This is a genomic window from Nostoc sp., from assembly GCF_036917315.1.
Classification (GTDB): Bacteria; Cyanobacteriota; Cyanobacteriia; order Cyanobacteriales; family Nostocaceae; genus Nostoc.
In genome coordinates, this window is record NZ_JBALDR010000051.1 from 1 (window position 1) to 230,686 (window position 230,686).

The window sequence follows — 230,686 nt, forward strand, 5'->3', positions numbered from 1 at the left end:
AGTTTAGGGGTAGCCCTACGCAAAAATAGCTCGATGCCAGGTTTAATAATTCATAACTAAAAGCCCCTAGCGATTACAGCCTGGGGCTTTTTGTTTATCTTGAAAATCTTCAAGTTTTAACTGTGCCAGTATTTACAATATACAGCTTGATTGAAATGAGGTATTTTCTTCCCAAGACTTGACTAAATTGCTAAACTTCATGATTCTTAACAGTGCCAGTTTTATCGTGTAGCTGACAGAAGTCCCATAATCTAATAGGCTGATCTTAAAATGGTTATTTTTAACCAAGTTTATCTGCACAAAAAGGTAGGCTTCGTTGCCCGTCATATTTGGATGACTCTGTGTAATATGTTGCCTATTTTCTATCATCACTTAGTCGTTAATAACTAGCTATTAATACAGAAAATGCCCCTTAAAATCGTTCATAACTTTGATGGAAGTTTCACTCTTGAAGCTCAAGCTCAAGAAACTCTATTCAATTTATTGACAGGCGTTGCTTTCTTGAACCAAATTTGCCAACAGTTGGGTTGTGAGGGACTTAAATTTACAGAATTACTTTTCCAACCAGTTCCTTATAGCTTAACTACCACTAAAGGAATGCCAGCGGAATTTGAAAAATATCATGAATCTGATGACTATGTCATCATTAATGTGCCACCAAATTTCATGTTCAGTGCTAAGATTTTTAAACCGAGTCGCCTTTGTGCAATTTACCAAAAATTGAGTAATGAATAATTTTAAAGATAATTTTTTTCTAATTCGCAATTCTCAATTTTGAAGGCAAATAGTAAGTTTGATATTTGATCTATGGCTTCTGAAACAAATCTTTCTTCTTTGGCAAATCTGGAATATATACCTTATATAGACGATCGCGGCCAATTACCCGAACAATTTCAAGGTAAAATCGGTGTATATGCTATCTTTAACCAAGAAAAAGCACTTCAATTTGTAGGATACTCCCGTGATGTTTACCTCAGCCTCAAACAGCATTTAGTTCGTCAGCCACAGCAATGCTATTGGGTCAAAGTTCAAACTATTGAACGCCCTAGTCGCACAATTTTGGAAAATACTGAAAATGCTTGGATTCTTGAAAATGGCAGTGTGCCTTGGGGAAATGGGGATCAAAAGGAAAAATGGACTCATCCCATTGATGTCAAAGTTGTAATGACACCTGAAGAACAGACAAGTTATCAAAATCCAGCTAATGATGAATTAGCACAAATAAAAGTTCTTAAAAACGTGGCCCGGAGAGTAGAAGCAGAAATTTCAACACAATTGTTAGAAGTGCGGGGTTTGCAAATGCAGATTCGCTTTAATCCTAAATTGAAAGAAGAAGGATTACTAGATTTGAAATGAAGATAGTTTTGGGGAAAACTATCTTATGAATATCGTTTGTAATCTCCCATGACAATACAGCTACTGAACGATCGCTATCAAGTTATTCGCACACTGGGTGCTGGTGGGTTTGGTGAAACCTATCTAGCAGAAGATAGTTATATGCCCTCAAAGCGCTGTTGTGTCGTTAAACAGCTAAGACCGATTCACAATAATCCCCAAATTTACCAGTTAGTCCAAGAGAGGTTTCAACGCGAAGCAGCTATTTTAGAAGAACTCGGTGGCACAAATGACCAAATTCCGGCATTATATGCCTACTTCTCTTCAGGTGGACAATTTTACTTAGTTCAAGAATGGGTTGAAGGCGATACCTTAACTGGAAAAGTCCAGAAGCAGGGGCTATTTAGTGAAGGTGGTGTCCAGGAATTATTCATGAATTTATTACCTGTCCTGGATTACGTTCACTCGAAGCATATTGTTCACCGCGATATTAAGCCAGATAATATTATTGTGCGTCATCGTGATGCTAAACCAGTGCTGATTGATTTTGGTGCTGTGCGGGAGTCAATGGGAACAGTAGTAAATTCTCAAGGCAATCTTACCAGTTCCATTGTGATTGGTACACCTGGCTATATGCCGAGCGAACAAGCCGCAGGTAGACCTGTTTATTCTAGTGATTTATACAGTTTAGGAATGACGGTAATTTATTTGCTCACTGGTAAACAGGCGCAACAACTAGAAACCGATTCTCAAACGGGTGAAATTATCTGGCGACAGTATGCCAGTCATGTTAGCCCAATTATGGCAAGAGTAATCGATCGGGCGATCGCTTATCATCCACGCGATCGCTACCCTACAGCCAGAGCAATGCTGGATTCTTTGCAGAGCATAGCAAATCCAATTCCACCGACGCAACCCCTCTTGACTCAACCAACTGTAGTCTCTGCACCGCCACTTCAGACAGCACCTGTCAAACCACAGCCTAGCCCTCAAAGTAGTCATAGTCAGAATAATATTCTCATGGGCAGTTTGATTGCAGGTGGGTTAATTGGTGCATCTGTGATTATTAGTCAAGTGTTATCCAAATCTTCTCAACCCATAGCAGATAAAACGGTATTACCTTCAGAAACACCGTCAAATGTTACAAGCCCAGTGATAACTCCTACATTTAGACCAACTACCCCATCTGTTCCAACTCAATCACCTTCCGCAACTACATCAATATCACCAGTTGATACTACGACTCTCAACAATTATCTCTGGCTTTCTCAAAGACTTGTAACTGATGCAGATTTGGATGGTAAAAGCGGTTTTGAACTAGATATTATGCGAAATTCGATTTTTGCCATTCATGGCCGCCGTTTTGATAATACTGAATTGCAAAATTACTTTAATAACCAACCTTGGTATCGTCCTACATATTCACCAAAGACATTTCCACCTAAATTGCTGACAAAATTAGAGCAACAGAATGTAGAATATATCAGCAAATATCAGGTTAATACTGGGTTGAGATATTTTAAATAACTAAGTTTTTCATCATCGGGGAGTGAGAACTGGGGAAAATAACCAATACTTTTCTACAAGAGGCTCTGCTAACGGCAAAATCTCACATTGAGTAGTAGTTGGACAAAGCTGATTATATAAAACTGTAGATTTACTCAGTACAAGTGCCCTTGGCTCTTGTGTAAGTTCTTATATTAGTTTTGACTTATCAATCGATTTATTGCTACTTATTAGATAATATCTAGGTTAGTTTCTGTAGTATATCAGACAATTATATGGATATTCAATACTCTAAAATCGAAAGATATTAGGGCGCTAATCCTAACGAAATGTATATAGGGTCAGAACAAAACTGTGTTTATCTGTCATAAACTATATCTCTAGATACTAGTCAGTTTCAGAACTAGGCATTTATATCTAATATATAAGATTCCTATCTGTAAGATTAGAAATCGATAAGTTAAAGAAATGCCATTTTTATATTTTCTTTGTTATTTTGTATTTAACGGGACAGTTCTTCATCATTTGGTGGGCTTAAATAACAATTAGTTAAACCATTTCCCTTCCCAAAGATGCATGTAAATTGTTTGCATTATGCTTACTTTGCTTCTGAATCTACAAGCACAATGCAAATTGACCCAAAATATTACATGTGAACATTTTCGATCGGTAAATAGTTCATCTACACAAGGAAAGCCTTGCCTAAAACTATGCTTAAAACACAGAGTCATCGTATTTTTTTGCCTGCTTTTATTAAACCTTTAGAAGAAAAGAATCAAATAGGTAGTAAAAAGCAATTTGCTCAACCCAAATTAGATTTATTGCAACCATTACGTCAATGGCTCGATAAAATTGAGATTCAGAATCGGAAATTAGCCAAATTTATTGCTAAACTAATTCCTGCTCAGTGTCCATTCGAGCGTGATATCATGCTTTTTGGCCGCAAAATAGCTCATATTCCGCCAATGTGCAAGCTGAATCCGCTTTATAACGAACTTGTCTACTTGCGTTTTCGCGCTTTGTGTTATCTAGTAGATCAGTGTGGAGAGGATATTCAATCTTACTGCTGAATATAACTAGAGCAAACACAATATGGAAATTAAAATTGAGCATCAACTTAAGGCTTGAATATCTCAATGAATTAGGTGTATTGAAATGGGAAATTTGGAAAAAGGAAGTTTCAAAATTCCCTTGGACTTATGATTCTCAAGAAACTTGCTATTTTTTGGAAGGTGAGGTGCTTGTTACTCCTGATAGGGGAGAACAAGTGCAAATGGGTAAGGGCAATTTAGTGATTTTTCCCGCTGATATGTCTTGCAGATGGGAAATTACAAAGAGCGTAAAGAAGCATTATTACTTTGAGTAGTCAAAAATCAAAATCGATCAACTTTTTTTCTTGATTATCCAGAAAAGCACCATTTCATAAATCAATTTTGATTTCTATTATGGGAAAGTTCGGGGCGAGTATCGTAGGATAAAATGGCAGAATCGGTAAATTGCTTATATCCATCTCTGTCGAAACTGGTTGCAACTGCATCCCTAAACAATATTCATAGAAATAGATCGTCTAATTCTCTCCAAATTTGGCAGCAAACAAAGATCCCCGACAACTTTTGCGAAGTCGGGGATCTTTGTTTACTGCCAGCACAAAAAATTCAGAGAGTTCATAATCGTGTTAGTGGGAGTTTAGTTACGGAAGATGCTATTTAGTAGCAAAAGGTTTCATCCCACCGCAATTTTATCGAGGAAAATCATTAACAATGTTACTGCATTTAAGTACTTGGCAAGAAGTCGAAGCTTATTTACAGCAGTCAAAGGGGATTATTTTTCCTATTGGTTCCACAGAACAACATGGGCCAACGGGGTTAATTGGTACTGATGCTATTTGTGCAGAAGCGATCGCAGCCGGTGTGGGTGACGCAACTCAAGCGATCGTTGGCCCTACAATCAATGTAGGGATGGCATTACACCATACTGCTTTTCCTGGCTCAATCAGTCTGCGTCCCAGCACTTTAATTCAAGTAGTGCGAGATTATGTAACTTGTTTAGCCAAAGCTGGTTTTAGCAAGTTCTACTTTATTAACGGACATGGTGGTAATATTGCCACCCTCAAAGCTGCTTTTTCAGAAACCTACGCTCATTTAGAAGATTTGCAGATTCCCAATGCTCAACAGGTGCAATGTCAAGTGGCAAACTGGTTTATGTGCGGTTCTGTATATAAGCTAGCTAAAGAATTATATGGGGATCGAGAAGGTTCTCATGCAACGCCAAGTGAAGTAGCTCTCACGCAGTACGTTTATCCAAATGCGATTAAGCAAGCATATCTTTCACCAGAAGTAGCAAGCGGACATCGGATTTATAGCGCTGCTGACTTTCGAGTACGTTATCCAGATGGACGCATGGGATCAAATCCAGCTTTAGCAACGCCTGAACATGGTAAGCAATTTTATGATTTAGCAGTGAAAGAACTTAGCAATGGATATTTGGAATTTGTAAACGCAGAATAAAACTCATGAAAAGACGTAGAGATGCGAGTAAATCGTGTCTCTGCATATAGCGTTTCCCAAGCAACTGAGGTACACCGAATTCTTGCTCACCAAGGTTAATAGCTTTAAAAACGTACCTCACTAGGTCGGGAACCGCTATAAGATATCTTGAGAATAGTTATTAGATATCTGGTGAAATTAAAGATGCGTTATCCAGAATCGATGATGCTGTCGATACTCGCGTCCTAGCGATCGCTCAAAATGCCAGCGTCAATCATGCGGTGATATTCGTCAATCGTCCACTTAGCAACTATCACACTGATGACGATTGATTCCTTCTAATAATTCTTTATATTCTCCCATTTTAAATGCACTTCAGATATGATTCCGAATCAATCGATTGATTGAAGAATACTCAAAATTACTTATAGCTAAGATACCTTGGACAGAATAACTGTGTAGCAGGTTGACAAAGAGCTACAAGGGTATCATCCTAGAGTGTTTAGAAGGTAAACAAGATGAGTAACCACATTAAGAGTCTATGCTAACAGCACAACCTATCACTATTGATTTGTTTGCTGGGGCTGGCGGCTTTGGTCTAGGTTTCGAGATGGCAGGTTTCTCTGTTCCTTTATCCGTTGAGATTGATACCTGGGCTTGTGATACACTGCGCTATAACCGCCCAAATATGACAGTTATTGAACAGGATATCCGTGATTTAAACACTGCAAGTAGCCTTAAGAATATCTGTCACTTCAAGCCGGATATTGTTATTGGTGGGCCTCCATGTCAAGGCTTTAGTATTGCCGGCCCAGCACAAAAAGATCCTAAAGACCCTAGAAATAGTTTATTCATTAACTTTGCTGAGTGGATATGTTTTCTCGAACCTCAAGCTTTTGTAATGGAGAATGTTAAAGGTTTGCTTTCGCGCAAAAATATTGAAGGTAGAAAAGTAACAGATATCATTAAAGAAACTTTTGAAAATCTCGGATATTTTGTAGAAGTATGGTCATTAAATGCTGCTGAATATGGTGTACCACAAATTAGGGAGCGGATTTTTATTGTGGGAAATAAAACAGGAAAAAAATTAGGTATTCCTCCAAAAACACATTCCTTAGATTTATTACATATCAATAGCTCTCAATTATCAATATTTGCCTGCATGGGTTTACTTCCTGCCATAAGCTTGTGGGATGCTATATCAGATTTACCACCACTGAATGCACGTGAGGGTGAAGAGGAACAACCTTACATTTCAGAACCTCTCAATAATTATCAAAGCTGGATCAGAAATGGCAGTACAACACTTTATAATCATGTTGCAATGGATCATTCTCAGAGGCTTGTAGAACGCTTCAAACATATTAAATGGGGTGAATCAAGTTCAGACGCACCAAAAGAACATGGGGCTAGACGGCGTAGTGGAAATGGTGAGTTGTCTGAGATAAGTTATGACCAAAATAACCGACGTTTAAATCCATATAAACCATCACATACAATAGCAGCTTCGTTTTACGCTAATTTTCTTCATCCTTTTCAGCATCGCAATTTGACAGCCCGTGAAGGGGCACGTGTCCAATCTTTTCCTGACACTTATCGTTTTTTAGGGAAGAAGACTGTTGTATCTCACAAATTATTACATCGGGAAGAGAGATTTGATGAGAAGTTTCTTTGCCAGTACAATCAGGTAGGTAATGCTGTACCACCTATTCTTGCTAAAGCGATCGCACTTCATCTTCAAGAGAAATTAGAGCTATGCCCAAAAGCGATAGGAACCCTTTAGTTCACGGCTCTAATCTTGAACAAAAGGAGAATCACCGCACAAAATACAGAGATGTTGATAGTAAAAAATATCTCACTGAAATTAGAACTGAGTATGATAATTGGCGTTCTGCTAATCTCGAATTAGTTGGCCCGACTTCAACACCTACCGATCAAGATGACGCAATTATTGCTACTAGGGTAGAATTTCTATCAAAATATAAGGATTTTTTAGATCAGCAGCACTATGCTGAGAAGTTTGATTCTCGGTCAAACCTTCACTCTAGCGTGCTGGAGGAATTTCTCTATTATCTGTTTAAAGATTTAGTCCGAGACTTTGGAAAAAATGCTCTCATCGGCAAATCACATACATTCAAAGATATTTTCTTTGTACCGCCAAAATACTCTGAGATGCTGAAGCGACCGTATGCACGTATTGAAAAGAAAGATCATGACTTTGTAATTGGAGCCACTATTCAAGTATCATTTGAAGCAGCAACCCCACCGGAGAAAGATGAAAATCCTGGTGAAATACTCTCACTTCTTAAAGAGGAACCGGAAAATTACTCTGAAGTTACAGTTACAGGAAACACCGAAACACATATTTTCGATATTCCAGTTGTTGCTATTGAATGTAAGACATATCTTGATAAAACTATGCTCGAAGGTTCATCACGAGCAGCAGAGGATTTAAAGGCAAGAAATCCAAATAGTTTATATGTTGTACTTATGGAGTGGATTAAGCTGACCAGTGATGTCAATCTTCGGAAGTACAAGGTTGACCAAATTTACGTACTACGTCAGCAAAAAAACACTGACCGAGAATTTAGGTATGAAGAAAAATATATTAAAAATTCAATTAATCCAGTTGTAGTTCAACATCTATTCCATAAAGTGCGGAAGCATCTGAAAATGGACTGGACTGGCGGAATTGAACACGGTATAGAGCGTGGGTGGCTAATTGACGAGTAGCTACTGACCTTACTCGGCGCTTCAGACACTTGCGTAGGTGAACAATGCCCGAAATCATCTGTGAAAGGCGATCGCAACATCTTAACTATCAATACAATGCTCCAACTTTTGCCAATAAAGCAACTACAATTCATCAATTGTTACTAAACCGCCCTCGATAAACTAACTGTATGACAAGTTCATGCTCATCAAGTAAAGCAGTTCCTAATAGAGGTAAACGTCCTGTAGCAAGTACATTCACTTCCCGTTCTTCTCCATTCCAAATAATGGTAGCTTGATGTATTGGCAAGATTACATTACTATTGTCAGCTAAATTTGCATACATTTCATACACGAAAGGGAAACCCAGTATAGTAACTGCTGCTGGAGGCAGAGAAAGAAACTCTGTAAAACCTGTATCGATAACAAATTCAATAGTAAAATCTGGTTTATTTGGCAGTCGAAATATTATGTTAACGGTTGCACGTCCGTTTTTGATAATACCAGAAATCAACGATAATCACGCTCCATCTCACCACTGAAGGAAACAGCGACTTTATAACCAATGCGAATACCAAAAAGTCGAGCTAATGGGTTTTTATTACGTAAATATCGTGCCGATTTTAAGCCTGTTTTATCAATTGCGTATTCACCTGTTTCTATATCGATAATCACCATTTTACCGATGTTTTCTTCTCGTTCCACTTGTTGACGAATGCTATTTTCATATAATTCTTTCGCACGTCGTCCAACTTCTTCGCGGCTTAAAAGTATGCTATGCACAGCTTTGCTCCTTAATTCTTGATTTATCATTAATTCTATATCTAATGCATAATGATCTGCGATCGCCCGTTCCACCCACCTACTTCAATGTTATTACTCTAGTCTTTTAACGCTCAATACAGCTATATAGTATCGGCGCTTGTGACACGACGATTAATTCCACTCATGATTAAGGGTTAATTTTTTTGTATTTCCAGGATTTACACTGAAAACAGCTAAATTCTATAATTACGATAAAAACAAAAGTTTACATAAGTTTGTCTAAAGGACAAAATCCAACGCTACCAATGGGATTTGTTGGATTTTTTTATTATTCAGTCCGATCTACCACTAATTTAGTCATTTTCACGCAATACTTTAAGACAATTTGCCTGTAAGATTACTTAAAGGTAAGTCTGAATCAGTTGTAAGCAATGATTCCTTAGACAAAGCACTTCAATCACTTGCGGGAATAGGTATTGATTTCCGTTGTTGATCCTGCGACGGTGTATTTCACGGTCAGCTTTACGAGCTTTTTAGTCTTCTAAATTGCTGCTTGATCCTTATGCGAATAGGCGAGAATACACCCGCAAGGGATATTTTTTTTATTTATAATCGTAGAAATTAGCATAATATCTGTGTCAATGCTAAATCTAAATATTAAAATTAAATAACTATTTAAACAGCACAATAATAAGAGAATAACTACGAAAAAGAGTGAAATGTGACCGTCAATTTTACCCTCCAAACAGAAAAACGGTAGAGCAATAAATACTCTACCGTTTTCTAATTTTTTATTTGAGACTTAAATCCCAAACCCTAAATCTTACTCAACACCTTGGGGTAACAATTCCCGGCGCTGTTGAGAACTAACTTGGACAATGCCATTTTCATCCACATCAACAAGGGCTGTATCGCCATCTTTGATACGACCAGACAGAATTTCTTCTGCTAGGCTATCTTCTAACAGGCGCATAATTGCCCGACGTAATGGCCTTGCGCCGTAGCTGGGACTGTAACCTTCTTGGATCAAACGATCCTTGAAGCGGTCTGTGACTTCTAAGGTGATACCTTTTTCCGTCAGACGACCAAATACTTCCTTGAGCATAATTTCGGCGATTTGGGTCACTTCCGGCTTGTTCAACTGACGGAAGACGATAATTTCATCGAGTCGGTTGAGGAACTCTGGACGGAAGTACTGCTTGAGTTCTTCGTTGACCAAAGAGCGAATCCGGTTGTAAGTTGACTCGCTGGCATCTTCGGAGAATTCAAAGCCGATACCGCTACCGCCTTTTTCAATTACCTTAGAACCAATATTGGAAGTTAAAATCAGCAAGGTGTTCTTGAAGTCTACCGTGCGACCTTTGGCATCAGTTAACCGACCGTCTTCCAAAATTTGCAGCAGCATATTGAAAACATCGGGGTGCGCTTTTTCGATTTCGTCGAACAACACCACGGTGTAAGGACGCCTCCGCACGGCTTCGGTTAGCTGACCACCTTCGTTATAGCCAACATAACCTGGAGGGGAACCAATCAGTTTGCTGACGGTGTGACGCTCCATGTATTCGGACATATCTAAGCGGATCATCGCTTCTTCGGAACCGAAGAAGTAAGCAGCCAAGGATTTCGCCAACTCGGTTTTACCTACACCAGTAGGTCCAGAGAAGACAAAGCTAGCTATGGGTCGGTTGGGATTTTTCAAACCAACACGAGCGCGACGAATTGCTCGTGAAACTGCTTTCACAGCTTCATCCTGACCGATTAAACGCTGGTGCAAGGTATCTTCCATGTGCAGCAGCTTTTCAGATTCAGATTCGGTGAGTTTGTTCACCGGTACTCCAGTCCAGGAAGCGACAATGTGAGCAATGTCTTCTTCTGTAACTACAGGTTCTTCACCTTCTGTGCCAGTTGCATTGGTCTTGCTTTGAGCGATCGCGCGGATTTCGGCTTTGATTTCCATTTCGCGATCGCGCAATTCTCCAGCTTTGTCAAAGTCTTGAGAGCGCACCGCGTCATCTTTTTCTTTTAATATTTGACGCAGTTCTTTGTCTAACTCCTTGGCTGCGGGTGGCAGTTGGGAGTTAATCAAGCGCACTCTAGAACCAGCTTCATCAACTAAGTCGATGGCTTTATCTGGGAGGAAGCGATCGCTAATGTAACGGTCTGATAATTTCGCCGCCGCTACCAATGCTTCGTCGGAGATTTTCAGTTTGTGGTGTTGCTCGTAGCGTTCGCGCAAACCATATAAAATTTCAATTGTTTCATCAACTGTAGGTTCGCCAACCATTACTGGCTGGAAACGCCGCTCTAGTGCTGCATCTCGCTCGATGTGCTTCCGGTATTCATCTAGGGTTGTAGCACCGATGCACTGCAACTCACCTCTGGCCAAAGCTGGCTTGAGGATATTCGCTGCGTCAATCGCACCTTCGGCTGCACCTGCACCAATTAAGGTGTGTACCTCATCAATCACGAGAATGACATTACCCGCCGAGCGGATTTCATCCATGATTTTTTTCAAGCGTTCTTCAAATTCACCCCGGTACTTGGTTCCTGCTACGAGCAAACCAATATCCAAGGTGACGACGCGTTTATCTTCGAGGATGTCAGGGACATCTTTGGTGGCAATGCGTGAAGCTAAACCTTCAGCGATCGCTGTCTTACCAACCCCTGGTTCCCCAATCAGCACTGGGTTATTTTTGGTTCGGCGACCCAATATCTGGATCACTCGCTCAATTTCCTTAGCGCGTCCCACCACTGGATCGAGCTTATTGTCTATTGCCATCTGGGTGAGGTTGGAGCCAAATTCATCCAGAGTCGGGGTTTTCGTGCGCCCGGATGAACCGCCTGGGGAAACTTCGGCAGTTTCTCCCAACATCCGGATGACTTGGGTTCTGACCTTAGATAGATCCACACCGAGGTTTTCTAGCACCCTGGCTGCGACGCCTTCCCCTTCGCGGATTAGGCCCAACAGCAGATGCTCGGTGCCAATGTAGTTATGCCCCAGTTGGCGTGCTTCTTCCAAGGAGAGTTCTAAAACTCGCTTTGCCCGTGGCGTAAACGGAATTTCCACGGCAACAAAGCCCGATCCCCGTCCTATAATTTTTTCAACTTCAATTCGGGCATCTTTGAGATTGACGCCCATTGATTTCAGCACCTTCGCAGCCACCCCAGTGCCTTCGCCAATCAGACCCAAGAGGATCTGCTCGGTTCCAACAAAGTTGTGACCTAAACGGCGGGCCTCTTCTTGGGCCAGCATGATTACCTTAATGGCTTTTTCAGTGAAGCGCTCAAACATGGCTTTATCCCATCATCTGCGGTCGTGCCGGTATGCTGATTTTAGCACAGGCAAAGCTTTTGGATGCCTGTATAACAGATTATAGACATCCTGAAGCTATGACTTGAGTTGATGGGCTAATTGTTAACTATTGACTACTCTTATCTGGCTAGTGTACTGAGGAGCTTTAGTTCACCAGCGTTTTTGGGATTTATTACAAATAGCTGACTGCTTAGGTTAAGGGTTTTTTGACTCAATCCCAAACATTTATATTTAACATATATATATTTTAATATCAAGCAAAAATAATTTATATATTATATTATTATGAGAAAATAGTTTTTCATAATATATTTAAATTTAAATTAGCGTGGTAAAGTTGCATTTTTTTGCTGAGGGCGATCGCTTGCCCCAATAATTCAAAATTAATAATGCCCAACTACTTAAAAAGCAAGTGCCAAGAGGATTTTTCCAGGCGATCGCTGACAATGGAATACCATTGGTCTAAAGTTGCTTTAAATTTGCGGTGTTGTAAATCTGGGAGCCAAAGGATTAAAGCGTCCTCATCGTTATCTTGGTAGTAACGCCGCCGCCGCCCTGCTGTTTTGAAGCCAAATTTTTGATATAAAGATATAGCCCCTAAGTTGGAAGCTCGCACTTCGAGGGTAGCTCGCTCCATTTTGCGATCGCAAGCTGTCTTAATAAGTGAATATAATAAAGCCTGTCCCATTCCTTGACGGTGATATTGAGGATGAACCGCCAAAATTGTAATGTGGGCTTCATCTAAAATTGACCAAAAGCAACCCATTCCTAGCAAACTTGTGCTGGAGGAGGGAGAAAATAAACCAAGTAAATCGCTGTTGGGACTATCCAATTCTCGTTTGTAGCCGTCTGGAGTCCAAAGTCCGCCAAAACAGGCTCGATCGAGTTCCAGAATAGCACTGAGATTTTCTAATGTCAGTAATTTAATTTCTAAGTCTAATGAGATCACATTTATTGAATAACGTTACAAACCCTTTGTACACTGGGAATCGGGAGACAAACTCAAAGCCCGTAATTTGAACAAGGAAAATTTTTATAGTTATGGTATCGACTCACCCCACTGGGGTTCAACATTCTGGAAGTCAATATTTACCTCAAAGGCACGACACCAAGGCAAATCCATCGCCTAATCAGGAACTTTTACCCTTAACTGCCAGAGTCCATAATCATGACTCCCTGGAAATTGGTGGGTGTGATGTCACAACCCTAGTTGAGCAGTTTGGTTCACCTTTATATATTTTAGATGAAGAAACCCTACGTTCGGCTTGTCAGCAATACCGAGATACTTTCAAGCAATACTACAAGGGCGAATCTCAAGTATTGTACGCCTCAAAAGCTTGGAATTGTTTAGCAGTTTGTGCGATCGCCGCCTCTGAAGGTTTAGGAATCGATGTAGTTTCTGGGGGCGAACTTTACACCGCCTTGCAAGCAGGTGTTAGTCCCGATAAAATTTATCTTCACGGAAATAATAAATCTCGTGAAGAATTAATTTTAGCGATCGCATCTGGTGTCACCATTGTGGCGGATAACTGGTATGAATTACATACCCTGGTCGAAATCGCCCAACCTGCTCAACCGATTCGCATCATGTTACGGCTAACCCCCGGTATTGAATGCCACACTCACGAATATATTCGCACGGGACACTTAGATAGTAAATTTGGCTTTGATCCCAACAATTTAGATGAAGTTTTTGCCTTTGTCAGTCAACAATCTGCCCTGAATTGCGTAGGAGTACACGCTCATATTGGTTCCCAAATTTTTGAGCGCCAACCGCATCAAGATTTAGCCGCCGTTATGGTGCAGTGGCTGCGGGATGCTGCTAAGTTTGGTTTAAATATTACAGAGTTAAATGTTGGTGGCGGTTTAGGGATTAAATATATAGAATCAGACGATCCCCCTAGCATTGAAGAGTGGGTGAAGGCGATTTGTGAAGTAATTCAAGAAGCTTGTGCAGCTGAAAATCTGCCTTTGCCAAAATTACTAAGCGAACCAGGGCGATCGCTAATTGCCACAGCCTGCGTCACTGCTTATACTGTTGGTTCATCCAAAGTTATCCCAGAAATTCGTACCTACGTAGCAATTGATGGCGGAATGTCTGACAATCCCCGCCCGATTACTTACCAATCAGTTTATCGGGCAGTCGTTGCCAATAAAATGTCTTTTCCCCTAAGTCAAACAGTCACAATTGCCGGTAAACATTGTGAATCAGGAGATATTCTGATTAAAAATGCTCTACTCCCAAAGACTGAACCAGGGGATATTCTCGTAGTTATGGGAACTGGTGCGTACAATTACAGTATGGCATCTAACTACAACCGCTTGCCCCGACCGGCAGCAGTCGTAGTGGCGAATGGCGAAGCAAATTTAATTTTGCAACGTGAAACTTATGAAGATTTAATTCGACAAGATCGCCTACCAGAAAGACTCAAGAAATAGTCATTTGTCCTTGGTCATTAGTCATTAGTCATTTGCAAATGACAAAGCACAAATGACAAAGGACCAACTGTAAATTAGAGGCAAAAGTTTAATCCAGATGTCATGAGAGATTGGTGGAAGCAATGGCTGGCAAACCTGGGGTGGTCACAGTCCTTGCTACTTGGGACTCTGGATATTGTGTTGGTGCTGGCGCTAACGTACATGATACTAGTTATTATTAGTGAGCGCCGGACACTATGGATGGTGCGGGGATTCATTATCTTAATGCTAGCCTCAGCACTAAGTGGCAGATTCGGACTACCTCTGCTAAGTTTTGTACTAGAAAAGTTGGTGATTGGTTGTGCTGTGGCAATGGCAGTTGCTCTACAGTCAGAGTTTCGGCGGTTTTTGGAGCAATTGGGGCGTGGCGAATTCCGCCAGATGTTTCAACCCGACCGTCTGGCAATCCCCAAATCTGATAGTGTAATTGATGAAATTGTTGAGGCTGTTAAAGAATTGTCAAAAAACCGCATTGGAGCTTTACTAATTGTCGAAACCACAGGGCCAATAGATGAGCGAGATTTTTCTGTGCCAGGAGTAAAGCTAAATGCGGAAGTTTCTAAAGAACTAATCCAGACAATTTTTCAGCCGAAAACTTTGTTACACGATGGAGCGACATTGATTCGTGGCTCACGGATTATATCATCGGGTATAATTTTACCACTTTCGGGACGCACAGCCTCGCGCCAGTTGGGAACACGCCACCGAGCGGCAATGGGAATTACTGAGCGGGTCGAAAATTGCATTTGTGTCGTTGTCTCTGAAGAAACGGGTTCTATTTCCTTAGCGGAACGGGGAACCCTAAATAGACCGCTGACGATTCGGAAACTGAAAGAGTCATTAGAAGCTCTTTTATCTCCAACCGTAGATAGGGAAGCTGTTGCTCCTGGTCTGTTGAGTTTTGTTCGTCGGATAGGTGGGAAGACACTAGCACTGGTTTCACGTTTACTCAGATTACCATCGACCGCTTCTCGAGATAAAAAATGACAGTACAACAAACTAAACTACAAGATTTACCTACCGATTTAAAACGAGAATTATTGCCGCAGCACGTTGCGGTGATTATGGATGGTAATGGTCGATGGGCTAAACGTCAGGGTCTACCCCGAATTATGGGTCATAAACGAGGAGTAGATGCTCTTAAGGATTTACTCCGCTGTTGTCAGGATTGGGGAATTCAGGCGCTGACAGCTTATGCTTTTTCAACGGAGAACTGGAAAAGACCGCAGGAAGAAGTAGATTTTTTGATGACTCTGTTTCAAAGAGTTTTGCGCCAAGAACTGCGGGAAATGGTCGAAGAGAATGTTCAAATTAAGTTTGTAGGGAATTTGCAAGACCTGCCGCGATCGCTTCAACAAGAAATTTCCCGTTCAATGGAGGAAACTAAGAATAATCGTGGTATCCGATTTTCAGTAGCAACTAATTATGGCGGACGGCAAGAGATTTTACAAGCTTGTCAGGCGATCGCAAAGCAAGTTCAGCAAGGTATGCTACAACCCGATGAAATTAATGAACAGGTGTTTGAGAGCCACTTGTACACAGCCGGAATTACTGACCCAGATTTATTAATTCGCACCAGTGGAGAAATGCGCCTCTCAAATTTTCTTCTCTGGCAAATGGCTTATGGGGAAATTTATATTACCGATGCTCTCTGGCCCGATTTTGACCGTGCCGAATTTCATCGTGCCTTGTGCGCCTACCAGCAACGGGAGCGGCGATTTGGGAAAGTCTAAATCTGTTTACGCAATTAGACTATACAAACAATATCTAATTAGTATAAAAAAGTAATTAAATAAAATAAAATCAACTATTTTTCGGTCGTCGCAGTTTCTTGGAATTCATTGGGCCGAGAATTTGATTCAGGCTACGCAATTGCTCTGCTGTACCCATACCAATTAGCCGATCTCCTGGCATTAAAATCGTATCGCCAGTGGGGCCACCGATTAAAGTCCCATCAACACGGCGAATTGCCAGAACTAATGCCCCAGATTGCGATCGCAATCTCGCCTTTTGCAAACTTTGACCCACGAAAGGACAGAAAGCCGGGTCGAGTAAAAATTCTTCCATATACAACTGGCGGTCTGCACCTGTCAAAATCCCGTCTACAAAGTCCAACACCTGGGGTCTGAGTGCCGCAGCAGCCATCCGCTTTCCACCAGTAATATAGGGGGATATCACTTCATCCGCCCCGCCCCGTCGTAACTTCTGCAAAGCTTCTTCTGTACTTGCCCGTGCAATCACCCGAATTCCCGAATTCAGTGTTTTAGCCGATAATACAATGTATAAATTTTCAGCATCAGAAGGAAGGGCTGCAACGATACAAACCGCCCGTTCAATACCAACTTTCAAAAGTGTGTCATCTAATGTAGCGTCGCCTTGGTATGCTGTGTAACCTTCAGTCTGCGCCCTTTGTACTGATTCAATCTCTGAATCAATTACCACAAAAGGTGCCTCTTCTGCCCGAAATTCCTTGGCAATTTGGCGACCAGTCCGACTAAATCCACAGATGATGTAATGTTCTGATAGGGATTCCATTAACCGCCTCTGTTGCTGTAGCCGAATTCCTTGTTGAAAGTAGCCTTGAATAATCGCTTCTGTAAATCTGTTGACAATGTAACCGATATTGACTACACCCAACAAAATTAGGGCAATTGTAAATAATCGTCCTCGACTACCGAGTGGGTGCGTCTCTCCATATCCCACAGTCGCTAAAGTGATAACTGTCATGTAAGCTGCATCTTCCCATGACCAGCCCTCCACTAACCAGTACCACAAAGTGCCAATAAAGAAAACACCGCCAAGAGCGATCGCCCCAGCCATCAACTCTTTTTGGATACGTTGATATTTTTGCTCAAGTGTTGAGAATGAGGTAAAAATAGTACTTTTAACCTAATTTTTCTAGTTTTCTAGTAACTTTTTAATATTCGTCCTTTTTAGTATATTTAATCTAAGTAGGTGGGCAAGAATAAATCAAACTAAGTTACGCCATGTAAAATTAATTAATTTGTCTGTTAGTACAGCTTTGCATTAATTCGTAGCGGTTTTAAACGCAAAGGAATGCAGAGGTACACAGAGGGATTCGCTATGAAGTTACGAAATTATGTACTTAGCAAGGGCTGAAGCCGCTTACTGCAAACCTTTAATTATTCATGCTCATTTACTTAGAAGTTATCTAAATAACTCATAACTACTTAGCTTTTTGGACATCAGTGAGAAAACCCCTACACTCTACCCAAGATTTGGACAGGCTGCGCCTATGGAAATTGCCTGTCGTTCATACTCTTGCAGCATTGAGTACAAAAATTTTTTTCAGCACCGCCATGCCTTTGAGGTTATATAAGCGTTAGCCTAAGAAGAAGTACGAGTTGTGCTAAATAAAAAGTATTTTTTAGGGATTTCTAGGAAACTAGTAAATAACTATATAATGAAAAACTTTCAGGAGGAGCGGTAGTGAGCCTACAAACTCTCGTTGACCAAGCCACCATCCCCCCAGATTCAGGGTCAGCATCTAGTCCCTTTGATACAGATAGCTTTAATGAAGCTGTCATGTCTACCTACGCCCGGTTTCCCTTAGCCCTAGAACGGGGTGCTGGATGTCGGGTTTGGGATACACAGGGGCAGGAATATCTGGACTTTGTAGCGGGAATTGCTACTTGTACTTTGGGACACGCCCACCCAGCGATGGTAGAAGCGGTAACACGCCAAATCCAAAAGCTGCACCATGTCTCTAATTTGTATTACATTCCTGAGCAAGGTGAATTGGCAAAATGGCTTGTCGATCGTTCCTGTGCCGATCGCGTATTTTTCTGCAACTCTGGAGCTGAAGCTAACGAAGCCGCAATTAAACTGGCGCGGAAATACGCTCACACAGTATTAGACATTGAAAAACCGATTATTTTAACCGCCAATGCCAGTTTCCATGGGCGGACTTTGGCAACGATTACCGCCACGGCACAACCGAAGTATCAAAAGTACTTCGATCCTTTGGTTCCTGGGTTCCACTACGTAAATTACAACGATATTAACGCTGTGGAAGTAGCGATTAGCGAGTTGGATGAAGGCGATTATCGGGTAGCAGCAATTCTGATCGAGCCATTGCAGGGAGAAGGCGGTGTACGTCCAGGAGATGTTGCCTATTTCAAAAAGCTCCGGCAAATTTGCGATGAAACTGGCGTTTTGTTGATTTTCGACGAAGTGCAAGTTGGTATGGGGCGTAGCGGCAAATTATGGGCTTACGAACATCTCGGCGTTGAACCGGATATTTTCACCAGTGCTAAAGGCTTAGGCGGTGGTGTCCCCATCGGTGCAATGATGAGCAAGAAATTCTGCGATGTTTTTCAACCAGGAGAACACGCCAGCACCTTTGGCGGCAATCCTTTTGTGTGTGGTGTAGCACTCAGTGTTTGTCAGACATTGGAACGGGAAAATATTTTGCAGAATGTCCAAGATAGGGGCGAACAGTTGCGATCTGGATTGAGAGCGATCGCAGCAAAATATCCTCAGCACATTAGCGAAGTTCGGGGTTGGGGTTTAATCAACGGTTTGGAGTTACGAGCCGACATTGGTTTAACCGCAGCCGATGTCGTCAATGCTGCCATTAAGGAAGGTGTATTGCTAGTACCAGCCGGGCCAAAAGTAGTCAGGTTTGTGCCACCGTTAATTGTTACAGAGGCGGAAGTCAACACTGCCTTGCAAGCTGTGGACAAGGCGATGTCTAACGACAAGCCGTAGAACGTCTACGCAATTCTCACCAAATAGAATGTTGTTTGTTTTATGTAGAGACGTTGCAATGCAACGTCTCTTTTTCATTCCGGGGAAATTTCTCGATAAGCTTGCCGACACTGCTCATAATTGTCTGGCAAAATCTCGGCATTACCAAAACATAGTTGCTCGTGAGTGGTAATTAAAGTTTCATAGGGCTGTATGGGAGTCACAGACGATCGCAGCAATTGCAGATATTCTCCATCAGTACGGCTGAGTTTGTGGGGTGCGATCGCATTTTTATCCAACTGCTGCAACATTGCTAAATAAACACAACGGCAAGCCTCACGGTAATTACCTTGACGGTAGAATTCTTGCGATCGCTCCAACAAAAGGGCTATGGATGACTCATTAGAGCGATTTTTGACGCGAAAATCAGTGAGATTACCACTTCTATTTAGCCAAGAATATATATAGGGACTGAATTCTCGCCATAATTGCCAACCTACCCACGCTACAAATAATCCCAGTACCAACCAAAACAGGAATTTCAGCAATTCACCAAGCCAAGGACTAATTGACCATCCAGTAGGCAATTCTGGTAAAGCCCGTTCAAAGCGGTAAAACTGGTATTCCCACCATTCACCCGCTTGTTGTTGGAATTGAGACAACTGCCAACTCCAGCTAGTTTTTTCAAAAGTATCTGTCATAGAGGAGAGTGGGGAGTGGGGAGCAGGGGGAGCAGGGGGAGCAGGGGAGCAGGGGAGGCAGGGGAGGCAGGGGAGGCAGGGGAAGAAGAACTTTGATATTGACCAATGCCCCATGCCCCATGCCCCATGCCAATGACCAATGACTAATGACTAATGACTCTTGACTCTTTTTTTATCATTAGCCAGCCAATGGCAACAAGTAGCGCACCCAATGCAAGAAATCCTAGATCCCAAGCTAACTCATTTGGGCCTGCTTTCACATGATGGACACCGAGAATTTGGTGGTCAATTAAACCTTCAACCAAGTCGAACAACCCAGTCCCAATCAGTATCGATCCAATAAAGGTTTGTGATGACCAAGGAACATCATCACGTCTTCCAGCACGCCATAGTAACACAACTCCTATCACGGTGAATACCCAATTTAAGGTATGAAAGAACCCATCCCATACCATGTTCAAATCTATATTCGCCCTGTTTATCAGAGGTCTAATGTTACTCAGCATGTGATGCCACTGGAGGATTTGATGCAGCAAAATTCCATCAATAAACCCTCCAAGACCCACACCAATAAAAATTCCAGCAGTAATTAGTGGTGCGCGTCGGTTGAAGGTTTCACTTTTCGCCTCCATTGTCAACCTCATAGATAGGCTTTTTAACCAAAATACAACTCTTTTGAGAGAAATATCTTCTATCTTGAGGCCAGTACGATCGTTTAACTTAAATTAATCAATCTTCAAATTTAATCTGCATACCCGCTTTCACTGGGTCGAAATCTTGGGGAAAATGAGTATTGCGTTGGCGTAGCCTACCGTAGGTAATCGCAGTCTGCTTTTTCCAGGTTCGCTCCTTTGAGAGCGGCTTGGCGGAGATTCGCTGACATCAATAATGCTCCCCTAAGATCGGCATCCTTCAGATTAGCTTGACTAAGAAAGGCATTGCTCAAATCAGTTCCCCTCAAATTAGCGCTACTCAGGTTAGCTTCACTCAAGTCAGCATAACTTAGGTCAGATCCTTGCAAGTTAATACCTTGCAAATCAGCATTACCCAATTCTGCTTTACTAAAGTTCCGTTTTCCTGCTGCATAACGCTCCACGAGAGTAGTGGCACTATTTATAGGCTGTTGAAAATTGACTTCAGGTATATAACAGCGTCACAGGTTGTCTTGTTATTACTTTCACATACCCAAATAATTACGAATTACGAATTAGTAATTATTTGGCCATCCTTCCTAAATGTAATACATTAGCTCCTTCTGTTCTCGGATCGATCTTCGTTCGCAAAGGTCTTGGAGTGTATATTTTTCCAAAACGGAGTTAGCCGCCTGACGTGCTTCTTGCCAAACTTCCTGAATTAGCTCACCTTCTACCGTGTTGGGAGTAGGCTCAGAAGGAGAGACAACAATATCTGACCCTTCCATGCAGCTAAAAGCATCCAACACTGTAATTTTTCCGGGATCTCGTGCCAGAACATAGCCACCTTTGGCTCCGCGTATACTCTTAATTAAACCTCCACGTCTTAATGTTGCTAGAAGTTGTTCTAAATAGCGGTTCGGGATATCTTGCAAGGCCGCTATCTCTCGAATTTGTAGGGCTTCACCGTTAGGGTAGCAGGTTGCTAACTCTAACAGGGCTAGAAGTGCGTATTCTGATTTGTTAGAGATTACCACAGGTGTAATATTTTAAGCTCATATTTAAAGATACAAAGTCTTTGAGTTTGTTTCCCTAAGCTACTGCGAAGAAAAACTTTACAATCAACTCATTGTTGACCGGCTAACTCTACTTTAAAGACCTTCTAGCATACAAGCAATTACTTTTTTTTTTAAATTCGATAAATAAAAGTGATTGATTAGCTATACATGGAAATTTCTTGAAAATGGCAGAATGACAGTAAAGGTAGTTCCCGTACCGATCGCACTTTCAACTGTAATCTCACCGCCATGTAAATCTACAGCCTGCTTGACGATGGACATCCCCAATCCCATTCCTGGGATATTGGCTGTATTACTGGCGCGATGGAAGGGTTCAAAGATGTGTTCAATGTCAGCAGGGGGAATGCCAATACCAGAGTCTTGAGTCTGGAATATAGCTTGCTCGTTAGCAGTGGTTACAGAAAACCTAATCGTACTACCAATGGGAGAGTATTTGAGACAATTCGAGAATAAATTACTCAAGATTTGGCGCAGTAGTTTCGCGTCTAAATTAGCTGGTGTACATTGGCACTCACTGCTAAAAGCGATCGCATGTTGTGAGCGATCGCTCTGTTGTAATTCTTCTAATAAATCGCGGCAAAATTCCACCAAATTTATGGGTGTTGGATTAAACTCTAACTTGCCTGTTTCATCCTGACTCAGTACTAATACATCATTCAATAACTGAGTTATATGCATAACTGATGTTTGAATGCGACGTAGGTGAGTTTGTTGTCGTTCTTCGCTCCAGAGGTGGCGATAATATTCTAGTAATTCAGCAGAAGAGTGGATGGTAGCCAAAGGGGTGCGAAACTCATGGGAGGTGATGGTGAGCAAGCGGGATTTAAGTTCGCTAAACTCCCTTTCTTTAGCAAGCGCTTGTCGCATCGCCTCTTCTGCCCATTGCAGCTTGGCTTGCGTTCGCTTACTTTCGCCAATATCCCGCAATAGCCAGCGCAGACTAACTAACTCACTAGATTGATTACGGATAGCAGCAACCTTAACCGCAGCCATAATAGGTGTTTTGTCACGCGGTCGCAAGTTTACTTCCCACTCTTGCATTTTCCAGTCAGGGAATTGGGCGCGATCGCGCAGATGAGTTAGTTTCAAATGAAAAGCAATTACTTCTTTCTCAAGCACAAAAATCCCTATGGATTTACCCAACAAGAAACTTTTGGAAATGTTAAGCAGAGTGGTGGCTGCTGAGTTAGCTTCCTGAATTATCCCTTTTGTATCAGTCACAAAATAAGCGTCTGGTACTTCCTCAAATAATTCTTGGTAGCGTTGACTTTCTGCTACCAATGCCTGTTGAGTGTTAGATAATTCTTTATTCTGCTGCTTTAAATCTTCATTCACTAGTTGGAGTTCTTCCAAAGCTAGGTAAACTTCTTTGAATACTGCGGTAACGAGTTCAATATCTGCTTGTGCTTCTTGCTGTTCACTTTGGCGTTGCAAGAGGGCGACGCGCTTACGCATGTTCTCTATCTGCAAAGCTAAATCGTCCAAATTCACGCTCTTGCTCCTAATTTCTAAAGTGGGATTTTGTTTTAGATTCCCTACTTAGACGATCTTAGCTTTTGGAGTTTAACAGTTATCAGCAATTTCAGCGTAGTTTTAGGTAGCTTTAGTTCTTTGGGGCGATCGGGACTTAATACAGCAGAATTCAGGAGTAAGAATTGGTGAATGGGCTACGCATAACAGAAGTAAAATACTGTTTCTACTTAGCTCTAAGACGAATCGTTGTGTATTTCACCTTCCTTGAAATCTGCTGTCAGTATTGAACCTAACTCATGACTGGAAGTCACGAGTGTGCGGCTGAAGTCCATCAAGCAGTTCTCGTTTGTTTAATGTTTTTGTCTGGAAATGTTACTCAATTGCTCTCGAAGGTCTGCCCATTTAATACCTTCTAAACTGGGTAAAACAATATGAGCAGCTCCAACTCGTTCAACAGGGCCGAGTCCTACTGCCCACATCCCAGCAGCTAGAGCGGCTTCAACACCGGCTGCGGCATCTTCTACAACCACAGATTGCGCTGGTTCAATTCCTAGCTGCTTGGCTGCGTACAGAAATAGGTCGGGTGCTGGCTTGGGTTCTTGTACGCTGTAACCGTCTGCGATCGCATCTACTTTGTCCACAATGCCCAATCGCTCTAGCACTGGGCGGGCATTTTTACTCGCTGAACCAATACCGATCTTAATATCAGCTTGCCGCAATTCATCCAATAGAGCGATCGCACCTGGCAACAAATCCTGGGGTGTCATGTTTTGGATCAATTCGACATAATAGCGATTCTTACGCTCCATCATCTCCTCGATTTGTGCTTCCGAATACGGTCTATCCCCAACAATCAGCATCAGGGAAGCACGACGGGATACACCCCGCAAAGCTTCGTTAGCTTCCCGATTAAACGGTATACCCTCTTCATCAGCTAGCTTCTGCCAAGCTAGATAGTGAAGTTCTGCTGTATCTGTTAGCACACCATCTAAATCGAAGATGAATCCTTGGATGTTGGGCAGGGGAGATGGGGCATCGGGCACAAGAGGCAGAGGGGAAAAACTTACTCCAACTTCTCCCCTGCTTCCCTGCTCCCCTGCTCCCCCGCTCCCCCGCTCCCCCGCTCCCCTACTCCCCTGCTCACTTGTCCCCAGTTCCTCATGCAAATCGAAGTCATGCCATTTCCCGCGCCAGTGCAGTTTAAACTTTAGGCGCGTCCAGCCAGGGGGTAGGTGGGGATTAGCTACAGGGCCATTTTCAGTTAGTTGGATGCCGCCGAATCCAAAAATTACAGCTTGCCAAATCCCACCAGCACTAGCACCGTGAATTCCATCGTTGGTGTTACCTCGGTTATCTTCAAGATCCACCATTAACGCCCGCATAAATTGTTCGTAAGCTTCAGCTGATTTGCCCAAATCGGAAGCCAAAATGGCTTGAACTGCTGGTCCAAGGGACGAACCATAAGTAATATCGGTGCGGGGTGCGTAGTAGTCCCAGTTTGTCTGTAATGCTTTTTCGTTATAGGGAAAATCTGCTGATTCCCGCATTAAATATAGGAGCATTAATACGTCTGGTTGCTTTAGTACTTGAGATTTGTTGGTTTTATCAATACCCAAGATCGGTTGCATGGAGCGATCGCGTGGTTCATAATCTGCTAAGTTGATATCTTCCAATTGGAAAAATCCCTCGAACTGCTCGATTAGTCCTGTTGATGGCTCATAGAAAAACAATATTTTGGCGACGATATCTTGCCAGTGCGATCGCTCCTCTGGGGTCAGCTTTAGTTTCTGTTCTAGTTCGGTGGCTTGTTCGGGGAATTTGTCAGCCAGCCAATCATAGACGGCGATCGCTTTCTCTAGATGCCATTGCGCCATCCGGTTTGTAAAGGCGTTGTTGTGGACTAATTCATGGTATTCATCCGCTCCGATTACTCCCTGAATTTCATACCGATCGCGCTCAGAATTAAATTCGGCCCGACTACCCCAAAAAAGCGCGGCATCTAAGATAATCTCTGCGCCGCACTTTTGCATCCAGTCATCATCACCAGTAGCTTGCCAGTAGTTCCAGACTGCGTAGGGGATATCTGCATTGATGTGAATTTCGCGATCGCGGCACCAAATCCGCACGTCTTCACCATAAAAATCACTACCGATAGCCCAACGTGGTGTCACTTCATCTCCGGTATCAGCACTTTCCCAAGCAAACATTGCCCCTTTATAGCCGTAATGGGCTGCCTTGCGTCTAGCTCCTGGTAAGGTGTGCCAACGGTAACTGAGTAAATTGCGGGCGATCGCTGGTTGAGTAAACAGAAATAGGGGTTGCATAAAAATTTCTGTATCCCAAAAAATATGACCGCGATAGCCAAACCCCGAAAGGGTTTTAGCGGGAATGCTCACCCTATCATCATCCCGTGGGGCAGCAATCAACAGTTGAAAGAGATTGTAGCGAACAGCAAAAGTAGCTGTGTTATCCCCCTGAATCAGGATGTCACTTTGCTGCCAAACCTTATTCCATGCCTGCTCATTGGCTTTTAGTAATGTTGCGTAGTCTGGCAGGTGTGCGAGTTTTTCTTGAGCTGCTGGAACTGGTGCTTCAATCTCCCGTGAGGTAAAAACTGTCACAAGTTTTTCCACTGTCACAGTCTGCTGCGCTTTAGCGAAGAAGGTTGTACTCAAGGTAGGATAACCAGGTGCGGTATTGACTTGTAAAGATGCTTCAGTGCCTAATATTGTCACCTTAACTGCCATACCAAGTTCAATTCGAGAGTTGCGCGTGCGGCGTTGCAACCAGATTCCTTGATTAGTCTTGCCCTGATCTAATTCTTCCCAGTGATTCAAACCCTGATTTTCGGGATAGCCATTGATGCTAGCTTGAACTTCGATTAACCCCTCAAAATCTATTGGTGTTAAATGGCAGCGTAGCGCCAACACGTGCGGATCTGCAAGACTAGCAAAGCGTTCAAAGCTAATGTCTATGGTGTTTCCACTGGGAGAGCGCCAACGCACGGCCCGAGTCAGTAGTCCTTGGCGTAAATCAAGCTGGCGATCGTAGCTCAATATCTCACCTCGATCGAGACGGAAGCGATCGCCATTCACAATCACTATCAAGGGTAGCCAGTCAGGGCAATTTACCAGTTCAGTGTACACCACAGGCACATCATCGTAGACACCGTGGATAAAAGTAGCTGGCAATGTATGAGGATAACCTTCCTCAAAACTGCCTCTTGTCCCCAGGTATCCATTGCCGATTGTAAAGACGGTTTCTTTGGAGTGCAATTGCTCAGGGTCAAACTGGGTTTCGATTAATATCCAGTCTGTGTAGATAAAATGGCGAGAACGACCTTTTGTTTGCATAAGTTGGAGATTGGAGATTTTGAGTCTTTGAGCTAGATGAACGAGTATCTGAGGTGGATGAACGGAGTTCTGAGGTGGATGAACGGAGTTCTGAGGTGGATTAACGGAGTTCTGAAGTGGATGAACGGAGTTCCGAAGTGGATGAACGGAGTTCCGAAGTGGATGAATCCAGTTCTAACTCTCCCTTGCTCCCCTGCTCCCCTGCTCCCCTGCTCCCCCACTCCCCACTCCCTCATCCCCCCTTATGCTTTTCCAAAATCTTTTCGACTCTGGGTTTATAAATGAGATGAAATAAGGTTTCCATGTAGCGATCTCTGGCTTCGTTATTTTCGGGAGCAACAAAGTTCCAAAAACTAAACATTTTCGCAAGCAGTAGTAATTGATTGCTATGTAAATGCCAATTATATTTGTGATGAATTCGTTGACTCATCCATTCTGAAACTTCGTACCAGTATTCAGCATGAGTATCGCATTGCTCAAGGAAGTCTAAAATTTTCGTTGCTGTTCCTTCTAAGTCTGTAGGATTAACATTAAATTGATTTTCTTTGTTCTCGATAATTTCTAAAGAACCGCCAAATTGAGTCGCAAAAGTTGGCAAGCCAGAAATCATCGCTTCCAAAATACTCCGACCAAAGGATTCAAAAAGGGCAAAATGGACATAAATTCCCTGAGAATCGGCAATTACTCGGTAGGCTTCGCCGATGTCGCTGCTAGGAACACGCATTCCTACCCAGCGAATCTTGCCATCAAGATTATATTGGTCGATAATGTCGTGGAGTTTTTGAATTTCTTCTGCTTCTTCTGGGTTGCTAGCTTCATGTAGATGCAGTTTAGTAGTTAATATAATCAGGTTACAACGCTCTTGCAACGCCTGACTTTTACCAAAACATTCAGCTAAACCAGTGAAATTTTTGATTGAATTGATGGTATCAAGAGCAAAGATTGGTCGATTATTGGGGCGTTCTAAATGGCCAAGAATTTGTGGATCTTCGCGGGTAAAGAGTAAGTCGTGGACTTCTGTGCAAAGTTTAGAATCTCGGTTTTCTTTTTGGCTGTAGGGAAAGAAAAGATTTTCATTTACTCCCGGCGGCACTAAGTTAAATTTAGGACTAAACAAATCAATACCATCAACTACATGATACAAGTGCGGCATCGTAAACCACTTATAAGACTCGTATTGACCTATCGTATCAGGCGTGCCGACAATTTCTTGATAGGACGATGTGATGATAAAGTCAGCTGCATTCATGCTAATCAAATCGGCGGTAAATTGTGCCGAGAAATGATATTTATCTTCTAAATCTTGCCAATATAAATTGCTAAATAGATATTTAGGTTTTTCCAAAGAATGAGCAATGTTACACTGGGTGACTTTCATGCGGCGGGATAGCAGAAAGGCTACTAAGTTACCATCGCTGTAATTGCCAACGATGAGACTAGGTTTGCCTTGGAATTGAGCTAGTAATTCTCTTTCTGCATCTATCGCAAATTGTTCTAAATAAGGCCAAATGTCAAATTTAGAAATCCAATTATTGGTGATGTCTGGATTAAATTCACCAAAAGGAACGCGCAATATCCAAGCATTCTCAGTATCTTGGACTTTTTCGAGGTGCAAATTACAAAATGTCCCTTCGCAGTTAGGGATTAGTCGAGTCAGAATAATTACATGGGGTTTAATACCTAGCCGATCGAGTCCAGCGAGTTTGATTTGTTCGCGCAGTTCGTTTTCTAAGCTGCGGGCTTGTTCGAGGACGTAGATAACTTGACCAAGTGTTTCATCCCTTCCCAAAACATCCTCCTGTCCAACCCAGCCGTGGATGGAGATGAGAACGACGCGAAAGACGGCGGGGACGCGAGCTACAAATGTTTCTAAGATGCCAGGTTCTGGGGAGTAAATGAGTCGGTCGAGGAGTTCTAAAGTTTCAGAGACTCGCGCCGCAGTGTTACCCCAACCCGGCTCAAAGCCGAGTTCTTGGAGATCAAAGCTAAATTTTTCATAAGGTTCATCAGGCGATCGCTCACTCAGCAATTTCAGCGCTAGCTTAATTTGTTTGGCTAACTCAATACCAGAAGAAATGCGATCGCTCAACAATAGGCGAATACCATTGCATTGCAACCTATGTAACGCTTTAAATAACATTTCTACCCAATATTCAGAGTCAGTCAACAATTGATTGCACAGGTAACGGTTGAGGAAGGCTAAACCTTGACCAATATTTCTCGCGTCGTCAATTCTTGGAGAACTCTCATAGAAGGGGTGGAGATCGATTTCCAGAATATGGGGTTGGTAGCGGTTGACTAGACGATCTCTCACATCTAACAGGGCTTGAGGCGTCATCTGCTCGAACCTGCTAAAGTCAGCTGTCAGTTGCCAAACTTCTTGATTAGCAATCCTCGGTCGAATCACGAACCAAGTACTTTCCTCTTCGATAATTATTTCGTGGGTATATTGTATTAGTTTGCCAACAGCAGAAGAGTAGTAAAAATAGGCTGGCTTTTGGGATTGATAACAGTAGTCAGCAAAAGCTTGCAAAATCTCATTTCTTAGGAAGTAATGCTTACCTGAAGTACTCAACGCATAAATCAACTGATGTAGAGCAGTTTTTTCATCACCGTTGGAGAGAGCTTGAACTAGTTCATACATGATGACGAATTCCAGAAATTTAGCTAGGTAACAACCTCATTTTTCTTTCTAGTTTTCGGTTTGCTGAGGTATATTCCCCAAACGATCGTAAATTACTATAAAAATTTTCGCGTCTAGCTCTGGGATGAAAGGCTGTGAGAACTTCAAATCTATGGGATGAGGGAGTAGAGGAAGGCAGACAAGGGAAAATTATTGAACGAGTTTCTTTTTCAATCGGGTATAAAACACTATTTTCAATTAAGTACTAAAGCAAAATTGGAGCGATCGCTAGTAAGCTTGGAATATAATTCTTTTGACTTTTGGGTTTTGACACTTCGACTCCTTTCGGCTGCGCTACCTTGGCTCCGGTTGCATCGAGCGACTTGTACTGAGCGTAGTCGAAGTAAGTCGAGATGCTCGGCACAAGTCAAGTCGCTCAGTGTTAACTTTTGACTTCCGCCTTGCGGTACTAGTCTTATATCAAGCCTAAATTAATAACTTTTTGCAGTGCTTTTTCAAATGCTATGCCTTGTTTGAGGGCGATATACAACAATACTATTGCAGATGAACGAATTGAATTATCACAATGTATCAGAATCGGCTTGGGTAGTTCAGTGACGATCTGATATATCTGGAGCATACCTTGATGATTAATGTCTTCAGGTTTAGTTGGGATATTAACGTAATACAATCCCAAAAGCTCAGTCTTCTCCTGCTCATTAGCCAGCAAGCCTATTTCGTCGGATAAACGTAGGTTCAGTATAGACTTATAACCCTCATTAGCTATTTGTCCCAGTTGATCTAGTGTAATTTGCCCAGCGATCGCTAAGTTATCATTAATCTTCCTAACAATATTCATCAGCCGGATTAACCCTATTTTGCCAACGTTGCCTATACTCTAAATTTAGGAAACCAATCTGAGGATCTTGTGAAGAATTGGGTATGGGATATGCTTATTCTTCTCGTCCCCCTTGTCCCTTTTTCCCCTTTCCCCCTTTTCCCCTTCTCCTTACTAGTACAGCACGGCGAAAATAAACCACCCCTGACGCTCAATGACTCGCTAACGCTGCGCTAACGGCAGTTCCTCATGGGGGGAACCCCCATCGCCTTTGGCGTCTCCCCTTGGGAGAAGACCGGACTACCTCACCATTCCAAATCAATGAAACGCTTACGTTCTATTCATTTTTAATTTTTAATTTTTAATTTTTAATTCCGCCTTGCGGTACTAGCCTCTCAATAGGTGGTGTAAACTGTTCAATAATTCTCTGGCTGTATAGGGTTTTGATAAAACTGCTTGCACATTAACATCAGCAGCTTGAGCAAACACTTCCATTGAGTTCAGCCCGCTACAGGCAATAATTTGAAGCTGGCTGTTCATTTTTCGCAAGGTGCGAATAGCGGTAATTCCATCCATTTCTGGCATCATTAGATCCATCAACACAGCATTGATTTGATGCTTGTGTTGGGCGTAAAGTGCGATCGCCTCAATGCCATTACTAGCAGTGAGTATCTGATAGTTATGATTTTCTAGGATGATTGCGGCAATCTCCCGAATTTGGGTTTCATCATCTACAACTAAAATCAATTCTCCCTCTCCTGGGATCAAATCCAGGTCTTCTATCTTAAATGAGTGGGTTGCTTCGACAGCTGGTAAAAACAGGTCAAACTTGCTGCCTCTACCGACATTGCTAGACACTTTAATAAAACCGTCATGGCTTCTAATAATACCCAACGCTGTTGAAAGTCCAAGTCCCGTACCTGTGTTGACCTCTTTTGTGGTGAAAAATGGCTCAAAAATTCTATCTAATATTTTTGGCGGTATCCCAATTCCGTTATCGGCAACGGTAATCACAATATAATGCCCAACCTTGGCATCAAGATTCATTCTGGTATAAGCTTCATCAATAAACTTATTTTCCACAGAAATATTGATATTGCCACCATCTGGTAAAGCATCGCGGGCATTTACTAACAGATTCATTAATACTTGATGTAGTTGTGTCGTATCCCCAGCGATCGCGCAAATTTCTTCTGGGATAATGGTGGAAAATTCAATAGATTTGGGAAATGTCTGTTTAGCAATTTGGATAATTTCTGAAATCAGATACTGGACTTGAATAATTGTCGGCTCTCCTTTATATCCCCGTGCAAAGGATAAGACTTGCTTCACTAAAGCTGCTCCGCGTTTGGCGTTGCTTTCTACCAGTGTCAGCAATTGCCCAGAACGCTCCTCGTCTTGGAAAAATTTTCCCTGTAATAATTGAGCCGATGCCAAAATTGGTGTCAATATATTGTTCAAGTCGTGGGCAATACCACCTGCAAGAGTACCAAGGCTTTCCAATCGCTGGGTGCGAAAAAACTGCTCTTCGAGTTGTTTCTTTTGGGTGATGTCAGTGTCAACAGTCAGGATGGATTTGGGATCTCCTGTAGAATCACGCATCAATGTCCAACGGCTTTCCACAATAATTTTCTGACCGGATTTTGTAACTTTATGTAACTCACCTTGCCACGAGCCACTCTCAATTACGCTTTTTAGTGGTTCTTTCAATTGCTGCTGAATTCCGGCTGGGTATAAAATATCGTGGAGGTCTTTGCCAATAATCTCTGTAGAAAGCCAACCGTACATCCGCTCTGCACCTTTATTCCAGAATAAGATTTGAGACTGGAAATCTCGAACTAATATGGCGTCGGTAGCGATATCAAGTAGAGCGGCTTGTTCGGAAATTTTTTGTTCTGCCAGCTTGCGCTCGGTGATATCTTCAGCAATGCCACCATAGTAGTTAACTTGTCCTTGGTCATTATAGACAGCAAAGCCCCGATTGGAAATCCAGCGGATCGATCCATCAGGTCGCAAAATCCGATATTCTGCTGAAATGGATTGACTGCCACTAAGCAGTTGCTCAATTGATTGGGTGGCGCGAGAGCGATCGTCTGGATGAACTGTGTCTAGCCAAGATGTTGGCTGCTCAAATAGACCTTGGGAAGATCGACCCCAAATCTTCTCATAAGCAGGACTAATGTACAAAGGGTAGAATGAATCTGCGCTACCAATCCAGATCGTGGCGTGGGTATTTTCGGAAAAAGTGCGAAATTTCTCCTCACTTTGGCGTAATGCTGCTTCGGCAAGTTGGCGGTCGTGTAGCGCGGCTCGCTGTTCGGTAATATCTCTGCCTACCTGTTGTATTTCAACAACCTCTCCTTTGTGATTATGAATTGCGATCGCATTCCATTGAAACCAGCGGATACCACTGACTGTCAACTCACATCGCTCACAATTAGTCAAGGGATGGGATGAAGATCCTAAAGCTGTGATACTTTCCATCACTTGAGTCAAGTTATCTGGATGAAGAAACTGGAAATATGACTGACCGCGAAACTCATCTTGTTTCCAGCCAAAGGTTTGACAAGCTGCTACATTGGCAAAGGTAATCTGCCCTTGCAAATCAATGCGGATAATTATATCAGTTTGGCTTTCTACAAGTTGGCGATAGAGGTTTTCGCTCTGCCGTAATGCAGTTTCTGCACTTTGGCGTTCAATAATTTCTTGTTGCAACAGGACGTTAGACATCACAAGTTCTGCTGTCCTTTCCGTCACTCGTTGTTCTAACTCCTCGTAAGCTTGGTGCAGTTTTTCTTTCACAACCTGGAGTTCTTCGAGGGCTTGCTGAAGTTCCTGATTAACTTGCATCATTTGAGCCGATTGTGCCTCAACCCATAATTTTAAGTTATTTTGACTTTGGCTGCGGACTTACTCTATTTCAATTGGTTGAATATTTTCTGACCGATCGAGACAATAGCTTCGACTAAAAAACTATCAGAGCTAATCGATCGTAGAGAATAATTAATAACATGATTTAAGCTAGCTAATTTAAGCAGTTGCTCGTTGAATCTTATGGTTAATTTGTCAATTATAGTAATCTTACTGGAATTTATCTGAATATAATTTGAGGATTTTGTGAAAAAACCGCTAAATCAGCATGAAAGTATTACTGAAAAAATATGTATAAGTTCTGCTAATTTATTAAGTATTTTAACTGTCCTCACAAGTTCTTTATATTTAAAGACTATAGTCAAAATATAGACAGTTTGTTTTAAATATTTACGGGCTTCTCAAGTAGCTGCCCTGAATTGCAATAACACTTTTATGAACAGGATTTGAGAAAAATATGAATTACTGTCCTTGCTGCTCAAGCTTACTTTTAGAACATATACGTGGTGCAGAGACTTACTGGTTTTGTCGCCACTGTTGGCAGGAAATGCCTATTTACGATTGGAACGAATCCAGTTCACTCAGCGATGTTGTCATGGGAAAACTATCTAGAAAAACTCTAAAAGAAAAACGTAGCAGTACTACTGTTTACGTAAGCCAATGGCAATCAATTACCGAATGGATTGGGCTAGAAGAGTTATCTACTTAATACAACCTAATACAATTGACTGAAATAGGTTGGTATAATTATTTTCTCTTGATCTCAGTAATAAATTGCCATAAAATGCAAGGCTACAACCCAATAAGCAGGTATTAACTGACACAGCTAGAACAAGAAAACAGCCTTAATAGAGAATTATTGTATTGCGATGCTAGCGGTGGTTTTCTTCTCTTTTCCACCGCCTAAGCCATTCATCAAGATTTATTGCTGACTTTAATAGTCTCTTACTTATAACCCCCGATTAATTCGAGGGTTTTTAATGTTGAAAAATGAATTTGTAATTTTAATTTTATTGGGATGTAGCTAATGGTGGTTCAGCTTCTAAATGCAGTCTCAATCATCTTCCCATGATTCGTGATTCAGTAGGTCGATAATTCTATCTCTGAGTAAAAATTCATTTTTTTCTAACTCAAGTTCAAAATTAACCCAGTCACGATGAGGAATATATTTACAGATGGTGTAAATTGGGTGCTGACGGTTAAGAAGTCCCTTTTTAACAAGTTGAAGTGCCTCTTCCTTGATAACCTTGATGTCGTATTTAACCGTAGTGGTAGTGTTCATAAGTCCTTCCTTTGTTTTCAATCAAGGAATTAAGACTCAAAACAATAGTTGCTTTGACTCTCCCTTAAACTTATCAAATAAAATTGGAGAGAATTGTGAAGAATCAAGACATTAATAGTTGCTATAAGATTAGATACAACAGATTTCAACTTCTTTACCAACGCGAACAGCGTGTCGGAGACAGAGGCTACGCCAACGTAAAATGCAGAAATACTCCATAACCTTCCCCTTAGTAAGAGTCGCCACTACGTTGAGCAGTCCGACTTGTTTGCTCTTAGGGTTCCCGATATTTAGCAAGTGGCGTGAGGGTTGGGGAGGGGTGTACTTTATGTAGTTACAAAACGTTGTATGTCATATCATTGCTACATCTCTTTATATTCTTTGTCACCAGATGTTTAGAGCAAGAAGGCTCCCACAACAAGCTGCAAAGACCAAAAGAGGATGTAGATGCTCTCTGGGCGACTTGTCAGAAGGTAGGCTAGGGTAAAGAATTCTCTAGAAAACTTATATTATGCTCCTGAATCTTGATAAAGTTCGTCAATATTTCCCTGCTCTAGCTGGTGAATGGACTTTTTTTGATAATGCCGGTGGATCACAAACCTTGAAAAAGGTAGTAGATAGAATTAGCGAATTTCTCTTAAGTTCTGATGTCCAGTTGGGAGCTTCTTATGGGGTTTCTCAACTTGCAGGAGAACGATTGGCTTTAGCAACTAGGGGAATGGCTACTTTCATTAATGCCAATTCTGATAAAGAAGTGGTTATGGGCCCATCTACTACAATGATGTTGAAAGTTCTCTCAATTTGTCTGGGTCAAACCTTCATACCTGGTGATGAGGTTATTGTTACTAATTGTGACCATGAGGCTAATATTGGTGCTTGGGTCGCTCTTGAAAAACAAGGAATGAAGGTTAAAGTGTGGAAAGTTCGACCAGATACTTTGGAACTTCATTTAGCAGATTTAGAACCATTGATGAGTCATAGCACCAAACTGGTAGCCTTGACTCATGCTTCTAATGTTCTGGGAACCATCAATCCAATCAAAGAAATTGCTGCATTTGTACACGATCGCAACGCGATGATTTGCGTAGATGGTGTAGCTTATGCACCTCACAGATTAGTTGATGTCCAAGATTTAGATGTTGATTTTTATACTTTGAGTTGTTATAAAGTCTATGGGCCTCACCATGCCTTACTTTATGGCAAAGAAGAACATTTATTAAGATTGCCTGGCCTTAATCATTATTTTATTGAACAAACAGACATACCTTATAAATTTCAGTTAGGTAATGTCAATTTTGAATTAAGTTATGGAATGTTAGGTTTATGTGATTATTTAAGTGAATTAGCACAACTGCACTACGGAAATGAAACTGCACCTGATTTGAGAAATCAAATGGTGCAAGCATTTGATTTAATTAGCATACATGAAGAACATATTAGCGATCGCCTCTTAAATTACCTCAACAGTAAGCCTAATGTGCGAGTGATTGGTCAATCAAAGGCTGACCGTCAATTCCGCGTACCAACTATATCTTTTGTCGTTGATGGAATAAATAGCTCAACTATTCCCGCAAAAGTTGACCAACATAATATTGGGATTCGCTATGGAGACTTTTATGCTAAACGGCTGATTGAATACCTGGGGTTAGCGTCCCAAGGTGGAATAGTTCGGGTAAGTATGGTGCATTACAACACCGTTGAGGAAGTTAACAGCTTGATTGAGGCTTTTGAGCAAATATTTTAACTAATTCGTAATTCGTAATTCGTAATTCGTAATTAGCGGGTTTAATTCAAGACGCTTGGATTAAGCCTTTTTTTACCCTTTCTCACCCTACCTGCCTTAACAGATACATCTCACAAAACCAAGCACATTGGGATTTAATTTCCCTATAAAAACGCTACGCGATCGTCTATTCATGATTTTATTTCACACAGGTATAAATTCCCTTATATAACTGTTTTAATTACGAATTACGAATTATTTTGACCATTACTAAGCTGTAAAACTTGCACTTCTTCTTGTGGCAAAATTACTGTTTGACCTACAGGTAGAACAGCTAAGGCATTAGTTTGAGCTAAATTAATTAAATTGCCAGAACTGTGACTACCAGCAGCTTTGTGAAATTCGTAAACTCCATCAATTAAATGCAATTTACCCCAAAGGTAAGTTTCACGTTTGCCGTTCGATCGCAATTCATCATGCGATCGCACTTTCAAAAATGCTGGTTCCCAACCTTCAGTAATTCCCGAAAGTTTTTTGATTGCTGGTAGCACAAACCGCCAAAACGTCACCAACACAGCAGCAGGATTTCCTGGTAAACCAAAGTATAGTCCTGAATGCGGAGAGACGCGATTAATCGCGTCTGTACTGGGGAAAGTGGCGACAGTCAGGGGTTTTCCTGGACTAATTTCCACAGCCCGAATGTGGATTTTTGCTTTTAGTGACTCTAGAATTTTGTCAACATAGTCATAATCTCCCACTGAGACACCACCAGAAGAGAGAACTATATCAGCGATCGCAATGGCGTGAGCAATGACTTTCTCCAAAGCAACTGGATCGTCTTTCACAATGCCTAAAATTAACAGTTCTGCACCACTTTGTCTCACCAAAGCTGCCAGCGCATACTGATTAGAATCCACAATTTGCCCTGGTTGCAACGGTTTATCAGCTGTTACCAACTCATCACCAGTGGAAAAAATTGCCACACGCGGACGGCGGTAAACACTTAATTGCGGACACTGTGCTGCTGCCAATACGGCAATTTCTGAGGCATTTAACTTAATCCCTGCTGGTAGTAGTTGTGTTCCGGCTTGATAAAAAGATGCTTTGTGTCTGACAAATTCTTGCGGTTTTGGTGCATCCAGGATAAATACGCGGTTTTCCTCGCGGCGTGTCTTCTCTTGCATGACTACAGTATCCGCACCTGCTGGGATTACCGCACCCGTGAAAATTCGTGCGGCTTGCCCTGGTTGAATCGTAGACTTAGGCTGATACCCAGCCGGAATATCTTCAACAATTTCTAAAACGGTTGGTTGTTCGGCGCTAGAGTGCTGCACATCATCGTAGCGAACTGCGTAACCATCCATTGCCGAATTATCCCAATGGGGAAAATCTAGTGGACTGGTGACAGGTGTTGCCAAAATGCGACTATCTGCTGTCAATAAATCTACAACTTCTGTATCCCGTTGACGATCCAACGGCTGCACCAAATTTAAAATAATTGCTTGTGCATCGCTGACTGATAACATAGCGATCGCCTCCGACTTTTTTTATTCTTGGGTAGCTTTGCTTAGATTTCTATGAGCAGTAAATCCTAAACTACACACTGATAGTAAACCGATAATTATGCTTCCTTCGGGGACTTTGGATACCTGAACCGAATTGTTGCTTAAATCTAGGATTTGCTCTGTGCCTGCTGCATCTCTCTTGTTCAAATGAAATTCTTTAGCTAGAACCTGATTGCTAAAACCTTCATCTATGAGTGCGAGATTATTATTTAGCCATGTGTCACCAGGAAGCCCATCATCCTTGCCAAGATCAAAAGGGCCAAAGATTTGCTCGGTAGTGCTATCAAAGTTGAATCTCAAAAAGCCGTAGTTAGATATCCCACTAAGCACTGGAGTGAAACTATTTATCAGATTACTCAAGGGATCGAAGAAGGAAATTGAGAGAGATTGCAAGTTCTTCGTAGTTCCCAAGCCTGTTTCAGAAATGACGCTGGGAGCAGTTGTTGTATCGTAGTTAAATGAACCTTTAGCTGAATAACCAGTGTCTCCTTTCCAGTTAAAGTTGAACTCAGCAGCATGAGCTAGGTTGTTGGTGGTTATGGCGATCGCTAACGCTAAAGTAGTAGTCGTCACCAGACTAATAGCTGTTTTAGTAAACAGATGTGTCATAGATACAACTTCCAAATTAATTAAAATGAAGTTTCTACAACAATACAATATAGATGTATAACCTTACTGTATGTTGCATCCATAACGAGTAGCGGCTACTCTATGAGATGCCAATCAAGTACCCACAGGGTATCAAAAGTCTCCTAAGTGCTTAATCCTATTTTTGAGTCGTGCAGTTGGTAGTTGTACAAATTTAGTTGGCTGGTTCTTGTTCCTTTACAGCGCAGCAACTAGCCAAGTCATCATCTTAATATTAAAAACAGGAGCGATCGTTATTTCCCAACCCCTAAATAAAAATACTTATTTTGTATGACTATCGAACGACTTCCCCAAAAACACTATCCCAAAGCTGAGATTGGGCGGCGAGGTATGGCATTGGGACTTGATTTCCTTGGTATCTGGTTAGTCAGTTCCCTACTGGGAGGCAGCGATATCGGTATTCAATTTGTTGAAATCTTAGTTTTTGTAATACTTTGGCTGTTTTTGCGGGTAGTGGTGGTATACAACAATCAAGGGCAAAGTTTAGGGCGTTGGGCGTTCGATTTAAAGGTGTTGGAAGTCGAAGATGGAGAAGTAGTGGGCAGAATTCCCGATTTGCTCTCACTGGTGAAGCGAGAGGCGATTATCGGTTTGGGTGCTTTATTAGTGTCAATTGCCCTGAGCAATATTAGAGCCAATCCCACTGCTATACTGCTAGTAATTCCCCTAGCTATTGATTGCGGGACTGCCTTCTCTGATACCCAGATGCGGCAGGCTTTACACGATCGCTATTGTGGAACTTTCATCGTTTCGTCGCGTCGTGGCTACTCGCTCGATATAAAAATTAAAAGATTAGTTGGAAATATGCGGCGGAATGTGAGAAGATAGTCATTTGTGTTAATTCTCTTCAGGCTTCACTGTTTGTAAGATTATGGCTAAGAGTAAAGGTGCCCGCATTATTATCACACTAGAGTGTACTGAGTGCCGGACAAATCCAGATAAGCGTTCTGCTGGTGTTAACCGTTATACCAGTACTAAGAATCGTCGCAACACCACCAACAGGCTAGAACTGAAAAAGTTCTGCACCCACTGCAACAAACATACCGTTCACAAGGAAATTAAGTAGAGATGAGTTATTTCCGTCGTCGCCTGTCTCCGATCAAGCCAGGAGAACCAATCGATTATAAAGATGTTGATTTATTGCGTAAGTTTGTCACCGAGCGGGGAAAGATACTGCCACGTCGGATTACCGGGCTTACGTCTCAGCAACAGCGAGAGTTGACATTAGCAATTAAGCGATCGCGGATTGTGGCTTTGTTGCCATTTATCAATGCGGAAGGCTAAAAAGAGGAGAGACGCGATTAATCGCGTCTGTACAGGAGAGACGCGATTAATCGCGTCTTTACAGGAGTTAAGAATCAAAACTCCTAACTCCTAACTCCTAACTTAAAACTATTTAAACTGTTCACCAAATTAGAGTGCGAGAGTTGTGGAGAAGGGGACGCTAGTTGAATTTAGGGTTCAAGGCGATCGCCGTCTGGGCATCGTAGAACGTCCAGACGGTAAAACCCGCTGGTTTGTGGTAGACGAACGTGGTCAATCCCACAGCCTCGCGCCTAGACAAATAACCTATACAGTTACCGGACAGACTTACAAGGCTTCTGAGATTGCCAGCTTTTTGGAGCAGATCGAGCCTTATTTAGACCCATCTAGTTTAGAAGTGGCTTGGGAATTACTGGTTGAAGATGGCGAAACAGTTACCCCAGACCAAATGGCGAATCTGCTATTTTCAGAATCAGCCGCGCCTCCTCGTTACGCCGCCTATTGCTTGTTATCAGACGACAAACTTTATTTCAAGCAAAAAGGAGACGCTTACGAGCCGAGAACTGCTGCTCAAGTGGCAGAACGCAAGCACCAACTGGAAGTAGAGGCACTAAAAGCTAAAGGACAGCAGGAATTTTTAACTCGCGTAGAGCAGGCGCTCAAAGGTGAAGCAGTAGAGTGGCAGCGCCACGATCGCCAGCGCTTAGAAGGACTAGAAAAATACGCAGCGCTAATAGCTGACACGGTGCGGACAGGGGTTAATTATGACTCCTTGGCTCGCGCTTATCCGCCCAGCGCTCCAGTATTAGAAACTATGACCATGCTGGGACGGCCCACAACGCCCCAAGGGGCTTTTCAACTATTAGTAGATTTGGGTTGCTGGAGTCCTTATGAAAACTTGTTCCTGCGTCGTTCTTCAATTCCGATTCAATTTCCTCATAAGGTATTAGAAGTGGCGCAACAGCGTTTGGATTTCCCGCCGATTGACTCAGATACAAACCGCCTCGATCTGACTCACCTGAAGGTGTACACCATTGATGATGAAACTACCACAGAGATCGACGATGGTCTAAGTTGGGAAGTACTACCCGATGGACGGGAGCGCCTGTGGGTGCATATCGCCGATCCTACTAGATGGTTGGTACCGGAAGATGAATTAGATTTGGAAGCCAGAAAGCGCGGTAGTACAGTCTATTTACCGACGGGAATGATTCCCATGTTTCCAGAGGTGTTGGCAACTGGGCCAATGAGTCTGATCCAGGGAAAGGTTTGTTGCGCCCTAAGTTTTGGAATTATTTTGGGTACAACTGGGGGAGTAGAAGATTACAGCATTCATACCAGCTTCATTAAGCCGACTTATCGCCTCACCTACGAAGATGTAGATGAAATGCTGCAATTGCGGGTACAAGCAGAACCGGAAATTGCTGCGATCGCAATTTGGGCACAGCGGCGCAGAGCTTGGCGTTACGCCCAAGGGGCAATTAGCATCACCATGCCCGAAGCAACGATCAAAGTCAAAGGTGAGGAGATCCACATCGATATTTTGGACGATTCCCCATCGCGGCAACTGGTAGCAGAAATGATGATTGTTGCCGGTGAAGTTGCGGCTCGTTATGGTAAAACTCATAACATACCTTTGCCTTTTCGCGGTCAACCGCAACCAGAATTACCTCCAGATGAGGAATTGCTTTTACTTCCAGCCGGATTCGTTCGTGCTTGCGCCATGCGTCGCTGTATGCCCAAGAGTGAAATGAGCATTACGCCTTTGCGTCATGCTGGTTTGGGCTTGGATACTTACACTCAAGCAACCTCTCCCATCCGCCGCTACAGTGACTTACTCACTCACTTTCAAATTAAAGCCCATTTGCGGGGTGAAGTTTTGCCATTTTCCGCAGATCAACTTAAAGAAGTGATGATGACTGTCACCAGCATCACCCAAGAGGTGACGATGGTGGAACGACAAACTAATAGATATTATGCTTTAGAGTATTTACGCCGTCATCCAGAGGAAACTTGGGATGTGACAGTGTTGATGTGGTTGCGAGAAGACAGCAACTTAGCCCTAATTTTGTTAGAAGATTTGGGCTTGCAGTTGCCAATGGCTTTCAAACGTTCTGTGAACTTAGGCGAACAGATAGTGGTGAAAGTTAGCCACGCCGATCCACAAAAAGATATGATCCAGTTCCAAGAAATAATTTATCAAGAAGCCCAAACAGCGGCGAATTAACTAATTTGTCATTTGTCATTTGTCATTTGTCATTTGTCATTTGTCATTTGTCATTAGTAATAATCGCTACAGGCTAGTATTATCAATTACGAATTATTTTAGCCTTGGTTCAATTGCTTTCGGTTACTATATAGAGTAAAAAGCGGCAGAGTTAATTTTTCAAATAACTGGGATTGGAAAAGCAAAATAAAAAAAGAACCGCATACTCCTAGGGAGAAGCAAGCTACGCGCAGCGTCTCGTTAGAGAAGGACACAAAGAAAGAAGAGGTTAAAAGGGTTTGGCGCAGCCTCACAAAGAAATGGTGTTAGAACAAAATCCCCGATTTATCAAAGAAATCGGGGATTTGCAGTTTGCAATTTACCACCCTTAACTAACTACTGCTTCAGCTTTTTCCTCAGCTTTTTCTTTAACTAGAACATAAGGGGTTTCTGCACCTTGTGCTAAATATTCAGCTAGCTGACTTTCAATTTGATCGCGCACAATTTGGCGATACTCTAGAAAATGCTCGTTGTGGGCGCAAGCTGCGATGTAATGTTCAATAACTCCAGGATTCCGCTTGAGAATGCTGAACAAATGATGCCAGAATTTCCAACGGGTTTCCCGTTTGATTCCTTGTCGCCAAATCACAATTAGCAACGCTTTTATAACTATCCACTCTGGCATTTTCGCAGGGGCTTTCCAAGTCGGCAAGCCCATCATCAAGAAGCAGCGATAGGTGCGATCTAAGTACTGTACTGGGTCGTATAAAGTACAAAATGCCTCAATATATTCTCTAGCAAGTTCTTCTAGAGGACGGGTGGGTAGGAAGTTCATCAATGTTGTTTGGTTGATGTTTCCGTCTTGATTTTCCCGTAATCGCCCTTCCTTTTTCAGACGATGCCAAAGTGCAGTATTAGGTAACGCTTGCAACATGGCAAAGGTAGTAGAGGGAATTGCTGCTTGTTCAGCAAAGCGGACAATGCGATCGCCTGCACCGGCTTTTTCGCCATCAAAGCCGATAATAAACCCAGCCATTGGGCGCAATCCCGCTTTGATGATGGTTTCAACTGCCTCAGTTAAAGAACTGCGAGTATTTTGAAACTTCTTGGTCATTTGCAAACTATCCTCATCCGGCGTTTCGATTCCCAAAAACACCGCCGAGAAACCAGACTCAACCATCAACTCCAACATTTCTGAGTCTTGGGCTAAGTCAATTGAAGCTTCAGTGTCAAATCGGAAGGGATATTTGTGTTCTGCCATCCAGACTTTTAACTCTTTCAGCAACAATTTTACATTTCGCTTGTTGCCAATAAAGTTGTCATCCACCATGAATACACCCCGCCGCCAACCCAATTCATAGAGGCAATCTAACTCTGCTAACAGTTGGGCTGGGGTTTTGGTGCGCGGTTTGCGCCCGTAGAGAACAATAATGTCGCAAAATTCGCACTGGAAGGGACACCCGCGCGAAAACTGCACCGACATCATGTCATAAGCGTTCAATTCTAATAAATCAAAGCGGGGTATTGGTGTGCTGGTGACATCAGGTTTTTCTGTGGCGCGGAAAGTGCCAGATGTGTCTCCCCGTTTAATTGCCTCAATAAACATGGGCAGCGTGATTTCCCCTTCATCCAGAATCAGAAAATCTGCGCCAACATTTTCAACTTCGTGAGGTACAGAGGTAGGGTAGGGGCCGCCAACAGCGACTAACTTGCCACGTTTTTTTGCTTCTTGAATTTGGTCAAGTAAATCTTGTTTCTGGACAATCATCGCAGAGAGAATTACTACATCTGCCCATGCCCATTCTGCTTCTGTTGCGGGGCGGATGTTGCGATCGACCAGCTTAAATTCCCATTCTTGGGGCAAAATCGCCGCCACTGTTACTAAACCCAGAGGTGGTAATAAAACCTTGCGATCGACTAACTCCAAGATTTTTTCATAAGACCAAAAGGTTTTGGGAAATATTGGATACACTAACAAGATTCGCATGTAGTATCAATCCTCACACTTTGATTGTTATCCCACTCTAACGAAAATAAAGAGTTATTGACTTTTTATTAAAGTTGTTTTATTTTACCATTGATATTTTTAACTCAAATCAAGGGACTGGAGAGCAGAGAGGAAAGAGGTAATTTTCCATTCTTCACTCATACCCAATGACCCCAGTCGCTCTCTACGAGATGAGGATAATTTTCTGCTAATATTTTCCAAACGTTGTCAAAATCCACAGATTATAATCAATTTTTAGCCTTTTCAACACCACTAATTTTCAAAACATCACTCATAGTTGCACAATAATTTGGCAAGCTAAAACTATCGGGATTGATGAATTTTTCGTATGTAAAATGCCGATAGTTCATGCAAAATCGATCCCAAGCTGCCATCCGAATGCGGAACAGAACAATAATCAAATTAGCTAATGCTATAGATATGGGAATACGAAAGTAAATCTTTTTGCCCAGATAAGTACACACTTCTTTCACTGCTTGATTAGCAGTTAACGGTGCTTGACCTAAAACAAGCCGACGTGGTTGATTATCTTTGGCAGGACGATCGATCAAATATCCCACGACAGTGGCAATATCTCGTCCGTGGATAAAGTGAAAACTGCCATCTGCTTCTAGAAAGCGAATCACATTAATATATTTCGTAACTTCTGGAATGCCAGATGTGAGATGAGAATAGGGTTTATTGCGATCGCCGCCCAATACTAAAGTGGGAAATACTGTGGTAATTTTGGGTGCGATCGCTAATTTTTCTTTTTTCTCTAAGCACTCATATTTAGAACGGATGTAATCTGTCCCAATTTCCCCGGCTTCTTTCAATGGTTGATTGTAGCGATCCAAAACGCTAGCTGTCGAAAAATAAATCACCTGCTGACAACGTTCTGGATCTAGCAGTTCGAGTAATTCTATAGTTTTAACGACATTAATATCAAATGTCTCATCACCACCCCAAGCTGTGGCTGTGAGTACCGCTGTATCAATTGTAGATAGCAAATCGGCAAACTGGCGAATATTTTGCATATCACCTTGTAAAACGTTGATGCCTGAACGTGCCTTGGTATCAACTTGTAGCTTGCTTGGGTTCCTAACTAATAGATACAGTTCGTGATTTGTTTCTTTAATTAAGGCTTCTGTTAAATAATGACCTACACAACCACTTGCACCAGTCACTAAAATCCGTTTCTGGCTCATAGAGAATTTATAAAACGTTAGGAGTTAAAACTAAAGAATTAAGAATAAAGTTAAAAGTTCCGAATCGCAACTGATAACTCTGGAAATTTTAGATTTTGAATTTTGGATTTTAGATTGCAGGAAAAATCTAAAATCTAAAATCTAAAATCTAAAATTGTATGACTCCTAACCCTTAACTCCTGCAAGATTCAATTCCTTTGCGGTTTCAAAGAAGAAAGCAACATTTTCTTCTGGAGTTTCTGGTAAGACACCGTGGCCGAGATTGAGAATGTGACCCCAATTACCAGCTTTGCGAACGGTATCGAGGATGCGATCGCGGATAAACTGTTTAGAGCCGAATAACACGCCTGGGTCAAGATTTCCTTGAACTTTCATTTGCTTACCCAATCTGGCTCGTGCATCTGCCATATCTACTGCCCAGTCTACACTGACAATATCAGCGCCAGATTGTCCCATTCTTTCCAATACACCCGCGCTACCGCTAACTAGCAAAATTAAAGGTGTATCGGGGTGGGTTTGCTTAACCTGCTGGAAAACTCGCTGCTGATAGGGGAGAGCAAAGGTGTCATAATCTTGAGGACTCAATTGACCCGCCCAAGAATCGAACATTTGGATAACTTGAGCGCCAGAGTCAATTTGATAGCGGGCATAGATCGCGATCGCATCTGCTAATTTAGCTAATAGTTGATGCAATATCGTCGGATCTGAGAATGCCATGTTTTTGATGATGGAATAGGTTTTAGAACCTTTTCCTTCCACTGCATAAGCTGCTAATGTCCACGGCGCACCCACAAAGCCCAACACCGTTGACTTATCGCCTACTTCCGAACGCAGCGCTTGCAAAATTGTCTTGATAAATGGTAGCGCTGCTTCTGGTTCTAAAGGATGCAAATTATCAATTTGTTCTTGAGTGCGGAGGGGTGAGTGAATGATTGGCCCTTTACCTTCGGCGATGTCCATGTCAATGCCCAAACCAGGTAATGGGGTGACAATATCAGAAAATAAAATTACTCCATCTGGTTGGAAGGCTTTCCACGGTTGCAAGGAAACTTCAATTGCTACATCTGGAATTTCTGAGCGATCGCGAAACGAAGGATACTTCTCTCTTAAGTCTCGATATGCTTTCATATATCGTCCCGCTTGTCGCATCATCCATACAGGGGGACGATCTACTACTTCACCACGAGCAGCCCGTAAGAGATGAGGAGTCGTTGAATAAACACCCATTTATTACTTCATCCTATTTATGCCACTGTTTAGCTTATCATTCTGGGATTACGCTTTTCCAGCAGGTTTTCAGGAAAAGGTGAATAGCAGGGCCTAATAGTAATATTTTATAATATTTTGATTATTGGATATGAGCGATCGGTTGGCTTGACTAGAGTATTAATGCTAGCAAGCGCTACAATTTATTGTTTTTTTGGCTTATCCCATAAAATTATTGCTTTGAGTCCCACGTAGAAATGCACCTCTCACTTCTGCATCAAGGGAATGTGTGAGGAAAACTGCATAACAAAATGTGTCTCTATGTCATGCATAGAGACACATCCTTAAGGATTTTTAACAGGGATCTGGATAAATCTATCCTTTCACTATCGCTTTATGTTGTGAGCGTTTGAAGAGTGACATCATACCACAAGCACCTATTGCTAACACACCTAACATCCCACTAGGTTCAGGAACGCTGGCTAGTCTATAGGCATGGTTATCTGTTTCAAAGGCAACACCATTTGAACGCATCACAACTCGGTCAAATGATTCTCCTGTATCAGCTACAAGATTGATAAACATATTAGCTTCAGAGCTAGTCCAACTACCATTAGCTATAGCAGTTGGCACATCTGCACCACTAAAAGTCTTTAACTTCTGATCGCCTTTGTAAATGTCAACAAAGTTATAATCATCTAATGAACCTGCATAAAAACCGAAGTAATTAACAGCTTCTTTGAACTTAATATTGACCAAACCACTGTCGCCTGCAACATTACTACCTACTGGAGCAATTGTGAGAAATTTGGTGTTATCCCCATAAGGTGAGGCGTATTGACTAGATACGCTACCTTGAACAATGTTACTAGTAATATTAGAGTAAGTAACAAATCCATTAGGATCGTGTGCTGTGCCATCGTCAAAGGTGACAGTTTTCGCATCAGCGTAGCTAGAAAACGGACCACTATTGACTTGCAGAGTTATCGCACTAGCTGGATTCGCACTCATGACCACAGCAGTCATTCCGAGTAAAGCCAAAGAGATTTTTTTCAACATTCTAGTAATAAACTTTGAAGAACACAAAGATAATTAAGACTGAACTTTTCTTGAAACCTAGCTATGAAAAACTGGTTTCATTACTCCAACAAATTAGAAGAAAATCACAAAGATTATTAGGTCTTTATATATGACTATTGTTGGGTAAAACAAGCTCTAAGATGTAAGTTAAGCTTGATGCTTTGTAATCCTATTTTGATTTTTATAACTCGCAAAAGATACGGTATATATACTAAAATATGTTTAAAGATTAAGTGAAGGCTTTTGTGCAATTGTAGTGGACAGGACAAACGCATCTAAATTACTCTCGATCGCAACCAAGCTTAAGAACCAACAAAAAATCACTATTTATCGTTTGATTTAGTTTCCAAGACTTAAAGCGATGTCTACGATGGGCTACTCCTAAATCTTTAGCAAGAAGAATAGGTTAATGAAATTCTATTGAGAATAGACTGTTATTATTGACATAATATTTTCGCCTTGAGGAAGTGGCGAGTGGCGAGTGGGGAATGGAAAATAGGGACTGGTGATTGAGAAATAGAGTAAAACAAGAATCAATATTTAATTGAGAATTGGGCAAACAGGGCATTAGTTAATTCTCACCCTGCTCCCCTATCTCCGCGATCTCCCTATTCCCTCACTCCCTTAACTTCTTATGCAAACTGACTCTAACAGTCCCGATCGTGTTGCATCTACTAATAACGAGCCTCATCCAGGAAAATTTTTGATTCCGCGATCGCAGCGACAGAGGTTCTTTATTCAGTTTACCTTAATGACCCTCATCGGATGGGTTGTGGGTGGCGTTGCTAGTATCGCTTTAGAGAAAATTATTCTCCAAAGTCTCTCGCTTAACATTGCTAATCAACCACAAACATGGAGTATTTTGGTTAGAAGTCTTAGTAACGTTATATTTGCGGTGATTTTCGCTGCCGATCAAGCTCTTGTTATTTACCGATATTTACCGGGTTGGCAGTGGCTATTTGCTACTAGTGTAGGTTGGTTGATTGCCAACGGTGTTTCTACAGCCTGGATTAACTACATTTCAACCATTGCCTCATCATCTTCTGAAGATACTTTGATTTTTGGATTTTTGTCTGCGATCGCATATATAATTTCTGGAATTTGGCTAGGGATTTGCCAATGGCTAGTGTTGAGGCGATATACAGCAGGTATTTGGTGGTGGAATTTTGTACCCTCAATCTCTTTTTTCTGGATTACTATTTTGGTTTGGTTGCTTTTTATTGTGCAAAATTTGATTCCAGAAATCTACCGTACTCCCATACTATATTGGAGTGGACAAGGACTGACAGCAGCGATTTTAGGAGCCATACCAGCAATTGGTTTGTGTACATTGAAAAGAAATTTACATCCCAAGACTGGAGTTTCTTCCTGACTTTTATCGATAGTACCCAATACCCAGTCCCATTTATTTGTCATCCCAAATCAAATCTAAACGCTCTTGTGCTTTCTTAAGGGCTTTTTCAGCAGATTCTCCTAGTACTGTGGCTTCTATAGCTCGACCAAGACTGTCAGAAATACGGCTATATCCAGCAATAATCGGTTGAGAACGTGCCACAGGTAGTTGGTCAAAAAACACTTTTAACACTGGTTTTTTGGTGATAAATTGCTGATAAGCTTTGCTTTGAGCCGATGCGAGGGTAACTGGCAAAAAACCCGTCCCTATACACCATTCAGTTTGGAATTCCTCACTCAAAACATACTCTAAAAATTTGAGTGCTGCTTGCTCTCTTACTGGTGTGGTCTTCATCACAAAAAAATTTCCAGTACCTGTGACTGTAGCAGGTCTGACACCTGCTGGTATGGGTAATACCTGATGATCGACTTCAGATTTTATGATTAAAGTCCAAGGACCTGTGATTTGCATTGCAACACGACCTGTAAGAAAAGCGTCTTCTTCATAACCTCGTTCTGGGGCAGAAAGCAATACAGAACCATCTTTTATCAGGTCTTGCCAAAATTTTAAGGCCGCGATCGCACCCGCATTTGTTAAATTCGGGCGATTATTGATTACAATCTCGCCATCAGCACTATATAAAAACGGCAACCAACTAATCACAGTCCATCCACCTTTTCCTAAAGGCAGTAACATACCATACTGTTCGGGGCGGCCATCCCCATTGCGGTCTATAGTTAATTTTTTGGCAACTTGTCTCAATTCATCCCAAGTTTTGGGTATTTCTGTAATTCCCGCAGCTGCAAAAAGTTTAGGACGGTAAAAAATCCCAATATTACTGGTGTGCATTGGCACTGACCAAATGTGACCATCTAACTGCATTTCTGACAATAAGTTAGGTCTAATATCTGACTTGAGGGGCGATTTATCCAACCAATCTTCTAAAGGTCGAAGTGCCCCTAATTCCACAAATTGACCTGTATATTCAGGGTGGAATGACAGAATATCTGGCGGCACATTCGCAACAACTGATGTTAATATTTTGGGTAAATTAGGTTCCGGCTCGAATATAGATTCCACCTGAATATCAGGATGAATTTGATTAAATTTATCAACTAATTTTTCAAAAATCTCTCGATGTGAAGGTGGATTAATAGCTTGCCAAAGTGTCAGATGAATTACCCCGTTGTCCTTTTGTCTAACTCCCTGACAACTAGATAAAAATATCAGAGATAAACTCAGAATAATTGTTAGAATTGAAAGCCGCTTACCAGATTTTATCAATAAATACCAAAAATCTCTAATTTTGGAAGTTATAAAATTAATATTCATACAAATTTTTTAGATATATAGACCATTTAGCACATTATTCCTAGTTAAACTTATCGAGAAACAACTTGCTGAATTAAACTTTCTAACTGGTTAGCACAGCTAGTTTCACTAAAAAATTGTGCAATTTGCTCAGAGCGATCAATCTTCTGCTGAGGATTTTTTACATGGTCAATTATAGCTTCTGCTAATGCATCAACATCACTCTCTGCTACTATAGTTCCACAATTGAGTACTTCAGAAATCTCACGCGGACCAACTGGACAATCACTAGCAATAAACGTTACCCCATTAGCTACAGCTTCTACAAGAACCATACCAAAGCCTTCCGAATGGGAAGCAAGTATAACTGCTCGACACAGTGAAAAGTAAGCTTTAGGATTGGGGACAGATCCTGCAAAAAGTACGATTTCACGAATACCTAAAGAATTTGCTAAACCTTGCATCTCTACTTCTAAATCACCGTCACCTAGCAAAACTAGTCGGATATTTGAGTAAGTTTCGCTAGCTTTAGCAAATGCTTTAATTAAAGTTTGATGGTCTTTTGGATAATGGAATCTAGCAGCAGATACAAAGGTAATCAGATGAGAGTCGTTTAACCAAGACTCGGCTGTAGAATTGAGAGGTGGATTTTTTGAATCAGGTGTTACTGGATTATAGGATATTGCTATTCGAGGATGATTTAAGCCAAGGTTTAAAAATTTTTTATGAAGAGTCTTGCAAACAAAAACTATTCCACTAGCTTGTTTAATAGCACGCAGATGTATCCAATTATCAATCCTAACATTGAAATCTTGGATGAATGCAGCGATAGGATTTATTTGGCGTTCAATTTTTGATTCCGAAAGATAATCGCTATGAATATAACTAATATATGGAATAGATAAACTTCCAGGCATAAACTTAGATAAATAAAATAGCTTAGTGAGAAATGCACTATGACAAATAATAATATCTGGTTTATGTTCAGCAACGATCTTATCTAATTGTATCGCTACCCAGATTTGATGTATTGCTCCGCCAATATAAAATAAAGTTCCGGCAATTTTCATCACAATGATTATATGGGCTGATTTAAAAGATAATATCCAGCGTGGATCTAAATCAGTCAGGATTACAGTAGAGACTTTATAGCCAGCTTTTACCTGAGAATAAATTAGCGAATCAGCAACTTTTGGTGCTCCACCAATATTATTTAACACTATATGACAAATATGCATACTTGTAGTTAGATGTTACTCACTTTATTAAAATAGACAAACTCAAATTTAGTAATGCAGAATCACAGAAATAATTATACAGTTAGCAGGGGAGCGAAGCAGCAATTTCTGACTTATCTGCTCTATTTGCCTGATTTTATAAATGCTGTTCTAAAACACTTTTAGTAACACTGGTTTCTGCTCTTGTATAAAGATATGTTTCTGGGACAATGACTTTTTGCGTTTTAAAAGTTTTTTCTGCTCGATGCCAAAAGTCTGTGTCTTCTCCATAGTGAATGTTCTCAAAGCCCCCTAAGTCAAAAAATACTTTTCTCTTGCCGAAAAATGTCGGACCTAAAACACATTCTCGCAAATTAATTGTTTTACCTGGCTGAAAATAATCTGCCACAAAAATCTCTTCATCACTGGCAAATCCCCCTTCAATTAAATCAATTTCTGGATGATTTCTCATGTATTCCAGTCGTGATTCTAGATGATTGGGTTTGTAAGCATCATCACTATCGAGAAGTGTAATATATTTGCCAAAGGATGCCTGAATACCAGCATTTTTAGCATAAGCTTGTTTTTTATTTTGATGTTTGAGATATCGGATATGAGAAAATTTCTGGACATAATAATTGACAATTTCAAAGGTATTGTCTTGGCTACCATCATCAACTACAATCAGTTCCCAATCTTTAAATGTTTGATTGATAACACTATTAATGCCATTATCTAAATATTTAGCGCGATTGTAAGTACAGATGACAACCGATATTTCTGGAACTGAATCAAATTTTATTGGACTCATAATAGATTGACACTAAAATTAAGTATTAGTACATTTACCACAGCATTTAGCAGATTATTCTGTAAGTGGATTATGGCTGTTTAACCTTAAACGGATCTGATTTTAACTTAATGTGGATGCGCGATCGCTAATATTCCCGCATCCCCATCTAAAGTTACCTCTACACCCACTGGTAAGGCTGCATTGGGATGATCGTGGCCAAAAGGCAAATCGGAGACAATGGGAATCCCCAAATCGCCCAAGCGATCGCGCAATACTTCTTCTACACTAAAACTAGATATAGTTGGCGGCGCTTCACAGCGAGTAAAACCCCCCAAAGCAATACCGCAGACTTGAGACAAAGCACCACTCAAACGCCACTGTGTCAGCATCCTGTCGATGCGATAAGGTGCTTCTGTAACATCTTCCAGCGCCAGAATTACACCATCCAGATGTGGCAGAATTGGTGTACCCAAAAGGTGAGTAGCTACTGTGAGATTACCTGGTAACAAAGTGCCAGTAACCACACCACCACCCCAACCGCAACCTTTAAGAGGGGTAAAAGAACTACCTTCTACCCAATCAAATAATCGCTTAATAGACCAATCTGACTCATCTGCCAAAGTTGTCATTACAGGGCCGTGAACGCCGGAAATTCCTGCTGTATAAAGACTCCATAATAAAGCTGTGATATCAGAAAAGCCTATAAGCCACTTGGGAAGCGCTGAGTTTGGCCAATTCCAATTTTCTAAGATGCGGGTGCTGCCAAAACCACCTCTGGCACAGAGAATACCACGACAATCAGGATCTTGCCATGCTGCTGCTAGCTGTTGACGACGGGTTTCATCTGTTCCTGCTAGATAACCCCATTTGGCATCTATCTGAGGACTGACTTGTAATTGATAACCACGCGATCGCCAAATTTCTAGACTCTGTTTAAATTCCTCGAATTCTCGCAAAGCACCACTAGGGGCAATTACTCGTAGTAAGTCTCCAGGTTTTAAGGGCGGTGGTAAGATTTTGGCTGGCATGAAACAAGTTAGGAGTGAAAAGTATAATATTAACAATGCTGCAACTGTGTTAACAACACAACAACTTCATCAATTGCCTGCCGTATAACTGTTGCAGACTGATTTGACTGATTGACGATAATACTAAAAACTAGCGGCTCATATTTCGGTGCATTCACATATCCAGATAGAGAAACTACACCCGTTAACGTACCTGTTTTTGCTTGCACAATGCCCTCAGCAGGTGTACCTTGAAAGCGGCCTTTCAGAGTTCCACTTTTACCAGCCACGGGTAAAGATGCACGATATATATATGCAGTTGGGGTTTTTGCCATTCCCCGCAGAGTTTGGACAAAAGCTTCTGGTGTCACTAAGTCACGACGTGATAAACCTGAACCATCGACCAAAATGTAATTAGCTGGATCGACCCCCAATTTAGTTAAACTTGCTTTGACAACTTCTAAACCGACATCAGCACTAGTCTGAGTTTTCACTCTGAGTTTTTTCACAGCTAATGCTCTCAGCAATGCTTCAGCATAAAGATTATTACTATTTAAATTAGTTTCTGCTAATAATTCAGCTAAAGGTGGCGACTCTACAAATGCTATTTCCTGTTGATTCACACCACCATTTACTACTAATGTCTGTCCCAAAGTAATTTTTTCTGTTGCTAAAGCAGTACGGAAACGTCGTAAGAAGTAATAATTAGGGTCAACTACAGGCAAATCTATTAAAGATTCTTCAGAATTCGTTGTCAGTTGTCCTTGAATTCGTAATACTGTTCCTGATAATTCGCGGGTGACATTGACGTAGCTCGGTTGATTTTGAGGGACGGTTATTGACTGATTAATTATCCGCCACTGTTTCGCTTCGCCAGGATCGAGCCACAGCACTTGCAAAGATTTACCTACAGCCTGTGGTACAAGTTTGAAGCTAAAAATATTTTTATTCAGAATAAAGCTGCTGACTGGTACACCATCACTTGACTGCACATCTTCCCATTGCCAGGTGGGATTAACAATATCACCTTGAATATAACTATCATCAGCACTCAACTGCTGAATTTGGGTAATCCTTTTCTGTTTTAACTGCTGTGCCAATTTTTGCAGTTCTGTATCACTTAAGCTAGGATCTCCCCTGCCGACAACACGTAAAATACCATTGCCATTCTGATAAATAGAGGTGCGAATCCGAAAATTAGCACCCAATTCCTGCAACGCGGCTGCTGTTGTCAGCAATTTGAGGTTAGACGCAGGAGTAAAATATTTTTGAGCATCTCGACTGTAAAGAGTTTGTCCGGGTGACAGGGATTGTACCAAAATTCCCCAGCGCCCCCGACTAAATAAGGGACGATTGGTTACAGCATCTATAGCTGTTCCCAGTTGGCTAGAGCAAATTGATTTTGTGGTAGTTGTTGGTGCAACTGGAGTTTGCGCTTTTGCAACCCTAGGAGTAAATCCTATTTGGCTAGTCAAAAATATTAACAAAACACCCAATGGTTGATTTAAAGTCTTAAGTCTCACCAATTTTCCTTATCCCAAAGACAGATATTTTTACCTTGCGAATAATTTCTTTCCGGAGAGAGAAGAATTGGCTCAGTAAAGTTACTTAATTAGTATAAGGAAGATGTTCACATGTTTCATACATAGGCGATGTCTACGACGGGCTGCGCCTACGCACAAACATAATTTATGGGACTACAAAATAGAAACCCAAGTCAACCTGCATATACAGAAATACGAAATCGAGGCAATGGTGTGAGTACATTTTTATCTGGTGTAGCTGTATTACTCTCTACTTTGGCTTTGGGATGTAGCGGCTATGTAGCTTATGAAGTTTTTACGTTGCGGCAGACACTAAATGCTACTAGTACAGCTAGTAACACCATTCCCGCTCAAGTCCCAAGTCTGACAGCTACAACTTCTCCACAAGCAACAGCCTCACCATCCCCAGCTAGTGCTACAACATCAGCAATTAGTCCTGGCCAATTTGTGCAGCCTGCTTTTGGTAAAAAGGCAGAAGTTGAGTTACTTTCAGCAAAACGAATTAAAGATCCCGAAACTGGAAACCGTGATGTGGTAAATCTGCAAATGCGGATTCGTCGTCTTGCCACAGACGGAGTTGTTGGTAGCGATATTATCTCGGTGGCTAGTACAACAGCCCGGAATCCTGACACTAGCGTAACCTACAAAGGAGTTGCTCTTAATCGCTCAACAGGAAGCGTTTCTTTGTTCCAAGTACGTCCACAAGCCTCCGCAGATGCTTATATCTGGCTAAGAGTTCCCGATGGTATCAATAATTTGGACATTTTTGTGCCAGATACAGCCGCATTTAAAAATGTACCAATTTCATTTTAGATAGCTAACTGATATTAAATAACTCCCCATCTAGGGGAGCTATTAGTCGTTGATTGTACAAGATAATGCTTTACTTCTCTCAACAGTAGCCTGTAACTGTAAGCAGCAGTTTGAGAGATAACCAAATTTCCAAAACCCTTTTTAATTACTTTCTCTTTTACTCCAAGAGCAATTTTGCTGACTGCCATTGATGCAGTTTTAGTGTTGCTTATGACTGCGGTTGAAGTTCTTTAATAACCATTGGTAAGAGCTTATCCCAAAATAATTTTAAATATTTTAAATAAACAAGAATTCTAAGATCCCAAGTTTAGGGAATAGGTAACAGGGGATTCTAATTAATATCAATTGTCCAGTATAAAAAATAATCGGATGTGCTAACATCATCAGTTTTGCAGCAGAACTGTGATTTTCAGCATTAATTAGGGAAATATAAGTTTGATTAACTTTGCAATTATCGCAATGCTGATTCGGGGTGTTATCAGAAATGTTAACTCAAGGTTAAGGATTTAAAGTATGTTATCTATACATACCATGACGAATGCTAATAATCTGAACTTGCGATTAGAGTCTACTTTACAAGAATTACCACTTTGGTCTGTTTACGTCGAAGCAGATAGTCCAGCAAATGATTTGAATACACTCTTTAAGCAAGAACCTTTACTACCAGGAATTATCCTGGTGAAAAATCATGACTATCTGGGGATGATTTCTCGACAAAGATTTTTTGAACACATGAGTCGTCCCTATAGTTTTCCACTATTTTCTAAACGACCCGCGATTAATCTGATTAACTTTCTTCAGCCAGATGTATGTATCATTTCTGAGGATACGCTGATTGTAGAAGCAAATAAGGTAGCATTGCAGCGAGAACCTCAATTTGTATATGAGCCGATTTTAATAGAAACTCAGGCAGGTAGTTATAAGCTACTCGATTTCCATCATTTACTTTTAGCTTATTCCCAAATTCATATTTTAACATTAGCTCAACTAGAGAAAGTAGAAGAACAATCTAGAATCGCTAAAGTAGGTTTTCGTACCCTTAAGAATAACTATGCGCGATTAATTCAAAATGAAAAAATGGCTGCTTTGGGACAACTCGTTGCTGGCATTGCACACGAAATCAATAACCCTGTAAACTTTATCGCTGGCAACCTAGTTTATGCACTCAACTACACTCAAGATTTACTACAATTAATTAGCCTATACCAACACCATTATCCTGCACCAGTAGCAGAAATTGAAGCTGCGATCGCAGAAATGGAACTAGAATTTTTAACTGCTGATTACCTCAAGCTTCTTGATTCTATGAAGTTTGGTACTGAGCGTATCCAAGAGATAGTTCTTTCATTACGCAATTTCTCTCGCCTCGATGAATCTGATAAAAAGATAGTTGATATTCATGAAGGGATTGATAGTACTTTAATAATATTACAAAGCCGTCTTCTAAATCAAGAAACAGGTCAGATAATTACTATTGATAAAGAATATGGAAATCTCCCTTTAGTAGAATGCTATGCTGGGTTAATAAATCAAGTATTTATGAATATTATATCAAATGCGATTGATGCTATCTTCGAGAGTTTTGAATCAGCTGATTCAACTCCAAAATCACCTTTAATTCGTATTCGTACTGAAGTCACAGACAATCGGCAAGTAGTTATTCACATTGCCGATAATGGTACTGGAATTCCCAAGGATATACAAAAGCGATTATTTGACCCATTCTTCACTACTAAACCCGTCGGTAAAGGTACTGGATTGGGACTATCCATTAGCTATCAAATTGTTGTAGAAAAACATTGTGGTCAACTGCAATGTATATCTAGCGTAAAAGAAGGAACCGAGTTTATTATTACTATTCCTGTCGAACTTAATTCTTGAAAAGTTAGTTAGAAAATATCTATTTTAGGTAAATACTAATCGCTCTAGACTTTTTTGCGAGTACTTCGACGCGTAGGTGCTGGGATAGCTGGTTCATAAGCCTTGAGTCCCCCATCGCCCGTAAAAATTTCTACTTGAAACGTGCTACTGGTTTTGGCGTAATATTCAGCCACAGTCTTAATTGTCGCATCTCCGATAGAAATTTTTCTAGATGCTAGAGTAGGCCATTCAGTAGCCAGTTGTTTCAATTGCTCTGAATTCCAAAGTTCACCCACTTGAGTTTCAAAAACTCCCCAAGGTATAACTCCATCTGCTACTTTCACTAAAATATTACCGAAAGCTTGAGCAATTTCATATCGCTTAGAATTAGCTTGTGCAATATGATTACCAGTTTCTATAATTGTTGCTATTGGTAGTATAAACTTTGCACCTTGTTTTTCTTCTTCCTGAAAACGGGCTTTAACTCTTTTTTTATCCCATTTATCATTATCAGAACCACAAGTCTCTTTACCAGGTACACCTAAGTATACGCAAAGTATTGATGTGTCAATAATCAAAACCTTTCTCATATTTTACTTTATTTATTATCAGAAAGGCTCTTTTCAATTGCACCTTTAGTTGCTAATCTGCCTAAAGTACCCGATGCTAACAAAAGAGGAAGATTTTCAATATCTTCTAAAAGAGTAAGTTTGCTTTCTCCAGTTTCTTTATCGCGGTGTGCAACAACCACAAAAGGAACTATCTCTGGGCCTAAAGCATCGAGTAAAGCTGGGTTATGGGTAGTAATTAAAATATCAATTTTTCTTTTGTTGCCAATCTCTCGCAGTATTCTTACAAGTAATTCTGCACGCGATGGATGAAGACCATTATCTATTTCTTCAATTACTAGTTGGCTACCTTCTGGTCGAGTAAGTAATGCTGTAATAATTGCTATAAAACGGAGAGTTCCATCTGACATAGTTTTAGCATCTATTAGTGTCATCTCTCCAGGTTTCCATTCTTCTTCACAGTAGAGCATTGCATCAGTTTTCAGTCTACCAACTGGCTCTGCAAATACTCTTTTAATATCACCTTCTGGTAAATCTTTGATGTAAGCTGATAGAGTCGATTCGACTTCGGCTTTTTGTTCACCATCCAATGCTGCCAGTACACCAGCAATATTAGAACCATCGCTTTCTAATATGTCAGATAAGCGTGAATAATCACGCATCAGAGAAGGAGCAGGATTTAATATAAAAATACTACTAATCTTCTTAATTAAAATATTTATTAAATTAAGATAATTACCAAGTAAATTAAACTTATTGTCATCTTCATTAATCCCTTCAATCAAATCATTCGTTTGTTTTTTGACATCTTCTATTTTTTCAATAATTACTTCCGCTTTTACTTCATTGATAGTTATATTTTCTTTCAGTATATTAACTCTTTGCAATAAATCTTGGTTGGCATTATTTAACTTACTAAGTGCCAACTTCAAGTTATTCTGCTCCTTTTGCCTTTGTGCAAATAAGTGGTTAACTTCTGAAAAATATGATTTATTGGTTAATAAATTATTATTTATTAACTTTTCATAATTAATTGGTAAATTAGATAATGTTTTTTGCATCTCAAGAGATTCTTGGACAATATGAACATCTGGTTTAGTTTGTACTGTAATACTATAAAAATAATCTGTATTATCATCTTCACCTTGAACTAGTAGTTTTAATATAAATTGAGTTTCTGGTTTAAGAGCAGCCCATTCAACACCGCCTCGAATGGATGAAAGAGTTTTATTTCCTTCTAAAGCTACTTCAATATCCTCACCTCTGACGATTCTTTTGAGCAACTCTAACGCTTCAGCTACATTAGATTTACCACTTGCATTTGTACCAATCACAACAGTCAATGGGTCAAGTGGAAGCTCGGCGTAACGGAAACTTTTCCAATTTTCCAGGATGAGTTGCTTAAGCATGATCAACTCCAAAACTCTAACTATTTAAATTTAGCTCCTATCAGTGGCGATCGCACAAGATTTTTCTCCTTCAACATCCCACCAAAAAACAGCAAAGCCAGCAGACAAAGTAAAAAATTGCGTAATTACTCTATCTAACTGGCTACATCTCACTATGATTTTGGCGATTTATTTTTCTGACGGTAAATCTACACTGTAAACAGTCTTCCCAGCCAAGTTACGCAATGTTACTGTCATTACCTTTGTATTTCCATCAATTTTAACTCCTCCAAAGAATTGCAAACCTTCACTTGGCGGTCGATTTGCTTTTGTACCTGGAGGAAGGCTTTGAAATACTAATTGTGGCCCAAAGGTATTCTCTAATTCGTTTGGCCCAAATGTACCAGAGTTAAGCGGCCCGGCAACGAACTCCCAAAAAGGCTTAAAGTCAGTAAACTTTGCTTTAGCGGGGTCGTAATAGTGAGCTGCTGCGTAATGTACGTCAGCAGTTAACCAAACAACATTCTGAATATTCTTGTTTTTGATAAATCGTAGTAAATCGGCAAGTTCTAATTCTCTTCCTAAAGCTGGGCCATCTCCATTAGCCCAAGCTTCAAAATCAGTGCTACCGTCTTTAACTAGCAGTCCCAAAGGCATATCACTAGCAATCACTTTCCATGTTGCTTTTGATGACAGCAATTGTCTTTTCAACCATTGCACTTGTGTTTTGCTCAAAAAGTCTGTTTTTTTACTTGCTACTGGCTGATTATTGGGAGAGTTTGGCCCCCGGTAGGTGCGCTCATCCAACATGAAAATGTCTAACAATGGCCCATAGTTGAAAGAGCGATAAATTTTCGCTTTATCTGGATTATTGCTTTCATATCCAATAGGCAGATATTCTAAAAATGCTTGTCTTGCCCTTTGAGCTAGTAAATTAACATCCTTAACTGTATAACGGTCATCGTTAAGGATAATTTGCCCAGGATACCAATTGTTTCTGGTTTCGTGGTCGTCCCACTGTGCCAATATGGGAACTTCAGCATTAAAACGCTTGATATTTTTATCCAGCAAATTGTAGATATAGTTACCGCGATATTCTGTGAGAGTTTCTGCTACTTTTGATTTTTCTGGTGTGGTGATATTTTTCCAAATAGTGCCGTCGTCTAAAGTTACTTCTGATTGAATCGGGCCATCGGCATAAATATTGTCGCCAGAATGAATGAAAAAGTCGGGATGAAGTTGGCGCATGGTTTCGTAAATTTTCATCCCACCGAAATCAAGATTAATACCCCATCCTTGACCGGCGGTGTCCCCACCCCAAACAAAGAATATATCTCGTCCAGATTTGGGGGGAGTTCGGAAAGTACCATAAAAAGGAGCGCTACAAGTACGTTGATAATCTAAATCTTGGAAAATCACCCGATAAAATAATTTTTGGTCTGGTGGTAGATTCTTCAGATAAAGTCGTGCTGTAAAGTCGCTATTTTTTAAAGCATTAGGCCCGACAACTCGCTGCACATTGCGAAAAGATTCGCTGGTAGAATATTCTACAATCATTTTGGCGGGGCGATCGCTCCGACTCCAAATCACGATGCTATCGTTAGATATATCTCCGCTAGCTACACCATAAGGTATGCCAGGACGCATTTTATCAGAGGTGATAATTGCAGGTGCTTCGCCAAAAACTGGTGATTTAGCGACAAAATTTGTGGAAATAATTCCACCAGCCGTGATAGCTGAATGTAGCAAAAACTGACGCCGATTTAGCTTCAATGGGTGATGAGATTCCATACTAAATAACAGCAACCTTAAACTAAAGTATTACAGGATAAGTGTTTACCACACTCTGTTATCACAACAAGTAAAGATTGAGTTATCTAAGGGTTAATAAAATATATTTAGTTTGATGTAATCAGAATGGTAGTGTTGATTAAGAACTAGTGTGAGCAAATTTATTCATGACCGAACAGAAAAGGATACAGAGCAACTAAATTTATTTATGAGTTGGTTAATTTTTAATTTTTAATTTTTAATTCGGAGCGAAGCGACGTGACTGCTGCTGTCTTTCTAGAAAATGTCTACAAGTTTTACAACAATGTACCTGTAGTCAACGACCTGTCATTCCAAATTGAAGCGGGGGAGATATTTGCTCTACTTGGCCCGAACGGTGCTGGTAAATCAACCACAATTCGGATGCTGACTACACTCACGAAACCGTCCCAAGGACGCATAGAAGTAGGTGGATATGATGTGATGCGCCAAGCAACGTTGGCAAAACAGAGTATTGGCGTTGTCTTGCAACAAGTCAGTGTGGATAACGATTTAACCGTCTGGGAAAATATGGAACTGCACGGGAGGCTACATCACATTAGCAACCCGCAGCGACAAAAATTGATTAATCAATGGCTAGAGTATGTTGAGCTAGCAGAAAAACGTGATGATTTGGTAAAAACCCTGTCTGGGGGTATGAAACGACGGTTGCAGATTGCGAGAGCCTTATTGCATCAACCGCAAATTTTGTTTTTAGATGAACCAACGGTAGGACTAGACCCCCAGACCAGGCGACGCCTCTGGGAAATTATTCGGGATTTGAATAAACAAGGGATGACGATGCTACTGACGACCCACTATATGGATGAGGTCGAATTTTTGTGCGATGCCTTTGGTTCTACCAAGCCAGGACGCATCGGTATTATGGATAGCGGTAAGCTGATTTCTTTAGGAACTTTACAACAGCTGCGTTCTGCTCACGGTGAAGGTTTGGTGATGAAACAATTAGGTGTATCTAATGTGGGAAGTGATGGCGCTCGTAATTGGGAATATCTGTTTTTCCCATCCTTGGAAGCAGCAAATATCTACTTGAATGAACAGCCCGATAAAACCGGAATGATGGTGCGTCCCTCTAATCTGGAAGATATTTTTGTGGAATTAACGGGACGCCAGTTAGATTAACCTCATCCTCCTAACTGCCGTAGCATGGCTTCTACCCTTTCTACGCCATCTGAATCATTGCGCCGCTTGTACAAGTCACGGGCTTTCTGAAGCAAGCTGTTTGCTTGTTTGGCTTGTCGTCGCTGTTTATACATCGAACCCATCAACTCATAAGTCTGGGCGTTGTTTTTATCCAAGTCGATTGCTTGTTGGTATGCCCAGGTAGCAGCATTATAGTCTCCCATACGCGATTGGGTTACAGCCAATCCTAAATAGGCGTTGACGTTGTTACGGTTCAGCTGTATGGCACGACGATAACCTTCTTTTGCCCCACGCGTGTCGCCCAAATTGGCTTTGATGTAACCCACAGCGTAGTAAAAATCACTATTGTTAGGACTGATACCGATCGCTTTACGATAAGCTGCTAATGCTGCCTGGTAATTTCCCTGTTGAGCGTATAAATACCCAATACCTGAATGGATTTTAGCATTCTTGGGGTCTATACTAGCTGCTTGCTGATAAACAGCGATCGCACCACCATAATCCCCGCCATTCACTAACCTTCGTCCTTCCTCCAGTAATTGCTTTAACTCTGGGTTTTTGGCCTGCGCCACTAATACTTGAGCTTGAGCTACTGAAGGTATGGTGAAAGTAAAACATCCTAGTAACACCACACTAAACACGAATGATGTTGGTTTGTACACAGTAAATTTCCTGAAATTTTAGAGGACTTTTTTCTTGTACATTAAAACAAAAATATGGACTTTTGAAAACTGTATTTCTTCGTATTGATTCAGATGTTAATAGTTCATTTTCTTTTCCTTTACATTTAGCACTACATAACAGAGTTTTTACTGAAGGATGAAGTGTCAGCGATCGAGCAGCAGGTAAAAGTACGCTACATATAAACCAGTACTATAGCAAAACGACACATTTTTAAATCAGTAGTTATACGTGTTAGCGAGAAAAACTCAACAGGCATTTGACTTAATCTTAGATTCTGATGCACCAAGCTTATAGGCTTTGACATTTATTGTTATTTTTATTTCATTTCAGAGTTTGCTGACTCTGTATCCAATTTTTCTGACATTGTTAATACTTGATACTACCCTTTTAGAACTTATCATCTAGGCATTTACATCCTTTTTTGGTCATTCAAAGATAAGATAAATTTAAACTGTAAAATGTTGCATAAATCTGTTTAGGACAACACTAAATCCCAAAGCGCAATCTCAAATTGTGTGAGAGGATGTTTATCAAACCTGTATTCTGTAATAATAGTTACAATTATTAAAATATTTATCCAAATACTTTAATAATAAATATCAAGATATATCCCATATAGGAGGCTAATTTATGATTATAACTACCACTGATGTAATTCAAGGAGCCGTGATTGAGTCATATTTAGGCGTTGTGACAGCAGAAGTAGTCTACGGCAGCAATTTCTTGCGAGATTTTTTGGCTGGGATTCGAGATATTATCGGTGGACGCACTGCTAGTTATGAGCGTCTATTTGAGCAGGGTCAACGCAAGGCACTAGAAGAATTAGAACAACGCGCACAACGTTTAGGAGCAAATGCTGTCATTGGGATTGAAATTGATACTGGCACAATAAATCTTGACCAATCAGGAGTGCTTTTGCTGATTACTGCCACAGGTACTGCTGTGAGGATGCGTTAGTGTTTGATGATTTTTAGTTTTGACAATCATTACAAAGTTTTAATTAGATTAAGTCTAATGGCATACATCGTTAAAGCTGGTTTTTGATAGCTATCTAATAGTTAGATTTTAAGTTAAGAGTTTTTAGATGGAAGTTTTAGAAAAAATACATAAATAAACACTAAATTATATTAAAAATTGTTAAATAAAGTTTGTTTTTTCTGGCTAAAGATAGACCTATTAAATCTTTCTATCGATAGAGATTAAAACAGAACATTTAGTTATTTAATTTGAAGCATAAAGATGAATATACCTGAGCAAGAACTTTGCTGAAACAGCACTGGAGAACATAAGCGATGTCATACGTAAATCGGACAGGCAATGACGTTATATCTACTGATACTGTGGCAACAGGTCGAGTAGCCGAATATCACGACCGCGTTCGCTGGGGGCCAATTATTGCTGGTTTGTTGGTTTCTTTGGCTACACAATTAATTTTGAGTTCTATCATTGCTGCGGTTGCAGCAGGCACAGTTGAAAGTTCAGGTGCGCCCAGAACAATTGCTCCTAACGCTGCGGGTAATGCGGGGCTTTGGTCAACTATCGCTTTACTAATTTCCCTATTTACTGGTGGTTGGGTTACAGCCCGTGCTTGTGGGCCGATGAACCGCAATACAGCTCTTCTGAACGGCGCAATTCTTTGGGCAACGACTTTGGCAGTTAGCTCATGGCTTTTAGCAAGTGGAGTATCTGGTGCTTTTGGTGTTGCTGCTTCTAACGCAGGAGAAGTCATAAACCAAGTACAACAGCAAGGTGGTGTTAATGTACCACAAGCAAACATAAGTGCCCAACAAGCTCGTGAAACGGCAGCTAATATACGTTCGGGATTGTGGTGGTTTGTGTTTGGTTCTTTGTTGGGTTTAATAGCCTCCATGATTGGAGCCGTAACTGGCGCTCGTAGTCCTCGGACTAACACTTACAATGCTTAAATAATTGTTTGACAAATAAAATGTTATTTATTTTCAAATAAAAGCACCTTGAAAAAGGTGCTTTTTATTTATTATTTAATTTAAGGTTGGCGTTTCTAGTGTCCGATTAATTCTTATATCGTAAAATTACTCTTTACTGATACCTTTAGTTGTATATCCAAAGTTAAGTATCAGTATCGAATGTTTATTTCCAAAGAGTCATGAATATCCAATATTTGATTAGCTAATTTAAAAAGGTCAATTAATTGATGAAATAGAAAACCTAGGCCAGGTTTTCGCTTGCCAAAAAAGGAAAAAATTTAGTTACTTACAAGGAGTACTATCATGGCAGACACAAGCCAACGTGGTTTTGCTTCAATGGATGATGACAAGCAGCGCGAAATAGCAAGCAAGGGCGGACAAGCTGCCCATGAGAAGGGTACCGCTCACGAGTTTACATCTGAAGAAGCTCGTGAGGCTGGACACAAAGGTGGTGAAGCTGTAAGTCAGGATAGAGAACACATGGCTGAAATCGGTCGTGAGGGAGGCAAGAGTTCTCACAGCGGCGGTCGGAATCAAGATAGTGATGATGGCAATAGTGAAGAGAAGGGTACGGGTACTCAAGGAGGTACACGAGAACAACATGCTGAGGCAGGCCGGCAAAGTCACAAAAATAAATAGACTCATCGTCGGTACTTAAAAGGTTCTCGCTCCAATATTGGACTTTAGGCAAAATTGTCAACATATCTTATCTGTGAATATCGCGCTTCTAAGAAACATTTCTGTTCTTTAAAAGCGCGATATTTTGTATAGTTATTTTTTCTAAATAAATGTAACGAAAACTTGACTACCGCAGATCACCATTTCAGATATGAACCTTCAATTCCCTGCTCACGACGAATTTTTCCATCTTTTTCAAACCAGGCAATTACTTGCTGCGCTGTCAAATCTTCAATAGCAACACCGTACTCTTGGGCAATATGCTTCAAAAGCTTCAGTGATGAAATTGTCAATCTTGTTAAAAACTTTTCTGGGGAAGACAACAACGCCGCATCTACTTTTGCTGACTCTTCCAGGGTTAAAAATTGTGCTGATGGTTGCTGTGGTGGTACATCCATAAATGAAAAAATGAAATGCTATCTCAAAGTTTGTTGGGTATTGGGCATTAAAAAAAGGACAAATAACTAATGACGAACTTGTACTAAATAGCCACAACGGTGTTCGCCATCAATAATCCAGTGGGTGCGTTCTACGGTACAATCAGGTAAGACGGCTGCAAACATTTCTAATTCGTGACCACAGATGCTGGGGAAAGATTCGGCAACGTTAGAAATTGCACAGTTATGCTCCATTAAGATAAAGCGATCGCTCTCAAAGCAGTCATTCACATCAACTGGGTGATACTCTGCCATGAACCCTTCCGCTTTTCTCAACTCGACTAAGTTGGCTACACGTTCTCGCAGTGAACCGTTACCGACGCGATCGCGGTATTCTTTAGCTTTACGCTGCCACTGTTTCTCTAAAATCGATTTAAATTGATCGTGTCCTACCGTTTCGGCTAAGGTGTCTAGCAACGAAACCGCAAAATTTCCGCTTGCATCACCAAAGCGATCGCTCATTGTTCGATGCAAGCGATCGCGTCCTTGACGACTCAGTTGATAAAGATGCTGCGGCCGCCCCATCCCCGCCGCCTGCACTGATGTTGAATACAAAACTAGCTCCTCCGTCTCCAAATCTTTGAGATGGCGACGGATAGCTTGAGGGGTAACGTCTAAAACTTCAGCTAGCTCCAAAGCCGTTGCTTTTTCGTGTTTGTGCAGATATTCTAGGATATCTTGCTTGGTTGAGGACTGGTGGGTAGTCGCCATCTTCATGTGGTGCGAGACGTTCAGCGAACGCCCCAAAAATTAATTTCTTGGAAAATTTGACCGTACCGATTTTGGATTTTGGATTTTGGATTAAAAAAGTTTTCTCGTATATGCCCCGCTACGCTATCGTCAATCTAAAATCCTTGAGCCAAGCACCTTTGTGGTCTCTTTCAAACCAAAATTGCAAATCTAAAATCCAAAATTGTTTGACTTTGACAACATTGTTGTTGTTAATTTAGCGTAAAATGAAGATAGATTAAACAACATAGCTGTTGTTTTACTCTCCACCACTATTCTAGCAGCCGTGTAACCATTCCGTAACGGTAGATGGGAATCGGCTAAAGAAACCCCGTCTCCCATCCTTATAGAGAGATTCAAGTTCCGAACACGAGAGATTATTACTGATGAGTGCCACTGTCAAAACCTTAGTCAACCAACCCTACAAGTACGGCTTTGTCACAGACATTGAGTCCGACACCATACCGCGTGGACTAGACGAGGACGTTATCCGCTTGATCTCCTCTAAGAAGAACGAGCCGCAGTTCATGCTGGACTTTCGCCTCAGAGCTTATCGCCAGTGGCAAAAAATGACGGAACCAACTTGGCCGAATGTCAAGTATCCGCCAATAAATTATCAGGATATCATTTACTACTCAGCGCCAAAACGCAAGAAAGAAAAACTAAACAGCTTGGATGAAGTTGATCCAACCCTTTTAGAAACCTTTGAGAAATTAGGCATTTCTCTATCTGAACAGAAACGGCTGGCAAATGTCGCCGTTGATGCAATTTTCGATAGCGTTTCTGTCGCCACTACATTTAAAGAAAAGCTAGCGGAAGACGGCGTTATTTTCTGTTCGTTTTCGGAAGCGTTGCAAGAACACCCAGAACTAATCAAAAAATATTTGGGTAGCGTTGTTCCTATAGCTGACAATTATTTTGCCGCCTTGAACGCCGCCGTATTTAGCGATGGTTCTTTTGTCTATATTCCTAAAGGCGTGAAATGCCCAATGGAACTGTCTACCTACTTCCGCATCAACTCTGGTGACACGGGACAATTTGAGCGGACTTTGATTGTCGCCGAAGAAGGTAGTTATGTTTCCTACCTCGAAGGTTGCACCGCACCGATGTATGACAGCAACCAATTGCACGCCGCAGTTGTGGAACTTGTCGCCCTCGACAACGCCGAAATTAAATACTCTACTGTGCAAAACTGGTACGCTGGCGATGCCAATGGTAAAGGTGGTATTTATAACTTTGTCACCAAGCGCGGTTTGTGTCAGGGCGTAAATTCCAAGATTTCCTGGACTCAAGTAGAAACAGGTTCAGCAATTACTTGGAAATATCCTAGCTGTGTGTTGGTGGGTGATAACTCTGTGGGTGAGTTTTACTCGGTGGCGCTGACAAATCATCAGCAGCAAGCTGATACGGGTAGTAAGATGATTCACGTAGGTAAGAATACCCGCAGTACAATTATTTCTAAAGGAATCTCCGCAGGTAATTCTAGTAATAGCTACCGGGGTTTGGTGAAAGTTAACCCGACGGCAAAAGGGGCGAGAAATTATTCTCAGTGTGACTCAATGCTGATTGGGGATAATGCCCATGCCAACACTTTCCCTTATATTCAGGTGCAAAATAACGGTGCGAAGGTGGAGCATGAAGCTTCTACTTCTAAGATTGGGGAAGATCAGTTATTTTACTTTGCTCAACGGGGTATTTCTTCAGAAGATGCTATTTCGATGATGATTAGCGGCTTCTGTAAGGATGTTTTCAATCAGCTACCGATGGAGTTTGCTGTGGAAGCTGATAAGTTGTTGAGTTTGAAGTTAGAAGGCAGTGTTGGATAAATGGAAGCGAGGATAAACACAGGGACATCGGCGTTGTGTGTTTATCTTTTGGAAGAATGACGAACCGCAAAGGGCGCAAAGAGCGCAAAGAAAGAGAAGGGAGAGAAGATGATTATTGAAAATAGTGAAGTTGTGCTGTCGGTACGGAATCTGACGGCTAATGTTGATGGGACACCGATTTTGAAAGGTGTGAATCTGGAGGTGCGATCGGGTGAAATTCATGCGATCATGGGGCCGAATGGTTCTGGTAAGAGTACCTTTTCTAAGGTGTTGGCTGGGCATCCGGCGTATGAGGTGACTGGCGGTGAGGTGATTTTCCAGGGGCAAAATTTGTTGGAGTTGGAGCCGGAGGAACGCGCCAGAAGTGGTGTATTTTTGGCGTTCCAGTATCCGTTAGAAATTCCGGGTGTGAGCAATTTGGATTTCTTGCGGGTGGCGTACAATTCCCGGCGGAAGGCGCAAGGTTTAGAGGAAATAGACGCTTTTGATTTTGACGATTTGATTGAGGAAAAGCTGGATGTTGTGAAGATGAATCCCAGTTTTCTCAGTCGGAGTTTGAATGAAGGGTTTTCTGGTGGTGAGAAAAAGCGAAATGAAATTCTGCAAATGGCGTTGCTGGAACCAAAGTTAGGAATTTTGGATGAAACTGATTCGGGTTTGGATATTGACGCGCTCCGAATTGTGGCGAATGGTGTAAATCAACTGGCAAGTCCAGACAATTCGACAATTTTGATTACTCACTATCAAAGATTACTCGATTATATTGTGCCTGATTTTGTGCATGTAATGGCACAAGGGCAGATTATTACGAGTGGTGGTAAAGAACTGGCGCTGGAATTAGAGTCTCGCGGTTATGACTGGGTACTAGAAGAATTTGCGGCTGCTGAGGTGGGTGTGTAATGAATATTCAAGTATCTCCTAGTCCAATACCTAATTCAAATGCAGTCAGTTTGACATCGATGTTAGATAGAGATGATTATCTGACTGGGTTGTTAAATCAAGTAACGGCAACTAAAACAGAAGGTTGGTTGCAGGAATTACGCCAAAGTGCTGCTAATTGGGTACGCCACTCGACTATTCCCACCACCCGCGAGGAAGAATGGCGGTTTACTGATTTGTCGTCTTTGCGAAAGGTGCAATTTAATAATGTAGATGCGGGAAATTTTGCGTCTCTAGAATTTGATATTTTGCAAGAGGCGGCTAATAGTCGTTTGGTATTTGTTAATGGCGTTTTTGCGCCGGAGTTATCCGCAGTTACAGATTTACCATCTGGAATTGTGGTGAGTAATTTGGCTGGTTTGTCTGTGATTGAGCAGCAAGCTGTACAGCAATATTTAGCTCAAGCTGAGGGAGCGCAAGAAGTTTTTACTGCTCTCAATACGGCTGGGATAACTGATGCAGCTGTGGTGTGGGTGAAGAAGAATGTGGTAGTTGAAACGCCAATTCATTTGGTGTTTATTTCGGTTGCGGGGAAAACGGCGACGATTTCGCAGCCGCGTTGTTTGGTGGTAGCGGAAAGTGGTTCGCAGGTGACGTTGGTTGAGGAGTATACGAACCGCAGAGGCGCAGAGGAAGGAGTTTACTTAACTAACGCGGTTACGGAAGTTTGGGTTGGTGACAATGCGGAAGTTAGTCACATTAGGGTTGAGCAAGAAGGTGCAGAGGCTTTTCATATTGGGAAAACTGCGATCGCACAAGCTCGTGATAGTCGATATACTTGTCATGCGATAACTTTAGGTGCGAAGTTGTCACGGCACAATTTGGAGATTTTGCAAACTGGTGAGCAGACACAAACTACTCTCAACGGTTTGACGATAATTTCTGGTAAGCAGTTGTCTGATACTCACAGTGCGATCGCACTCAACTATCCCCACGGTACAAGTGACCAATTGCATAAATGTATTGTAGGCGATCGCGCTCATGCGGTGTTCAATGGTAAAGTTTTTGTACCCAAACTAGCGCAGTTAACAAATGCATCCCAGTTGAATCGCAATTTGCTGCTATCGTCTAAAGCCAGAGTTGATACCAAACCCCAATTGGAAATTACTGCCGATAATGTCAAATGCGCTCACGGTGCTACTGTTAGCCAATTAGAAGATGACGAAATATTCTATCTGCAAAGTCGGGGAATTGATGAAAACGATGCTCGGAAGTTGTTAATTAACGCCTTCGCTGCTGAAGTTATCAACCAAATACCAATTCCCTCTCTGCGAGAAATCCTTTTAAACACAGTGAATAATCTCAAGTCCCTGACTAATGAGTAATAACTAATCTACCAATGACTTTTACTCCTACCAAAACCCTTGCTGATAAAGTTCGCGCTGACTTCCCGATATTGCATCAGGAAGTCAATGAGAAACCCTTGGTTTATCTCGATAATGCTGCGACATCGCAAAAGCCTTTGTTCGTATTAAATACCCTACGGGATTATTACGAGCAATATAATGCTAACGTGCATCGAGGTGCCCATTCTCTGAGTGCTAAAGCTACTGATGCTTATGAAGGTGCTAGAGATAAAGTTGCCAAATTCATCAATGCTGCATCGCGTCAGGAAATCGTTTACACCCGCAACGCAAGTGAAGCGATTAACCTAGTAGCATATAGCTGGGGAATGAATAATTTGCAGCCTGGGGATGAAATTATTCTCTCGGTGATGGAACACCACAGTAATATTGTACCTTGGCAATTGGTGGCGCAAAAAACGGGTGCAGTACTGAAATTTGTAGAATTAACACCAGAAGAAACTTTTGATTTTGAACAGTTTAAAAAGCTGATTTCTGAGAAAACTAAGCTGGTGTCGGTGGTGCATATTTCTAATGCTTTGGGTTGCATTAATCCAGTGGAAGAAATTGGTGCGATCGCTCACAGATACGGTGCTAAATTTTTAGTTGATGCTTGCCAAAGTGTTCCTCACTACCCTGTGGATGTGCAGAAAATAGATTGTGACTGGTTGGTAGCATCCGGTCATAAAATGTGCGCCCCAACTGGGATAGGATTTCTCTATGGCAAGTTGGAATTATTGGAATCAATGCCACCATTTTTTGGTGGTGGTGAGATGATTGCAGAGGTGTATTTAGACCATTCCACTTATGCAGAATTACCACATAAATTTGAAGCTGGGACACCTGCAATTGGAGAAGCGATCGCACTTGGTGCTGCGATCGATTATCTTAGCAGTATCGGCATGGATAAAATCCACGCCTACGAAGCAGAATTAACAGCTTATTTGTTCCAACAATTAGAGCAAATTCCCCAAATAAGAATTTACGGCCCCAAACCCAATGCTAAAGGGGAAGGTAGAGCCGCTCTGGCGTCATTCACAGCCGGAGAAGTCCACGCCAACGACTTATCTACATTATTAGATCAAGAAGGCGTTGCTATCCGTTCTGGACACCACTGCACTCAACCATTACACCGCTACTTGGGTCTTGCTGCAACCGCACGAGCAAGTCTATCTTTCTACAACACCCGCGAGGAAATTGATATTTTTATCAAAGCACTGAAAGAAACTCTCGACTTCTTTGCAGGTTTCCTTGCTTAAAGTTACAAAATATTCAGATAGTAATCTAATTGTGCCAAATATCAGCAAATATCTTGCTAACATTTGGCACAATTTAATTATCTGGATTCTTTACAGGAGAAACTAAAGTGTCAGTAAACAAGAATTAGATTTAACAACAGATCCAGCACCAGATTTAGCAGTTGAAATTGATATAGCAGCTCTGTTAATAAGCTTAATATTTATGCGGCTTTAGGTGTAGGAGAATTATGGAGATATGACGGTGAAGTTTTAAAATTTTATCAACTAGTAGAAAGCCAGTATATTGAAATTAAGTCGAGTATCGCTTTCCCTTTAATTTCTGTTAGTGATATGAATAGATTTATCCAGCAAAGTAAAACTATGGATGAAATTTATTTGGTGCAATCCTTCAGTGTTTGGGTGCGTGGAAAGATAGCTTAAAATATTAATTACGAATTACGAATTATTTTAATATGCTTGTGAAGTCAACGGTTGGTGAACAAAGAACAGTGCTAGATAACATTAGCTGGGAAACCTTTGAAGCTTTGCTGAGAGATAGAGGTGAGGATAGAGGTTCTCGATTTGCTTATGACTGCGGTGTTTTAGAAATCATTACTCCACTTTTTGAACATGAAAACACCAAAATTCAATTTGACCGTTTTATTCTAGTTTTAGCCGAAGAATTAGGAATTGAAATTAGAAGTGCTGGTTCAACAACATTGAAGCGGAAAATATCAAAGCGGGGAATAGAACCAGATACTTGCTACTATATCCAGAATGAACTAGCTATTAGGGGTAAGCAAACTTTAGATTTAGAAAATGATCCGCCGCCTGACTTAGCAATTGAGATTGACATTACCAGTAGTTCAGTTAACAAATTGGGAATTTATTCAGCGTTGGGTGTAACTGAACTTTGGAGATATGATGGGCAAGAATTAAAATTTTATCAGTTGATAGAAGAGCAATATGTCGAGTGTAAGTTTAGTATTGCCTTTCCTATAGTTTCAGTGAGTGAGATAAGCAGATTTATTGAGCAGAGTAAAAGTATGGGTGAAATTGCTTTGCTCAAATCCTTTCGGGCTTGGGTCAGGAAGAAGATTAAGATAGAGTGATTTTTTAATTATATTTTCACCATCCTAATTATGAGTCACTATCAAAATTGTAGGATATTTCCTTAATAGAGCCTGGATGACCATATTTCATAATAATATCCCACTGTTCCACCAACTTTTCAATGACTATATAACTACATTTTTCGTGAAGTTTAAGCTTCTTAAAAGTAGGACGTTTTAGTTGCTCCTTCACCTTATTAATACGTGATTCTGGAACTACTATATAAAGTGGAAAATTTAAGTTTGGACAAAGCGTTACCAAATCTGCCATCCTTAGCAAACCTGAGTAAACAGGTGTAGTCAGTTCGACTTCAAATGCCGCATCAATTTGATTACTACCAGTGAGCCAAATGACATCAATGTACTTAACTGTTGGATGTGCATCATCACCAATTCCTAGTGGCGGCAAAGAATCAATACTTAAGCTTCCCAATTTTTCTTTCTCCCACACACTTGAACGGTCAGTAATATCAATCCATATCGAACCAGAAAACTTTTTACCTAACTTAGCTAATATCCACTGTACTTGTGTGTGTTGTATTTCGTTAAAAGGTTCAATACTGCTAATCATTTTGAAAGCCGCATTTACACTTTTGAGGTTCAATTTTTTTCGTAATACCTCTGCTTTTGCAAGATTACCAACTAAAAGTGCCTCATCAATAGCTGATACAACTTTACGAGCCTTTTCATAATTAATACCACTTCCTATACCAACCCTCTTCGCTATGACATCCCTAGTACTTCCCACGCCAGATCCTTTACTTCCCTGACGCTGACGAGAGTTAGTTCGCTCAATAGCTTCCCAAGTTAATCCTTCCCGGCATTTTTGCTCTATAGATTTTTCTCTGTTAGCATTCTCCAGTAACAGAGTTTCTAATTCAGCGATTTCATCAGTAAACTCTTTTTCTTCAACGGGTACTGTTATCCACCCAAGAGATGACACTGCTTTCCAACGCCGATGTCCACTGATGATTGTACCCTCTGGTGTAACAATAAGCGGTTTGACCCATTTAGACCTTTCAATATCTTGAGCTAGTTGTTCAATATCTTCGTCGCCGTAAATACTGTCATTTTTTGGATGGGGATGAAGTTCAACAACTTTGCGTTCTTTAACCTGAATGTTTGCCATTGAGTCTAATTACGAAGTCACACTGTGTCTAATGCACTACTCTAATCTAATAGTGGCATTAGTGTATGAAAAAGAGCAAAGACTAGGTTTATCTCAATGAACTATCAGTTAATCAATGCGATCGCACCCCACGAAATCAACTCAAAGAAACCGCTATAGTCTCTCGATTTTCACAACTCATTTAGGATTGCTATAGTGAGAAAAACTTTTAGCTTAACAGAGTAAAAGATAAGATCGGCAAGAATTTTAATTGCTGAGTTGGGATGTGCAATAAGACACCAGGGGTCTTTATTGAAAATTGCTGTAACTGTGGCTATGGCATTCATACCATAACTCATAAAGAAATCTACCGTACCCTCATCAACAATTGAGTACCACTGAGAACCCAGAGATCACTCGTTTTGATAGTTACATCTAAACTGTAGTCTTTGTAAATACCAGTGGCGTAGGCGCAGCCCTTGGTAGACATCGCCTAGTAAAATCCACCATGTTCTGCTTGTGCTATCTAGTTTGTACTAAAGTTAACTTTATTCAACCGAGAATTGTTAGTTGACAGTTGGTTGCTGTTAGTACAAGCAGCAATGACGCTGCTATTAATTCAGATAGAAGTGTATTGAATAAAATTATGGCGACTAAGGCGATGAATTGTTGTTGATGAGGATGATAACGGATTCATAAAACAGTATGATGCTCTCTCCTATCTGCCGTTGTAGCTGAATCTAAAAGTACATTCTAGAATCAACTTTTGATTCACTAGAGAATAGGGCTGAATTTCTAAAGCACGTTGAAAAGCTCGGATAGCTTGACCATACTCTCCTAGTGCTGCATAACATAAGCCCATACCATGAAGCGCCCCAAAATGTATTCGATTTATCTGCACAACCATCTGACAATCTGCCAGAGATTTTTGATAATCGCCAATACTGTAATAGAGGAAAGCTCGACGATTCCAAGCTTCGGCAAAATCTGGCTGGTCTTTAATTAATGCCGTCAGTGATGTTTCAGCTTCAGCAATTTCACCTGCATCCAGTAACTTTTGACTGCGGTCAATTATTTCCAGCCCATAGATTCCCTTTTGCTGAAACCAGATCCGCCAGATTTTTCTGGTTGCCTTGTCGCGCACTGTGGCATCCGGGTTTTTCAACTCTTCAAGTAAGGAATTGATAAATAAAGAATCCATGAATTTGAGATCAGTGAATATACCTTTGTATTAACTTTCTCACAAAATATATCGATTAAATCATTTTTAAAGTCATCTTTAAATTAGGCGTGATTAATCGCTAATTATGAAATTCCTGTGTGATTTATTGTGTTCAACAATATGACTAATACCACACTAGATATTTAGAGTCATAAAAATAAAAACTGACTAGAGGTAGCTGAGAGATCCCTTTGGCACTATTACTCAAGCTCACATCAATATACCAGAACTGCAAGATACACTAGACAAAGGTTGTTTGTAGGTAAATGGCAAGATTATGAAACCAGGCGGTAATTTGGTTATCATCAAAGCGTAGTTGAGTTAGTTTGGTATTTACCAGCAATTGCCAAGCGCTTTGGCATTGCAGAATCACAGTCAATACTTTTCGGATAAACCCAACAATCTCTCTTTTGGCCTGAGGAAAGGTTACTGGGGCTGGGGTAAAGGTAAATTTAAACCCTTTCCTTTTTCCGTTTCCCCTTAACCGAAAAGTGTTGGAATCACAGTTGCTTCGGCCGTACAGAATCTGTCGCCAGAGTGGAAGATATGGGCTTCTAAGAATTAATGCCAAATATGTTGTATTGGTTTTTCACAAATTGTCTCAGTGGCTAACACACTCTTTATTAGAACCTAAGTTTGTCTGCTTATTCGCTGTACTGGAAGGTATAGAGAGTTTTGTAATGTACATTACATTCTGATGTGACGCTGTATGGGGCTGCCATTGATGACCATTTGGATGAACATGACTATATTATTCCTGGGTTCGGAGATGTAGGCACGGCGGGCTACGCGGGAGCTTATTTGGCATAAAATAAGCTAATTACCTATGAGCAAATGACGATCAAATCCAGCTATTAGCTAAACACTGCATAAATCGTTAGTTAACAAATTTTACTCCGTCAAAATTGGAAATATTCTTAAATAAATACATACTAAATACATCACATTGATCCACTAAGTTCACATAAAATAGTGATTGATTTTATCAGACTATTCCATAATCATCTACTATAATGTTGGATACTTCAATTTTTCGTTTATAGCAATAAATATTACATAGTAGGTACTAATGGTACAACCGACTATCGGACAATTAGAAACAGAAATATCACAGCGGATTATAAGTTTATATAATGATAGGCTAGGTAAGTCTCCTAGCCAAATCATTTGTCATTTTTTTGATACTGAAATCGTAATTTCTCTAGAAAACTCTGTTACTCAAGCTGAACAAACTTTACTAAAAGGTGGTTATGATACTTTAGCCGAACAAGTACGATTATATTTAGAGAAAATAATTAAACCAGATTTAAAAAAATTGATTGAGGAAATTATTGGTCAACCTGTCCTTTACCTGATGACAAACACCAATTTAGCAACAGGCCGTACTGGGATTGTTGTAATTCTCAAAGAATTACCTGAAGTTCGTAATCCCGAATATATTCCGAAGAGAAATGTTAGGAATTTAGCTGACTGATGTGGCGACTGATTACCACTTCTAATTGATTAAAATCATAGGGTTTCGTAATGCAATCATCAAATGCTGTGAGCATCGTAGAGCGATAGTTTTGTACCGTTATTAGAGATGTAACTGCAATGATTGGAATGGTAGCAGTTTTTAAGTCATGCTTGAGATCGTCCATGACTTGGTTCGCACTCAAGTTAGATAGCTTCATATCTAGCAGGATTAAATCTGGTTGATGAGTTTGTGCCAACATCACAGCCCTCACCCCTTGTTTGGTACAAATACATGAAAAATTTAATATTCCTAGATGAGAATTAAGTAGCTCTAAATCATGTAAACTCTGTTCAACAACCAAAATTAAAGGCTGTCCATTCATAAGCAGTTAGTCCTGTCCAAGAAAAGCTATTCATAAAAACTCCACCCATCAGAAAAACCTGAAAGTCTTTGTTTCTAATAAGTGTTTAATTTAATATATGAGAGTATCTTCAGGCAACCAACTAAAGCATAAAAATGAATAGGTTAGTGTATAATTCATTCGGTTGTCCATCGGCGCTAAATTTTAGGAAATGACATAGCAAAGCAGTCATAACATCAAGCAAATATTAGCATAATTGATGTATGTAATTGCAAGGATTGACTATAAAGATCGGTATTTTATGGTAATTAGGGGATACTTGAAGTTGCAGATTTACCAGTCTTAGCCAGGAGTGCCAAAATCGCGTAGGCATCGCCTTTGGTACATTACCATAAATTAATTAAGTATATTTAACCATCAAGTAACTGACGTGCATAAGCGATCGCCTCTGCTGGTGTTGAAAGTTTCCCCTCAGCTTGTGCTACACCAATTTCAGTTAGCAGTTGGCCGATAATTGGCGAAGCTGGAATATCTAATGCTACGATCAACTCCTTCCCGCTTACTAGGGGAGTGGGATGAGCGATCGCATCGTTAGGGTTGAGGTAGCGGTCGATCAAAGGTGCTAAGACTTGGTAGCTCATTGCTTTAGTTTCCACTGCTGTGTGTAGTGGCTTGTCACCAGATATTGCCTCTACCAAATTATTAATTGCTACAGCTAGCACTGCCGTAGCGGGGAACACAATATCTGCGTCATGAAACAAAAAGTATTGTTCTCGCAAGGACATCTCAACTACTTGAAATTGCGGTAACAGTTTCAAAGCAGTAGTTACACCGCGGATTTCGGCACGACTATAAGTTAGTTCCTGTAGCTCTATTTCTGCTAATTCTGGATCTGGGTTGACGAGACAAGCAAGTTTGGCAATACCTAGCCAAGTAGTTTTAATACTATCGCGGACATATTCTTGCAGTTGCGATCCTAGTTGTTGCCACTTTTCTGTAAGTAAAGCAGCTGCTGTGTCAACTGCTGCTAGTTTGAGCAAGCTTTCAGGGGTGGCATTTTTGAAGAAAGGGGCAAGTAAACCATCTTCCCAAGCCGTTGCGATCCAAGGAGTACCCTGAGAATTTGCCAGTAGATAGCCAATTTCTACCCTAACTCTTTCGGCTGCAACTTTGCTGATGTGTGATGCCAAAGAACGAATTGCGGCTTGGGTAGCTGGCTCAATAGTAAAACCTAGTTGGGCGGCTTGGCGATAACCTCGCATTAACCGCAAAGGATCATCTTCAAAGTTCGCGGGTGATACCATTCGCAAAATGCCCTGTTGTAAGTCTACATAACCTTGCAGAGGATCGATAATTTCTTGCGTATGGGGATTATAAGCGATCGCATTTACTGTAAAGTCCCGTCTGTGCAAATCAACTTCTAAACTATCTCCTTCCTGTTGGGCAAAGTCAGCCGTGGCGTGGGGAAAAACTACACGCGCAATTTGTCGTTTTGCATCAAGTAACACAAAACCAGCTTTGTAATGATGAGCGATCGCTCTCGCTACCTTTACCGCCTTGGATGGTATAACAAAATCTAAATCCAGATATTCGCGAGTTCTGCCCAGGATCGCATCTCGGACAGCGCCACCTACCATGTAAGCGGGTTGTGGTAGGAATTCCAAACTAAAAGGCCAATTTTCGGGAGCTAGGGTAGAAGGAATTGATTCGTGCATTGTAATAAAAATCAACCCAGCAACTCATGAATAACAGTTGGGCTTACGTTAGATTAACAATAAAGGCCCCTGGAGTTGGTTCTATTATGTGTATTTGCGTGAATTGCCACTATGTAGACAGCTGTGTTACCTATCATGCCGTAGAAGGGCAGCACCAACAGCCTCACTTGACTGAAACACCAGATTTTGATCCGAATGAACCTTCTATCAATGTCAATATTCGGACTACAGATGATGTGATTGAAATGGAATGGGATGTTGTTGGTTGTCTGAGCTTCAAGCGGGAAACGGGTAAGTGGTCGAAATTGCGTCCTGGCGAATTAGTGCCGACTTGAAACGTCAAAAGTAGTATGTTATCTTTACGCCCATTAATAACAGAACGTTGACAATTCAATCCCAAGTTTGCTGAAAGCAAAAGTATTTATTTTGACTTTACACACGTAAGTTTTTCGCGGGGGTATAGCGATCGCTCAAACCCTGATTCTTTCGTTGACCCCCTCGAAAAGCTGCTGTGTAAACATTTCAGGGGATGTACTATTAAATTTTTGTCAATAGTTTTTGCTTATTGACAAATAAATTAGACCCCCTCGAAAATGAGCCTTCAAAACCAGCCACCGTAAAGGTTATAGAAGGGTGGGGTTTTACAATCACTTACCCCTCACGGGGATGGAAACTCTAAAACAGCAGCCGAAATAGAAGTTTGTACCATTTTTGTTTTCTAATCACTTTCCCCTCAAGGGGATGGAAACCCGCCGATGGCTTCATTCAGCCACTTTTCAACATCAAGTTTTCTAATCACTTTCCCCTCACGGGGATGGAAACTCTAATAGCTGGATTACTCTTACAGCTAATTCTCTAGGTTGTTTTCCAATCACTTACCCCTCACGGGGATGGAAACTCTTTAATACGTTGAATGACTACCGGAAACTGCGAGTTTTTTAATCACTTTCCCTCATGGAGATGGAAAAAAGCTGAAAACTTAGAACTATGATGTGGTTGAATAGATAAATCCAGCCAACTCTAAACAATCAATATTTTAATTAACTTTGACCACAGAACTAAAACACCTCACAGCCACAAAATACGCTTTATCACTGCACACCACTACTCCCGAATTAGGACTAGCAATTAGTAATTTTGCTGGCGATACTCGCTCTCAAATTTGGAATTTGGGGCGTGATTTATCTAGCCTAATACATCGATATTTAATTGAATTTATCAAACCGCAAACTTGGGCAGATTTGTCATTTATCGCCGTGGCAAAAGGCCCTGGCGGCTTTACGGGAACTCGAATTGGCGTTGTCACTGCTCGGACTTTAGGGCAACAGTTAGATATTCCTGTATTTGCGATTTCAACCTTGGCTGCGGTAGCTTGGTCAGAAGCAGGTAAAAGTCAAAACCCAAAAACGATTGCTGTGGAAATGCCAGCACAACGAGGTCAAATTTTTGCTGCTATTTATCAGTTTGAGCCAGATGTTTCTAAACTAAAAGTGTGTTTGTCAGATAGAGTGTTGACACCAGAAGCATGGCAGGAAACTTTAGCAACTTGGAACACTAATTATCAGTTGATTCAAGCTCAATCTGGGTTAGCAGCGACGGTGACAAGTATTTTGGAATTAGCTAATCTCGATTGGCAAGAGGGCAAATTTCCTAATTGGTCAGAGGCTTTACCATATTATGGGCAGCATCCAGTAGAAGTTTAACTGATATGCACGCAGTGCATAAATCCAAAATCAAAATAGCCACAGCCAAATTGGGAGAGTAACCAGCAATACTATAGCCCCAGTAGCTAACGCAGTAACCGCCAAATCGCGATCAAGATTGAATGTCTCAGCAATTACCAGTGTGCCGAAAGCTGGAGGCATGGACATTTGTAAGACAATTACCTTTGCCGTGGAACCAGTTATTCCAAACAGTGGTAATATGCTGCCCACTATCAAGGGAACTATAAGCATTTTGATTCCCAAGCTTATCCCTGCTTGTGGTAAGCTACCCCAAGATTTAAGCAGCGCCAGTCGCATTCCAATTAATACCAAGGATAAAGCTACACTACTCCAAGCAAATTTTTCTAACCAGAATTCTGCAACTGTGGGAATTGTCACCTGCCGAAACAGCAAGCCAAATCCGAAACCCCACAGCGCAGGATTAATTAAGATGGCCTTAGCAGTCTGCCAATGATTTTGGACACCAACGCCAAAACGCGCTGCTAGCAACACACCCAAGCCGTAAGTTCCTGGGAATGTACCTAACAAATCGTAGAATAGCGCCCAAGCAAAGTATTCCTTGCCTACCATTGCTAAGGTGATGGGAAAGCCAAGATAACCTGTGTTACCCAACATTGCTGCTAATATCAAGCTAGCCTGAGTTTGTGGTTGGGGGACAGTATTTTTAAAATAGGCTTGTCCTTTAGTGGCTAACCAAGCTAAAAATGCTCCGAGTAAAATGGCTAGGTAAGCGAAGGCAGGTGCAATCCAAATTTGCCCCGACAAGCTAGATTGACGCAAAAACGATACTATGCTGATGGGTACTCCCACCCAAAAAAGAAACTGTCCCAAACGTGTAGGAACTGTCACAGGTAGTTTGCGTCCCAGAATAAAACCTACCAGGACTAATCCTCCCAGCTTGACGTATAGTTCTAAAAGGTTTGTCAAGATTGCGCTTAAGAACCACAGATGTAAAATGCTACCTGTTACGTTTACTTTTGTCCAGTGCAAAATCTGTTATGGCTATCCCACAAAAACAGGAGTTTACCCTTGAATAAGGCAGGGTTTTCTGGAAGACCGCAAAACTCATCGAATGACCTTGGTGATGATATTCCAGTGGCTGTACGCGATACCCCTGATGCAACACCTAAATTTTGGTTGCAACCCCGAATTATGCTGATTGGGGGAGTAATGGGATTTGTCTTGCTCGCTTTAATTAGCGGTTTTTTGTTTTTCGTCACTGCACCTAAAAAAACCGCAGATTCTCAACCTTTACCAGCTACTTCTGCTCCTATAACTCCAACTCCGCCAGCATCTAATAATTCCAGCGATACTGTGTTAGGGCATTTTCCATACCCAGAAGCCCCTGAGTCAGAACTAGTAACCATCTCCGCAAATAGGGGCATTAGAATGCGAAAAACTGCTGCCCAAAAGTTTGAGGAGATGGTAGCAGCAGCGCGGAGTTCAGGTGTAATATTAGTGCCAATTTCTGGCTTTCGCTCAGTCAAAGACCAGGAGCAGTTGTTTTTTGCTGTCGGTGCCCAACGAAATCAAACGCCAGCACAACGGGCTGCCCTCAGCGCCCCTCCTGGTCATAGCGAACATCACACGGGTTATGCTGTGGATGTTGGAGACGGATCGGTACCAGCAACTAATCTCCAAACTAACTTTGACAATACCAAGGCTTATCGGTGGCTGCAAGCAAATGCAGCGCGTTTTAGCTTTGAAATGTCATTTCCTAAAGATAATGCTCAAGGTGTAAGTTATGAGCCGTGGCACTGGCGTTTTGTAGGCGATCGCAATAGCTTAGAAATGTTCTATAAAGCCAGAAATTTGAAACCCGCTAAGATATCGCCATAGGAGTTACTCGATTTTAGATTTTTCATTAAATCCAAAATTCAAAATTGGCAGAGTCAGGAGTAACTGGTTTTACTCCCTCTCCCCTAATGGAGGCTGAAGCACTAGTTCTGTAATAACTGGACAGTAGTATTCAGCAATTTTCTTAGCGATCGCATCTGGTCGATAAATTTTATCTAGATTGCAAAGTAAAATCACAGTAATTTTGTCATCAATAAAGCGGGTAATGTTACTTGCGAATCCTAATATTGAACCATTATGACCAACTATTCGGCGATCGCCATAATTAAATATCCACCAACCTAAACCTGCAACATATCTTAATTTTTCCCAAGCCCTGATTGGGAAAATGAGGAGTCCACATCAGATCAAGGGTTGATTGCTTTAGTAAAGTTTCACGACAAAGCGCCTGTTCCCACTTCACCATATCTTCTACACTGGAAAGTTGACCTCCAGCAGAATAGGTTACTGAAGGACTGTAGTAAGGTTTGTTAACGAGTTTGCTGTTTGGCAACCGATAACCAGCAGCCCGGTGCGGCACTATGTCACTGGGATTATTCATCACGGTTGCATTCATTCCCAAAAGAGCAAAAATGCGCTCTTGCAACAAATCTCCATAAGATTGTTCAGTTACTTTTTCTAGGAGCAAACCCAGTAGATAGTAGCCTGTGTTGTCATAGGCGCTAAACTCACCCGGTTGGAACTTGAGCGGTAGGTGAGTAACTAGAGCCAAAATTTCAGATTTAGATAAATTAAGATGGGTAATTTCCCAGTAGTTTGGAGCATCGGTATAGCTAGGAATTCCAGACTGATGAGACAGAATATGCCCGATTGTGACATTTTGCCATGCTGGGGGTAGACAATCGAGATAGTCTGCGTAGTTTACCGCCGCAGGCATCGCATCTTCTAGCGAAATTATCCTTTTCTCCACCAGCATCATTATGGCTGTAGCGGTGAAAGTTTTACCGACAGACGCAATCTCATAAACTGTATGTTCAGTCGCTGGAACAGAGTGTTCAATATTCGCCAGTCCATAGCCCTTAACTAAAACCGGCTCACCTTCCTGCACCACTGCAAAAGAAAGTCCAGGAATCTGATTTTGAGTCATTGCGGCTTGAATATAGTCGTCAATCATAATCGGCAACGCTCAGTACAAGTGTACAATGCTCAATACCTAGTTTCATCTGCTATTTTCTGGCTTTTCAGCCGCTGGTTTCTGATACTTACCCGGATACTTACGCTGAAAGTATTCCTCCATAATTTGTAAAATCATCGGCGCAGCAATGCTACCACCACCACCGCCAGAATGTTCAGCAAATGCCACAATCACAACTTCTGGCTGTTCAGCAGGTGCATAGGCTCCAAACCAAGCGTGATTTTGCTTAACACGGCCTTTCCACGCTTCAGCTGTGCCACTCTTACCAGCCACTGCGGGAACTGTTGGCTGCTTCAAAGCTTTACCCGTACCTTCAGCTACTACTTTCCGTAGTCCCTGACGGAGAACACTTATAGTTGTCGGCTTCATATTTAAAGATGCTCGCCAGCTTTTTGCTTGTTCATTGTCTTTAAGCAAATGCGGCTGGACTCGATAGCCACCATTAGCGGGCACAGCAAACATGATGGCGACTTGTAAAGGTGTCGTTTGTAAAGCACCTTGACCAATTGACATATTAATGCTATCGCCTACAGTCCAAGGTATCTTCCAAGTTTTCTGCTTCCATGTCTCATCTGGCACTAAACCTTTTGCCTCTTCGTTGCCAAACTCAAAGCCAGTTCTTTTACCAAATCCATACTTGCGAGTCCATTCAATTAAAGTTGGGCCGCCGACTCCGCGACCAATTTGATAAAAGAAGGTATCACTACTCCACTGTAATGCTCCGACAAAACCCAATGGCCCGAACCCGGCGTGATTCCATTCACCAAATCGCGTGCCACCAAAGCTCAGGGAACCGTAGGTTTGCAGAACTGTGCTAGGAGAAAATTTACCTGATTCTAGACCGGCTGTGGTGGTAACAATTTTGAAGGTGCTGGCGGGTGGAAAGGCGCTGAGGGCGCGATTCACCAAGGGATGATCGGCACCTTGAACAAATTCCCAATCTTTTTGGGTGAGTTTCTGCTTCGAGAAAATATTTGGGTCAAAGGTGGGATGAGATACTATTGCTAAAACAGCGCCATTCTTTGGATCGAGTGCCACGATCGCACCGTCGCGATCGCCTAAAGCTTTTTCTGCTGTCTTTTGCATATTTAAATCTATTGTCAAGTGCAAATCGTTACCCGGTTTTGCCTGTTTCTCACCCAAAACCCGAAGCGGGCGACCAGCACCATCTACTTCTACCTGCTGACCGCCCCATTCGCCCCGCAGAGTTTTCTCATAAGCTTTTTCAACTCCCATTTGACCAATCACATCACCTAATCTGTAGCCTTCCTGCTTCTTTTCTTTTAACTGACCGCCGGTCAGTTCTCGCGTATAACCTAATACATGAGCTAATTGCTTGGCGTGGGGGTAGTAACGAACGGCTTCTGTATGAATTTCTACGTCTTTAAGTTCAGTTTGATACTCTTTCAATGCTGTGATTTGCGCTTCGTTCAAGTCACGAGCAATTCGGATGAGTGAAGAAGAGTTAGCACCTGCCTCTTCTAGTTTCTTTTCCATCTCTTCTTGGGGAACGTCGAGAATTTGAGATAGACGCGCTCCCACTAATGACCATGCTGGTTTGGTATGTGCCATCGGCCACAAATATACAGAGCGAGGATAGCGAGTACTGGCTAAAAGTTTGCCGTTGCGGTCAAAGATGTTGCCTCGTTCTGGCTGTTTGGGGATCATCCGAATTCTATTTGACTCGGCTCGTTTTCGGTGGCTTGCTCCTTCATTAATTTGCAAATATGCCAAGCGAATGCTGATTCCTGTCAGCATCAATAGAGTAAATATAATTAAAAATATCGGCTGGAAACTTTGTCCAACAGTACGTGTATTTTTTTGTCCGCCAAGTGGAGATGGTTTAAGGAAAGTCATAAGGAAAAGAGGATTTCAAAATTAAGATTATCTGTAAATAACTCTGCTAAATTATTAGCAGGTATTTAAGGGCAAACTAATTGGCAGTAATTACTTGTTTTCAATTGATATCATAAGCTCATCTCTTCTATTGCCTCGCCTAAAGGCTTTTTGAATTTTAAACTTTGCACACTACTGGTCTGTCCGATTAATTTTGATGAGTTTGTAGTAAGCACTTCAGTGCTTAAAAATCTAGGACTAAAGTCCTTACTAAGAACTTTTATTACTCATCAAAACTAATGGGATAGACTAGAACCTCCTACGCTATAACCTGTTTGGCTTTGGACTTCCGCCTTGCGGTACTAGTCTCCAGTGCTATGTCCTGAACTTTGAGTTTTAGCTTCTGATGGGTCAGGCTGAGGTTTTTGATACTTACCTGGATATTTGTGCTGAAAATAAGCTTCTAGTACTTGTAAAACCATCGGCCCGCAAATAGTACCGCCATGTTCGCCAGTATTTTCCCCAAAGGCCACAACCACAATTTCTGGCTTATTACTGGGCGCATAAGCACCAAACCATGTGTGATTTGGGCGACCAACACCAGCTTCAGCTGTGCCACTCTTCCCGGATGCTTGGGCAATTGTCGGCACGTCTAAGCGCTTACCAGTGCCTTCACTCACTACCTTCCGCAGTCCGTCGCGGAGAACTTTGATAGTTGTCGCCTTCATATTTAAGGATTCTCGCCAACTTTTTGCTTCTTCGTTATCTTTAAGCAAATGCGGCTGAACTCGATATCCACCATTAGCAGGGACAGAAAACATAATCGCTGATTGCAGAGGTGTCACTTGCAAAGCGCCTTGACCAATTGACATATTAATGGTGTCGCCAACAGTCCAAGGCGTTTTTAAAACTTTCCGCTTCCATGTTTCATCTGGAACCAAGCCTACTGATTCTTCATCACGAAATTCAATACCAGTTCTTTGACCAAACCCGTATTTGCGACTCCATTTAATTAAAGTTGGGCCGCCAACTTTTCTGCCAACTTGATAGAAGAAAGTATCGCTACTCATAGCGATCGCTCTGGGAAATCCCAATGGCCCGAATCCGGCGTGGTTCCACTCACCAAATGTCACCCCACCCACGGTAAGAGAACCAAAGGTTTGTAGTATTGAGTCAGGAGAAAATTCACCTGATTCTAGTCCAGCTGTCGTAGTCACAACTTTAAAAGTACTGGCAGGCGGAAAGGCACTCAGGGCGCGATTCACCAAGGGATGATCTTTACCTTGGACACTTTCCCAATCTTTTTGCGAGAGTTTTTGTTTGGAAAAGATATTTGGGTCAAAGGTGGGGTAAGATACCAACGCTAAAACAGCACCATTGTTTGGATCGAGTGCTGCGATCGCACCTCGATGATTTCCCAAAGCTTTTTCGGCTGCCTTTTGCACATCCAAATCTATAGTTAGGTGCAAATCATTACCAGCTTTTGCCTGTTTCTCCCCTATAACCCGGATTGGTCTACCCGCACCATCCACTTCCACTTGCTGACCGCCCCATTCGCCTCGTAGAGCTTTCTCATAAGCCTTTTCCACGCCCATCTGACCGATGACATCTCCCAGTCGATAGCCTAACTCCTTCTTGCCCTTTAACTGGTCGGGGGTCAACTCTCGTGTATAACCTAATACGTGCGCTAATTCCTTACCGTGGGGATAATAACGTACAGAATCTGTATTGATTTCCACTTCAGGAAGTTCATTTTTATACTCCTTTAATGCCGTGATTTCTGCTTCATTTAAATCGCGAGCAACCCGGATGAGTGAAGAAGAATTAGCACCAGCTTGTTCTAATTTCTTTTCCATCTCATCTTGGGGAATGTTGAGAATTTGCGCTAGACGCGGGCCAACTACAGACCAGGAAGGCTTAGTATGTGCCATTGGCCACAAGTATACAGAGCTAGGATAGCGAGTGCTAGCTAAAAGTTTGCCATTTCGGTCAAAAATATTACCCCGTTCTGGTTGTTTAGGAATCATCCGAATTCGGTTTGCTTCAGCTCGTTCCCGGAGTTTTGGCCCTTCAACAATTTGCAAGTAAGCCAAACGAGCCTCAATCCCACTGGCCATTAATAGGGTAAATACGATTAAAAATATTGATTGGAAACCACGTCCAACTGTACGTGTATCTTTTTTGTTGCCAAGTGATGGGAATAATGACATAAGTATCAATTCTAAATTCAAAATGAATAAACGCAATTCCAGCCAGACTTTTAGCAATTGCTAATATGCAATTTTAAGGTTTGTTAACTTAATCGCAGAATCTCTAAGTAGTAAAACTAGTATATAAATTTACTATAATTTGATTCTAGTTACTGAGCATGAAAGAATCGAGCGAGTATATTCTTGAACAATTGTTTTTGGCGGATACAATAAACCAAAGTGTCAAATATAGTCTGCCCAAAAGACTAGAGCAATTGACAAAATAACGTAATATCACGGCATTCTACTGAGGATTATGGCTCAAATTGTCATGCAAAATCAGAGGGGGATAACAAGTTTTCAGCCACTTGATGTTGAACTGCGTAACGTCTTCAAGTTCTTTAACCAAGAACCAGCAGTAAATGGAATTGATTTGGATGTCAGACAAGGAGAATTTTTTAGTATTTTAGGCCCCTCCGGTTGTGGTAAAACAACAACATTGCGCTTAATTGCTGGGTTTGAAATTGCTGACGCTGGTAAGGTGTTTATTCAGGGTCAGTCCATGACTAATGTGCCCCCTTACCGCCGACCCGTCAATACTGTATTTCAAAGTTACGCTCTATTTAACCACCTGAATGTCTGGAATAACATCGCCTTTGGACTGCGGTTAAAAAAAATACCCAAATCGAAAATTGAAGCTAGAGTCGAAGAAGCTTTAAAACTGGTGAAAATGGAAAGTTTGCGATCGCGCTTTCCCAATCAACTTTCTGGCGGTCAACAGCAGCGAGTAGCTTTAGCCAGGGCTTTAGTCAACCGTCCCGCCGTGGTACTACTAGATGAACCTTTAGGGGCGTTAGATTTAAAACTACGTAAAGAAATGCAGGTTGAGTTATCAAATTTACACAAAGAATTGGGGTTAACCTTTGTGATGGTGACACACGATCAAGAAGAAGCATTGTCTTTGAGCGATCGCATTGCCGTGATGAATCAAGGCAAAATTGAACAAGTCGGCACTCCCAGCCAAATTTACGAACGTCCCTGTACATCCTTTGTTGCTGATTTTATTGGTGATACTAATTTATTCAGTGGTGAAATCGTCGCGGTAGACTCCTCTAATATTAAAATTTCCACAAAAATGGGACTATCAATCGTTATTAGCCGCGCTGAAGATACACCAACTGAATTATCACAATCTGTAGTAGTGAGTGTGCGTCCAGAAAAAATACAGCTTTCGCTTTATTCACCTAATTTGCCAGTTAACTGCTTTGAAGGACGGCTTGTCAACGTTATGTATTTGGGCACACACGTTAATTATGTTATGGAATTAACAAATGGCATTAGTATTAATGTCTTGCAACCTAATACTCTTGGCACTTTACCAGACCGCGACATACCTATTTATGCCTGGTGGGCAGAAACTGATTGTTTAGCTATTAGTCAATAGTTAATGGTCATAGAAAGCGGTGGTAAATCAGTACCGCAAGGCGCAAGTCAAAAGTTGACCCTGAGCGCAGTCGAAGGGTCAAAACTCAAAAGAATTGTATTAGCAAGCTCTTGTACCATTTGAAATAGTATGTTTATTTTGGTCGTGCTGTAGTAGTGCAACTTTGTGGTTAAAAAATAAGCAGATAATTCTGATAAATAAATTTAGAGGCTAACAACCATTCTTTATTTTCTTTCTTTTGCCTTGTTGATCAATGCTGAATTGGAATTGTAATTACAAACTCTGTTCCTGTTGCTGGTGTTAAATGACATTATCAGTAACTAATTCCCAAGTTTGATGTTGTTTGGCTAACAGCGTAGTTGAATAAAGGTCTTGCAAAGTTTCTAGCTGTTGCAGCAATTGGGCATTTTGCTGACGTAAAAGCGATATCTCTTCATTGATGTTGTTAGTACACATGTTCAACTCCGATTTACTCTGAACCGTATTGCAAGTGGAGTGGCAGAATATTCTTAGCTAAAGTTGGTCTACTCAGTACTCTTTATTGCCGCACTGGAATTGCGATCGCAAACTCTGTACCTTTTCCTGGAGAGGAGTTGCAGTGTATTGAACCCCCGTGTTTTTCCACAACAATTTGACGGGCGATCGCTAACCCTAAACCCGTTCCTTTTCCCACAGATTTTGTCGTAAACAAATGGTCAAATATCTTTTGCTTGACTGCTTCATTCATGCCATTAGCATTATCAGCAATCGTTATTTTCACTTGATTATCTTTCAATGAGGTTTGAATTGTAATCTTGTTAGGATTTTCTTGGATTTCTGCAAAATTTCGCCCAGTATTCGACTCATCCAAGGCATCAATGGCATTAGCTAGGATATTCATAAATACCTGGTTTAATTGTCCAGGAAAACATTCAACTTGAGGCAAACTGCCATAATCGGTTATTACTTCAATTGCTGGACGTTGCTCATTGGCTTTGAGGCGATGTTTGAGAATTAAAATTGTACTTTCAATCCCTTCATGAATTTTAAATGGCACTTTGTAATCTTTATCGGCACGAGAGAAAGTTCTTAAACTAGTGCTGATATTTTTCAGGCGATCGCACGCCATCACCATTGAATCTATTGCCTTGGGTAAATCTTCTAAACTATAATCTAGGTCAATTTCTTCTGCATGGTCAATAATTTCAGCACCCGGATTAGGTAAAGTTTCTTGATAAAGTTTCAAATGTTGCACAACATCAGCAATAGTAGGTTTAGCTTGTTTGAGGCTTGCAGCAATAAAGCCCAAAGGATTATTCATTTCATGGGCTACGCCAGCAACTAAATTACCCAGTGCAGACATTTTCTCACTTTGAACAATTTGTAATTGGGCTTGCTGTAAATCTTCTAAGGCTGTTCCGAGTGCTTGAGATTTTTCTGTAACTGCTAATTCAGCTTGTTTGCGATCGCTAATATTAATGGTTGTTCCAACTATGCGATAAACTTTGCCCGTCCGATCTTTTAATGGACTGAGTGTGGTTAACCACCAAGTTTTTTGATGATTAAATGTTAGACATTCTTCATAGGTGATCGGTATTCCGCTTTGGAAACAACGCAGATGATTTTGATATATTACGGCAGCTTCATCACCATGTAAGTCTTGGGGAGTTTTACCTAGTACTTCCGAAGCAGGTATACCAACTGCTAATTCGCACGATTTACTCCATCCTGTGAACTCAAACTTACCATTATCCCGGATATCAATCACAAAGATCAGACAGCCAACACCTTCGTAAATACTACTGAGAAACTTTTCTCGTTCCTGGAGATGATTATATAACTGGGCATTTTCTAAAGAAATTGCGGCTTGAGTGCAGAGGAAATTTACAACAGAAAGGCGATCGCTAGTAAATACCCCTTGAGTCAGTTGATTTTCTAGGTAAACAATCCCTACTAAACGTCCTTGATTAATAATCGGGGTACATAATACACTCTGGGGTTGTGTTCGGTGCATATATTCCCCAATCAACCCAATAGTATCTGTTTTGCAATTGTCTATAACAACTGTTTCTTGAGTATTTTTGACGTAATTGATAATTTTTGCGGGAATATCTTGACAATTAGCGAGTGATTGTGGTTCCAGAATGGTTTGTATTTGGTTATGATTGATAAAGGTAATTGCCCTAACTTGCCAAATATCATCTTGGGGAAGAATTAATACAGCTTTTTTCGCGCCGGAGTTTTCTAGGATAATGTGGGTCAAGCTGGCAATGAGTCGATCTAATTCCAGAGAACTGGAGATAGCTTGAGCGGCTTTGAGGACAGAGGTAAAATCTAATGTCTGGGAAATACTAGTACTGCCAGTGGTAGAAGTGCGAGTAGATGAGGAAGTGCTACGAAAGCTAATAGTTTCTAGGGTATTGAAGTTGATTCGTTGCTGTTGCAGAATCGATTGGAGTAGTTGGGGATAGCGTTTTTCTAGGTCTTCTATTTTGGCTTTTGCGCCCCAACGAGCGTAACAGTAATATGCTTCTTGCATATATGCTTGGGCAACTCTTTCTTTACCCCAATCGAGATAAAATTTGGCTACTAGTTCATTGCTAAGTGCTTCTTCTTGGATGTAGCCGTTGGCTTTAGCTAGAGTTATGGCGCGATCGTAATTTTCAAGTGCTTCTGCTTTATTGCCCAAAACTCGTTGTTTTTCAGCCTCAACTAAATGCCATTTATGCAGATGATTTGTGGGAGCATTTTGCGCACAACGGTGCAGAGTGGTTTGATGGATTTCTACCTGGGCAAGAATTACGGAAAGTTCAATTTCTGGCTGGGTGGAAAATTGGGCTAGGTATGTCAGGGCTGCGTATAAATGGGAAATCGGAATAAAAATCAATCCTGATACCGCGAGTAAATACTTTTCCCCTTCCTCAATGTAAGCGATCGCAGCTTTGTAATCACCAAAAGAATAGGCAAGCAACAGTTTGTAGATATACAACTCAGCCATCACCGTGAGTTCATTAGCCTGACGATGTTTGGGAATCATCACCGTTTCATCGTAGATACTGCCGCTTAAACAATCGGGCTGAATTTGGGTTTCTCTGAAGTTCTGTGCCGCTTGCCGCATAATACTTACATAAGTCTGGGCAGAATGTTGCTTCGCCTGAGTTAAGGCGGCGTTGTAACTTGCGATATCTAATTCCAAATTGCTGAGTTCAGAGCCACTCCAAAAGACCGCATAGCTGTAACAACAGACGTTATAGCCAGCGTGTAAAAAATCGCCAGTTTCCATACCAGAGGTAAAACCAGCTTTCAGCAACGGTATTGTTGCCGAGAGAGCTTCTTGGTGATGCTGAATAAAGCCACCAAACAACATGGAAATTATGGATTTGAATTCCCGCACATTGAACCGATCTAGCAAATTCAATCCCAATTGCCCAAAATCGTAGCCCCCTTCAACCTCTCCCAAAAAGGCACACAGCACCATTCCGTGCAGCGCATACCCCACAGTTGAGGCGGGCGTATTCCCAAACTGAAGCGATAGGCTGACCATTGTGCAGCTAATCAGGGGCAATAAACCCGGCATTCCTTGGAAAACGGGTGCAAACAACATCCCTAACAGTTGCATGGCTGCCTGTGCTTGGGGATCTGTCATCGCTGGTAAGTCAGCTAGTTCCTCAATCCGTTTGCCTTCAAGTTGACTAGCAAGGACTTGTAAAGCTTTACCAATCTCAGCATTGTTTGGCTCAATGGGTAGCTCAACCCCCAATTGTTTTAAAGCATCTCTGCCAACTGCGATCGCTTCTAATAGTCTGCTCTGGGCTGTCTGGGCAGCAATTTGAATTTCGTAAATTTTAACTTTGTCTAAAATTGTCTGGGCTGATTGCAACACCTGTACTGCTATCTGTTCCATACCATCAAAGTCAGCATTTAAGTAGGCGGCTTCGGCGGCGGCAACATAGAAACTCAAGGTCAATTCATATTGCTCTTGCCAGCAATTCACTGCGAGCAGCTCAATCCCAGTTTGTAAATAGGCTCTGGCAGCAGCATAAGCAGTAGAATTTTTAGCTTTACCTGCTGCTGCTAAGTTAAGTCGAGCCAAGGCTTCTCGCTGGTGCGGTTGGGCGATCAACTCTTGCCCTAAATTCAAATGTCCAACAATATCAAACAGTTTTTCTTCTTGTTCTATTTGAGAGGAATTTTCTAGAAGTAATTGACCAATTTTGAGATGAGTTGCTTGTTTTTGGTTATCAGGAATTAAAGAATAGGCAGCTTGTTGTACTCTGTCATGCAAAAATCTATATTTGGCTAATTGTTTATTGGTATTCCCAGTTGAAAGCGCCAATCGATCGTGATTTTCTCCCTGATAAAATTTATAAACATCACTAATTGGTAAAATCAACCCTTCTTGTAAAGCTTTCCATAAACTAGCAGCTGTTTCAATTTCTGATGACTCCCAAACAATCGCCAAAGTTGCTAAATCAAATTGATTGCCAATGCAAGCAGCTAACTGCAATACATTTTGAGTTGATTGAGGTAGTCTTCGTAATTGAAATACCATAAATTTTACAACATCATCTGTCACCGCTTGCTGATTTATTTGGGTGATATCACATTGCCAATACCCTGATTCAAAGTTAAATTCAATTAATCCATCTTGGTGTAATGCCTTGAGAAACTGTATGGCGAAAAACGGATTACCTTGAGTTTTCTGAAATACCAATTGAGAAACAGGTAATGCCGAATCTTTTGTAGATTTAAGTGTGTCAGCAACTAATTGATTCACTTGCAATTGACTCAGAGGCGCTAAAGTAATCGTATTAATTGTGGCTGCTGTTTTTTGGATATCATTCAAAGTCAACATTAATGGATGTGCTGAATTGACTTCGTTATCACGATAAGCACCAATTAAGAACAGATGTTTTGTATCAGCCATTAATAACTGTATTAACATCAACGATGCTGAATCAGCCCATTGCAAATCATCTAAAAACATCACTAATGGATGTTTTTCACTGGTAAAGACTTGGGTAAATTTCTGAAATAATAAATTAAACCGATTTTGGGCGGCAGTTCCTGATAATTCTGTAGCAAGTGGTTGTTGACCAATAATTCTTTCTAATTCGGGGATAACTTCAATAATTACCTGTCCATTATCACCTACAGCTGCTAATATATTAGTTTTAAATTGCTGGATTTGAGCATCGCTTTCGGTTAATAATTGCCCCATTAAATCGCGGAAGGCTTGCACAAAAGCACTAAAGGGAATATTTCGCTGAAATTGGTCATATTTCCCTTTGATAAAATAACCGCGTTTTTTGATGATTGGTTTATGAACTTCGTTAACTACAACAGTTTTACCAATACCCGAAAAACCAGCCACCAGCATCATTTCTGTCGCACCTGTACTAACGCGCTCAAATGCTTGCAGGAGAGTTTCTACTTCTGTTTCTCGTCCATAAAGTTTATCGGGGATAATAAAGCGATCGCACACATCCCTCTGTGCAATTTGAAAACCGTTAATTATACCATCAACTTGTAGCTGATCTAAACAATTTTCTAAATCAAACTTCAATCCCAAAGCACTCTGATATCTGTCTTCAGCATTTTTTGCCATCAATTTACTGACAATCTCTGAGATTACAGACGGGATTTGTGGGTTAATTTCATGTACTAAAAGCGCTGGTTTGGCAATATGAGAATGTACCAATTCCATTGGATCGTTTGATTGAAATGGCAAAACTCCAGTGAGTAATTCGTAGAATGTCACACCCAAAGAATAAAAATCTGTGCGGTAGTCAATGCCCCGATTCATCCTTCCTGTTTGTTCTGGGGAAATATAAGCAAGTGTCCCTTCTAATATATTGGGATTGATTAGTGTCTGCGTTTCTCGTGGTAGTAAAGATGCAATACTAAAATCGATTAATTTAACTTGTTTGGTTTCGGGATTAATTAAAATATTGGCGGGTTTGATATCTTTATGAATAATCCGCTCTCGGTAGAGTATATCTAAGGTGTTGCAGAGTGCGATCGCTATTTCTAAAAATTCTTCACTAGACGCGATATATTGCATCCCTGGTGAGGTGAAATAATCTTTGAGAGAAATCCCCCCAAAATCTTCCATCACCAACGCATAGCCATTTTGGTAGGATTCTAGGCTATAAGTTTGGACGATTAACGGTGAGTTAAGATTTTTAGCTATGGTGTACTGATTGCGAAACGACAAGAGTTCGCTGAAACTGGGATAAGGATTTTTCAGCAGTTTAGTCACTACCGGTAATGAGTCAGTCTCTCGAACCCCTCGATAAACTAGGGTTCTGGAACCATTGTAGAGTTCTTCACTAATGCGATATCCGGGAATATTTATAAAGATACTCACCATGTTGCTAAATCTGCGAAACTTCCAAATTTAGTATTCCCAAAAAAGATCCCCAACTTCGCGAAAGTTGTCCGGGATCTGCACCCTAAACTATAACGGAATTTCAATGATAAATTCTGTACCTTCTCCCGGTGCAGAAATGCAACTTAAATTACCCCCATGTTTTTCTACCACAATCGAATAGCTAGTTGATAATCCTAAACCTGTACCGCTACCTATTGATTTCGTCGTAAAAAATGGATTAAATATCTTATTCTGCACTGACTCGCTCATCCCTATGCCGTTGTCTGCAATGCGGATAACTACCTTTTTTGCTTCTCTGAATTCTGTCTGAATTATAATAGTCGGTTGACGATTTACATCTGATTCTTCTAAAGCATCAATGGCATTGTTGATAATATTCATAAATACTTGATTCAGAGCAGAGGCATAACAATTAACTAAAGGGAGTTGACCATATTTTTGAATAACTGCAATCTCTGGATGTTTACTATTACTTTGAAGTCGATGTTGCAAAATTAACAGCGTACTATCAATGCCAGAGTGAATGTCTACTGATTTTATTTCTGATTCATCCAAACGGGAAAAGTTTCGCAGTGACAGCACAATTTTACGGATGCGATCTGCTCCTACTCTCATCGATAACAGGAGCTTTTGTAAATCATTAGATATAAATTCTAGCTCAATATCGGCAATTTTTTCGGCAATTTCTGGCAATGGTTGCGGATAAAGTTCTTGATATAAATTATTTAATTCAATTAAAGATGCCACATATTCACTCGCTGGTTGTAAGTTGCCATAGATGAAATTAATCGGATTATTAATTTCATGAGCAATTCCAGCAACTAACTGTCCTAAACCGGACATTTTTTCTGATTGAATTAGTTGGGATTGAGTCGAGTAAAGTTTCTCCAGTGTTGATTCTAGCTGAGTGGCTTTTTCTGTGATTTCCTGGGTGCGCTTTTCTACTTTTTGCTCCAGAGTATGGGAATAGTCCTCTAATTTGTGATATAATAGTGCATTTTCTAGAGAAATTGCTGCTTGAGTAGTGAGGAAATTGAGAACTTGTAAGCGATCGCTTGTAAATGCCCCCGTCACTAAATTATTTTCTAGATATAAAATGCCCATCAACTTACCTTGATGCAAAATCGGGCTACACAAGATACTATACGGCTGCTGACGAATAATATAGGGGTCATTGGCTAAGGCCCGATCGGCACTTGCATCAATTAACATAGTGGTCTGCCTGTTGTGCAAGACTTTGTAAATCAACTTCAGGGGAATATCCTGGCTATCTTCAACGGGAAGGCTCTGCAACACCACTGGCTCTGTCCCCAGGGTAATTGACCCTTTGATCGATAGGCGCTTGTCTTGCAAAAGCATTAATACGCATTTATCAGCCCCCGCATTTTCAATGACGATCGCCAGCAATACTGAGAGCAATTTTTCGAGTTCGATTTCCCCTGACAGAGTTTGAGAAGCTTTAAGAATGGCAGCTAAATCTAAAGCAACAGAGACATTGCTGCTGGAAGTGGGGGAACTAGTGGATGCCAAGATAGTTTCATTAATTGACAGGGAAGAACGGGTTTGCTGGAGGATGGGAGCAAGCAGTTGGGGATAGCGTCTTTCTAAGTCAGCAACTTTGGCTTTCGCACCCCAACGAATATAGCTGTAGTAGGCTTCAATCATGTATTCCCCAGCGATCCGCTGTTTGCCCCAGTCAAGGTAAAATTTTGCCGCCAGTTCATTGGCTAAAGCTTCTTCATTAATAAACTGATGTGTTTTAGCCAGAGCAATGGCTTGGTCATAATACTCACTGGCTACGGCTTTTTCACCCAACACTCGATACCGTTCAGCCTCCACTAGATACCATTTATGCAAGTGATTCATCGGGGCATTTTCTGCCCATTGATGCAGAATTGTTTGGTGGGTTTTTGCCTCAAGAAGAGTTTGGGCTTGCTCTGCTTCTGGCTGGGTGGGGAAGAGTGCTAGGTATGTGAGGGCAGCATAAAAATGGAAAACGGGAATATGTACCGCCCCTGCTGCTGCCATAAAATAGGGCTTGATTCCGGTGATATACTCAAGGGCTGCATGATAATTGCCCCAGAGAGCAGCAAGCATCAGCTTGTAGATATAGGCGTAGGCGATCGCGGTGAAATCGTTATCCTGTTGGTGCTTTGGCAGCATAATTGTTTCATCGTAGGCAGTGCCCATTAAGCGATGGGGTTGGCTCCCTGTTTCTCTCAAATTGTCCACCACTTGCCGCACTGCATCCAATAAGATACACGCCGCATTTTGTTTCGCCTGAGTCAGAACCACACTGTAAGGAACTAATTCGGCTGACAATGTATTTAAATTTACACCAGCGAACAGCGCTATATGCCCGTAACATTGTATGCTATAGCCAGCGTACAGAAAACTGCCTGTTTCCATACCATTGGTGTAGCTAGCTTTCATCGTCGATAGCGTTGCCAAAAACGATTGCTGGCGATGTTGGATGAAAGCCCCAAAGAAGCTTAAAGGGAGACACTTTATACCCGGATCGTTCAATTTTTCCAGCAACGAGAGAGCTAAAAGACCAAACTTGTAGCCAGCTTCAACTTCGCTCAAAAAAGCACATAGCACCATGCCGTGAATCGCATATCCTACCGTCGAGGCGGGGGTATTGCCAAACTGGAGCGACAACCGTACCATTGTTGCGCTCAACAGGGGCATTAAACCCGGATTTCCCAGTAATACTGGTGCAAACAATATTCCTAATAATTGCATTGCGGCTTGAGCTGTGCGATCGCTCATCACAGGTAAGTCAATCAGTTCAGCAATTTCTCTACCTTGGAGTTGCTCTTTTAGGTATTCCAGGGCTTTGCCGATTTCGGCTGACTCTGGCGCACTCAGTAAATCCACCCCTAATTGACTCAGGACATCTGCGCCAACGGCGATCGCCTCTAATATTTGGCTCTGAGCCGTTAGTGCCACAATTTTAATTTCGTAGATTTTCACTTTGTCAAAAATGGTCTGGGCGTTCTGCAAAACCACTCCAGCCATCTCTTCCATGCTCTCAAAGTCACTATTTAAATAGCTGGCTTCGGTTACTGCCAAATGCAGGTTCAAGGCTAATTCGTACTGTGTTTGCCAGCAGTCGGGCTGGAGTAAGGAGATCCCAGTTTGGAAATACACTCTGGCGGCGGTGTATGCAGTAGCATTTTTGGCTTTACTACCGGCTTTGAAATTGAGTTGAGCTAGGGCTTGGCGATCGCTTGCTTGACTAATTAACTCAATTCCTAAATTCAAATGCCCAACCAGATCGAAGAGTTTTTCTTCAATCTCTAACTCAGACAAATTTTCTCTCAGTAATTGTCCAATTTTCAGATGAGTTACTGTTTTTTGTTCATCGGAAATCAGGAAATAAGCTGCTTGCTGTACTCTGTCATGTAAAAATCTATATGAAGCTGTCCTTTGTCCTACCCTGCGGGAAGCCGCTAGCGCGTCTATGTCATTTGTCATTTGGTTGTCATTTTCTAATGACCAATGCCCAATGACCAATGACGAATCTTGATAAAATTTATAAACCTCGCTAATCGGTAAAATCAACCCTTCTTGCAATGCTTTCCACAAAGCAGCCGCCGCATCAATTTGGCATTGTTCCGAAACAATTGCCAAAGTTGCTAAATCAAACTGGTTGCCAATACAAGATGCTAACTTGAGGATATTCTGGGTTGCTAATGGTAATTTCTCTAACTGCAACGCCATAAATTCAACGACATCATCTGTAACTGCATGTTGATTAACTTGGGAAATATCACATTGCCACCCTCCCGTAGCCCTGCCTTGGCAAGAGGGGGTAAACTTAATCAGTTGCTCTTGATGTAATGCCTTCAAAAACTGGATAGAAAAAAACGGATTTCCTTGAGTTTTTTGAAACACTAATCGAGAAAGAGGTGATGCCAAATCCTGGGAACATTTAAGTGTGTCAGCAACTAATTGATTGACTGTTTTTGGATTCAGTGGTGCTAAGGTAATTGTATTAATCGTTGTTTGGTTTTTTTCAATCTCACTCAAAGTCAACATTAATGGGTGTGCTGGATTAACTTCGTTATCACGGTACGCACCAATTAACAGCATATGCTTTGTATCAGCCATCAATAGCTGCATTAACTTCAGTGATGCTGAATCTGCCCATTGCAAATCATCTAAAAATATCACTAAGGGATGTTCAGCAGTGGTAAAAATTTGGGTAAATTTTTGAAATAATAAATTAAATCTATTTTCTGCCGCCGTTCCTGATAATTCTATGGCGGCTGGTTGTTCGCCAATAATTCTTGATAATTCGGGGATAACTTCAATAATTACTTGTCCATTTTCACCAACTGCTGATAATATTTCGTTTCTCCATTGCTGAATTTTTGCATCGCTTTCGCTTAACAGTTGCCCCATTAAATCTCGGAATGCTTGCACAAATGCACTGAAGGGAATATTGCGTTGAAATTGGTCATATTTGCCTTTGATAAAATAACCGCGTTGGCGCACAATCGGTTTATGAACTTCGTTGACAATCGCCGTTTTACCAATTCCCGAAAAACCTGCTACCAGAATCATTTCTGTTGCACCCAAGCTAACTCGCTCAAATGCTTGGAGGAGGTTTTCAACTTCGGTTTCTCGTCCATAGAGTTTGTCTGGGATGATGAAGCGATCGCACACATCCCGTTCTCCAATTTCAAAAAATTTTATCATACCATCAACTTGTAGCTGATGTAAACAATTTTCTAAATCAAATCTCAGCCCCAATACACTCTGATAGCGATCTTTAGCATTCTTCGCCATCAATTTGCTGACAATTTTTGAGATCGCAGATGGAATTTCGGAATTAGTTTCAGATACTAATGGTGCAATTTTTGCAATGTGACAATGCACTAACTCCATTGGCTCCTTTGATTGAAATGGCAAAACTCCAGTCAGTAATTCGTAGAAAGTTACGCCTAAAGAATAAAAATCAGTCCGGTAGTCAATTCCCCGATTCATTCTGCCTGTTTGTTCTGGAGAAATATAAGCTAGTGTCCCTTCTAGCACATTGGGATTTATTAGGGTTTGCGTTTCTCGTGGTAGCAAAGATGCAATACTAAAGTCAATTAATTTAACTTGTTTGGTTTTGGAATTAATTAAAATATTGGCGGGTTTAATATCTTTATGAATAATCCGCTCCCGGTAGAGTACATCTAAGGTATTGCAGAGTGCGATCGCTATTTCTAAAAACTCCATCAAAGATTCTAAGTTTCGCCCAATTTTCCACTCCCCACTCCTTAATCCCCAATCCTTGAGAGAAATCCCCCCAAAATCTTCCATTACCAACACATAACCATTTTGATACGGTTCTAGGCTATAGGTTTGGACGATCAGAGATGAGTTGAGATTCTTAGCTATGGTGTACTGATTACGAAACGACAAAAGTTCGCTGAAACTTGGATAAGTATTTTTCAGCAGTTTGATCGCTACGGGTAATGAGTCAGTCTCTCGATATCCTCGATAAACGATGGTTCTAGAACCATTGTAGAGTTCTTCGCTAACCTTATATCCGGGAATATTGACTCTCGTACTAACCATACTGCTAAATCTTTAAGACTTCAGATATAGTGTTCCCAGATATAAAGCAAACCCGTCGCTCCACGACTTGAAATTTTGAGGATTTAGAGTCAAAGAAAATCGGTGCTAATCCCATCCCTTCTCTACGAGACGCGGTGCCAACAAAAAGTGTCCGAGATTCATACCTGAATTTTAATCGTAAATTTTGTACCCTCACCCAGAACAGAGTTGCAATCCAATTTTCCGCCGTGGGTTTCTTCAACGATTTGCCGAGCGATCGCTAACCCTAATCCTGTTCCTTTCCCAACAGCTTTTGTCGTAAATAAATGGTCAAATATTTTTGATTTGACTTCTTCAGTCATCCCTTTACCATTATCAGCAATGGCAATTTTAACTAGATTATTTTCGACTGAGGTTGTAATGGTAATGCGGTTATGATTGGCTTTAATTTCTTCAAAACGGCACCCATGATTAGATTCATCTAAGGCATCAATGGCATTTGCAATCAGATTCATGAATACCTGATTTAATTGACCAGGGAAACATTCTAATTGAGGTAAGTCACCATAATTTGTGACAACTTCAATGGCGGGACGTTGTTCGTTAGCTTTGAGACGATGTTTCAAAATTAAAATCGTGCTATCAATACCTTCGTGAATGTTAAATGGTACTTTGTAATCTCGATCGGCACGAGAGAAAGTACGTAAACTGGTGCTGATGTTTTTCAACCTGTCGCACGCCATAGACATAGAATCAATCATTTTGGGTAAGTCTGATAAGCTATAATCCAAGTCGATTTCTTCAGCATGGTCTGTAATTTCATCGGCTGGATTTGGTAGATTTTGTTGATAGAGTTTCAAGTGTTCAACAATATCAGCGATAGTTGGTTTAGTAAGTTTTAGACTGGCAGCAATAAAACCCAAAGGATTATTCATTTCGTGAGCTACCCCTGCGACTAAATTACCCAACGCAGACATTTTTTCACTTTGTACTATTTGTAATTGGGCATTTTGCAGTTCTTGCTCTGCTCGTTTGCGTTCGCGTAGCGCAGCTTGCTGTTCGCTAATATCCAACAATAATCCATCCCAAACTATAGACCCATCGGCAAATTTTTGGATTCGAGCTTCCCCATGAATCCACTTGAGAATACCTGATACTGTGATAATTCGTCCCTCCCAGCGCCAGGGAGTCAGCGTTTGAATTGAATCTGCAATAGAGTCTTGGTGACTTGCAATATCATCTGGATGTATTCTCTCCAAGAGCAACTGCACCGACGCGATCGCTTGCTCTGGAGTAATTTCGTAGAGTTTATAACAGTCTGCACTCATGTAGGGTAGAGACATTGCACCATCAGCAGATATGCAGTATTGATAAACAACGCCAGGAACATTATCTACCAATTTCTCAAAGCGAGAATTACTCGCACTCAATTCGGCAAATGACTCCTCTAACTGTCGAGCATAGTTCTGCGATCGCTCATAAAGTCGCGCATTTTCCAAAGAAATCGCGGCTTGAGCGCAGAGTAAGTTGAGAAGTTCGACGCGATCGCTCGTGAACGCCCCCGTTGCTAAATTATTTTCTAGATATAAAATGCCCAGTAATTTACCTTGATGCAAAATCGGGCTACACAAGATACTCTTAGGCTGCTGACGCATGATATAGTCGTCACAGGCTAAGGTTGGATCGGCGATCGCATCCAGCAACACAACAGTCTGCTTGTTATGCAAGACTTTGTAAATCACCTTCAGGGGAATGTCCTGACTTTCCTCAACGGGAAGGCGCTGCAACACAACTGGCTGTGTTCCTTTGGAAATCGACCCTTTAATTAACAGGCGATCGTCTCGCAAAAGCATTAACACACATTTATTAGCCCCCGCATTTTCAATAACGATGGAAAGCAACGATGAAAGCAGTTTTTCCAGTTTGATTTCGCCTGAGATAGTTTGAGAGGCTTTGAGAATAGCAGCTAAATCGAGGGAATCAGAGACTTTGGAGGAAGAACTAGTGGAGGAGACTGTTCCTAATGCGAAGACGGTTTCGTTAACCGAGAAAGCAGTGCGAGTTTGTTGGAGGATAGAAGCTAGCAGTTGAGGATAGCGTGTTTCCAAGTCAGCAACCTTGGCTTTAGCACCCCAACGGGTATAGGCATAGTAGGCTTGAGTCATGTATTCTTCGGCGATGCGCTGTTTGCCCCAGTCGAGGTAGAATTTAGCTGCCAATTCGTTGGCTAAGGCTTCTTCTTGGATATATTCATTAGCTTTAGCTCCAGATATTGCCCGATCGTATAACTCTATAGCTTCTGCTTTTTGTCCTAAAAATCGATATTTTTCCGCTTCTACCAAATCGAACTTATGCTGATGATTCATCGGTGCATAGTGCGCCCACTGCTGCAACTGAGTTTGGTTTTTTGCCACCCTTTCTAATGTGGTTGATACCTCGCCTGACATTTGACTCAATTGGGCTAGAGCTATCAAAGAATCATAGAAATAAAATGCAGGTTCGGCAACTGTTCCCGCACCCGACATCAAATAGTTTTTGCACTCAAGGGCATAGTTATTAGCTGGCTCAACTTCCCCAAACAAAAAGCAAAGCATCAACTTATACGAATAGAAAATATATAGTCCACATATATCATTTGCAGACTGCAACAGGGGGAGAAATTCTGTCTCTTGGAAAGCCGATCCAGACAAAATGGTGGGATGCTTTGCCAAACCTAGTAAATTTGAAATCACTTGCCAATAAATCAGACAGTAATTAGCTGCTCCCAATTGCTTCAGTTGCACTAAAGCATGGTAGTAAGTGCGTGTATCTTCCTCCAAGTTAGCAAGAGGTTGACCGCACCAAGAAGAAATTAAACAGAAATTGTGAACCGCATAACCAGCGTATTCTAGGTTTCCAACTTCTAGCCCAAGGGTATAACTCTCACTCAAGAGGGGTAACATTTCTTTGAGGTGAGATTTGCGGTGGAGGATAAAACTTCCCAGCAGGAAAAATACTTCCAACTTACTTGCTTTATCATCGAATTTTGCCGCCACATTCAATGCCAACTGTCCAAACTGTGCAGCTAAATCTATATTGTTCTGCATATTACAGAGAACGAGGCTGTAACAAGCATAGTTAGTAGCAGAAACAGATATATTGCCGTGCCGCAGGAATAATTTGACTAACAAGGTAGCTAGTAATGGATACAAAAGAGATCCACAGGTGTAAGCTGCTGCCATGATGCTACTGGCAATTTGGGTAATGGCGATTTTATTTGCATCTGTCATCACAGGGAGGTAGATAAAATCTGCAATTTGGCGATCGCCAATTAATTCGTTAATTTCTTGGATTGACTGTTGAATATCATCTGGTGTGGGTGATTCGGCGATCGTTACGCCCAACTGTTGCAGCAGCTTGATGCCGATCGCCAGTACTTCACTGAGTTGACGCTGAGAAGTCTTGGCTTGAATCCTAATGCGGTAAACATTCACCTGTTCTAGTAAAGAATGTGCTTGTTCGGTGACAATATCGATAAACTGTTCCATCGTCTCAAAGTCACCGCATAACATTGCCACTTCCGCCGCTAATTCATGGAAGGCGAGAGTCATTTCATATTGCTGTTGCCAAGCGTCTTCTCCCAACAAAGACAATCCAACTACGGCATATTCACGCGCTGCTTGATAGGCGGTGGCAGTTCTGGCTTTGCGACAGGTGATCAGGTTAAGTTGCGCTAGTTCATTTCGTTGTGTTTGTTCGCTAATTAAAGCCGTGCCGTAATTTAATTGATTGACGATTTCAAAAATCCGGTCAACTCTAGCTTCTGGGGAAATCTGTTGGAGTAATAGTTGTCCGATTTGGTAATGAATCGTCTGTTTTTGGTCGTCGGGAATCAGGGAATAGGCGGCTTGTTGGACGCGATCGTGTAAAAATCGATAAGTTGGATTCGCTGCTGTATTAGCAACCAATGCACTCTCAGACTGAAGAAAGAACTTATAGATTTCTGTATTCGGAATAATCAAACCTTCTTGTAAGGCTTTCCATAAATCATCTGCGGTTATTTCCGGGGATTTTTCTGAAACAATCGCCAGGGTATTCAAATCAAACTGTGCCCCAATACAAGCAGCCAGTTTAAGAGTATTCTGAGTTGTCAGCGACAATTTCTGTAATTGTAGTGCCATAAACTCGACGACATCATCTGTCAGAGAAAGCGACCGGACTGCCGCAATATCGGATTGCCAATGTCGTGTTTGCCAGTCAAAATTAATGTATTCATCTTCATGCAATGATTTGAGAAACTGGGTGCAAAAGAAGGGATTACCCTGAGTTTTTTGGTACACCAATTCAGTCAAAGGTTGAGCTAAGGATAATTCGCAATTTAGCGTATCTGCTACCAACTGATTCAGATTGACTAAACTTAACGGTTGTAGTGTAATAGTGTTTACTGCTGCGCCAGTTTTGACGATTTCATCTACAGTGAGAATGAAGGGGTGAGCGGGTGACACTTCATTATCTCGATACGCACCCAATACCAATAAATGTCCGGTTTCTACTATCAATAATTGCAGCAATTTCAGCGAGGCTGAATCGGACCATTGCAAGTCATCTAAAAACATCACTAAAGGATGTTCAATACTTGTGAAAACTTGCACAAACTTTGGCAATAACAAATTAAATCGATTTTGGGCAGCCGTTCCTGATAATTCTGTAGCTGCTGGCTGTGAGCCAAGAATGTTTTCTAATTCCGGAATTACGTCAATTAAAACTTGTCCGTTATCTCCTACGGCGGCTAATATTTTGTTTTTCCAGGTTTGTATTTGCCGATCTGATTCTGATAGCAATTGCCCCATTAAATCCCGGAATGCTTGGACAAATGCCGAAAAGGGAATATTGCGTTGAAACTGGTCATATTTCCCTTTAATAAAATAACCGCGTTGCCGCACAATTGGTTTATGAACTTCGTTGATAACCGCCGTTTTACCAATTCCCGAAAACCCAGCTACCAACATCATTTCTGTTGCACCAAGGCTAACTCGTTCAAATGCTTGCAGTAGAGTTGAGACTTCGGTTTCTCGTCCATAAAGTTGGTCGGGGATGATGAAGCGATCGCACACATCCCGTTGTGCAATTTCAAAACTCTGAATTTCACCATCAACTTGTAGCTGATATAAACATTTTTCTAAATCAAACTTCAGTCCCAAGGCACTTTGATATCTGGATTCTGAATTTTTCGCCATCAGTTTCATCACGATATCGCATAAACCTTGTGGAATCTTTCTCCCCTTTATTTCACTTAAATTCGGTGGATTTTTGGCAATATGACAATGGACTAACTCCATCGGATCTTTGGATTCAAAAGGTAACTTTCCTGCCAGTAATTCGTAGAAAGTTACTCCCAAAGAATAAAAATCTGTGCGATAGTCAATCCCCCGATTCATTCTGCCTGTTTGTTCTGGGGAAATATAAGCGAGTGTCCCTTCTAATCCATTGGGATTGATCAGTGTTTGGGTTTCTCGTGGGAGTAAAGAGGCAATACTAAAGTCAATTAATTTAACTTGTTTGGTTTCAGGATGAATTAAAATATTGGCGGGTTTAATATCTTTATGAACGATCCGCTCTTGATAGAGTATATCTAAGGTATTGCAGAGTGCGATCGCAATTCGTAAAAACTCTTCACTAGACGCGATATATCGCATCTGGTCAGCGATGAAATAATCTTTCAACGAAATCCCCCCAAAGTCTTCCATCACCAGCACATAGCCATTTTGGTATGCTTGGAGGCTGTAGGTTTGAACGATCAGGGGTGAGTTGAGATTTTTAGCAATGGTGTACTGATTGCGAAATGATAAGAGTTCGTTAAAATCCGGATATGGATTTTTCAGCAGTTTAATGGCTACAGGTAATGAGTCAGCTTCTCGATACCCTCGATAAACTACGGTTCTCGAACCATTGTAGAGTTCTTCGCTGATGCGATATCCGGGAATACTGACCATGCTGCTAACCATATTCCTAAATCCTTAAGATTTCCAGATTTAGTATTCCCAGATATCTGAAGTTGTTTACCAACAAGATCCAAACATTACAGTGGAATTTCAATGTTAAATTCTGTCCCTTCACTCAAAACAGAGTTAAAAGTCAATTTCCCGCCGTGGGTTTCTTCAACAATTTGACGAGCGATCGCTAACCCCAACCCCGTCCCTTTATCAACAGATTTAGTAGTAAATAAGTGGTCAAATATTTTGGATTTGACTTGTTCATTCATCCCCTGACCATTATCGGTAATTGTAATTTTAACTAGATTTTTTTCAACGGAAGTTGTGATTTTAATGCAGTTATAATTACCTTTAATTTCCTCAAAGCTGCGTCCAGTGTTAGATTCATCTAAGGCATCAATAGCATTCGCAAGCAAGTTCATGAATACCTGATTTAATTGACCAGGAAAGCATTCAACTTGAGGTAAATCACCGTAGTTGGTGACAACTTCAATGGCGGGACGTTGTTCATTAGCCTTGAGACGATGTTTCAAAATTAAAATTGTGCTATCAATACCTTCGTGAATGTTAAATGACACTTTGTAATCTCGATCGGCACGGGAGAAAGTTCTTAAACTGGTGCTGATATTTTTGAGGCGATCGCACGCCATAGACATCGAATCAAGTATTTTTGGTAAGTCTGATAAAGTATAATCCAAGTCGATTTCTTCAGCATGGTCTGTAATTTCATCGACTGGATTTGGTAAATTTTCTTGGTAGAGTTTCAAGTGTTCAACAATATCAGCAATGCTGGGTTTAGCTTGTTTGAGACTGGCAGCAATAAAACCGAGGGGATTATTCATTTCGTGAGCTACCCCTGCGACTAAATTACCCAAAGCTGACATCTTTTCACTTTGCACTATTTGTAATTGGGCGTTTTGCAGTTCTTGCTCTGCTCGTTTGCGATCGCGTAGCGCAGCTTGCTGTTCGCTAATATCCAAAAAGAATCCATCCCAAACTAGCGTTCCATCCGCGCACTGTTCAATTCTAGATTCGCCGTGAATCCACTTGACGATTCCTGACAAGGTAATGATTCGCCCCTCCCAGCGCCAGGGAGATAGAGTTTGAACGGTGTCAGTGCTTGATTCCTGGTAAGAAACTACATCATCTGGATGTACCATTTTCTCAAGAAACTTCGGTTCGGCAGCAGCTTGCTCTGGCGTAATTTCGTACAAATTGTAACAGTCAGCACTCATGTAGTTTAACGATAGGATTCCATCAGTACTCATCTGGTATTGAAAAACTACCCCAGGCACGTTGTCTACAAGTTTTTCAAAACGAGAGTTACTCGCACTCAATTCGGCAAACGATCGCTCTAATTGTTGAGCATATTCCTGAGAACGTTCATAAAGTCGGGAATTTTCAAGTGAGATAGCGGCTTGAGCGCAAAGTAAGTTCAGGAGTTCGACGCGATCGCCTGTGAACGCCCCCGTTGTTAAATTATTTTCTAGATATAAAATGCCCAGCAACTTACCTTGATGCAAAATCGGGCTACACAAGATACTTTTCGGCTGCTGACGCATGATATACGGGTCATTGGCTAAGGTCAGATCGGCGATCGCATCAACTATTACAGCAGTCTGCCTATCGTGCTTGACTTTGTAAATCAGCTTCAGGGGAATGTCTTGGCTATCTTCAATGGGAATACGCTGCAAGACAACTGGCTTTGAACCCGTGGTAATTGACCCTTTGATTAACAGGCGTTCAGTTTTGGTATCGCCTAGCGAATCATCTCGCAACAGCATGAACACACATTTATCAGCCCCAGCATTTTCAAGGACGATCTCAAGCAACGATGAAAGCAGTTTTTCAAATTCGATTTCGCCTGAGATAGTATGAGAAGCTTTGAGAATGGCAGCTAAATCTAAAGCTACAGATACATTACTACTGTGGGAAGTGCTGGAACTGATGGATGTAACATTTGCCAATGAGAAGATTGTGTCCTTAGTGGAGAAGGGAATATGGATTTGCTGAAGGATAGGCGCTAGCAGTTGTGGATAATGTCTTTCCAGATCGGCAATTTTGGCTTTTGCACCCCATTTTGCGTAACAATAATAAGCTTCTTGTATATAGCCTGCGGCGAATTTTTCTTTGCCCCATTCGAGGCAGAATTTGCCTGCAAGTTCGTTTGCTAAGGCTTTTTCTTGGAGGTAGCCATTGACTTCAGCTCCAGAAATAGCGGCATCGAACAGTTCAATTGCTTCTGTTTTCTGTCCTGATAAAACGCTTAAAACTGCATTCACAAGATCGTACTTATGGGCAAAGTTTTCAGGACAACTAGCTGCCCATAGACTCAGTTGTGCTTGGTTTGATTTAACTTTTTGGATGTAACTATTGTCTAAACCTAGAGAATGACTCCGGCAGTATTCAGCTAGAGCAATAGATTGATAGAAATTGATAGCTGCAACCTGATATTTTCCAGTAATTGTACCAACGAGGTTTTCAGCCCCCTGAGCCGATTCCAATGCCTCTTCATAGCGCCCATAAAAACATAGAATTTTAGTTTTTAGGAGTAAATAGTGGCAAATTGCATAATCACTGTTGTTTATTTTACATACTTCAAGATGCTGCTTCTCAGTCGGGATATCCTCAGCAGGACTAGCTGTAAGTTCAGCAAGCGCAATGTTTAATCCAGAGAGTACATCCACAGGAAGCTGATAGTTAAGTTTTTTGGCACAAAATTCTAAATATTCAGGAAGATTTTGCTGAATTTCTAATAAACTCTCTCCTGCATAAAAAGAATTGAGCAGCTTGTACATCAAAAGATTACCTGAGAAAACCATCTCCCCAGACTGTAGCCCAGCCACTAATCCTCGATCGAAAATAGGCGCAGAGGAACGCAAGGGACGCACCCAAGAAAGCAGATTATTCCCCAACATATAGCAAGCTTTGCATAGATTATCTGCTTGCTTAAATCGTTTGGCTAAACTTTCTGCAAGTACTCCAAAATCATAGCCAGATTGATAGTTGCTCTGATAATATCCGAGATACATTCCATAGGCTGAAAATCCGTTTCCTGATTCAGCTATTACGCCAAAATTGAGAGATACTGAAACCATTGATAACGCGACGACAAAGTATAGCTCCCCCTTTTGTAGAACATAAACAGGTACTATTAAATTATTCAAGATTTTGATAATCAGGCGTTTTTCTGGATCGGTGGCCTCTGGTTCATCGACGAGCTGCTCTACTGTGCGATTCCCTAATTTCAATTGAATCTCACCTTGGTAAGTTTCAAGTTTCTCTGCTAAGTCTATTTCTGATAAATCAAAATTCAAGCAAGATAATGCCTTTTGTCCATAGTGAAGTGCTTGGAGGTACTGACCTTGCAATGTGAACATCAGAATCGCTAGGTTAAATGCTTCAGCTCTTTCAATTTGTTGTCTTGCAAAGCTAGAGATCGCTTCAACAATGGCTAGAGAAGATTGAAAATCCCCAGACAAATACTTAACTTCTGCAAGATTGAAATAAACATCTAAGGACTTTTCATAGCATTGCTGCCAACTATCTGGAGGTAACAAGCTCTCAGCTACCGTAAAGTAGTTAACAGCAACCCCATAGGCAGTAGACTCTTTAGCCCTTCTCCCTGCAATAGAGTTTAGCTGTAAAAGTTCTGAACGTTCTTCCTGGCTTTGATGAAATACAAAGCCTTCATTTAAGTGATTGACGATCGCAAAAATTTTGCTGCCTTGTTCTTCTGGCGAAACATTAGCAAGCAGAAGTTTGCCAATTTGGAAGTGGGTTACTTGTTTCAAAGTCTCAGGAATGAGAGAGTAAGCGGCTTGCTGCACTCGATCGTGGAGAAACAGATAACTAACAGTAATGTTATCAATCGCTTCTACATCATGTCCCTTTCCCTGGAAAAACTTGTAGGTTGAGTTTTCTGGAATAACTAACCCTTCTTGAAGCGATCGCCACAAGTCTGCTGCTACACTATCTTGAGTAGCTTCACAGACTACTGCTAATGTTTCTAAATCAAATCGATTACCAATGCACGCCGCCAGCTTTAATACTTGCTGTGTTGCTTCTGGTAGCCTCTGCAATCGTCGGATCGTAAATTCCACAACATCATCCGTCAGAGCCAACTGTGTCACCTGGGTTAAATCACACTGCCAATAGCCGGAGGAACGATTGAAAATAATACATTCTTCCTCGTGCAGTCCGTACAAAAACTGAATGGTGAAAAATGGATTTCCCTGAGTTTTTTGGTAGATCGAGTGCGAAAGCGGCGCAGCGATATTATTTGAACACTGCAATGTATCGGCAACTAAACAGGTAATATCTAATTCATTCAAAGCAGCCAACATGAGAGTATTGACATTGACACCACCTTTTCTAATCTCATTCAGGGTTAGCATCAACGGGTGGGCTGGAAAAACTTCATTATCCCGATAAGCTCCGAGTACGAGTAGATAGCCTGCTTCTGACTCGCTCATCAACAATTTCAAAAGGTTCAAAGAAGCGGAATCGGCCCACTGCAAATCATCGAGGAAAATCACTAAGGGATGTTCTTTTTTCGTAAATATCTGAATAAATTTGCCAAAGAGCAGATTAAACCGATTCTGAGATGCACTACCAACCAGTTCAATTATCGGGGGTTGGGAACCAATGATGCATTCTAGTTCGGGAATGACTTCAATCAGAACTTGTCCGTTTTCACCAACAGTAGCAAGGATTTGCTCCTTCCAGTGAGCTAGTTCTATATCGGATGCACTCAGGATTTGTCCCATCAAGCTGCGAAAAGCTTGAACAAAGGCTGAAAACGGAATGTTGCGATTGAATTGGTCGTACTTTCCTTTGATGAAATAGCCGTACTGTCGAGTGATGGGTTTGTGGACTTCATTCACCACCGCAGTTTTGCCAATACCAGAGAAACCAGCCACCAGCATCAGTTCAGAACTGCCGCTAGCAACACGCTCGAAGGCTTTGAGTAAAGACTGAACTTCATTTTCCCGTCCGTAGAGTTTGTCGGGGATAATGAAGCGATCGCACACATCCCTACTTGCAATTTCAAAACTCTGAATTTCCCCAGTTTCTCTTAGCTGATGTAGACAATTTTCTAAATCAAATTTCACTCCCAATACATTCTGATATCTATTCTCAGCATTCTTCGCCATCAATTTACTGACAATTTTTGATAGTACAGATGAAATTTCAGAATTAGTTTCGTGTACTAATGGTGCGATTTTTGCAATATGAGAATGTACCAACTCCATCGGGTCGCTTGAGGCAAAAGGTAACTCTCCTGTAAGTAATTCGTAGAAAGTTATGCCGAGTGAGTAGAAGTCTGTGCGATAGTCAATCCCTCGATTCATTCTGCCTGTTTGTTCTGGGGAAACATAAGTAAGTGTCCCTTCTAACACATTGGGGTTGACGAGGGTTTGGGTTTCTCTTGGTAATAAAGATGCAATACTAAAGTCAATTAATTTAACTTGTTTGGTTTCGGGATTAATTAATATATTGCTGGGTTTAATGTCTTTGTGAATGATGCGCTCGTGGTAGAGTAAATCTAAGGTGTCGCAGAGTGCGATCGCAATTTCTAAAAACTCTTGTAGAGAAGCAATATATAGCGTCTGGTCAAAGGTGAAATAATCTGTCAGAGAGATTCCTCCAAAGTCTTCCATCACCAACGCATAGCCATTTTGGTATGGTTCTAGGCTATAAGTTTGGACGATTAGCGGTGAGTTGAGATTTTTCGCAATGACATACTGATTGCGAAACGACAAGAGTTCGCTGAAATTGGGATAAGGATTTTTCAGCAGTTTGATCGCTACAGGTAATGAGTCAGTCTCTCGATATCCTCGATAAACAATGGTTCTAGAACCATTGTAGAGTTCTTCAGTTATGTGATATCCGGGAATTCTAACAAGAGTGCTGACCATACTGCTAAATCCTTAGTATTTTCAGATTTAGTACTCCCAGATATCTGAAGTTGTTTACCAAAAATCACTAAAAATTATCCCGGAATTTCAATGATAAATTCGGTTCCTTCACCCAAAATCGAGTTAAAACTCAATTTTCCGCCGTGGGTTGATTCGACAATTTGACGAGCGATCGCTAACCCTAAACCCGTCCCTTTACCAACAGCTTTTGTCGTAAATAAATGGTCAAATATTTTTGATTTGACTTGTTCATTCATCCCCTGACCATTATCAGCAATGACAATTTTAACTAGATTATTTTCAACTGAGGTTGTAATTGTAATCCAGTTAGGATGAGCTTGATTTTCTTCAAAACTACGTCCCTGATTAGATTCATCTAATGCATCAATAGCATTTGCTAGAAGGTTCATAAATACCTGATTTAATTGACCAGGAAAACATTCTAATTGAGGTAAATCACCGTAATTTGTGATAACTTCAATGGTAGGACGTTGTTCGTTAGCTTTTAGACGATGTTTAAGAATGAGAATGGTGCTATCAATGCCTTGGTGGATGTTAAATGGCACTTTGTAATCTCGATCGGCACGAGAGAAAGTACGTAAACTGGTGCTGATATTTTTGAGGCGATCGCACGCCATAGACATAGAATCAATCATCTTGGGCAAGTCTGATAAACTATAATCTAAGTCGATTTCCTCAGCATGGTCTGTAATTTCATCTCCGGGCGTAGGAAACTTTTGTTCGTATAGTTTCAAGTGTTCGATAAGATCGGTAAACGTTGGTTTAGCCTGTTTGAGACTAGCAGCAATAAAACCCAAAGGATTATTCATTTCGTGAGCCACCCCGGCGACTAAGTTACCCAATGCAGACATCTTTTCACTTTGCACGATTTGTAATTGAGCGCCCTGGAGTTCTTGTAAAGCTGCTTCTAGCTGTTGAGCATATTCTAGCGATCGCTCATAAAGTCGAGCATTTTCCAAAGAAATCGCAGCTTGAGCGCAAAGTAAGTTGAGCAGTTCGACGCGATCGCTTGTGAACGCCCCCGTTGCTAGATTATTTTCTAGATATAAAATGCCCAGCAACTTCCCTTGATGCAAAATCGGGCTACACAACATACTTTTGGGCTGCTGACGGATGATATAGGGGTCATTGGCTAAGGTGCGATCGGCACTTGCATCAACTATTACAGCAGTTTGCTTGTCATGCTTGACTTTGTAAATCAGTCTGTGGGGAATGTCCTGGCTATCTTCAATGGGAATACGCTGCAAGACAACTGGCTTTGAACCTGTAGTAATTGACCCTTTGATTAACAGGTGCGAGTCTCGCATGAGCATTAACACGCATTTATCAGCCCCCGCATTTTCGGTGACGATCGTCATCAACGATGAAAGTAGATTTTCCAGTTCGATTTCACCGGAAATAGTATGAGAAGCTTTGAGAATAGTAGCTAAATCTAAAGCCAGAGAAACATTAGTACTGGATATGGCCGAACTGCTGGAGGTGACACTACCCAATGTGAACAGAGTTTCGTGAGTGGAGAGAGGAGAACGGGTTTGCTCTAATATAGGTCTAAGTAGTTGCGGATAGCGAGCTTCTAGGTCAGCGACTTTGGCTTTTGCACCCCAACGAGCATAGGCATAGTAGGCTTCAATCATGTAGTTCCCAGCTATGCGCTCTTTGCCCCAATCTAGGTAGAATTTTGCTGCTAGTTCATTAGCAAGTGCTTCTTCTTGGGTATATTCGTTGGCTTTGGCTAGAGTTATCGCCTTGTCGTAAAACTCAATTGCTTCGGCTTTTTGTCCTAACACTCGACATTTTTCTGCCGCTACCAAATCAACCTTATGTTGATAATTCATGGGTGCATGATACGCCCATTGCTGTAACTTTGTTTGGTTTTCTATGACACCCTGCAATGCTTCTGATGTTTCATCTAACTGTGGATTTAATTGTGCCAGAGTTAGCAGAGAATCATAAAGATAAAATACTGGTTCGGTGACTAATCCCGCACCAGCCATAAAATAGCGCCTGACTTCAATAGCATGATTTTTCGCTGGCTCAATTTCTCCAAACAAGAAATAAAGCATTAGTTTATACAAATGGAAAATATACAATCCATATCCATCTTTGGCAGACTGTAGCTGCTGGAGAAATTCTGTTTCTTCAAAGGCTTTTCCAGACAAAAGGGTGGTATGTTCTGCAAGACCTAGCAGATTTAAAACAGGTTGCCAATAAATCCGGCAATAATTTGCGGTTGTCAATTGATTTAATTGCATCAAACTATGGGAGTAGGCGCAAATATCCTGCTCTAAGGTAGCCAGGGGCTGACTGCACCAAAAAGAATTGAGACAAAAAGTGTGCCCATTATATCCAGCAAGTACCAGGTTTCCAAATTCTAGGGCACTGGTGTAACCCTCTTGCAAGAGGGGTAGTGTTTCTTTAATGTGAGATTTGCGGTGTACAATAAATATCCCCAAGATCATCAAAACATCTGTTTTACTTGCTTTGGCATCGAGTTTTGAAATAATCTGGAGCGCCAGGGAACCAAACTGCGATCCTGTATCTATTTGTAAGAAATTGCAGAGAATATTGCCATAGGTTGCATAGCCTAAAGCAGAAGTCGATGTGTTACCGTACTGAATTGATAGTTTAACGGACAAACTATTCAGCAATGGGTACAGCGCAGAGCCAGTGAGGTAAGCGGCTGGGATAATGATATTGACAATTTTAAGAGTACCGAGTTTTTCTGCATCGGTCATTTCAGGCAAGTGAACCAAATCAGCGATTTCCCGATCTCCAATGAGTTCCTCAATCTGTTGGATTTCCTGTTGAATATCTGATAGTGTCGGTGTTTCAGGAAAGGTTGTACCAAGCTGTTGTAAGATTGGTTGGGCGATCGCGATCGCTGATGTCAGTTTACTTTGGGAAATATGAGATTGAATTCTAATGCAGTAAACATTGACTTTTTCAGGTAAGGAGCGTGCCTGTTGAATGACAAGATCAATAAACTGTTCCATCGCCTCAAAGTTACCGTTTAGCATTGCTACTTCCGCAGCTAATTCATATAAGGCGAGGGTCATTTCATACTGCTGCTGCCAAGTATTTTCTGACAACAAAGACAATCCCACTGTCGCATATTCACGCGCTGCTTGATAGGCGGTTGAACTTTTGGCTTTGCGACAGGCAATTAAATTGAGTCCAGCTAATTCTTCTCGTTGAGTTGGTTGGGTAATTAAAGCAGTTCCGTGATTTAATTGATTGACGATTTCAAAAATCCGGTCAACTCTAGCTTGTGCGGAAATCTGTTGTAAAAGCAGTTGTCCGATTTGGTAATGAGTCGTTTGTTTTTGGTCGTCGGGAATTAGGGAATAGGCTGCTTGTTGAACGCGATCGTGCAAAAATTTGTAGGTAACATTTTGAGACTTTTCTGGCGTAACGGCTTGACTTTCTGCCCCTACATAAAATTTATAAACATCACCAATCGGTAAAATCAAACCTTCTTGCAATGCTTTCCATAAATTGGCTGCGGTTTCTACTTCTGAGTGTTCTGAAACAATTGCTAATGTTGCTAGCTCGAACTGATTGCCAATACAAGCGGCTAATTTCAGAATATTCTGGGTTGCTAAGGGTAACTTCTCTAGCTGCAACGCCATAAATTCTACGACATCATCGGTCAAGGCTTGTTGATTAATTTTGGACAGTTCGCATTGCCAACAGCCTAACTCCAAGTTAAATTGAATGAGATTTTCTTCGTGTAGGGCTTTGAGAAATTGGGTGGCAAAAAATGGGTTGCCTTTAGTTTTTTGATAGACTAATTGTGAAAGGGGTAATGCCAAAGTTTCTGTACTTTTTAGGGTATCAGCGACTAATTGATTGATTTGGGATTGACTCAGGGGTGTTAAAGTAATAGTATTAATGACTGCTTGGTTTTTTTGGATTTCACTCAAAGTCAGCATTAATGGATGGGCTGGATTGACTTCGTTATCCCGATAAGCACCAATGATGAAAAGATGACCTGTATCAGCCATTAATAGCTGCATCAACTTTAATGATGCTGAATCAGCCCATTGTAAATCATCTAAAAACATCACTAATGGATGTTCGGCGCTAGTAAAGACTTGGGTGAATTTTTGAAACAATAAATTAAAGCGATTTTGGGCTGCCGTTCCTGATAATTCTACTGCTGGTGGTTGTTCGCCAATGATTTTTTCTAATTCGGGAATGACTTCAATAATTACCTGACCGTTCTCTCCAACAGTTTCTAATATTTGATTTTTCCATTGCTCTAGTTGGACATCACTTTCGGTTAACAATTGCCCCATTAAATCCCGAAATGCTTGTACAAAAGCAGAGAAGGGAATATTGCGTTGAAATTGGTCAAATTTTCCTTTGAGAAAATAACCGCGTTGCCGAACAATTGGTTTATGAACTTCGTTGACAACGGCGGTTTTCCCAATACCCGAAAAACCTGCTACCAGCATCATTTCTGTTCCACCAAGACTGACTCGCTCAAATGCTTGCAGTAAAGTTTCTGCTTCGGTTTCTCGTCCGTAGAGTTTGTCGGGAATGATGAAGCGATCGCAAACATCCCTAAGCCCAATCTCAAAGCCTTTGATTTTACCAGAAACGTGTAGTTGATGTAAACATTTTTCTAAATCAAACTTCAGTCCCAATGCACTTTGATATCTGGATTCGGCATTTTTTGCCATCAATTTCATGACAATATCACAAATAACTTGGGGAATCTCTTCTCTATTGCCTAAAAGTGGTGGAAGTTTAGCAATATGAGAATGTACCAACTCCATCGGATCGTTTGATTCAAATGGTAAAACTCCCGTAAGTAATTCGTAGAATGTCACACCCAAAGAATAGAAATCTGTGCGGTAATCAATCCCCCGATTCATTCTCCCCGTTTGTTCTGGGGAAATATAAGCTAGTGTCCCTTCTAAAACATTAGGATTGACAAGTGTCTGCGTTTCTCGTGGTAGTAAAGATGCAATACTAAAGTCGATTAATTTAACTTGTTTGGTTTCTGGGTTAATTAAAATATTGGCGGGTTTGATATCTTTATGAATAATCCGCTCTCGGTAGAGTACATCTAAGGTATTGCAGAGTGCGATCGCTATTTCTAAAAACTCCTGTAGAGATTGTCCCCTTCCCTTAACTTCCCAATCCTTGAGAGAAATCCCCCCAAAGTCTTCCATCACCAGCGCATAGCCATTTTGGTATGCTTGGAGGCTGTAGGTTTGGACAATCAGGGGAGAGTTGAGATTCTTGGTAATGGTGTATTGATTCCGAAACGACAAGAGTTCGTTAAAATCTGGATATGGATTTTTCAGCAGTTTAATGGCTACAGGTAATGAGTCAGCCTCCTGATACCCTCGATAAACTACGGTTCTCGAACCATTGTAGAGTTCTTCGCTGATCCGATATCCGGGAATACTGACAAGAGTGCTAACCATATATACTGCTAAATCCTTAGATTTCCAGGTTTAGTATTCCCAGATATCTGAAGCGTGTTTAACATTAAATACAAAACTTATCCGAAAAATGGGTCTAAAACCTTGTGCTTCCAGCACGGCTTTAAAGTAATGAGTAAGGAGTAATGAGTAAGGAGTAATGAGTAATGAGTGAATGAAAAACGGTATTTACTCATTACTTATTACTTATTACTCATTACTCCAGTGTTTCCCCGACCGTTCACGGCGGTGAGGATGTCAAACTGGGATTTCAATGATAAATTCAGTACTTAGACCCAGAACCGAGTTAAAACTCAATTTTCCGCTGTGAGTTGATTCGACAATTTGACGAGCGATCGCTAACCCTAATCCTGTTCCTTTCCCGACAGCTTTTGTCGTAAATAAATGGTCAAATATTTTTGATTTGACTTCTTCAGTCATCCCTTTACCATTATCAGCAATGGCAATTTTAACTAGATTATTTTCGACTGAGGTTGTAATTGTAATGCAGTTAGGATGAGCTTTATTTTCTTCAAAAGAGCGTCCCTGATTAGATTCATCTAATGCATCAATAGCATTTGCAAGCAAGTTCATAAATACTTGATTTAATTGACCAGGAAAACATTCTAATTGAGGTAAATCTCCGTAATTTGTGATAACTTCAATTGCGGGACGTTGTTCGTTAGCTTTGAGACGATGTTTGAGAATGAGAATGGTGCTATCAATGCCTTGGTGGATGTTAAATGGTACTTTGTAATCTCGATCGGCACGAGAGAAAGTACGTAAACTGGTGCTAATGTTTTTCAGGCGATCGCACGCCATAGACATAGAATCAATCATCTTGGGCAAGTCTGATAAACTATAATCTAAGTCAATTTCTTCAGCATGGTCAATGATTTCATCATTTTTGTTGGGTAAACTTTCTTGATAAAGCTTTAAGTGTTCAACAATATCGGCGATGGTAGGTTTAGCTTGTTTAAGACTGGCAGCAATAAACCCAAGGGGATTATTCATTTCGTGAGCAACGCCTGCAACTAAGTTACCTAGTGCAGACATTTTTTCACTTTGCACCATTTGTAATTGGGCATTTTGCAGTTCTTGCTCTGCTCGTTTGCGTTCGCGTAGCGCAGCTTGCTGTTCGCTAATATCCAATAATAATCCATCCCAAACTATAGACCCATCGGCAAATTTTTGGATTCGAGCTTCCCCATGAATCCACTTGAGAATACCTGATACTGTGATAATTCGTCCCTCCCAGCGCCAGGGAGTCAGCGTTTGAATTGAATCTGCAATAGAGTCTTGGTGACTTGCAATATCATCTGGATGTATTCTCTCCAAGAGCAACTGCACCGACGCGATCGCTTGCTCTGGAGTAATTTCGTAGAGTTTATAACAGTCTGCACTCATGTAGGGTAGAGACATTGCACCATCAGCAGATATGCAGTATTGATAAACAACGCCAGGAACATTATCTACCAATTTCTCAAAGCGAGAGTTACTCGCACTCAATTCGGCAAATGACTCCTCTAGCTGTTGGGCATAGTTCTGCGATCGCTCATAGAGTTGGGCATTTTCCAGAGAAATTGCTGCTTGAGTGCAAAGTAAGTTGAGCAGTTCAACGCGATCGCTGGTAAACGCTCCCGTTGCCAAATTATTTTCTAGATATAAAATGCCCCGCAACTTCCCTTGATGTAAAATCGGGCTACACAAGATACTATGAGGCTGCTGACGAATGATATACGGGTCATTGGCTAAAGTCGGATCGGCCGTCGCATCCAGTAGCACAGCAGTCTGTCTGTTGTTCTTGACTTTGTAAATCAGCTTTAGGGGAATATCTTGACTCTCCTCAACCAGAAGGCGCTGCAACACTATCGGCTCCGAACCCTGAATAATTGACCCTTCGATCAGCAGGCGTTCGTCTCGCAAGAGCATTAGCAGGCATTTATCAGCCCCCGCATTTTCGATGACGATCGCAAGCAACGATGAGAGCAGTTTTTCGAGTTCGATTTCACCGGAGATACTTTGGGAAGCCTTGAGAATAGCAGCTAAATCGAGAGAATCGGAGATGCTGGAGGAAGAACTAGAAGAACTAGAAGAACTAGTGGAGGTGACTGTTCCTAATGCGAAGACGGTTTCGTTAACTGAGAAAGGAGTGCGAGTTTGTTGGAGAATAGGAGTCAGGAGTTGGGGATAGCGTCTTTCCAAGTCAGCGACTTTGGCTTTTGCACCCCAACGAGCATAGCCATAGTAAGCCTTCATCATGTATGCCTGGGCAATCTCCTGTTTATCCCAGTCGAGGTAAAATTTTGCGGCTAGTTCATTAGCCAGCGCTTCTTCCTGAATATAATCATTTTCTTTGGCTCCAATGATGGCGCGATCGTAATGTTCAATTGCTTCGGCTTTATTGCCCAAAACCCGATGTTTTTCTGCCTCAACTAAATGCCATTTATGCAGATGATTCATCGGGGCATTTTGCGCCCACTGTTGCAAAGTGGTTTGATGGGTTTGGGCTAAAGACAAAAATTCGCCTTGCTCTGACTCTGGGTGTGTGGACAAGAGTGCCAAATGCGTCAGGGCTGCATAGAAATGAAAAATGGGAATAAAAATCATCCCTGATACTGCCATTAAATACTGTTTCGCTTGGGCGTTATAGTCTAGGGCAGCCGTGTAGTTACCAAAAAAGTAGGCAAGCATCAGTTTGTAAGTGTAAGCAATAGCGATCGCTGTGAGATCGTTGTCCTGATGGTGCTTAGAAAGCATCACCGTTTCATCGTAGGCGCTGCCAATTAAGCAATCCGACAGAATACGGCCTTCCCTCAAGTTCTGCACAGTCTGCTGCATCATATCCAAAAAAGTCTGGGCAGAATGTTGTTTTACCTGCACTAAGACAACCCTGTAAGTTGCTATTTCGGGTTCCCAAATGTCCAGTTCTACCCCAGCAAAAAGTTTGGCCATGAGGTAATCGAAGCAGTTGTAGCCAGCGTTGAGAAAATCACCAGTTTCTATACCAGTTGCATAGCCATCTTTCAGCGTCAACATCGTTGCTTTGAGAGATTCCTGATGATGTTGAACCCAAGCCGCAAACAGAAGTAGAACTTTAGACTTGAATTCCCCGACATTAAATTGATCCAGCAAGTTGATTGCCAATCGCCCAAAGCTATACCCTGTTTTCACTTCTCCCAAAAAGGCACACAACACCATACTGTGAATCGCATACCCCACCGTTGATCCTGGTGCATTGCCAAACTCAAGTGATAAACTCACCATCGTCGCGCTCAGTATGGGCATTAATCCGGGCATTGCCTGTAGAATCGGTGAAAATAATATTCCTAACAGTTGCATAGCTGCCTGAGTCTGGCGATCGCTCATTACAGGGAGATTCACTAATTCCTCAATCTCTCTATCACCCTGAAGACTAGCTACGGTTTGTAGGGCTTTAGTAATTTTGGCTTCGTCAGGTGCAGTGGGGAGTTCAACCCCTAATTGAAAGAGTGCATCTCTTGCGACTGCAATGGCTTCTAATATCTTGCTCTGGGCTGTCTGGGCAACGATTTGAATTTTGTAAATTTTGATTTTGTCTAAAATCGTCTCAGCTTCTTGTAACACCAGTGCTGCTATTTTTTCCATACCATCAAAATCAGCATTCAAATAAGCAGCTTCGGTAGCAGCAACATGGAGATTCAGAGTCAATTCATATTGATCTTGCCAGCAGTTGGCTGTCAGTATTTCAATCCCTGTTTGCAAATAAACTCTTGCCGCAGTATAAGCTGTAGAATTTATCGCCTTCACTCCAGCTTTGAAGTTAAGTTGGGCTAATTCTTCCCGTTCTTGTGGTTGAGCGATCAGCTCAATTCCTTGGTTTAAATGCAGGGCAATATCAAACAGTTTTTCTTCCAGTTCTACTTCCGAGGAACTGTGCAGTAGTAATTTTCCAATTTTGAGGTGAGTTGCTTGTTTTTGCTCATCGGGAATCAGGGAATAGGCAGCTTGCTGTACTCGGTCATGTAAGAATCTATATGAAGCTGTCCTTTGTCCTATGTCATTTGTCATTTGTTTGTTATTTTCTAATGACCAATGACTAATACTTCGACTACGCTCAGTACAAGTGACTAATGACGAATTTTGATAAAACTTATAAACATCACTAATCGGTAAAATCAACCCTTCTTGCAACGCTTTCCACAAATCTGAAGCCGTTTCGATTGGGGATTGTTCAGAAACAATTGCCAAAGTTTCTAAATCAAAAGAGTTGCCAATACAAGCAGCTAACTGTAATATCTGTTGAGTTGATTCTGGTAGTTTTCGCAATTGAAAACTCATAAAAGCCACAACATCATCTGTAACCGCTTGCTGATTTACTTGTACGATGTCACATTGCCACCCCCCTGCCTGGTAAGGGGGGATTGGAGGGGTAAATTCAATTAGCCTATCTTGATGCAATGCTTTGAGAAACTGGGTTGCAAAAAACGGATTACCTTGAGTTTTTTGAGAGACTAATTGAGAAAGAGGCGATGCCAAACTTTCTGTACATTTAAGTGTATCGGCAACTAATTGATTCAGTATGACTTGATTCAGTGGTGCTAAAGTAATCGTATTAATCGTTGCTTGATTTTTTTGAATCTCACTCAAAGTCAACATTAATGGGTGTGCTGGCTTGACTTCGTTATCACGGTACGCACCAATTAATAAAAGATGCTTTGTCTCAGCCATCAATAGCTGCATCAACTTCAGCGATGCTGAATCTGCCCATTGCAAATCATCTAAAAACATCACTAAGGGATGTTCAGCACTGGTAAAAACTTGGATAAATTTTTGAAACAATAAATTAAATCTATTTTCTGCCGCCATTCCTGATAATTCTATGGCGGCTGGTTGTTCGCCAATAATTCTTGATAATTCGGGGATAACTTCAATAATTACTTGTCCATTTTCTCCAACTGCCTCTAATATTTGGTTTCTCCATTGCTGGATTTGGATATCACTTTCAGTTAATAATTGTCCAATTAAATCTCGGAATGCTTGCACAAATGCACTGAAGGGAATATTCCGTTGAAATTGGTCGTATTTCCCTTTGATAAAATAACCGCGTTGTCGCACAATTGGTTTATGAACTTCGTTGACAACCGCAGTTTTCCCAATTCCCGAAAACCCAGCTACCAGCATCATTTCTGTTGCACCAAGGCTGACTCTTTCAAAGGCTTCTAGTAGAGTTGATACCTCGGTTTCTCGTCCATAGAGTTTATCGGGGATGATGAAGCGATCGCACACATCCCTACTCGCAATTTCAAAATCCCAAATTATACCAGTCTCTTGAAGTTGATGTAAACAATTTTCTAAATCAAATTTCAAACCCAAAGCACTTTGATATCTGTCTTCAGCATTTTTTGCCATCAATTTCATGACGATATCACAAAATACTTGGGGAATCTCTTCTCTATTGCCTAAAAGTGGTGGTTGTTTAGCAATATGAGAATGCACCAACTCCATTGGATCGTTTGACGCAAAAGGTAACTTTCCTGTAAGTAATTCGTAGAAAGTCACACCTAAAGAATAAAAATCAGTCCGGTAGTCAATCCCCCGATTCATTCTTCCTGTTTGTTCTGGGGAAATATAAGCTAGTGTCCCTTCTAAGACGTTGAGATTGATTAATGTTTGCGTTTCTCGTGGTAGTAAAGATGCAATACTAAAATCGATTAATTTAACTTGTTTTGTTTCGGGATTAATTAAAATATTGGCAGGTTTAATATCTTTATGAATAATTCGCTCCCGATACAATATATCTAAGGTATTGCACAGTGCGATCGCTATTTCTAAAAATTCCTTTATAGATATAGATTGTTGGGTTTTCCTCACTCTCCAATCATTGAGAGAAATCCCCTCAAAGTCTTCCATTACCAGCGCATAGCCATTTTGGTAGGCTTGGAGGCTGTAGGTTTGAACAATCAGAGGAGAGTTGAGATTTTTGGTAATCGTGTACTGATTGCGAAATGACAATAGTTCGCTGAAACTTGGATAAGGATTTTTCAGCAGTTTAATTACTACAGGTAATGAGTCAGTCTCTCGATAGCCTCGATAAACTACGGTTCTGGAACCATTGTAGAGTAAATCATAGATGCGATATCCGGGAATATTGATAAGAGTGTTAACCATACTGTACTCATCCTAATGATTTACAGATATAGTGTTCCCAGATATATCAAGTTATTTATTAACAAGAGCAAAACTTTACACCGGAATTTCAATGATAAATTCTGCACCCTGTCCTGGTGCAGAAATGCAGCTTAACTGACCCCCATGTTTTTCGACCACAATCGAATAGCTAGTTGATAATCCCAAACCTGTACCACTACCTACTGATTTCGTCGTAAAAAATGGATTAAATATCTTATTTTGTACAGACTTGCTCATCCCTATACCGTTGTCTGCAATGCGAATTAATATGTTTGATTTTTTTAATTCCGTCTGAATTGTAATAGTCGGTTGGAAATCGGTATCTGATACTTCTAAAGCATCAATGGCATTGTTGATAATATTCATAAATACCTGATTCAGAGCCGATGCATAACAATTAACTAAAGGTAATTGCTCGTATTCTTTCACGAGCGAAATCTCTGCATGTTTACTATTATTCTGAAGTCGATGCTGCAAAATTAACAGCGTACTCTCAATCCCAGAGTGAATGTCTACTGGTTTGATTTCTGATTCATCCAAGCGGGAAAAATTCCGCAGTGACAGCACAATCTGACGGATACGATCTGCTCCAATTCTCATCGATGAAAGAAGTTTTTGTAAATCATTTACTAGAAATTCTAGTTCAATATCTGCAACTTTTTCGGCAATCTCTGGCAATGGTTGCGGATAAAGTTTTTGATATAAATTATTTAATTCAATTAAAGATGCAACATATTCACTGGCTGGTTGTAAGTTGCCATAGATAAAATTAATTGGATTATTAATTTCATGAGCTATTCCAGCAACTAGCTGTCCCAAACCGGACATTTTTTCTGATTGAATGAGTTGGGCTTGAGTCGAGTAAAGTTTTTCCAGGGTTGCTTCTAGCTGAGTTGCTTTTTCTGTTATTTCCTGGGTGCGTTCTTCTACTTTTTGCTCCAAATTATGGGAATAGTTCTCTAATTTATGATATAGTTGGGCGTTTTCTAGAGAAATAGCTACTTGAGTAGTGAGAAGTTTGATAACCTGTAGGCGATCGCTAGTAAAGGCTCCCACCGTTAGGTTATTTTCCAGGTACAAAATGCCAATCAGCTTGCCTTGGTTGAGAATTGGCGCACAGAGAATACTCTTAGGTGAATGGCGAATAATATAAGGGTCAGCCGCAAGGGTTGGCTCAACTACTGCATTCTCAATTACAGTCAAGGTGAGGGTATTTTTCACCCGATTGATTAGGGCAACAGGTACTGTTTGACGATCTTCAATGGGTAGCGATCGCAAGATAATGCTAGGCTGTTCCAATTGGGATAATGCCTCAATTACCCAGCATGAACCTTTTGGCATCAGCAACGCACATTTATCCGCTCCCGCACTTTCCAGTATCACCTCAAGTAGGGTTGAGAGTAATTTCTCCAACTCAATTTCACTCGACAGAGATTGAGAAGCTTTGAGAATGGTCGCCAGATCGAGGGCTTCTGAGAAGCTAGTATTACCGAAAGTGGAACTTTGGACGGTGTGAGAGGAGATAGAAATAATCGTTTCCGTACATGTGAAAGATGATTGTTGTTTTTGCCAAATTGTGGCGAGTAGTTGAGGATAGCGGGTTTCTAAATCAACAACTTTAGCTTTTGCTCCCCAACGGGTGTAACAATAATAAGCTTCAGTCATATAGGTTTGAGCGATTTTTTCTTTGCCCCAATCCAGATAGAATTTAGCGGCTAGTTCATTGGCTAAAGCTTCTTCGTTGGGGTATTGATTTTCTTTGGCGGTGGCGATGGCGCGATCGTACTGCTCCATTGCTTCCAATTTGTTACCGAAAACTCGACACTTTTCGGCCTCCACGAGATGCCATTTATGCTTATGATTCATCGGGGCATTGTGCGCCCACTGGTGCAGAATAGTTTCATAGGTTTTAAACTCGGCGAGAATTGCAGAAAGCTCAATTTCTGAGTTTGTGGGAACAAGTGCCAAGTACGTCAGGGCTGCATAGAAATGGAAAGTGGGAATATGCACCATTCCCGATGCTGCCATCAAATAGGGCTTGCCTTGGGTGATATAGTCGAGGGCAGCCTGATAATTGCCAAAGTAGTAGGCAAGCAGCAGTTTGTAAGTAGAAACAAAGGCGATCATTGTGAGATTCTTATCCTTGTGGTGCTTAGGAATCATCACCGTTTCATCGTAGGCAGTGCCTATTAAGCAATAGGGCTGGCTCACCGTTTCTCTGAACTGCTGCACTGTTTGCCGCACCATGCCCAAAATAATCCGCGCTGAATCTTGTTTCAATTGAGCCAGGGCAGCACTGTAACCAGTCAATTCCGGTGCCAACGCGTCCAGGTCTACACCTGCAAAAAGCGCAACATAGGCGTAATTTGCTATGCCGTAGCCAGCAAAGAGAAAATCACCTGTTTCCATACCAATGATGTAACCATCTTTCATGGTTGGTAGCGTTGCCAAGAATGATTGCTGGTGATGCTGAATAAAATTCCCAAACAGGTTGAGAGTGCTGCATTTCATGGACTGAGCATTCAACCTCTCCAGTAAGGAGAGTGATAATTTACCAAACTCGTAGCCTGTTTCGACTTCACCCAGAAAAGAACATAGCACCAGGCCATGCATCACATAGCCGACTGTCGAGGCTTTGTCATTGCCAAACTGGAGTGACAACCGTACCATCGTCGCGCTCAACAGGGGCAGTAAACCTGGCATTCCCTGGAACACAGGTGCAACCAACATTCTTAACAATTGCATCGCGGCTTGGGCTGTGCGATCGCTCATCACGGGCAGATCGATCAACCCAGCAATCTCTCTGCCATTTAGTTGCTGGTTAAGTTCCTGTAAGGCTTTGTCAATCAAAGCTTCGTCTACTTTCGTCGGGAAATCCACCCCAAATTCTGCTAGAGCCTCTGTTCCCACTGCCAGCGCCGTTGATATTTGGATCTGAGCCGTCTGTGCCACGATTTGAATTTCATAGATTTTCACTTTGTCGAAAATAGTCTGTGCTTGTCGCAATACCACTGCGGCTAGCTGTTCCATACCCTCAAAGTCACCATTCAAATAAGCAACTTCCGCAGCCGTCACATACAGATTCAGAGTTAGTTCATATTGATGTTGCCAACAATCGACCTCTAGTAAATCAATTCCAGTTTGTAGATACACTTTGGCAGCAGTGTATGCAGTTGAACTTCTGGCTTTACTGCCAGCTTTGAAGTTAAGTTGTGCTAAGGCTACTCGTTCCTGTTGTTGATTAATTAATTCAATTCCTAAATTTAAATGAAGGGCAATATCAAACAGTTTTTCTTCTCGTTCTATTTCTGAAAAGTTTTGCTGAAGTAACTGGCCAATTTTGAGATGGGTTGCTTTTTTTTGGTCATCGGGAATTAGGGAATAAGCTGCTTGTTGAACTCGGTCATGCAAAAATCGATAAATCGGATTAGCTGCGGCATTAGAAACTGACTCACTCTCAGATTGAATAAAGAATTTATAGATTTCCGTATTCGGAATAATCAGCCCTTCTTGCAACGCTTTCCATAAATCAGCCGCCGTTGTTTCTAGGGATTGTTCTGAAACAATCGCCAATGTATTCAAATCAAACTGCGCTCCAATACAAGCTGCCAGTTTGAGAACATTCTGAGTCTGGTTTGGCAACTTCTGCAATTGCAGTGCCATAAACTCCACCACATCATTAGTAATTGCTAAGGCTCTGACTTGGGCAATATTACACTGCCAATGACAGGATTCTAAGTCAAAGGTAATTAGACGATCGTCATTTAATGCCTTGAGAAACTGGGTAGCAAAGAAAGGATTACCATGAGTTTTTTGATAGACTAATTTTGTCAAAGGTTGGGCTAGCAATAATTTGCAATTCAGCGTATCTGCCACCAACTGATTCATATCTGGTTCGCTTAACGGTTGCAAAACAATCGTATTGACCACTGCCCCAGTTTTGACGATTTCATCTACAGTGAGGATGAATGGATGAACCGGTGAGACTTCATTATCCCGATATGCACCCAATATTAATAAATGTCCTGTTTCTGACATCAATAATTGCAGCAATTTCAGCGATGCGGAATCTGCCCATTGCAAATCATCTAAAAACATCACTAAAGGATGTTCAACACTTGTGAAGATTTGCACAAATTTCTGCATCAGCAGATTAAAGCGGGTTTCGGCAGCACTCCCTGATAGTTCTATAGCTGGAGGTTGAGTACCAACAATGCGTTCTAGTTCTGGAATTACGTCAATCAAGACTTGTCCATTGTCGCCAACGGCTTCGAGAATCTTGATTTTCCAGGCTTGTAGTTGTGCATCTGATTCTGAAAGCAATTGCCCCATTAAATCTCGGAATGCTTGCACAAATGCCGAGAAGGGAATATTGCGCTGAAATTGGTCATATTTCCCTTTAATAAAATAACCGCGTTGCCGGACAATGGGTTTATGAACTTCATTGACAACGGCAGTTTTCCCAATCCCAGAAAAACCTGCTACCAACATCATTTCTGTTGTCCCCAAGCTAACTTTTTCAAATGCTTTGAGGAGGGTTAATACTTCGGTTTCTCTGCCGTAGAGTTTTTCGGGAATGAGGAAGCGATCGCTAATATCTCGCTCTCCTAATGTAAAATATTCAATGTTTCCGGTGGCTTGTAATTGACTTAGACAAATTTCTAAATCATGCTTGATTCCCAAGGCACTCTGATAACGCTCTTCGGCATTCTTCGCCATTAACTTACTGACGATTTCAGATAAAACTAAGGGAATATTGGGATTGCGATCGTGTACGGCAATGGGATTTTTGGCAAGATGACAATGCACCAATTCCATCGGATCGTCTGAAACAAATGGTAATTTTCCTGTGAGTAATTCATAAAATGTGACACCTAATGAGTAGAAGTCACTGCGATAGTCAATTCCCCGGTTCATCCTTCCAGTTTGCTCTGGCGAAAGATAAGCAAGTGTGCCTTCTAGAGCGTTGGCATTTTGAATTTCTTGGGTTTCTCTTGGTAGCAAAGATGCAATACTGAAGTCAATTAATTTAACTTGTTTGGTTTCGGGATTAATTAAAATATTACTGGGTTTAATATCTTTATGAATAATGCGATGACGAATGACAATATCTAATGTGTTACACAGAGATATAGCAGAGAGCAAAAATTCCTTTAGAGACGTTATATGTAACCTCTCTACCTTGGCAAAATCCTTAAGGGATATACCGCCAAAATCTTCCATCACCAGCGCATAGCCATTTTGGTATGGTTCTAGGCTATAAGTTTGAATAATTCCCGGATGGTTAAGATTTTTGGCGATGGTGTATTGATTGCGAAACGACAAGAGTTCGCCCAAACTCGGATAAGGATTTTTTAGCAGTTTAATTACTACAGGTAATGAGTCAGTTTCTCGATACCCTCGATAAACCAGGGTTCTGGAACCATTGTAGAGTAAATCATAGATGCGATATCCGGGAATACTGACTAAAGTCCTAACCATGCTGCTAAATCCTGAAGATTTCCAGATTTAGTATTCCCAGATATTTGAAGTTGTTTACCAAAAACCGCCAAAAATCATACCGGAATTTCAATGATAAATTCTGTAGCCTCACCGATAACTGAGTTAAAACTTAATTTTCCACTGTGGGTTTCTTCCACAATTTTACGAGCGATCGCCAACCCTAATCCTGTGCCTTTACCAACAGCTTTTGTAGTAAATAAATGGTCAAATATTTTTTGTTTTATCTCTTCATTTATCCCTTTACCATTATCGGCAATTGTAATATTAACTAGATTATTTTCGACTGAGGTTGTAATTGTAATGCAGTTCGGGTTTGTTTTAATTTCGTCAAAGCTACGTCCATGATTAGATTCATCCAAGGCATCAATAGCATTAGCTAAAAGATTCATAAATACCTGATTTAATTGACCAGGGAAGCATTCAATTTGAGGTAAATTCCCGTAGTGAGTGACAACTTCAATAGCAGGACGTTGTTCATTTGCCTTGAGACGATGTTTCAAAATTAAAATCGTGCTATCAATGCCTTGGTGGATATTAAAAGGTACTTTGTAATCTTGGTCAGCACGAGAGAAAGTACGTAAACTGGTGCTGATGTTTTTGAGGCGATCGCACGCCATAGACATAGAATCAATCATCTTGGGCAAGTCTGATAAACTATAATCCAAGTCGATTTCTTCGGCGTGGTCAAGAATTTCATCGCTTTTGTTGGGGAAGCCTTCTTGATATAATTTTAAGTGTTGGGTAATCTCAGTAATAGTGGGTTTAGCTTGTTTGAGACTAGCAGCAATAAAACCGAGGGGATTATTCATTTCGTGAGCAACGCCTGCAACTAAGTTACCTAACGCAGACATCTTTTCACTTTGGATCGTTTGTAATTGGGCGTTTTGCAAATCAGTTAGTGCTTGTTCTAAATCGAGTGATTTTTGCTCTAAAGCAAGTTCAGCAATTTTGCGTTTGTGAAGTGCTGCTTGCTGTTCGCTAATATCCAAAAATAAGCCATCCCAAACCATAGATCCATCAGCAAATCTTTTGACTCGTGATTCGCCATGAATCCACTTGATAATTCCAGAGGGTGTAACAATTCGTCCAGACCATTGCCAAGGAGATGAGGCTTGAATCGAATCAATCTGGGACTGCTGATAACTCACGACATCATCTGGATGCACCAGATTGTCGAAAAACTGCCAATTAGATATGGCTTGCTCTGGGGTAATTTCCAGCAAGCTGTAACAGTCGGCACTAATGTAACTCAACGATATAACCCCATTGGCACTCATGCTGTATTGATAAACTACTCCAGGTACGTTGTCTACTAAGTTATGAAAGCGAGACTGTGCAGCACTCAATTCGGCAAGCGATCGCTCTAGCTGTTGGGAATACTCTAACGATCGCTCATAAAGTCGGGAATTTTCCAAAGAAATTGCTGCTTGAGCGCAAAGTAAGTTGAGCAGTTCGACGCGATCGCTCGTGAACGCCCCCGTTGTTAAATTATTTTCTAGATATAAAATGCCCATCAACTTGCATTGATGCAAAATTGGACTGCACAAGATACTCTTAGGTTGTTGACGAACAATATACGGATCGTTGGCTAAGGTCGGATCTGCTGTCGCATCCACTAGGACAACGGTTTGCCTGTTGTGCAAGACTTTGTAAATCAGCTTCAGGGGAATATCCTGACTCTCCTCAATGGGAATGCGCTGCAATACGATTGGTTGTGACCCCTCAACAATCAACCCTTTGACCAACAAGCGATCGTCTCGCAACAGCATAAACACGCATTTATCGGCCCCTGCATCTTCGATGACGATTCTAAGCAATGATGAAAGCAGTTTTTCAAGTTCGATTTGCTCTGAGAGAGTTTGGGAAGCTTTGAGAATAGCGGCTAAATCTAGGGAATCAGAGATGCTGCTAGAAGTGGCCGAACTGGTGGATGTAACGCTCCCCAAAGCGAAAATGGTTTCGTTAATGGAAAGGGGAGAACGGGTTTGCTGTAATATCGAAGCAAGTAGTTGAGGATAGCGTTTTTCTAAATCAGCGACTTTGGCTTTGGCTCCCCAACGAACATAGCCATAGTAGGCTTGAATCATATACTCCTGAGCAATCCGCTCCTTATCCCATTCCAGGTAAAACTTTGCTGCTAGTTCGTTGGCGAGTGCTTCAATTTGGGTAAAGTGATTTTCTTTGGCTGCGATAATGGCGCGATCGTAACAGGCGATCGCATCTGCGTAATTACCAGAAACTCTTGCCATTTCAGCCCCAAGCAACAGCGATTGATGCAAAAAGTTCTCTGGACAGGTCTCAGTCCAGGTTTCTAGAAGCTTGCGGTGCTGCTGCATCACATCCCAGTAGTGCTGTTGATTCTCTGGTGTTGCTTTGAGATAAAGCGCGGCTAAAGTCAGCGGGTAATAGAAGTGGAATAAAATGATGGGAAACAGACCAAGATTAGAAGCCAGGGTTTTTTCAGCAATCGCAGCAACTTCCAGGGCATCAGCATAGCGACCGTAGAAGTACAATAGCTGGAGTTTCAAGAAGCAATACCAATTGATCCCAGCTTCAAAATTATTCTTCTGCCAAGCATCAAGACAGACAATCTGGCGATCGCGGCGATCGACCAGCAGATCGGGTTCTGCCAACAAACCTTGCAAGTGCAACAGAAATTGCTGCTGGAGGTTAAATGTCAGCGTCATGTTCGCGTTATTTACTTGTTGCACATAGCTCAAGTATTTCTCAGTTTCGGCATACACCTCTGATAAGCAATCGCCCTTCAACAGCATTGTCCAAATCAGACATATTACTGCCCAAATGCCAAACCCAATGTCACCTGTTTCATAGCTGGTCTGAAGAGATTGTTGATAAACTGCTAGGTTTTCAACCAGTGGTCTGTTGTAGGGATTGATTGTATGACCAAAAACGTTATTGGTTTTGGGAATGAACTTGGCGCTATTGAATTGGCGATCGAGCTTTCGCCCCAAGGTAGCGAACTCATAAGCACTTCGATAGTCTCCCTGAATCGTCAGCATCATCCCATACAAACAGTAAGCGCAGCCCGAACTTTCGGCATTGCCATAGGTGAATGAAGTATGAACCATTAACAGGATGCTGAGAATTGTTAGCGCTTGATTGCCACCGACATAAGCAGCGCCCCATAAATCGGGGAGGATTGACATACATACCTTCTTCGCCGGATCGGTCATTGCAGGCAGATCGAATAAATCTGCGGGTTGCACAGTTGCCAGTTTGATGTGGATCTCCTTGAGTGTGCTTTCAATCAGCGCTTGCTGACCTGCATCGGTTGCCGGAATGCTCATACCCATAACACTCAAGCCACTCAATGCAGCCTCATAAGCGGCGAGTAAATTCTCTCCCTGATTGGATCTCAGGGCTAGTTGCAGCCCATAGATGTCTGCTAGCTCGAATTTATTCTCAACGTACTGTAATGCCCGATGGAAAAGTTGTTCTGCCTTGTCAAAGCGCCCTGTGATGTATTCGCACTCTGCACATTCCCGATAAAGCTGAAACGTGAGGTCGTAGGCAGTCTGCCAGCTATCTTCGGGAAGCATTTCCATCCCAATTGTGCAGTATTTAATGGCTGCCTTATAAGCTGTGGAAACTTTTGCTTTTTTGCCAGCAATCAGATTCAACTGCGCTAACTCATAGCGATCGCCGATCCGATCGATCGGAGTAATTCCATTGTTCAACTGATTAACAATATCAAAAACATTCAGTTCTATGGCTTCAGGTGCGGTATTTCGCAACAGCAATTGCCCAATTTTGAGATGGGTGGCTTGCTTTTGGTCGTCAGGAATCAGAGAATAGGCAGCTTGCTGGACGCGATCGTGCAGGAAGCGATAGGTCGGATTAACTGTCTCCCCTGTTTGGGACTTTTGGGCATCCTGAAAAAACTTGTAAATCTGACTCGTGGGTAAAATCAAGCCTGATTGCAAAGCTTTCCACAATGCTGTGGCTGCATTGGTTGGCGATCGTTCGGAAACGATCGCTAATGTTTCCAGATCGAACTGTGCCCCCACACAAGCAGCCAGCTTCAGTATCTCTTGAGTGACTTGTGGCAACTTTTGTAATTGCCGCGCCATGAACTCAACCACATCATCAGTAAGCGAGAGCAATTTTATCGACACCATATCGCACTGCCAGTGTCCAACTTGCAGGTTATATGCAATGTAGTTCTCCTGATGCAAAGCTCTGAGAAATTGGGTAGCAAAGAAGGGATTGCCTTTGGTTTTTTGATAGACTAACTCTGCTAGGGGTTCTGCTAAAACTGTGGAACAACTGAGGGTGTCGGCAACCAAACAATCGATCTGAGATTGACTTAACGGGGCGAGGGTAAGGGTACTGATAGTTGCCTTAGCTTTCTTCATCTCCTCCAGTGTCAGCATTAGGGGATGGCTGGGAAAGATTTCGTTATCTCGGTATGCCCCAATCGTTAGCAGGGAATCTACCTCCCTTTGACTCATCAACACTTGCATCAATTTGAGGGAGGCTGAATCTGCCCACTGCAAGTCATCGAGGAACATCACTAACGGATGTTCTAGTGTAGCGAACGCGGCAATGAATTTCACAAATACCAAGTTGAAGCGGTTCTGGGCGGCACTACCATTGAGTTCTGGGGCTGCTGGTTGTTTGCCGATAATCTGCTCTAGTTCGGGAATAACTTCAATTAGGACTTGCCCATTTTCACCTAAAGCACAGAGGATTTTCTCTTTCCACTGCGCCAGCTGAGTATCATTTTCACTCAACAGTTGTTCCATTAAATTTTGGAAGGCTTGCACAAAGGCACTCAACGGGATATTGCGGTTAAACTGGTCAAATTTGCCTTTAATAAAGTAGCCGCGTTGTCTCACAATCGGCTTATGCACTTCGTTGACAATAGCAGTTTTACCAATCCCCGAAAACCCAGCTACCAGCATCATTTCTGTTGCACCAAGACTGACTCGCTCAAATGCTTGCAGTAAGGTTGAGACTTCGGCTTCTCTGCCATAAAGTTTATCGGGAATGATGAAGCGATCGCACACATCCCTAGACGCAATTTCAAAAGCATCTAAATTACCAGAAACTTGTATTTGATGCAAACAATTTTCTAAATCAAACTTCAATCCCAAAGCACTCTGATATCTATCTTCCGCATTCTTCGCCATCAATTTCATCACAATATCTGAAATCACTTGCGGAATCTCTTCCCTGTTCGCTAATGCGGTAGGTATTTTAGCAATATGAGAATGTACCAACTCCATCGGATCGTTTGATTCAAATGGTAAAACTCCACTCAGTAATTCGTAAAAAGTTACACCCAATGAATAAAAATCAGTTCGGTAGTCAATCCCCCGATTCATTCTTCCTGTTTGTTCTGGAGAAATATAAGCTAGTGTCCCTTCTAATACATTGGGATTGATTAATGTTTGGGTTTCTCGTGGTAGTGAAGATGCAATACTAAAGTCAATTAATTTAACTTGTTTGGTTTCAGGGTTAATTAAAATATTGGCAGGTTTAATATCTTTATGAATAATCCGCTCCCGATACAATATATCTAAGGTATTGCACAGTGCGATCGCAATTTCTAAAAACTCCTGTAGAGACGAGATATATTGCCTTTCTATAGAGGTGAAATAATCTTTGAGAGAAATTCCCCCAAAATCTTCCATTACCAGCGCATAGCCATTCTGATAGGCTTGGAGACTGTAGCTTTGGACGATTAGCGGTGAGTTAAGATTTTTAGCTATGGTGTACTGATTGCGAAAAGACAAGAGTTCACAGAAGCTGGGATATAGATTTTTCAGCAGTTTAATCGTTACTGGTAATGAGTCAGTTTCTCGATACCCTCGATAAACTAAGGTTCTGGAACCATTGTAGAGTGCTTCGCTGATGCGATATCCGGGAATACTGACCATGCTCATGCTGCTAACCATATTCCTAAATCCTTAAGATTTCCAGATTTAGTATTCCCAGATATCTGAAGTTGTTTACCAACAAGATCCAAACATTACACTGGAATTTCAATGTTAAATTCTGTACCCTCACCCATAACTGAGTTAAAACTCAATTTTCCGCCGTGGGTTGATTCGACAATTTGACGAGCGATCGCTAACCCTAACCCCGTCCCTTTACCGACAGCTTTCGTCGTAAATAAATGGTCAAATATTTTTGATTTTACTTGTTCGCTCATCCCATGACCATTATCAGCAATGGCAATTTTCACGTTTTTATTTGCGACTGAGGTTGTAATTGTAATCCAGTTAGGATTAGCTTTAATTTCTTCAAAGCTGCGTCCCTGATTAAATTCATCCAATGCATCAATAGCATTTGCTAGAAGGTTCATAAATACCTGATTTAATTGACCGGGAAAACATTCTATATGAGGTAAATTTCCGTAATTGGTGACAACTTCAATAGCAGGACGTTGTTCGTTAGCTTTCAGACGATGTTTGAGAATGAGAATAGTGCTATCAATTCCTTGATGGATGTTAAATGGCACTTTGTAATCTTGGTCTGCACGAGAGAAAGTGCGTAAGCTGGTGCTAATGTTTTTCAGGCGATCGCACGCCATAGACATAGAATCAATTATCTTGGGAAAATCTTCTAAACTATAATCCAAGTCAATTTCTTCGGCGTGACCAATGATTTCATCACTTTTGTTAGGCGAACTTTCTTGATAAAGCTTTAAGTGTTCGATAATATCAGTAAACGTTGGTTTAGCTTGTTTGAGACTGGCAGCAATAAAACCCAAAGGATTATTCATTTCGTGGGCAACGCCTGCAACTAAGTTACCTAATGCAGACATTTTCTCGCTTTGCACCATTTGTAATTGAGCGTTTTGCAGATTGTTTAATGCGTGTTCTAATTCAAGTGATTTTTGCTGCAAGGCAAGTTCAGCAAGTTTGCGATCGCTAATATCTATCTTTATCCCATCCCAGACGATCGAGCCGTCGGCTTGCCGTTCCGGTCGTGATACCGCCTGCACCCATTTCACAGTGCCAGAGGTCGTAATAATGCGCCATTCATGCTCAAATGGCGTGAGGGTCTGGGTAGAATGGATCGTAGCCTGGGTGATGGCTGTGCGATCGTCAGGATGCTCCAGCATCCGAAAGTCTTTGATTCCTGTCAAAAACTCTTCGGGTGGCACTTCATATAGATCGGCACAGCCTGGACTAACGTAGGGAATTGAAACAGAACCATCGGGAGCGAGGCGGAACTGGAAAATAATCCCAGGTACATTATCCACCAACTTCTGAAAGCGGGCTTTGCTGGCACTCAGTTCTACCAGCATTTGTTGGGCTTGCTCATAAAGTTGGGCATTTTCGATGGAAATTGCGGCTTGGGCGCAGAGTAAATTGAGCAGTTCGACGCGATCGCTCGTGAACACCCCCGTTGCTAAATTATTTTCTAGATATAAAATGCCCATCAACTTACCTTGATGTGAAATTGGGCTGCACAAGATACTCTGAGGCTGCTGACGAATGATATACGGGTCATTGGCTAAAGTCGGATCGGCCGTCGCATCCAGTAGCACAGCAGTCTGTCTGTTGTTCTTCACTTTGTAAATTAGCTTTAGGGGAATATCTTGACTCTCCTCAACCAGAAGGCGCTGCAACACTACCGGCTCCGAACCCTGAATAATTGACCCTTCGATCAGCAGGCGTTCACCTTTGGTGTCGCGTGGCGAATCATCTCGCAAGAGCATTAGCACGCATTTATCAGCCCCCGCATTTTCGATGACGATCGCAAGCAACGATGAGAGCAGTTTTTCTAGTTCGATTTCACTTGAGATACTTTGGGAAGCCTTGAGAATAGCAGCTAAATCGAGAGAATCGGAGACGCTGGAGGAAGAACTAGAAGAACTAGAAGAACTAGTGGAGGTGACTGTTCCTAATGCGAAGACGGTTTCGTTAACCGAGAAAGGAGTGCGAGTTTGTTGGAGAATAAGAGCCAAGAGTTGGGGATAGCGTCTTTCCAAGTCAGTGACTTTGGCTTTTGCACCCCAACGAGCATAGCCATAGTAAGCCTTCGTCATGTATACCTGGGCAATCTCCTGTTTATCCCAGTCGAGGTAAAATTTCGCGGCTAGTTCATTAGCCAGCGCTTCTTCCTGAATATAATCATTTTCTTTGGCTCCAATGATGGCGCGATCGTAATGTTCGATTGCTTCGGCTTTATTGCCCAAAACTCGATGTTTTTCTGCCTCAACTAAATACCATTTATGCAAATGATTCATCGGAGCATTTTGCGCCCACTGTTGCAAAGTGGTTTGATGGGTTTGGGCCAAAGACAAAAATTCGCCTTGCTCCAACTCTGGCTGTGTGGGTAAGAGCGCCAAATACGTCAGGGCTGTATAGAAATGAAAAATGGGAATGAAAATCATCCCTGATACTGCCATTAAATACTGTTTGGCTTGGGCGCTATGTTCTAGGGCAGTCGTGTAATTACCAAAAAAGTAGGCAAGCATCAGTTTGTAAGTGTAAGCAAGAGCGATCGCACTAAGATCCTTGTCCTGATGGTGCTTAGAAAGCATCACCGTTTCATCGTAGGCAGTGCCAATTAAGCAATCCGGCAGAATACGGGCTTCCCTCAAGTTCTGCACAGTCTGTTGCATCATATCCAAATAAATCTGGGCAGAATGTTGTTTTACCTGCACTAAGACAGCCCTGTAAGTTGCTATTTCGGGTTCCCAAATGTCCAGTTCTACCCCAGCAAAAAATTTGGTAATTAGGCAATTCAGGGAATTATAGCCAGCGTTGAGAAAATCACCTGTTTCTATACCAGTTGCATAGCCATCTTTCATCGTCAGCATCGTTGCCCTGAGAGATTCCTGATGATGTTGAACCCAAGCCGCAAACAGAAGTAGAACTTTACACTTGAATTCCCCGACATTAAATTGATCCAGCAAGTTGATTGCTAATCGCCCAAAGCTATAGCCTGTTTTCACTTCTCCCAAAAAAGCACACAACACCATACTATGAATCGCATACCCCACCGTCGATCCTGGTGCATTCCCAAACTGGATTGATAAACTCACCATTGTTGCGCTCAGTATGGGCATTAATCCGGGCATTGCCTGTAGAATCGGTGAAAATAATATTCCTAAGAGTTGTATGGCGGCTTGGGCATTGGGGTCGCTCATCGCAGGCAAATCAACCAGTTCGGCAATCTCTCTGCCGCTTAGTTGCTCCTCGATCTGCTGTAAAGCACTGCTAATTTGGGCTTCGTCTGCTTCTGTCGAGAACTGTACCCCCAATTGCTTCAGTGCCTCTGTACCTACGGCGATCGCCTGTAATGTTTGGTTACGAGCTGTGTGTGCTGCGATTTTAATTTCGTAGATTTTCACTTTGTCGAGAATCGTCTGTGCCTGCTGCAAGACGAATGCGGCAAGCTGCTCCATGCCCTCAAAGTCACTATTCAAGTAACTGGCTTCGGCGGCGGCTACATACAGATTGAGCGTCAATTCGTACTGAGTTTCCCAGCTGTCTGGCGGAAGTAACTCCAGCCCACTTTGCAAATAAACCCTTGCGGCAGCATAGGCGGTAGCACTTCTGGCCTTAGTTCCCGCTTTCAAGTTCAGTTGTGCTAGAGTTTGCCGTTCCTGCGGTTGCGCGATTAACTCTATGCCTAAATTTAAATGCCCGACAATATCAAAAATCTTGTCTTCTCGGTCTATTTCTGAGAGCTTTTGCTGGAGCAATTGTCCCATTTGCAGATGGGTTGCTTGTTTTTGATCGGTGGGAATTAAAGAATAGGCGGCTTGCTGGACGCGATCGTGCAAAAATCGATAGGTCGGATTAACCGTATCCTCTACCTCAGACTGTTGTGTATCCTGAAAAAACTTGTAAATCTGACTTGTGGGTAAAATCAAGCCTTCCCGCAAAGCTTTCCACAATGCTGTTGCGGCATCGATTGGCGATTTTTCTGAAACGATCGCCAATGTTTCGAGATCGAATTTTGCTCCCACACAAGCAGCTAACTTCAGTATCTCTTGAGTGGCTTCTGGCAACTTTTGTAATTGCAGTGCCATGAACTCCACCACATTATCGGTGAGCGAGAGCGATCGCACTGCTACCATATCGCACTGCCAGTGTCCGACTTGCAGATCGTAGGCAATGTAGCCCTCCTGATGCAGGGTTTTGAGAAACTGCGTGGCAAAGAAAGGGTTGCCTTTGGTTTTTTGATAGATTAACTCACTCAAGGGTTGCGCTAGAACGGTGGAACAACTGAGGGTATCGGCAACCAAATGATTGACGTGAGATTGACTTAATGGAGCGAGGGTAAGGGTGCTGATAGTTGCTGAGTCTTTCTTCATCTCCTCCAATGTCAGCATTAGTGGATGAGCGGGGAAGACTTCATTATCTCGGTATGCCCCAATAGTCAGCAGATAGCCCACCTCGCTTTGACTCAGTAACACTTGCATGAGCTTCAATGAGGCTGAGTCTGCCCACTGCAAGTCATCGAGGAACATCACTAAAGGATGTTCTGCTGTAGCGAACACGGCAATGAATTTCTGGAATAGCAAGTTGAAGCGGTTCTGGGCAGCACTACCTGAAAGTTCTGGGGCAGCAGGTTGTTTGCCGATAATCTGTTCGAGTTCGGGAATGACTTCAATTAAGACTTGCCCGTTCTCACCCAAAGCTGAGAGGATTTTGTCTTTCCACTGCGCCACCTGAATATCACTTTCACTTAATAGTTGTCCCATCAAGTCCCGGAAGGTTTGCACAAAGGCACTCAATGGGATATTGCGGTTGAATTGGTCATATTTGCCTTTGATGAAGTAGCCGCGTTGCCGCACAATCGGTTTATGAACTTCGTTGACGACGGCGGTTTTGCCAATCCCAGAAAAGCCTGCAACTAGCATCATTTCTGTTGCGCCTAAGCTGACTCTTTCAAAGGCTTGGAGCAGGGTTTCTGCTTCGGTTTCTCGTCCATAAAGTTTGTCGGGGATGATGAAGCGATCGCACACATCCCGTTGTCCAATTTCAAAACTCGGAATTTCACCATCAACTTGTAGCCGATCTAAACATTTTTCTAAATCAAACTTCAGTCCCAATGCACTTTGATATCTAGATTCTGCATTTTTCGCCATCAGTTTCATCACGATATCGCACAAAACTTGCGAAATTTTTCTTCCCTTTATTTCACTTAAATGCGGTGGATTTTTGGCAATATGACAATGGACTAACTCCATCGGCTCTTTGGATTCAAAAGGTAACTTTCCTGCCAGTAATTCATAGAAAGTTACTCCCAAAGAATAAAAATCTGTGCGATAGTCAACCCCCCGATTCATTCGACCTGTTTGTTCCGGGGAAATATAAGCGAGTGTCCCTTCTAATCCATTGGGATTGATTAGTGTTTGGGTTTCTCGTGGGAGTAAAGAGGCAATACTAAAGTCGATTAATTTAACTTCTTTTGTTTCGGGATTAATTAAAATATTGGCGGGTTTGATATCTTTATGAATAATCCGCTCTTGATACAATATATCTAAGGTATTGCAAAGTGCGATCGCAATCCGTAAAAACTCTTCTAGAGACGCGATATATCGCCCCCGATCAGAGGTGAAATAATTTTTAAGAGAAATCCCCCCAAAGTCTTCCATCACCAACGCATAGCCATTCTGATAGGCTTGGAGGCTATAGGTTTGGACAATTAGTGGTGAGTTGAGATTTTTGGCAATGGTGTACTGATTGCGAAACGACAAGAGCTCGTTGAAACTCGGATAAGGATTTTTTAGTAGTTTAATGACTACAGGTAATGAGTCACCTTCTCGATATCCTCGATAAACTAGGGTTCTCGAACCATTGTAGAGTAAATCATAGATGCGATATCCAGGAATATTAACTGTTGTGCTAACCATACTGCTAAATCTGTGAAATTTCCAGATTTAGTATTCCCAGATATCTGAAGATGTTTACCAAAATAGGGAAAAGTTATACTGGAATTTCAATAATAAATTCTGTCCCCTCACCTATAACCGAGTTAAAACTTAATTTTCCACCGTGGGTTTCTTCAACAATTTGACGAGCGATCGCCAACCCCAAGCCTGTACCTTTACCAACAGCTTTCGTAGTAAATAAATGGACAAATATTTTTTGTTTAACTTGTTCGTTAATCCCCTTACCGTTATCCCAAATGGCAACTTTAACGAGATTGTTTTCGCCTGATGTTGTAATTGTAATGCAGTTAGGATTGGCTTTAATTTCTTCAAAGCTGAGTCCATGATTAGATTCGTCTAATGCATCAATAGCATTTGCGATCAGATTCATAAATACCTGATTTAATTGACCGGGGAAACATTCTACTTGAGGTAAATTACCGTAGTTTGTAACAACTTGAATTGCCGGACGTTGTTCATTGGTCTTGAGACGATGTTTGAGAATGAGAATAGTGCTATCAATACCTTCGTGGATATTGAAAGGTACTTTGTAGTCTTGATCGGCACGAGAGAAAGTTCTCAAACTGGTGCTGATGTTCTTTAGCCTGTCACACGCCATAGACATAGAATCAATCATCTTGGGTAAGTCTTCTAAGCTATAATCCAAGTCGATTTCTTCGGCGTGGTCTTCGATTTTATCGCTTTTGTTAGGGAAACTTGATTGATATAGTCTGAGATGTTCAACAATATCAGCGATAGTAGGTTTCGCAAGTTTTAGACTAGCAGCAATAAAACCAAGGGGATTATTCATTTCGTGAGCTACACCAGCAACTAAGTTGCCTAGTGCAGACATTTTCTCACTTTGCACCATTTGTAATTGTGCTTGTTGTAGGTTTTGTAAAGCAGTTTCTAGCTCTTGTGCTTTTTGTTGAAGTTGGACTTCGGCAAATTTGCGTTCGCGTAGCGCAGTTTGCTGTTCTGTAATATCATCTGCTAGGGAAGCAACTCCGATTAACTCGCCATCTGCATTTACAAGCGGATTGTTATACCAAGCACAAATGATAATTTTACCATCCTTTGTCACATTTTCATTGATACTGTAATTGCCGCCCTCCTGCGATATAATTTCGACGCTGACTCGCTCCATTTCTGCTTGAATCTTTTGAGGAATGATGAATTTGAATCCACAACCCAAAGCCTCTTGTTTGCTATAGCCAAATATTCTTTCTGCGGCTGGGTTCCAGTCAGTAACTTGATAATTGGTATCCCACTCTATAACTGCTAATGGAGTTTGCTGAACCAATAGCTGGAGTCGTTGCTGGGATGCTTGAAAGACAGACTGGGCGGCGCTTAACTCCTCAAGCGATCGCTCTAGTTGTTGGGAATATTCTAGCGATCGCTCATAAAGTCGGGCATTTTCTAAAGAAATTGCCGCTTGAGTACACAGCAAGTTGAGGAGTTCGACGCGATCGCTAGTAAATGCCCCCGTTGCTAAATGATTTTCTAGATATAAAATGCCCATCAACTTACCTTGATGCAAAATCGGGCTACACAAGATACTTTTCGGCTGCTGACGCATGATATACGGGTCGTTAGCTAAGGTCGGATCGGTACTTACATCAAGTATCACAGCAGTCTGCCTATCGTGCTTCACTTTGTAAATCAGCTTCAGGGGAATGTCTTGACTTTCCTCAATGGGAAGGCGCTGCAATACAACTGGCTGCATCCCCAAGGTAATTGACCCTTTAATTAGCAGACGTTCACCTTTGGCATCGCCTAGTAAATCCTCTCGCAACAGCATCAACACGCATTTATCAGCCCCAGCATTTTCAATGACGATTTCAAGCAACGATGAAAGCAGTTTTTCAAATTCGATTTCGCCGGAAAGAGTTTGAGAAGCTTTGAGGATAGTAGCTAAATCTAAAGCAACAGAGACACTGCTACTGTGGGAAGTGTCGGAATTCGTGGGTGTAACACTTGCTAACGAGAAGATTGTTTCGTTAGTGGAGAAGGGAGTATGGGTTTGGTGGAGGATAAGGGCTAATAGTTGTGGATAGCGTCTTTCCAGATCGGCAATCTTGGCTTTTGCCCCCCAACGTGCGTAACAGTAATATGCTTCTTGCATATATGCTTGAGCGACTTTTTCTTTGCCCCAGTTGAGGTAAAATTTGCCTGCGAGTTCATTCGCTAGGGCTTCTTCTTGAATATATGCATTTGCTTTGGCAGAGGCGATCGCGCGATCGTAGTAATCCATTGCTTCATACATCCGCCCCAATACCCGATACTGCTCTGCTTCAACCAAATAAAATTTGTGTAAATGGTTTGTGGGTGCGTGGTTTGCCCATTGTTCCAGCTTCTTCTGGTTGTCAACAACTTGCTGGGGGAGGCATTCCTTACCTTGAGCGTTGGGTAACATCGCCAGATGAGTCAATGAATCGTAAAAGTGAAACACCGGCACCATAAAACAGCCGGATACTCCACTTAAATATTGTTTGGCATCAGCCGCGACTTCGATTGCTTGTTCCCACTCATTGAACAAGTAACAAAGAATTAATTTATTGATATACAGTGTTCCCATTGCGTAAAGATCGTTTGCCTTCTGATGCAAGGGCAACATGATTTGTTCGTCATAAATTACACCTTGAATTTCCCAAGGGCACTTGCTCTCTGCGAGTAAATTTAAGACGGATTGGTAAAAGACTCTCAGATAATTATGAGCAACTTCCTGTTTGAGTTGAGCCAATGCCTGATTGTAAACCTTCATCTCTGGTTCTAGGATTGACAAATCTTTTCCGAGAAAATAGGAAAGCGAACAGTAATTGTAGGCACAGTAGGCAGCATACTCTAAAGTACCCATCTCCAGACCGCTGTGGTATCCGTCGAGCAAAGGAGCGAGTGAATTTTGAATATGATGTTTCCAAGGCTTCACGAAGGGATAAACCATGTTAATCGTGCTGGCTTTAAATTCTCTGCTTTGGAAGCGTGATAGTAGTCCCATTGCCAGTTCACCAATGCGATCGCCTAAATCTATTTCTCCAATACCGCACAAAATTACTCCATACCAAGCATAAGCCTGTGCTGATACCGCAGCATTACCGTATTCCACTGATAACCTAATCTGCTTACACACGATTAATGGCAGTAATTCTGGAACCGCTTGATAGACTGCTGCTGTCACCGCCGCTAAAATTCGGATTGTTGCCAGGGCTTGGAAGTCTGTCATTTCCGGCACTTCTAAGAAATCTTCTAAATGTTTTCCTTTTAATACATCCTGAGTCTGTTGCAAACTTTCAGTAATATCTGCGTCAGTCGGCTGCTCTGGAAACAATACTCCAAATAATTCCAAAGTCGAAAGAGCGATTTTAATCGCTTTGGGCTGTTGACTCTGGGCCACCTCAGCCAAAATTCTCACTTCATAGACTTTCACTTTGTCTAGTAATTGACGAGCATTCTGCACTACTTCGTCAACTATCAGCTCCATTTGCCTAAAATCACCGCTGAGACAGGCTACTTCTGCGGCTAAATCATGCAGAGCTAACGTTAGTTCATAGCATTGTTGCCAACAACTTGTTGGGAGAAGTTGTATACCTTTAGTGGCGTATTCAATTGCTGCGACGTAAGCGGTTGCAGATTTAGCTCTTTGGGCAGCAACTAGATTTAGTTTTGCTAATTCCTCACGTTCAGTTTCTGCAACAATTAAATCGGCTCCTTTATTTAATTGATTGACAATCTCAAAGATTTTTTCCTCTTTTTCCGTCTCGCTCATTACACTTAAAAGCAATTGCCCAATTTTTAAGTGCGTCAGTTGTTTTTGGTCATCGGGAATCAGAGAATAAGCGGCTTGTTGAACGCGATCGTGTAAAAATTTGTATATAACAGTCTGAATATTTTCTGGTGTACGTGCAAGACTTTCTTGCCCAATATAAAATTTATAAACATCACCGTTTGGTAATATCAACCCTTCTTGTAATCCTTTCCACAAAGCCGCAGCCGTTTCGATTTGAGATTGTTTAGAAACAATTGCCAAACTTGCTAAATCAAACTGATTCCCAATACAAGCAGCTAGCTGTAACACCTGTTGGGTTGATAGCGGTAGTTTTCGCAATTGAAAACCCATAAAGGCAACAACATCATCTGTAACGGCTTGAGTCATCACTTGGGTAATGTCACATTGCCAACAGCCTAACTCAATATCAAATTGAATCAGATTTTCTTGATGCAATGCTTTGAGAAACTGAATTGCGAAAAACGGATTTCCTTGAGTTTTCTGATAGATTAATTGAGAAAGAGTCCATGCCGAAGTTTCTGTACATTTAAGTGTGTCACCAACTAACTGATTCACTTTGAGTTGACTCAGTGGTGCTAAGGTAATGGTATTAATCGGCGCTTTGTTTTTTTTGATTTCACTCAAAGCCAACATTAATGAATGTCCTGGATTGACTTCATTATCACGGTATGCACCAATTAAGAAAAGATGACCTGTATCAGCCATTAATAGCTGCATTAACTTCAATGATGCCGAATCTGCCCATTGCAAGTCATCTAAAAATATCACTAATGGATGTTCAACACTAGTGAAAACTTGGGTAAATTGTTGAAATAATAAATTAAATCTATTTTGTGCCGCCGTTCCTGATAATTCTATGGCGGGTGGTTGTTCGCCAATAATTTTTGATAATTCGGGGATGACTTCAATAATTACCTGTCCATTCTCCCCAACAGCATCTAAAATCTTGCTTTTCCATTCCTGAATCTGTGCATCACTTTCTGTTAACAATTGCCCCATTAAATCCCGGAATGCTTGCACAAATGCACTGAAGGGAATATTCCGTTGAAATTGGTCGTATTTGCCCTTGATAAAATAACCGCGTTGGCGAACAATCGGTTTATGAACTTCGTTGACAACCGCAGTTTTTCCAATTCCCGAAAAACCCGCTACCAGCATCATTTCTGTTGCACCAAGGCTAACTCTCTCAAAGGCTTGGAGTAAAGTTAATATTTCGGTTTCTCGTCCATAAAGTTTATCGGGAATGATGAAGCGATCGCACACATCTCTACGAGCAATTTCAAAACTCGGAATTTCCCCATCAACTTGTAGCTGATGCAAACAATTTTCTAAATCAAATCTCAACCCCAAGGCACTTTGATATCGATCTTCGGCATTTTTTGCCATCAATTTCATCAGAATATCACAAAGAACTTGGGGAATATCTTCTCTATTTCTTAAAAGTGGTGGAAGTTTAGCAATATGACAATGCACCAATTCCATTGGCTCGTTTGATGCAAAAGGTAAATTTCCTGTAAGTAACTCGTAAAATGTCACGCCCAAAGAATAAAAATCAGTGCGGTAATCAATCCCCCGATTCATTCTTCCTGTTTGTTCTGGGGAAATATAAGCGAGTGTTCCTTCTAAGATATTGGGATTGACTAACGTTTGGGTTTCCCGTGGTAGTAAAGATGCAATACTAAAGTCGATTAATTTAACTTGTTTAGTTTCGGGATTAATGAGAATATTGCTAGGTTTAATGTCTTTGTGAATAATCCGTTCGTGATATAATATATCTAAGGTATTGCACAGTGCGATCGCAATTTCTAAAAACTCCTGTAGAGATTTTCCCCTTCCCTTGATTCCCCATTCCTTGAGGGAAATTCCCCCAAAGTCTTCCATCACCAGCGCATAGCCATTTTGATAGGGTTCTAGCCTATAAGTTTGGACGATTAGCGGTGAGTTAAGATTTTTAGCTATGGTGTACTGGTTCCGAAACGACAAGAGTTCGCTAAAACTCGGATGAGGATTTTTCAGCAGTTTAATAACTATAGGTAATGAGTCAGTCTCTCGATACCCTCGATACACAATGGTTCTAGAACCATTATAGAGTTCTTCGCTAACCTTGTATCCAGGAATATTGACAAGAGTGCTAACCATACTGCTAAATCTTTAAGGTTTCCAGATTTAGTATTCCCAGATGCTTGAAATTGTTTACTAAACGAGCCAAAAATTACACTGATATCTCAAGAAGAAACTCCGTACCTTCACCGATAACTGAGTTAAAACTCAATCTTCCACCGTGGGTTTCTTCAACGATTTGACGAGCGATCGCTAATCCTAACCCCGTGCCTTTACCAACAGCTTTGGTCGTAAATAAATGGTCAAATATTTTTGATTTTATTTGTTCATTCATTCCCTTACCATTATCTTTAATCTTGATAATTACTTTTTGCTTATTTTCACTAACTTGAGTAATAATTGTGATAACATTGGGATGAGCTTTTATCTCTTCAAAGGCGCGTCCAATATTTGACTCTTCCAAAGCATCAATAGCATTCGCTAAAATATTCATAAACACCTGATTCAACTGCCCAGCAAAGCATTCTACTAATGGTAGCTGACCATATTCTTTGATAACTTGAATTTCTGGGCGGGTTTCTGAGGATTTGAGACGATGTTTGAGAATTAAAATGGTGCTGTCGATGCCATCATGAATATTGCAAGCAACGGGGCGATCGCTATCAGCACGAGAGAAGGTTCGTAAAGAAGTACTAATATCCCGAATTCGCTTCACACCTTCTTGCATAGAACCCACTAACTTCGGTAAATCTTCGCGGATGTAATCGAGGTCAATTGCTTCGATTTCATCTTGAATTATGGCACTAGAAGTAGAATATTCCTCTTGATACAAATCAATTAAGCCAAATATATCCTTGATATAATCTAAGGCAGGTTGAATATTGCCGCCCAGGAAGCCAACAGGATTATTGATTTCATGTGCCACCCCCGCTACAAGGTTTCCCAGTGCCGACATTTTTTCACTTTGCACCAATTGCACTTGGGTGCCTTGAAGTTCTGCTAGTGCTTGTTCTAGATTTTGTTTTTGTTGTTTGAGTTCTTCTTGTGCCAGCTGACGTTTGGTAATGTCTTCTGTCACCAATAAAATGCCGAACACATTTCCGTTGGCATCGCGTAAAGGCATCTTGCTCGTATCCATCCAAACTTGCTGACCATCCGCCCGTTGCCATTGTTCAATTATGTGGAGTTCTGCTTTACCAGATTCCATGACGCGGCGATCGCACATTCTAAACCAATCGGATTCTTCTTTGCTCGCCTGTAAATCATAGTCGGTTTTACCCACAATTTCATCAGGTGAACTTAAGTTTAGTGCATTAGCCAAACTTTGATTACAGCCCAAATAAACTGAATTGATATCTTTCCAGCCTACCCAGTGGGGAATAGTATCAAATACTAAGCGCATCAATTGTTGAGTTTGTTTGAGGGTTTCAATCGATCCAAATAGTTCCTGGGTTCGTTCAGTAACTCGTTGCTCTAGTTGCTGGGTGAGTTGTTGCAGTTCTGTATTTCTGGCTTCAAGAGACTGACTCAAGTGGTTAAGTTTTAAGTGCGATCGCACCCGCGCTAACACTTCACCTTGTTGAAACGGTTTGGTAATGTAGTCAACGGCTCCTAGTTCAAAACCTGTGACTTTATTCACCGATTCCGAAAGGGCTGTGATAAAGATAATTGGAATATTTCGGGTTTTTAGATTAGCTTTGATGTGCTGACAGGTTTCAAAACCATTCATCCCCGGCATCATCACATCCAGTAAAATCAAAGACACTGGAGTATGTTCTAATTGTTGTAGCGCACCTTCACCACTCGTAGCGATCGCAACTTCAAAACCAGCATTGGCTAAGGTATCTGAAAGCACCTTCAAGTTATTTGGCACATCATCGACAATCAGGATAATGCCATTGTCAAACTGGTTGGTAACGGGACTGTTAAATGTAATGGAATTTGTAGAGAATACTGTCATAGTAAAAATGGTGATGAAATCACAAAGGGTTTATCAAGGTAAAATCAGTAGATCAACTTTTAACACTAGGGAGATGCTGTTCAAGAAATGTTCGGATTTTTTCAATCTGAAAATTATCTGCATATTTACGGACTGCTTTAACAAACGGTTGGTACTGTTCATCCACTTTTTCCAAAGTTTTTAGCTGTTGCTCGATGGCCATCAAGCGCCCCTGCAACGCTAATGTGTGCAATTGCGACAAAACCTCTTCGGTTGGGGGAACGATCTCATCTGGGGTGGATGAAGATATTGCCTCTGAGTTGGCTTTCATCGGCTCCACAGCAATGGAATTTTGGTCATAAATCCATTTTAGATTCAGGTATTTTTCCAACAACTTCAGCAGCGCTGGGGCTTCTACAGGCTTGGGTAAAAACGCATCGGCTCCGGCTGTGATACTCTCATTTTGGTTACTTTCAAATACACTAGCTGAAGAGGCGATCGCTGGAACATTCTGCAACTCAGGAATCTGTCGCAACTGTCGCAGCATCTCGTAGCCATCCATTTCTGGCATCATCAAGTCTGTAATAATCAGGTCAGGATGAATCTCTTTCGCCTTATCCAATCCTTCTTTACCGTTGCTGACATCAATCACTGCAAAACCCAAAGGTTCCAGTAAACTCACCAAAACCGAGCGATTCTCCCAACGGTCATCGACTACCAGCACCTGGCGCTTGCTGCCTTCAAATCCGGCAATCTTCCCTTGCTTAGTTGTTCGCAGACTTGCTGCCCATTCTTGAGCTTCGGGAAGTTCGACCTCAAACCAGAAAGTGCTACCTTGTCCAAGTTGGCTGTCCACATTTAGGGTGCTACCCATCAGAGAAACGATTTGCAGACTGATTGCTAGCCCTAGTCCAGTACCTTCTCCTTGTTTCTTCACATCACCCACTTGTTCAAAGGGTTGGAAAATTTTTGTGAGTCCGATTGGCGATATCCCGACGCCTGTATCTTCTACCTCAAAGCGAATTTGATAGGTTGCAGTTTCCAGTTTGTGAGTTTTAACGCGAAATGTAACTCCGCCTTCGTCAGTAAACTTAATCGCATTCCCCAATAAGTTAATCAACACTTGGCGTAGGCGTTTTTCATCGACTGTAATGCCAACAGGTAAATTAGAATCAGGTTGATAGGTAAAAGAAATTCCTTTTTGACCAGCACGCACGCGCATCATCTCTGCAATGCCCTCCAAAAGTGCCGGGAAATAGGCATCGCTAGAATATAATTCCAACTTGCGGGCTTCGATTTTGGCGAGGTCAAGGATATCATTAATCAGATTAAGCAAATGATTGCCGCACTGATAGATGATATCTACACCTTTTTTAGCTCGTTCTGTTAAGGGTTCACCATTTTGGAGAATTTGGGCATAGCCCAGGATGCCATTGAGCGGAGTTCGCAGTTCATGGCTCATGTTAGCAAGAAACTCACTCTTGGCAAGGTTTGCAGTATCGGCTTTCTCTTTTGCTTCTGCTAGTTCAAGTGTGCGTTCTTCTACCTTTTGTTCTAAGGTGGCAAAGGAGGTTTGCAACTGTTTGGCCATGCTGTTAAAAGATACGGAGAGTTCTCCAAGTTCATCGGTGCGTAGGCGTAGCCCGTCGTAGACATTGCTTGGTAGAGTGGCATTCCAATTCCCCGTTTCTAATTGCTTGGCAGCGCTATTGAGTTGTAAAATAGGTAGCACTACCAGCGATCGCGATAGCCAACGCACTAAAACTACAGTTACTAACAACACAGCGAAAAAATTTATCAGAGCAAATTCGGCTACCGAATATTCCTGGCGAACTACAGAACTTGCGTCCAGTTCAACCACCAAGAATCCATTCACCCGCCCCTGGAGATTGGTAATTGGGGCATAGCCGTAAAGAATGGTTTCGCCATTTGCAGTTTGGTGAAATTCCTCCTCAACAAACGGTGCATTGTGGGCAACGGCTGCATACAAATTATCTAATGACTTTGTGTAATCCATGCCAATCAATACACCTTTGCCTCGATCGGTAGGGTCGTAGTTTAAGACATAGACAAATTTTTTATTTGGTTGTTGGCGTACCGTATAAATACGCTTAACATCTTTACTGGTTGCTTGAATTGCTACAAGTCTATCTTGATTAATTTTGTAAAAGGCTGAGGTGCGATCGCTACGCTGGAGAACCAATCCGTGATAATCGCTGTCGATTTGTGGAACTGCCAGACTGACAATCGCCAAAAGACGATTACGGATTGCCTGTCGTTGACTAGAGTACAACTGCCAGTACATCCCTGAAGCTAGTGTCCCAGCCATTACTGCGATTAGCACTGAATAAGAAGCAATAATTTTTGTGCTGAGGTTCCAATTTCGCACTAGCGTGGCTCCTTTTACAGTCTCAAGCTACTGATATTGGCAGTGTATTACAAATCATATTCGAGATCATTTTTACTCAATTATTTTTAAGATGCCCACTTCATTCGTGAAATGAACAGCTGGGTTGAAAAAGAGGTAGGGGAGCAGGAAGCATGGGCTGGGATGGATTTCAGTCGGGGTTTAAATCCCCGTCTGAAATGTCTAAAATGTTTGAATTTTGAATTTTGAATTGATTCCTCCCTCATAGCCCAAGGCTAGCGCGGTAAGCGGCGCGTTGAGACTCACGCCCCACTTTATTGGTAATCTGCTCCCATCCCTGTTCAATCTGCTGCATTGCCTCCTGTGTCGTCAGTTTGCTTGCTAAGAAATCGGCGAGAACAACATCGAGGACATCCAATTGATATTGCTGGTTATGAGGAATCCTCAGATCCAAAACCATGTTTGGACTATTCAGGCTGACACCGATCGCACCTAAATAGTTGTTGGCAGCATCGGGCGACATCCCTGCTTTGAGCCAAGAATCAATGGTTTGAAATTGAGAAATCCGGTAAGGGTTGATACCTGTCTCGCCGATAGTGACATCCACATTTGCCTGAGCAGGCTGACTCATATAGGAAAGGAACGAATATGCAGCATCCTTGACTGTTGGTGCTGCCTTTGCATACACAACACCAGACCAACCCACGAAGGCAGTAAAAGGCGCATGATTAACCCCAGCAATGCTATATGGACAGTTAAACTTATCGCAAGCTACCAATTTCCCTGTTTGACGATCGAGTACCTGAGTGCTGCCTGGAGTCACAACAGCGCCTACTTTGTCAATCACTTTCGACGTAGCCGAATTGATCGCTAATGTGCCAATATCTCCCGATTCCAGGGTCAAGGCGCATCTGCCGCTCGTAAACAGTCGTCTTTCTTCAAAGAGACTCAAGTTTGCTTCGTTTGGCGGGCCATACTCCATCGTTTTTTTATAGATATCCAGCGCCTTAGCAAACCCTGGATTGCGAACCAAAGGTTTCATGGTTTCCAGATCAAAAAATATTCCTTGTGTTGTTCCCTGAGATTGCAGCCAGGAACTAGCAATTGAGGCAAACAGCAAGTAACCGGCAAAGCGAGGACCCTTTGCCATACAAGAGCCGTAATCGGGTTCCCCATCATTATTTAAGTCTTTGCCATGAAACTGTTTAGCGATCGCCAGATAATCGTCCCAAGTTGTCGGAGGCTCTAATCCAGCAGTTTTGAGGAGATCGCTGCGATAGTACACCATCTGAAAATCACCATCCAAGGGTATCGCGTAAATGCGCTGTTTATACCTTGCACTCACATCTCGAAAGATAGGAGCAATATCCTGCCATTGCAAGGCCGAGTCAGACTGAACCCGATTGGTTAAATCTTCTAGATCGTTGGTATTGATAAAGTCAATTAACCACTTAGAAAGAATTACTGCCATATCGTACTTAGGAGTGCGGCTCGACCAGTCCTGTTGTAGTTTCTGGTAGAGGTCTCCAAACGGAAAAGCTACCATATTCACCTTTGCACCAGTCAGATATTCAAACTTACCGATATGCCGATTAAGTGCAACATCCAGCACCCCTTTTTGGGTAATGACATTAATCGTCACACCGTCAAAACGTTGTACAGCCGGGTTTATCTGGGTAGGTTGAGGAGATGAAGCTGTTTGAGAATTGGGTGGGGAGAAACTGCAACCTGGAACCCCTAAGCTCAACCAAATGGCAGTCAGAAAAATCAGATAATATCGAACTCGCTGCCACTGAGAGCGAAAGCTTTGCCAACAAGACATTTTATAATTACCTCCTTACAGTTATGAATCCAAAACTCCTGTCACAGTTTTAACTGCTAAGGTAAGGACAAAACCTGTAATTTTTGCTACTACAGAAGTGCAGTTCAGCTTGCCACACTGAGTTTCGTTGATAATTTGGCGATCGCTCACTTTGTTAATTTTTATAACTCAAGCTTGATTAAAAACCGTGCCTAACACTAGCTAACAAAAGTAACTTATTAACAGTTGCACAGATAGATACACTTAAGTTAATCTTTAAACTACCTATGGGCACTCCAATTAAAGGCATATTTAGAACCAATCGGCAACAATACAAAAGATGATTAACTATTAACTTAATGACTAACAGACGCCAATTTTTAAAAGGGGTGGCAGCACTTTCTAGCTTATCTTTAAGTGGTTGTGGCTGGAGGCTGGCTGAAGTACGTGCTAATTCTAATACGAATGGTCAGCCTGACCAACTTTATATCTTTACCTGGACACAATATACTGACAACCAATTACTGAAAACTTTTAGCGCTCAAACTGGCATAAAAGTGCTGGCAGATGTCTATGATTCCAATGATGTCATGCTGGCTAAATTGCAAGCTGGAGGCGGTGGCACTTACAGCATCATCAACCCATCTGATTATATGGTGCAGAAGATGGTAGACAAAGGCTTGTTAACAGAAATAAATCACGATCGCTTAATCGGTCTAGAGAATTTATTTCCCCGTTTTCAAAATCCTAGTTATGACCTCAATAACCGCTATAGTATCCCTTTTAATTGGGGGACAACAGGTTTACTTTACAATTCCGAAAAAATTAAAGATGCACCACAAGACTGGGATTATCTTTGGCAAAATCAAGAGCAACTGAATCAGCGGATGACCTTGCTTAATGATGTTCGAGAAGTTATGGGTGCAACCTTACGAATGCTCGGTTATTCTTACAACTCAAAAAATGAACAAGAAATCAAACAAGCTTATGAAAAATTGAAGGTGCTAAAACCTGCGATCGCCCGTTTTGACACAGACGCTTGGCAAAATCAAATTCTGGCAGGAGATTTACTATTGGCAATGTGTTATTCGGCAGATGCAGTGAAAATCTCTCAAGAAAACCCTAAACTCAAATATGTGATTCCTCGCAGTGGTTCTTCATTATGGACAGACACTATTGTAATTCCCAAAGCAGCCCCCAACCAAGCTGGAGCTTATGCTTGGATTAACATGATTTTGCAACCAGAAATCGCAGCCCAAATCACTCAACGCCTAAACATTTCTACGCCGAATAACGCCGGATTTGAGCAATTGCCAAAAACAATCCAAAACAACACTAATTTGTTTCCAGCAGAGTCACTGTTAAAAAATTGTGAACGTGTTACACCTGTAAGAGAATTTGAAGAGGTTTACGATCGTTATTGGACTCAATTAACTAGCAGTTAATTGAATTAGGAGTTAGGAGTTAGGAGTTAGGAGTGATTAATTTGGAAAAAAATGAGATTTCTAAAATAGAAAAATTGCAGAACCCCGTTATAAATTGGCTGCAACCTTTGGTGTTGCTGGCACCATCTGCGATTTGGTTATTACTTTTGTTGGTGCTGCCAGCTTTGATCATTTTCGAGTTAAGTTTAGTTGCAGACATCCGACCAGGAGATTTGGTCAATCCCAACGGATTCAAAAACTACATCCGAATATTTGACTCACTTTATGTGCAAGTAATTGGGCGATCGCTATTTTTTGCCTTTGGCACTACGGTAATTTGTTTAATTTTGGGCTTCCCCGTCGCCTATTGGATTGCTCAGATAGCGCCGCAGCGTTGGCGAAATTTACTGCTATTAGGCTTTGTCTTACCTTTGTGGACTTCTTCCTTACTCCGTTCTTATGCTTGGATTACAATTCTTCGTCCTACTGGTTTATTGAACAGTTTATTCAGCAATTTAGGCTTGCCTACTTGGGAATTACTCAACAATAGTCAAGCTGTATTGATTGGCATGAGTTACAGCTTATTACCCTATATGGTTTTGATTTTATATGCTTCTCTCGAAAAGCTAGATAAGCGGTTGCTAGAAGCTGCGGCTGATTTAGGTGCAAATCCGGTGGAAACTTTTTTCCAAGTAACCGTACCGCAAATTTTTTCGGGAATTGCGGCTGCTTCCATGCTTGTATTCATCACAGGCTTGGGGGATTTTGTCGATCCAGAATTACTCGGTGGTGCTTCTAGTATGACGGCGGCGCGGTTAGTTTATAACCAGTTTCTTGGAGCAACACAAAATTGGGGATTCGGTTCAGCCTTGAGTATGACGTTAATTTTGTTTGTTAGTATTGCGATCGCACTTTTAATTAAGTTTGGGGAAGCTGCGCCCAAACGCTAAACTTTTGTTGGCTCATTTATAATAAAGGCATCAAACGCCAGCGAGACAACGGTTATGCTCTCACCCGATCTCAAAAATGCGTTACCAACTACCGACGAACTTCCCTGTTCAGACGATACGCCAGTGGATAACGAAGATCAAAACTTTTTGCCCAATATTTTACTCTTCTTACTTAACTCCATTTGGGCAAATCGCATGGATTGGTACTTCGGAGTAGATATGGGAGTGTATCACACCACAGGAGTAAATCCTAGAGTACCTGTAGTCCCAGATGCTTTTTTAAGTCTGGGAGTAGAACGGAAAAAGGGCGGTAAATCACGTAAAAGTTACGCGGTTTGGGAAGAAAATGGGATAGTTCCAATATTCACATTAGAAATGGTATCCCATACTCCAGGAGGTGAATACGACGAAAAACTAGATATATATAGAAAACTCGGTGTATTGTACTACGTAATTTATAACCCTGAGTTTTGGCGACGCGACCAACATCAACCCTTGGAAGTGTATAAGTTGCTCGATGGAAACTACCAATTACAAATAGGTGAGCCTTATTTGATGTTAGAGGTGGGGTTAGGTATTGGGCGACACCAAGCTGTAATTGGCGGGATACAACAGGAGTTTTTATGTTGGTATGACGAGCAAGGAAGCCGCTATTTTACAGATGCAGAACAGGCACAACAAGAACGGCAAAGGGCTGAACAATTAGCCGAGTATTTACGTTCTCTAGGTGTAGATCCAAATAATCTACCTGGTAACTAAGTAGGGCTATTTCGCGGGAATGAAATAGCCCTACTTAATTAAGGCGATCGCATTGTCAAAATTATCAATTATTTTTCACTATGAGTAAACGATCTAAATCATTTGGATTATTGTTAATTAACTCCTTAATTTTAGAGATAAACTCATGCTCTAAAAAAGGTTTGGTTAAGTAAGCTTTTGCACCCAATTCTTGGGCAAGCTGGCGATGTTTTTCAGCGCTGCGAGAAGTAAGAATTACAACAGGTATTTTTGCTAAATTGGTGTATTGGCGGAAATTGCTCAACAACTCAAAACCATTCATTCGTGGCATCTCTAAATCGGAGACGACAACTTTAATTTCAGGATGTAACTGCAATTTTTCTAGAGCTTCTACACCATTTTGAGCTTGTATGACTTGATAGCCAGATTTTTGTAGAGTCAGAGAGAGAGTTTGCCGGAGACTAATTGCATCATCTACTACTAAAACAACTTTTGGTGATTTATAATCTGGTTCTTGAGAATAACTGAATTGGGTTTCGATAGTTGTTGTGGAAGTCGATGCCGCAAGTAATGGTGTAGATGAAAAAGTATGCCCTGATATCGGTAAGACTTTTTTATTTGACGAAGAAGCTACTGGTAGCGCCCTGATATCAAGTGTTGTTTGTTGGATTTCGCTAGATTTTACCAGTAACAAAGCATCAATTACTAAGATGAGATTACCATTAGCTAAACTACTACAACCATAAATGTATTTTGGCGGTGCGATCGCATTTCCTAAAGGTCTGATTACCAGTTCTTGTTCGCCGATTATTTGGTCAACTTCTAAAGCAACCTTTCCCTGATTTCGCTGTAGCAAAAGCACCGGATTTTTCGCTACACTTGGGTCGTGAGTATTTGAAGTGTTGTATGGAGTCTCATTATTAATGAATGAACCATTGTAATTAATCAACTTTGAAAGTTGACGAAGGCTAACCATAGTCTCATCATTGTCTATATTCCAATACAAGACTTTTTTCCCTTCAATTTCTTTAATCTGTTGTTCAGAGGGAATCAATATTCTTTCGATACTGTCCAACATCAGACCATAAACAACACCTTTGGCTTGAACTAGCATTAACTTTTCTGTAGTCATAGAAAAAGGAATTTTGAGTATGAATATTGTTCCTTGGTTGGGTAAGGATTGAACTGAAATCGAGCCGTTGAGTGCGTGCATCTGAGTACGCACAATATCTAAACCCATGCCACGACCAGAAATTTCACTTACTTTATTTGCAGTAGTAAATCCAGGCGAAAATATCAAATCTAAAAGTTCAGGTTCAGCCAGACTAGAAGCATATTTTCTAGTTTTTTCTTCAGTTTGTATGGGATAAAGTTCAGCAGCTTTTCTACGAATTCTGTCTAAATTCAATCCTTGACCATCATCACGAACTTCGATAACAGTTTGGCTACCCTGATGATAAGCGCAGATTTCGATTAAACCTTCTTCTGGTTTACCAAGCTCTCGGCGAACTTGCGGAGCTTCAATACCGTGGTCAAAAGCATTACGCACTAAGTGTAACAAGGGATCGTAGAGCTTTTCTGCGATCGCTTTATCTACTAGTACCTCACTACCAGTAAGTTTCAATTCTACAAGTTTGGCATGGACATTCCCCAATTTATTTACCATGTGGGGGAAGCGATTCAGGATATTGCCCAAAGGCGACATTCGTGCTTCGACTAAGTTATCTATAATATTAAGAGTTAAATTCTCTTGTTTATCACTAATTTGAGTAGCTTGTGTCAGAAGCAAATCGAGAGACTCTGTGGTTTCTTGTAGTTGCAGTGTTTCTTCTATTGCTTCATGCAATGTCATGTGAAATTCTGTATATACATCCATTTCTAGAGAATCAAAATCCACTGCAAAACTTTGCGTTTGCTGTGAGGTAATATTTTGTATTTGTAAAGGCAGATCGCGTAAATCGTTTAAAGTTGTTTGATGTCTAGTGAGTTGCTGTACTAGTTGCTCAATTATTTCTTTGACCTGTTCATCTTGTAAACTACGCCGTTTTTGGTAAATCAGCAATTCTCCTGCTAAATAATTGAGGTGTTGCAGTCTCTCTGTATCTACTCGAATAAATGAAGGTTGACGAAAGTTTTTAGTTTCAACATACTCTGATTTATCGTCTATTTCTTTGTTGATTTGTGTAGCTATATCAGGGATGACTTCAATAGCTGTTTTCGGAACGTCTATAACTACCTGGTCGCTGACAGTTAATGAATCAAGCTTTTCTGAAGAATTATCAGCTTGGGTTGTCACGACTTCAACAACAAGGTTCTGCCTTGCTTCTTCTCCCCATATTGCTTCTAGCAAGTTATCAGTTGATTGAGAAGATACAATCTCTTTAATAACTAACAGTTTTTGTAACTTGGGACTATCAAGCCAATTTTTCTCTTCACTAGTAACAGGAGGATAACTTTTATATTCTTTTGCTAATTTATGAATTTGGTTTTGTAATATTTTAATTCCTGAGAGGTAGCTATCAGATGCTTTCAGAGAATATTGAAATTTTGCAACTGCAAATAAAATTATTAAGATAATCCCACGTCGATAAATACAAAGACTTTGACTATCTTCTTCATCGCGAACAAAATCAAGAAAGTCTTTCAGCCAGTTTTCGATATAATTTAGCAGACTTCTTATTTCTAATCTGGGAACTAGTAAAGTCAAACTTAGTTCCGCTTCTGGTATTTGCATCTGGTGATTAAACCAGCCATAAATGTAGCGAATAACTTTTAAATAAAACTTGGCAGTTTTTGGTTTTACCGATTCGCTCTTATTGTTATCAGATGTAGTGAGAAATTCATAAAATTGTTCTAAATTAATGATAAATATGTCAGTAAATGAATTATTTTGTAATTCTTCAGACAACTCATTATTTGCCACTATTGTGAGTTTTTGTAAACCTGAAGACGGTTCTCCACCAGATGTGCGATCGCCTTCTAATACTAATTTTTTTGCTTGTTGTAAATCTGCAAGGGCAATTTCTGCAATTTGCTGTACCTGACTAGGGTTTGCTTGCAATGCTGAGAGAATAGTTTGGGAAATTTTTCCCAATCCAGGTAAATTTAAAGATTCTGCCAAGCCCAGAAATACTTCAGCTTGAGAGTGTAAAAACTCGATAAATTCGTCATTATTTGGTGGATTTTTAATAAGATCGGCAATACTGTTTAGACGTTGTTCTACTCCTACTTCAAAAACAGATTGCACAATATCAAATCCCAATTCTTCAGAAGTGGGAATATGAGATTCAGCACCAAATGCATCGCCCAGATTCTCTTGCAACTGTGCAAACACTGAAGTCGCTCGGTGAAGCAGTTCTTCATCATTAACAGTACTACCTATTAGTTCAGTATTTAATGCTATGCTCAAACATTCATAAGCTTGTAATAAAAGTGTTTGTAATTCTGCATCTACTACTACTTTTGGATTGTATAAAGCCTTAAATACATCTTCTAAAAAGTGGGAAATCGTCTTAATTAATTCTAGCCCAACGTTAGCTGCACCACCTTTAAGTGTATGAGTAGCCCGCATTAAATTGTGAATTTTAGCAATGCTATAATCTTCCGATAAGCTAAATAGTTCTTGTTCAATAATTTGGACTAATTCCGGGGCTTCAGCCAGAAAATAGATGTACCCTTGTTCGCGGATTTCGTTATCTGTAATCATATAGCCTCTTCAATATTCGCGCCAATACTTATCCCACTTCGTAGTAATTGCTTAGAAAGCACATATTCACATTGCTCTTGTAGTTTGATATATAGGTGAATAATTTCTAAAGCAAATTTAAAACTTTTCTGTTGAATAACACTCTCTGCCAATTACTCTTCTCCTCTGTTTAACTAAAAACTTACAAGTAATTAAGGTCAAAGCATTTTACATGTGCCAATAAAATAGTGCTTTATATAATTAATGCTTTGACCTAATAACTCCTAACTCTTAACTATTTTTCATTTCACTTTAAACTTACTAGCAGTTGTTAATAGCTCTTGTGCCATTCCTGATAAATCTTGGAACACAGTTGCAATTTCTTGAGATTCAGCAAAAGTTTTATCGGCAATTTCTGCGACATCTTGCATTGATTTAGTTACTGTTACAGATTGCGCCATTTGTTTTTGAGTCGCTGCGGTAATTCGCTCGATTAACTGACTAATTTCGGCAGTTGCAGAAACGATCGCATTTAAGTTTTGGCGAGTATCACTGACCAGATTTGTACCTTCTACCACCTGTTGAATACCAGTTTCCATCGCTACTGCAACTTCTCCGGTTTCTGCTTGAATCTCCTGAACTAATTTTTCAATTTCGATGGTTGCAGCTGCTGATTGGCGAGATAAAGAACGGACTTCATCAGCTACAACTGCAAAGCCTTTGCCATATTCACCAGCACGAGTAGCTTCAATGGCTGCATTCAAAGCGAGTACGTTTGTCTGTGTGGCAAAATTACCAATCAAATTCACCACTTTAGAGATTTTTTGCGAGGATTCGCTGAGGCGTTTAATCTTTTTGCTGGTTTGAGCAACGGTTTCACGAATTCCTTGGATTGCTTTGACAGTCAGGTTCATCGCAGTATCGCCAGACTCTACAGTTTGATTGGCTTGTTGCACTGCTAGTTGCACTAACTCAGCATTCGCTACCACAGCTTGAGTAGAGTCCACCATCTGTTGAATTTCGCCTAATGCTGCGGTAATTTCCTCAGATTGTTGTTGTGCCAGATTGGTTAATCCCGCTAGTGAAGACTCGCTATTGCTAGAAGTTTGGGCAACTTGTTGAGCAGCCCCTTGTACTTGAACAACAATTTGCCGCAGTGCTTGCAGAGTATTATTGTAAGCATCAGCGATCGTGCCTAGTTCGTCTTCTGTAATCGGTGCGCGTACCGTTAAGTCGCCGTTGAGAGCGGGTCTAAGGGCTGTTAGGAGTTGAATCGATCGTTGTTGGAGTAACTCCTTGGCTGCCTTTTCCCGTGTTGCTGCTTCTGCTAATTTTGCTGACTGCGCTTGTACTTGTTGCAAATATTCGGTGTGTTGTAATGCCAATCCTAACTGGCTGCCAATACGTGCTAACAAAGTAACTTCCGATTCTTCCCAATCACGAGTTCCCGAATTCTGATAAGCTGCCAGCAATCCCCACAATTGTTCGCCAGCAAATACAGGAACAATTACATAAGCTTTGGCTTCAAATTGCTCTAAAACTTCAATGTGGCAAGGAGAATGACCTACCTGATAGATATCATTTACAACAAAGTTTTCCCCTTGGGCATATCGACCTCCTTGAGTTTCTTGTAAGTGGGTATCTTCCCAGACGGTTTTGATATCGGGGCCTACCAGTTTTACCCAAAGATGACCTGCTGACTCGGCGACAAATTCCCCACTCCAGTTAGGATTGAAGCGATACACGGCAACGCGATCGCATCGCAGTAATTGCCTGACTTCTTGAGTCGTTGTTTTGAAGATTTCTTCTACATCTAAAGATTGGCGGATGCGGTTACTGATCTTGGTGACAGCTTTCTCTTGTTCTGCTATTTGAGCTAGTTTCTCAGATTTGACTCGCACTAATTCCAAATAGTCTATCTGTGATTTAGCTAAACTAAATTGCAAGCTAGTCTGAACTAAAAAGTTCACTTCCCAGCTTTGCCATTCACGGGAGCTAGAGTTTTGATAAGCTGCCAGCAATCCCCACAATTTATCCCCAAAAAATATCGGAACAATCATGTAAGCTTTGGCTTCAAACTGCTCTAAAATCTCAATATGGCAGGGAGCTAATCCTACTTCATAGATATTATTAACGATAAAGTTTTCACCTCTGACATACCGACCTCCCTTAGTTTCTTGCAAGTAGGTATCGTCCAAAACGGTTTTGATATCAGGGCCTACCAGTTTTGTCCAACCATTACTCACAGACTCAGCCACAAATTCACCACCCCAGTCAGGGTTAAAACGATAGACAGCGACGCGATCGCATTGTAGTGATTGACGCACTTCTTGAGTAGTTGTTTTGAAGACGCTTTCTACATCTGAAGATTGTCTGATGCGGTTGACTATCTTAGTGAAAACTTTCTCTTGTTCAACTATTTTAGCTAGTTGGTCAGATTTTGTTTGCACTTGTTCGAGATATTCCCCTTGTGAAATAGCGACACCAAATTGCAATCCAATTTGAGTTACAAAGGTTTCTTCCCAAGGTTGCCAATCACGAGGCCCAGAATTTTGATAAGCTGCCAACAAACCCCATAATTTTTCTCCAGCAAATATGGGTGCAATGATGTAAGCCTTCATTTCATACTGCTCTAAAATGTCAATATGACATTGAGCATGGCCCATTTGATAAATGTCATTAACTACAAAGCTTTCACCCTTGGCATAACGTCCTCCTTGAGTGTCTTGTAAGTGGCTATCTTCCCAGACCATGTAAAAATCAGGGCCGACCATTTTTATCCAGCCATTACCTACTGACTCAGCGACAAACTCGCCACTCCAGTCAGGTTTGAAGCGATAGACACCGACGCGATCGCATTTTAGTAATTGACGTACTTCTTGAGTGGTTGTTTGAAAAAGCTTATCAACATTTGATATCCGCAAAATTTTGTCGATGACTTTAGCTACCGATTTTTTTGCTAGTAGCCGCTGTTGCTGTTCTTTTTGAAATTCAAAGCTTTGTAATTTGAAAATTAGTTCTGTTGTCAGTTGAGATAGTAGGCTAATTTCTACTTCTTGCCACTGCCGCGTTGAGTAGCAATTATTGACTACTAGTAAGCCCCACACTTTACCTTCTACTACAATCGGTAAACTCAAACTAGCTTTAATTTGAAATTTATCTAGCAGTTGCTTTTGATAAGGGGTAAGTTGAATCTGATGGATATCGTCAATAACTACAGCTTCTACATAGTCTTGATTGGTATATAGACCAAAAATAATTCCGGGAATATTTTCACCTAAAGTTGGTGTCCAACCTAGTGTTCTCGATTCGGCTAAAACATTACCTGATTCCCGCGAAGTAAACTGATAAATTAAGGCGCGATCGCAGGCAATTTTTTCTCTAACTTGTGCTACAGTAATTTTCAGTAATGTATCAATGTCTGGGGCTTGGCGCATGTGAGTTGCAATGTCTTTCAACTGTCGCCGCCAAGTTTTAAATTCTTGAGATATCGCATTTAATAAAGATATTTCACTACTAGCAATATTTGCTATATGAGCGCTACCATTCTGATTTTCTAATTCAGAAATTAGATGCTCGTTCTCATGGCTATTGTTATACAAAAATGTCATTTAATTAACCTCAAAATTGTGATTGGTAATAACTGGATATGTGGCAAGCAATATTTATCTGTGATTTACTCATTAAGGATTAGGAGGTTTCAAAACAATATACCTAATCACACCTTACTAAATATTCAATTATGAATTCCCCATGCTGGAGATTGAATAATAGTTGTAGCATCCAAATTAAAAATTATCTCCTCTGAATTATTAATAAAGTATCCTTGTAAAAAAGGTGATATTTTCGGATAAAATAATTCAGCACTTGCGGGTTTCATTTCTTTAGTATCCAGCCATTCAATATCTATAAGTTGTCGCACCAATAGTCCCAAATACTTACCTTTGTTTTCTAAAACAATTGCCATCATTTTTGAAACTAAATTTGACCCTTGTGAAATTGGAGGATAACCTAACATTGCCTCTAAATCGACTAACCAAAGCATCTCACCGCGCCAATTATAAATGCCCAAGACACTAGTTGGCATCTGAGGAACGCCACATATTTCTGGTAATGATACTTGCAAAACTTCTGCGATGTGTTGTAAAGAAATTACAGCTGTATCAGTTACTCCCAAATTAAAACTTAAAAACTTTTCCTGGGTTTCCAAAGCTATCGATCCTTTGTCCTTGATTATTTATCTTTAGCCACTATTTGCAGTTATTGTTTATTCTTGGAGAGATTCATCTAAAAAATAGTGACTTCTAGGATTTGTTTATTTATGATATTTTACTAATTAAGTAATCGCTTTAAAATTACCACTAGTTCGTCGCGATCGATCGGTTTTGATAGATAACCATCAGCGCCTAACATATTACCCCAAATTTTATCTACATCACTATTTTTTGTAGAGCAAAAAACTACAGGTATATTGCTAGTGTCAGGATTATTTTTCAGTTCTCGGCAAATTTCAAAGCCACTTTTACCCGGTAAAATTACATCAAGAAATATTAAGTCTGGCTTATTTTTATCTATTTTGTCTTGAGCCTCTTCACTACTAGTGGCGCTAATCACAGAATAACCTGCCTGTTGCAAGTAACGGCTGATTATTTCCATATCTGTTAAGCCATCTTCAACAACTAAAACAGTATTCATGGCAATTACTCGTTAACTTTTTCTCAAAATGTAAACAAAATAGACAAATCCTAAATGATTCCTTAAAAAGACATGGAAGGGACTAGAGACTAGCCCTAACCCCTTTGCCCTAAACAATATTCACAAATCAAATAGGACTGCTATAAATACAAAAATTTGTATTTGTCTAATTTTGATTCAATCTTTATTTATCAACCTCAGAGAAAGTACTTAATAAACATAATTTAATATATTTTTTTGAATGTAAAATAGTTTGATAAACTAATATTATATTTTACATTTTGGATTGAAGATTTCAAATGTAAAAATGACTGATAGCAAAATAATTTCAAGGTGAAAATATATCTAAAATCGCAAATACATGATTTGAATAATAAAGTTAATTTAAAGTTGTTTAACCTCAATAATTTAATTTTTACTGAGGTGGAAAAGTCTACCAAATTTGAGGACTAATTTAGAACCAAAAATTGCCTCTAACTTTTCCTAATTACAAACCTCTAAATTAGATTTACTCTTTTCATTGCATATGCTCTGTGTAGGTAAATATTTACGTATTATACTCATTACCTTATCAGACATTACAGGTTTAGTGAGAAAATCTGTAGAACCAACTACTTTGGCACGAACTCTATCTAAAAGACCATCACTGCCTGTTAATATAATTATTGGTGTGTTGGAAAATGTAGATATTCTTCGTAACTGAGTACAAATTTCGTAACCACTAGCAACTGGCATAATCAAATCCAAAAAAATCAGGTCTGGTTTATCCTGAATCAGAGTTGGTAGAGCTTGTACAGCATCTTGAATTTTGACAAACCTAAATCCATTGGAAGTGACAATATCCTCTACCATTTTACATACTTGAGGGCTATCATCGACGCAAGCCACTAGTGGAGCAATCCGCTTCTTGGCTTGTGTGGTGGTAGAGTTATTGTTGACTTCAGTAATTCCTAAAGGCAAGTCAGGTACTTCTACCAATTCAATGATTCCTTTAAGGATATAAGGAAGCAACGAACGGGTGAGTGGTAGTACACTCTGCTTCATTTTCATGGCTAAATCTCGCAGAGTGAATTTGCCATTGATTAAATTTACAAAGTTTTTGTAGACAGATGGACTTACCATCTGCTCAAGTTGTTCTGGTCGCCGTAGAATTGGTGCTAAGTCAGGAGAAAAATTTGCTAAACCTGCTTCTGACCAAATTTTCCATGAGTCTTGCATGTGCTTTACAGACATTTCTGCACTCGTGAAGCTCATTGGCGTTTCTAAGATAACTTCTTGGTTGCGATTGCAACTTAGAGAAGCAAAGTTTCCTTGCAAAGCTAGGTCAAATAATAGTTCTGCTATTGTATTTTCCGCAATAGATTGAATCTGTTCTCTCTGAATTTTCTGTTTTTTATAAAATACTTCTATGAGTTTATAGTCCCAGTAATCAATTGATAGGTCTTGCCCACGTAACTGCAACTTATCAACATCAATCTGGGGACAATTCTGGGCTATATGTCTACGCCAACGTCGGAATGGATGAGTTCCTCCTGTTGCCCAAACTATCCGTCCCAGTCGATAGTAAAAAGTCCATTGGCTGCCCTTTGAACTCTTAATATTTAATTTGCCATTGTATTGCAACTGAGTACAAGTTTTAAATTCATTTACTAGATTATTTGAAATAAGTTCTTGATGAAGCATAGTTTGTTCCTTTTATTAAAAAGCTAGCTATTAAAAACCGATACTAGTAGAGCAAGGTGTCAATTCACCTACTATCTCAATTAACAAGACAAATTTCTGAAGTCACTTGTTAAAGGTAGGCAAGACTTTTGTCACAGTGTTCTAGCTATATAGCGATTGAAAAATATGTGAATCAGTGCAAATGGATTTGGTATATAGCAGTCTAAATCAAGATTATTAAAAGCAAGGCAGATGTTAAGATAGCAAAACTATTGCTAGTAAAGAATTTATCTAGCATAAAGTCTTTATTGGCAGAGTTTACTTTTCTGCTAATATTTATGACTAAAGTAGGTTGCCATAGTCGATATCATAGTGTATTCATATATCATTTTAATAATTTTCATACTGAATCATATCCGTATAAGTTCTGAATTTTTGTTTAAAAAAGATTAGCGGTCTCCAAATAGACTTGCTTCAGTTATTCACATTGACAATATCAGGTTAAAAATATTTATTTAAGTTTACTATTCTTAATTATGGTAATTAATAGCAGCTTTTATAAGGAATATTATTTAAAAAAAAGGCGTGCTACTAAAACAAGTAACAGCCAGATTATAAAGTATTTATTTAGAAAATTTATTCAAGGTTGCTTATCGTTTTGATAGCTGACAACAGCTGCCCTGAGATTACTTTGGTGTTCTGAAAGTAAACGATCGCCTTCGTCTTTTTCCAAACCAGTCCAGTGCATCAATAGCGCCAGCTTAACCCATTTACCACTACGTTCTAGTAAAAAACCAGCAGTTTCCCGACTTAAACCTGTGAGGTCTTGCAAAATTCGCAAAGCGCGATCGCGTAATTTTTGATTTGTTACTGCTACATCCACCATGCGATTGCCATAAACTTTGCCTAGCTTGACCATCACACCGCTAGAAAGAATATTTAAAGCTAATTTAGTGGCTGTACCAGCTTTCAGGCGAGTTGAACCGGCGATTATTTCTGGGCCTGTCAATAGGCGAATGTCAATATCGGCATCAAAGCTAACTTGTTCAGCAGGAACGCAGGCGATAAAAATAGTTGTAGCTCCTCGCTGACGAGCAGCATGAAGCGCACCGTGGACATAAGGCGTTGTGCCACCAGCGGTAATGCCAACTACGACATCTAATTGGGTAATTTGTCGTTGGGCGATCGCCGCCTCACCATCTTCAATGCTGTCTTCTAAATCTTCAGAACTACGTACTAGTGCGCCAGCACCACCAGCAATAATCCCCTGTACCAACTCTGGGGGTGTACAAAAAGTAGGTGGACACTCCGCAGCATCTAACACCCCTAATCTGCCACTTGTACCCGCACCGATATAAAATAGGCGCCCTCCGTGGCGCAAACGCTCTGCGGTGCGCTCAATTGCCTCTGCCAACTGAATTTTCGCCGCTGCAACTGCTGCGACGGCCTTTTGGTCTTCGTCATTAAACAACTCCACCAATTCCAGGGAACTAAGCTGGTCTAAGTTCAGACTATTAGGATTTACCAGCTCAGTTAAAAGATGCCCGCGTTCTTGCAAATTTGTCATTTGTCATTTGTCCTTTGTTCTACCCTACGCCGCCCTTTCTTTGGGCATCTATATGTTGTCCGTTGTCATTAGTCAGTTACCGACCAATGGCCAATGGCTAATGGCCAATGGCTAATGACCAATGACTAATGACTAATGACTAATTACAACAACCCTTCCAATTTGCGACGCATCTTCTCTAGTTCAGAATCAGACAATTCTGGTTCTTCTAGCGGCTGTTGATTGAGAGGGAAGGTGTCTTCAACAGTATCCTCCTTCTGGGCATCTTCTTGCCAGTCAGTTTTTTCGACGTTAAGTTCTGGGGGAGTTACAACTAAATTGCTGTTTTCTGGGATGATTTCCCATTCATATCCAGCACTTTCGCAAAATTCCTTGATTTCTTCAGCATCCATCGGCTCCGGTGTGGGTGCGGGGAAATCCTGAGCTTCTAACATCAGGGCAAAGCGTGTCGCATCGTCTTCTGACTCGAACATCAGAATTTTATTGCGTAGCTTGCCGCCGTAGGCATCGCCTTCCCGAATCGTGTGAATCCCCTCATTTTCCGTTCGAGCATTAAAAATTAACACAAAAACACGCATTGGTGTAATCATCTGTCCTTTTTAAGGTTTATTCATATTAAAGTTCGAGATTGTGCCTCAAAGAAAGTCACAGGAATAATTTTCACTCTATTCAGATTTTCCTGAAAACGCCAATATTATTAAGCATAAGTATTGGATCGACAAAATACCGTAACTCAACCAATGGGGTCTTGGGTTTAGTTGGCGTATCCTGGAAATGGCATACTGAACCAATGTGCCAGTTAATGCTTGTGTGTGCCAGCGACATCCGGCAATTAATACAGTGAAAGCAAATGACTAAATCTACCAATCAAGATATTCATTCCCCCTCCCCTATCCGCAAACGTATGTGGTTGCTGGTGTTGAGCCGGGGTAGCATTGCCTTGAGTGGACTTTTGCTGTTAGGAGTTATCGTTGGTATTTGGCGGTTGTGGACTTTTGTCCAAACAGAGTTAACACCGTTGGCACAACAAAGTCTAACTACTACACTCAACCGTCCGGTAAAACTAGGAAGAGTCACACAATTTTCGTTGACGGGAGTACAGTTTGGTGCTTCAGCTATCCCAGCCACACCTACAGATGCAGATCGGGCCACAGTCGAATCTGTAGAGGTGGGTTTCGATCTGTTACAACTAATTTTTAATCGCCATCTAAAGCTAGATGTAACCTTAGTCAACCCAGATATTTACATTGACCAGGATGACCAAGGGCGTTGGGTTTCCACTACCATCGTGTCATCAGGTGGAAGCAGTGCAATTAAAACCGATTTGGACTACCTGCGGTTTCGTAATGCCAAGCTGGCCTTGATGCCGGATGAGAGAGAGGGAGATGAGGAGGTAGAGGGGCAGGGGGGCAGCACTTCGGCTACGCTCAGTGACCGAGGGGCAGAGGGGCAGAGGGGCAGGGGGGCAGAGAAGCAGGGGGGCAAGGGAGAATACCCAAATTCTAATTCAGTAACGGCTCAACGCTCTGCTACCGCTAACAACACTCAGCAATTGCCGGTGCTATTTTCTCAACTCAATGGATCTGCTCAACTTTTAGCAAATAATCAGTTGATACGGTTTGAAGTTGGGGGTCAAGCAGACAGTGGTGGCAATATTTCCATTCAGGGAGAGACACGTTCTAAGGTGCTAGCAGGGACTTTCCAGGTGCAAGCACAAGATTTTCTGGCTGAGAATATTACTCGGTTGATTAAGTTACCAGTGAACTTACAGGCGGGTCGAGCCAATGGCGATTTGTTAGTTCGGTTGACACCAGGACAGCAAACTTTATTGTTTGGCAACGCTACTGTGCAAGGGGTAACGCTGCAAATACCCAAAGTTCCGCAATTATTGAGCAATAGCCAAGGAAACCTGCACTTCCAAGGAACGGAGTTGCAGTTAAATAATGTTACTAGCAACTACGGCAAAATTCCTTTAGTGGCTACGGGAATCATCGATTCTAAAGCAGGCTTGAAGTTAGCAGCGCGTGTCAATGCGGTAAGTTTGGCGAATGCCCAAGAGACTCTTAAGGTAAAATTACCTGTACCGATCGCTGGACAAGTACAAGCTTCTTTACAGATTACTGGAGCAACTAAAGAGCCAATTCTCTCCGGCTCAGTTGCGACGATTAAAACTGCCAGAATTGATAAAGTTGATTTTAATAGCATCAGTAGTAAGTTTGAGCTTGCTACTAGTTCCTCTTTAATTACCTTAAAAGATATTCAAGGTAAAGCCAAAGTTGGTGGTGAGATTACGGGCGCTGGTACAATTAGACTTGGTAAAAGTCCGCGACTGGATTTAAATTTCGCTGCCAAAAATGTTCCAGGGGATGCGATCGCCAAAGTCTACGAAACAACACCGACCTTTCAAATCGGCAATGTCTCTGGTACAGCTCAACTAACTGGCGCTCCTACCAATGTCCAAACTGTGGTACAGTTTCAAGCTCCCAATGGAACTTACCCCGGAACTGGTGAAGTTGCGATCGCTCCAAATCGCAACGTATCTTTCCGCAATGTGGCTCTGAATGTGAGTGGTGGGACAGTTCGGGCGACTGGTAGTTATGCCAATGAGCGTTGGCAAGCTGTGGCTGTTTCCTCTGGGGTGAAGTTAGAACCCTTTGTAGACAAGAGTCAACTGCAAAATGTCTCTTTGGCGGGAGCACAGTTCAATGGTCGTCTCCTCCTCTCAGGCAGCACAGCACCATTTGAAATTGCCACAATTCGCAGTGATGGTGCAGGAGTTCAAATTGGTGGCGGCACAGTTGCAGTTTCTAATATCCAACTGCAAGACCAAAGTTTCTCGGCTCAACTGGTAGCTAATGGTGTGCGGTTGGGACAAATATTGAAACAGTCTCCCCCGGCTTTAGATAATCCTTTGGCGGGAACATTCCAAATCGCAGGTAGCAGAGATGATTTCAGCCTAAAAACCTTCCGTGGCAGTGGCGAGGGTCGCCTTGCTATTGGCAGAGGTACGGTTACAGCCTCTAATATCCAAGTGGCGAATGGTGTCTATCAGGCACAAGTTCAGGCTAAGAATGTGCCTGTGCAGAAGTTGGGAAAAGTACCAAAGCAGTTTCAAGGGGCGTTAACTGGTAAGTTCGATGTAGCGGGTTCTGTTGATTCTTTTAAACCACAAACTATTCAAGCTAACGGTCAAGCGCGGATAAATGTTGCGGGTGGAACTATTACAGCCTCTAATATCCAAGTGGGTAATGGTGTATACCAGGCGCAAGTTCAGGCTACTAATGTACCTGTGCGGCAGTTGGCAGCAGTACCACCGCAGTTTCGAGGGACGTTAACTGGTCAAGTAAATGTGGCGGGTTCTGTTGAATCCTTCCAACCGCAAACTATCCAAGCCAGTGGTCAGGGACGGCTGGATGTTGGGGGTGGAACTATTACAGCCTCTAATATCCAAGTGGGTAATGGTGTATACCAGGCGCAAGTTCAGGCAACTAATGTACCGTTACAGCAGTTAGCAGCAGTACCACTACAGTTTCGAGGGACGTTAACTGGTCAAGCAAGCGTGGCGGGTTCTGTTGAATCGTTCCAACCGCAAACTATCCAAGCCAGCGGTCAGGGACGGCTAGATGTTGCAGGTGGAAATATTACAGCCTCTAATATCCAAGTAGCTAATGGTCGCTATCAAGCTGTAGTTGATGCTGCTGGTGTGGAATTAAATCGGTTAAATCAGCAATTGCGGGGACAGTTTGGCGGTCAGTTGCAATTAGCCGGTACGCTAGGATCGTCCAAATTAGCTGATGTGCGTGCTGCTGGACAGGTGCAATTATCCCAAGGTATCCCTGGTTTAGAGCAACCCTTGAGTGCTGCGATCGCTTGGAGTGGTGAAAGGCTGACTATTGAGCGAGCAACTGCTCCCGGTTTAAGTGTTACTGGTAACATATTAGCCAATGCAAAACAAGCAGGTATACCGGAAATTACTGCCCTAAATCTCAACGTCCAAGCCCAGAATTACAACTTAAAACAGTTACCAATTAATCTTCCCAATCAAGTTGCTGTGGCGGGGAGAGTAGATTTTAATGGTCAAATCACTGGTAAGCTGCCCTTACCAAATGTAGTAGGGCAAATCAACTTACGAGACTTGGTTGTTCAAGATATTGCTTTTGAGCCGTTGTTAACTGGAAACATCGATTCAGAACAGGGACGCGGTTTGAGTTTAAACTTGGCAGGTAATAGCGATCGCTTATCCTTCAATTTAGATGCCAATAATCGCCCGAAATCTTTCTTAGTCAAATGGCAGCAAGCATCAGCCACAGGTAATGTTCAAGGGAATGATTGGGCGCTGAAAGTTGCCAATTTCCCCTTACAAATATTGAATTTGACTCCGCCACCAATTACTCGATTGGGTGCTGGTAAGATAGCTGGGTTGTTAACTGGGGATGTGCTGTTTAATCAGCAGACATTGGCAACAACGGGAAATTTAGCGATCGCAAATCCGCAAATTGGCCGGGTTAAAGGCGATCGTTTAGCTGCTCAATTCCGCTACGGTGACGGTAAAGCTACACTCACTAATAGCGAATTTGTCAAAGGAAAAAGTAGCTACGCCCTTGTTGGTACTGTGGCTCAAAGCCCTAAAGGGCCTAAATTACAAGGTAAACTGAACGTCAAGCAGGGTGAGATCCAAGATGTTCTAGCTGTAGCAAAGGTATTTGATTTACAAAATTTGCCAGGTGGTTCAGCAGAAATCTACGGCACCGCAGCGGATCTGACTACCAACCCCCAAGGAACGCCAAATGAACCCTTATTAACCCAAATCCAACGGTTTTCTGAAATTGAAGCTTTGGTGGCAGAACAGGAAGAACAGCGACTTAATTCAACACCAATACCAGATTTGGCAGACTTAAAGGGGACTTTCAATGGAGAAGTGGCTGTAAATACAGCTACAGCCAATGGGTTATCAGTGGATTTTAATTTAAATGGGCAAGACTTTGCTTGGGGTAAAAAGGAAGAACGAAATCGTTTTTATACTGCCGAAAAAGTGATTGCCGAAGGCAACTTTGAGAACGGTGTTTTAAGTTTGCGACCATTACGAATTGAATCTCAAAACAGGCTGATTGCCTTTACGGGTAACGTTGGTGGTGATGAACAATCTGGTCAGCTGCGGGTGAATAATTTTCCAGTACAACTATTGAATAATGTTGTCAAACTACCAGTTGGAATCACAGGTAATCTTAACGGTACAGCAGCTTTAGCCGGCAGTATTGCTAATCCTCAAGCTAGAGGAGAATTGCAAATCACAGAAGGAATACTAAATCAAAGCAAAATAGAGTCAGCAACAGCAAGTTTCAGCTATGCCAACGGACGTTTAAACTTTGGTAGTACTGTAGCCGTTGCTGGCCCAAAACCTGTTGATATTACTGGCAGCATCCCTTATAAATTACCTTTTGCTTCCGTCGCACCAGACAGCGATCAAATCAGTTTGGATATGAAGTTGGAAAACGAGGGATTGGGGCTATTAAACGCATTGACTAATCAAGTGGTATTTGAGAAAGGTGAAGGAGAAGTAGACCTCAAAGTGCGAGGAACACTGAAAAAACCCGAAGTAAATGGAATTGCTACTGTCAATAATGCTACTTTTTCAGCCCAGGCTTTGCCACGTAAGCTGAGAGGTGTCACAGGTAGAGTGCTGTTTAATTTCGACAGCATCTTAGTAGAAAATCTTCAAGGTAGATTTAGCCGTGGGACGGTAGAAGCTGCTGGAGAAATTCCCATCTTCAACAATGAGAACGTAACTATCAAAAATCCCCTGACTGTTAATCTCGATCAGCTTGCATTGAATCTCAAGGGACTTTATCAGGGAGGCGCTAGTGGCAATTTGCAGATTACTGGTTCTGCCCTTAATCCCATAATTGGCGGTAGAGTAAATTTATTTGATGGTAAAGTATTGCTGGCAGAATCTACCGACACTGCGACATCTGCAAACGGTAGTATTGGCGTATCACCTACAAAAGATAATAAGCAGAGCAAATCTGAAATTGGGAATGGGACAGGAAATACTAACGCTAGATTTAATAATTTAGATTTGGAACTAGGTAAAAACGTCCAAATTACCCGTGACCCTATTCTCAACTTCCGCGCCAGCGGTAATCTCATAGTTAACGGCTTAATCAATCAGCCGATACCTGATGGCACTATTCAGTTAGAAAAAGGAGGGGTAAATTTATTTACTACCCAATTTAACCTTGCTCGTGGCTATAAACACACTGCAACTTTTAGTCCTTCTCAACCCCGCGACCCCAACTTAGATATTCGGCTATTTGCCAAAGTACTAGATGTAACTCAAAGTAATGACTTCAGCCGGGTAAATTCTACAGGTTTATCAGCGTTAGAGAGTGTTCGAGTCGAAGCTACTATCAACGGTTTAGCTAGCAAACTAAATGAAAATCTAGAATTAACAAGTAGTCCCTCACGTAGTCAAACCGAAATTGTTGCTCTTTTAGGAGGTGGATTTGTAGACACCCAAGGACGTGCAGACAGTACTTTAGGTCTGATTAATATTGCAGGTTCGGCTGTATTTAACAATTTTCAGTCAGCTTTTAACCAGATTGGGAGTACCTTTGGCTTAAGTGAACTGCGGATATTTCCTACCGTTATATCTGAGAATCCCGAAGCAGGAAGAAGCAATTCAACTTTAGAATTAGCAGCAGAGGCTGGGGTTGACATTTCTTCCAAAATATCCGTTTCCAGTATCAAAATTTTGACAACAAACGACCCCTTTCAATGGGGTATTAATTACCGGATAAACAATGAATTTCGCGTGCGTGCCTCCACTAACTTAACTGATGACAGTCGTGCAGTAGTGGAATATCAAAAGCGGTTTTAAAGAAATTTCTTCAATTACGAATTACTTCCTGTTCCCTCTTCTCCTGGCTTATCAATAGCTTGTTGTACTTGTTTAACATCCAATTCTAATGCTTCAGCAATTTGCTCTATACTTAAACCCAACTTAAGCAGACGTGGTATCGTATCGAGCTTTGTTTCTTTGCGAACCTCTTCTTTTACTTCCTGCTTTGTTTCTTCCTTTACTTCCTGGTAAAATTTAGTTTGTCTCCAATCGGTTAATCCAAACATTGCTTCTAACTCCTGCTGACTTTTGTTTACAAATTTGTATATAAGCATTCTCTCTACTAATTCTAAAAGATTGCTCCGGTTAGCTTCATCCGTTTGTTGTACTTGTTTTATCAAGTTTTTCGCTTGCTGTACGGCTCGATCTTCGGCTGCAACTACTAACTTAATTATGCCTAGCCCAATCGAAGATGATGGTACTTTATCTAATTCGTCTAAATAAATTATACGAATTTGCTGTGGAGCTAATGATGTTTGATAAATGAATGGTATACCTGGATCGAGATTACGTTGAGCAAAAAGTAATACTGCTTGCCAGCGACGTTGAGGTTTATATTGATTTATATAGAAGAAAGCTTCTGTAATTATTCGCCAGTAAATATCATCATCGCGCTGAAACTGTACTTCAACAAAATATATTGTGTCTTCTGGGTAGTCAGGTTTTGGTAAGAATAAGCCATCGATGCGACGTGCTAATTCTTTGATTTCTACTGAGGTAAATTGGTAGTGTAATGCTAAAGCTTGCGATTGTTCCAAAAGTTCAAATAACACACCTGGAATAGTTTGAAATAAGGTGTAAAAAATCGTGTCTGTTTTCATGCACTCTCGATATTTGAATATTTTCAGATTATCGGAGATGAGGGAAGATGATTTTTCTAAATTTATTAAATTGTGATATCATCACCTTGTTGATTAATAGCTAATCGCAAAACTGACAATCCTAAAATTATCAAAAATAGCACTAGACCAATTGTGCAAGCATAGCTAATTTCCAGGTTATTGAAGGCTTGCTCATATAAATAATAAACAATCGTCTTCGAGCTACTGAGTGGGCCTCCTTGAGTCATAATGTAGACTTCTTCAAAGACTTTGGTCGCAGAAATAGCCGAAATTACCGCCACTAGGGCTAAATATGGCTTCATTAAAGGTATGGTAATATCCCAATGTTTGCTGATACCATCAGAGCCATCAATAGCTGCGGCTTCGTACACATCAGCGGGAATTGATTGCAACCCCGCTAAATAAATCACCATGTAGTAGCCTAATCCCTTCCACACGGTGACAGCCATGACGCTGGCAAGAGAAATTGGTACAATGCCAAAAATTTTTGCTGGGCTAGTTAGCCAAGGAATACCTTCTGGAAAAAGACCTAAAGCTTTAAATAACTGATTCAGTAATCCGTTTTCTGCATACAGCCATTTCCAAGCGATTCCTGCAACCACCATTGAAATTACCACTGGAGTGTAGTAAGCTGCTCTAAACCAATTCATCCCCCGCAGTTTCTGATTTACCAAAATTGCCAGTATTAAAGGAGCAATTACTAAAATTGGTACTACACCCACAAGATATAAAAAAGTGTTTTCCAAGGTTTTCCAAAAAACTACATCCTTCCAAAGCTTGAGGAAGTTGGCGAAACCTATCCATTGTGGTGGCTGGGCAATGTCTTCATAACTGGTAAAACTGAGGTAAAACGCTTGTAGTGCAGGCCAAAAGACAGTTAAGCCTAAAAGGACTAAGGCGGGTAATAAAAATAAATAAGGGGTAAGCCGCTGTTTGATGAAGATCCAATTTTTAGGTATCAATTGATTCATAGGAAGTTTTATAGTTATTTTCACTTTGTCAGAAAAAGAATTTGGAGATGTGAGTAGATTTAAGCTTCAATATTTTAAGGGCATTATTTGCTTGTGTAAGCATTGGCGTAGCCTCTCGTAGAGAAGCTCGTCGTAGAACATCACTAATTAATAACTTGGAGATCAACTGCAATGGAAACTCAGCACAATCCGCCAATTGAACATCAAAATGTCCCCATAAACCACCGTGGACTGCATGATTTTTTGTATAGTTCTGACAACGAACACGCCCCCATTGAGGTGAGTATAACTCCTGAACTGGCAAATAATGGTACTGAAATCATTGACTTTGAGACTTGGAGTGTGGCTGCTCAGAACGCTAAAATTGCCGGAGTTTACGCAGTATTAGATGCAGAACGCCGCACGCAGTACATTGGCTATTCTCGGAATGTGTTGCTTTCCCTAAACGGCCATCTTCGCCAAAATGGCGAACAAAAGTGTGCTTTTGTCCGCGTGCAAGCATTCAAGTTTCCCAAACGTCAAGAAATGGAAGATTTGCGAGATGCGTGGATAGCAGAACTCGAAAGTACGCCACCTGGTAATGCAAATGATTGCGGAATGTGGTCTAGTACGGTAGGTGAAGCGACTAAGGCGGTAATGTCAGAAGCCCAACTTCAAGCCTACGAGGAGAAAAAGCTAAAACTGCGGAAAGCAATGGCTGATACAACTCTTTCTAAAGAGTTAGAAACAATAGATGCGAGTGAAGCCGAACGTCAGCGTCAACTTGAAGCTGCTGTGAACAACGATGACTGGAGTGTAATTATCGACGCACAGACACAGGAAACTAAGTATTGATTTTTGTCTGCTTGATTGCGCTATCTAACTTTTTGAGTAATACCAATTCAAAATTTTGACCCTTAATAAAACATTTATGTCCCAAAAAACTTTCCAATTCTAGGCAATGTTTAATAAAAATATAACAAGCAAGACTTAAGTAATATTAATAAATATTTATAAGGCTGCTCAATAAAACTTCAAATTCAAAATTGGGGAATAGAGTTGATATTATAAACATCTCTATTCTGTACTTCTCACCCTTTCAAACAAAGCTCGATAGACAGGCTCACCCTTTTTTTGCGTGCCTATTTCCCGTTCTGTGGGTACTGGTAGCGGATTTTCGGCTAGCCATTCTCCTATACCAACTTTCTGAAAAGCTGAATTAGCAGCAAAGCGATCGCGCATTTCCACAGCCACAAATTCCATATCTGATTGCAGAAATACCAACCCCCCAACCGCGAGATAATTAGCTAAGTCTGCCACTAATTCTGGTTGGACTACACGACGTTTAGCGTGGCGGGTTTTAAACCAAGGATCGGGAAATTGAATAGTAACGCGTTGTAAACTTCCTAGAGGCAGGGAAGATAAAAGCGAGCGCAGTGAATTATTCACATTGCAAAATAAGTAGTGCAGGTTTGTTAAACCTAACTCAGAACGTAACTTATTCGCTTCCACCACCAACGGTTCCCGAATTTCCAAGCCGAGAAAATTCCAGTTGGGTTCTATCTTAGACATATTCAACAAAAACAGTCCCTTAGCGCAGCCAATATCTAAATGTAGTGGTTGATTTGGCTTTGCATAAATTTTTTCCCAGTCAAGGGGACTTGCTGGTGTTTGATACTTTTTACCAAGTGGATTAACATGCTGGCGGACTCGGACTGCTGCCAAAATTTGTTCTCCTTTACGTGAAAATATCCTGTGTTGAAATTTCAGGTTATATCAATTCAAAAAATGTTTGCGGCCAAACACCCCACCCTCACTGACACGCACCCTCCCCGAAGCCTTGGAGAGGGTTGGGTAAGGTCTTTATCTATGTATTGCATTCTTTTTTCAAATTGGTATTACAAGGAAGTTTAGCAAAAGTATGCCAAAATTTATCGGTCTATGATTCAATTGCCTACCCAGCAGCAAGTTTGTACAACAGTATCATTCAAATACGTCATCCTTACACTGTTTTTTTAGGTTTTCGAGAAATTTATATTTTGGAAGTCCCTCATTTTGCATTAATCTCTAGAATTAAAATGCCTTAGCACATTTGCTTTAGTCGTGGAGGGAGGAAGCTTAAACAGTGGATATTTTAGATTTGTTTTACAAGGGTGGGCCAGCGATGTGGCCAATGCTCGTTCTGTCGATTCTGGCTTTGAGTGTGATTTTCGAGCGTATGTGGTTCTGGTTGCGAATTTTGACTCAGGAAAAGCAAATAGTCGATCGCATCCTGGATGCTGCCCAGGATAATTGGGAAGTAGCTGCGGATATTGCAAAACAAGCAAGCCATCAGCCTGTCGGGCGTTTTCTCTACGCCCCTCTACGTTTCGCGAAAACTGATGCAGAAACTTTTCGACTAGCACTGGAGGCTACAGCAGAAGACGAATTAGCTGGGATGCGGCGAGGCGAAAAACTTTTAGAAGCCGTGATTGCTCTAGCGCCGTTGCTAGGATTGTTGGGAACAGTTTTGGGTTTAATCCACTCTCTTCGCTCAATTCGGATTGGCGATTTGGGAACTGAATCTACTGCTGGGGTGACTACTGGTATTGGTGAATCCTTAATTAGTACGGCAAGTGGGCTAATAGTTGCCATTATTAGTTTGGTATTTTACCGCCTATTTCAAAGTTTTGTAGTCAACCAAGTCAAAGTTTTTCGGAAGGCAGGGAATGAGATGGAATTGCTCTATCGCCAGTCTCCTCCTGACTTTAGCAATAGGACATCAGCAATTGTGCGAGAAAATTTCACTCCACCCCGCAAGCCAGGAAAGACTAGAGTTTCTGAACCTCCTGAACCTCCGAATACACCTAATTAATAGTCAATAATTCAACCCCCAAACCAGGTTTGTGAGTGAGACATGAAAGTTAATCTACATAGTCCAATTGAAGAAGTCCAAATTCAAATCATCCCTTTAATTGATGTCGTTTTTTGTATCCTGACATTTTTTTTATTAGCGGCTTTACAATTTACACGGCAACAGGCAATAAATGTTGATTTGCCTAAAGCCAGCCCCAGTACAGTTTCTGGAATAACGTCACAGAGTGGAAGTGTGATTGTGACCATCGATGCTGTGGGCAATACTTACATAGAAAAACAGCCTGTAAAACAGGAAGATTTGAGACAGAGTTTAAAACAGTATCTGCAAGCAAACCCCAATGCCGTTGTCGTGCTGAATGCTTCGCGCACAGCAACTTACAATGATGTGATTGAGACATTGGATTTGCTACGACAAGTAGGGGGCGATCGCGTTTCTTTGGGAATTATTCCTGGCCAATCTCAACCATCCATAAACTCGCCTAACCAGCCTGCTGTCCCTTCTTTCCCAATCAATCCTGGAACTGGTGCATTACCAGGAATCAATCCCGAAGGGAATATTACCCCAAAATTCCCCTTAGCACCTAATTCTGTACCCTTTCCTAGCATCACTCAGCCTCCAGCTGGCCAAGGCATCAGTCCTATCAATCCTGGTATTTCTCCGGTGGTTCCTAACTCAACAGCGCCTCAAGCGCCTGTAGCACCCAAAAAAAACCAACCTCCTCTTAAAAGATGAGATAGGGGAATGGGGAATTGGGGATGGGGCATAGGTTATTCTCTTTGTCTCTTTGTCTCCTTGTCCCCCACTCATCATTCCCAATTCCCCCTTCAAGTCTTTTACCAAACCTAAAGATATCTAGAATAAATCTCGGCTAAAGAAAAAAAAGCTGCTAATTTACAAATAATTGGTTGAGCTTTAAAGATTTTTCCACCTATAGATTGAGGAACATAATCACCAATTACCATCCACATTTCATACCAAATTGGGGAAGGATGTTCAAATAGGTTAACAGATTGAAAAGCGCTTGTATCAAGCGTGCTTCAGTGTGTCCTAATTACGAACTACGAATTACGAATTACTAATTAGTATCAGGGGTTGTGGCATGAACATCGTGACGCTTTTAATTGTTTGGGTCGTAACCGCTATCAGCTTGTTGATAATTAGTAAGTTGCCTTTGGGAGTTGAAATTGATACTCCTGGTAAAGCGTTTCTTTCTGCCGCAGTTCTTGGTATCGTAACGGCAATAGTCAGACCGATTTTAAGCCTCATTTTTGCAGTACCAAATCTACTCACTTTGGACTTATTATCCGGCATTTTCACATTTATGATTGCCGTGGTTTGTTTTAGTATTGCTGCTTGGTTAGTAGAGGGCTTTCGCTTGCGCTACGGAATTTGGAGCGCTGTTATTGGGGCATTTACGCTGACTATAATTAACAGCTTAATATACAAAATATTGGGCGTCTAAGGCTAAGAGTTAGGAGTGAGGAGTTATTAACAATTCCTCACTCCTAACTCTTAACTCATCATTGTCAAATTCTAACTATTCGTTGGAACTTGGGGGAGCAACTGGGGTAGTTGATTGTTGTTTACGTTGCTCGCGTTTTTTGCGATCGGCTGAGAGGATATCTGCCATCACTACTAGCGCTTGCGCCATTTTATCTAGGTTAGAACGGTATAACTCCAAATCCTTGTTGAGTTTGTCATCGGAGAGGTGCAAGCCAGCAGCGATCGCTTTTAGCGCCTCAGTGAGTTGCTTTTCGTCTCTGACTAATTCGGGATCTGATTGTTCTAATAACGAAAATACACCAATTGCGAACAAACGGTTGTATTTAAAGTTAGGATTATTGGCGATCGCTTGTAGGTTTGCTTGCAAGTCAGCATCTCTATCTAAGTAAGTAGTTTGGCCCAGCCACCCAATTAAATCTTTAACTGGCAAACCTTTAGCTACAGCTTGCAATCTTTGGGCATCCTGTCGATATTGTTGCGGATCTTTTTCTATAGCCTGACATAAGGCGTTAAAAATTGATTCTCGATCCCGTTCTGGTTGATAGCCTTCCATGAAGCGGTCAAAAGTAGTGACGACACCCAAGGCATAAATTGGATTGTAGCTAAAATCGATATTTACTGACAGCAGATGCATTTCCACCATCAATTCTTCTACTACCCGACGATAAATAGTGTTGATCGGACGGGTGTGAAGATTGTAGAAAGTTCGCTTTGTATCAGAGACTGTACGGACGTTATTCACAAAGAAAAAAGAAATGTTAAGGGCGACGTATCTTTATTTTCTCGCTTAAAGGCTACTTTGCCAAGTTGAGCTTTTAGCGGGTGACGGTTTCATTTACAATATATACACATCAAAAGTATTTTATAAGCTGGTAATTAGAGCAAATAAGACCTTTTCTCCTAAAAAACTAGCCAAAAATTATTATCCTTAACGATTTATTGTATTTATGAACTTCTCGCCACAGTTAATTGCTTTAGGTGAGTACCTAGCTGGTGAATTTGATAATCGGGAACAAGCCATAGCAGAACCAGTTTGGTATGTCCACCTCCGTCTGTGGCAAAGACCAGTTAATCTGTTCGCAGAAGATAGCATCACCTTATTTGCTGAACAGGCTAACGTTATTACCTTAGATCAACCTTATCGCCAGCGAATTATCCGGTTGCGTCAAAGCAGCGACTCTGACGCAACGGTGGAAGTACAATATTATATGCCTCAAGATCCAGGTGCATTAAAAGGCGCAGGTGATAATCCTGCTTTATTAAACACACTGACATCCGAACAATTAGATTTACTACCAGGTTGTATCCTAACAGTTACTCAGGAGAAACTACCTGGCGATCGCTATAAGTTTACCGCTACCCCACTACCAGAGACTAGTTGTAGCTTTACTTATCTTGGCAATAGCATCCATGTTTCTTTGGGTTTTGCAGCTACAGCGACAGAATTTCACAGCTACGACAAAGGAATTGATCCCGCAACTGGAAAAGCAACCTGGGGAGCGATTATGGGCCCTTATCGCTACACCAAGCGAAATCAGTATTCAATAAAATAAAGTTATGAGTTATGAATTAACTCCTCACTCTTAACTTCTAACTCTTTTTTAGCTGGCAATGCTACGAGGTACACCTTCTAAAGCTTCCTCTTCTGTTTCAAAGATTTCAAAAACAGTATCCATCATCGTCACTTCAAACACGAGTTTGGCTTCTGGATGTACATTGCAGATGCGGAAACTGCCTTTGACTTTATCAGCATCACGCATTCCAGCTACCAAAGATGTAAGACCAGAACTATCAATAAAATTTACCTGAGCCAAATTTACAACTACATGGCGACTGAGTTTGGAAATACACTCTTGTAACTTCAGGCGAAATTGCCAAGCCGTGGTGATATCCAGACGGCCTGATGGTGTCAAGACGATAACAGTGTTTCCGTCTTGGGTTGTATAAGTTTTTTGGTCTATATGAATCACTAAAGCCCTCCCCGTGGCATTCCTTTTAAGATTAACTAGTGACAGAATTTTCTAATGCTGTCACTTGAGATTAACAAGCTATAGCTAAATTTGTCACCCTTTTCGACTAAGTGCTTAACTTTAGTAGTTATAACTCACCAAAATAGTGGGGAGTGGGGAATGAGGGAAATGAGACAGCGGGGGAAGATCGCTTTCTTATAACTCCAAACTCCAAACTCCAAACTCAGCACGGGCTAAACCCTAGCTATCCGCTAACAGCACTCAGAACTATTTGGGTGTCCAATTGATCCAATCTTGAGGTTTGAGGAAAGTGTCATACAACTCGGCTTCAGGGGAATTGGGTTCCGGTTGATAGCCGTATTCCCAGCGCACTAAGGGAGGTAGGGACATGAGAATTGATTCGGTGCGTCCATTGGTTTGCAGACCAAAAATAGTGCCTCGGTCATAAACCAAGTTGAATTCTACATAACGTCCCCGGCGGTAGAGTTGAAAATTCCGTTGGCGATCGCCATACTCTATCCCATTGCGCCGTTCTACAATTGGTACGTAGGCTGGTAAAAATGCTCTGCCACAGTCTTGCACAAAGCCAAACAAATCTTCCCAATTGCGGGTTGCTGGTGTTCCCACTTGGTTGCTATAAATAGCCGCTTCCCCATTGGGATTTGGCCCGCGATATAAAGCACCCTGCCCATCTTGGTAATCAAAAAACAGACCACCTACACCCCTTGTCTCGTCACGATGCTTGAGGTAGAAATATTCATCACACCACTTCTTAAACACCGGGTAATACTCTGGGTGGTGTTGGTCGCAAGCCTGCTTTAATGTTTTGTGTAAATGTGCCGCATCTTCAGCAAAGGGGTAATAAGGTGTCAAGTCAAGACCGCCACCAAACCACCACACTGGCCCCGCTTCAAAGTAGCGATAATTGAGATGAACTGTAGGCACATAAGGATTGCGAGGATGTAAGACCATTGAAGTGCCTGTGGCATAAAAGCCATGCCCTGCGGCTTCCGGGCGTTGGGTTAAAATTGAGGGTGGCAAATGGGAACCCTGAACTTCAGAAAAGTTTACACCTGCTTGTTCAAATATTGCACCATCTCGCAGCACGCGCGATCGCCCTCCTCCTCCTTCTGGGCGTTCCCAACTATCTTCATTAAACTTAGCCACACCATCTAGTTTTGCCAATGATTCGGTAATTTCGACTTGCAGTTGTTTCATAAACTGACTGACCCTAGCCTGAGCGTCAGGTGCTGGCAAAGACTTGGATGATTCTGCTTCTACAGTTGGTGTTTGCGAGTTGGTCAACATAGATTCCCGAACCTAAATTACAATTTCCAGAAAGCCACAAATTTTTCATTTTAAAATTTGGGGGAAACACGCGCCAACAATCTAGCTCTATTTGCCCAACCCGCTTTTTTCTTCCTGGGTTAAGCATTTATACGATTGATGGGCATCACTAGAGTTATTTTCCCTCAAATGCGTATAGGCTTGTATATTGAATTAGTTTTTTTTGAAATTATTAATTGGAATATTCTGGTATAAAGACTAAATTTTAGTCTTAAGCTTGAGGTATCAACGATTTGACTGGCCCACTCAGAAATTTTTTACCATATTGCTGATGTTGGCTGTTAGGGTGTGTATCGAATCGGGGCTTGCTATGTTTAGGGCATTTTTGAGAAAGTTTTAATTTAGCAGTTAAGCGTAGTTTAACGCCATACCAGAGTTACCAGAAAGTGTCTAGGGAGGAGGATTAGGAAAATGCAAGGCTGGTTATCCAAATTCATCCACCGCAAACGTCGTCGGTTTTGCGCTTCTCTGGTGTGGACTTATCGAGAGATTAGTTCTGCTTCTGTAGATGAATTGTGGCAAAAAGTGGTTGACTTAACAGATGTTTCTTGGCATCCACAACTTAAGAGTACTAATGTTCCCCACGGATTAGTACCCAAACCAGGATTAATTTTTCAAGCTGTAACACGCTTTTCACCGATTCCTATCAGAATTTTTGTAGAACGCGTCAATCCCAGAGAGATGCTGAGTATCCGCGTGATGGCGATTCCTGGAATAGAGGAACGGATAACTTACCAAGTAGAGTCAACAGTTTGTGGTACTTGTTTGTCTTATTCTGTAACCCTACGGGGTTGGTTATCGCCCTTGATTTGGTCTTTATCTCGTCCTTATGCAGACCGCGTTGCACGATCTTTAGTCGAGGCAGTAGAAAAGACGGCATTACCAGCGGTATCTGGTAATAAAAAATCCCTTAATGACAGTTGTTTTGATTTTTAGGTATTGGGGATTCGGGAACAAGCAAAGGAGCAGCACTTCTCTACGAGAGGCTGCGCTCTGATTACCGAGGAGCAGGGGAGCAGGGAAGCAGGGGAGCAGGGGAGAAGAGTTTTCTCCCCTCAGCAAGAGTACCACCCTGCTCTTCTGTTTCTTTTAAATGCCCAATGCCCAAAGAAAGTTAAGATTCTATTAGGTAATAATGCTATTTGTTAAGTTTTATCACGGCAGTAACAGTGATAAAACTTCGCTGACCTTACTTAAGAAGGCATCCAGTTAATAGCTAAGATGTTCCTCACAAGTGTATTTATTCTTTTTGAATTTTGAATTTTTATGTACGATGTCCTCGATTCCCGCTCTGTCTTAGAAGTTTTGCGACCAGTTGAAGACCCAGAACTCCGCAAAAGTCTGGTAGAACTGAATATGATTCGCAACGTAAAAATTGACGGTGGTAAGGTTAGTTTCACTTTAGTATTAACCACTCCTGCCTGTCCTTTACGTGAATTTATTGTCGAAGACTGTCAGAAAGCTGTCAAAAAACTCCCAGGCGTTACAGATGTCAGCATAGAAGTGACGGCAGAAACACCGCAACAAAAAAGTTTACCCGATCGCACTGGCATTTCTGGAGTCAAAAATATCATTGCTGTTTCCAGCGGTAAAGGTGGCGTTGGTAAAAGTACGGTTGCAGTGAATGTAGCAGTGGCTCTAGCCCAAACTGGAGCGAAAGTCGGCTTGCTAGATGCTGATATTTACGGGCCCAATGACCCCACCATGCTGGGTTTGTCTGATGCTCAAATTACTGTGCGTTCTACTGAAACAGGTGACATCCTGGAACCTGCTTTTAATCACGGCGTCAAATTAGTTTCAATGGGCTTTTTGATTGACCGAGATCAACCAGTAATTTGGCGGGGACCTATGCTCAATGGTGTAATTCGCCAGTTTCTCTATCAAGTTGAATGGGGTGAACTGGACTATCTGATTGTAGATATGCCACCGGGAACGGGAGATGCTCAGTTAACTTTAACGCAAGCAGTGCCGATGGCAGGGGCAGTAATTGTCACCACGCCGCAAAACGTAGCTCTGTTAGATTCTCGCAAGGGATTGCGGATGTTCCAGCAAATGAATGTTCCGGTATTGGGGATCGTGGAAAATATGAGCTATTTTATCCCCCCCGATCGACCAGATAAGCAATATGACATTTTTGGTTCCGGTGGTGGCTCCAAAACAGCTGCTGAATTGGGAGTGCCACTGTTGGGGTGCGTACCGCTAGAGATTTCCACGCGAGTTGGTGGTGATAGCGGTGTACCGATAGTTGTTGGCGATCCAGATTCAGCTTCAGCAAAAGCATTAACAGCGATCGCTCTTACTATTGCTGGTAAAGTATCAGTTGCTGCCCTGACATAATTATAAATTTTGATTTCTATCTACTTCCTGGGCTATAGCTTGGGAATACTAGGGACTGGGTGTTAGGGATTAGAGAAGTTGGGGAAGAATAAATATTGATTATTGACTAATTCTCAAACCCCAATCCCCAACAATTAAAGCTAAAGTCTAAACTGGCACAATGTTGTTAAAACGATCGCTCCCCAAAATTCGCTGGAAGTCTTGGGTTAAGCCCTGGCAGCATGTAGATTGGCTACTTTTTTGTTTGCCGATTGCTGTCAGTATTTTTGGCGGCCTGATGATTCTCAGTACGGAACTGAAGCAGCCAGTAACTGACTGGTGGTGGCACTGGATGGTAGCGGGTATCGGCGTGCTTATAGCCCTATTTTTATCTCGCATCCGTTACGAACTCTTGATGCAGTGGCACTGGGTAACATACACACTGACAAACTTCAGTTTAATTGCCGTGATGATTGCTGGTACTAGCGCCAAAGGGGCACAACGGTGGATTAGTATCGCCGGGTTTAACGTGCAACCCTCAGAATTTGCCAAAGTCGGCATGATTATCACGTTAGCAGCTTTACTACACAGGCGGACTGCTTCTAGCCTCGAAGGTGTTTTCCGCGTTTTGGCAATCACCGCTATACCTTGGGGATTAGTATTTTTACAGCCAGATTTAGCAACATCACTAGTCTTTGGTGCGATCGTCTTAGGAATGCTTTACTGGGCAAATGCTAACCCAGGCTGGTTAATTCTGATGATTTCTCCGGTGGTTGCCGCCATTTTGTTTAGTATATCTTGGCCTTTAACAGAGCCGATAGTTTTATTCAAAGAACTATCTTTTGGGCCATTAGGATTAATTTGGTCAGTTGCAATGGCTATTGTGGGCTGGCAAACTCTTCCCTGGCGTCGATTTGGTTTAGGTGCTATCGGTGCGTGGACTCTCAATATATTGGGTGGCGAATTAGGAGTCTTCGCCTGGAACCATGTTTTGAAAGAGTATCAAAAAGACCGACTAACTGTATTCATGAATCCCGATCACGATCCACTCGGCGCAGGTTATCACTTAATCCAATCTCGCATTGCTATTGGTGCTGGTGAAATCTGGGGATGGGGTCTGTTCAAGGGGCCAATGACGCAACTGAATTTCGTACCGGAACAGCATACAGACTTTATTTTTTCCGCAGTGGGGGAAGAATTTGGTTTTATTGGTTGTTTGGTAGTGCTGTTTGTCTTCTGCTTAATTTGCTTGCGTCTACTGCATGTTGCCCAAACCGCCAAAGATAACTTTGGTTCCTTGTTGGCTATTGGCGTTTTGTCCATGATTGTGTTTCAGCTGATTGTCAACATTGGCATGACTGTTGGTTTAGCACCTGTGGCAGGAATTCCCCTACCTTGGATGAGTTATGGGCGTTCTGCGATGCTGACTAACTTCATTTCCTTGGGAATAGTAGAATCGGTAGCAAATTTTCGACAAAGGCAGAAGTATTATTGATTCGTCATTAGTCATTTGTCCTTTGCTAATAACTAATGACAAATGACTATTAACAAGTATTAAGCTATTAAAAGGAAACAAGCGAGGCTAAAAAAATGATTCTGCCTGGAGCAACTGTTCGCGTCAAGAATCCCGCAGATACCTATTATCGCTACGAAGGACTCGTGCAACGGCTGAGTGACGGCAAAGTAGCCGTATTATTTGAAGGTGGTAACTGGGATAAATTAGTTACCTTCCGCCTGAGCGAATTGGAACTCGTAGAAACCACCGCCGGTCGTAAAAAAGCCAAATAAGATTAGTCATTAGTCATTTGTTCTTTGTCATTTGGCAAAAACTAATGACTAATGACCAATGACTAATGACTAAATCACTATGCGCCTCCCCCTACCACAGTTTGCCACTGGCGATCGCCATCCGAACCACATTGCGGAGGTGATTGAAACTACTAGTACCGAATTTTTAGCTCAGTGTTTAGAGCCAGAAGATTTAAGCTTTCCCTCGATGCCACCCTTTGGTAGTTGGGTCTGTTCTGTAGATGAAGAATCTGGCAATCAAATTTATGCTGTAGTGTATTATGCCACAACTATGCCCATAGATTCCGTACACAGGGCGAGAGCATTAGGGTTGTCATTGCAAGACTTACGGGAGGAACAACCCCAAATATTTGCCATGCTCCGCACAGAATTCCGGGCTGCGATCGTGGGATTTGAACTATCTTCGCAAAATCAAAGTTATAACCAAAGAGTATATCAGTATCTTCCACCCCGTCCCCCGCAAATTCATCAAGCTGTTTATCGATGTGAACCAGAAGCTATCATTAAATTTACTGAAGAACTAGATTTTTTACGGACACTGCTGTGTATAAATGGTGCGCCAATAGAGTCTTTAACCGCAGCTGCCATTCGAGATGTATACCAGTTACGCAAAGCTGACCGACAATGGCTAATTAAAGCTGGACGTAGCTTAAGTGTGCTACTTAAAGACGACTACGATCGCTTACGGTTCATTTTGAGTCAAATCCACCCGTAGGTAGTTAATTCTTAAATAATCGCCTAGTTAGTGTAAATTAAGAAGATTTTTGATTTTTCGTCAGGTGGCTTCTCTATTTATTCATATTGATCGGGCGATCGCCCCCAAGGTAATCGCTGTTTTACCATAGCCCCTTCAATTCCTACATCATGGAACTCATATCACAAGTTCTTGTTCTGGAACCAACTTCCCAAGTTCTTGGCAAAGAACCAATTGTTCCCTTTGCTATTTTGCTGGTGGTCATCTTAGTTATACCGATCGTGTTTGAGCGGCTAAGATTACCAGCATTAGTGGGTTTGGTTTTCTCAGGGCTAGTACTTGGGCCTTCAGGTTGGAATCTTTTTCAGTCTGACTCACCGATGATTAACCTACTATCAGACATTGGGTTAATTTATTTGCTGTTTGTCGCTGGGCTAGAAATTGATTTAGAACAATTTCGCCGAAAAAAAAGTCGTGCCTTTGGGTTTGCTAGCTTTACTTTCTGTGTACCCCTACTCATGGGAACTTTAGTAGGGCTGATTTTAGGCTATGGCTGGAATACTTCAATCTTAATTGGCTCTTTATTCGCTTCCTATACCCTTTTGGCATACCCCATAATCAGCCGTTTGGGAGTGGTAAATAACGAAGCTGTTACTGTCACCATTGGAGCTACAATTTTTACAAATATTGGCGCAGTACTGGTATTAGCCATTTGTGTAGCTGTCTCTCATACTGAAGCATTCAGCTTTGCGAAACTACTCACTTTGTCGGGTTGGTTAATTATTTACTCTGTGGCCGTTGTGACAGGCTTTGATTGGGCAGGCAAAGAATTTTTCAAACGGTCTGGAGACGATGAAGGAAACAAGTTTTTGTTTGTGTTGCTTTCTGTGTTTCTGGCAGCTGTGGGCGCTCAATTGATTGGGGTAGAAAAAATTGTTGGTGCTTTTTTAGCGGGTTTGGCGGTGAATGAAGCTGTGGGTGAAGGCCCAGTCAAAGAAAAGGTGGTCTTTATTGGCAGTGTGCTGTTCATTCCCATTTTCTTTGTTGACCTTGGCTTACTGATCGATTTACCTGCTTTTGCAAACAATCCGAACACGCTTAAGTTAACGTTGTCGATCGTAGTTGGTTTGATTGTCAGTAAATTGATCGCAGCTTTGTTGACAAAACTGGTTTACCGCTATAAATGGCAAGAAATGCTAACGATGTGGTCGCTGTCACTTCCCCAGGTTGGTACAACCTTAGCAGCAACGTTAGTGGGATATCAGGCTGGGTTGCTGCCACTGGAAGTATTACACAGTGTGATTATTTTAATGCTTGTCACATCAACCTTGGGGCCGTTGATAACTAGTCGAATAGCTGTTGGTTTGAATTCCCCACCAGATGAAGATCCAGCACCACCCCTAGCTGAGGAGAACACATTAGAAACAGACAGTGCTTTTACTATAGTCGTGCCTATATATAATCCTCAGACCCAGCAGTATTTGATTGAAATGGCCGCTTTATTAGCGCGTCAGTCTCAGGGCAAAATTATACCTTTAGCGATCGCTACTGCTGCTGCTCAGATGGATGCGCCCCAGTTAGAAGCGTCTCTACAACGGAGTGAGTGGTTATTAAATAAAGCCACGACACAAAGTCGAGCCTTGGACGTAGGTGCAGAACCAATGCTGCGAATCGATGATGCCTTTGCTCAAGGAATTAGCAGAGCAGCTCGCGAACAAAAGGCTAATTTAATTGTTATGGGTTGGGGTAAACGAACTGGGTTACGAGCGCGTTTATTTGGGAATGTGATTGATGGTGTGCTTTGGGCATCTCATTGTCCAGTAGCAGTGACACGTCTAGTAGAATCACCGAAAAAAATTCAGCGGATCTTAGTACCAATAGAAAATTTAACAGCACCGACATTACAACCTGTACAATTTGCCCAGATGCTAGCAGAGGCAAATCAGAGCCACATTACTGTGCTGAATGTGTGCGATCGCCGCACTAGTTCTAGTAAAATTGCTTGGAGGCGATCGCATCTCTCCCTATTGGTATCTAAATTGGCTTTAGCCAATGCCCCAGAAATTCAAATTATCGCTCACGAAAATGTTGCCCAAGCAATTTTGCAGGCAGCAAGATTATATGATTTAGTAGTTTTACCTTTTATACGTAATCGTACCAGTCCTGGAGGGTTAGCCATTAGCGATGTCACAACCCAGCTAGCCAGACAACTCACCTGCTCAATTATCATGCTTGGAGAACCGCAACGCACTCAAAGCACAAATTTAATTATGTCTACTACGGTTAGCAGCATTACATCTGCTGTATGATGTAAGGCAGAATACAGTTCAAGTAAGTGGACTTTGGCTGCGTTAGGGTAGTCTGCCGGAGGCATCAAATTTCCGAAAATATTGGCAATAAATGAATCGCCTGTAGGGATTTACATCTGTATTATTTGCATATATTTGTAGCGCGAGTGTCAACCCGAACTCGACTAATTTTTGGTATCCAATTCAAAACTTAATAACCGTAAAAATACTTTATATTTTTGAAGATTTGATAAAGATCGGCTGAACAACAAACAATTTTTAAACAATTTTTGTTATTTTGCTAATTGAATTCTTAAGAAAACAGGTAAAAATATAACAAAACTACAAGCGTTGAAAAAATAGGTAAGTTCAACAACAATTTTTGATTGAGCCTTGTTCTTTTTTTTTGTTTTGTATTTTTGTACCCAAGGTGGGTAATCTAAAAGTAAGTGCAATAGCTACTGAAAATATTTGTAAGTAACTGGGAAACTATGAGAATTTTGGTGACGGGCGGTGCTGGGTTTATTGGTTCCCATCTCATCGACCGACTAATGGCTGCTGGGCATGAAATAATATGCTTGGATAATTTTTACACTGGTCATAAACGCAACATTTTGAAATGGTTAGGCCATCCGTACTTTGAATTGATCCGTCACGATATTACCGAACCAATTCGGTTAGAAGTGGATCAAATTTATCATTTAGCTTGTCCTGCTTCACCAGTACATTACCAGTACAACCCAGTTAAAACTGTTAAAACTAACGTAATGGGAACACTGAATATGTTGGGGCTAGCTAAACGTGTGAAAGCAAGGTTTTTCTTAGCTTCTACTAGTGAAGTATACGGAGATCCAGAAGTTCATCCCCAAACTGAAGAGTATAGAGGTAGTGTCAATCCCATTGGAATACGTTCATGCTATGACGAAGGTAAAAGAATTGCTGAGACTCTAGCATTTGATTACTACAGGCAAAATAAAGTTGATATTCGAGTTGTGCGGATATTCAACACCTACGGGCCGAGAATGTTAGAAAATGATGGTCGGGTGGTGAGCAACTTTATAGTTCAAGCCTTGCAGGGTAATCCTTTAACTGTGTACGGTGATGGTTCGCAAACTCGTAGTTTCTGCTACGTTTCCGATTTGGTAGAAGGATTCATTCGCCTAATGAATAGCGACTACATTGGCCCAATGAACCTAGGCAATCCTGGTGAATACACGATTTTACAATTGGCACAAACTGTGCAAAATATGATCAATCCAGATGCGCAGATTAAGTTCGAGGCACTACCTTCGGACGATCCCCGCCGTCGCCAGCCGGATATCACAAAGGCAAAAACTTGGTTAAATTGGGAACCTACCATTCCTCTGCAAGAGGGTTTAAAACTAACAATAGAAGATTTTCGCGATCGCATTCAAAGCGATGTCAATAATTCAACCACCTGAGTTACGTCTAGCGTCGCTCTAAATTTTCATCCAGGCTAACCCATCGGTAGCTAGTATATTTAGTTGCTGAGTTTTCCCAAGTGTCTAAGTGTAAAATTGATAACTTCTTTTTGAAGATTAAGCCCAAATAAGTGAGGAGTTAAATAAATGCGTGTTTGCGTTATTGGTACTGGTTACGTTGGTTTAGTTACAGGTGCTTGCTTGGCTCATATTGGGCATGATGTAATTTGCGTAGACAACAACGAAGAAAAAGTTAAGTTGATGAAGTCTGGGCAATCTCCAATTTTTGAGCCGGGACTCTCAGAAATTATGCAGTCTGCCATTCAAACAGAGAAGATTCATTTTACTAGCGATCTTGCTGCTGGAGTTTCCCACGGAGAAATTCTGTTTATTGCTGTGGGAACGCCACCTTTACCGACTGGTGAAAGTGATACTCGTTACGTCGAAGCTGTAGCCCGTGGGATTGGGGAAAATCTCAACGGTGGTTATAAAGTCATAGTGAATAAATCTACAGTACCCATTGGCTCAGGTGACTGGGTGCGGATGCTTGTTCTAGATGGTGTTGCAGAGCGGCAGAAAAAACTGATACCCGCTGGTGGAGTGCCAAATGATGAGAAATTACCTGAATTTGTAGCCGAGTTTGATGTAGTCAGCAATCCAGAGTTTTTGCGCGAAGGTTCGGCAGTTCACGACACCTTTAACCCCGATCGCATTGTACTAGGAGGCAATAGCCAAAGAGCAGTAGCCTTAATGCAACAACTGTATGCCCCGATTGTGGAACGCAAGTACGCTGAGGATCAATCTTTACCCCCAGTGCCAATTCTGGCAACAGACCTGAGTTCGGCGGAGATGATCAAATACGCCGCTAATGCCTTTTTAGCCACTAAGATTAGTTTTATTAACGAAGTTGCTAATATTTGCGATCGCGTTGGTGCTGATGTCACCCAAGTAGCCAAAGGTATCGGTCTAGATTCACGCATTGGTAACAAGTTTTTACAAGCTGGTATTGGTTGGGGTGGTTCTTGTTTTCCTAAAGATGTCTCAGCTCTGATTCACACTGCTGATGACTATGGTTATGAAGCCCAGCTACTGAAATCCGCTGTCAGTGTCAACGAACGTCAGCGGTTGATTGCTTTGGAAAAACTCCAACAAGTTCTGAAAATTCTCAAAGGCAAAACAGTCGGACTACTCGGACTGACTTTCAAGCCAGATACCGACGACTTGCGAGACGCCCCAGCACTCATCCTAATTGAGCAGCTAAACCGACTAGGAGCCAAAGTCAAAGCCTACGACCCCATTATTTCTCAAACAGGTATGCGTCATGGTCTTTCTGGGGTGTTAGTAGAAACCGATGCTGAAAGACTAGCTGATGGCTGTGATGCTTTAGTACTCGTCACCGAATGGCAACAGTTCAGCACTCTGGATTATGTGAAGATGGCGAAACTGATGGCCCACCCCGTTATCATCGATGGTCGTAACTTCCTCGACCCCGAAGCAATGATCCGCGCTGGATTTCAATATGTAGGTGTGGGAAGATAGAAAGTTAAGAGTTAGGAGTTAGGAGTTAGGAGTGACAAATAAAAATGAATTACAATAATTAACAACTCCTAACTCCTTTCAAAACCTAAAGATTTAAACTACCGCCTAGAATCATCTAGGCGGTATTTAATTTATTTAAAGCTTCATTTTACATTAACTTTTTGCGTGTAATATTGCATCAAGCGCTATTTGGAATACGTTCAATTTCAGCATATCCACTGAAAATAATTTTTTGACCTTCAGTTTCTAATCGATTGATGCGCATTTTCACTCCATCAAGGTCAAAACGATCCAAATCGACCATATTATCTAAAATTTCTACCAGCGCTACGCTCAAGGTTTGCGAAATTTCCCGTTGTGCTTCTGGCACTTGGTCAAGTTGAATTTTCGGATCTTTGAAAGAAACTCGCCGCCGTCTTTCAATACCTACAGTTAGAATCATGCTCAGGGGTACGAGTTCGCCATTATTTAAATCTGCTTTTGCTACAAGCTGTAAGCAATTTTCTGGCAATAGCTGTATCTGGACATCTGTAAAGGAGACTGGTTCACCGCCAGATAATTCTGTCAGTGATGGTACGGTGAGGTTAAGCAGGCGCTTTTTCACCAGTTCCGCATTAAAGGCTTGGTTTATGCCTGCTTCTGATAATATGACTTGAGCGATCGCTTGAGTGGGCTGCTTCAGGCTAAGTTTGCCACTTAAAACCGAGCCGAAGTCAATGGCAACCGCATCAGTTTCAAACGACATCTCCTCAACTGCGAAATCTCTGCGAATCACTAAGCCACGACCGCTCATTTTGAAGCTATCAATGCTGCCTTGCAAGAGCTTGCTGGAGGGGTAGCAGCGCACAAAGACTTCTACTGACTCGCTTTGGGTAAACAGGTGGCGAATCGTTTGGCTGGCGACTGTGTTGAGCATCCGCTCTCCCCAATCTGTGCCTTTAGGATCTTGTAAACCAGTAAGTCCGCCGAACATGTGGTTTTGGGTCTCTAGAAGTTCTTTGTACTTTTGTAACAAATCATGAAGAATACAGCAAGCGATCCCGTGATTAATTGTACTGATGGATAGGCATAGAATGGCTGATGGTTGATGAAGTAATGTATGAAATATTACTAATTCAACTCAAGTAGGAAGAAAGTCGCAGCGCGTAGCCGAAAGGGAAAGAAACAGAAACCTAAGTCGTGAGTCTTAGGAATCCCCGACCGTTCACGGCGAGGTGGATGTCAAAATCTTAAATTCATTAATTAAAGTTGCTAGAATCAGATGATTATATATCAGTGATTCTAGTCTGGATTGGTCATCATTGCGCACTCAAAGCCGGAGGACATAGTTTTAAAAGTTAGTGGCGGGATGCTTGGGTAAAAATGAATTTTGCTTGGGAGCGAATGAAACCAGAAAGATATCAGTGGTAGCATATTCGATGTCTGAAGTTCCTCCACAGACAACACGAAGAAAGGATCACGCTGACATCAATTGCTGGATACGCTGTGGTTCTTCTCCTAGCCAATCTGGATTTTGAGCAGTGCTGTCGAATATTGATGAGGTTTTGAACGGCTCAAACTCGCCGCGTGATGCCGCTTCTGCCGTTTTTGCTAAGAGCGATCGCACTTGTTCGTCATTCATTGGCTGGAAAGTCCGCACTGCTTCAAAGGCTTGCTCTAGAATTTCCATACTGTCAATTCCGGTAATCACAACCGATGTCGGCAAATTCAAAGCATAATGCAAACACTCAATTGGCGTTACAGTTTTTGACCGTAAAAGAATACCGTTTGCCAAGCTTTTCATTCCCAAAACGCCAATATTTTGTTTCACAAGTTCTGGCACAACCAGCTTTGCAAAGCTTCGGTAGTGGGCATCCATGACATTTAGCGGCATCTGCACTGTATCAAATTTAAACCCTTGAGCCGCTGCAACTTCCAGCGTATGTAGATGAATATGGGGATCTTTGTGCCCAGTGAAGCCGATGTATCGGAGTTTTCCAGCTTTGCGCGCCTCAATTAAAGCAGCATTTGCCCCTTCTGGGTCGAAAATTCGATGGGGGTCTTCGTATCGAATCATTTCGTGATGCTGAACAAGATCGATGCAATCCACTTGTAGGCGTTTAAGTGATTCGTCTAACTGTTTTGTGGCTTCTTTCTTAGAACGACCATCGATTTTCGTCATCAGAAACACCTTATCCCGGTAGCGATCGCGCAGCGCTTTGCCCATACGAATTTCGCTAACTCCACCGTTGTAATCCCAACTGTTATCCATAAAGGTGATGCCGCGATCAATGGCTGTTCTCACAATGCGGATAGCCAGTTGCTCATCAACGTGCTTTAAGGCGATGTGCCAACCACCCAATCCGATGGCGGAAACTTTCTCTCCCGTACTACCGATAACTCGATATTGCATTTCTGAATTTGACGTAGTTCCTGACATCTGTTCTCCAAGTCTTTCAGCTATTACTCAAGTACATATAGCCATCTGCCAATTCAAACACAAGGCAAAGCTGACAATATCTTGCTGAAGATACACTTTTCGACGAGATTAGGAGAAGAATCAAGAAGCCAAAATACCGATGGCAATTTAAGATGTGTGAGGTAAAGATGTGTTAAGCCCAGATGTGTGGCAGTAGGGAATTAGCAGCATTACCCTGTGCGAAGGAGTGTCAGAGTTTGCCGCCAGACATAACTAAAGTAGCTTATCTCAACGAACTCCTAACTCCTAACTTTATTTATTTACCACTATAGAAAAAGGCAATTTCTTTCTCTTTTAGGGGCGCGAAATCGGCATCTACAAGTAATTGGTCGAGTTCTGCTTGGGGAATGTGTTTTGCACCAATGCGCACAATACGCGATCGCATCGTATTAGATACACCACTGCGCTGTCTGTTGCCTTCTAGCGCCATAACTTTACCATAAAGTTCTAGCTTGGCAGGGGGAATGGCAGAACCATCAAAATCAATTCCCTGTGCGATCGCTTCATCAATCGCATCAGCCCCTGTAGTAGTTTGATTCCCTGGGTTAGTTTCGGTAGGCATGGTGATTTTCTCTTCTTCGCTATGGGTAGATTTTACCAGCCTTACTGACACCAAAGTTGCCCTAACTCACGTTTACAAAAGTTTTCATGTATTTGAACCACATCTGTTTTAGTTTAGAGGCGCAAGGCCTTGCATTGGTGTCAACTTAAGCTGAAACTCCTTTAAAACCTCGTTTCCAGCCAGAGCCTGGAAATGCTGCTCCTGGTGGCTCTGCCGCCAGCTAGGGAGGCAGAGCCTCTAGGACGGCATTCCCAGTCGGAGACTCGGAACGAGACAATATCTCAAAGCTGGTTCTAGGCTGACTTTCACGTTAAGTTGACACCAATGAAGGCCTTGCGCCCCTACTGCATGGTCTCTTTACTAATCACGAGCTTGTCGCGTCACTAAACCACCAACAAACGCCCCTAAGATAGTGCCTGTCCATAGCCCTGTTGTGCTACCTTGCCACATTGCACCTGGTGTCATCCAAGCGTTGCACATCTCCTTTAAACCCCAAGGTTGGTTTTGGCACTTTTGGCTATGCAGCATTATGGTGATTTGCCCACTGGTGTAAGCACCAAAAAAACCTGATGACAGCGCCAAAAAAGTGCAAATTAAAATTCTGTTTTTTGTCATTAGTCATTAGTCATTGGTCATTGGTCATTGGTCATTGGTCATTATGCGCCATGCCCAATGCCCAATTCCCAATTTCCCATTCCCCATTCCCAATCAGCCTGTATTTCTCATCCCGGCTGCAATACCATTAATAGTTAACAATGCTCCTCGCAGTAACTCGCCTTTGCTGTAACGAGAATGAATAACTCCAGAAGTAGCAGCAGTATTTTGGGACTGTCGTAGACGCTTGAGTAGTGAAACTTGGATAAATCCCAAGGGGACAATTGTCCCATTACGTAACTGCACAGATCGTTGCAATACCGGATCGCCATCTAACAGTCGATTGTGATCGGTGATTTTTAACACCAAATCCCTTGTCAGATAGAACTCGCTAGCAATTTGGTCAAAAACCTTGGCAAAACGAAGTTGATCTTCTGGTTTTGAGAGTTCTTGGACGTAGTGGTGTGCCATTTGCATATCTACTTTTGCCAAAGTCATCTCGGCCTTAGAAATCACCATCTTGAAGAAGGGCCATTTAACGTAAAAGTAGCGCAGTAATTTCAAGTGTTCTTCTGGTTCTGCGTTCAAAAATTCTTGTAATGCTGTGCCAACGCCATACCACGAAGGAAGTAAAAAGCGAGTTTGCGTCCAGCTAAATACCCAAGGAATAGCTCGCAAACTGCTTAAATCTTTCTTACCAGATGGACGGCGTGCGGGACGAGAACTAATTTGCAGTTGGCTAATTTCTTCAATGGGAGTTACTTCGTGGAAGAAATCAACAAAATCAGGCTGTTCGTAGATTAAAGCACGATAATGTTGACGCGATCGCGCTGCTAATTCTTCCATAATCTCATTCCAGGGTTCAATATCATCAAACCCTGTTCGCAGCAGGCTAGCTTGAATCACAGCAGTGGTGATGGTTTCCATGTGGTACAAAGCCAAGTCCACCAAGGAATATTTGGAAGCTAAAACTTCTCCTTGTTCGGTAATCTTGATTCGCCCATTGATACTATGACCTGGTTGAGCTAAAATCGCTTCGTAAGCGGGGCCGCCACCCCGTCCCACAGAACCGCCGCGTCCGTGAAAAATCCGCAAATTTAGATCGTAGTTTTCTGCTATTTGTTGCAGGGATTTTTGAGCTTTATGAATTTCCCAATTGCTGCTTAAAAAACCAGAGTCTTTGTTGCTGTCAGAATACCCCAGCATTACTTCTTGTAAGTTTGTGGGAAGCGGGGAGGAAGCAGGGGAGCAGGGGAGCAGGGGAGCAGGGGAGGCAGGGGAAGCAGGGGGGGATGAATTTTCATCTGCACCTTCTGCTTTTGTCTGTTCGTAGCCGCCGGCTAATAAAGCACGATATAACGGGAGTTCAAATAGTTTCCGCATAACGCTTCTGGAGCGTTGTAAATCTTCTACTGTCTCAAATAGGGGAACTACTTGAATAGTTCCGACGGCAATGGCGGGGTCAAAAAGTCTGGCTTCTTTGGCTAACAGTAGTACTTCTAGCACGTCGCTCACATCGCGGCACATGCTGATAATGTAAGTTTGGCAGATGTTGAGACCAAATTCTTGTTGGAGCGATCGCACGACGCGAAAGGTTTCAATTACATCGTTGGTTTTTTCCGAAAATGGCAATTCTGCCGGAATTAATGGCCGACGGGTTTGCAGTTCTCCTGTGAGCCAAGCAACTCTTTGCTCCTCGGATAGTTCGTTGTAAGGTTGAGGTAATATTTGCAGGTATTCCAGGATCTCATTCAGCGCATCGGCGTGACGAGATGATTCTTGGCGGATATCTAGCTGTGTCAAGTTAAAACCAAAAATTTCTACTTGACAGATGAGATTTTCTAATTCTCGACAACTTAAACCTGTTTCTGTCAAGTTGCGCTGAATCATTCGCAGTTCTGCTAAAAAATCGGCACCCGAACGATATAGGGGGCTATCTTGATTTGTTGGCGTTTCCCGATTGTACAAAGCTAGATTGCGATCGCGAGTATTTTCCAGCCGTTTCAGTACGTAAGCCAATTTCAGCCGATAAGGTTCTTGTCGATAACGCAGCGCCAGCGCGTCGTAAACTTCACTCAACTGGGACTGATCCAATTCTAGAGATTCTAGTAAGTCTGGTAAAACATCACTCCAGTGCATCGACACACTCAACAATTCAATCAGATTTTTCACTGACTGAATATATCTCCCGATCACCATTTTGCGCTGATAGCAAGCTGTTTTCCAGGTGATTTCGGGTGTGACTGATGGATTCCCGTCTCTGTCTGAGCCTACCCAAGAGCCAAAAGAGCAAAAGTTTTTACTCGGTGGTTCTAGCCAAGGAAAGGTATTGGATAGAGTGTGTTTGAAACGTTTATACAGTTGCGGAATGCCATCAAATAAAACTTCTTGGAAGTAGTGCAGGGCATAATCTACTTCATCTAGCACTGTGGGTTTGAACTGGTGAAGTTCGTCTGTACGCCACCACAGGCGAATCTCTTCGAGCAATTGTTCGCGGACATCTATTGCTTCCCAAGGATATGCTCCTGGTGTAGTTCCAGAGTGATTTTCCAAGGTATCCAGTTTTTGCAAAAGTTGTACCACCTGTCGCTGCTTATCTCGGATGGTATGACGAACAATTTCCGTTGGATGCGCTGTAAAAACTAAGCGCACATCCAGATGCGCAATTAGACGTTGAATTTGCTGGGGTGGGACATTCAGTTTGAATAAATAGGGAAACAAGGCAGCAAAAGTACCTTTTGGTTTGACTTGCGCCTTTTCGAGATAATTCTTTTTGAGGAAGGCTGCTGCTATTCCCTTGCTAACGGGCGCATCATCTTCTCTTTGATTGGAAGAATAGTTAACATTAGACGGTGTTTCCGGCTCCATAGCCTCTGTTTCTGCTTCATAACGGCTCAATTGCTGCCGTTGTTCGTATTCTTGCTCTATGATGTTAATCAACTGAAAATACAGAGCGAAAGCACGAGCCGCGCGAATTGCTTCGTTGATATTTAGTTGTTCAATTAATTTGACGGCTGAAGATGCTTGGTCATTTGTTGCTTGTCCTTCTGGCGAACATAAATCGCGCAACTGACGCAACAAGTCCACCATATTTTGACCACATTCTTGCCGGAGAACTGACTCCCACAATTCTTCCACTACCTGGAGACGATGGCGCAAAAATAATTCCGACACCGGGTATATATCAGCAGTTTGAGACGAAGAGTATAAAAGGGAACCCATATTCTCTATTCTTGTAAAGCTAATTACTGTTTACGGTTCTAGGTTTTGCACTTAATGCTCACCGGGTTGTTCCTGAGCAAATAATTATTTGGTGTATATCTTCTCATCTTGATTGATTTCGCGTTCATCTGGGAAATCTAGATTGGGTAGGCGATCGCCTCGAAATAATTCTTCACTAGCTTCTCCTATGGCTTCTAGTGCTCTTACTGTAGTTTTTCCAGTAATCAGCAGCAGTAATATAGACGCTGTACCTATTTGTAAAAGGAACGATTGAGGAATGGGAAATAAATCCAGATTGGATGCGGGTTTAGGTGAAGACTGTTGGTTGGCAGGAGGCATTGCTAATTTTTGGTTATGGGAAGCATGAGTAAGAAAGAGTTAGGAGTTATGAGTCAGGAGTTAGGAGTTAAGATGACTCCAACGATAAAGGGAGGGAGTTTAATGAGATAAGCTTATTGTTTGTTTCGCCCATCAGGGGCATTAGAGCAGTGGGACGCAAATCCGGCTTTCAAGGACAAGTTATCAACCAGTCATATAGAATTATTCTGACTCCTGGCTCCTAACTTTTAACCCCTAATTCCTAACTCCTAACTCCTAACTTCTGATTTCTGACTCCCTATTAGTAAAATAAACGCAAAACTCAACATTAGTCAGACTTGCAACCTATACAAGACTATCTTGTCCGATTTTGTGAGCTACGAAGGTAACAAAATTGTTAAAAAAAAACGTCAGAGTGTGATAAACCTATGGTTCTAGTTTACAAGTGCAGGCACTATCCCCCAACCATCGCTTCCTGTAAAGTTAACTGAGCATGAAAACAGTATTACCAGATCGCCAGCAATCCTTAGTGCAATGGGTGAGCCAAGCAACAGGGATCAACACTTTCGGAGTGAAAGTCCGGTTGCGGGGAAATGACCTTCATATTCTTTGTGAAGGTACAGAATGTCCGCAGCGTTGGCGTACTTTGTCTGATTTGCTGCAAGCACTACAGCAAACAAACTTAGATATCCTCACAAGCAGCGAACAAACTTCAATATATCAAGTATTTGTCTATGGCCGCAGAAAAGGGGAACAGCGCCCCTCATGGTGCCATCGAGTTCACTTGAATCAAATAGATAAGCATCTCGATCAGGTGCAACAAGCGCTGCTAGCAGACTCGGAAAAATCAAAACAACCGGGTGGGGCGCTAATTGTCTCTAACGAAAGTTTGGCACGCCAAGGCAATCCAGAAGCGATCGCTCGATATTTGAGCGAAACTCTGAGTACGTTAGGTGTATCGGTACAGGTAAAGATTAAGCTATATAAGCCCAAGAATTCTCAGCCAGAAGAAAATCGCCTGTGGATATTTTGCCAGTCGAGTTATAGTCCTGATGCATCGTTGCTTGCCGAACCAATAGCACAAAAGTTGCGTTATCTCAAGCTTTCCGGCTACCAAGATGCCGTAATTGTTTCTCAGGTGAGCGGCGAAACTGCCCCGGATTGGCTGCTGCGGGTGGATTTGACGCCACCAGAGGTGATGCTGAAAGAGTGGGCGCGTTGGGGAGATGTCCAAGCGATCGCTCGATTATTAGCTGAAGTATTATCAGGATTAAAAGTTGGCGTCCAAGTTTCTCTAAAAGAATCAACGCTACATATTTTTTGTATCCCAGCTTTCGATCCTTTAGGAACTGCTCCGATCCCAGACAAGGTAGTGTGCTTAGAGGCGATTTTACCGCAGCTAGAAGCGATCGCTCCTCAAGGCATTCTCGCCGCCACTATATACGGACAAAAAGCAGGTGACAAGGAACCCACTTGGATTGATTGGCTGGCTTTACCCGCAGCAAACTATCCCGCCTTTGCCATATCACCACTAGATTTGGCAAATACTGGCGATGAACCAGCGATGGTATTTTTACTAGAGCGCTTACTCAATCCTGATTTAGATTGGAGACTATTGACAGGTGGAATTCGCGTACTTCTACTGAACAAAAATGGTTTATTGCACATTATGTGTGATGCACCTGTCTGTCCACAGCGACAACAAGTAGCAAGTAAAATTACGCAGTTTATCCGCCAGTTAAAAATTTCCGGTATTATAGGAGTACGTATGTACGGTCGCCGTGCTGGGAATAAAGAACCTTTTTGGCATTATGGCGTCGATCTTGAACATCGCCAACGTTTAGTACCAGAAGCAACCCCAGAATTTGCTGCTACTTCTATATACATTAACGATTTAGTAACATCTGAGACTAGTGAACCAATTTTGCGCCCAGACTTAACGACAGAAGAAGTTCAAAATTTCGTAACCGAAGTAGCGCGAGATTGGATAGCAACGGCGAGTTCAACTGCGAGAAAATTCCTGCTGAAAAGTCAGCTATTTACCGAAAGCAACGAGTCAGCGGAACGTAACCATGATGTTCAAGGAATTAAAATTGCTCTGGTTTGGGGAACACTGGGATTATTACTTACACTCCAAACTGATTGGGTATTGGGTCGAATTATTGCACGTAATACGCCCACGCCAAAAGTAGCTAGTGCCACCCTCCCATCTCCATCTTCCGAGCAAAAGGCATCTTTGACATCTGGGAAAAATCAGACTGAGAAAACGACATTTTTTAGTAGTACTTCCAAGACAAAATCTCCTCCAAATCAGAGTTCTGTATTTAATGCTTCGGAATTTACCCAGAGTGATGATACCCCAAAAAATAATTTGGCAGCCGCACCACTGAAGGAAAAAGCAACCGCAACAGCTATTCTTTTAGCAGCGCGATCGCAGATGCCAAGTTTTAATGTCAGGCAGTTAGACGAGCAACTAGCACTCTATAAACAGCGTTTAGCTAGAACTGGTAGTCCCCCAGATGTGTTAATTATTGGCTCCTCCCGCGCCCTCAGAGGAGTAGATCCCGCAGCACTTTCTAAAGCTTTAGCAACTCAAGGCTATCCAAATCTTGACGTGTTTAACTTCGGGATCAACGGTGCTACGGCACAAGTTGTAGACTTTGTGATTCGTCACGTACTAGAACCATCAGAACTACCCAAAATAATTATCTGGGCAGATGGGGCGCGTGCTTTCAACGGTGGACGCGAGGATATTACCTTTAAATCGCTTGCGGCATCCGTTGGTTATAAGCAAGCATTCCAAAAAACAGCAACCACTGCAAGTAGCAATGATTTACTAGAGAATACAGTAAATTCGGGAGAAGAAAAGACAAAGGAAGAAAAACAGGAGATTAGTACTTATGAAGCCGTCAATCAGTCGTTAAATCAAGCTCTAGCCTCTGTTTCTACCAGCTATCAAAACCGCGACCAAATTAAAAGTTTACTACAAAAACAATTGCTCGTATTTGGTAAGAATCAGACAGTTGCATCACAAAAACAGTTGACAGACGGTACTTCAGATGAAAGTATTTCCCAGCAAGCCGTTGACTTTGATGGCTTTCTACCCTTGTCGATTCGTTTTAATCCCGCGAGATACTATCAAAAACATTCTAGAGTTCCCGGAAATTATGACAACGACTATAAATCTTTCCAAGTAGAAGGACAGCAAGATACTGCTTTTCAAGAAGTGCTTCAGTTTACCCAGTCTCAGAAAATCTCTTTAGTGTTTGTCAATATGCCTCTGACGGGAGATTATTTAGATCCAGTGCGTAAACAATATGAGCAACAATTTCAGCAATATATGTTGCGTTTGGCTACTAATCCCAACTTTATTTATCGTGATTTGAGCCAACAGTGGCCAAAAGTAAATGATTTCTTTTCCGATCCTAGCCACCTCAATCGGTTTGGTGCATACGAAGTCTCGAAAAAGCTAGCTAACGATCCGATGATTCCTTGGCCAGTGAAGTAGGGAGACAAAGAGACAAGGGAGATTACTAAAGCCAATGACTAATGACTAATGACTAAAAAATGAACTTTATATCAATTTTCTATGGGCTGTTCTTATTGAGTGTGTTAGGAATTTACTGGTCTTTAGCACAACATAAATTGCGATTGTGGACGCTGCTAATTGCCAGTCTAGTTTTTTATTCATCTTTGCACATCCAATACATACCATTACTATTAGCATTGACATTTATCAATTTCCGTATAGGGCTGGAAATTGGTAACAACACATCACCAGGAAAACATTCTCTTGACTGGCAAATTTCTAATGAAGAGTGGCAATTTGCTCAAGTTGATTGGAATCGTCGCCGTCTAAAGGTTTTGTGGGTGGGTATAATTTTAAATGTTTTACTGCTATTAGCTTTTAAGTATTTTACCCCTTTATTCAAGTTTGTTTTTCATGTCCAAACAAACTCACCAGATAGCTCTTTTAAATTAATTGCACCCTTGGGAATTTCATTTTTCACCTTTGAATGTATTGCTTATTTAATAGATGTTTATCGCGGTGCCCCTGCTACTGATAATTTTCTTAAATTTGCTACATACAAATTATTCTTTGCAAAACTGATTTCAGGGCCAATTACGCGCTATCACAACTTAGCAAATCAATTTAATACACTAGAATTACCTAGCACCAATAGAGTTGCTGAAGCGCTGTGGTTGATTGCTAGAGGCGCAGTCAAAAAAGGTATTTTTGCAGACCACTTGGGAATTTTTGTAGATTTATGTTTCGGTAATTTGCAACGGGCCGGTAGTACCGATTTGTGGTTAGCTACATTCGCATACGGCTTGCAGTTATATCTAGATTTCAACGGTTACGTAGACATTGCCCGTGGTAGTGCTATGCTTTTCGGCTTGGTTCTACCTGAAAATTTCGACTTTCCTTATTTCAGCACCAATATTTCCGAATTTTGGCGGCGCTGGCACATGACTCTCGGAGATTGGCTACGTAACTATGTCTACTTTCCTTTGGGTGGTTCCCGTCGAGGTTTAGTCCGTACCTGCTGGAATTTATTTCTTGTGATGCTAATCGCTGGTATCTGGCACGGTGCCGCTTTGGGTTATGTCGTTTGGGGTATACTCCACGGATTAGCTTTAGTGGTTCATCGACTTACAGATTCTATAAGCGATCGCTTTGAAAATCTAGAACAATTCTGGCAAAATCCTCTGGGTATCTTTGTCGCTTGGTTCTTAACTCAACTGATGGTTTTTACTTCTTGGATTTGGTTCCGTCTACCTAATCTTCAAGACTCTTCTTTGGTAATTCGGCATCTTTGGGGTTATCCGGCTGATGCCCAGTTTGCTGAAAAGGTCTATGTTGAAGCCTTAAATATGAGCCAATCCCAACTCGCTTGGGTACTTCTAGGTTTAGCTGCCCTTATGGCTGTAGTCTATGCATTCAATCGAATGCTGAAGTTAGAGTTTAACTGGCCCCTTAAGCTTGTCTTCGTCCCCCTATGTTTTTACGCTGTTTGGTTATTAGCTCCTGAAGGCAGTTTGCCCTACATCTACTTTGATTTTTAACTGAAACATCAGACAATATAGAGCTGAAACATCAGACAATATAGAGCTTATTATTTCGTTACAAATCAACAAGACTTAAAATGTTTTTCATCGGTTAATTGTAAAGAAGTGTAAAGGTAAATAACTAGGCGATCGCATCATTGAAAGTGATAGCTAGTGTGTTGTTAAAGTGGCTTAAGAAGCCTCAAATTATTACTTTGTATAGCTATTCTTTATAGTAGGAAAACTTTACAGTTCGATGAACTTGTTAAACAATTTTGTTACAGAATATTAAGTCACAGATCGCGTCCAAGTAAATTCATGTAGACTATATTTCAACAGGCGAAAATAAACTCCGCTTGTTCCATATTTAACAACCCATTGCACTTATAAAACCATGACCACAACCTTACAACGGCGCTCTGACGCTAACGTATGGGATCGCTTTTGCGAGTGGATCACAAGCACCGACAACCGTATTTACATTGGTTGGTTTGGTGTTCTCATGATCCCAACCCTACTAGCTGCTACAACTTGTTTCGTGATTGCTTTCATCGCTGCTCCTCCCGTGGACATCGACGGTATCCGCGAACCAGTTGCAGGTTCTTTGATCTACGGAAACAACATCATCTCCGGTGCAGTTGTTCCTTCTTCAAACGCCATCGGCTTGCACTTTTACCCAATCTGGGAAGCTGCTTCCTTAGATGAGTGGTTGTACAACGGCGGTCCTTACCAGTTGGTAGTTTTCCACTTCTTGATCGGTTGCGCTGCCTACCTTGGTCGTCAGTGGGAACTTTCTTACCGCTTAGGTATGCGTCCTTGGATCTGCGTAGCTTACAGTGCACCTTTGGCTTCCGCTACCGCAGTATTCTTGATCTACCCAATCGGTCAAGGTTCATTCTCTGATGGTATGCCTTTGGGTATCTCTGGAACCTTCAACTTCATGATTGTGTTCCAAGCAGAACATAACATCTTGATGCACCCCTTCCACATGTTAGGTGTGGCTGGTGTATTCGGCGGTTCCTTGTTCTCAGCAATGCACGGTTCTCTAGTAACTTCTTCCTTGGTGCGTGAAACCACCGAAACCGAATCCCTTAACTACGGTTACAAATTCGGTCAAGAAGAAGAAACCTACAACATCGTTGCAGCCCACGGCTACTTCGGTCGTTTGATCTTCCAATATGCTTCCTTCAACAACAGCCGTTCACTGCACTTCTTCCTCGCAGCTTGGCCTGTCGTCGGTATCTGGTTCACCGCTTTGGGTATAAGCACGATGGCATTCAACCTGAACGGTTTCAACTTCAACCAATCAGTTATTGACTCCCAAGGTCGCGTCATCAGCACCTGGGCAGACGTAATCAACCGCGCTAACTTGGGTATGGAAGTAATGCACGAGCGTAACGCTCACAACTTCCCCCTAGACTTAGCTGCTGGTGAAGTTAGACCTGTAGCAATGACTGCTCCTGCTATCAACGGTTAATTCTAAAGATTTAAGATTTAGCTAAATAAAAAGCGCCCTCCAGAAATGGAGGGCGCTTTTTTGTTGTAATTATTTTAAAACGGAGCGTTTAATAAATCCTGTAGGAGATTTTGTTCTTTTCTTTTGTTCTATAGCGATGCTTCCACATCACAAAGCCAGTAATGAACAAAATCAATGGTGCAAGTCCTACGAAGACGTAGAGTATGCGGGTAGGTAAGCCACCAAAAGTAGCAGAGGTACAAAAAAATTGAGGACGCGATCGCATCAGTTCCCGTTCTCCTGCTGTGTCGGGTTCTAACTTCAGCGCCATTAACTCTAAGCATTTTGCTTGCAAGTAAATATCTTTAATCAAACCGTGGAAAGGACAATTAACTATTTGATGCAAAATAATTTGCATTTCGGGTGTAGTTTGCCCGATACGAAAGTAGTTGAGAAAAGATATATTGTCAGTTTCTAGATACAACTGGAGTGATTTGGGTAGAAAATCTAAGCCACGAACTTCATGTCTGCAAAAAAATTGTTGGGGGTTGATTCCAACTTCTACGTGCAGAATGTGTTGACCTGCGCGTAAATTCGTAGCTTATTGATATTTTATTCTAATTATTATATGGCGATCGCTTAACTCGCCACGAATTTGAGCGTCGTTATACAGGAACCTATCCCACTAATAATTGACATAACTTATTTTGCGACTTTTCTTTTCCCAGATACTAACTCTAGCTTCGGAAAATAACGTTGCCAGATTTGCCGCCCTAGCAAAAGTAGACTGATAATTTGCCGCACTTGTTGAATTTGTATTTGTAGCGCTTGATTTCTCTGCCGTAAGTTATAAATATTCTGTTGGCTGAGATAAATATTTTCGGGTGCTTTATTCAGTGCTGCATTGGTACAATTTTCATAGGCGGTTAACCTATCTGCTATATATGCTAGCTGCTGCTTAAGTTGCCATACTCGCCAAGCCACATAGAGTAGTACCAGTGAAATCAGCGTGTTAATTATGACAACTAAAATTACCATTGTTTATCTTGACCAATATTAGCTTTGAGGAATTGTTCTATATACTTGATTTGGCTCTTATTTAATGATGAAGAAATTAAAGGATAAAATTTGTGGCACAAAGTACATCTCATCTGTATTCTGGCAATAAAAAGTAGTTAGATAATGCTCTAAGCGATATTGAAAGACTTTACTAGGTGAAAATTAGTGTAACAAAGGCTGATGGCTAAAAAATCGCCAATTTGCCAATTTTGTAACAATGATATGTCCACACCTCGCAAAACCACAGCTACAATTGCCTTAGATTCACGACTTGGTTTGCGAAATCAACCCGTATGCTCCATAAGCCCCATCATTACTACCTCCCACTCCTTAACCAGATAATCCTAGCCAATTTGAGAGCTTTGTGGGATGTAAGCACAATGGTATAGACCCTTCAACAGATGGTGAGAGAACTACACTACACTGCTTGGAGACTCCCCAGCATTGCCTTTATTATTGTGCTTCTACCTCATACTAGTTTTCCACTTTGTCGTGTGCAGTTAACTAATATTTTGCCTGTAAAAACCTCACTAGTGGTTCACTAACCAAAAATTGCTGGGTGTGGACTTGGGAAACAGATAAGTGATAGAGGAGAAAGTCTCTTAATTCCTCTTCCCTTAACCTTTACCCCTTTCTTTGCCGAAGGCTTGCCCCTCAGCCATTAACCTCTTCCCTGCTGAAGACTTTCTCCTGTATTTTACTAATACTTTACCAATAATGATTATCTTTTTTTATACATCCAGTAGGAGTTGAGGATGTCCAAAAAATCACCATTGAATAATTTCTTCCCAGCTATTCTTGCTGCCTTGACAATTGGATTTGTTGGGTGTGGAAATCAAGCTGTAAGAACTACATTCACTCAGACTAACACCCAGGGAAATGAGAATCTTCCCCAAGTTGTAGCGACTACAAGCGTACTGTGTGACTTAACCAGGCAGGTTGCTGGAAATACAGTTAACCTCACCTGCTTAATTTCTCCTACCGCCGACCCCCAATTTTATAAACCAAAACCGGAAGATCGTAAAGCCATTGAGCAAGCTAATCTTATTCTTTATAACGGCTACAATTTTGAACCAAATCTGATCGAGTTAATTAAAGCTACTAAAAACCCTACACGAAAAATAGCCGTCGCTCAACTGGCAGTACCTAAGCCACAAAAATTTCAGGCAGGTGGTAAAAATATAACCGATCCTCATGTTTGGCACAATACCAAAAATGCTATCAGAATGGTGGAGGTAATTAATAGTAATTTGAGAAAATTACAATCTAGTGATGCAGAGGCTTATAGCAGTAATACTAAAAAAATTACCAATGAACTCACTCAACTAGATAGCTGGATTAAGTCAAGAATTGCCAGTATTCCTACCAAAGAACGTAAGTTGGTTACAACCTCTGATGCACTGAGTTATTACGCCAAAGCATACCGTATTTCATTGGCAGGAGGATTGCAAAGTATTAATACTAACGAAAAACTGACGGCAGAACGAGTCAGCAATTTGGCTACCAACATTAAACGGGCTAAAGTATCAACGATTTTTACTGAGGTGGAAATCAATCCTAATTTGATTCAATCTGTAGCCACAGAAGCTGAAGTGAACATTTCTGACAGAAAGCTATATACTGAAGGACTTGGTGAACCAGAAAGCGACGCGGACACTTATCAGAAAATGATGATTGCCAATACACGCACAATTGTAGAAGGACTAGGAGGGACGTATTTGATGTTTGAAACGAAAGCTGCTAGGTAGCTAGAACATCAATTCAGTAATCCTAAAAACTCAGTTTATTAGTAGTAAGTTGGGTTGAGGAACGTAGCTTGCTTCCCGTTCGCGTAGCGTCCCGAAGGGAAGGGCAACCCAACATTTAATCCTTGTTTATGTTGGGTTTCACTGCCGTTCAACGCAACCTACATTGATAGATTTTATTATCCAAAATTAAAAATCGTCAGACTCAACGCTCACGACAAGTCCAAAATCTAAAATCGTTCGACTGAGCGTAGCCGTACCCCTCCGGGGAAGCAAGCTACGCGTAGCGTTCCGCAGGAAAGTCTAAAATCCCAAATCGATTTACCATCCCCAAGTACCAGGAGCGCCTTTAAATGGCCCAACAATATCATTGGTTATCCAACCACCGTAGAAGTTACCTGGTTGTGGTTGCACCTCTTCGCCATTAACGTAGCATTTATCCATTAAATGAGCATAAAAAGCTACATAGTCCTTGATGGATTCAAAGACTGGTGTGGGTTTGGGGTAGAACCAGGCAGCATTATGGACTTCTTTATCACCAACTCTGATTGTGTAGTAACTAGCACTTCCCTTCCACTCACAAAAGCTAGATTGCGGAGTCATCTGTAGATGTTCCATTTTGATATCCTCTGGGGGAATGTAGTAAGAAGGAGGATGACTAGTTTCTAAAACACGTTTGGGGCTGTGAGTATCTACAATTACTACTCCGTTAAAAATTATTTGGATATGTTTGGTTGTGTCCTCCAAAAGAGGAGGACGGGGATAATCCCAAACTGATTCTTGTCCGGGGGCAGGTTCGATGCGTTGAAAATTAACCATCATCAAGAGTGTTGAGTGCTGAGAGAGGAAAAAGTACTCAGTACTGATGTACTTAGTGAAGCAGCAAGCCTCCTTGTGGAGCCACTGCGGTCTTTTAACTCAACCCTCTTCATCGTACCTCTTTAAGAGCATCAACTTGCTTGGTAAACAACTCAGTGAATAAACTAAGCACAGTCCGTTCTTCGCGCACTTTTATATTGGCACTGATGGACATACCTGATTGCAAGTTAACTTTTTTGCCCTTAATCACTAGGGATTGTTTATCTAATGAGACTTTTGCCGGAAATCTGTAAAACTGATGGGTTTGGTCTGGCGGTAATGCGTCTGACCCGATCCCAGTCACTTCTCCCTTGATATCGCCAAATTCGCTGTAAGGAAAGGAGTCAATTCTGACATCTACTTTCATCCCTTTTCGCACAAACCCAATATCTTTGTTAGTGATGAAAACTTCAGCGATATAGTTTTCTTTGGGGACAATTTGCAACAGTTTTGTCGTTGGAGTTGCAACAAATCCAGGATTTTTTGCTTGCAAATCGAAAACTGTTCCAGCTACAGGTGCGCGAAGTTCTTGATATTTAACGTTTAACTGTGATTGAGATATTTTACTATTGACATCTGCCAAACGCTGCTCATTCTCCAGCACAACTTTCATGAATTGGCTATCGATTGTGGCAATCTGCTGTTTGTTCTGGGCTATCTTATCCAAAATGTTTTTATCAGAAACAGCTACCGTATTGCTTAACTCTTGTTGTCCTTTTTCTATATCAAACTGGAGGCGTTGCAGTTCTTCACCTAGTTGCGCTACTTCTGCGGTGCGATTTTGTACTTCTTGTTGCTGATTGAGATACTGAAGTTGAGAAATACCACCTTCTTCTGCTAATATCTTCAGCTTATTTAAAATCCCCTCTTGAATAGCTAAACTTGATTTACTATCTTCCAGCTTAATTTGATTTTGAATCAGTTGTTTTTTGGTCTTTTCTACTTCTAATCGTGCTGCGGAAGACCGAGAGTCTAATTCCCGTTTGGCAACTCGGAGAAGTTGTTGTTCATCAATTCCTACTCCAGAATCTTGACCAGAATTTTTTAATTGAGTGCGGAATAATTCATTTTCTGCTACTAATGCTGCCCGACTTTTCAACAGAAAAGCAGTTTCTTGTGGCAAGTTACCGCGCAAATATAACGCTTCAGATCCATTGGCAGTACTTGCATTCATCAATCGGCGATAAATCTGGTTTTCTTTCATTAATGCAAGGCGAATTTTATTCAAAGAATTTAATTCGGCAACAGAGGCTATAGAATCAAAAGTTAGCAGTAAATCACCTGGCTTCACTTCTTGTCCATCTTTTACATTAACTGTTTTCACTACTCCACTCACAGGAGCCTGAACTTCTTTGACTGTTCCTTGGGGTTTTAATTGCCCGGTTGCTGGCACTACTTGCTCAATTTTTGCAAAATAAGCCCAAGCAATTCCAAAGCAGGCTAGCCCCACTAGTGTAATCATGATTGTACGCGACCAAATTGGAGATTGGCGCAAGACAATAGATTGCTCAAATTCCAGATTGTTTAAGTTAGTTAAAGACTCTTGAGCAGCTTTTTGTTGTTTTGTCAGTACTTGTGAATCGTGCTTCACTCCATTTTTGTGATTGCCGTTTTTGTGATTGCCGTTGAGGTGATTCCCATTAAGTTGAGTCATAACGATTTTGGATTTTGGATTTTGACTTTTTTGTGGATTGGGCAATGTTTCCCGATGCCAAAAACCTTTGCCCTCAAGAATGACTAATTACAAGTTTACATCTTGTTGCTGATACAGGTAATAATAATGACCTTTAGTAGCCATTAATTCTTGATGGCTACCTTGTTCTATAACCCTGCTATTATCCATCACAACAATCATATCTGCATTACTGACGGTATTCAGTCGGTGGGTAATAAAAAATACTGTATCGCCCTTGAATGCTTTGGCTAAATTGAGACATATTTGCCGTTCTGTGGGATAGTCTAATGCGCTAGTTGCTTCGTCTAAAACTAATAATTTTGGTCGTTGTAAAACAGAACGAGCGATCGCAATTCTTTGTCGTTGTCCACCTGAAAGTGCAGAACCCCGTTCTCCCACCCGCGTGTTGTAACCGTTTGGTAAGTTCATGATAAACTCGTGGGCGCAGGCAACCTGAGCCGCTTCGATAATTTCTTCGGTTGTGGCATCGGGATTGGTTAGGGCAATATTTTCCTGAACGCTGCCGTCAAACAATAATGTTTCTTGGGGAACTACGCCAATTTGTCGTCGCAGGGAATAAAGTTCTACTTTGGCAATATCATAACCATCAATCAAAATTCTGCCGGACTCAGTTTCGTAAAGTCTCAGCAGTAATTTCATCATCGTACTTTTACCAGATCCACTTTGTCCGACAATGCCGACAAATTTCCCTGGCTCAAATTCGAGGTTGACATTAGAAAGTTGCAGAGGGCCACTCGTGCCAAACCGGAAGGAAACATTTTCATATTTCACTGCTCCCTTAATGGTAGGTAGAGGTATATTGTAGCGGTCTGTTTCTCCTTCTTGTGGGGTATCGACAATATCGCTTAAACGCTCTAGAGACAAGGCTGTTTCTTGGAAGCTTTGCCAGAGTTGAGCCAAACGTAATATTGGGCTGGTCACGTAACCCGATATAATCCTAAAAGCAATTAATTCGCCTAAAGTTAATTGTTGTTGCAGTACTAAATAAGCTCCTACCCACAAAACTAGTAAGCTGCTAAGTTTGTTGAGAAAGTTGCTAGTAGAATTGGCGAGGGTAGAAGTCACAACTGTTTTAAAACCAGCCGCGACAAATCGAGCGTAACGCTCTTGCCAGGAAAAGCGCGATCGCAATTCGATATTTTGCGCTTTTACTGTTTGAATGCCTGACATCACCTCCACTAAATAAGATTGAGTTTCGGCGTTGCGTTCGGCTTTGGCACGTAACTGTCTGCTAATGGTAGGAGAAGCAATTAAGGTGATTACGACAAACACAGGAATTGTGCTTAAGCCGACTAAGGTGAGTTGCCAACTATAAATCAGCATCACACCGATATAAACTACCGAGAATAGAGCATCTAACCCGACTGTTAAGGCAGTACCCGTGAGGAATTGGCGGATATTTTCTAGTTCGTTGATGCGAGTGGAAAGTTCACCCACCGGTCGGCGTTCAAAATAGCGCAGTGGTAGACGTAGTAAGTGGTCGATGATTTCCGACCCTAAACCCATATCGATCCGGTTAGTGGTATCGACAAATAGGTAGGTTCGTAAGGTAGTCAGCACTGCTTCAAATAGCCCGACTACTAATAGCAAAACCCCCAAAATATGTAGTGTGCCAATACTATTTTGAGTGATAACTTTGTCGATAATTAACTGAACGACTAGGGGATTTGCCAAGGCTGCCAACTGCACGAAAAAGGAAGCGACAAAGACCTCTATCAAGACTCGACGGTGCTTTGACAAATAAGGCAGAAACCACCGTAAACTAAAGCGTTCTTGGGGTGTTTGGTTGGTAGCAGTCAGCAGTAATACCCTAACTTTGGGCGGAAAGTCAGTTGGATCGACATCTAATTGTTCAACCAATTGAGCGGGTTTGCAGCGCACTATTCCTTTGGATGGAACACCCACAACCGCGGTATTGGCATCTACTTCATATAAAACGGCAAAATTATCACCGTAGCGAATTAGCGCAGGTGTCGGAATGCGCGTGACTGAAGCGACTGGTAACTCTATCAACTGCGCCTTCAGTCCGATTAACTCTGCCAAGTAAGCAGTAACTTGAAACGATATAGCCCCCTGACGTTTGACTTGCTCAGTTAAGATGCGGCGAACCACCTCTCGACGAAACGGCATTTCTAGGTGCTTCGCGATCATTTGGAAGCAGGCGAAGGCTGAATTTAGTTCTCCTTTACCGCCAAAAAATGGGTATTTCTGTTTTGATGAGTTCTTTGAATTTTGGGGGGCTGTCTGTGGAACTATTTCGTCTGATGCGTAGGGAATAATATCTAGCTCGTCAGCGCTATCTCTATCTACTCTGGTTTCAGTTACCGGAAGTTCTATCTCATGACTATCTTCTAAGATCAAATCTGACGGATGTATACCAAGCAACCGTGCGGGGTTTTGACCGATAACCTGAATTTTGTCTCTGTCATCGTCTGATTCTAGGCGATCGCCAGGTGAGAAATCCGTGACTGTACCACCGCCACTCACAAACCAAACGCTTTTGCTATCCAGTTGGTTGAATGAAGTTTTTCCGGAAGGGAGATAATGTATTTTTGCCTGGGGTAAGGCTTTTTCTGCCAGTTCTCTGAGATTTAAGGTAGCGATCGCTTGCTTTTGCCAATAAGAACCGAGAATATCGAAAACTTCTACCAAAGAACTGCGGTTCTTCCGAGCTTCGGCAAAAGCTGGGTATGAAGCCAAAAAGCTAAAATATGCTGTTGCACTCAAGGTTAAACATACTACTTCGGTAGAAGCGATCGCTGTTTCACAGGCGATATCGCGCAACAAACCAATTTCGCCAATAATTTCCCCTGGTTGCAGTAATTTTAGGGTGATTGGCATTTGCGTCTGGGGGTCGTATCCCAACAGGCGCACTTGTCCCTCATAAATTATGGTGATGTGTTCCGGGAGACTTTCTTTACCGATGATTTTCTGGCCTATGCGATAGCGCCAGGCTTGCAGTTGTTCTGATAGATTAGCGATCGCACCATCTGGCAACTGCTCAAACCCCTCTAGGGCGGTGAGAAATTCGGGAAAAGTGTTCTTAATATAAGTCATATAAAACAAGTAAAAGTGAGGAATTAAGTCGAAAATATTAAGGGCTATCTCTTTTACTAACAGTGGCAGTCTTTGGTTTTATGCCATCAGTGACAATACTTCTGCGGAATTCAGGTATTTAAATATGTAAAAGCACAGAGGACAAGTTCGTCTAATTGCAGACCTGTATTTATATCACACCGTTAAGATTGTTATGGGCTTTTCAAAATAAAGCATACTGTAAATAGATCGAGGACAAGTTATCACTTGGTTAATGCTACATAATTTATACAAAATTAAAATTAACATCTTAGTATTGCAACTATGCAAGATGGATACTTATCATCAAACCAAAACACATAAAGGTGGTTGTTAAATTTAGCGTTGTATATTTTAGTTTATGATAGTCAACATGAAAATATCACAGATGCATTCCTAAGTAAATACCCTAGTTAAGAATTATGTAATAAAAAAAACTTTAAATTTATGAATTATTTTTGACAAATTCTTGAATACAAGGATTGACAATAATATCACTAATGGCGAAAAACAGGAGCTTTCCTCGTTGAAAACCACCTATACCCTAATTATGAAATAGTTCTCCATCACTTTTTTGCTAGCTTAATTTAATAAAAATTAACTGGAAAAGTAAAGAGGAAGACTCTTTGTCACTCTAGAGGAATCAACTATTAAATTTATGAAGAAAAGACAACAAGTGCCTTCAGTAAATTTACTAATTTAATTAATAGCTAGTCCATCTCATCGCTATGCACAAAACAACCTCACCCCGCAACTAGGATGAGGTTGTTCGATTTTGCTAAGTAATTACTCGTCTTTGATACTAAGCAAGATTAACACTCAAATTGACCTGCACAATCACATCGTTGTAATCTTTATCACCACCATTGGCTAAATCTTCAAAACCAAAGGTGTTATTTCCCAATAATCGAATGTGATCTACCTTATCTGAATTAGCACCCAAGAATGTGAAGTAAACATTTTTATTAGCATTACCATTGAGAATTGCATCGGGTCTGCCATCCACAATAATAAATGGTGCAAACAAAGAATTCGGCTCGAAAGTGCCAGTGTAATTTGCAGTGCCTTGGTTGCCCACTGCCAAGTCAATGCCTGCAACACGCCCGCGCACAGCAGCTTCGGCGTAACCAGCCTGACCAACGAGAATATCTGCTGTACCATCACTGTTGGTGTCAATACCACCATTTTCATCAGCTACCTGATAGAAGCCGACAAAGTTATTGTAAGCTGCCTCTCTGTTGACTGCAAACTCAGCTGTTACCGATTGTGTCACACTCCGTAAATCAATCAGTTCGCCTTGATATTTGCCTTGCAGACCAGTACCTAAAGATACTTCTTGATTGGTTGGCTGAATATTCACTACCAAATTCTGAAAATTAAGAGAAAACCCTTGACCTTCTATGTCGTTATTTGTAGCTGAGGAAAAAAGCACACTTGAGAAGGGGGTTTTTCCAGACAGTACAGACTGAGTAGTACTGTTGGATACCAGATAAAATCTGAGTTTTGTATCAGAGTCGAATTCTAATATGTTTTTCAGGTCGGCAAGATTAAAACCATTAGGCAGATTGGCAAGAGCGGAGAAAACCACCTTTGAACGCAAAAGAGCCGCTTGCGTATAGCCTTCTGCACCAGGGGCTATGCCGTTAATCCTACCTTGTTCATCGTCAACAGTAAATACATTTAGTTCGTTCACCTCTTTAGAGGTGTTGTTTCTAATCTTGATTGAGAGTTTTCCTTTATCACCTTTAATGTTCAGCTTAGTCTTGACACTAAAAATATCGCCTGTAATTTGTGTCACTACAGCAGTATTGTCAGCAACCGCAAGTTTAAACACATCAGTGGCTTGCTCTCCAGCAACATCCTTAGCTATGACTTTGATGTTCAAGCTACCTACGTCCTCATTCTCAGGAGTACCACTGAAGGTAAGGGTAGTAGGATTGAAGTTCAACCAAGTAGGTAGTAGGTCATCATTTTCCAGGGTTGCAGTGTAGGTGAGGATGTCTCCAACATCCACATCGCTAAAGGTGTCAGTTGGGATGGTGAAATTGAAAAGTGTGTCTTCAGTAACTTGCTGATCTGCAATTTCTTTTACCAAGACTGGAGGATCGTTGACATTATTAATCGTGATTTTAAATACATCACTGGCTTGCTCTCCAGCAACATCTTGAGCGGTAACTTTGATGTTTATACTACCTACGTCCTGATTCTGAGGAGTGCCACTGAAGGTACGGGTAGTAGGATCGAACTTCAACCCATTTGGTAGAGGATCGTTGTTTTCTAAGGTTGCAGTGTAGGTGAGAATGTCTCCGATATCTGGATCGGTGAAAGTGCCATCTGGTACAATGAAACTGAAGAGAATACCTTGGGTGGCTTGTTGGTCTGCGATCGCCTTGGACAAGACTGGAGGAGTATCAACAGTAAGTTTAAACACATCACTGGCTGTTTCTCCAGTACCATCTTGAGCAGTAACTTTGATGTTTAGACTACCTACGTCCTGATTCTCAGGAGTGCCACTGAAAGTCTTGGTAGCAGCATTGAACTTCAATTGATTCGGCAAAGGCGTATCGTCGTCCAGAGTTGCAGTGTAGGTAAGGCTATCTCCGACATCTGGATCGGTGAAAATGTCATCTGGTACAGTGAAGCTGAAGAGAATACCTGGGGTGGCTCTTTGGTCTGCGATCGCCTTGGACAAGAGTGGAGCAGTTAGTACTGAAGCGTAGGCTGCCATTACTTTTGGCTGAAACGCCAGAGTAGGAACAATTGCCCCCGTAGAAACTTCCAGTTCCCAGTCACCACCTAATGCAGTACTCCCTGTTAAATCATCAGACGCCGCTACTACTGCACCTGTCAATTCACTCAGACGCTGTACAAATGCTTTACCTTGCTCTGTTTGCCCGACTTCGCAACCATACAACAGCAGTTGTGCATCTGCACTCAAAACATTTGCCCAGTCCATGAGTTGCCAAGCATAATGGTTGAGGGTTTCGTAGCTGAGTTGACTGTTCCCCAGATAAACTTGCCCTGGTGCGCCGTGAGAAACAATGTGTAGGCTGTTGATTTCCCGATGAGTTGCCAGGACTTGGCTAATTTGTTCAATGCCATTCTGGTCAGGGTCTAAGACTACAACAGAGGTGTTAGGCAATACACCTGCTATCAGACTTTGGTAGTTCTCAACCTGTGAGTCGATGAAAACTAAGTGAGTAGCAGGTATTTGCTCATACAAGTCTTGAGTTGGCTCTTTTGCGATCGCTATCGGGATAGTGTCTGACATAATTACTCTTATTAATTAATAGTTTTTTCGTGACAGCCATTACGTGTCATATCCTGTAAATCACGTAGAAACAGGATTTTTTTAGTATCGTAAAGGAGTCAATTATTAAACTTATATAAAAGGCTAATAGTTAACTCCAGTAAATTTACTGCCTAAACCTGCGGATCAATATTACCATTGCCATCGCAAATAGCATCATATTTGCCCATATTTGCCATCAACAATAATAAATAGTGCAAGCAGCGAAGCAGCTTTGAAAGTCGCGGTATAATTTGCTGTCCTTATTCACCGTCAAAAAATGCCTGTAACACGCCTACACATAGCTTTAGGCCGATGCAAAGACTTTCTTGGCGATCGCATTTATACATATATGAGTCCATGTAATCGCTATGCAGAAAACAACCTCATCCCGGTTACGGGGTGAGGTTGTATTATTTTTCTAAGTAATTACTCGCCTTCGATCTAGGCAATATTGACACTCAAATTGATCTGTACAATCATATCGTTGTAATCTTTATCACCACCATTGGCTAAATCTTCAAAACCAAAGGTGTTATTTCCCAACAGTCGAATGTGATCTACCTTATCTGAGTTAGCACCCAAAAATGAGAAGTAAATCTTTGGATCGTTATTGGCATTATTATCGAGAAACTTCTCCGCTTTACCATTGATAATAATAAAGGGTGCAAATAACGAATCAGTTCCGAAAGTGCTGGTAGATGTTGCCGAACCTTGATTGCTCACCGTCAAGTCAACGCCTGTAACACGCCCACGCACAGCGGCTTCGGCATAACCTGCTTGTCCAACAAGAATATCTGCTTTACCATCGCTATTGGTGTCAATGCCACCATTTTCATCAGCTACCTGATAAAAACCGACAAAGTTGTTCAATGCAGCTTCTCTATAAACCTTGAAGTCAGCTTTTACCGATTGTCCTACACCCCGTAAATCAATCAGTTCGCCTTCTTTTTTGCCTTGCAAACTTGTACCCAAAGATATTTCTTGATTTGTTGCCTGAACCGTTACAGCAAAATTTTGGAAGTTGAGAGAAAAGCCTTCTTCTCCTGTATTGGTATTTGTGGCTGAGGAAAAAACGACACTTGAAAAAGATGCTTTTCCAGACAGTACAGCCTGAGTAGTACTGTTGGATACGCTATAGAATCGGAGTTTGGTATCAGAGTCAAATTCTAAGACGTTATTCACATCGTCATGCTTGAAACCCTTGGGCATATTAGCAAGGGAAAAGAAAATCACCTTGGAGCGTAAAAGAGCAGCTTGTGTATAGCCTTCTGCCCCAGGGGCTATGCCATCAATCTTACCTTCATCATCATCAACATTAAATACACACAGCTCATTCACCTCTTTAAAAGTGCTGCTTTTAATTTTGATGGAGATTTTTGCTTTATTGCCTTTAGTCTTCAGCTTAGTCTTGACACTAAAGATATCACCTGAAATTAATGTGAATAAAGTAGTAGGAGTCTTTTTATCGGCAACCCCAAGCGTAAATATATCACTAGCTTCCTCTCCAGCAATATCTTTAGCAGTGACTTTGATGTTTAGATTACCTACATCCTTATGTGTGGGAGCCCCATTGAAGGTAAGAGTAGCAGGATCGAACTTCAACCAAGTAGGCAGTAGGTCATCGTTTTCTAGAGTTGCAGTGTAAGTCAGGGTATCTTCAACATCTACATCGCTGAAGGTGTCAACTGGAAGGGTGAATTTGAAGACACTATCTTCGGTGGTTTCTTGGTCGAGAATTTCATTTGCCACCTCTGGCGTATGATTGAAAGGCGCACTAAACAACGCCACCCCCGAGTCATCAGATCCAGCAGTATAGAGGTATTTGCCATCAGAACTGAGAGTTACAGAAACCGCACCACCAAGTCCATCGACACCATCTGCATCATCTTTTTGAACTTCTACAAAACTTAGTTTGCCTGTGGTTGTATCCCGCTCAAACACCGCCACAGCCGAGTCATCATATCCAGCAGCATAGAGGTATTTTCCATCGGGGCTGACAGTAATGGAAGAGACACCACCAAGCCCATCGACACTACTGATACCATCTTTTTGAACTTCCACAAAACTTAGTTTGCCTGTGGTTGTATCCCGCTCAAACACAGCTACAGCCGAGTCATCATATCCAGCAGCATACAGGAATTTTCCATCGGGGCTAACTGTGAGGGATTTAGCACCAGCAAGTCCATCGACACCATTTGTATCATCTTTTTGAACTTCTACAAAACTCAGTGCGCCTGTGGTTGTATCCCGCTTAAACACAGCCACAGCCGAGTCATCATATCCAGTAGCATAGAGGAATTTGCCATCGGGGCTGACGGTGAGGGATTCAGCACCACCAAGCCCATCGACACCATTTGTATCATCTTGTTGAACTTCTACAAAACTCAGTGCGCCTGTGGTTGTATCCCGCTTAAATACGGCTACAGCTGAGTCACTATATCCAGCAGCATAGAGGAATTTTCCATCGGGGCTGACGATGAGGGATTTAGCACCAGCAAGTCCATCGACACCATTTGTATCATCTTTTTGAACTTCTACAAAACTCAGTGCGCCTGTGGTTGTATCCCGCTCAAATACCGCTACAGCCGAGTCACTATATCCAGATGCATACAGGAATTTTCCATCGGGGCTGACGGTGAGAGATTCAGCACCAGCAAGCCCATCGACACCATTTGTATCATCTTTTTGAACTTCTACAAAACTCAGTGCGCCTGTGGTTGTATCCCGCTCAAATACCGCTACAGCCGAGTCATCATATCCAGTAGCATAGAGGAATTTTCCATCGGAGCTGATGGTGAGGGATTTAGCACCAGCAAGTCCATCGACACCATTTGTATCATCTTTTTGAACTTCTACAAAATTCAGGATTTTCTGCGTCATATTTCCCTTGAGATTGCAAAATAGTTTGTAAAAGTAATATTCTTTTCTAGCAAAGACAAGAATGTACTATATAGCTTATTGTCTGATTTTTATTAAAGCCTCAGTAGATATACTAAGTAATTTTCCGCTTTTAACTGATGTAAGCGCTTTATTTACGAGCTAATTTATACATACATGGTTGAAGTTATTACCCGCAAATAAAACAACCCCATCCCGGAAGTGAGATGAGGTTGAAAGCTATAACAACTATTTCTGCAAATTTAGATGTCTACAATAGCTCGATCTATACAAGCCCTCATCTTTTCAGATAGAGTTCGGACATGGGGTTCTCTAAAAATAGAGTCGTGGTTTCCTGGGACATTTTGAATATCCAAACCTCCTAAGACCATTTCACTCCAACCCATTTGGGGGTCAACCTCCCGTTTTTCCAATGCAACGCGCTCTTCTGCTCGGAATACAGTGACTCGACCGGGATAAGCTTTTAGAACGTATTCTCTGGCTGCCTGTTTATTGGCCTCTTCAATTGTTAATTTCCGGTAGTTATAAGGTACAGTCCGCCAGATTCTTAAGGAAAATTTAAAGAGCAATTTTCGGAACTTTTCTTGAAGTTTATACTTCAGCCAAGAGCTTTTGTTCCTGATTTGTTCAAGCACGTAATTAGTCCCAAGTTTTGTCAGGTTGTCCCAATGTTGAGAAACTCGCTTTTCTAATGGCGCTTGTTTTATGTAATTTGGGCCAGTGGTATCAAATAAAGCTAACAAAGCTACTTTTTGACCTTGCCTTACGAGTTGTTGAGCCATTTCCCAAGCTACTAGTCCACCAAAGGAGGAACCACCCAAAAAATAAGGGCCTTCAGGTTGAATAGTTTGTATCTCTTTGATGTAATGATCTGCCATTTGTGCAAGCTTGGTAAAGGGAGCTTCTTTCCCATTCAATCCTCGTGCTTGTAGTGCATAAAATGGCTGATTTTCACCTAAATGAAGTGATAAATCTCGGTAATAGAGGACACTTAAACCAATTGCATGGATGCAAAAGAGAGGTGGCTTAGAACCGTTGGGCTGCATTGGTACTAGTGATGACCAAGGCATCGATTTTTCTGAGTTGTTACTAGTACTACTTTCAACCCGATTATGGCTTTCTGGCAAAAATCCTTGCTGGCGAATAAAATTAGTTAATTGCTCAATGGTTGAAGATTGCAAGAGAATAGCTAAGGGCAGATTTAGACCAAATGTCTTTTCAATCTGAGAAAACAGATGTACTGCAAGTAGTGAGTTTCCACCCAAATCAAAAAAGTTGTCTTTTATGCCAATGGGATGAATACCTAAAAGGTTTTCCCAAATTTTAGTTAACTGAAGTTGTAATGGATCTTCTGCTGTGGCAAATATTTTTTCTATTTTAGAATTAGTTGGATTCAGCCTAGATAAGGCTTGGCGATCGACTTGGCCATGAGCATTCAATGGCAGAGAATCGACAATGAAAAAGGTAGAAGGCAACAAATGTTCAGGTAACTTTTGCTGGAGAAAACTCAGCATTTGCTCGCTCCCAAAAGTTTCTCCTTGTTTGGGAACAACATAAGCAACTAAACTTTTATCCCCAAGAACATCTTCTTTGGCAATCACCACAGTTTTTTGTACGCCTGGATATTGACCCAAAATTGTTTCAATTTCAGCCAACTCAATGCGAAAGCCGCGAATTTTTACCTGATTATCTAAGCGGTCAAGAAACTCAATGTTGCCGTCACTTAAGTAACGTCCTAAGTCACCAGTTCTGTAAAGGTATGCCCCAGATTCGCTGCTAAAGGGATTGGGGATAAATTTCTCAGATGTTAGTTCGGGACGCTTAAAGTAGCCTTGGGTAACACCGATACCGCTGATGTAGATTTCACCACTTACACCAATAGGGAGGAGTTGCGATCGCCGATTGAGGATGTAGATTTGAGTATTAGCGATCGCTTTTCCTATGGGAATTTCTGACCGAGTGTTACTGGCTTCAGTTGCAGTCTCCGGATCGTAAACCGTGGCGGTTAAAGTTGTTTCTAGCGCTCCATAAGCATTCAGCCAGCGTACTTGCTTGCCAACTTTTTCTACCCAAGTTAGATAAGCCTGCCGTGAGACTTTTTCGCCACCAACCATGACTAAGCGCAAGCTGGCTGGTAAGCTTTGGGGAGATACAGATAGCTCCTTGACTAACTCATACCAAAAAGACGTGGCTAGATTAACAACAGTAATTTGTTGTTTAGCAATGAACGGGAAAAACTGCCCCGTCGATTGCATCTTCTGAGGCTGGAGAATTGCAGTAGCACCAGTAATCCAAGTGGGAAAGAGTGATTCAATGAAGGTATCGCAGCTGATACTAGGTATGATTAGTAAGCGATCGCTCTGAGTCAACTCCCAAGTTTCGCTAATTGCCAAGCTGTGGCTGACAAGATTATGGTGGGTTATAGCTATACCGTTGGGTTTTCCATCGCAGCCGGACACATACATTACACAGGCGAGAGTCCGATCTGTGCCATAGCTTTCTGGATTTTCAGTCACATGTACGGCAATAACTTCCCAATCACTATCCAAACAGATACCTTGTGCTTGATGCTCAGAGAGCTTCTCAACTAATGAGCTTTGGGTTAAGACCAAAGATATTTGGGCATCTTCTAAAATGACAGCCAGACCATCTTGCCCAGATGTCGGAGCGATCGGTACGTAAGTTCCACCGACTTTCAAAATACCCAACAGCCCCACAATCATCTCCAGTGAAGGCTCTAGATAAAGACCGATGAGTACGCCCGATTCTACTCCTAAAGTTTGCAAATAGTAGGCTAGTTGATTTGCCCGCTGGTTAAGTTCCTGATAAGTTAATTGCTGATTTTTAAAACTGACTGCAATATTATTTGGAGTTCTTTTAGCTTGAGTTTCAAACCAGTGATGGATACAAGTATTCTGGGGATAATCAGCTTGTTTGCTATTCCACTCAACTAACAATTGATGTTGTTCGGGTGCTGTCAACAGGGGTAATTCAGCAATCGGACGATCGGGATTAGCAACAATACCTTCGAGTAAAGTTTTGAAGTGTGCCAACATCCGCTCTATTGTACTGGCATCAAACATCTCGGCATTGTAATCAAATACCATACCCAGACCATTATCCTGTTCCCGCAAAACCAATGTCAGATCGTATTTAGTCTTGCCATGATAGATATAGCCAAATAGAGAAGTGATAGTCAAATCAGGTAGTTGCACTGATGCCATGCCACGACCATTTGACCAAGGAGGATTGAGGGAAAATTTTACCTGGAACAGAGGTGAGGTATTGCGACTTCGCTGTTCTGGTCTAAGTTCTTCAATTAGCTTTTCAAAGGGTAGGTCTTGATGGGTATAAGCCTCTAAACAATCCTTACGCACTCGGTCTAATAATTCTCGGAAAGTTGGGTTGCCTGCAAAGCTACTCCGCAGTACAAGAGTATTAGAAAAAAATCCAATCAGCCCCTCGGTTTCAACTTGTCCTCGACCTGCACTTGCAAAGTTAATTAGTAGGTCTTCTTGTCCAGAATAACGGTAGAGCAATAGCTCGAATGCTGCCAGTAAAGTCATGAACAGGGTGACACCCCATTTTTGACTCATGTCTGTCAGGGCATGGTTCAGCGACTTTGATAGCAGCAGGGCAGCGCGATCGCCTCGATAAGTTTGCACTCCTTGAGGACGGGGGCGATCGTAAGGTAACTCAATGATCGGTAAATTGCCTTCTAGCTTTTGCTTCCAGTAGTTTACCTGTGACTCTAAAACCTCTCCCTGGAGCCATTGGTATTGCCAATTGGTAAAATCAGCATACTGCACTGGTAAGGGAGTTAAAGGAGAAACCTGACCTGCTGATAATGCTTTATAGATGGTAATCAGGTCTTGATAGAACAGATCGGATGAAGCACCATCACAAACTATGCAGTGCATATTCCAAATTAGCAGATGTTCGCGATCGCTTAATCGCAGCAGTAACACCCGTAAAATTGGCCCATTGCCTAAATCAAAGGGTTGATGAGCTTCTTTAGTTGCCAGGAGGTGAGCTTCCGCTTCTCGTTGTTCATCTGGTACTTGCCGCAAGTCAATTATTGGCAGTGTCAAGGAAACATCGGTGGCGATGACTTGAGTGGGCTTTCCATTGACTGCTGGAAAAGTTGTCCGCAGAACTTCATGGCGACGGACGACTTCTCTTAAACTTTCCTCTAAAACAGCAACATTCAGATTCCCCGTAAAACGCACGACAACTGGCATATTATTTGAGGAACTATCAGGTTCAAACTGATGGAGGAACCATATCCGTTGCTGACCAAAGGAAAGCGGCAAGTTACCATTCCGTTCACAAGCGACAATTGGGGGAATCTGTGAACTGGCGGCTATGTTAATTTGTCGGAGAAAGTTGATGATTTCGGCTTTTTGAGTTTTTAACTCGGTTAGCAATTCTGGTGTGAGACTATCTTTTGCAGCCCGATAGCGTAAGCGTTGGCTATGCCCGCCGCAGGCATCGCCCTCTAGCCAAAGTTTGACATCGCGCTGACGTAGCTCAGATAGTAGTTCATCTAATGTTTTCATAGCTCACCTTCTTCGTAATCATCAGCTGTTTCACTCTCAGCAGCCTGAACACCTTGGGCTGCCCACCGCAGAGTCTCCACTCGTTCAGCCAAATCTGCTACCGTTGGTAATTCAAATAAATTGGACATCAGAATTTCTGCTTGCAACGCTTGGCGCATTCGAGAAATCACTTGAATTCCTAGTAGAGAATATCCACCCAATTCAAAAAAGTTGTCGTTAATCCCAACCTGTTTGACATTAAGAACCTGCGCCCAGATATCTGCAATCTGCTGTTCAATGGGAGTGCGAGGCGCTACATAATTTGCCTCCAGTTCTGGGCGGGAAGCATCAGGCTGTGGCAATGCCTTGCGATCGACTTTGCCATTGGGGGTTAACGGCATAGCTTCTAGTGCCATAAAGATTGTTGGCACCATAAAGTCAGGAAGTTGTTGTTTCAAGAATCGACGCAATTGTGAAATCACTTCCAAGCTATCTTGACCAGTTTCGGCAACAATATAACCGACTAAACTAGTCTCATTAGGAATGTCTTCTCGAACAATTACAACAGCTTCTTTTACTCCTGGATGTTGCAGGAGTGGGGTTTCAATTTCACCCAATTCTATGCGGAAACCACGCAGTTTTACCTGATAGTCGATACGACCCAAGTATTCAATATGTCCATCTAGTAAATAGCGAGCTAAATCCCCAGTTTTGTATAAGCGCGATTTCGGGTTTGAACTGAAAGGATTAGAAATAAATCTCTCAGCAGTCAGTTCGGGACGATTTAGATATCCCCTTGCTAGTCCTTCGCCACCAATATACAACTCACCTGATATACCAATGGGAACGGGTTGTAAATGGGAGTCTAAAATGTAGATTTGCGTATTAGCTAGAGGGCAACCAATGCCTATTGCTTTATTTGCCGTTGTCACCTTGTAGCCTGTTGACCAAATCGTTGTTTCTGTAGGCCCGTAAAGGTTCCACAGACAAGCTCCCTTCGGTAATAATTGATTGGCGAGGTCTCTAGGTAAGGCTTCGCCTGTGGAAATCATCTTCAGTTGAGGACTACCTTGCCATCCGGCTGCCAGTAATAACCGCCAAGTAACTGGTGTCGGTTGCATAAAGGTTGCCCCGGAGGTGGTTAGCGCTTTTAACAGTTGTGTTCCGTCAGCCGCAACTTCACGGCTTACCAATACCAACTTCGCACCTACAGATAGGGGTAGAAAAATTTCTGAAACGGCAATATCAAAGGATAGGCTAGTAACAGAGAGGAGAGTATCTTCAGCAGTTAAACCGGGTTCTTTAGCGATCGCACTTAAAAGATTAACAGCACTCTGATGTTGAATTTGAACGCCTTTCGGTTGACCTGTCGAGCCAGATGTATAGATGACGTAGGCTAAGTTATTGGAAGTGATGTTATGTGTTGGGTTATCTAACCCGTAATCTATGGATTGCCAGTTGCTATCAAGGCAAACAATCTCTGCTTGATGGCTTGGTAGCCCCGACTTTAGCTTCTCTTGCGTTAGTAGCACTGACACCTGAGCATCTTGCAGCATGAAAGCTAAACGTTCTTGAGGATAAGCATAATCTAATGGTACGTATGCTCCCCCGGCTTTGAGAATCCCTAAAACTCCTACAACCATTTCCAAGCTGCGCTCGACACACAGACTAACCAGAACTTCTGACCCGACTCCTAAGCTTTGGAGATAATGGGCTAGTTGATTGGCTCGCTGATTCAGTTCGCGGTAGCTAATTTGTTGATCTTCAAAAACTACAGCGATCGCATCTGGAGTCTTCTCCACTTGAGTTTCAAACAGCTGATGAATGCAGATATTTTGGGGATAAGCTGTTTGAGTATTGTTCCATGTTGCTAATAACTGTTGCTCAACTGCTGGCAAAATTGGCAATTTAGCAATAATTTGATTAGGGTTAGCAACTATGCCCAATAACAAAGTTTCAAACTCTGCCATCCGGCGGCGGATAGTATCAGCTTCAAATAAATTAGTGTTGTACTGGCATTCCAGAATAAGTTCACCATGCGATTCTGTAGCATTGATAAACAGTTCAAAATTCTCGAATGCGCGGGGATTGGAGAAAAATTCTACCTCTAATCCGATAAAGGGAAGTCGATTGCTGTCTAAAGCTTGATCGACATTAAATACAATCGGTACTAAGGGAATACGGCTAGAATCCCGTGACAATACTAATTTTTTTACCAGACTACCAAAAGTAAATTGTTGATGGTCATAAGCATCTAAGACAGCCGATCGCCGCGATCGCAAGTAGTCGCTGAAAGATTTTTCGCCATCAATCTGGCTACGCAACGGTAGTAAATTTACACAATGACCGACGAGATTATATTGCCCTAAAGCAGCTTGTCCGGCGGCTGGAATACCTACAACTAAATCATTTTGTCCTGTCAAACGGTGCAGCCAGACCTCGAATCCTCCCAGGATCGTAGTCATAAAGCTACAACCGAGTTTTGTTCCTAGTTGTTTCAGGTTGGCAACTAATTCGGGACTTAAATGCCAATCTTCGCGGGCGGCGTTAAAGGTTCTGAGTGGGGGACGAGGGCGATCGCTGGGGAAATCGAGTACAGGTACAGAGTCAGCGAATTGTTGCAACCAGTATTGTTCTGTGGCGATCGCTTCTGGATTATCCGCCTCTTCTTCCTGCAAAATCGCATATTCACTTAAGTAGTCTGGTTCTTCTAATTCAGGAACAATACCCTGTTGCAAGCCAGAATAAAGTTTACCCAAATCTGGCATCAGCACTGCCCAAGACCAACCATCACAAATAATATGATGGGCTGTCAAAATAGCTAGATGTTCCTGCGGCTGCAATTTGACAATTTTTGCCCGAAATAGAGGGCCATGTTCCAAATCAAAAGGTTGCTCTACCTCTTGTCGCAAGATCCTAGCTAATTTTTCCTGTTGTTCCTGTGGTTCTAAGTTAGACAGTTCAATAATAGGGATTTCAATTTGCCGAGAAGCAACAATGCAGAGTGTATTGCCATCGGTGCTAAAAGTT

The 230,686-nt window shown here is 41.6% G+C and carries 141 protein-coding genes and 4 pseudogenes (1 of these 145 cut by a window edge); 59 read left to right on the forward strand and 86 right to left on the reverse strand.

The window, feature by feature from the left end:
• Window positions 1-405: 405 nt before the first annotated feature.
• The 8 genes and pseudogenes from V7K84_RS24425 to V7K84_RS24460 all read left to right on the forward strand — a co-directional run bounded on the left by V7K84_RS24425 (window position 406) and on the right by V7K84_RS24460 (window position 8,060).
• A complete protein-coding gene (locus V7K84_RS24425; protein WP_334841860.1) occupies window positions 406-735 on the forward strand; it encodes a hypothetical protein in 330 nt (109 codons plus the stop codon).
• A gap of 72 nt (window positions 736-807) precedes the next feature.
• On the forward strand, window positions 808-1,356 hold the full coding sequence (locus V7K84_RS24430; RefSeq protein WP_334841861.1) for a GIY-YIG nuclease family protein: 549 nt from the start codon (window positions 808-810) through the stop codon (window positions 1,354-1,356).
• Between the two features lie 48 nt (window positions 1,357-1,404).
• On the forward strand, window positions 1,405-2,862 hold the full coding sequence (locus tag V7K84_RS24435) for a protein kinase domain-containing protein (protein WP_334841862.1): 1,458 nt from the start codon (window positions 1,405-1,407) through the stop codon (window positions 2,860-2,862).
• A 689-nt stretch (window positions 2,863-3,551) separates the two neighbouring features.
• The gene (locus tag V7K84_RS24440; protein ID WP_289795021.1) at window positions 3,552-3,911 is read left to right on the forward strand and encodes a Mo-dependent nitrogenase C-terminal domain-containing protein; all 360 of its coding nucleotides are present in this window, start codon (window positions 3,552-3,554) and stop codon (window positions 3,909-3,911) included.
• Window positions 3,912-3,933: 22 nt separating this feature from the next.
• A pseudogene (locus V7K84_RS24445) lies at window positions 3,934-4,207 on the forward strand (cupin domain-containing protein).
• 394 nt (window positions 4,208-4,601) lie between these two features.
• Window positions 4,602-5,348 (forward strand): creatininase family protein, encoded by a 747-nt coding sequence (locus V7K84_RS24450; protein ID WP_334841863.1) that lies wholly within the window; start codon window positions 4,602-4,604, stop codon window positions 5,346-5,348.
• Window positions 5,349-5,868: 520 nt separating this feature from the next.
• The gene (locus tag V7K84_RS24455; RefSeq protein ID WP_334841865.1) at window positions 5,869-7,110 is read left to right on the forward strand and encodes a DNA cytosine methyltransferase; all 1,242 of its coding nucleotides are present in this window, start codon (window positions 5,869-5,871) and stop codon (window positions 7,108-7,110) included.
• The gene (locus V7K84_RS24460) at window positions 7,083-8,060 is read left to right on the forward strand and encodes a Bpu10I family restriction endonuclease (RefSeq protein WP_334841867.1); all 978 of its coding nucleotides are present in this window, start codon (window positions 7,083-7,085) and stop codon (window positions 8,058-8,060) included. The genes V7K84_RS24455 and V7K84_RS24460 overlap by 28 nt, the downstream gene beginning before the upstream one ends.
• A 133-nt stretch (window positions 8,061-8,193) precedes the next feature.
• On the opposite strand, the gene V7K84_RS24465 is transcribed toward V7K84_RS24460, so the two are convergent.
• The 4 genes from V7K84_RS24465 to rimI form a co-directional block, all read right to left on the reverse strand.
• Window positions 8,194-8,553 (reverse strand): clan AA aspartic protease, encoded by a 360-nt coding sequence (locus V7K84_RS24465; protein ID WP_334841868.1) that lies wholly within the window; start codon window positions 8,551-8,553, stop codon window positions 8,194-8,196.
• Complete coding sequence (locus V7K84_RS24470; RefSeq protein ID WP_334842131.1) at window positions 8,550-8,822, reverse strand: hypothetical protein; 273 nt, start codon at window positions 8,820-8,822, stop codon at window positions 8,550-8,552. The genes V7K84_RS24465 and V7K84_RS24470 overlap by 4 nt, the downstream gene beginning before the upstream one ends.
• 805 nt (window positions 8,823-9,627) lie before the next feature.
• Window positions 9,628-12,096 carry an ATP-dependent Clp protease ATP-binding subunit gene (locus V7K84_RS24475; protein WP_069071487.1) on the reverse strand — a complete coding sequence of 823 codons (2,469 nt, stop codon included), beginning with the start codon at window positions 12,094-12,096 and terminating at the stop codon, window positions 9,628-9,630.
• A 418-nt stretch (window positions 12,097-12,514) separates the two neighbouring features.
• Window positions 12,515-13,066 carry a ribosomal protein S18-alanine N-acetyltransferase gene (rimI, locus tag V7K84_RS24480; protein WP_334841869.1) on the reverse strand — a complete coding sequence of 184 codons (552 nt, stop codon included), beginning with the start codon at window positions 13,064-13,066 and terminating at the stop codon, window positions 12,515-12,517.
• Between the two features lie 92 nt (window positions 13,067-13,158).
• Between rimI and lysA the strand changes: the two genes are divergently transcribed.
• The 3 genes from lysA (at window position 13,159) to V7K84_RS24495 (ending at window position 16,328) form a co-directional block, all read left to right on the forward strand.
• On the forward strand, window positions 13,159-14,556 hold the full coding sequence (gene lysA, locus V7K84_RS24485; protein ID WP_334841871.1) for a diaminopimelate decarboxylase: 1,398 nt from the start codon (window positions 13,159-13,161) through the stop codon (window positions 14,554-14,556).
• A gap of 102 nt (window positions 14,557-14,658) precedes the next feature.
• Window positions 14,659-15,582 (forward strand): diadenylate cyclase CdaA, encoded by a 924-nt coding sequence (gene cdaA, locus V7K84_RS24490; protein WP_094351790.1) that lies wholly within the window; start codon window positions 14,659-14,661, stop codon window positions 15,580-15,582.
• Complete coding sequence (locus V7K84_RS24495; protein WP_334841873.1) at window positions 15,579-16,328, forward strand: isoprenyl transferase; 750 nt, start codon at window positions 15,579-15,581, stop codon at window positions 16,326-16,328. The genes cdaA and V7K84_RS24495 overlap by 4 nt, the downstream gene beginning before the upstream one ends.
• Window positions 16,329-16,398: 70 nt before the next feature.
• On the opposite strand, the gene V7K84_RS24500 is transcribed toward V7K84_RS24495, so the two are convergent.
• Window positions 16,399-17,415 (reverse strand): potassium channel family protein, encoded by a 1,017-nt coding sequence (locus V7K84_RS24500; RefSeq protein WP_334841874.1) that lies wholly within the window; start codon window positions 17,413-17,415, stop codon window positions 16,399-16,401.
• Window positions 17,416-18,045: 630 nt separating this feature from the next.
• Here V7K84_RS24500 and V7K84_RS24505 point away from each other — a divergent pair.
• The gene (locus V7K84_RS24505; RefSeq protein WP_334841876.1) at window positions 18,046-19,326 is read left to right on the forward strand and encodes an aspartate aminotransferase family protein; all 1,281 of its coding nucleotides are present in this window, start codon (window positions 18,046-18,048) and stop codon (window positions 19,324-19,326) included.
• 74 nt (window positions 19,327-19,400) lie between these two features.
• Here the strand turns inward: V7K84_RS24505 and V7K84_RS24510 are convergent, their stop codons facing one another.
• From V7K84_RS24510 to V7K84_RS24555, 10 genes and pseudogenes are all read right to left on the reverse strand, one after another.
• Complete coding sequence (locus tag V7K84_RS24510; protein WP_334841877.1) at window positions 19,401-20,006, reverse strand: DUF4129 domain-containing protein; 606 nt, start codon at window positions 20,004-20,006, stop codon at window positions 19,401-19,403.
• A 143-nt stretch (window positions 20,007-20,149) separates the two neighbouring features.
• Window positions 20,150-20,638 (reverse strand): DUF2243 domain-containing protein, encoded by a 489-nt coding sequence (locus tag V7K84_RS24515; RefSeq protein WP_334841878.1) that lies wholly within the window; start codon window positions 20,636-20,638, stop codon window positions 20,150-20,152.
• A 97-nt stretch (window positions 20,639-20,735) separates the two neighbouring features.
• Window positions 20,736-21,150: pseudogene (locus tag V7K84_RS24520) on the reverse strand (pentapeptide repeat-containing protein).
• Between the two features lie 87 nt (window positions 21,151-21,237).
• On the reverse strand, window positions 21,238-21,675 hold the full coding sequence (locus V7K84_RS24525) for an RrF2 family transcriptional regulator (protein ID WP_289795696.1): 438 nt from the start codon (window positions 21,673-21,675) through the stop codon (window positions 21,238-21,240).
• 183 nt (window positions 21,676-21,858) lie between these two features.
• Window positions 21,859-23,208 carry a sensor histidine kinase gene (locus tag V7K84_RS24530; protein ID WP_334841879.1) on the reverse strand — a complete coding sequence of 450 codons (1,350 nt, stop codon included), beginning with the start codon at window positions 23,206-23,208 and terminating at the stop codon, window positions 21,859-21,861.
• A 332-nt stretch (window positions 23,209-23,540) separates the two neighbouring features.
• A complete protein-coding gene (pgmB, locus tag V7K84_RS24535; protein WP_334841881.1) occupies window positions 23,541-26,543 on the reverse strand; it encodes a beta-phosphoglucomutase in 3,003 nt (1,000 codons plus the stop codon).
• Window positions 26,544-26,775: 232 nt separating this feature from the next.
• Window positions 26,776-29,187 carry a sucrose synthase gene (locus tag V7K84_RS24540; RefSeq protein ID WP_334841882.1) on the reverse strand — a complete coding sequence of 804 codons (2,412 nt, stop codon included), beginning with the start codon at window positions 29,185-29,187 and terminating at the stop codon, window positions 26,776-26,778.
• Between the two features lie 244 nt (window positions 29,188-29,431).
• Window positions 29,432-29,590 carry a hypothetical protein gene (locus tag V7K84_RS24545; RefSeq protein ID WP_334841884.1) on the reverse strand — a complete coding sequence of 53 codons (159 nt, stop codon included), beginning with the start codon at window positions 29,588-29,590 and terminating at the stop codon, window positions 29,432-29,434.
• Window positions 29,591-29,641: 51 nt separating this feature from the next.
• On the reverse strand, window positions 29,642-30,025 hold the full coding sequence (locus V7K84_RS24550) for a beta-lactamase hydrolase domain-containing protein (RefSeq protein ID WP_334841886.1): 384 nt from the start codon (window positions 30,023-30,025) through the stop codon (window positions 29,642-29,644).
• Between the two features lie 366 nt (window positions 30,026-30,391).
• Window positions 30,392-32,857 (reverse strand): PAS domain S-box protein, encoded by a 2,466-nt coding sequence (locus V7K84_RS24555; protein ID WP_334841887.1) that lies wholly within the window; start codon window positions 32,855-32,857, stop codon window positions 30,392-30,394.
• Between the two features lie 475 nt (window positions 32,858-33,332).
• Here V7K84_RS24555 and V7K84_RS24560 point away from each other — a divergent pair, with 475 nt between their 5' ends.
• A complete protein-coding gene (locus V7K84_RS24560) occupies window positions 33,333-33,584 on the forward strand; it encodes a hypothetical protein (RefSeq protein WP_334841888.1) in 252 nt (83 codons plus the stop codon).
• Between the two features lie 345 nt (window positions 33,585-33,929).
• On the opposite strand, the gene V7K84_RS24565 is transcribed toward V7K84_RS24560, so the two are convergent.
• Window positions 33,930-34,157 (reverse strand): DUF4327 family protein, encoded by a 228-nt coding sequence (locus V7K84_RS24565; protein WP_334841889.1) that lies wholly within the window; start codon window positions 34,155-34,157, stop codon window positions 33,930-33,932.
• A 511-nt stretch (window positions 34,158-34,668) separates the two neighbouring features.
• Here V7K84_RS24565 and V7K84_RS24570 point away from each other — a divergent pair.
• Complete coding sequence (locus V7K84_RS24570) at window positions 34,669-35,901, forward strand: cysteine desulfurase-like protein (protein ID WP_334841890.1); 1,233 nt, start codon at window positions 34,669-34,671, stop codon at window positions 35,899-35,901.
• Window positions 35,902-36,128: 227 nt separating this feature from the next.
• Here V7K84_RS24570 and V7K84_RS24575 read toward each other — a convergent pair whose 3' ends face one another.
• Both V7K84_RS24575 and V7K84_RS24580 read right to left on the reverse strand, forming a co-directional pair.
• Window positions 36,129-37,406, reverse strand: a complete 1,278-nt coding sequence (locus V7K84_RS24575) for a molybdopterin molybdotransferase MoeA (protein ID WP_334841891.1) — start codon at window positions 37,404-37,406, stop codon at window positions 36,129-36,131.
• Window positions 37,407-37,427: 21 nt separating this feature from the next.
• The gene (locus tag V7K84_RS24580; protein WP_334841892.1) at window positions 37,428-38,054 is read right to left on the reverse strand and encodes a PEP-CTERM sorting domain-containing protein; all 627 of its coding nucleotides are present in this window, start codon (window positions 38,052-38,054) and stop codon (window positions 37,428-37,430) included.
• A gap of 309 nt (window positions 38,055-38,363) precedes the next feature.
• On the opposite strand from V7K84_RS24580, the gene V7K84_RS24585 reads away from it, so the two are divergent.
• From V7K84_RS24585 to V7K84_RS24600, 4 genes are all read left to right on the forward strand, one after another.
• Window positions 38,364-38,921, forward strand: a complete 558-nt coding sequence (locus tag V7K84_RS24585) for an RDD family protein (RefSeq protein WP_334841894.1) — start codon at window positions 38,364-38,366, stop codon at window positions 38,919-38,921.
• Window positions 38,922-38,964: 43 nt separating this feature from the next.
• Window positions 38,965-39,159, forward strand: a complete 195-nt coding sequence (gene rpmG / locus V7K84_RS24590; RefSeq protein WP_069069844.1) for a 50S ribosomal protein L33 — start codon at window positions 38,965-38,967, stop codon at window positions 39,157-39,159.
• 2 nt (window positions 39,160-39,161) lie between these two features.
• Window positions 39,162-39,377: a 30S ribosomal protein S18 gene (rpsR, locus tag V7K84_RS24595; RefSeq protein WP_012411240.1), complete on the forward strand. Its 216-nt coding sequence runs from the start codon at window positions 39,162-39,164 to the stop codon at window positions 39,375-39,377.
• A 145-nt stretch (window positions 39,378-39,522) separates the two neighbouring features.
• On the forward strand, window positions 39,523-41,583 hold the full coding sequence (locus V7K84_RS24600) for a ribonuclease catalytic domain-containing protein (protein WP_334841895.1): 2,061 nt from the start codon (window positions 39,523-39,525) through the stop codon (window positions 41,581-41,583).
• 367 nt (window positions 41,584-41,950) lie between these two features.
• Here the strand turns inward: V7K84_RS24600 and V7K84_RS24605 are convergent, their stop codons facing one another.
• The 4 genes from V7K84_RS24605 to V7K84_RS24620 form a co-directional block, all read right to left on the reverse strand.
• Complete coding sequence (locus V7K84_RS24605; RefSeq protein ID WP_334841897.1) at window positions 41,951-43,549, reverse strand: B12-binding domain-containing radical SAM protein; 1,599 nt, start codon at window positions 43,547-43,549, stop codon at window positions 41,951-41,953.
• 248 nt (window positions 43,550-43,797) lie between these two features.
• Window positions 43,798-44,757: an NAD-dependent epimerase/dehydratase family protein gene (locus V7K84_RS24610; RefSeq protein WP_334841898.1), complete on the reverse strand. Its 960-nt coding sequence runs from the start codon at window positions 44,755-44,757 to the stop codon at window positions 43,798-43,800.
• Window positions 44,758-44,922: 165 nt separating this feature from the next.
• Window positions 44,923-45,984, reverse strand: a complete 1,062-nt coding sequence (gene hemE, locus V7K84_RS24615; protein WP_334841899.1) for a uroporphyrinogen decarboxylase — start codon at window positions 45,982-45,984, stop codon at window positions 44,923-44,925.
• A gap of 354 nt (window positions 45,985-46,338) precedes the next feature.
• Window positions 46,339-47,022, reverse strand: a complete 684-nt coding sequence (locus tag V7K84_RS24620; RefSeq protein ID WP_334841901.1) for an Npun_F0296 family exosortase-dependent surface protein — start codon at window positions 47,020-47,022, stop codon at window positions 46,339-46,341.
• Window positions 47,023-47,677: 655 nt separating this feature from the next.
• Here V7K84_RS24620 and V7K84_RS24625 point away from each other — a divergent pair.
• Window positions 47,678-48,415 carry a hypothetical protein gene (locus V7K84_RS24625; RefSeq protein ID WP_334841902.1) on the forward strand — a complete coding sequence of 246 codons (738 nt, stop codon included), beginning with the start codon at window positions 47,678-47,680 and terminating at the stop codon, window positions 48,413-48,415.
• A 33-nt stretch (window positions 48,416-48,448) separates the two neighbouring features.
• On the opposite strand, the gene V7K84_RS24630 is transcribed toward V7K84_RS24625, so the two are convergent.
• The 5 genes from V7K84_RS24630 to dacB all read right to left on the reverse strand — a co-directional run bounded on the left by V7K84_RS24630 (window position 48,449) and on the right by dacB (window position 54,287).
• Window positions 48,449-49,768: an ABC transporter substrate-binding protein gene (locus V7K84_RS24630; RefSeq protein ID WP_334841904.1), complete on the reverse strand. Its 1,320-nt coding sequence runs from the start codon at window positions 49,766-49,768 to the stop codon at window positions 48,449-48,451.
• Window positions 49,769-49,818: 50 nt separating this feature from the next.
• On the reverse strand, window positions 49,819-50,985 hold the full coding sequence (locus tag V7K84_RS24635; protein ID WP_334841906.1) for a glycosyltransferase: 1,167 nt from the start codon (window positions 50,983-50,985) through the stop codon (window positions 49,819-49,821).
• A 136-nt stretch (window positions 50,986-51,121) separates the two neighbouring features.
• On the reverse strand, window positions 51,122-51,775 hold the full coding sequence (locus tag V7K84_RS24640) for a glycosyltransferase family 2 protein (protein ID WP_334841907.1): 654 nt from the start codon (window positions 51,773-51,775) through the stop codon (window positions 51,122-51,124).
• Between the two features lie 107 nt (window positions 51,776-51,882).
• A complete protein-coding gene (locus tag V7K84_RS24645) occupies window positions 51,883-52,785 on the reverse strand; it encodes a S66 peptidase family protein (protein ID WP_334841909.1) in 903 nt (300 codons plus the stop codon).
• A 29-nt stretch (window positions 52,786-52,814) separates the two neighbouring features.
• A complete protein-coding gene (gene dacB, locus V7K84_RS24650) occupies window positions 52,815-54,287 on the reverse strand; it encodes a D-alanyl-D-alanine carboxypeptidase/D-alanyl-D-alanine endopeptidase (protein ID WP_334841911.1) in 1,473 nt (490 codons plus the stop codon).
• A gap of 234 nt (window positions 54,288-54,521) precedes the next feature.
• Between dacB and V7K84_RS24655 the strand changes: the two genes are divergently transcribed.
• Together V7K84_RS24655 and V7K84_RS24660 are read left to right on the forward strand one after the other, a co-directional pair.
• Window positions 54,522-55,121 (forward strand): hypothetical protein, encoded by a 600-nt coding sequence (locus V7K84_RS24655; RefSeq protein ID WP_334842134.1) that lies wholly within the window; start codon window positions 54,522-54,524, stop codon window positions 55,119-55,121.
• A 513-nt stretch (window positions 55,122-55,634) separates the two neighbouring features.
• Window positions 55,635-57,002 carry a sensor histidine kinase gene (locus tag V7K84_RS24660; protein ID WP_334841913.1) on the forward strand — a complete coding sequence of 456 codons (1,368 nt, stop codon included), beginning with the start codon at window positions 55,635-55,637 and terminating at the stop codon, window positions 57,000-57,002.
• Between the two features lie 44 nt (window positions 57,003-57,046).
• Here the strand turns inward: V7K84_RS24660 and V7K84_RS24665 are convergent, their stop codons facing one another.
• The 3 genes from V7K84_RS24665 to V7K84_RS24675 form a co-directional block, all read right to left on the reverse strand.
• Window positions 57,047-57,571, reverse strand: coding sequence for a hypothetical protein (locus tag V7K84_RS24665; protein WP_334841914.1), 525 nt, complete (start codon window positions 57,569-57,571; stop codon window positions 57,047-57,049).
• A gap of 8 nt (window positions 57,572-57,579) precedes the next feature.
• On the reverse strand, window positions 57,580-58,959 hold the full coding sequence (locus V7K84_RS24670; protein ID WP_334841915.1) for an AAA family ATPase: 1,380 nt from the start codon (window positions 58,957-58,959) through the stop codon (window positions 57,580-57,582).
• Window positions 58,960-59,127: 168 nt separating this feature from the next.
• Window positions 59,128-60,729 carry an alkaline phosphatase D family protein gene (locus V7K84_RS24675; protein WP_334841916.1) on the reverse strand — a complete coding sequence of 534 codons (1,602 nt, stop codon included), beginning with the start codon at window positions 60,727-60,729 and terminating at the stop codon, window positions 59,128-59,130.
• Window positions 60,730-60,987: 258 nt separating this feature from the next.
• Between V7K84_RS24675 and V7K84_RS24680 the strand changes: the two genes are divergently transcribed.
• Window positions 60,988-61,890 carry an ABC transporter ATP-binding protein gene (locus V7K84_RS24680; protein ID WP_292819052.1) on the forward strand — a complete coding sequence of 301 codons (903 nt, stop codon included), beginning with the start codon at window positions 60,988-60,990 and terminating at the stop codon, window positions 61,888-61,890.
• Between the two features lie 2 nt (window positions 61,891-61,892).
• On the opposite strand, the gene V7K84_RS24685 is transcribed toward V7K84_RS24680, so the two are convergent.
• Window positions 61,893-62,573 carry a tetratricopeptide repeat protein gene (locus tag V7K84_RS24685; protein ID WP_334841918.1) on the reverse strand — a complete coding sequence of 227 codons (681 nt, stop codon included), beginning with the start codon at window positions 62,571-62,573 and terminating at the stop codon, window positions 61,893-61,895.
• Between the two features lie 652 nt (window positions 62,574-63,225).
• Between V7K84_RS24685 and V7K84_RS24690 the strand changes: the two genes are divergently transcribed.
• From V7K84_RS24690 to V7K84_RS24700, 3 genes are all read left to right on the forward strand, one after another.
• Window positions 63,226-63,552 (forward strand): YbjQ family protein, encoded by a 327-nt coding sequence (locus tag V7K84_RS24690; protein WP_104907309.1) that lies wholly within the window; start codon window positions 63,226-63,228, stop codon window positions 63,550-63,552.
• Window positions 63,553-63,887: 335 nt separating this feature from the next.
• Window positions 63,888-64,520, forward strand: a complete 633-nt coding sequence (locus tag V7K84_RS24695) for a hypothetical protein (RefSeq protein ID WP_334841920.1) — start codon at window positions 63,888-63,890, stop codon at window positions 64,518-64,520.
• Window positions 64,521-64,844: 324 nt separating this feature from the next.
• On the forward strand, window positions 64,845-65,180 hold the full coding sequence (locus V7K84_RS24700) for a KGG domain-containing protein (RefSeq protein WP_334841922.1): 336 nt from the start codon (window positions 64,845-64,847) through the stop codon (window positions 65,178-65,180).
• A 176-nt stretch (window positions 65,181-65,356) separates the two neighbouring features.
• Here V7K84_RS24700 and V7K84_RS24705 read toward each other — a convergent pair whose 3' ends face one another.
• Together V7K84_RS24705 and sufR are read right to left on the reverse strand one after the other, a co-directional pair.
• Window positions 65,357-65,617 (reverse strand): hypothetical protein, encoded by a 261-nt coding sequence (locus tag V7K84_RS24705; RefSeq protein WP_334841924.1) that lies wholly within the window; start codon window positions 65,615-65,617, stop codon window positions 65,357-65,359.
• Between the two features lie 66 nt (window positions 65,618-65,683).
• Window positions 65,684-66,367: an iron-sulfur cluster biosynthesis transcriptional regulator SufR gene (gene sufR / locus V7K84_RS24710; RefSeq protein ID WP_334841926.1), complete on the reverse strand. Its 684-nt coding sequence runs from the start codon at window positions 66,365-66,367 to the stop codon at window positions 65,684-65,686.
• Between the two features lie 404 nt (window positions 66,368-66,771).
• On the opposite strand from sufR, the gene sufB reads away from it, so the two are divergent.
• The 6 genes and pseudogenes from sufB (at window position 66,772) to V7K84_RS24740 (ending at window position 72,843) form a co-directional block, all read left to right on the forward strand.
• On the forward strand, window positions 66,772-68,211 hold the full coding sequence (gene sufB / locus V7K84_RS24715; protein ID WP_193945658.1) for a Fe-S cluster assembly protein SufB: 1,440 nt from the start codon (window positions 66,772-66,774) through the stop codon (window positions 68,209-68,211).
• 108 nt (window positions 68,212-68,319) lie between these two features.
• Entirely contained in the window at window positions 68,320-69,111 is a 792-nt protein-coding gene (gene sufC, locus V7K84_RS24720) for a Fe-S cluster assembly ATPase SufC (protein WP_334715163.1), read from the forward strand.
• Complete coding sequence (sufD, locus tag V7K84_RS24725; protein WP_334841928.1) at window positions 69,111-70,475, forward strand: Fe-S cluster assembly protein SufD; 1,365 nt, start codon at window positions 69,111-69,113, stop codon at window positions 70,473-70,475. Before sufC ends, sufD begins: the two co-directional genes overlap by 1 nt.
• Before the next feature lie 14 nt (window positions 70,476-70,489).
• On the forward strand, window positions 70,490-71,752 hold the full coding sequence (locus V7K84_RS24730; RefSeq protein ID WP_334841930.1) for a cysteine desulfurase: 1,263 nt from the start codon (window positions 70,490-70,492) through the stop codon (window positions 71,750-71,752).
• Between the two features lie 115 nt (window positions 71,753-71,867).
• Window positions 71,868-72,172, forward strand: a pseudogene (locus V7K84_RS24735) (Uma2 family endonuclease); the annotation flags it as partial.
• A gap of 32 nt (window positions 72,173-72,204) precedes the next feature.
• Window positions 72,205-72,843, forward strand: coding sequence for a Uma2 family endonuclease (locus V7K84_RS24740; protein ID WP_334841932.1), 639 nt, complete (start codon window positions 72,205-72,207; stop codon window positions 72,841-72,843).
• Between the two features lie 28 nt (window positions 72,844-72,871).
• Here V7K84_RS24740 and V7K84_RS24745 read toward each other — a convergent pair whose 3' ends face one another.
• Both V7K84_RS24745 and V7K84_RS24750 read right to left on the reverse strand, forming a co-directional pair.
• Complete coding sequence (locus V7K84_RS24745; RefSeq protein WP_334841933.1) at window positions 72,872-73,972, reverse strand: ParB/RepB/Spo0J family partition protein; 1,101 nt, start codon at window positions 73,970-73,972, stop codon at window positions 72,872-72,874.
• A 697-nt stretch (window positions 73,973-74,669) separates the two neighbouring features.
• Entirely contained in the window at window positions 74,670-75,152 is a 483-nt protein-coding gene (locus V7K84_RS24750) for a tetratricopeptide repeat protein (protein WP_334841935.1), read from the reverse strand.
• 360 nt (window positions 75,153-75,512) lie between these two features.
• Here V7K84_RS24750 and V7K84_RS34330 point away from each other — a divergent pair.
• The 3 genes and pseudogenes from V7K84_RS34330 to V7K84_RS24765 form a co-directional block, all read left to right on the forward strand.
• A pseudogene (locus V7K84_RS34330) lies at window positions 75,513-75,566 on the forward strand (hypothetical protein); the annotation flags it as partial.
• 306 nt (window positions 75,567-75,872) lie between these two features.
• Window positions 75,873-75,983 carry a hypothetical protein gene (locus V7K84_RS24760; protein ID WP_334841938.1) on the forward strand — a complete coding sequence of 37 codons (111 nt, stop codon included), beginning with the start codon at window positions 75,873-75,875 and terminating at the stop codon, window positions 75,981-75,983.
• 259 nt (window positions 75,984-76,242) lie between these two features.
• A complete protein-coding gene (locus tag V7K84_RS24765) occupies window positions 76,243-76,647 on the forward strand; it encodes a DUF2294 domain-containing protein (RefSeq protein WP_334841940.1) in 405 nt (134 codons plus the stop codon).
• Here the strand turns inward: V7K84_RS24765 and V7K84_RS24770 are convergent.
• Together V7K84_RS24770 and V7K84_RS24775 are read right to left on the reverse strand one after the other, a co-directional pair.
• Window positions 76,628-77,011 (reverse strand): response regulator, encoded by a 384-nt coding sequence (locus tag V7K84_RS24770; protein ID WP_334841942.1) that lies wholly within the window; start codon window positions 77,009-77,011, stop codon window positions 76,628-76,630. The two genes, V7K84_RS24765 and V7K84_RS24770, sit on opposite strands and share 20 nt — an antisense overlap.
• Window positions 77,012-77,400: 389 nt before the next feature.
• Window positions 77,401-78,705, reverse strand: coding sequence for a CCA tRNA nucleotidyltransferase (locus tag V7K84_RS24775; RefSeq protein WP_334841944.1), 1,305 nt, complete (start codon window positions 78,703-78,705; stop codon window positions 77,401-77,403).
• A gap of 86 nt (window positions 78,706-78,791) precedes the next feature.
• On the opposite strand from V7K84_RS24775, the gene V7K84_RS24780 reads away from it, so the two are divergent.
• Together V7K84_RS24780 and tsaB are read left to right on the forward strand one after the other, a co-directional pair.
• Window positions 78,792-79,040, forward strand: coding sequence for a Ycf34 family protein (locus tag V7K84_RS24780; RefSeq protein WP_094351825.1), 249 nt, complete (start codon window positions 78,792-78,794; stop codon window positions 79,038-79,040).
• A gap of 711 nt (window positions 79,041-79,751) precedes the next feature.
• Window positions 79,752-80,408: a tRNA (adenosine(37)-N6)-threonylcarbamoyltransferase complex dimerization subunit type 1 TsaB gene (gene tsaB / locus V7K84_RS24785; RefSeq protein ID WP_334841945.1), complete on the forward strand. Its 657-nt coding sequence runs from the start codon at window positions 79,752-79,754 to the stop codon at window positions 80,406-80,408.
• A 30-nt stretch (window positions 80,409-80,438) separates the two neighbouring features.
• On the opposite strand, the gene V7K84_RS24790 is transcribed toward tsaB, so the two are convergent.
• Window positions 80,439-81,356, reverse strand: coding sequence for an AEC family transporter (locus V7K84_RS24790; protein ID WP_334841946.1), 918 nt, complete (start codon window positions 81,354-81,356; stop codon window positions 80,439-80,441).
• A 102-nt stretch (window positions 81,357-81,458) separates the two neighbouring features.
• Between V7K84_RS24790 and V7K84_RS24795 the strand changes: the two genes are divergently transcribed.
• Window positions 81,459-82,268: a M15 family metallopeptidase gene (locus V7K84_RS24795; protein WP_334841947.1), complete on the forward strand. Its 810-nt coding sequence runs from the start codon at window positions 81,459-81,461 to the stop codon at window positions 82,266-82,268.
• A 69-nt stretch (window positions 82,269-82,337) separates the two neighbouring features.
• Here V7K84_RS24795 and V7K84_RS24800 read toward each other — a convergent pair whose 3' ends face one another.
• The 4 genes from V7K84_RS24800 to mrdA (V7K84_RS24815) form a co-directional block, all read right to left on the reverse strand.
• Complete coding sequence (locus V7K84_RS24800; protein WP_334841949.1) at window positions 82,338-82,463, reverse strand: hypothetical protein; 126 nt, start codon at window positions 82,461-82,463, stop codon at window positions 82,338-82,340.
• Between the two features lie 88 nt (window positions 82,464-82,551).
• Complete coding sequence (locus V7K84_RS24805) at window positions 82,552-83,400, reverse strand: serine hydrolase domain-containing protein (protein WP_334841950.1); 849 nt, start codon at window positions 83,398-83,400, stop codon at window positions 82,552-82,554.
• Between the two features lie 45 nt (window positions 83,401-83,445).
• Window positions 83,446-85,278 (reverse strand): penicillin-binding protein 2, encoded by a 1,833-nt coding sequence (mrdA, locus tag V7K84_RS24810; protein ID WP_334841952.1) that lies wholly within the window; start codon window positions 85,276-85,278, stop codon window positions 83,446-83,448.
• A 341-nt stretch (window positions 85,279-85,619) separates the two neighbouring features.
• Window positions 85,620-87,467 carry a penicillin-binding protein 2 gene (gene mrdA / locus V7K84_RS24815; RefSeq protein WP_334841953.1) on the reverse strand — a complete coding sequence of 616 codons (1,848 nt, stop codon included), beginning with the start codon at window positions 87,465-87,467 and terminating at the stop codon, window positions 85,620-85,622.
• 295 nt (window positions 87,468-87,762) lie between these two features.
• On the opposite strand from mrdA (V7K84_RS24815), the gene V7K84_RS24820 reads away from it, so the two are divergent.
• The gene (locus V7K84_RS24820; RefSeq protein ID WP_334841954.1) at window positions 87,763-88,890 is read left to right on the forward strand and encodes an ABC transporter ATP-binding protein; all 1,128 of its coding nucleotides are present in this window, start codon (window positions 87,763-87,765) and stop codon (window positions 88,888-88,890) included.
• Window positions 88,891-89,190: 300 nt separating this feature from the next.
• Here the strand turns inward: V7K84_RS24820 and V7K84_RS24825 are convergent, their stop codons facing one another.
• From V7K84_RS24825 to V7K84_RS24895, 15 genes are all read right to left on the reverse strand, one after another.
• The gene (locus tag V7K84_RS24825; RefSeq protein WP_334841955.1) at window positions 89,191-89,346 is read right to left on the reverse strand and encodes a hypothetical protein; all 156 of its coding nucleotides are present in this window, start codon (window positions 89,344-89,346) and stop codon (window positions 89,191-89,193) included.
• Window positions 89,347-89,428: 82 nt separating this feature from the next.
• Window positions 89,429-95,242: an AAA family ATPase gene (locus tag V7K84_RS24830; protein WP_334841957.1), complete on the reverse strand. Its 5,814-nt coding sequence runs from the start codon at window positions 95,240-95,242 to the stop codon at window positions 89,429-89,431.
• 87 nt (window positions 95,243-95,329) lie between these two features.
• On the reverse strand, window positions 95,330-100,837 hold the full coding sequence (locus tag V7K84_RS24835) for a trifunctional serine/threonine-protein kinase/ATP-binding protein/sensor histidine kinase (protein ID WP_334841959.1): 5,508 nt from the start codon (window positions 100,835-100,837) through the stop codon (window positions 95,330-95,332).
• Between the two features lie 158 nt (window positions 100,838-100,995).
• Window positions 100,996-106,800: a trifunctional serine/threonine-protein kinase/ATP-binding protein/sensor histidine kinase gene (locus V7K84_RS24840; protein ID WP_334841961.1), complete on the reverse strand. Its 5,805-nt coding sequence runs from the start codon at window positions 106,798-106,800 to the stop codon at window positions 100,996-100,998.
• 74 nt (window positions 106,801-106,874) lie between these two features.
• Complete coding sequence (locus V7K84_RS24845; RefSeq protein WP_334841962.1) at window positions 106,875-112,709, reverse strand: AAA family ATPase; 5,835 nt, start codon at window positions 112,707-112,709, stop codon at window positions 106,875-106,877.
• 74 nt (window positions 112,710-112,783) lie between these two features.
• Window positions 112,784-118,168: a trifunctional serine/threonine-protein kinase/ATP-binding protein/sensor histidine kinase gene (locus V7K84_RS24850; protein ID WP_334841963.1), complete on the reverse strand. Its 5,385-nt coding sequence runs from the start codon at window positions 118,166-118,168 to the stop codon at window positions 112,784-112,786.
• 255 nt (window positions 118,169-118,423) lie between these two features.
• The gene (locus tag V7K84_RS24855; protein WP_334841964.1) at window positions 118,424-124,315 is read right to left on the reverse strand and encodes a trifunctional serine/threonine-protein kinase/ATP-binding protein/sensor histidine kinase; all 5,892 of its coding nucleotides are present in this window, start codon (window positions 124,313-124,315) and stop codon (window positions 118,424-118,426) included.
• A gap of 75 nt (window positions 124,316-124,390) precedes the next feature.
• Window positions 124,391-129,817 carry a trifunctional serine/threonine-protein kinase/ATP-binding protein/sensor histidine kinase gene (locus V7K84_RS24860; RefSeq protein ID WP_334841966.1) on the reverse strand — a complete coding sequence of 1,809 codons (5,427 nt, stop codon included), beginning with the start codon at window positions 129,815-129,817 and terminating at the stop codon, window positions 124,391-124,393.
• Between the two features lie 74 nt (window positions 129,818-129,891).
• A complete protein-coding gene (locus V7K84_RS24865) occupies window positions 129,892-135,759 on the reverse strand; it encodes an AAA family ATPase (RefSeq protein WP_334841967.1) in 5,868 nt (1,955 codons plus the stop codon).
• A 74-nt stretch (window positions 135,760-135,833) separates the two neighbouring features.
• Window positions 135,834-141,686, reverse strand: coding sequence for a trifunctional serine/threonine-protein kinase/ATP-binding protein/sensor histidine kinase (locus V7K84_RS24870; RefSeq protein WP_334841969.1), 5,853 nt, complete (start codon window positions 141,684-141,686; stop codon window positions 135,834-135,836).
• Between the two features lie 73 nt (window positions 141,687-141,759).
• Window positions 141,760-147,630 carry a trifunctional serine/threonine-protein kinase/ATP-binding protein/sensor histidine kinase gene (locus V7K84_RS24875; protein ID WP_334841970.1) on the reverse strand — a complete coding sequence of 1,957 codons (5,871 nt, stop codon included), beginning with the start codon at window positions 147,628-147,630 and terminating at the stop codon, window positions 141,760-141,762.
• 73 nt (window positions 147,631-147,703) lie between these two features.
• Window positions 147,704-149,512 carry a response regulator gene (locus V7K84_RS24880; protein WP_334841972.1) on the reverse strand — a complete coding sequence of 603 codons (1,809 nt, stop codon included), beginning with the start codon at window positions 149,510-149,512 and terminating at the stop codon, window positions 147,704-147,706.
• Window positions 149,513-149,564: 52 nt separating this feature from the next.
• A complete protein-coding gene (locus V7K84_RS24885; protein WP_334841974.1) occupies window positions 149,565-151,880 on the reverse strand; it encodes an ATP-binding protein in 2,316 nt (771 codons plus the stop codon).
• A 241-nt stretch (window positions 151,881-152,121) separates the two neighbouring features.
• The gene (locus tag V7K84_RS24890) at window positions 152,122-153,681 is read right to left on the reverse strand and encodes an ABC transporter substrate-binding protein (RefSeq protein ID WP_334841976.1); all 1,560 of its coding nucleotides are present in this window, start codon (window positions 153,679-153,681) and stop codon (window positions 152,122-152,124) included.
• Between the two features lie 21 nt (window positions 153,682-153,702).
• A complete protein-coding gene (locus tag V7K84_RS24895) occupies window positions 153,703-153,831 on the reverse strand; it encodes a hypothetical protein (RefSeq protein ID WP_334841978.1) in 129 nt (42 codons plus the stop codon).
• A 188-nt stretch (window positions 153,832-154,019) separates the two neighbouring features.
• On the opposite strand from V7K84_RS24895, the gene V7K84_RS24900 reads away from it, so the two are divergent.
• Genes V7K84_RS24900 through V7K84_RS24910 form a run of 3 tightly spaced genes read left to right on the forward strand, consistent with a single transcriptional unit; the run spans window position 154,020 to window position 156,793 of the window.
• Window positions 154,020-155,105 (forward strand): ABC transporter substrate-binding protein, encoded by a 1,086-nt coding sequence (locus V7K84_RS24900; RefSeq protein ID WP_334841979.1) that lies wholly within the window; start codon window positions 154,020-154,022, stop codon window positions 155,103-155,105.
• Window positions 155,106-155,140: 35 nt separating this feature from the next.
• Window positions 155,141-156,034, forward strand: a complete 894-nt coding sequence (locus V7K84_RS24905) for an ABC transporter permease (RefSeq protein WP_334842137.1) — start codon at window positions 155,141-155,143, stop codon at window positions 156,032-156,034.
• 54 nt (window positions 156,035-156,088) lie between these two features.
• Window positions 156,089-156,793, forward strand: coding sequence for a Uma2 family endonuclease (locus tag V7K84_RS24910; protein WP_334841981.1), 705 nt, complete (start codon window positions 156,089-156,091; stop codon window positions 156,791-156,793).
• 64 nt (window positions 156,794-156,857) lie between these two features.
• On the opposite strand, the gene V7K84_RS24915 is transcribed toward V7K84_RS24910, so the two are convergent.
• The 8 genes from V7K84_RS24915 to V7K84_RS24950 all read right to left on the reverse strand — a co-directional run bounded on the left by V7K84_RS24915 (window position 156,858) and on the right by V7K84_RS24950 (window position 168,971).
• Window positions 156,858-160,478 carry a hybrid sensor histidine kinase/response regulator gene (locus V7K84_RS24915; RefSeq protein ID WP_334841983.1) on the reverse strand — a complete coding sequence of 1,207 codons (3,621 nt, stop codon included), beginning with the start codon at window positions 160,476-160,478 and terminating at the stop codon, window positions 156,858-156,860.
• The gene (locus V7K84_RS24920) at window positions 160,475-160,630 is read right to left on the reverse strand and encodes a four helix bundle protein (protein ID WP_334841985.1); all 156 of its coding nucleotides are present in this window, start codon (window positions 160,628-160,630) and stop codon (window positions 160,475-160,477) included. The genes V7K84_RS24915 and V7K84_RS24920 overlap by 4 nt, the downstream gene beginning before the upstream one ends.
• Before the next feature lie 129 nt (window positions 160,631-160,759).
• Entirely contained in the window at window positions 160,760-164,068 is a 3,309-nt protein-coding gene (locus V7K84_RS24925; protein WP_334841987.1) for a GAF domain-containing protein, read from the reverse strand.
• Window positions 164,069-164,193: 125 nt separating this feature from the next.
• Complete coding sequence (locus V7K84_RS24930) at window positions 164,194-164,667, reverse strand: chemotaxis protein CheW (RefSeq protein WP_334841989.1); 474 nt, start codon at window positions 164,665-164,667, stop codon at window positions 164,194-164,196.
• A 122-nt stretch (window positions 164,668-164,789) separates the two neighbouring features.
• Window positions 164,790-165,152 (reverse strand): response regulator transcription factor, encoded by a 363-nt coding sequence (locus tag V7K84_RS24935; protein WP_292754625.1) that lies wholly within the window; start codon window positions 165,150-165,152, stop codon window positions 164,790-164,792.
• A 483-nt stretch (window positions 165,153-165,635) separates the two neighbouring features.
• Window positions 165,636-166,835, reverse strand: coding sequence for a response regulator (locus V7K84_RS24940; RefSeq protein WP_334841995.1), 1,200 nt, complete (start codon window positions 166,833-166,835; stop codon window positions 165,636-165,638).
• 619 nt (window positions 166,836-167,454) lie between these two features.
• Window positions 167,455-168,381, reverse strand: a complete 927-nt coding sequence (murQ, locus tag V7K84_RS24945) for an N-acetylmuramic acid 6-phosphate etherase (RefSeq protein WP_334841997.1) — start codon at window positions 168,379-168,381, stop codon at window positions 167,455-167,457.
• A gap of 143 nt (window positions 168,382-168,524) precedes the next feature.
• Entirely contained in the window at window positions 168,525-168,971 is a 447-nt protein-coding gene (locus V7K84_RS24950) for a DUF3110 domain-containing protein (RefSeq protein ID WP_334841998.1), read from the reverse strand.
• Window positions 168,972-169,231: 260 nt separating this feature from the next.
• Here V7K84_RS24950 and V7K84_RS24955 point away from each other — a divergent pair, with 260 nt between their 5' ends.
• Window positions 169,232-175,258: a translocation/assembly module TamB domain-containing protein gene (locus V7K84_RS24955; RefSeq protein WP_334842000.1), complete on the forward strand. Its 6,027-nt coding sequence runs from the start codon at window positions 169,232-169,234 to the stop codon at window positions 175,256-175,258.
• A gap of 14 nt (window positions 175,259-175,272) precedes the next feature.
• Here V7K84_RS24955 and V7K84_RS24960 read toward each other — a convergent pair whose 3' ends face one another.
• Together V7K84_RS24960 and V7K84_RS24965 are read right to left on the reverse strand one after the other, a co-directional pair.
• Complete coding sequence (locus V7K84_RS24960) at window positions 175,273-176,100, reverse strand: Rpn family recombination-promoting nuclease/putative transposase (RefSeq protein ID WP_334842002.1); 828 nt, start codon at window positions 176,098-176,100, stop codon at window positions 175,273-175,275.
• 65 nt (window positions 176,101-176,165) lie between these two features.
• Window positions 176,166-177,092, reverse strand: coding sequence for a carbohydrate ABC transporter permease (locus V7K84_RS24965; protein WP_334842004.1), 927 nt, complete (start codon window positions 177,090-177,092; stop codon window positions 176,166-176,168).
• 171 nt (window positions 177,093-177,263) lie between these two features.
• On the opposite strand from V7K84_RS24965, the gene V7K84_RS24970 reads away from it, so the two are divergent.
• Window positions 177,264-177,926, forward strand: a complete 663-nt coding sequence (locus V7K84_RS24970) for a GIY-YIG nuclease family protein (RefSeq protein WP_334842006.1) — start codon at window positions 177,264-177,266, stop codon at window positions 177,924-177,926.
• Window positions 177,927-178,148: 222 nt separating this feature from the next.
• Here the strand turns inward: V7K84_RS24970 and trmB are convergent, their stop codons facing one another.
• Window positions 178,149-178,796, reverse strand: a complete 648-nt coding sequence (gene trmB, locus V7K84_RS24975; protein WP_334842007.1) for a tRNA (guanosine(46)-N7)-methyltransferase TrmB — start codon at window positions 178,794-178,796, stop codon at window positions 178,149-178,151.
• A gap of 400 nt (window positions 178,797-179,196) precedes the next feature.
• On the opposite strand from trmB, the gene V7K84_RS24980 reads away from it, so the two are divergent.
• From V7K84_RS24980 to V7K84_RS24990, 3 genes are all read left to right on the forward strand, one after another.
• Window positions 179,197-179,925 carry a MotA/TolQ/ExbB proton channel family protein gene (locus V7K84_RS24980; protein WP_334842009.1) on the forward strand — a complete coding sequence of 243 codons (729 nt, stop codon included), beginning with the start codon at window positions 179,197-179,199 and terminating at the stop codon, window positions 179,923-179,925.
• Between the two features lie 42 nt (window positions 179,926-179,967).
• Window positions 179,968-180,660, forward strand: a complete 693-nt coding sequence (locus V7K84_RS24985; protein ID WP_334842011.1) for an ExbD/TolR family protein — start codon at window positions 179,968-179,970, stop codon at window positions 180,658-180,660.
• 367 nt (window positions 180,661-181,027) lie between these two features.
• Window positions 181,028-181,390: a phage holin family protein gene (locus V7K84_RS24990; protein WP_289798955.1), complete on the forward strand. Its 363-nt coding sequence runs from the start codon at window positions 181,028-181,030 to the stop codon at window positions 181,388-181,390.
• 75 nt (window positions 181,391-181,465) lie between these two features.
• Here the strand turns inward: V7K84_RS24990 and psb29 are convergent, their stop codons facing one another.
• Window positions 181,466-182,173 (reverse strand): photosystem II biogenesis protein Psp29, encoded by a 708-nt coding sequence (gene psb29, locus V7K84_RS24995; RefSeq protein ID WP_334842013.1) that lies wholly within the window; start codon window positions 182,171-182,173, stop codon window positions 181,466-181,468.
• Window positions 182,174-182,378: 205 nt separating this feature from the next.
• Between psb29 and V7K84_RS25000 the strand changes: the two genes are divergently transcribed.
• Entirely contained in the window at window positions 182,379-182,984 is a 606-nt protein-coding gene (locus V7K84_RS25000; protein WP_334842014.1) for a chromophore lyase CpcT/CpeT, read from the forward strand.
• A 48-nt stretch (window positions 182,985-183,032) separates the two neighbouring features.
• Here the strand turns inward: V7K84_RS25000 and V7K84_RS25005 are convergent, their stop codons facing one another.
• Both V7K84_RS25005 and hemF read right to left on the reverse strand, forming a co-directional pair.
• Window positions 183,033-183,401, reverse strand: coding sequence for an STAS domain-containing protein (locus V7K84_RS25005; RefSeq protein WP_094351701.1), 369 nt, complete (start codon window positions 183,399-183,401; stop codon window positions 183,033-183,035).
• 267 nt (window positions 183,402-183,668) lie between these two features.
• Window positions 183,669-184,709 (reverse strand): oxygen-dependent coproporphyrinogen oxidase, encoded by a 1,041-nt coding sequence (gene hemF / locus V7K84_RS25010; RefSeq protein ID WP_334842017.1) that lies wholly within the window; start codon window positions 184,707-184,709, stop codon window positions 183,669-183,671.
• A gap of 450 nt (window positions 184,710-185,159) precedes the next feature.
• Between hemF and V7K84_RS25015 the strand changes: the two genes are divergently transcribed.
• From V7K84_RS25015 to V7K84_RS25050, 8 genes are all read left to right on the forward strand, one after another.
• Complete coding sequence (locus V7K84_RS25015; RefSeq protein WP_334842018.1) at window positions 185,160-185,684, forward strand: SRPBCC family protein; 525 nt, start codon at window positions 185,160-185,162, stop codon at window positions 185,682-185,684.
• A gap of 330 nt (window positions 185,685-186,014) precedes the next feature.
• On the forward strand, window positions 186,015-187,085 hold the full coding sequence (locus V7K84_RS25020) for an Mrp/NBP35 family ATP-binding protein (RefSeq protein ID WP_334842019.1): 1,071 nt from the start codon (window positions 186,015-186,017) through the stop codon (window positions 187,083-187,085).
• Window positions 187,086-187,245: 160 nt separating this feature from the next.
• On the forward strand, window positions 187,246-188,559 hold the full coding sequence (rodA, locus tag V7K84_RS25025; RefSeq protein WP_334842020.1) for a rod shape-determining protein RodA: 1,314 nt from the start codon (window positions 187,246-187,248) through the stop codon (window positions 188,557-188,559).
• A 95-nt stretch (window positions 188,560-188,654) separates the two neighbouring features.
• The gene (locus tag V7K84_RS25030) at window positions 188,655-188,852 is read left to right on the forward strand and encodes an NAD(P)H dehydrogenase subunit NdhS (protein ID WP_099099801.1); all 198 of its coding nucleotides are present in this window, start codon (window positions 188,655-188,657) and stop codon (window positions 188,850-188,852) included.
• Between the two features lie 79 nt (window positions 188,853-188,931).
• On the forward strand, window positions 188,932-189,588 hold the full coding sequence (locus V7K84_RS25035) for an HAS-barrel domain-containing protein (RefSeq protein ID WP_292735362.1): 657 nt from the start codon (window positions 188,932-188,934) through the stop codon (window positions 189,586-189,588).
• A gap of 149 nt (window positions 189,589-189,737) precedes the next feature.
• On the forward strand, window positions 189,738-191,876 hold the full coding sequence (locus tag V7K84_RS25040) for a cation:proton antiporter domain-containing protein (RefSeq protein ID WP_334842026.1): 2,139 nt from the start codon (window positions 189,738-189,740) through the stop codon (window positions 191,874-191,876).
• Window positions 191,877-192,346: 470 nt separating this feature from the next.
• Window positions 192,347-193,297, forward strand: a complete 951-nt coding sequence (locus V7K84_RS25045; RefSeq protein WP_099099803.1) for a UDP-glucuronic acid decarboxylase family protein — start codon at window positions 192,347-192,349, stop codon at window positions 193,295-193,297.
• Between the two features lie 147 nt (window positions 193,298-193,444).
• Window positions 193,445-194,836, forward strand: coding sequence for a UDP-glucose dehydrogenase family protein (locus V7K84_RS25050; RefSeq protein WP_334842028.1), 1,392 nt, complete (start codon window positions 193,445-193,447; stop codon window positions 194,834-194,836).
• Window positions 194,837-195,014: 178 nt separating this feature from the next.
• On the opposite strand, the gene V7K84_RS25055 is transcribed toward V7K84_RS25050, so the two are convergent.
• From V7K84_RS25055 to V7K84_RS25080, 6 genes are all read right to left on the reverse strand, one after another.
• Entirely contained in the window at window positions 195,015-195,809 is a 795-nt protein-coding gene (locus V7K84_RS25055; protein WP_334842030.1) for an LmeA family phospholipid-binding protein, read from the reverse strand.
• A 483-nt stretch (window positions 195,810-196,292) separates the two neighbouring features.
• Window positions 196,293-197,255 (reverse strand): aldo/keto reductase, encoded by a 963-nt coding sequence (locus V7K84_RS25060; RefSeq protein ID WP_334842032.1) that lies wholly within the window; start codon window positions 197,253-197,255, stop codon window positions 196,293-196,295.
• Between the two features lie 295 nt (window positions 197,256-197,550).
• Complete coding sequence (locus V7K84_RS25065) at window positions 197,551-197,856, reverse strand: small RNA NsiR4-regulated ssr1528 family protein (RefSeq protein WP_334842033.1); 306 nt, start codon at window positions 197,854-197,856, stop codon at window positions 197,551-197,553.
• A gap of 360 nt (window positions 197,857-198,216) precedes the next feature.
• Entirely contained in the window at window positions 198,217-198,471 is a 255-nt protein-coding gene (locus V7K84_RS25070) for a hypothetical protein (RefSeq protein ID WP_334842034.1), read from the reverse strand.
• A 93-nt stretch (window positions 198,472-198,564) separates the two neighbouring features.
• Complete coding sequence (locus tag V7K84_RS25075) at window positions 198,565-201,672, reverse strand: phosphoenolpyruvate carboxylase (protein WP_334842035.1); 3,108 nt, start codon at window positions 201,670-201,672, stop codon at window positions 198,565-198,567.
• 84 nt (window positions 201,673-201,756) lie between these two features.
• The gene (locus V7K84_RS25080; protein WP_334842036.1) at window positions 201,757-202,011 is read right to left on the reverse strand and encodes a hypothetical protein; all 255 of its coding nucleotides are present in this window, start codon (window positions 202,009-202,011) and stop codon (window positions 201,757-201,759) included.
• A gap of 472 nt (window positions 202,012-202,483) precedes the next feature.
• Here V7K84_RS25080 and V7K84_RS25085 point away from each other — a divergent pair, with 472 nt between their 5' ends.
• The 3 genes from V7K84_RS25085 to psbA all read left to right on the forward strand — a co-directional run bounded on the left by V7K84_RS25085 (window position 202,484) and on the right by psbA (window position 208,516).
• The gene (locus V7K84_RS25085) at window positions 202,484-205,498 is read left to right on the forward strand and encodes a DUF1574 family protein (protein ID WP_334842038.1); all 3,015 of its coding nucleotides are present in this window, start codon (window positions 202,484-202,486) and stop codon (window positions 205,496-205,498) included.
• Window positions 205,499-205,557: 59 nt separating this feature from the next.
• Complete coding sequence (locus tag V7K84_RS25090) at window positions 205,558-207,057, forward strand: MBOAT family O-acyltransferase (protein WP_334842040.1); 1,500 nt, start codon at window positions 205,558-205,560, stop codon at window positions 207,055-207,057.
• A gap of 376 nt (window positions 207,058-207,433) precedes the next feature.
• Window positions 207,434-208,516, forward strand: coding sequence for a photosystem II q(b) protein (gene psbA / locus V7K84_RS25095; protein WP_334842041.1), 1,083 nt, complete (start codon window positions 207,434-207,436; stop codon window positions 208,514-208,516).
• Window positions 208,517-208,604: 88 nt separating this feature from the next.
• Here psbA and V7K84_RS34335 read toward each other — a convergent pair whose 3' ends face one another.
• Both V7K84_RS34335 and V7K84_RS25105 read right to left on the reverse strand, forming a co-directional pair.
• Window positions 208,605-208,979, reverse strand: a complete 375-nt coding sequence (locus V7K84_RS34335) for a PepSY domain-containing protein (RefSeq protein WP_442940990.1) — start codon at window positions 208,977-208,979, stop codon at window positions 208,605-208,607.
• A 218-nt stretch (window positions 208,980-209,197) separates the two neighbouring features.
• On the reverse strand, window positions 209,198-209,533 hold the full coding sequence (locus V7K84_RS25105; protein ID WP_334842043.1) for a hypothetical protein: 336 nt from the start codon (window positions 209,531-209,533) through the stop codon (window positions 209,198-209,200).
• Window positions 209,534-210,309: 776 nt separating this feature from the next.
• Here V7K84_RS25105 and V7K84_RS25110 point away from each other — a divergent pair.
• Window positions 210,310-211,302: a metal ABC transporter solute-binding protein, Zn/Mn family gene (locus tag V7K84_RS25110; protein ID WP_334842044.1), complete on the forward strand. Its 993-nt coding sequence runs from the start codon at window positions 210,310-210,312 to the stop codon at window positions 211,300-211,302.
• A 318-nt stretch (window positions 211,303-211,620) separates the two neighbouring features.
• Here V7K84_RS25110 and V7K84_RS25115 read toward each other — a convergent pair whose 3' ends face one another.
• The 7 genes from V7K84_RS25115 to V7K84_RS25145 form a co-directional block, all read right to left on the reverse strand.
• Window positions 211,621-212,118 (reverse strand): DUF427 domain-containing protein, encoded by a 498-nt coding sequence (locus V7K84_RS25115; protein ID WP_334842140.1) that lies wholly within the window; start codon window positions 212,116-212,118, stop codon window positions 211,621-211,623.
• A gap of 109 nt (window positions 212,119-212,227) precedes the next feature.
• Window positions 212,228-213,811, reverse strand: coding sequence for an HlyD family efflux transporter periplasmic adaptor subunit (locus tag V7K84_RS25120; protein WP_334842046.1), 1,584 nt, complete (start codon window positions 213,809-213,811; stop codon window positions 212,228-212,230).
• A gap of 87 nt (window positions 213,812-213,898) precedes the next feature.
• Window positions 213,899-216,910, reverse strand: a complete 3,012-nt coding sequence (locus V7K84_RS25125) for a peptidase domain-containing ABC transporter (RefSeq protein ID WP_334842048.1) — start codon at window positions 216,908-216,910, stop codon at window positions 213,899-213,901.
• Between the two features lie 820 nt (window positions 216,911-217,730).
• Window positions 217,731-220,199, reverse strand: a complete 2,469-nt coding sequence (locus V7K84_RS25130) for a putative Ig domain-containing protein (RefSeq protein WP_334842050.1) — start codon at window positions 220,197-220,199, stop codon at window positions 217,731-217,733.
• 462 nt (window positions 220,200-220,661) lie between these two features.
• Window positions 220,662-223,100: a beta-propeller fold lactonase family protein gene (locus tag V7K84_RS25135; protein ID WP_334842052.1), complete on the reverse strand. Its 2,439-nt coding sequence runs from the start codon at window positions 223,098-223,100 to the stop codon at window positions 220,662-220,664.
• A 260-nt stretch (window positions 223,101-223,360) separates the two neighbouring features.
• Window positions 223,361-227,677: an amino acid adenylation domain-containing protein gene (locus V7K84_RS25140; RefSeq protein WP_334842054.1), complete on the reverse strand. Its 4,317-nt coding sequence runs from the start codon at window positions 227,675-227,677 to the stop codon at window positions 223,361-223,363.
• Window positions 227,674-230,686, reverse strand: partial view of a non-ribosomal peptide synthetase gene (locus tag V7K84_RS25145; protein WP_334842055.1) — the 3' portion only. It continues 254 nt past the right edge of the window; the window shows 3,013 of its 3,267 coding nt (coding positions 255-3,267); its start codon lies beyond the right edge, outside the window — the gene reads right to left on this strand; its stop codon occupies window positions 227,674-227,676. The genes V7K84_RS25140 and V7K84_RS25145 overlap by 4 nt, the downstream gene beginning before the upstream one ends.

What these genes read in the sequence shown, in the direction of transcription:
- V7K84_RS24425 (WP_334841860.1), top strand. Translation starts at nt 406, where the DNA reads ATGCCCCTTAAAATCGTTCATAACTTTGATGGAAGTTTCACTCTTGAA.
- V7K84_RS24430 (WP_334841861.1), top strand. Translation starts at nt 808, where the DNA reads ATGGCTTCTGAAACAAATCTTTCTTCTTTGGCAAATCTGGAATATATA.
- V7K84_RS24435 (WP_334841862.1), top strand. Translation starts at nt 1,405, where the DNA reads ATGACAATACAGCTACTGAACGATCGCTATCAAGTTATTCGCACACTG.
- V7K84_RS24440 (WP_289795021.1), top strand. Translation starts at nt 3,552, where the DNA reads ATGCTTAAAACACAGAGTCATCGTATTTTTTTGCCTGCTTTTATTAAA.
- V7K84_RS24450 (WP_334841863.1), top strand. Translation starts at nt 4,602, where the DNA reads ATGTTACTGCATTTAAGTACTTGGCAAGAAGTCGAAGCTTATTTACAG.
- V7K84_RS24455 (WP_334841865.1), top strand. Translation starts at nt 5,869, where the DNA reads ATGCTAACAGCACAACCTATCACTATTGATTTGTTTGCTGGGGCTGGC.
- V7K84_RS24460 (WP_334841867.1), top strand. Translation starts at nt 7,083, where the DNA reads ATGCCCAAAAGCGATAGGAACCCTTTAGTTCACGGCTCTAATCTTGAA.
- V7K84_RS24475 (WP_069071487.1), bottom strand. Translation starts at nt 12,096, where the DNA reads ATGTTTGAGCGCTTCACTGAAAAAGCCATTAAGGTAATCATGCTGGCC.
- lysA (WP_334841871.1), top strand. Translation starts at nt 13,159, where the DNA reads ATGGTATCGACTCACCCCACTGGGGTTCAACATTCTGGAAGTCAATAT.
- cdaA (WP_094351790.1), top strand. Translation starts at nt 14,659, where the DNA reads ATGAGAGATTGGTGGAAGCAATGGCTGGCAAACCTGGGGTGGTCACAG.
- V7K84_RS24495 (WP_334841873.1), top strand. Translation starts at nt 15,579, where the DNA reads ATGACAGTACAACAAACTAAACTACAAGATTTACCTACCGATTTAAAA.
- V7K84_RS24500 (WP_334841874.1), bottom strand. Translation starts at nt 17,415, where the DNA reads ATGGCTGGGGCGATCGCTCTTGGCGGTGTTTTCTTTATTGGCACTTTG.
- V7K84_RS24510 (WP_334841877.1), bottom strand. Translation starts at nt 20,006, where the DNA reads ATGACAGATACTTTTGAAAAAACTAGCTGGAGTTGGCAGTTGTCTCAA.
- V7K84_RS24515 (WP_334841878.1), bottom strand. Translation starts at nt 20,638, where the DNA reads ATGGAGGCGAAAAGTGAAACCTTCAACCGACGCGCACCACTAATTACT.
- pgmB (WP_334841881.1), bottom strand. Translation starts at nt 26,543, where the DNA reads ATGCAAACAAAAGGTCGTTCTCGCCATTTTATCTACACAGACTGGATA.
- V7K84_RS24540 (WP_334841882.1), bottom strand. Translation starts at nt 29,187, where the DNA reads ATGTATGAACTAGTTCAAGCTCTCTCCAACGGTGATGAAAAAACTGCT.
- V7K84_RS24550 (WP_334841886.1), bottom strand. Translation starts at nt 30,025, where the DNA reads ATGAATATTGTTAGGAAGATTAATGATAACTTAGCGATCGCTGGGCAA.
- V7K84_RS24555 (WP_334841887.1), bottom strand. Translation starts at nt 32,857, where the DNA reads ATGATGCAAGTTAATCAGGAACTTCAGCAAGCCCTCGAAGAACTCCAG.
- V7K84_RS24560 (WP_334841888.1), top strand. Translation starts at nt 33,333, where the DNA reads ATGAATTACTGTCCTTGCTGCTCAAGCTTACTTTTAGAACATATACGT.
- V7K84_RS24565 (WP_334841889.1), bottom strand. Translation starts at nt 34,157, where the DNA reads ATGAACACTACCACTACGGTTAAATACGACATCAAGGTTATCAAGGAA.
- V7K84_RS24570 (WP_334841890.1), top strand. Translation starts at nt 34,669, where the DNA reads ATGCTCCTGAATCTTGATAAAGTTCGTCAATATTTCCCTGCTCTAGCT.
- V7K84_RS24575 (WP_334841891.1), bottom strand. Translation starts at nt 37,406, where the DNA reads ATGTTATCAGTCAGCGATGCACAAGCAATTATTTTAAATTTGGTGCAG.
- V7K84_RS24580 (WP_334841892.1), bottom strand. Translation starts at nt 38,054, where the DNA reads ATGACACATCTGTTTACTAAAACAGCTATTAGTCTGGTGACGACTACT.
- V7K84_RS24585 (WP_334841894.1), top strand. Translation starts at nt 38,364, where the DNA reads ATGACTATCGAACGACTTCCCCAAAAACACTATCCCAAAGCTGAGATT.
- rpmG (WP_069069844.1), top strand. Translation starts at nt 38,965, where the DNA reads ATGGCTAAGAGTAAAGGTGCCCGCATTATTATCACACTAGAGTGTACT.
- rpsR (WP_012411240.1), top strand. Translation starts at nt 39,162, where the DNA reads ATGAGTTATTTCCGTCGTCGCCTGTCTCCGATCAAGCCAGGAGAACCA.
- V7K84_RS24605 (WP_334841897.1), bottom strand. Translation starts at nt 43,549, where the DNA reads ATGCGAATCTTGTTAGTGTATCCAATATTTCCCAAAACCTTTTGGTCT.
- V7K84_RS24610 (WP_334841898.1), bottom strand. Translation starts at nt 44,757, where the DNA reads ATGAGCCAGAAACGGATTTTAGTGACTGGTGCAAGTGGTTGTGTAGGT.
- hemE (WP_334841899.1), bottom strand. Translation starts at nt 45,984, where the DNA reads ATGGGTGTTTATTCAACGACTCCTCATCTCTTACGGGCTGCTCGTGGT.
- V7K84_RS24620 (WP_334841901.1), bottom strand. Translation starts at nt 47,022, where the DNA reads ATGTTGAAAAAAATCTCTTTGGCTTTACTCGGAATGACTGCTGTGGTC.
- V7K84_RS24625 (WP_334841902.1), top strand. Translation starts at nt 47,678, where the DNA reads ATGCAAACTGACTCTAACAGTCCCGATCGTGTTGCATCTACTAATAAC.
- V7K84_RS24630 (WP_334841904.1), bottom strand. Translation starts at nt 49,768, where the DNA reads ATGAATATTAATTTTATAACTTCCAAAATTAGAGATTTTTGGTATTTA.
- V7K84_RS24635 (WP_334841906.1), bottom strand. Translation starts at nt 50,985, where the DNA reads ATGCATATTTGTCATATAGTGTTAAATAATATTGGTGGAGCACCAAAA.
- V7K84_RS24640 (WP_334841907.1), bottom strand. Translation starts at nt 51,775, where the DNA reads ATGAGTCCAATAAAATTTGATTCAGTTCCAGAAATATCGGTTGTCATC.
- V7K84_RS24645 (WP_334841909.1), bottom strand. Translation starts at nt 52,785, where the DNA reads ATGCCAGCCAAAATCTTACCACCGCCCTTAAAACCTGGAGACTTACTA.
- V7K84_RS24660 (WP_334841913.1), top strand. Translation starts at nt 55,635, where the DNA reads ATGTTATCTATACATACCATGACGAATGCTAATAATCTGAACTTGCGA.
- V7K84_RS24665 (WP_334841914.1), bottom strand. Translation starts at nt 57,571, where the DNA reads ATGAGAAAGGTTTTGATTATTGACACATCAATACTTTGCGTATACTTA.
- V7K84_RS24670 (WP_334841915.1), bottom strand. Translation starts at nt 58,959, where the DNA reads ATGCTTAAGCAACTCATCCTGGAAAATTGGAAAAGTTTCCGTTACGCC.
- V7K84_RS24675 (WP_334841916.1), bottom strand. Translation starts at nt 60,729, where the DNA reads ATGGAATCTCATCACCCATTGAAGCTAAATCGGCGTCAGTTTTTGCTA.
- V7K84_RS24690 (WP_104907309.1), top strand. Translation starts at nt 63,226, where the DNA reads ATGATTATAACTACCACTGATGTAATTCAAGGAGCCGTGATTGAGTCA.
- V7K84_RS24695 (WP_334841920.1), top strand. Translation starts at nt 63,888, where the DNA reads ATGTCATACGTAAATCGGACAGGCAATGACGTTATATCTACTGATACT.
- V7K84_RS24700 (WP_334841922.1), top strand. Translation starts at nt 64,845, where the DNA reads ATGGCAGACACAAGCCAACGTGGTTTTGCTTCAATGGATGATGACAAG.
- V7K84_RS24705 (WP_334841924.1), bottom strand. Translation starts at nt 65,617, where the DNA reads ATGGATGTACCACCACAGCAACCATCAGCACAATTTTTAACCCTGGAA.
- sufR (WP_334841926.1), bottom strand. Translation starts at nt 66,367, where the DNA reads ATGGCGACTACCCACCAGTCCTCAACCAAGCAAGATATCCTAGAATAT.
- sufB (WP_193945658.1), top strand. Translation starts at nt 66,772, where the DNA reads ATGAGTGCCACTGTCAAAACCTTAGTCAACCAACCCTACAAGTACGGC.
- sufC (WP_334715163.1), top strand. Translation starts at nt 68,320, where the DNA reads ATGATTATTGAAAATAGTGAAGTTGTGCTGTCGGTACGGAATCTGACG.
- sufD (WP_334841928.1), top strand. Translation starts at nt 69,111, where the DNA reads ATGAATATTCAAGTATCTCCTAGTCCAATACCTAATTCAAATGCAGTC.
- V7K84_RS24730 (WP_334841930.1), top strand. Translation starts at nt 70,490, where the DNA reads ATGACTTTTACTCCTACCAAAACCCTTGCTGATAAAGTTCGCGCTGAC.
- V7K84_RS24740 (WP_334841932.1), top strand. Translation starts at nt 72,205, where the DNA reads ATGCTTGTGAAGTCAACGGTTGGTGAACAAAGAACAGTGCTAGATAAC.
- V7K84_RS24745 (WP_334841933.1), bottom strand. Translation starts at nt 73,972, where the DNA reads ATGGCAAACATTCAGGTTAAAGAACGCAAAGTTGTTGAACTTCATCCC.
- V7K84_RS24750 (WP_334841935.1), bottom strand. Translation starts at nt 75,152, where the DNA reads ATGGATTCTTTATTTATCAATTCCTTACTTGAAGAGTTGAAAAACCCG.
- V7K84_RS24765 (WP_334841940.1), top strand. Translation starts at nt 76,243, where the DNA reads ATGGTACAACCGACTATCGGACAATTAGAAACAGAAATATCACAGCGG.
- V7K84_RS24770 (WP_334841942.1), bottom strand. Translation starts at nt 77,011, where the DNA reads ATGAATGGACAGCCTTTAATTTTGGTTGTTGAACAGAGTTTACATGAT.
- V7K84_RS24775 (WP_334841944.1), bottom strand. Translation starts at nt 78,705, where the DNA reads ATGCACGAATCAATTCCTTCTACCCTAGCTCCCGAAAATTGGCCTTTT.
- V7K84_RS24780 (WP_094351825.1), top strand. Translation starts at nt 78,792, where the DNA reads ATGTGTATTTGCGTGAATTGCCACTATGTAGACAGCTGTGTTACCTAT.
- V7K84_RS24805 (WP_334841950.1), bottom strand. Translation starts at nt 83,400, where the DNA reads ATGATTGACGACTATATTCAAGCCGCAATGACTCAAAATCAGATTCCT.
- mrdA (WP_334841952.1), bottom strand. Translation starts at nt 85,278, where the DNA reads ATGACTTTCCTTAAACCATCTCCACTTGGCGGACAAAAAAATACACGT.
- mrdA (WP_334841953.1), bottom strand. Translation starts at nt 87,467, where the DNA reads ATGTCATTATTCCCATCACTTGGCAACAAAAAAGATACACGTACAGTT.
- V7K84_RS24820 (WP_334841954.1), top strand. Translation starts at nt 87,763, where the DNA reads ATGGCTCAAATTGTCATGCAAAATCAGAGGGGGATAACAAGTTTTCAG.
- V7K84_RS24825 (WP_334841955.1), bottom strand. Translation starts at nt 89,346, where the DNA reads ATGTGTACTAACAACATCAATGAAGAGATATCGCTTTTACGTCAGCAA.
- V7K84_RS24830 (WP_334841957.1), bottom strand. Translation starts at nt 95,242, where the DNA reads ATGGTGAGTATCTTTATAAATATTCCCGGATATCGCATTAGTGAAGAA.
- V7K84_RS24835 (WP_334841959.1), bottom strand. Translation starts at nt 100,837, where the DNA reads ATGGTTAGTACGAGAGTCAATATTCCCGGATATAAGGTTAGCGAAGAA.
- V7K84_RS24840 (WP_334841961.1), bottom strand. Translation starts at nt 106,800, where the DNA reads ATGGTTAGCAGCATGGTCAGTATTCCCGGATATCGCATCAGCGAAGAA.
- V7K84_RS24845 (WP_334841962.1), bottom strand. Translation starts at nt 112,709, where the DNA reads ATGGTCAGCACTCTTGTTAGAATTCCCGGATATCACATAACTGAAGAA.
- V7K84_RS24850 (WP_334841963.1), bottom strand. Translation starts at nt 118,168, where the DNA reads ATGGTTAGCACTCTTGTCAGTATTCCCGGATATCGGATCAGCGAAGAA.
- V7K84_RS24855 (WP_334841964.1), bottom strand. Translation starts at nt 124,315, where the DNA reads ATGGTTAACACTCTTATCAATATTCCCGGATATCGCATCTATGATTTA.
- V7K84_RS24860 (WP_334841966.1), bottom strand. Translation starts at nt 129,817, where the DNA reads ATGGTTAGGACTTTAGTCAGTATTCCCGGATATCGCATCTATGATTTA.
- V7K84_RS24865 (WP_334841967.1), bottom strand. Translation starts at nt 135,759, where the DNA reads ATGGTTAGCAGCATGAGCATGGTCAGTATTCCCGGATATCGCATCAGC.
- V7K84_RS24870 (WP_334841969.1), bottom strand. Translation starts at nt 141,686, where the DNA reads ATGGTTAGCACAACAGTTAATATTCCTGGATATCGCATCTATGATTTA.
- V7K84_RS24875 (WP_334841970.1), bottom strand. Translation starts at nt 147,630, where the DNA reads ATGGTTAGCACTCTTGTCAATATTCCTGGATACAAGGTTAGCGAAGAA.
- V7K84_RS24880 (WP_334841972.1), bottom strand. Translation starts at nt 149,512, where the DNA reads ATGACAGTATTCTCTACAAATTCCATTACATTTAACAGTCCCGTTACC.
- V7K84_RS24890 (WP_334841976.1), bottom strand. Translation starts at nt 153,681, where the DNA reads ATGTCTTGTTGGCAAAGCTTTCGCTCTCAGTGGCAGCGAGTTCGATAT.
- V7K84_RS24900 (WP_334841979.1), top strand. Translation starts at nt 154,020, where the DNA reads ATGACTAACAGACGCCAATTTTTAAAAGGGGTGGCAGCACTTTCTAGC.
- V7K84_RS24910 (WP_334841981.1), top strand. Translation starts at nt 156,089, where the DNA reads ATGCTCTCACCCGATCTCAAAAATGCGTTACCAACTACCGACGAACTT.
- V7K84_RS24915 (WP_334841983.1), bottom strand. Translation starts at nt 160,478, where the DNA reads ATGATTACAGATAACGAAATCCGCGAACAAGGGTACATCTATTTTCTG.
- V7K84_RS24925 (WP_334841987.1), bottom strand. Translation starts at nt 164,068, where the DNA reads ATGACATTTTTGTATAACAATAGCCATGAGAACGAGCATCTAATTTCT.
- V7K84_RS24935 (WP_292754625.1), bottom strand. Translation starts at nt 165,152, where the DNA reads ATGAATACTGTTTTAGTTGTTGAAGATGGCTTAACAGATATGGAAATA.
- V7K84_RS24940 (WP_334841995.1), bottom strand. Translation starts at nt 166,835, where the DNA reads ATGCTTCATCAAGAACTTATTTCAAATAATCTAGTAAATGAATTTAAA.
- murQ (WP_334841997.1), bottom strand. Translation starts at nt 168,381, where the DNA reads ATGACAAATTTGCAAGAACGCGGGCATCTTTTAACTGAGCTGGTAAAT.
- V7K84_RS24950 (WP_334841998.1), bottom strand. Translation starts at nt 168,971, where the DNA reads ATGATTACACCAATGCGTGTTTTTGTGTTAATTTTTAATGCTCGAACG.
- V7K84_RS24955 (WP_334842000.1), top strand. Translation starts at nt 169,232, where the DNA reads ATGACTAAATCTACCAATCAAGATATTCATTCCCCCTCCCCTATCCGC.
- V7K84_RS24960 (WP_334842002.1), bottom strand. Translation starts at nt 176,100, where the DNA reads ATGAAAACAGACACGATTTTTTACACCTTATTTCAAACTATTCCAGGT.
- V7K84_RS24965 (WP_334842004.1), bottom strand. Translation starts at nt 177,092, where the DNA reads ATGAATCAATTGATACCTAAAAATTGGATCTTCATCAAACAGCGGCTT.
- V7K84_RS24970 (WP_334842006.1), top strand. Translation starts at nt 177,264, where the DNA reads ATGGAAACTCAGCACAATCCGCCAATTGAACATCAAAATGTCCCCATA.
- V7K84_RS24985 (WP_334842011.1), top strand. Translation starts at nt 179,968, where the DNA reads ATGAAAGTTAATCTACATAGTCCAATTGAAGAAGTCCAAATTCAAATC.
- V7K84_RS24990 (WP_289798955.1), top strand. Translation starts at nt 181,028, where the DNA reads ATGAACATCGTGACGCTTTTAATTGTTTGGGTCGTAACCGCTATCAGC.
- V7K84_RS25000 (WP_334842014.1), top strand. Translation starts at nt 182,379, where the DNA reads ATGAACTTCTCGCCACAGTTAATTGCTTTAGGTGAGTACCTAGCTGGT.
- hemF (WP_334842017.1), bottom strand. Translation starts at nt 184,709, where the DNA reads ATGTTGACCAACTCGCAAACACCAACTGTAGAAGCAGAATCATCCAAG.
- V7K84_RS25015 (WP_334842018.1), top strand. Translation starts at nt 185,160, where the DNA reads ATGCAAGGCTGGTTATCCAAATTCATCCACCGCAAACGTCGTCGGTTT.
- V7K84_RS25020 (WP_334842019.1), top strand. Translation starts at nt 186,015, where the DNA reads ATGTACGATGTCCTCGATTCCCGCTCTGTCTTAGAAGTTTTGCGACCA.
- rodA (WP_334842020.1), top strand. Translation starts at nt 187,246, where the DNA reads ATGTTGTTAAAACGATCGCTCCCCAAAATTCGCTGGAAGTCTTGGGTT.
- V7K84_RS25030 (WP_099099801.1), top strand. Translation starts at nt 188,655, where the DNA reads ATGATTCTGCCTGGAGCAACTGTTCGCGTCAAGAATCCCGCAGATACC.
- V7K84_RS25035 (WP_292735362.1), top strand. Translation starts at nt 188,932, where the DNA reads ATGCGCCTCCCCCTACCACAGTTTGCCACTGGCGATCGCCATCCGAAC.
- V7K84_RS25040 (WP_334842026.1), top strand. Translation starts at nt 189,738, where the DNA reads ATGGAACTCATATCACAAGTTCTTGTTCTGGAACCAACTTCCCAAGTT.
- V7K84_RS25045 (WP_099099803.1), top strand. Translation starts at nt 192,347, where the DNA reads ATGAGAATTTTGGTGACGGGCGGTGCTGGGTTTATTGGTTCCCATCTC.
- V7K84_RS25050 (WP_334842028.1), top strand. Translation starts at nt 193,445, where the DNA reads ATGCGTGTTTGCGTTATTGGTACTGGTTACGTTGGTTTAGTTACAGGT.
- V7K84_RS25055 (WP_334842030.1), bottom strand. Translation starts at nt 195,809, where the DNA reads ATGTTCGGCGGACTTACTGGTTTACAAGATCCTAAAGGCACAGATTGG.
- V7K84_RS25060 (WP_334842032.1), bottom strand. Translation starts at nt 197,255, where the DNA reads ATGTCAGGAACTACGTCAAATTCAGAAATGCAATATCGAGTTATCGGT.
- V7K84_RS25065 (WP_334842033.1), bottom strand. Translation starts at nt 197,856, where the DNA reads ATGCCTACCGAAACTAACCCAGGGAATCAAACTACTACAGGGGCTGAT.
- V7K84_RS25070 (WP_334842034.1), bottom strand. Translation starts at nt 198,471, where the DNA reads ATGACAAAAAACAGAATTTTAATTTGCACTTTTTTGGCGCTGTCATCA.
- V7K84_RS25075 (WP_334842035.1), bottom strand. Translation starts at nt 201,672, where the DNA reads ATGGGTTCCCTTTTATACTCTTCGTCTCAAACTGCTGATATATACCCG.
- V7K84_RS25080 (WP_334842036.1), bottom strand. Translation starts at nt 202,011, where the DNA reads ATGCCTCCTGCCAACCAACAGTCTTCACCTAAACCCGCATCCAATCTG.
- V7K84_RS25085 (WP_334842038.1), top strand. Translation starts at nt 202,484, where the DNA reads ATGAAAACAGTATTACCAGATCGCCAGCAATCCTTAGTGCAATGGGTG.
- V7K84_RS25090 (WP_334842040.1), top strand. Translation starts at nt 205,558, where the DNA reads ATGAACTTTATATCAATTTTCTATGGGCTGTTCTTATTGAGTGTGTTA.
- psbA (WP_334842041.1), top strand. Translation starts at nt 207,434, where the DNA reads ATGACCACAACCTTACAACGGCGCTCTGACGCTAACGTATGGGATCGC.
- V7K84_RS25105 (WP_334842043.1), bottom strand. Translation starts at nt 209,533, where the DNA reads ATGGTAATTTTAGTTGTCATAATTAACACGCTGATTTCACTGGTACTA.
- V7K84_RS25110 (WP_334842044.1), top strand. Translation starts at nt 210,310, where the DNA reads ATGTCCAAAAAATCACCATTGAATAATTTCTTCCCAGCTATTCTTGCT.
- V7K84_RS25115 (WP_334842140.1), bottom strand. Translation starts at nt 212,118, where the DNA reads ATGGTTAATTTTCAACGCATCGAACCTGCCCCCGGACAAGAATCAGTT.
- V7K84_RS25120 (WP_334842046.1), bottom strand. Translation starts at nt 213,811, where the DNA reads ATGACTCAACTTAATGGGAATCACCTCAACGGCAATCACAAAAACGGC.
- V7K84_RS25125 (WP_334842048.1), bottom strand. Translation starts at nt 216,910, where the DNA reads ATGACTTATATTAAGAACACTTTTCCCGAATTTCTCACCGCCCTAGAG.
- V7K84_RS25130 (WP_334842050.1), bottom strand. Translation starts at nt 220,199, where the DNA reads ATGTCAGACACTATCCCGATAGCGATCGCAAAAGAGCCAACTCAAGAC.
- V7K84_RS25135 (WP_334842052.1), bottom strand. Translation starts at nt 223,100, where the DNA reads ATGACGCAGAAAATCCTGAATTTTGTAGAAGTTCAAAAAGATGATACA.
- V7K84_RS25140 (WP_334842054.1), bottom strand. Translation starts at nt 227,677, where the DNA reads ATGAAAACATTAGATGAACTACTATCTGAGCTACGTCAGCGCGATGTC.